Source organism: Streptomyces sp. NPDC001513, from assembly GCF_042894695.1.
Classification (GTDB): Bacteria; Actinomycetota; Actinomycetes; order Streptomycetales; family Streptomycetaceae; genus Streptomyces.
The window spans coordinates 108325-330925 of sequence record NZ_JBIAVU010000005.1; the positions used below are offsets into that span (position 1 = coordinate 108325).

Annotated in this window: 201 protein-coding genes, 1 pseudogene and 1 riboswitch (1 of these 203 cut by a window edge); of the genes and pseudogenes, 102 read left to right on the plus strand and 100 right to left on the minus strand. The window is 72.4% G+C overall.

Annotated features, from left to right (window positions below; all coding sequences use genetic code 11):
* The 3 genes from ACFYZ4_RS12460 to otsB all read left to right on the plus strand — a co-directional run.
* On the plus strand, window positions 1-842 hold the 3' portion of the coding sequence (locus ACFYZ4_RS12460; protein WP_351292800.1) for an extracellular solute-binding protein. Its footprint begins 460 nt before the window's first position; the window shows 842 of its 1302 coding nt (coding positions 461-1302); its start codon lies beyond the left edge, outside the window; its stop codon occupies window positions 840-842.
* Between the two features lie 47 nt (window positions 843-889).
* The gene (locus ACFYZ4_RS12465; RefSeq protein ID WP_266787284.1) at window positions 890-1126 is read left to right on the plus strand and encodes a DUF3263 domain-containing protein; all 237 of its coding nucleotides are present in this window, start codon (window positions 890-892) and stop codon (window positions 1124-1126) included.
* Between the two features lie 111 nt (window positions 1127-1237).
* Entirely contained in the window at window positions 1238-2086 is an 849-nt protein-coding gene (gene otsB / locus ACFYZ4_RS12470) for a trehalose-phosphatase (RefSeq protein WP_351595744.1), read from the plus strand.
* Window positions 2087-2216: 130 nt separating this feature from the next.
* Here the strand turns inward: otsB and ACFYZ4_RS12475 are convergent, their stop codons facing one another.
* Together ACFYZ4_RS12475 and ACFYZ4_RS12480 are read right to left on the minus strand one after the other, a co-directional pair.
* Complete coding sequence (locus ACFYZ4_RS12475) at window positions 2217-3680, minus strand: trehalose-6-phosphate synthase (RefSeq protein ID WP_390783865.1); 1464 nt, start codon at window positions 3678-3680, stop codon at window positions 2217-2219.
* A 49-nt stretch (window positions 3681-3729) separates the two neighbouring features.
* Window positions 3730-4680 (minus strand): glucosyl-3-phosphoglycerate synthase, encoded by a 951-nt coding sequence (locus ACFYZ4_RS12480; protein WP_351292793.1) that lies wholly within the window; start codon window positions 4678-4680, stop codon window positions 3730-3732.
* 185 nt (window positions 4681-4865) lie between these two features.
* Window positions 4866-5024, plus strand: a riboswitch (SAM riboswitch).
* On the opposite strand from ACFYZ4_RS12480, the gene thrC reads away from it, so the two are divergent.
* From thrC to ACFYZ4_RS12520, 8 genes are all read left to right on the plus strand, one after another.
* Window positions 5018-6316: a threonine synthase gene (gene thrC / locus ACFYZ4_RS12485; protein ID WP_390783866.1), complete on the plus strand. Its 1299-nt coding sequence runs from the start codon at window positions 5018-5020 to the stop codon at window positions 6314-6316. It overlaps the preceding riboswitch by 7 nt.
* 37 nt (window positions 6317-6353) lie before the next feature.
* Complete coding sequence (locus ACFYZ4_RS12490; protein ID WP_351292789.1) at window positions 6354-6632, plus strand: MoaD/ThiS family protein; 279 nt, start codon at window positions 6354-6356, stop codon at window positions 6630-6632.
* Window positions 6633-7046: 414 nt separating this feature from the next.
* Window positions 7047-7253 (plus strand): cold-shock protein, encoded by a 207-nt coding sequence (locus tag ACFYZ4_RS12495; protein ID WP_030009783.1) that lies wholly within the window; start codon window positions 7047-7049, stop codon window positions 7251-7253.
* A gap of 361 nt (window positions 7254-7614) precedes the next feature.
* The gene (gene groL / locus ACFYZ4_RS12500; protein WP_351292787.1) at window positions 7615-9237 is read left to right on the plus strand and encodes a chaperonin GroEL; all 1623 of its coding nucleotides are present in this window, start codon (window positions 7615-7617) and stop codon (window positions 9235-9237) included.
* Between the two features lie 194 nt (window positions 9238-9431).
* Window positions 9432-10028, plus strand: coding sequence for a hypothetical protein (locus ACFYZ4_RS12505; protein WP_390783867.1), 597 nt, complete (start codon window positions 9432-9434; stop codon window positions 10026-10028).
* A gap of 4 nt (window positions 10029-10032) precedes the next feature.
* Window positions 10033-10587 carry a hypothetical protein gene (locus tag ACFYZ4_RS12510; RefSeq protein ID WP_351292783.1) on the plus strand — a complete coding sequence of 185 codons (555 nt, stop codon included), beginning with the start codon at window positions 10033-10035 and terminating at the stop codon, window positions 10585-10587.
* A gap of 65 nt (window positions 10588-10652) precedes the next feature.
* Window positions 10653-11276, plus strand: coding sequence for a phosphoribosylanthranilate isomerase (locus ACFYZ4_RS12515; protein WP_351292781.1), 624 nt, complete (start codon window positions 10653-10655; stop codon window positions 11274-11276).
* A gap of 77 nt (window positions 11277-11353) precedes the next feature.
* Entirely contained in the window at window positions 11354-12103 is a 750-nt protein-coding gene (locus ACFYZ4_RS12520; protein ID WP_351292779.1) for a glucose 1-dehydrogenase, read from the plus strand.
* 355 nt (window positions 12104-12458) lie between these two features.
* Here the strand turns inward: ACFYZ4_RS12520 and ACFYZ4_RS12525 are convergent, their stop codons facing one another.
* Window positions 12459-14105, minus strand: a complete 1647-nt coding sequence (locus tag ACFYZ4_RS12525) for a serine/threonine-protein kinase (RefSeq protein ID WP_390783868.1) — start codon at window positions 14103-14105, stop codon at window positions 12459-12461.
* Window positions 14106-14199: 94 nt separating this feature from the next.
* The gene (locus tag ACFYZ4_RS12530; RefSeq protein ID WP_351595547.1) at window positions 14200-14547 is read right to left on the minus strand and encodes a protease inhibitor I9 family protein; all 348 of its coding nucleotides are present in this window, start codon (window positions 14545-14547) and stop codon (window positions 14200-14202) included.
* 367 nt (window positions 14548-14914) lie between these two features.
* On the opposite strand from ACFYZ4_RS12530, the gene ACFYZ4_RS12535 reads away from it, so the two are divergent.
* Window positions 14915-16108, plus strand: a complete 1194-nt coding sequence (locus tag ACFYZ4_RS12535; RefSeq protein WP_351302562.1) for a S8 family serine peptidase — start codon at window positions 14915-14917, stop codon at window positions 16106-16108.
* A gap of 152 nt (window positions 16109-16260) precedes the next feature.
* Window positions 16261-17400 carry a S8 family serine peptidase gene (locus ACFYZ4_RS12540; protein ID WP_390783869.1) on the plus strand — a complete coding sequence of 380 codons (1140 nt, stop codon included), beginning with the start codon at window positions 16261-16263 and terminating at the stop codon, window positions 17398-17400.
* Here the strand turns inward: ACFYZ4_RS12540 and ACFYZ4_RS12545 are convergent.
* Together ACFYZ4_RS12545 and ACFYZ4_RS12550 are read right to left on the minus strand one after the other, a co-directional pair.
* Window positions 17384-17650 (minus strand): DUF397 domain-containing protein, encoded by a 267-nt coding sequence (locus ACFYZ4_RS12545; RefSeq protein WP_390783870.1) that lies wholly within the window; start codon window positions 17648-17650, stop codon window positions 17384-17386. The genes ACFYZ4_RS12540 and ACFYZ4_RS12545 overlap by 17 nt on opposite strands.
* A complete protein-coding gene (locus ACFYZ4_RS12550) occupies window positions 17634-18470 on the minus strand; it encodes a Scr1 family TA system antitoxin-like transcriptional regulator (RefSeq protein ID WP_390783871.1) in 837 nt (278 codons plus the stop codon). Before ACFYZ4_RS12550 ends, ACFYZ4_RS12545 begins: the two co-directional genes overlap by 17 nt.
* A gap of 114 nt (window positions 18471-18584) precedes the next feature.
* Here ACFYZ4_RS12550 and ACFYZ4_RS12555 point away from each other — a divergent pair, with 114 nt between their 5' ends.
* Together ACFYZ4_RS12555 and ACFYZ4_RS12560 are read left to right on the plus strand one after the other, a co-directional pair.
* A complete protein-coding gene (locus ACFYZ4_RS12555; protein ID WP_351302554.1) occupies window positions 18585-18806 on the plus strand; it encodes a hypothetical protein in 222 nt (73 codons plus the stop codon).
* 98 nt (window positions 18807-18904) lie between these two features.
* Window positions 18905-19462 carry a hypothetical protein gene (locus tag ACFYZ4_RS12560; RefSeq protein WP_390783872.1) on the plus strand — a complete coding sequence of 186 codons (558 nt, stop codon included), beginning with the start codon at window positions 18905-18907 and terminating at the stop codon, window positions 19460-19462.
* 31 nt (window positions 19463-19493) lie between these two features.
* On the opposite strand, the gene ACFYZ4_RS12565 is transcribed toward ACFYZ4_RS12560, so the two are convergent.
* A complete protein-coding gene (locus ACFYZ4_RS12565; protein ID WP_351302549.1) occupies window positions 19494-19697 on the minus strand; it encodes a hypothetical protein in 204 nt (67 codons plus the stop codon).
* A gap of 142 nt (window positions 19698-19839) precedes the next feature.
* Between ACFYZ4_RS12565 and ACFYZ4_RS12570 the strand changes: the two genes are divergently transcribed.
* Window positions 19840-21246, plus strand: a complete 1407-nt coding sequence (locus tag ACFYZ4_RS12570; RefSeq protein ID WP_351302546.1) for a hypothetical protein — start codon at window positions 19840-19842, stop codon at window positions 21244-21246.
* Between the two features lie 5 nt (window positions 21247-21251).
* Here the strand turns inward: ACFYZ4_RS12570 and ACFYZ4_RS12575 are convergent, their stop codons facing one another.
* The 5 genes from ACFYZ4_RS12575 to ACFYZ4_RS12595 form a co-directional block, all read right to left on the minus strand.
* Window positions 21252-22199: a GNAT family N-acetyltransferase gene (locus ACFYZ4_RS12575; protein ID WP_390783873.1), complete on the minus strand. Its 948-nt coding sequence runs from the start codon at window positions 22197-22199 to the stop codon at window positions 21252-21254.
* Window positions 22200-22322: 123 nt separating this feature from the next.
* Window positions 22323-23564, minus strand: coding sequence for an MFS transporter (locus tag ACFYZ4_RS12580; protein ID WP_390783874.1), 1242 nt, complete (start codon window positions 23562-23564; stop codon window positions 22323-22325).
* Window positions 23565-23636: 72 nt separating this feature from the next.
* Window positions 23637-25157, minus strand: a complete 1521-nt coding sequence (locus ACFYZ4_RS12585) for a PTS transporter subunit EIIC (RefSeq protein WP_390783875.1) — start codon at window positions 25155-25157, stop codon at window positions 23637-23639.
* Window positions 25158-25231: 74 nt separating this feature from the next.
* Entirely contained in the window at window positions 25232-26155 is a 924-nt protein-coding gene (gene murQ / locus ACFYZ4_RS12590) for an N-acetylmuramic acid 6-phosphate etherase (RefSeq protein WP_384349583.1), read from the minus strand.
* An 88-nt stretch (window positions 26156-26243) separates the two neighbouring features.
* The gene (locus ACFYZ4_RS12595; protein ID WP_390783876.1) at window positions 26244-27188 is read right to left on the minus strand and encodes a MurR/RpiR family transcriptional regulator; all 945 of its coding nucleotides are present in this window, start codon (window positions 27186-27188) and stop codon (window positions 26244-26246) included.
* Between the two features lie 100 nt (window positions 27189-27288).
* Between ACFYZ4_RS12595 and ACFYZ4_RS12600 the strand changes: the two genes are divergently transcribed.
* From ACFYZ4_RS12600 to ACFYZ4_RS12610, 3 genes are read left to right on the plus strand one after another with little or no spacing between them, the layout of a single operon-like run.
* Window positions 27289-27663 (plus strand): hypothetical protein, encoded by a 375-nt coding sequence (locus ACFYZ4_RS12600; RefSeq protein ID WP_030718971.1) that lies wholly within the window; start codon window positions 27289-27291, stop codon window positions 27661-27663.
* Window positions 27664-27670: 7 nt separating this feature from the next.
* Window positions 27671-27949, plus strand: a complete 279-nt coding sequence (locus tag ACFYZ4_RS12605) for a DUF4031 domain-containing protein (RefSeq protein ID WP_390783877.1) — start codon at window positions 27671-27673, stop codon at window positions 27947-27949.
* A gap of 46 nt (window positions 27950-27995) precedes the next feature.
* Entirely contained in the window at window positions 27996-28529 is a 534-nt protein-coding gene (locus tag ACFYZ4_RS12610) for an SMI1/KNR4 family protein (RefSeq protein ID WP_351296403.1), read from the plus strand.
* 85 nt (window positions 28530-28614) lie between these two features.
* Here the strand turns inward: ACFYZ4_RS12610 and ACFYZ4_RS12615 are convergent, their stop codons facing one another.
* Complete coding sequence (locus ACFYZ4_RS12615) at window positions 28615-29826, minus strand: Cmx/CmrA family chloramphenicol efflux MFS transporter (protein ID WP_351296474.1); 1212 nt, start codon at window positions 29824-29826, stop codon at window positions 28615-28617.
* 54 nt (window positions 29827-29880) lie between these two features.
* Window positions 29881-30618, minus strand: a complete 738-nt coding sequence (locus tag ACFYZ4_RS12620) for a hypothetical protein (protein WP_390783878.1) — start codon at window positions 30616-30618, stop codon at window positions 29881-29883.
* A 109-nt stretch (window positions 30619-30727) separates the two neighbouring features.
* Here ACFYZ4_RS12620 and ACFYZ4_RS12625 point away from each other — a divergent pair, with 109 nt between their 5' ends.
* Complete coding sequence (locus ACFYZ4_RS12625; protein WP_390783879.1) at window positions 30728-31414, plus strand: copper homeostasis protein CutC; 687 nt, start codon at window positions 30728-30730, stop codon at window positions 31412-31414.
* Window positions 31415-31488: 74 nt separating this feature from the next.
* Here ACFYZ4_RS12625 and ACFYZ4_RS12630 read toward each other — a convergent pair whose 3' ends face one another.
* On the minus strand, window positions 31489-33111 hold the full coding sequence (locus tag ACFYZ4_RS12630; protein WP_390783880.1) for an MFS transporter: 1623 nt from the start codon (window positions 33109-33111) through the stop codon (window positions 31489-31491).
* 298 nt (window positions 33112-33409) lie between these two features.
* Here ACFYZ4_RS12630 and ACFYZ4_RS12635 point away from each other — a divergent pair, with 298 nt between their 5' ends.
* The gene (locus tag ACFYZ4_RS12635) at window positions 33410-34732 is read left to right on the plus strand and encodes an aldehyde dehydrogenase family protein (protein ID WP_390783881.1); all 1323 of its coding nucleotides are present in this window, start codon (window positions 33410-33412) and stop codon (window positions 34730-34732) included.
* A gap of 45 nt (window positions 34733-34777) precedes the next feature.
* On the plus strand, window positions 34778-35236 hold the full coding sequence (locus ACFYZ4_RS12640) for a zinc-binding dehydrogenase (protein ID WP_390783882.1): 459 nt from the start codon (window positions 34778-34780) through the stop codon (window positions 35234-35236).
* Window positions 35237-35258: 22 nt separating this feature from the next.
* Here ACFYZ4_RS12640 and ACFYZ4_RS12645 read toward each other — a convergent pair whose 3' ends face one another.
* Window positions 35259-37319, minus strand: a complete 2061-nt coding sequence (locus tag ACFYZ4_RS12645) for a HelD family protein (RefSeq protein WP_390783883.1) — start codon at window positions 37317-37319, stop codon at window positions 35259-35261.
* A gap of 298 nt (window positions 37320-37617) precedes the next feature.
* On the opposite strand from ACFYZ4_RS12645, the gene ACFYZ4_RS12650 reads away from it, so the two are divergent.
* Both ACFYZ4_RS12650 and ACFYZ4_RS12655 read left to right on the plus strand, forming a co-directional pair.
* Window positions 37618-37803, plus strand: a complete 186-nt coding sequence (locus tag ACFYZ4_RS12650; protein ID WP_351296420.1) for a hypothetical protein — start codon at window positions 37618-37620, stop codon at window positions 37801-37803.
* 47 nt (window positions 37804-37850) lie between these two features.
* A complete protein-coding gene (locus ACFYZ4_RS12655) occupies window positions 37851-38636 on the plus strand; it encodes a glycosyltransferase family 87 protein (protein ID WP_390783884.1) in 786 nt (261 codons plus the stop codon).
* On the opposite strand, the gene ACFYZ4_RS12660 is transcribed toward ACFYZ4_RS12655, so the two are convergent.
* Complete coding sequence (locus ACFYZ4_RS12660) at window positions 38602-40245, minus strand: DNA repair helicase XPB (RefSeq protein WP_351595492.1); 1644 nt, start codon at window positions 40243-40245, stop codon at window positions 38602-38604. The two genes, ACFYZ4_RS12655 and ACFYZ4_RS12660, sit on opposite strands and share 35 nt — an antisense overlap.
* Window positions 40246-40955: 710 nt before the next feature.
* Between ACFYZ4_RS12660 and ACFYZ4_RS12665 the strand changes: the two genes are divergently transcribed.
* A complete protein-coding gene (locus tag ACFYZ4_RS12665; protein WP_384352719.1) occupies window positions 40956-41504 on the plus strand; it encodes a DoxX family protein in 549 nt (182 codons plus the stop codon).
* Here the strand turns inward: ACFYZ4_RS12665 and ACFYZ4_RS12670 are convergent.
* Both ACFYZ4_RS12670 and ACFYZ4_RS12675 read right to left on the minus strand, forming a co-directional pair.
* Complete coding sequence (locus tag ACFYZ4_RS12670) at window positions 41491-42120, minus strand: DUF4291 domain-containing protein (protein WP_390783885.1); 630 nt, start codon at window positions 42118-42120, stop codon at window positions 41491-41493. The genes ACFYZ4_RS12665 and ACFYZ4_RS12670 overlap by 14 nt on opposite strands.
* A gap of 150 nt (window positions 42121-42270) precedes the next feature.
* Window positions 42271-44754 carry a helicase-associated domain-containing protein gene (locus ACFYZ4_RS12675; RefSeq protein ID WP_390783886.1) on the minus strand — a complete coding sequence of 828 codons (2484 nt, stop codon included), beginning with the start codon at window positions 44752-44754 and terminating at the stop codon, window positions 42271-42273.
* Window positions 44755-44840: 86 nt separating this feature from the next.
* On the opposite strand from ACFYZ4_RS12675, the gene ACFYZ4_RS12680 reads away from it, so the two are divergent.
* Window positions 44841-45875, plus strand: coding sequence for a hypothetical protein (locus ACFYZ4_RS12680; RefSeq protein ID WP_390783887.1), 1035 nt, complete (start codon window positions 44841-44843; stop codon window positions 45873-45875).
* A gap of 148 nt (window positions 45876-46023) precedes the next feature.
* Here ACFYZ4_RS12680 and ACFYZ4_RS12685 read toward each other — a convergent pair whose 3' ends face one another.
* The 3 genes from ACFYZ4_RS12685 to ACFYZ4_RS12695 are packed head-to-tail and all read right to left on the minus strand — an operon-like array spanning window position 46024 to window position 48907.
* A complete protein-coding gene (locus ACFYZ4_RS12685) occupies window positions 46024-46848 on the minus strand; it encodes an ABC transporter ATP-binding protein (RefSeq protein WP_390783888.1) in 825 nt (274 codons plus the stop codon).
* The gene (locus tag ACFYZ4_RS12690) at window positions 46845-47888 is read right to left on the minus strand and encodes a FecCD family ABC transporter permease (RefSeq protein WP_390783889.1); all 1044 of its coding nucleotides are present in this window, start codon (window positions 47886-47888) and stop codon (window positions 46845-46847) included. Before ACFYZ4_RS12690 ends, ACFYZ4_RS12685 begins: the two co-directional genes overlap by 4 nt.
* The gene (locus ACFYZ4_RS12695; RefSeq protein ID WP_390783890.1) at window positions 47885-48907 is read right to left on the minus strand and encodes a FecCD family ABC transporter permease; all 1023 of its coding nucleotides are present in this window, start codon (window positions 48905-48907) and stop codon (window positions 47885-47887) included. Before ACFYZ4_RS12695 ends, ACFYZ4_RS12690 begins: the two co-directional genes overlap by 4 nt.
* A 102-nt stretch (window positions 48908-49009) precedes the next feature.
* Between ACFYZ4_RS12695 and ACFYZ4_RS12700 the strand changes: the two genes are divergently transcribed.
* Complete coding sequence (locus ACFYZ4_RS12700) at window positions 49010-49627, plus strand: HAD family hydrolase (RefSeq protein ID WP_351296449.1); 618 nt, start codon at window positions 49010-49012, stop codon at window positions 49625-49627.
* 7 nt (window positions 49628-49634) lie between these two features.
* Here ACFYZ4_RS12700 and ACFYZ4_RS12705 read toward each other — a convergent pair whose 3' ends face one another.
* Entirely contained in the window at window positions 49635-49886 is a 252-nt protein-coding gene (locus tag ACFYZ4_RS12705; protein ID WP_030727717.1) for a hypothetical protein, read from the minus strand.
* Between the two features lie 177 nt (window positions 49887-50063).
* Between ACFYZ4_RS12705 and ACFYZ4_RS12710 the strand changes: the two genes are divergently transcribed.
* On the plus strand, window positions 50064-50447 hold the full coding sequence (locus ACFYZ4_RS12710; RefSeq protein ID WP_030012939.1) for a cold-shock protein: 384 nt from the start codon (window positions 50064-50066) through the stop codon (window positions 50445-50447).
* A gap of 67 nt (window positions 50448-50514) precedes the next feature.
* On the opposite strand, the gene ACFYZ4_RS12715 is transcribed toward ACFYZ4_RS12710, so the two are convergent.
* The 4 genes from ACFYZ4_RS12715 to ACFYZ4_RS12730 all read right to left on the minus strand — a co-directional run bounded on the left by ACFYZ4_RS12715 (window position 50515) and on the right by ACFYZ4_RS12730 (window position 54163).
* Window positions 50515-51366, minus strand: coding sequence for a 1,4-dihydroxy-6-naphthoate synthase (locus ACFYZ4_RS12715; RefSeq protein WP_351296452.1), 852 nt, complete (start codon window positions 51364-51366; stop codon window positions 50515-50517).
* A complete protein-coding gene (locus tag ACFYZ4_RS12720) occupies window positions 51353-52078 on the minus strand; it encodes a futalosine hydrolase (RefSeq protein ID WP_351296455.1) in 726 nt (241 codons plus the stop codon). The genes ACFYZ4_RS12715 and ACFYZ4_RS12720 overlap by 14 nt, the downstream gene beginning before the upstream one ends.
* A gap of 13 nt (window positions 52079-52091) precedes the next feature.
* Window positions 52092-52586 carry a DUF2771 domain-containing protein gene (locus ACFYZ4_RS12725; RefSeq protein ID WP_351296458.1) on the minus strand — a complete coding sequence of 165 codons (495 nt, stop codon included), beginning with the start codon at window positions 52584-52586 and terminating at the stop codon, window positions 52092-52094.
* A 212-nt stretch (window positions 52587-52798) separates the two neighbouring features.
* Window positions 52799-54163: an MFS transporter gene (locus ACFYZ4_RS12730; protein WP_351296461.1), complete on the minus strand. Its 1365-nt coding sequence runs from the start codon at window positions 54161-54163 to the stop codon at window positions 52799-52801.
* Window positions 54164-54490: 327 nt separating this feature from the next.
* Between ACFYZ4_RS12730 and ACFYZ4_RS12735 the strand changes: the two genes are divergently transcribed.
* From ACFYZ4_RS12735 to ACFYZ4_RS12745, 3 genes are all read left to right on the plus strand, one after another.
* The gene (locus ACFYZ4_RS12735; protein ID WP_390783891.1) at window positions 54491-55414 is read left to right on the plus strand and encodes a DUF3027 domain-containing protein; all 924 of its coding nucleotides are present in this window, start codon (window positions 54491-54493) and stop codon (window positions 55412-55414) included.
* Between the two features lie 84 nt (window positions 55415-55498).
* Window positions 55499-55702: a hypothetical protein gene (locus tag ACFYZ4_RS12740; RefSeq protein WP_384353373.1), complete on the plus strand. Its 204-nt coding sequence runs from the start codon at window positions 55499-55501 to the stop codon at window positions 55700-55702.
* Between the two features lie 138 nt (window positions 55703-55840).
* The gene (locus ACFYZ4_RS12745) at window positions 55841-57295 is read left to right on the plus strand and encodes a flotillin family protein (RefSeq protein WP_384353370.1); all 1455 of its coding nucleotides are present in this window, start codon (window positions 55841-55843) and stop codon (window positions 57293-57295) included.
* Window positions 57296-57451: 156 nt separating this feature from the next.
* On the opposite strand, the gene ACFYZ4_RS12750 is transcribed toward ACFYZ4_RS12745, so the two are convergent.
* Window positions 57452-58495, minus strand: coding sequence for a WD40 repeat domain-containing protein (locus ACFYZ4_RS12750; RefSeq protein ID WP_390783892.1), 1044 nt, complete (start codon window positions 58493-58495; stop codon window positions 57452-57454).
* Between the two features lie 76 nt (window positions 58496-58571).
* Between ACFYZ4_RS12750 and ACFYZ4_RS12755 the strand changes: the two genes are divergently transcribed.
* Entirely contained in the window at window positions 58572-59258 is a 687-nt protein-coding gene (locus tag ACFYZ4_RS12755) for a GDSL-type esterase/lipase family protein (RefSeq protein ID WP_390783893.1), read from the plus strand.
* Between the two features lie 59 nt (window positions 59259-59317).
* Window positions 59318-60307: an aldo/keto reductase gene (locus ACFYZ4_RS12760; RefSeq protein WP_351303885.1), complete on the plus strand. Its 990-nt coding sequence runs from the start codon at window positions 59318-59320 to the stop codon at window positions 60305-60307.
* A 137-nt stretch (window positions 60308-60444) separates the two neighbouring features.
* On the opposite strand, the gene thpR is transcribed toward ACFYZ4_RS12760, so the two are convergent.
* The 3 genes from thpR to ACFYZ4_RS12775 form a co-directional block, all read right to left on the minus strand.
* Window positions 60445-61023 (minus strand): RNA 2',3'-cyclic phosphodiesterase, encoded by a 579-nt coding sequence (gene thpR, locus ACFYZ4_RS12765; RefSeq protein WP_390783894.1) that lies wholly within the window; start codon window positions 61021-61023, stop codon window positions 60445-60447.
* Between the two features lie 231 nt (window positions 61024-61254).
* Window positions 61255-62604 carry an MFS transporter gene (locus ACFYZ4_RS12770; RefSeq protein ID WP_351303879.1) on the minus strand — a complete coding sequence of 450 codons (1350 nt, stop codon included), beginning with the start codon at window positions 62602-62604 and terminating at the stop codon, window positions 61255-61257.
* Window positions 62605-62629: 25 nt separating this feature from the next.
* Window positions 62630-63067: a MarR family transcriptional regulator gene (locus ACFYZ4_RS12775; protein ID WP_319728456.1), complete on the minus strand. Its 438-nt coding sequence runs from the start codon at window positions 63065-63067 to the stop codon at window positions 62630-62632.
* Between the two features lie 130 nt (window positions 63068-63197).
* Between ACFYZ4_RS12775 and ACFYZ4_RS12780 the strand changes: the two genes are divergently transcribed.
* Window positions 63198-63380: a hypothetical protein gene (locus tag ACFYZ4_RS12780; protein ID WP_030156886.1), complete on the plus strand. Its 183-nt coding sequence runs from the start codon at window positions 63198-63200 to the stop codon at window positions 63378-63380.
* A 13-nt stretch (window positions 63381-63393) separates the two neighbouring features.
* Here ACFYZ4_RS12780 and ACFYZ4_RS12785 read toward each other — a convergent pair whose 3' ends face one another.
* Window positions 63394-64842 carry an NCS2 family permease gene (locus ACFYZ4_RS12785; RefSeq protein ID WP_390783895.1) on the minus strand — a complete coding sequence of 483 codons (1449 nt, stop codon included), beginning with the start codon at window positions 64840-64842 and terminating at the stop codon, window positions 63394-63396.
* A 128-nt stretch (window positions 64843-64970) separates the two neighbouring features.
* Between ACFYZ4_RS12785 and ACFYZ4_RS12790 the strand changes: the two genes are divergently transcribed.
* Together ACFYZ4_RS12790 and ACFYZ4_RS12795 are read left to right on the plus strand one after the other, a co-directional pair.
* Window positions 64971-65249, plus strand: coding sequence for a DUF2530 domain-containing protein (locus tag ACFYZ4_RS12790; protein ID WP_351303873.1), 279 nt, complete (start codon window positions 64971-64973; stop codon window positions 65247-65249).
* A gap of 578 nt (window positions 65250-65827) precedes the next feature.
* Window positions 65828-68281: an HAD-IC family P-type ATPase gene (locus ACFYZ4_RS12795; protein ID WP_390783896.1), complete on the plus strand. Its 2454-nt coding sequence runs from the start codon at window positions 65828-65830 to the stop codon at window positions 68279-68281.
* Here ACFYZ4_RS12795 and ACFYZ4_RS12800 read toward each other — a convergent pair.
* The 3 genes from ACFYZ4_RS12800 to ACFYZ4_RS12810 form a co-directional block, all read right to left on the minus strand.
* Complete coding sequence (locus ACFYZ4_RS12800; RefSeq protein ID WP_390783897.1) at window positions 68278-69990, minus strand: caspase domain-containing protein; 1713 nt, start codon at window positions 69988-69990, stop codon at window positions 68278-68280. The genes ACFYZ4_RS12795 and ACFYZ4_RS12800 overlap by 4 nt on opposite strands.
* Window positions 69983-70384 (minus strand): hypothetical protein, encoded by a 402-nt coding sequence (locus ACFYZ4_RS12805; protein ID WP_384351375.1) that lies wholly within the window; start codon window positions 70382-70384, stop codon window positions 69983-69985. The genes ACFYZ4_RS12800 and ACFYZ4_RS12805 overlap by 8 nt, the downstream gene beginning before the upstream one ends.
* A 123-nt stretch (window positions 70385-70507) precedes the next feature.
* Entirely contained in the window at window positions 70508-70936 is a 429-nt protein-coding gene (locus ACFYZ4_RS12810) for a nuclear transport factor 2 family protein (RefSeq protein WP_390783898.1), read from the minus strand.
* An 87-nt stretch (window positions 70937-71023) separates the two neighbouring features.
* Between ACFYZ4_RS12810 and ACFYZ4_RS12815 the strand changes: the two genes are divergently transcribed.
* Both ACFYZ4_RS12815 and ACFYZ4_RS12820 read left to right on the plus strand, forming a co-directional pair.
* Window positions 71024-71590 (plus strand): PadR family transcriptional regulator, encoded by a 567-nt coding sequence (locus ACFYZ4_RS12815; RefSeq protein WP_390783899.1) that lies wholly within the window; start codon window positions 71024-71026, stop codon window positions 71588-71590.
* Window positions 71577-72404 carry an SGNH/GDSL hydrolase family protein gene (locus tag ACFYZ4_RS12820; RefSeq protein WP_390783900.1) on the plus strand — a complete coding sequence of 276 codons (828 nt, stop codon included), beginning with the start codon at window positions 71577-71579 and terminating at the stop codon, window positions 72402-72404. The genes ACFYZ4_RS12815 and ACFYZ4_RS12820 overlap by 14 nt, the downstream gene beginning before the upstream one ends.
* Here ACFYZ4_RS12820 and ACFYZ4_RS12825 read toward each other — a convergent pair.
* On the minus strand, window positions 72401-75532 hold the full coding sequence (locus ACFYZ4_RS12825) for a sacsin N-terminal ATP-binding-like domain-containing protein (protein WP_390783901.1): 3132 nt from the start codon (window positions 75530-75532) through the stop codon (window positions 72401-72403). The genes ACFYZ4_RS12820 and ACFYZ4_RS12825 overlap by 4 nt on opposite strands.
* 870 nt (window positions 75533-76402) lie before the next feature.
* Window positions 76403-77521, minus strand: a complete 1119-nt coding sequence (serC, locus tag ACFYZ4_RS12830) for a phosphoserine transaminase (protein WP_351300224.1) — start codon at window positions 77519-77521, stop codon at window positions 76403-76405.
* Window positions 77522-77605: 84 nt separating this feature from the next.
* Here serC and ACFYZ4_RS12835 point away from each other — a divergent pair, with 84 nt between their 5' ends.
* Window positions 77606-80425, plus strand: a complete 2820-nt coding sequence (locus ACFYZ4_RS12835; RefSeq protein ID WP_390783902.1) for an FAD-binding and (Fe-S)-binding domain-containing protein — start codon at window positions 77606-77608, stop codon at window positions 80423-80425.
* A gap of 61 nt (window positions 80426-80486) precedes the next feature.
* Complete coding sequence (locus tag ACFYZ4_RS12840) at window positions 80487-81440, plus strand: DMT family transporter (RefSeq protein WP_390783903.1); 954 nt, start codon at window positions 80487-80489, stop codon at window positions 81438-81440.
* A 135-nt stretch (window positions 81441-81575) separates the two neighbouring features.
* Here ACFYZ4_RS12840 and ACFYZ4_RS12845 read toward each other — a convergent pair whose 3' ends face one another.
* Window positions 81576-83198 (minus strand): CocE/NonD family hydrolase, encoded by a 1623-nt coding sequence (locus tag ACFYZ4_RS12845; protein ID WP_351300230.1) that lies wholly within the window; start codon window positions 83196-83198, stop codon window positions 81576-81578.
* Window positions 83199-83547: 349 nt separating this feature from the next.
* Here ACFYZ4_RS12845 and ACFYZ4_RS12850 point away from each other — a divergent pair, with 349 nt between their 5' ends.
* The 7 genes from ACFYZ4_RS12850 to ACFYZ4_RS12880 all read left to right on the plus strand — a co-directional run bounded on the left by ACFYZ4_RS12850 (window position 83548) and on the right by ACFYZ4_RS12880 (window position 92616).
* Window positions 83548-84378, plus strand: coding sequence for a TIGR03084 family metal-binding protein (locus ACFYZ4_RS12850; protein WP_390783904.1), 831 nt, complete (start codon window positions 83548-83550; stop codon window positions 84376-84378).
* On the plus strand, window positions 84375-86234 hold the full coding sequence (locus ACFYZ4_RS12855) for an acyclic terpene utilization AtuA family protein (protein WP_390783905.1): 1860 nt from the start codon (window positions 84375-84377) through the stop codon (window positions 86232-86234). Before ACFYZ4_RS12850 ends, ACFYZ4_RS12855 begins: the two co-directional genes overlap by 4 nt.
* Complete coding sequence (locus ACFYZ4_RS12860; protein ID WP_390783906.1) at window positions 86231-87829, plus strand: acyl-CoA carboxylase subunit beta; 1599 nt, start codon at window positions 86231-86233, stop codon at window positions 87827-87829. The genes ACFYZ4_RS12855 and ACFYZ4_RS12860 overlap by 4 nt, the downstream gene beginning before the upstream one ends.
* A gap of 8 nt (window positions 87830-87837) precedes the next feature.
* Window positions 87838-89769: an acetyl/propionyl/methylcrotonyl-CoA carboxylase subunit alpha gene (locus tag ACFYZ4_RS12865; RefSeq protein WP_390783907.1), complete on the plus strand. Its 1932-nt coding sequence runs from the start codon at window positions 87838-87840 to the stop codon at window positions 89767-89769.
* Window positions 89766-90935: an acyl-CoA dehydrogenase family protein gene (locus ACFYZ4_RS12870; RefSeq protein ID WP_384351890.1), complete on the plus strand. Its 1170-nt coding sequence runs from the start codon at window positions 89766-89768 to the stop codon at window positions 90933-90935. The genes ACFYZ4_RS12865 and ACFYZ4_RS12870 overlap by 4 nt, the downstream gene beginning before the upstream one ends.
* A 350-nt stretch (window positions 90936-91285) precedes the next feature.
* The gene (locus tag ACFYZ4_RS12875) at window positions 91286-92023 is read left to right on the plus strand and encodes an enoyl-CoA hydratase family protein (protein WP_390783908.1); all 738 of its coding nucleotides are present in this window, start codon (window positions 91286-91288) and stop codon (window positions 92021-92023) included.
* Window positions 92011-92616, plus strand: coding sequence for a TetR/AcrR family transcriptional regulator (locus tag ACFYZ4_RS12880; protein WP_351297629.1), 606 nt, complete (start codon window positions 92011-92013; stop codon window positions 92614-92616). Before ACFYZ4_RS12875 ends, ACFYZ4_RS12880 begins: the two co-directional genes overlap by 13 nt.
* 78 nt (window positions 92617-92694) lie before the next feature.
* On the opposite strand, the gene ACFYZ4_RS12885 is transcribed toward ACFYZ4_RS12880, so the two are convergent.
* Window positions 92695-93801, minus strand: coding sequence for a citrate synthase 2 (locus ACFYZ4_RS12885; protein ID WP_351297626.1), 1107 nt, complete (start codon window positions 93799-93801; stop codon window positions 92695-92697).
* Window positions 93802-94001: 200 nt separating this feature from the next.
* Here ACFYZ4_RS12885 and pdxH point away from each other — a divergent pair, with 200 nt between their 5' ends.
* Window positions 94002-94664, plus strand: coding sequence for a pyridoxamine 5'-phosphate oxidase (gene pdxH, locus ACFYZ4_RS12890; RefSeq protein ID WP_351297623.1), 663 nt, complete (start codon window positions 94002-94004; stop codon window positions 94662-94664).
* A gap of 285 nt (window positions 94665-94949) precedes the next feature.
* Here the strand turns inward: pdxH and iscB are convergent, their stop codons facing one another.
* The gene (gene iscB, locus ACFYZ4_RS12895) at window positions 94950-96215 is read right to left on the minus strand and encodes an RNA-guided endonuclease IscB (protein ID WP_390783909.1); all 1266 of its coding nucleotides are present in this window, start codon (window positions 96213-96215) and stop codon (window positions 94950-94952) included.
* Between the two features lie 502 nt (window positions 96216-96717).
* Here iscB and ACFYZ4_RS12900 point away from each other — a divergent pair.
* Window positions 96718-98037, plus strand: a complete 1320-nt coding sequence (locus tag ACFYZ4_RS12900) for a PAS domain-containing protein (RefSeq protein WP_351297620.1) — start codon at window positions 96718-96720, stop codon at window positions 98035-98037.
* Here ACFYZ4_RS12900 and ACFYZ4_RS12905 read toward each other — a convergent pair.
* Both ACFYZ4_RS12905 and ACFYZ4_RS12910 read right to left on the minus strand, forming a co-directional pair.
* Window positions 98034-99341, minus strand: a complete 1308-nt coding sequence (locus ACFYZ4_RS12905) for a serine hydrolase domain-containing protein (RefSeq protein WP_390783910.1) — start codon at window positions 99339-99341, stop codon at window positions 98034-98036. The two genes, ACFYZ4_RS12900 and ACFYZ4_RS12905, sit on opposite strands and share 4 nt — an antisense overlap.
* Window positions 99342-99466: 125 nt before the next feature.
* Entirely contained in the window at window positions 99467-100222 is a 756-nt protein-coding gene (locus ACFYZ4_RS12910) for an SIS domain-containing protein (protein WP_351297614.1), read from the minus strand.
* 191 nt (window positions 100223-100413) lie between these two features.
* Here ACFYZ4_RS12910 and ACFYZ4_RS12915 point away from each other — a divergent pair, with 191 nt between their 5' ends.
* The 3 genes from ACFYZ4_RS12915 (at window position 100414) to ACFYZ4_RS12925 (ending at window position 103067) form a co-directional block, all read left to right on the plus strand.
* On the plus strand, window positions 100414-101106 hold the full coding sequence (locus ACFYZ4_RS12915) for a metal-dependent transcriptional regulator (protein ID WP_351297611.1): 693 nt from the start codon (window positions 100414-100416) through the stop codon (window positions 101104-101106).
* 351 nt (window positions 101107-101457) lie between these two features.
* On the plus strand, window positions 101458-102333 hold the full coding sequence (locus ACFYZ4_RS12920; RefSeq protein WP_351297608.1) for an alpha/beta hydrolase: 876 nt from the start codon (window positions 101458-101460) through the stop codon (window positions 102331-102333).
* A 215-nt stretch (window positions 102334-102548) separates the two neighbouring features.
* Window positions 102549-103067: a hypothetical protein gene (locus ACFYZ4_RS12925; protein ID WP_384351877.1), complete on the plus strand. Its 519-nt coding sequence runs from the start codon at window positions 102549-102551 to the stop codon at window positions 103065-103067.
* A gap of 103 nt (window positions 103068-103170) precedes the next feature.
* On the opposite strand, the gene ACFYZ4_RS12930 is transcribed toward ACFYZ4_RS12925, so the two are convergent.
* From ACFYZ4_RS12930 to ACFYZ4_RS12940, 3 genes are all read right to left on the minus strand, one after another.
* Entirely contained in the window at window positions 103171-104892 is a 1722-nt protein-coding gene (locus ACFYZ4_RS12930) for a transporter (protein ID WP_390783911.1), read from the minus strand.
* The gene (locus ACFYZ4_RS12935) at window positions 104889-105731 is read right to left on the minus strand and encodes an ABC transporter ATP-binding protein (RefSeq protein WP_390783912.1); all 843 of its coding nucleotides are present in this window, start codon (window positions 105729-105731) and stop codon (window positions 104889-104891) included. The genes ACFYZ4_RS12930 and ACFYZ4_RS12935 overlap by 4 nt, the downstream gene beginning before the upstream one ends.
* A gap of 109 nt (window positions 105732-105840) precedes the next feature.
* A complete protein-coding gene (locus ACFYZ4_RS12940; protein WP_351297596.1) occupies window positions 105841-106527 on the minus strand; it encodes a bifunctional DNA primase/polymerase in 687 nt (228 codons plus the stop codon).
* Between the two features lie 216 nt (window positions 106528-106743).
* Here ACFYZ4_RS12940 and ACFYZ4_RS12945 point away from each other — a divergent pair, with 216 nt between their 5' ends.
* Together ACFYZ4_RS12945 and ACFYZ4_RS12950 are read left to right on the plus strand one after the other, a co-directional pair.
* A complete protein-coding gene (locus ACFYZ4_RS12945) occupies window positions 106744-108126 on the plus strand; it encodes a transcriptional regulator (protein WP_351585586.1) in 1383 nt (460 codons plus the stop codon).
* Window positions 108127-108642: 516 nt separating this feature from the next.
* Window positions 108643-109896 (plus strand): hypothetical protein, encoded by a 1254-nt coding sequence (locus tag ACFYZ4_RS12950; RefSeq protein WP_351297590.1) that lies wholly within the window; start codon window positions 108643-108645, stop codon window positions 109894-109896.
* A gap of 10 nt (window positions 109897-109906) precedes the next feature.
* Here ACFYZ4_RS12950 and ACFYZ4_RS12955 read toward each other — a convergent pair whose 3' ends face one another.
* Entirely contained in the window at window positions 109907-111196 is a 1290-nt protein-coding gene (locus tag ACFYZ4_RS12955) for an ABC transporter substrate-binding protein (RefSeq protein ID WP_351297648.1), read from the minus strand.
* Between the two features lie 198 nt (window positions 111197-111394).
* On the opposite strand from ACFYZ4_RS12955, the gene ACFYZ4_RS12960 reads away from it, so the two are divergent.
* On the plus strand, window positions 111395-111841 hold the full coding sequence (locus ACFYZ4_RS12960; RefSeq protein ID WP_351297645.1) for a hypothetical protein: 447 nt from the start codon (window positions 111395-111397) through the stop codon (window positions 111839-111841).
* A 14-nt stretch (window positions 111842-111855) separates the two neighbouring features.
* A complete protein-coding gene (gene purU / locus ACFYZ4_RS12965; protein ID WP_351297587.1) occupies window positions 111856-112740 on the plus strand; it encodes a formyltetrahydrofolate deformylase in 885 nt (294 codons plus the stop codon).
* A 445-nt stretch (window positions 112741-113185) separates the two neighbouring features.
* On the opposite strand, the gene ACFYZ4_RS12970 is transcribed toward purU, so the two are convergent.
* Entirely contained in the window at window positions 113186-113704 is a 519-nt protein-coding gene (locus tag ACFYZ4_RS12970) for an EF-hand domain-containing protein (protein ID WP_351302996.1), read from the minus strand.
* Window positions 113705-114006: 302 nt separating this feature from the next.
* Between ACFYZ4_RS12970 and ACFYZ4_RS12975 the strand changes: the two genes are divergently transcribed.
* Together ACFYZ4_RS12975 and ACFYZ4_RS12980 are read left to right on the plus strand one after the other, a co-directional pair.
* Window positions 114007-114570 carry a sigma-70 family RNA polymerase sigma factor gene (locus ACFYZ4_RS12975; RefSeq protein ID WP_351594563.1) on the plus strand — a complete coding sequence of 188 codons (564 nt, stop codon included), beginning with the start codon at window positions 114007-114009 and terminating at the stop codon, window positions 114568-114570.
* Window positions 114567-115844 carry a maleylpyruvate isomerase N-terminal domain-containing protein gene (locus tag ACFYZ4_RS12980; RefSeq protein WP_390783913.1) on the plus strand — a complete coding sequence of 426 codons (1278 nt, stop codon included), beginning with the start codon at window positions 114567-114569 and terminating at the stop codon, window positions 115842-115844. Before ACFYZ4_RS12975 ends, ACFYZ4_RS12980 begins: the two co-directional genes overlap by 4 nt.
* Before the next feature lie 529 nt (window positions 115845-116373).
* Here the strand turns inward: ACFYZ4_RS12980 and ACFYZ4_RS12985 are convergent.
* The 4 genes from ACFYZ4_RS12985 to ACFYZ4_RS13000 form a co-directional block, all read right to left on the minus strand.
* Entirely contained in the window at window positions 116374-116991 is a 618-nt protein-coding gene (locus ACFYZ4_RS12985) for a hypothetical protein (protein WP_390783914.1), read from the minus strand.
* A 510-nt stretch (window positions 116992-117501) separates the two neighbouring features.
* Window positions 117502-118452 carry an ATP-grasp ribosomal peptide maturase gene (tgmB, locus tag ACFYZ4_RS12990; protein ID WP_390783915.1) on the minus strand — a complete coding sequence of 317 codons (951 nt, stop codon included), beginning with the start codon at window positions 118450-118452 and terminating at the stop codon, window positions 117502-117504.
* Window positions 118449-118760: a putative ATP-grasp-modified RiPP gene (tgmA, locus tag ACFYZ4_RS12995; RefSeq protein WP_390783916.1), complete on the minus strand. Its 312-nt coding sequence runs from the start codon at window positions 118758-118760 to the stop codon at window positions 118449-118451. The genes tgmB and tgmA overlap by 4 nt, the downstream gene beginning before the upstream one ends.
* A 21-nt stretch (window positions 118761-118781) precedes the next feature.
* A complete protein-coding gene (locus tag ACFYZ4_RS13000) occupies window positions 118782-118994 on the minus strand; it encodes a hypothetical protein (RefSeq protein ID WP_390783917.1) in 213 nt (70 codons plus the stop codon).
* Between the two features lie 430 nt (window positions 118995-119424).
* Between ACFYZ4_RS13000 and ACFYZ4_RS13005 the strand changes: the two genes are divergently transcribed.
* On the plus strand, window positions 119425-120411 hold the full coding sequence (locus tag ACFYZ4_RS13005; protein ID WP_390783918.1) for a hypothetical protein: 987 nt from the start codon (window positions 119425-119427) through the stop codon (window positions 120409-120411).
* A gap of 4 nt (window positions 120412-120415) precedes the next feature.
* A complete protein-coding gene (locus ACFYZ4_RS13010) occupies window positions 120416-120964 on the plus strand; it encodes a GNAT family N-acetyltransferase (protein WP_390783919.1) in 549 nt (182 codons plus the stop codon).
* 167 nt (window positions 120965-121131) lie between these two features.
* Here ACFYZ4_RS13010 and ACFYZ4_RS13015 read toward each other — a convergent pair whose 3' ends face one another.
* Window positions 121132-122685: an AMP-binding protein gene (locus tag ACFYZ4_RS13015; RefSeq protein ID WP_390783920.1), complete on the minus strand. Its 1554-nt coding sequence runs from the start codon at window positions 122683-122685 to the stop codon at window positions 121132-121134.
* Between the two features lie 136 nt (window positions 122686-122821).
* On the opposite strand from ACFYZ4_RS13015, the gene ACFYZ4_RS13020 reads away from it, so the two are divergent.
* From ACFYZ4_RS13020 to ACFYZ4_RS13040, 5 genes are all read left to right on the plus strand, one after another.
* Window positions 122822-124018: an amidohydrolase family protein gene (locus tag ACFYZ4_RS13020; protein WP_351594538.1), complete on the plus strand. Its 1197-nt coding sequence runs from the start codon at window positions 122822-122824 to the stop codon at window positions 124016-124018.
* Window positions 124018-125172, plus strand: coding sequence for an acyl-CoA dehydrogenase family protein (locus ACFYZ4_RS13025; protein ID WP_351303010.1), 1155 nt, complete (start codon window positions 124018-124020; stop codon window positions 125170-125172). The genes ACFYZ4_RS13020 and ACFYZ4_RS13025 overlap by 1 nt, the downstream gene beginning before the upstream one ends.
* Before the next feature lie 5 nt (window positions 125173-125177).
* On the plus strand, window positions 125178-126095 hold the full coding sequence (locus ACFYZ4_RS13030; protein WP_351303013.1) for an acyl-CoA dehydrogenase family protein: 918 nt from the start codon (window positions 125178-125180) through the stop codon (window positions 126093-126095).
* A 336-nt stretch (window positions 126096-126431) separates the two neighbouring features.
* Window positions 126432-126896: an ATP-binding protein gene (locus ACFYZ4_RS13035; RefSeq protein ID WP_351303015.1), complete on the plus strand. Its 465-nt coding sequence runs from the start codon at window positions 126432-126434 to the stop codon at window positions 126894-126896.
* Between the two features lie 287 nt (window positions 126897-127183).
* A complete protein-coding gene (locus ACFYZ4_RS13040) occupies window positions 127184-128824 on the plus strand; it encodes an alpha/beta hydrolase (protein ID WP_390783921.1) in 1641 nt (546 codons plus the stop codon).
* A gap of 12 nt (window positions 128825-128836) precedes the next feature.
* Here ACFYZ4_RS13040 and ACFYZ4_RS13045 read toward each other — a convergent pair whose 3' ends face one another.
* The 3 genes from ACFYZ4_RS13045 to ACFYZ4_RS13055 all read right to left on the minus strand — a co-directional run bounded on the left by ACFYZ4_RS13045 (window position 128837) and on the right by ACFYZ4_RS13055 (window position 131348).
* Complete coding sequence (locus ACFYZ4_RS13045) at window positions 128837-129454, minus strand: TOPRIM nucleotidyl transferase/hydrolase domain-containing protein (protein ID WP_351303021.1); 618 nt, start codon at window positions 129452-129454, stop codon at window positions 128837-128839.
* A 166-nt stretch (window positions 129455-129620) separates the two neighbouring features.
* Complete coding sequence (locus ACFYZ4_RS13050) at window positions 129621-130376, minus strand: hypothetical protein (protein WP_390783922.1); 756 nt, start codon at window positions 130374-130376, stop codon at window positions 129621-129623.
* A 45-nt stretch (window positions 130377-130421) separates the two neighbouring features.
* Entirely contained in the window at window positions 130422-131348 is a 927-nt protein-coding gene (locus ACFYZ4_RS13055) for a cyclase family protein (RefSeq protein WP_351301118.1), read from the minus strand.
* A 135-nt stretch (window positions 131349-131483) separates the two neighbouring features.
* Here ACFYZ4_RS13055 and ACFYZ4_RS13060 point away from each other — a divergent pair, with 135 nt between their 5' ends.
* Genes ACFYZ4_RS13060 through ACFYZ4_RS13070 form a run of 3 tightly spaced genes read left to right on the plus strand, consistent with a single transcriptional unit; the run spans window position 131484 to window position 134757 of the window.
* Window positions 131484-132395, plus strand: a complete 912-nt coding sequence (locus tag ACFYZ4_RS13060) for an SDR family oxidoreductase (RefSeq protein WP_351594520.1) — start codon at window positions 131484-131486, stop codon at window positions 132393-132395.
* A 14-nt stretch (window positions 132396-132409) separates the two neighbouring features.
* Window positions 132410-133693 (plus strand): acyl-CoA dehydrogenase family protein, encoded by a 1284-nt coding sequence (locus ACFYZ4_RS13065; protein WP_390783923.1) that lies wholly within the window; start codon window positions 132410-132412, stop codon window positions 133691-133693.
* Window positions 133690-134757, plus strand: coding sequence for a Zn-dependent alcohol dehydrogenase (locus ACFYZ4_RS13070; RefSeq protein ID WP_351301126.1), 1068 nt, complete (start codon window positions 133690-133692; stop codon window positions 134755-134757). Before ACFYZ4_RS13065 ends, ACFYZ4_RS13070 begins: the two co-directional genes overlap by 4 nt.
* 86 nt (window positions 134758-134843) lie before the next feature.
* On the opposite strand, the gene ACFYZ4_RS13075 is transcribed toward ACFYZ4_RS13070, so the two are convergent.
* Window positions 134844-135461 carry a flavin reductase family protein gene (locus ACFYZ4_RS13075; RefSeq protein WP_390784013.1) on the minus strand — a complete coding sequence of 206 codons (618 nt, stop codon included), beginning with the start codon at window positions 135459-135461 and terminating at the stop codon, window positions 134844-134846.
* 255 nt (window positions 135462-135716) lie between these two features.
* Here ACFYZ4_RS13075 and ACFYZ4_RS13080 point away from each other — a divergent pair, with 255 nt between their 5' ends.
* Window positions 135717-137738 carry a zinc ribbon domain-containing protein gene (locus ACFYZ4_RS13080; RefSeq protein ID WP_390783924.1) on the plus strand — a complete coding sequence of 674 codons (2022 nt, stop codon included), beginning with the start codon at window positions 135717-135719 and terminating at the stop codon, window positions 137736-137738.
* A 24-nt stretch (window positions 137739-137762) separates the two neighbouring features.
* Window positions 137763-138554 carry a VOC family protein gene (locus ACFYZ4_RS13085; RefSeq protein WP_351301129.1) on the plus strand — a complete coding sequence of 264 codons (792 nt, stop codon included), beginning with the start codon at window positions 137763-137765 and terminating at the stop codon, window positions 138552-138554.
* Window position 138555: 1 nt separating this feature from the next.
* Here the strand turns inward: ACFYZ4_RS13085 and ACFYZ4_RS13090 are convergent, their stop codons facing one another.
* The 5 genes from ACFYZ4_RS13090 to ACFYZ4_RS13110 form a co-directional block, all read right to left on the minus strand.
* Window positions 138556-139380: an enoyl-CoA hydratase/isomerase family protein gene (locus ACFYZ4_RS13090; protein ID WP_390783925.1), complete on the minus strand. Its 825-nt coding sequence runs from the start codon at window positions 139378-139380 to the stop codon at window positions 138556-138558.
* 212 nt (window positions 139381-139592) lie between these two features.
* Entirely contained in the window at window positions 139593-141827 is a 2235-nt protein-coding gene (locus ACFYZ4_RS13095; RefSeq protein ID WP_351301134.1) for an acetate--CoA ligase family protein, read from the minus strand.
* Between the two features lie 138 nt (window positions 141828-141965).
* The gene (locus ACFYZ4_RS13100) at window positions 141966-143510 is read right to left on the minus strand and encodes an MFS transporter (RefSeq protein WP_351301137.1); all 1545 of its coding nucleotides are present in this window, start codon (window positions 143508-143510) and stop codon (window positions 141966-141968) included.
* A 108-nt stretch (window positions 143511-143618) separates the two neighbouring features.
* Window positions 143619-144104 carry a MarR family winged helix-turn-helix transcriptional regulator gene (locus ACFYZ4_RS13105; protein WP_351301139.1) on the minus strand — a complete coding sequence of 162 codons (486 nt, stop codon included), beginning with the start codon at window positions 144102-144104 and terminating at the stop codon, window positions 143619-143621.
* A 119-nt stretch (window positions 144105-144223) separates the two neighbouring features.
* The gene (locus ACFYZ4_RS13110) at window positions 144224-145411 is read right to left on the minus strand and encodes an NAD(P)/FAD-dependent oxidoreductase (protein WP_351301142.1); all 1188 of its coding nucleotides are present in this window, start codon (window positions 145409-145411) and stop codon (window positions 144224-144226) included.
* Window positions 145412-145638: 227 nt separating this feature from the next.
* On the opposite strand from ACFYZ4_RS13110, the gene ACFYZ4_RS13115 reads away from it, so the two are divergent.
* Both ACFYZ4_RS13115 and ACFYZ4_RS13120 read left to right on the plus strand, forming a co-directional pair.
* Entirely contained in the window at window positions 145639-146091 is a 453-nt protein-coding gene (locus tag ACFYZ4_RS13115; RefSeq protein WP_351301145.1) for a DoxX family protein, read from the plus strand.
* Window positions 146088-146579, plus strand: a complete 492-nt coding sequence (locus ACFYZ4_RS13120; RefSeq protein WP_351301148.1) for a Zn-ribbon domain-containing OB-fold protein — start codon at window positions 146088-146090, stop codon at window positions 146577-146579. The genes ACFYZ4_RS13115 and ACFYZ4_RS13120 overlap by 4 nt, the downstream gene beginning before the upstream one ends.
* Here ACFYZ4_RS13120 and ACFYZ4_RS13125 read toward each other — a convergent pair.
* Window positions 146504-147190: a pyridoxal 5'-phosphate synthase gene (locus ACFYZ4_RS13125; protein ID WP_351301151.1), complete on the minus strand. Its 687-nt coding sequence runs from the start codon at window positions 147188-147190 to the stop codon at window positions 146504-146506. The genes ACFYZ4_RS13120 and ACFYZ4_RS13125 overlap by 76 nt on opposite strands.
* Window positions 147191-147293: 103 nt before the next feature.
* On the opposite strand from ACFYZ4_RS13125, the pseudogene ACFYZ4_RS13130 reads away from it, so the two are divergent.
* Window positions 147294-147500, plus strand: a pseudogene (locus ACFYZ4_RS13130) (DUF4287 domain-containing protein); the annotation flags it as partial.
* Between the two features lie 535 nt (window positions 147501-148035).
* Here the strand turns inward: ACFYZ4_RS13130 and ACFYZ4_RS13135 are convergent.
* Complete coding sequence (locus ACFYZ4_RS13135) at window positions 148036-149229, minus strand: acetyl-CoA acetyltransferase (protein ID WP_351294826.1); 1194 nt, start codon at window positions 149227-149229, stop codon at window positions 148036-148038.
* A gap of 250 nt (window positions 149230-149479) precedes the next feature.
* Between ACFYZ4_RS13135 and ACFYZ4_RS13140 the strand changes: the two genes are divergently transcribed.
* Together ACFYZ4_RS13140 and ACFYZ4_RS13145 are read left to right on the plus strand one after the other, a co-directional pair.
* Window positions 149480-150748: an acyl-CoA dehydrogenase family protein gene (locus tag ACFYZ4_RS13140; protein WP_351294829.1), complete on the plus strand. Its 1269-nt coding sequence runs from the start codon at window positions 149480-149482 to the stop codon at window positions 150746-150748.
* Window positions 150748-151230 carry a nitroreductase family deazaflavin-dependent oxidoreductase gene (locus ACFYZ4_RS13145; protein ID WP_351294832.1) on the plus strand — a complete coding sequence of 161 codons (483 nt, stop codon included), beginning with the start codon at window positions 150748-150750 and terminating at the stop codon, window positions 151228-151230. Before ACFYZ4_RS13140 ends, ACFYZ4_RS13145 begins: the two co-directional genes overlap by 1 nt.
* A gap of 117 nt (window positions 151231-151347) precedes the next feature.
* Here ACFYZ4_RS13145 and ACFYZ4_RS13150 read toward each other — a convergent pair whose 3' ends face one another.
* Window positions 151348-151995, minus strand: coding sequence for a TetR family transcriptional regulator (locus ACFYZ4_RS13150; RefSeq protein ID WP_351294835.1), 648 nt, complete (start codon window positions 151993-151995; stop codon window positions 151348-151350).
* Window positions 151996-152303: 308 nt separating this feature from the next.
* Between ACFYZ4_RS13150 and ACFYZ4_RS13155 the strand changes: the two genes are divergently transcribed.
* From ACFYZ4_RS13155 to ACFYZ4_RS13185, 7 genes are all read left to right on the plus strand, one after another.
* Entirely contained in the window at window positions 152304-153098 is a 795-nt protein-coding gene (locus tag ACFYZ4_RS13155) for a VOC family protein (RefSeq protein ID WP_351294838.1), read from the plus strand.
* 196 nt (window positions 153099-153294) lie between these two features.
* A complete protein-coding gene (locus tag ACFYZ4_RS13160; protein ID WP_390783926.1) occupies window positions 153295-155691 on the plus strand; it encodes a serine/threonine-protein kinase in 2397 nt (798 codons plus the stop codon).
* Window positions 155692-155759: 68 nt separating this feature from the next.
* Entirely contained in the window at window positions 155760-156254 is a 495-nt protein-coding gene (locus ACFYZ4_RS13165) for a peptidylprolyl isomerase (RefSeq protein ID WP_351294844.1), read from the plus strand.
* 170 nt (window positions 156255-156424) lie between these two features.
* Window positions 156425-156868 (plus strand): hypothetical protein, encoded by a 444-nt coding sequence (locus ACFYZ4_RS13170; protein ID WP_390783927.1) that lies wholly within the window; start codon window positions 156425-156427, stop codon window positions 156866-156868.
* A 9-nt stretch (window positions 156869-156877) separates the two neighbouring features.
* A complete protein-coding gene (locus ACFYZ4_RS13175; protein ID WP_351294850.1) occupies window positions 156878-158731 on the plus strand; it encodes an alpha/beta hydrolase in 1854 nt (617 codons plus the stop codon).
* A 115-nt stretch (window positions 158732-158846) separates the two neighbouring features.
* On the plus strand, window positions 158847-159302 hold the full coding sequence (locus ACFYZ4_RS13180; RefSeq protein WP_390783928.1) for a hypothetical protein: 456 nt from the start codon (window positions 158847-158849) through the stop codon (window positions 159300-159302).
* A gap of 387 nt (window positions 159303-159689) precedes the next feature.
* Window positions 159690-160196, plus strand: coding sequence for a hypothetical protein (locus tag ACFYZ4_RS13185; protein WP_390783929.1), 507 nt, complete (start codon window positions 159690-159692; stop codon window positions 160194-160196).
* A 30-nt stretch (window positions 160197-160226) separates the two neighbouring features.
* Here ACFYZ4_RS13185 and ACFYZ4_RS13190 read toward each other — a convergent pair whose 3' ends face one another.
* Genes ACFYZ4_RS13190 through ACFYZ4_RS13200 form a run of 3 tightly spaced genes read right to left on the minus strand, consistent with a single transcriptional unit; the run spans window position 160227 to window position 162622 of the window.
* A complete protein-coding gene (locus ACFYZ4_RS13190) occupies window positions 160227-161003 on the minus strand; it encodes an enoyl-CoA hydratase/isomerase family protein (protein ID WP_351294858.1) in 777 nt (258 codons plus the stop codon).
* Complete coding sequence (locus ACFYZ4_RS13195; protein ID WP_390783930.1) at window positions 161000-161467, minus strand: Zn-ribbon domain-containing OB-fold protein; 468 nt, start codon at window positions 161465-161467, stop codon at window positions 161000-161002. Before ACFYZ4_RS13195 ends, ACFYZ4_RS13190 begins: the two co-directional genes overlap by 4 nt.
* 3 nt (window positions 161468-161470) lie before the next feature.
* On the minus strand, window positions 161471-162622 hold the full coding sequence (locus tag ACFYZ4_RS13200; RefSeq protein WP_351294864.1) for a lipid-transfer protein: 1152 nt from the start codon (window positions 162620-162622) through the stop codon (window positions 161471-161473).
* A gap of 94 nt (window positions 162623-162716) precedes the next feature.
* Between ACFYZ4_RS13200 and ACFYZ4_RS13205 the strand changes: the two genes are divergently transcribed.
* The gene (locus ACFYZ4_RS13205) at window positions 162717-164327 is read left to right on the plus strand and encodes a FadD3 family acyl-CoA ligase (protein ID WP_390783931.1); all 1611 of its coding nucleotides are present in this window, start codon (window positions 162717-162719) and stop codon (window positions 164325-164327) included.
* Window positions 164328-164345: 18 nt separating this feature from the next.
* Here ACFYZ4_RS13205 and ACFYZ4_RS13210 read toward each other — a convergent pair whose 3' ends face one another.
* From ACFYZ4_RS13210 to ACFYZ4_RS13225, 4 genes are all read right to left on the minus strand, one after another.
* Window positions 164346-165167 carry a hypothetical protein gene (locus ACFYZ4_RS13210; protein WP_351294870.1) on the minus strand — a complete coding sequence of 274 codons (822 nt, stop codon included), beginning with the start codon at window positions 165165-165167 and terminating at the stop codon, window positions 164346-164348.
* A 96-nt stretch (window positions 165168-165263) separates the two neighbouring features.
* Window positions 165264-165998: a class I SAM-dependent methyltransferase gene (locus ACFYZ4_RS13215; protein WP_384348662.1), complete on the minus strand. Its 735-nt coding sequence runs from the start codon at window positions 165996-165998 to the stop codon at window positions 165264-165266.
* A 181-nt stretch (window positions 165999-166179) separates the two neighbouring features.
* Complete coding sequence (locus tag ACFYZ4_RS13220) at window positions 166180-166398, minus strand: hypothetical protein (RefSeq protein WP_390783932.1); 219 nt, start codon at window positions 166396-166398, stop codon at window positions 166180-166182.
* A gap of 194 nt (window positions 166399-166592) precedes the next feature.
* Window positions 166593-169757, minus strand: a complete 3165-nt coding sequence (locus ACFYZ4_RS13225; RefSeq protein ID WP_390783933.1) for a BTAD domain-containing putative transcriptional regulator — start codon at window positions 169755-169757, stop codon at window positions 166593-166595.
* A gap of 132 nt (window positions 169758-169889) precedes the next feature.
* Here ACFYZ4_RS13225 and ACFYZ4_RS13230 point away from each other — a divergent pair, with 132 nt between their 5' ends.
* Window positions 169890-171116, plus strand: coding sequence for an amidohydrolase family protein (locus ACFYZ4_RS13230; protein ID WP_351294881.1), 1227 nt, complete (start codon window positions 169890-169892; stop codon window positions 171114-171116).
* Between the two features lie 43 nt (window positions 171117-171159).
* On the opposite strand, the gene ACFYZ4_RS13235 is transcribed toward ACFYZ4_RS13230, so the two are convergent.
* Window positions 171160-172398, minus strand: coding sequence for an MFS transporter (locus ACFYZ4_RS13235; protein WP_390783934.1), 1239 nt, complete (start codon window positions 172396-172398; stop codon window positions 171160-171162).
* Between the two features lie 76 nt (window positions 172399-172474).
* Here ACFYZ4_RS13235 and ACFYZ4_RS13240 point away from each other — a divergent pair, with 76 nt between their 5' ends.
* From ACFYZ4_RS13240 to ACFYZ4_RS13250, 3 genes are all read left to right on the plus strand, one after another.
* A complete protein-coding gene (locus ACFYZ4_RS13240) occupies window positions 172475-172966 on the plus strand; it encodes a GNAT family N-acetyltransferase (RefSeq protein WP_351597046.1) in 492 nt (163 codons plus the stop codon).
* A gap of 69 nt (window positions 172967-173035) precedes the next feature.
* Window positions 173036-173884 carry a trypsin-like serine protease gene (locus ACFYZ4_RS13245; RefSeq protein ID WP_351294890.1) on the plus strand — a complete coding sequence of 283 codons (849 nt, stop codon included), beginning with the start codon at window positions 173036-173038 and terminating at the stop codon, window positions 173882-173884.
* A gap of 63 nt (window positions 173885-173947) precedes the next feature.
* Window positions 173948-174343: a hypothetical protein gene (locus ACFYZ4_RS13250; RefSeq protein WP_351294893.1), complete on the plus strand. Its 396-nt coding sequence runs from the start codon at window positions 173948-173950 to the stop codon at window positions 174341-174343.
* 22 nt (window positions 174344-174365) lie between these two features.
* On the opposite strand, the gene ACFYZ4_RS13255 is transcribed toward ACFYZ4_RS13250, so the two are convergent.
* The 5 genes from ACFYZ4_RS13255 to ACFYZ4_RS13275 all read right to left on the minus strand — a co-directional run bounded on the left by ACFYZ4_RS13255 (window position 174366) and on the right by ACFYZ4_RS13275 (window position 178483).
* On the minus strand, window positions 174366-174809 hold the full coding sequence (locus tag ACFYZ4_RS13255; RefSeq protein WP_390783935.1) for an NUDIX hydrolase: 444 nt from the start codon (window positions 174807-174809) through the stop codon (window positions 174366-174368).
* A 92-nt stretch (window positions 174810-174901) separates the two neighbouring features.
* Window positions 174902-176137, minus strand: a complete 1236-nt coding sequence (locus ACFYZ4_RS13260) for an ABC transporter permease (RefSeq protein ID WP_390784014.1) — start codon at window positions 176135-176137, stop codon at window positions 174902-174904.
* A gap of 26 nt (window positions 176138-176163) precedes the next feature.
* Window positions 176164-176856: an ABC transporter ATP-binding protein gene (locus ACFYZ4_RS13265; RefSeq protein WP_351294899.1), complete on the minus strand. Its 693-nt coding sequence runs from the start codon at window positions 176854-176856 to the stop codon at window positions 176164-176166.
* Between the two features lie 5 nt (window positions 176857-176861).
* Window positions 176862-177980: a peptidoglycan-binding protein gene (locus tag ACFYZ4_RS13270; protein WP_390783936.1), complete on the minus strand. Its 1119-nt coding sequence runs from the start codon at window positions 177978-177980 to the stop codon at window positions 176862-176864.
* Window positions 177977-178483, minus strand: coding sequence for a hypothetical protein (locus ACFYZ4_RS13275; RefSeq protein ID WP_390783937.1), 507 nt, complete (start codon window positions 178481-178483; stop codon window positions 177977-177979). Before ACFYZ4_RS13275 ends, ACFYZ4_RS13270 begins: the two co-directional genes overlap by 4 nt.
* Window positions 178484-178573: 90 nt before the next feature.
* Here ACFYZ4_RS13275 and ACFYZ4_RS13280 point away from each other — a divergent pair, with 90 nt between their 5' ends.
* From ACFYZ4_RS13280 to ACFYZ4_RS13290, 3 genes are read left to right on the plus strand one after another with little or no spacing between them, the layout of a single operon-like run.
* Entirely contained in the window at window positions 178574-179236 is a 663-nt protein-coding gene (locus ACFYZ4_RS13280; protein ID WP_390783938.1) for a response regulator transcription factor, read from the plus strand.
* A gap of 26 nt (window positions 179237-179262) precedes the next feature.
* Window positions 179263-180615 carry an ATP-binding protein gene (locus tag ACFYZ4_RS13285; protein WP_390783939.1) on the plus strand — a complete coding sequence of 451 codons (1353 nt, stop codon included), beginning with the start codon at window positions 179263-179265 and terminating at the stop codon, window positions 180613-180615.
* 26 nt (window positions 180616-180641) lie between these two features.
* The gene (locus ACFYZ4_RS13290; protein WP_351294909.1) at window positions 180642-181439 is read left to right on the plus strand and encodes a hypothetical protein; all 798 of its coding nucleotides are present in this window, start codon (window positions 180642-180644) and stop codon (window positions 181437-181439) included.
* Here ACFYZ4_RS13290 and ACFYZ4_RS13295 read toward each other — a convergent pair.
* The 3 genes from ACFYZ4_RS13295 to ACFYZ4_RS13305 all read right to left on the minus strand — a co-directional run bounded on the left by ACFYZ4_RS13295 (window position 181411) and on the right by ACFYZ4_RS13305 (window position 182764).
* Entirely contained in the window at window positions 181411-182067 is a 657-nt protein-coding gene (locus tag ACFYZ4_RS13295; RefSeq protein ID WP_390784015.1) for a hypothetical protein, read from the minus strand. The genes ACFYZ4_RS13290 and ACFYZ4_RS13295 overlap by 29 nt on opposite strands.
* A 65-nt stretch (window positions 182068-182132) precedes the next feature.
* Window positions 182133-182474: a hypothetical protein gene (locus ACFYZ4_RS13300; protein WP_390784016.1), complete on the minus strand. Its 342-nt coding sequence runs from the start codon at window positions 182472-182474 to the stop codon at window positions 182133-182135.
* Window positions 182475-182506: 32 nt separating this feature from the next.
* Window positions 182507-182764, minus strand: a complete 258-nt coding sequence (locus ACFYZ4_RS13305) for a hypothetical protein (RefSeq protein ID WP_351294926.1) — start codon at window positions 182762-182764, stop codon at window positions 182507-182509.
* Window positions 182765-182929: 165 nt separating this feature from the next.
* Here ACFYZ4_RS13305 and ACFYZ4_RS13310 point away from each other — a divergent pair, with 165 nt between their 5' ends.
* The 5 genes from ACFYZ4_RS13310 (at window position 182930) to ACFYZ4_RS13330 (ending at window position 189518) form a co-directional block, all read left to right on the plus strand.
* On the plus strand, window positions 182930-183877 hold the full coding sequence (locus ACFYZ4_RS13310) for an LLM class F420-dependent oxidoreductase (RefSeq protein WP_351597024.1): 948 nt from the start codon (window positions 182930-182932) through the stop codon (window positions 183875-183877).
* Window positions 183878-183887: 10 nt separating this feature from the next.
* Window positions 183888-184676 carry a glucose 1-dehydrogenase gene (locus ACFYZ4_RS13315; protein WP_351294915.1) on the plus strand — a complete coding sequence of 263 codons (789 nt, stop codon included), beginning with the start codon at window positions 183888-183890 and terminating at the stop codon, window positions 184674-184676.
* Between the two features lie 123 nt (window positions 184677-184799).
* A complete protein-coding gene (locus ACFYZ4_RS13320; RefSeq protein ID WP_351294931.1) occupies window positions 184800-185921 on the plus strand; it encodes an LLM class flavin-dependent oxidoreductase in 1122 nt (373 codons plus the stop codon).
* Window positions 185922-186315: 394 nt separating this feature from the next.
* Window positions 186316-188055 (plus strand): amidohydrolase family protein, encoded by a 1740-nt coding sequence (locus ACFYZ4_RS13325; RefSeq protein WP_390783940.1) that lies wholly within the window; start codon window positions 186316-186318, stop codon window positions 188053-188055.
* Window positions 188052-189518: an aldehyde dehydrogenase family protein gene (locus tag ACFYZ4_RS13330; protein ID WP_390783941.1), complete on the plus strand. Its 1467-nt coding sequence runs from the start codon at window positions 188052-188054 to the stop codon at window positions 189516-189518. Before ACFYZ4_RS13325 ends, ACFYZ4_RS13330 begins: the two co-directional genes overlap by 4 nt.
* Before the next feature lie 48 nt (window positions 189519-189566).
* Here ACFYZ4_RS13330 and ACFYZ4_RS13335 read toward each other — a convergent pair whose 3' ends face one another.
* From ACFYZ4_RS13335 to ACFYZ4_RS13345, 3 genes are all read right to left on the minus strand, one after another.
* A complete protein-coding gene (locus ACFYZ4_RS13335) occupies window positions 189567-191360 on the minus strand; it encodes a hypothetical protein (protein ID WP_390783942.1) in 1794 nt (597 codons plus the stop codon).
* A gap of 54 nt (window positions 191361-191414) precedes the next feature.
* Window positions 191415-192509 (minus strand): DNA alkylation repair protein, encoded by a 1095-nt coding sequence (locus ACFYZ4_RS13340; protein ID WP_351293551.1) that lies wholly within the window; start codon window positions 192507-192509, stop codon window positions 191415-191417.
* A gap of 232 nt (window positions 192510-192741) precedes the next feature.
* A complete protein-coding gene (locus ACFYZ4_RS13345) occupies window positions 192742-193419 on the minus strand; it encodes a hypothetical protein (protein ID WP_351293548.1) in 678 nt (225 codons plus the stop codon).
* A gap of 312 nt (window positions 193420-193731) precedes the next feature.
* On the opposite strand from ACFYZ4_RS13345, the gene ACFYZ4_RS13350 reads away from it, so the two are divergent.
* Window positions 193732-195297 carry an APC family permease gene (locus ACFYZ4_RS13350; RefSeq protein WP_351293546.1) on the plus strand — a complete coding sequence of 522 codons (1566 nt, stop codon included), beginning with the start codon at window positions 193732-193734 and terminating at the stop codon, window positions 195295-195297.
* Window positions 195298-195434: 137 nt separating this feature from the next.
* Window positions 195435-195713, plus strand: coding sequence for a hypothetical protein (locus tag ACFYZ4_RS13355; protein ID WP_351293543.1), 279 nt, complete (start codon window positions 195435-195437; stop codon window positions 195711-195713).
* 36 nt (window positions 195714-195749) lie between these two features.
* Here the strand turns inward: ACFYZ4_RS13355 and ACFYZ4_RS13360 are convergent, their stop codons facing one another.
* On the minus strand, window positions 195750-196148 hold the full coding sequence (locus tag ACFYZ4_RS13360; RefSeq protein WP_351293540.1) for a VOC family protein: 399 nt from the start codon (window positions 196146-196148) through the stop codon (window positions 195750-195752).
* A gap of 277 nt (window positions 196149-196425) precedes the next feature.
* Here ACFYZ4_RS13360 and ACFYZ4_RS13365 point away from each other — a divergent pair, with 277 nt between their 5' ends.
* A complete protein-coding gene (locus tag ACFYZ4_RS13365) occupies window positions 196426-196956 on the plus strand; it encodes a hypothetical protein (protein ID WP_351293537.1) in 531 nt (176 codons plus the stop codon).
* A gap of 144 nt (window positions 196957-197100) precedes the next feature.
* A complete protein-coding gene (locus ACFYZ4_RS13370) occupies window positions 197101-199917 on the plus strand; it encodes a hypothetical protein (protein WP_351293534.1) in 2817 nt (938 codons plus the stop codon).
* A gap of 58 nt (window positions 199918-199975) precedes the next feature.
* On the opposite strand, the gene ACFYZ4_RS13375 is transcribed toward ACFYZ4_RS13370, so the two are convergent.
* Complete coding sequence (locus ACFYZ4_RS13375) at window positions 199976-200158, minus strand: DUF397 domain-containing protein (RefSeq protein ID WP_390783943.1); 183 nt, start codon at window positions 200156-200158, stop codon at window positions 199976-199978.
* Entirely contained in the window at window positions 200155-200991 is an 837-nt protein-coding gene (locus ACFYZ4_RS13380) for a Scr1 family TA system antitoxin-like transcriptional regulator (RefSeq protein WP_390784017.1), read from the minus strand. Before ACFYZ4_RS13380 ends, ACFYZ4_RS13375 begins: the two co-directional genes overlap by 4 nt.
* Before the next feature lie 129 nt (window positions 200992-201120).
* Between ACFYZ4_RS13380 and ACFYZ4_RS13385 the strand changes: the two genes are divergently transcribed.
* Window positions 201121-201561 carry an ATP-binding protein gene (locus tag ACFYZ4_RS13385; protein WP_351293528.1) on the plus strand — a complete coding sequence of 147 codons (441 nt, stop codon included), beginning with the start codon at window positions 201121-201123 and terminating at the stop codon, window positions 201559-201561.
* Window positions 201562-201583: 22 nt separating this feature from the next.
* Here ACFYZ4_RS13385 and ACFYZ4_RS13390 read toward each other — a convergent pair whose 3' ends face one another.
* The 4 genes from ACFYZ4_RS13390 to ACFYZ4_RS13405 all read right to left on the minus strand — a co-directional run bounded on the left by ACFYZ4_RS13390 (window position 201584) and on the right by ACFYZ4_RS13405 (window position 205077).
* Complete coding sequence (locus ACFYZ4_RS13390; RefSeq protein ID WP_351293526.1) at window positions 201584-202135, minus strand: hypothetical protein; 552 nt, start codon at window positions 202133-202135, stop codon at window positions 201584-201586.
* A gap of 50 nt (window positions 202136-202185) precedes the next feature.
* Window positions 202186-202875, minus strand: a complete 690-nt coding sequence (locus tag ACFYZ4_RS13395) for a hypothetical protein (RefSeq protein ID WP_351293523.1) — start codon at window positions 202873-202875, stop codon at window positions 202186-202188.
* Window positions 202876-202957: 82 nt separating this feature from the next.
* Window positions 202958-203818 carry a TIGR03619 family F420-dependent LLM class oxidoreductase gene (locus ACFYZ4_RS13400; RefSeq protein ID WP_351293520.1) on the minus strand — a complete coding sequence of 287 codons (861 nt, stop codon included), beginning with the start codon at window positions 203816-203818 and terminating at the stop codon, window positions 202958-202960.
* A gap of 122 nt (window positions 203819-203940) precedes the next feature.
* Window positions 203941-205077, minus strand: a complete 1137-nt coding sequence (locus ACFYZ4_RS13405) for an ADP-ribosylglycohydrolase family protein (protein WP_390784018.1) — start codon at window positions 205075-205077, stop codon at window positions 203941-203943.
* Window positions 205078-206081: 1004 nt separating this feature from the next.
* Here ACFYZ4_RS13405 and ACFYZ4_RS13410 point away from each other — a divergent pair.
* Entirely contained in the window at window positions 206082-207167 is a 1086-nt protein-coding gene (locus ACFYZ4_RS13410) for a tyrosine-protein phosphatase (protein WP_390783944.1), read from the plus strand.
* 64 nt (window positions 207168-207231) lie between these two features.
* On the opposite strand, the gene ACFYZ4_RS13415 is transcribed toward ACFYZ4_RS13410, so the two are convergent.
* From ACFYZ4_RS13415 to ACFYZ4_RS13445, 7 genes are all read right to left on the minus strand, one after another.
* Window positions 207232-209808 carry a bifunctional FO biosynthesis protein CofGH gene (locus ACFYZ4_RS13415; protein WP_384342567.1) on the minus strand — a complete coding sequence of 859 codons (2577 nt, stop codon included), beginning with the start codon at window positions 209806-209808 and terminating at the stop codon, window positions 207232-207234.
* 63 nt (window positions 209809-209871) lie between these two features.
* Window positions 209872-210654 carry an SDR family oxidoreductase gene (locus ACFYZ4_RS13420; protein WP_351293511.1) on the minus strand — a complete coding sequence of 261 codons (783 nt, stop codon included), beginning with the start codon at window positions 210652-210654 and terminating at the stop codon, window positions 209872-209874.
* A 715-nt stretch (window positions 210655-211369) separates the two neighbouring features.
* Window positions 211370-211786: a contact-dependent growth inhibition system immunity protein gene (locus ACFYZ4_RS13425; RefSeq protein ID WP_390783945.1), complete on the minus strand. Its 417-nt coding sequence runs from the start codon at window positions 211784-211786 to the stop codon at window positions 211370-211372.
* A 24-nt stretch (window positions 211787-211810) separates the two neighbouring features.
* Window positions 211811-216376 carry a putative T7SS-secreted protein gene (locus ACFYZ4_RS13430; RefSeq protein WP_390783946.1) on the minus strand — a complete coding sequence of 1522 codons (4566 nt, stop codon included), beginning with the start codon at window positions 216374-216376 and terminating at the stop codon, window positions 211811-211813.
* Window positions 216373-217008, minus strand: a complete 636-nt coding sequence (locus tag ACFYZ4_RS13435) for a hypothetical protein (RefSeq protein WP_390783947.1) — start codon at window positions 217006-217008, stop codon at window positions 216373-216375. Before ACFYZ4_RS13435 ends, ACFYZ4_RS13430 begins: the two co-directional genes overlap by 4 nt.
* A complete protein-coding gene (locus tag ACFYZ4_RS13440) occupies window positions 217005-217505 on the minus strand; it encodes a hypothetical protein (protein WP_390783948.1) in 501 nt (166 codons plus the stop codon). The genes ACFYZ4_RS13435 and ACFYZ4_RS13440 overlap by 4 nt, the downstream gene beginning before the upstream one ends.
* Window positions 217506-217722: 217 nt before the next feature.
* On the minus strand, window positions 217723-218919 hold the full coding sequence (locus ACFYZ4_RS13445; RefSeq protein WP_390784019.1) for a PLP-dependent aminotransferase family protein: 1197 nt from the start codon (window positions 218917-218919) through the stop codon (window positions 217723-217725).
* Between the two features lie 182 nt (window positions 218920-219101).
* Between ACFYZ4_RS13445 and ACFYZ4_RS13450 the strand changes: the two genes are divergently transcribed.
* The gene (locus tag ACFYZ4_RS13450; RefSeq protein WP_384342578.1) at window positions 219102-219959 is read left to right on the plus strand and encodes a hypothetical protein; all 858 of its coding nucleotides are present in this window, start codon (window positions 219102-219104) and stop codon (window positions 219957-219959) included.
* 165 nt (window positions 219960-220124) lie between these two features.
* Here ACFYZ4_RS13450 and ACFYZ4_RS13455 read toward each other — a convergent pair whose 3' ends face one another.
* The 3 genes from ACFYZ4_RS13455 to ACFYZ4_RS13465 all read right to left on the minus strand — a co-directional run bounded on the left by ACFYZ4_RS13455 (window position 220125) and on the right by ACFYZ4_RS13465 (window position 222465).
* Window positions 220125-220334, minus strand: a complete 210-nt coding sequence (locus ACFYZ4_RS13455) for a DUF397 domain-containing protein (RefSeq protein WP_351293494.1) — start codon at window positions 220332-220334, stop codon at window positions 220125-220127.
* Between the two features lie 216 nt (window positions 220335-220550).
* The gene (locus tag ACFYZ4_RS13460; protein ID WP_351293491.1) at window positions 220551-221435 is read right to left on the minus strand and encodes a helix-turn-helix transcriptional regulator; all 885 of its coding nucleotides are present in this window, start codon (window positions 221433-221435) and stop codon (window positions 220551-220553) included.
* A gap of 295 nt (window positions 221436-221730) precedes the next feature.
* Window positions 221731-222465, minus strand: coding sequence for a GPP34 family phosphoprotein (locus ACFYZ4_RS13465; protein ID WP_030390041.1), 735 nt, complete (start codon window positions 222463-222465; stop codon window positions 221731-221733).
* Window positions 222466-222601 lie beyond the last annotated feature (136 nt).

The following is a 222601-nucleotide window of genomic DNA, read 5'->3' on the forward strand; positions in this document are numbered from 1 at the left end:
GGCTGCTCTTCTACAACGAGAAGCTGCTGGCCGACGCGGGCGTGATCGGCAAGGACGCCAAGGCCGGCTGGCAGCCGAAGAGCTGGGCGGACCTGGAGGCGGCGGCCAAGAAGCTCAAGGGCGCGGGCGTGCCCACCCCCTTCGCGCTGCCGCTGGGCCGCGAGGAGGCACAGGCCGAGACGATGATGTGGATGCTCTCGGGCGGCGGCGGCTACACCGACAACGAGGAGTCCTACTCGATCGACTCCGCCGACAACGTCAAGGCGCTGGAGTTCCTGCGGGACAAGATGGTCGGCCAGGGGCTGACCGGCCCCGTCGAGCCGGGCAAGCTGGACCGGCAGGCCGCCTTCGACGCCTTCACCAAGGGCGAGGTCGGCATGCTCAACGGACACCCGTCGCTGATGAAGCAGGCCGCGGCCAAGGGCGTGAAGTTCGGCATGGTCCCGCTGCCGACGGCCACCGGGTCCGCGGAGCCGGCCATGGGCGTCGCCGACTGGGTCATGGCCTTCAAGAGCGGCCACCGCGCGCAGTCCGGGAAGTTCCTGGACTACCTGTACGAGCCGAAGAACGTGACGACCTTCACGGACATGTACGACCTGCTCCCGGCCACCACCAGCGGCTACCAGGCCAAGCAGGGCGCCACGGGCGGCTCGGCGCCGCAGCTGAAGCCCTTCCTGACGGCGCTGCCCGGCTCGCGGCTGTACCCCGTCGGCAAGAAGTCCTGGGCGGGCGTCAGCGAGGACATCAAGCAGAACATCGGCAAGACCGTCCAGCCCGGCGGACAGCCGGCGAAGGTGCTGGAGGACATCGCCACGGCGGCGCGGGCGGCGGACCCGCGCTGAGCGGTGGCGGCGCGCCCGGTGTCAGACGGCGGCGTTAATCTGGCGGTATGACGGACGAGGGGCAGCTGACGGCCACGGAGGCCGCGGTGCTCGCGTACGAGGGACGCACCTGGCCCGGGCCCGGAGCCAAGGAACGGGCCATACGGGAAGGGCTGGGGATGCCCCCCGTCCGCTACTACCAGCTGCTCAACGCGCTGATGGACGACCCGCGGGCGCTGGCCCACGCACCGGGCACGGTCAACCGGCTCCGGCGGATCCGCGAGGCCCAGCGGGCCCGGCGCTAGACCGGGCGCGTGGCCGGGCGACAGGCCCCGCGACAGGCCCTGCGACTGGTCCGGTGACGGGCTCCGCCCGTGCCGTAGCCGTCGCCGCGCTGGGCCGTTAGGGTCGTGCGTATGGGGAGCCATCCGCACGACCTGCCGATGCCCGTCACCGCAGCCGGACGCGAGGGACTCGAAGCCCTGCTCCGCGCACCCCGCCGGTCCGTGGTCGCCCTGGACTTCGACGGCACCCTCGCCGACATCGTCCCGGACCCGGACCAGGCCAGAGCCCACCCCGGAGCCGTCCCGGCCCTCTCCGCGCTCGCCCCCGAGGTCGCCTCGGTGGCCGTGATCACCGGCCGGCCGGCGGGCGTCGCCGTCCGCTACGGAGGCTTCGCGGGGGTCCCCGGACTGGAACACCTCGTCGTCCTCGGCCACTACGGTGCGGAGCGCTGGGACGCCGTCACCGGGATCGTGCACGCCCCGGCCGAGCACCCCGGGGTGGCGGCGGTACGGGCCGAGCTGCCGGGGTTCCTGGACTCGATCGGGGCCTGGCAGGGCACCTGGATCGAGGAGAAGGGCCGGGCGCTGGCCGTGCACACCCGACGGGCCGCGGACCCGGCGGCGGCCTTCGCGGCCCTGCGCGAACCCCTGGCCGAGCTGGCCGCGCGGCACGGGCTGATGGTGGAGCCGGGCCGCGCGGTCCTGGAGCTCCGCCCCCCGGGCATGGACAAGGGCGTCGCCCTGTCGGAATTCCTCGCGGAGCGGGACGCGGAGGCGGTGCTGTACGCGGGCGACGACCTGGGCGACCTGGCCGCGTACTCGGCCGTCGAAAAACGCCGCGCCGACGGGCTCCCGGGCCTGCTGGTGTGCAGCGGCTCGGTGGAGGTCCCCGAGCTCGCCGCCCGAGCCGACGTGGTCCTCGCCGGACCGGGCGAAGTCGTAGCCTTCCTGTCCACCCTGGCCAAGGCCGTCAGAGCCTGACGCCCGCTGTCGCCCGCCCCACCGCTGCCGGGGGCCAGCCCCCGGACCCCCGGTCCTCAAACGCCGGACGGGCTGGATTTGGCCGGCGTCAGCCTGTGACTTCCGCCCGGAGCGGGCGCGGGCGCAAGCCTCACGGCAACAGGTCGGCCAGTTGGGCGGAGAACCAGGCGGCCGGGGGCAGAGCAGTGGCGGCGGCGGCCAGTCGCTTCGTGCGCTCCGCACGCTCGCCGTCCGGCATGGCCAGCGCCGCGTGCAACGCCTCCGCCGTCGCCGACACGTCGTACGGGTTCACCGTCAGCGCGTCCGCCCGGAGCTCCTCGTACGCCCCCGCCCCGGTGGACAGCACCAGCGCGCAGCCCGCCTCCGACACCACCGGGATCTCCTTCGCGACCAGGTTCATCCCGTCCCGCACCGGGTTCACCAGCGCCACGTCCGCCATCCGGTACACCGCGAGCGACCGCGCGAAGTCGTCCTGCACCGACACCAGCACCGGCTGCCAGTCCGCCGTGCCGAACTCCTCGTTGATCTCCGCCGCCAGCTCCCGCACCGACTCCGTGTACGCCCGGTACACCGCCAGGTCCTGCCGCGACGGGTACGCCGAGGCCAGGTGGACGACCCGGCCCCGCCACTCCGGGTGGACCGTCAGCAGCTCCCGGTACGCCAGCAGCCCCCGCAGGATGTTCTTCGACAGCTCGGTCCGGTCCACCCGGGCGATCGTCTTCAGGTCGCCGACCTCCGCCCGCAGCCCCGCCAGCTTCTCGTCCACCTCCGGCCGGTGCGCCAGCGCCCGCAGTTCGTCCGCGTCCACCCCGAGCGGGTAGCTGGTCACCTCGGTGAACTGCCGCTTCCCGTAGCCGCGCCCGTCCGGGGCCGTCCGGCGGTGCCACACCCCGCGCTCCGGGGTCCCGGCCGGGAAGGACCCGGCCGCGATGCCGCGCGCGTCCTCGATGGTCCCGCCGCTGATGAAGTTGGCCGCCCACGCCCACGTGTGGAAGCCCAGCCGGTCCGCGCCGAGCATGCCCCACACCAGCTGGCTCCGGATGTCGTCCGGGAGCATGCCCATGAACTCCGGCGAGGCCCACGGCGTGTGCGTGAAGTGCCCGATCCGCAGGTCCGGCCGCAGCTCCCGCAACTGCCCCGGCACCAGCGCCAGGTGGTAGTCCTGCACCAGGACGCGGGCCCCTTCCGCAGCCTCCTGGGCGAGGGCGCGCGCGAAGGACTCGTTGTACGCGACGTACGCCTCCCACCGCCGCCGGAACTCCGCGTCGAAGACCGGCTCCCGCGGGACGTCGTACAGGTGGTGGTGCGTGAACCACAGCACGGAGTTGGCGATGCCGTTGTAGGCCGCGTCGTACACCGTGGGATCGATGTCCAGCATCCGGACGCCCGGCTCGGCCACCCCCCGGCGGACCGCCTCCCGGTCCGCCTCCGACAGGGCCGCGCAGATCCACAGCGCCCCCGGCTGCTCCGCGAGGGCCGCGGAGAGCCCGGAGACGAGTCCGCCCCCGCCACGCCGGGCGCTGAGGTCGCCTTCGGCATCGATCGTGTAGGAGAGGGGGCCGCGGTTGGCGGCTACGAGTACCTGAGAAGCCATGCGGCGAACCTAGCCCGGCCCGCACTCGCTCAAACTTTCCAGGCGGACGTCACGCCACGCGGCGCAGCGCGTACTCCTTGATGCCGAGCATCGGCGGCCGCTCCTCGGTGTCCACCGGGTACGTCCGCGGTACGAAGCCCTCCGGCCCCCGCTCGAACTGTGTGAGCTCCGGCCGTACGAGATGCCCGCGCGAGAGCCGCAGCAGGGCGGTGCGGTAGATCGCGGCGGCCATCCGGCCCAGCGCCTGCCCGTCCTGGTGGCGGTGGACGCGTACGCCCACGTCCACCTGGGCGAGCGCGTCCAGCCCGACCGTGTGCAGCGCGTCGACCAGCAGGCCCAGCTCCACGCCGTACCCGACGGGGAACGGCAGCCGTTCCAGCAGGGAGCGGCGTACGGCGTACTCGCCGCCCAGCGGCTGGACGAAGCCGGCCAGCTGGGGCCAGTGCAGGTTGAGGAGGGGGCGGGCCACCAGTTCCGTGACCCGGCCGCCCTGGCCGGGGGTGTCGCCGAGCGGGCGGTCGTACATGGCCTTGACGAACTGCACGTCCGGTTCGGTCAGCAGCGGTCCCACGATCCCCGAGACGAAGGCGGCGGAGAAGTCGCGGAGGTCGGCGTCGACGAAGCAGACGATGTCCCCGCTGGTGGCCAGCAGCGAGCGCCACAGCACCTCGCCCTTGCCGGGCAGCGCCGGGAGCCTCGGCAGGATCTCGTCGCGGTGCACCACCCGGGCGCCGGCCTTCGCCGCGACCTCCGCCGTACGATCGCTCGAGCCCGAGTCGATGACGATCAGCTCGTCCACCAGGGGGAACGGCAGTCCCTCGATCAGTTCACGCCGGATGACCTCGACGATCGCGCCGACCGTCGCCTCCTCGTCCAGTGCGGGCAGCACCACGCTGACCGTGGTCCCGGCCGCCCGTTTCCGGTCGAGCAGCTGGTCGAGCGGTCGGTCGGCGGCTGACCAGGAGCGGTCTGCCAGCCAGCGCTCCACCTCTTCCAGCACCCTCAGCACTCCCTGCGTGTCGGCGTTATCGGCCGTTATGTGATCCATCTCGCGGTTCGGACGGCTGTCTCAACCGCCCGGCCCTTCGGTTACAGTCTTGAACAACGCGAAGGACCACCGCATGCCGGGGGTCCCCGCGTACAAACGCACCGGCGCGCCACAGAGCGCGTGTGCCGGTGCCATACCGCTCATCCAGAGGGGCAGAGGGACACGGCCCGTTGAAGCCCCGGCAACCCTCCAGTCGGTTCTCGCGATCGCGCACATCAGCGACGTCAGCGAGGTCCCCGGCTAGGGAAGGTGCCAATTCCGTCTCATGGCGAAGTGCGCCATGGGGAAGATGAGGAGAAAGGGCCTCGCCATCATGGCTGCACAGACTGTCGCCACCTCTGTCGATCTCGGACCTGCCAACGGTCTTTCCTGTCGCGAGTGCGGTACCCGCTTCGAGCTCGGCCCCATCTTCGCGTGCGCCGAGTGCTTCGGACCTCTGGAAGTCGCCTACGACCTCCCGACCGGCGACCCCGAAGCCCTGCGCGCCGCGATCGAGGCCGGCCCCAACAACATCTGGCGTTACGCGCCGCTGCTGCCCGTCCCCGCGGACGTGGCTTCCAAGCCGAGCCTGAACCCGGGCTTCACCAAGCTCGTGGACGCCGCGAACCTGGCCAAGGAGCTCGGCGTCACCGGCAAGCTCTACGTCAAGGACGACTCCGGCAACCCGACGCACTCCTTCAAGGACCGCGTCGTGGCCATCGCCGTCGAGGCCGCCCGCGCCTTCGGCTTCACCACCCTCTCCTGCTCCTCCACCGGCAACCTGGCCGGCGCCGTCGGCGCCGCGGCCGCCCGCGCCGGCTTCCGGTCCTGCGTGTTCATCCCGCACGACCTGGAGCAGGGCAAGGTCGTCATGGCCGGTGTCTACGGTGGCGACCTGGTCGGCATCGAGGGCAACTACGACGACGTCAACCGCTTCTGCTCCGAGCTCATCGGCGACCCGCTGGGCGAGGGCTGGGGCTTCGTCAACGTCAACCTGCGCCCGTACTACGGAGAGGGCTCCAAGACCCTCGCCTACGAGATCTGCGAGCAGCTCGGCTGGCGGCTGCCCGACCAGCTCGTGATCCCGATCGCCTCCGGCTCGCAGCTGACGAAGATCGACAAGGGTCTGCAGGAGCTGATCAAGCTCGGCCTCGTCGAGGACAAGCCGTACAAGATCTTCGGCGCCCAGGCCGAGGGCTGCTCCCCGGTGTCGACCGCCTTCAAGGCCGGTCACGAGGTGGTCCGCCCGCAGAAGCCGAACACCATCGCCAAGTCCCTCGCGATCGGCAACCCGGCGGACGGCCCGTACGTCCTGGACATCGCGCGGCGCACCGGCGGTTACGTCGAGGACGTGAACGACGAGCAGGTCGTCGAGGCCATCAAGATCCTCGCGCAGACCGAGGGCATCTTCGCCGAGACCGCGGGCGGCGTGACCGTCGGCGTGACGAAGAAGCTCATCGAGAACGGGCAGCTCGACCCGACGCTGACCACCGTCGTCCTCAACACCGGCGACGGCCTGAAGACCCTGGAGGCGGTGGCCGCGGAGAGCGGGCAGACCGCCACCATCCGCCCGAGCCTGGACGCGTTCCGCGCCGCCGGCCTGGTCTGACCATCTCCCCCTGCTCTACCGGAAAGGCAGCAGCGCCATGAGCGTCAACGTCCGCATCCCCACCATCCTGCGCACCTACACCGGCGGTCAGGCCGAGGTGCCCGCCGAGGGCGCGACCCTCTCCGAGGTCATCCAGTCCCTGGAGGCGAGCCACCCGGGCATCGCCGCGCGCGTCCTGGACGACCAGGGCAAGCTGCGCCGTTTCGTGAACGTCTACGTCAATGACGACGACGTGCGTTTCGAGGGCGGGCTGGAGGCGAAGACGCCGGACGGCGCCGGCGTCTCGATCATTCCGGCCGTCGCGGGCGGTTGCTGATCCTCTCGGCCCCTTTGTCGCCCGACAGGTGACACGCGCCAACCGAAATTGCCCCCTCCGCTAAAAGCGGAGGGGGCAATTCTGCTTGATTGGGCGCGGTAGAGTTGGGGAAGTCCCCTCCGCCGGACTTGCCCGCTGCATATGAACGGGTCGCGTGAGGGTCGACATCGGGTCAACATGCAAGCGCGGTATGGGGCTTTGGCGAGATATGTCAGGCCCGAGTTGCCCTGGAGTATGGCAAATTTTCACTCTATTTCAATGTTTCCCGGTGTCCAGAATTCTCGTCGGATTGACCTGTTGCAGACAGCACTCGCGCAGATACATTCAGCCTCGGTCGACGCGTTCCGACGCAAGTTCTGACCCGGGAACGCGAAGTGCGTTCCCGCGCAAGGGCCAGTAATAGGGGAGTTAGGCATGGCTCAGGGCACCGTCAAGTGGTTCAACGCGGAGAAGGGCTACGGCTTCATCGCGGTCGACGGTGGTGCGGATGTGTTCGTCCACTACAGCGCCATCCAGATGGACGGGTACCGCACCCTTGAAGAGGGTCAGCGGGTCGAGTTCGAGATCTCGCAGGGCCAGAAGGGTCCGCAGGCGGACATGGTCAAGCTCGCGCTCGGCTGAGTCCTGGAGCGATCGACCACCGACGCACAGTGTTCAACGAAGACCTGCAAGACCATACGAGGGGCCCACATCCCGGACACGGGATGCGGGCCCCTCGTACGTGCGCCCGCGCCGCGCCCGCCCCGTACCCGCCCCGTGCCCGGAAGCGGCGGGGCGTTGGCCCAAGCCGCTTGCACTCGGGGGTGCCGAGTGCTAATCATTGGCATTAGCACTCTCCGGGTGAGAGTGCTACCAAACGAGGACCGGGTCGGTGAGGCCCGCAGGGTCCGGCGGGAAGGAACCGCCGGGCACTCAGGCCGTCCGTCGCGGGCGCGGGCGCGGTCCGGGAGCAATCCACCGCTGTCCGGGAGGACCACTTCAGATGGCCAAGATCATTGCGTTCAACGAGGAGGCCCGGCGCGGTCTCGAGCGAGGCATGAACCAGCTCGCCGACGCCGTCAAGGTCACCCTTGGCCCCAAGGGTCGCAACGTCGTCCTTGAGAAGAAGTGGGGCGCCCCCACGATCACCAACGATGGTGTCTCCATCGCCAAGGAGATCGAGCTCGAGGACCCGTACGAGAAGATCGGCGCCGAGCTGGTCAAGGAAGTCGCCAAGAAGACGGACGACGTCGCGGGCGACGGTACGACCACCGCCACCGTGCTGGCCCAGGCGCTCGTCCGCGAGGGCCTGCGCAACGTTGCCGCCGGCGCCAACCCGATGGCCCTCAAGCGTGGTATCGAGAAGGCCGTCGAGGCCGTCTCCGCCGCCCTGCTCGCCCAGGCGAAGGATGTCGAGACCAAGGAGCAGATCGCTTCTACGGCCTCCATCTCCGCCGCCGACACCCAGATCGGCGAGCTCATCGCCGAGGCCATGGACAAGGTCGGCAAGGAAGGCGTCATCACCGTCGAGGAGTCGCAGACCTTCGGTCTGGAGCTCGAGCTCACCGAGGGCATGCGCTTCGACAAGGGCTACATCTCGGCGTACTTCGCCACCGACATGGAGCGCATGGAGTCGTCCCTCGACGACCCGTACATCCTGATCGTCAACTCCAAGATCGGCTCGGTCAAGGACCTGCTGCCGCTCCTGGAGAAGGTCATGCAGTCCGGCAAGCCGCTGCTGATCATCGCCGAGGACGTCGAGGGCGAGGCGCTCTCCACCCTCGTCGTCAACAAGATCCGCGGCACCTTCAAGTCCGTCGCCGTCAAGGCCCCGGGCTTCGGCGACCGCCGCAAGGCCATGCTCGGTGACATCGCCATCCTCACGGGCGGCACGGTCATCTCCGAGGAGGTCGGCCTCAAGCTGGAGAACGCCGGTCTCGACCTGCTCGGCCGCGCCCGCAAGGTCGTCATCACCAAGGACGAGACCACCATCGTCGACGGTTCCGGTGACAGCGACCAGGTCGCCGGTCGCGTGAACCAGATCCGCGCCGAGATCGAGAACTCCGACTCGGACTACGACCGCGAGAAGCTCCAGGAGCGCCTCGCGAAGCTGGCCGGCGGCGTGGCCGTCATCAAGGCCGGTGCCGCGACCGAGGTCGAGCTCAAGGAGCGCAAGCACCGCATCGAGGACGCCGTTCGCAACGCGAAGGCGGCCGTCGAGGAGGGCATCGTCGCCGGTGGTGGCGTGGCCCTGCTGCAGGCCTCCGCGGTCTTCGAGAAGCTGGAGCTCGAGGGTGACGAGGCGACCGGCGCCAACGCCGTGAAGCTCGCCCTGGAGGCCCCGCTGAAGCAGATCGCCGTCAACGGTGGTCTCGAGGGTGGCGTCGTCGTCGAGAAGGTGCGCAACCTTCCGATCGGTCACGGCCTGAACGCCGCGACCGGCGAGTACGTCGACATGATCGCCGAGGGCATCATCGACCCGGCGAAGGTCACGCGCTCTGCCCTGCAGAACGCCGCGTCCATCGCCGCGCTGTTCCTGACCACCGAGGCCGTCATCGCCGACAAGCCCGAGAAGGCCGGCGCCGGCGCTCCGGGCGGCATGCCGGGCGGTGACATGGACTTCTGATCGACCCCTGGCTCCGGCCCGAAGGTTGATCGGCTGTTCTCGAACGAGGGCGGCACCCCCCACGGGGGGTGCCGCCCTCGGGCGTTCCCGGCCGGCCGGCGCCGGTCCGGGGGAGGCGGTCGGGGGGCGCCGGTCGGGGGAGGCGGGGGTAAAACCGCTGGCCGGGGTGGGTGGGGGCGTGTGACCGTACGGCCATGGGGAATTCCGTCGCGTATCCGGTCCACCGATCCACCGATCCAGCCGAGGCGTACGCCAAGGCGCGCCGGCTGTGCGGGCTGCTGGTCCGCCGGTACGAGGAGGTGCGGGTGGGGGCCGAGCTGGGCACGGTCGCGGACGTGCGGCGGATGGTGGCCCTGCTGCCGCACGTGAGGTACGACCACACGGACATGCGCACGCACCCGGAGACGGACGAGCCCCTCTTCTTCGAGTTGGACGTGCGGACGGCCACCGATGCGGAGCTGGCCGTGGAGGTCCCGCTCGACTTCTCCTACACGGAACTGCCGGCCGCGGTGGCCGAGGAGGAGTTCGTCCGCGCGGTGGGGACGGGCCCCGCGTCCCTCAGCTGGGAGGGCAGCTGGCCCGACGAGCCCGAGCTGGGCTCGTACGCCTCGCCGAAGTACGACGGCGTGCAGCTGGTCCTCAACAGCGACGAGTGTGAATGGTCCCGGCAGGTCAGCGGGGTCCACACCGTCTACGTCCACGTCACCAAGTTCGGCGACCCGGGCCGCGCCGAGCGGCTCGCCGCCGCGATCGGCGGCAGCGTGCTGGGCGAGCCGGAGCGGGGCTTCTGAACCGATGGGAAGTTCTCGGGCCTACCCCGTGTTCCGGACCGACGACCTCGCCGAGGCCTACCGGCGGGCCCGGCTGCTGTGCGCGCGGATGAAGCCGCTCGACCCGGAGCTGTGGCTGGTGGCGCAGGCGCTCACCGTCGAGGAGGCCCGGGGGCTGGCGGCGCTCCTCCCGACGGGCGTGTTCGAGCCGTCGTACGACTGGGACCGGGACGTCTGGTTCACGGGCGCCGAACTGCCCCGCGCCGACCGGGAGCTGGCGGCCGAACTGCCGCTGACCATGGACGCGGACGTGGCTCCGGGCCCCGTCGAGCGGGCCTTCCTGCGGGCGCTGGGTGAGGGGGCGGCCAAGATGCGCTGGCGCGGGGAGTGGTCCTCCGAGGTCCCGTCCTGGTCGCAGGACTCGACGAACCAGCGGGTGGAACTCGACATCAACGAGGAGCATCCCGACGGCCGGCACACCGTCTACGTGCACTTCAAGTACGCCGATGAGGTGGGCGCGGCCCGTCTCGCGGCCGCGATCGGCGGGGCGGTGCTGGGTCCGGTGCAGGTGGGCCGCTGAGGCGCGTCGCGTCCCGGCCCTGGCCCTGGCCCGTCGTCCCGTCCCGGCCCGCATAGGCTGGGCGCATGGCTGATCTCTTCGTCAAGATCTGTGGGCTGAAGACCGCGCGGGACGTCGACGCCGCCGTGGCGGCCGGGGCCGATGCCGTGGGGTTCGTGTTCGCGCCCGGCAGCCCGCGCACGGTCGATGCCGCCACCGCGCGGGAGCTCGCCGCGCGGGTGCCGGACGGCGTGCTCACCGTCGGCGTGTTCCGGGGGCAGGCGGTCGCGGAGGTGCGGCGGTTCGCCGAGGAGAGCGGCGTACGGGGGGTGCAGCTGCACGGCGAGGAGGGCCCCGAGGACTTCGCGGCGCTGCGCGCCGAGGGCCGGACGCTGCTGCGGGCCACCGCCGAGCACGTGAAGCGCTGCGGCGAGTACGGCGAGGACCTGCTCCTGCTCGACGCCCCCGACCCGGGCTCCGGCAAGCCGTGGAACTGGGGCTCGGCGGACTTCACCGCGCCCGAGGGGCACTGGCTGCTGGCCGGCGGGCTGAACCCGGGCAACGTGCGGGAGGCGGTCGAGGTGACCGGCGCGTGGGGCGTGGACGTGTCCAGCGGGGTGGAGCGCGAACGCGGGGTGAAGTCGCCGGAGTTGATCCAGGGCTTCATCGAGGCGGCCCGGTCCGCCAGGCCGGCTGGGGCCCGGAGCTAGTTCGATCTTCGTAGCGACCGCTGAGTGCGTCGTGTTACGGTCTTTCTGTAGTGATCGTTACCGAACTGGGGGAGCTCATGCCGCACAAGAACGCGCTGGTCACGGGTGGCAGCAGGGGCATCGGCCGGGCCATCGCCGAGCGGCTCGCCGCCGACGGGGCCACCGTCGTGCTCACGTACGCGAGCGACGGGGCGGCCGCCCGCGAGACCGTCGAGCGGATCACCAAGGACGGCGGCCGGGCCCACGCGCTTCACGCGGAGCTCGGGCGGCACGGGGACGCCGCCGCGCTCTGGGCGGCGTACGACGGGCTGGGGCTCGGCGGGGTCGACATCATCGTCAACAACGCAGGCATAGGGCTGCCTGTTCCGCTCGGCCAGGTCACCGAGGAGGACTTCGACCGGGTCTTCGCCGTGAACGTACGGGCGCCGTTCTTCGTCGTGCAGGAGGCCTTGGCCCTCGGGCGGTTGCGCGACGGGGGTCGGGTCGTCAACATCTCCAGCGGCGCCGCGCGGATCGCGATGCCCGAGATCCTCGCCTACGGGGCGACCAAAGGCGCGCTCGACACGCTGACCCTGAACCTGGCGAAGGCGCTCGGGCCGCGCGGGATCACCGTGAACTCGGTCGCGCCCGGCATCGTCGACACCGACGTCAACGCGGGCTGGCTGCGCGGCAATGCGGAGGCCGAGGCGCACGCCGCCTCGCTCGCCGCGCTCGGCCGGGTCGGCCGCCCCGAGGACATCGCCGACATCGTCGGCTTCCTCGCCTCCGACGACGCGCGATGGGTGACGGGCCGCGTGGTGGACGCAACGGGCGGCACGGGCCTCTGACGTGCCCTGGCCGGGGGCTGAGCAGGTCGGGTGGGTCCGGTTGTGCCGGGGCCGGGCGCGCGCCGGGGTGTCTCCTCGGACGCCGAACGTGACGAGGGGTCGGAGAGATCGGCCTCGTTGCGTTCGGCGCCCTGCGGGGATCACCCCGACACACACCCGACCCCGCCCCAACCGGCCCGGCTGCTACCCAGCCCTGCGACCTTTCGCCTGCGCCGCCCCAATCTGGCCTGGCCGCACAAATTCAGCCTCGCCGGCGTTTGAGGCGCGGGGTCCGGGGCGGAGCCCCGATCTTTGAGCCGCACAATTCAGCCCCTCCGGCGCTTGAGGAGCGGGGCGGAGGCCCGGTAGGGGGTGGCTAGGACGTGCGCCAGACCGTCATGTCCAGGGAGAGCCAACTCGGCAGGCCGGCCAACCGCGGGTTCGACTCGATCTGGACCACCAGCAGGGCGACCTCCCCCGAGGAGTGCCTGACACAGATCTCGCTGCCGACAGCGATCGCGGCCAGCGGCACCGAATGCGACTTGCTGACCTCTCCGTAGCGACGGCACGTGTCGAGGTTGGCCTCGCCCGCCTTGCCGTACTGCAGGGAGAGCACGCTCGTGTCGCTCTCCAGGTCGCAGTCCAACGAGTCGCATTCCAGACGGATGTCGCCGCCGCGGTCACCGTCCTTGCGCGTGACGGGTTCCTTGATGTCGATCGAGTTGTCCTCGCCCAGCCGCACCCCGGGGTAGGGGACGGGCGTGGGCGGCTTGGACGGCTGGGGGGACTTGGGCGCGCCCGACGCGGGTCCGGTGGCCGCCTTGCCGCCCGTGCCCGAGGCAGACGCGGCCGGGCCGGGGGTGCGGGAGGCGGCGGCGGCCGCTGCGGCGGCCTCCTCCTCGCGGACCTTGCGCGCCGCGTCGACCAGGAGCCAGACCAGGCTGCCGACCATCAGCGTTCCGATCACCGTCAGCGTGGTGATGATCACCGCCGCGCGGCGACCGCGCTTGCGCCGTTCCTCCGGGGTGATCGGCTGCGGCCCCCAGACGACCGGCGTCACGTGCGCCGACCCGGGGTGCGGGGCCGGGTACGGGCCCGGGGCGGTCGGGGTCGGGGTCGGGTCGGGGACGACCACCTCCGGGCCCAGCACCTCCCGCCAGATCGCCGGGCCGCCGCCGCTCGTGTCGTCGGCGTCCTCGCCCAGCTGCTTGCGGCACCACTCCACGATCTCCGTCGGGGTGGCCCGGTCCTCGGGGTCCGCGGCCAGGCACCGGGCGAGCAGCGGCTGCAGTTCTTCCGGCAGCCGCGTCAGGTCGGGGGTGGAGTGCACGATCCGGAACAGCACGGTCATGGAGGGCCCGGTGCCGTACAGGGGCTCTCCCAGCGCCGCGAACGCCGCCGTCTGCCCCAGCGCGAAGACGTCGGTGGCGGCGGTGGTCTCACCCGCCAACGCCTGTTCGGGGGCCATGTACTGGGGCGTGCCGATGGTGCTGCCCGTGGCCGTGGGCGCGGTGGTGTCGGACGCCGTCGATATGCCGAAGTCGATGACGCGGGGCCCGTCGGAGGCCAGCAGCACGTTCGACGGCTTGAGGTCCCGGTGCACGATGCCCTCGGCGTGGATGGCTTGCAGGGCCTCGGCCACACCGGCCATCAGCCACAGCACCGCGGGCACCGGCAGCGCTCCGCGCCGGGCGACGGCCTCCGACAGCGAGGGCCCGGGTACGTAGAGGGTCGCCAGCCACGGCGGCACCGCGTCGGCGTCGGCGTCGATCACCTCGGCGGTGTACGCGCCCCGGACGCGTCGGGCCGCCACCACCTCGCGGCGGAACCGCCGCCGGAACGCCGGGTCTTCGGCCAGCTCCGGCCGGACCACCTTGATGGCCACCGGGCGGCCGCCCGGGGTGTGCGAAAGGTAGACGCGGCCCATGCCGCCCGCGCCGAGCCGGGCCGCGAGACGGTACCCGGCGACGGTCTGCGGATCCTCCGCGTGCAGCGGCTCGAACACCTCGGTCGCGCTGTTCATCGGCCTCCCCGATCCCCCGATCAACCGATGAGTTGATCCGCCTTACTTTAAGCGGCGCGTAAAGGCGGGGGGTTGCCGGGGGAGCCCGCCTAGGTCAGACGCCGGGGCCGAACGAGGTCGCGGTCGCGCCGCCGTCCTTCTCGACCGACGCCACGACCAAGTCCGCCCGCAGGTCCTCGGCCTGCTCGGGGGAGAGGCGGGCGGCGAAGCCGTTCAGCGTGTTGCGGTAGACGTACAGCGGGGTGATCCCGTAGTCGTGCGCGACGTCGGCGGGGTCGAGGCCCGGGTGCACGGTGACGATGTACGTGGCGTGGTCGGCGGGGGCCGCGTGGGATACGGGTACGGGCTCGGCGGCGGTGGCTGCGGACACGGGCAGGGCGACGGTGACGGCGGCCAGGACGGCGACGGCCACGGGCAGGGCTCGGCTCAGACGGTTGCGCATGGTCCGAGGCCATCACGTGCTGCGGTGCAGGTCAACGAGGTCCCGGGGTGAGGCGGGGGCACGGGCGGCGCACCTGCCGTGCGCTCCCTGGTGTGGGGGCGGGCCGTACGGGTGATCTTGCTCCGGCGGTGTGGGGTGCGCGGGCCGGAGCGCGGCCGGGACGGCGCAGCGGGACAACCCTTTCTGCACGGCCGGGTGACCGCCCGTCCGACGCGGGCGCCGGACGGGCAACCAGGTGAGGGGGTGGTTCAAGCCGGTGGGAGGTGGCACCGATGGAGCTGAGGGCCGCCCCGCAGCAGCACCCACCCGGTGCCGTGAGGGCGGCTCACCCATGTGTGTCTTCCGACCCCGTCAGGGAGTTCCTTCCATGCGCCTGCTCGCACGTCTGGCTGCCGCGACCCTCCTCACCGTCACCCCGGTCGCCGCCGGTACCGCTTCCGCCGCGGCGCCCGAGCCGGACCCGGCCCCGCTGGTCAAGGCCGCCAATCCGGTGCCCGGCAAGTACATCGTGACCCTGGAGAAGGGGCAGGACGCGGCGAAGCTCGCGAAGAAGCTGGGCCTGAAGCCGTCGTTCGTCTACACATCGGCGATGACGGGCTTCGCGGTGCCGTTGACCTCGCTGGAGCTGACGCTCGTCCGCAACGCCCTGGGGGTGAAGTCGGTCGAGGAGGACGCCTCGGTCCAGTCCGTGCCGATGCCGACCTCCGCGGCGGGGATGCGGTCCCCGTCGAACTCGTGGGGCCAGGACCGCATCGACCAGAAGAACCTGCCGCTGGACAACAACTTCACGGTTGAGGGCAACGGCGCCGGGGTGACCGCGTACATCCTCGACACCGGCATCGACTACAACCACACGGAGTTCGGCGGTCCCGACGCCACCCGTGCCACGTTCGGCTTCGACGCCATCGGCGACGGCCGTAACGGGCAGGACTGCCAGGGCCACGGCACGCACGTAGCCGGCACGGTCGCCGGCAAGACGTACGGGATCGCGAGCAAGGCGAGCCTGGTCAGCGTCCGCGTCCTCGGATGCGACGGCAAGGGCGAGTGGTCGGGGATCATCGCGGGCCTGGACTGGGTGGCCAAGAACGCCAAGCAGCCGGCCGTCCTCAACGGCTCCCTCGGCGGGGACAGGTCCACCGCGGTCAACGAGGCCGCGGACGCGGTCACCGACGCGGGTGTGCTGCCGGTCATCGCGGCGGGCAACTCCGCGAAGGACGCGTGCAACATCTCGCCTGCGTCCGCCAGCAAGGTGGTCACGGTCGCCGCGAGCAACCGGTACGACGAGGAGACCGACTTCTCCAACTACGGCACGTGTGTCACGCTCTACGCCCCCGGCCAGGCCATCGTCTCCGCGAAGCTCGGCGGCGGCAGTGTGGCCCTGGACGGCACGTCCATGGCCGCACCGCACGCCGCCGGTGTCGCCGTCCTCTACAAGCAGGCACACCCGAGCGCAGCGCCCGAGGAGATCGCCGAGTTCCTCGAGCAGGAAAGCACCAAGGACGTGCTGAGCAAGCTCAGCCCGGCCAGCCCGAACAAGCTCCTCTTCACCACCGGTCTCTGAGCCGCTTCCCGTGCGGGCGGCCCGGCCGCCCGTACGGGTGAACTTGCTTGCGGTCATTCGTTCGGGGCGACACCCCGGACGGTGACCCAGGATGACCCTTTCTGCACGGCCTCCGACACGCCGCACGCCTGACCGCCGCCGCCGTCCTCGCCATGACCCCGATCGCGGTCGGCACGGCCGCCGCCGACACCCCGGAGCCGACCCCGGCGCCGCTCATCTCCGCAGCGAACGCCATCCCCGAGAGCTGCATCCTCACTCTCGACAAGTCCGTCAGCCCGGCGACGGTCGCGGAGGCCCTCGGGGTCAAGGCGAAGTTCACGTACAGGTCGGCGCTGCACGGCTTCTCGGCGACCCTCACCGAGAAGCAGTTGAAGCTGGCCCGGCACACGCGCGGCGTGCTGTCCGTGGCGCAGGACGGGTTGGTGACCGGCCCGCCGGTCCCCGCGAGCGGGGCCATGACCAAGGCGCCGTCGAACTCCTGGGGCCTGGACCGGATCGACCAGCGGGAACTGCCGCTCGACCTGCAGTTCAGCCCCAACACCAGCGGCCAGGGCGCGACGGCGTACATCCTCGACAGCGGCATCGAGTTCGCGCACACCGAGTTCGGGGGACGCGCCGTCCCGGGCTTCGACGCGATCGGGGACGGCCTCAACGGCGGCGACTGCCACGGCCACGGCACGCACGTCGCGGCCACGGTCGGCGGCGAGACCTTCGGCGTGGCGCACAAGGTGAGGCTGGTCAGCGTCCGCGTCCTCGGGTGCGACAACCGGGGCGCGTGGTCGGGGATCATCGCAGGCCTGGACTGGGTGGCCTCCCACGCCCGGCAGCCTGCCGTCCTGAACGCCTCGCTGGGCGGTGACCGCTTCGAGCCGGTCAACACCGCCACCGCCGCACTGTTCGACAGGGGCGTGCTGCCGATCGTCGCGGCGGGCAACGACAACAGGGACGCCCGCCTGGTCTCGCCCGCCTCCACGCGCAAGGCCGTGACGGTCGGCGCGACCAACAGAGACGACCAGGAGACCGACTTCTCCAACTGGGGCGAGCTCCTCGACCTCTACGCCCCCGGCCAGGACATCATCTCCGCGCGGCGGACCGGCGGCAGCGTGTCGATGAGCGGTACGTCCATGGCCGCGCCGCACGTCACCGGGGTGGCCGCCCTCTACAAGGCGGTGCACCCCAATGCGCGTCCGGCCGAGGTGGCGAACTTCCTGAAGAACGAGGCCACGGAGGACGTCGTCCAGAACCTCAGCGACAACAGCCCCGACAAGCTGCTGTTCACCAACGGTCTCTGAGCGACCCGACGAACCGGGCCCAGGCCTGTGCGTGGAACACCACGTGCGGGCCTTCGGGCTGCTTGGAGTCCCGTACGGGGACGAGATCGGGGTGACCCTCGGCAACTTCGAGGCAGTTGCCGCCGTCGCCACCGCTGTGCGTGGACTTCCGCCAAGTGGCCATCTCCAGGCAGCTGCCACCGCTGCCGTCGCTGTAGCTGGACTTGTGCCAGACAGCCGCCGACAAGTCGTAGTCAGGCTCCTGCTTCACGTTCGTACCCCTCCACTACGGACTCGATCAAGGCCAGCGATTGCGCGGGAGGCAGCGCACTGGCCGTGAGGAGATCGTAGGTCAGGAAATGACGAGAGACCGTGGCGGGATCGTCGAACAGCTGGCCCGTTCCGTTGCCTTGAACGTAGGCGAGGGCAGGGGCATCCTCGAACGACAGCAGCTGAAGCGAACCGCCCATCGCTGCGTGGGCACCCGCACGAAACGGGATGACCTGGACGATGATCCGGTGCTCCCGAATCAGTTTCGCGATGTGCCTCAGCGCCTCTGCCATGACGGCTGGCCCCCCGACCTCGCAGCGCAGCACGGCCTCGCCGAAGACGCACCACAACAATGGGGTTGTTGGGTCGTCAAGCAGCGCGGCCCTGGCCAGGCGATTCGTGACCAGTTCGTCGATCACCGGTTCTGGCGCCGTGGGTTGGTAGGCGCGACAGACGGCGCGAGCGTAAGCCTCGGTCTGCAGCATGCCGGGGATGGTCTGGGGCGCGTACTCCCGGATAGCGGTCGCCAGAGCCTCGGCCTCGGCCGCCTCGGCGAAGTGGTCCGGGTACTTGGACTTGGCCGCGGCCTCGCAGTTGCGGACGAAGAAGCCGTTCGTGGCGAGGATGTCGTCCAGCTGGCGCGCGAATTCGATGTGCATGCGGCGCGTGCCGGCTTCGAGCTGGCCGATGAACGAGCCGCTGACGAAGAGCGGTTCGCCCAGCTCGGCCTGGCTCAGTCCGGCTCGTTCGCGCGCCACGCGCAGCTCCGCGCCGAGCAGGGCGCGGGGTGAGGCGGAGGGATCGAGGTTCTTACTTGCCACGGCAACTCCCGGGCCAACAGGTGGGGTTGTTCTCGGTGCTTCCTTGAAGGCTAGCGAGCCCGTCGCCACTCTGTGTATCGAAGTCGGACACTCAGAGTAGAAAGGTGACATGTCATGGTGCTCACTCCACAGGAGCGCATGCAGGCGGCCGAGGAGGCGGTGCGGCAGCTCAAGGAGTCCCTGGCCGGGGTGGGGGTGCTGTTCCCCTCGCTCGACGTGGAACGGGTCTCGGCGGCGGGCTCGTACGGGCTGCCGCTCGTGGACCTCGGCCGCTGCAACCTGGACACGGCCCTGCGGCTGGCCGCCGTCCTGCACGAGCGGGCGGCGGGCACGTGAGCGAGGCGGTCGATGCGGCCCAGTTCGCCTTCGAACTGGGCTGGAGGCTGCGCGGCTTGGAGGCCGTGGTCGGCTCGGGCGGGTGGAGGCGTAGGGGCATGGGACTTTCCGTGCGGGTGCAGTACGACGAGGGCGGTGGTCTGTGGACCGCGGTCGGCGATGACGGGGACCGGCGGGAGAGGCGGTCGGCCGATACGGCGGACGAGGCGACGGCGCTGGTGTACGAGGCTTTCGGGCTGACGGCGAGGCGGCCGCTGCCGCCTCCGGCGCCGGGCCGGCAGCGGTTCACGCTGATCCACTGCCCGCTCGGGGACCATCCGGGGTTCGACGATCCGCGCTACGAGGGGCTCAAGGCGAGGCCGCCGGAGGGCTGCGTCGTCGAGGACGTCGGCGGGTACCTCGGGCTCCGCTGCGAGCGGCCGGGCGCGCGGCTGCTGGACGCCGTTGCCGAGACCTGCCGGGAGATCCGGGCGGAGCACGGGCTGCTCATGGCCGACCTCGGCATCGAGAAGCTGTGGGAATGGTCGCAGGACGGTACGGACGGCTGGGGCGCCGAGATCGTGGGCCAGCTGCTGCTGATGGCCGCCGAGCGCGGTCCGAAGCTCGGCTACGGCACCGATGACCTGGTGCGGTTCCTGCGCACCGCCGCCGGCTGAGTCGTTGTGAGGAAGCGCGTGCGGCCGCCGCTCAGCTCTTGGTGATGAGCTCGCCGTCGTACGCGCCGCCCAGGCAGATCCACTGGCCGGCGGTGGAGTCGTACTCCACCGTTCCGCTTCCGTCCGCGCACACCGGTCCGGTGACGGCCGGGACCGCGGCCTGTGCAACGGGGATCGCGGCACCGAGCGCGGCCAGTACGAGGGCAGCGGTGAAGCCGAGAAGTCGTGTTCGCATGAGAACTCCCGTGGGGACGAGGGACGGCAACACCTCACCACCAGCTTCCCCCTGTGTCGCGCCGGGCGCACCCTGACGTGCGGGCGTACGTGCGGTGGGCGCTCCGGAAGCGCCGCCCGTGGACAAGCGGCAGGCTGGTGTCATGGCGAACACGCACATCGTGACCGTGGGCGCGCCGGATGACCTCGGCTTGCGGAAGGTTCTGATCGACGGCAGGTCGGTGGGCAGGGTTTGGTCCAAGGAGCAACTCGAGAGACTCCTGAGCCGTGAAGGTGCGGCCGGGCACCCCATCCGTTTTCTCGGCGAGGACGGCACGTACTGGCCGGACCGGGCGTGGCTGCGACGAGCCACCGGGTTGTGCGTGGTCTTCGGCCTTCTCGTGACCGCATGTCTGCTCTTCCGGATCGGCATGGCGGACAGTGGCGACGCCCTGACCTACGGCGGGCGCATCGCCGGATTCACCGTTCTTGTCGTGGCCGTGGCGGAGGTGGCCGCCGCCGCGGCCGCCGTCGACTTCTGGGAATTGCGGCGATGGCGATTCTCAGGGGTGGTCGTTCTGGCCGGAGTCGTCATCACCCTGCTCTGTAGCATCTCCGTCGTCCTGCTGCAGGTGGGCGAGCGCTTCACCGACTACACCGTGATCGCGATAGGCCTCCTCGTCTGGTCCTTGGTGGCCCTGGTCGAACTGGCCAAATGCCGGGCGTGGAATGGACTCACCATTCCGAGGAAGATTGCGATCGGCGTGATCATTTCCACCCTTCTCGCCGTGGCCAACCTGGCGTACGCGCAGATCTACGTTCCCTATGTGACGACCCCGCTGATACTGAGCGGAGCCGAGTTCGGGGAGGCGAGCCAGGTGAAGTACGGGGCGTCGATGTACGTGACGGCCCATCTGTACGTGAAGAACGCCGGACAGGTTCCCGTCTACGTCCTCGGCAGCAGCTACTGGATCCATGGCGGACCTGCGAGCGGTCCCCCCGAGGTGAGGACCGCCGACTACAAACTGATCTACGACGGTGAGTTCGTGACCCCGGTGGGCCACGTGTTGAATCCGGGGGAAGAAGTCGCACAGGACGTGGTCGTCGAGATCAAGGATCCGGAGAAGCGCGGTTATGAGGCGATCAAGGCCCAGACCGAGGTGTACGTGATCAGGAAGGACAGAATGACCTTGGCCACTGATTTCAAGCACTCCAACCTGGAGCGGGACAAGTGGCGCTTCGGAGTGATGTGCGAGCCGGGGGATCCCGGCGGTGCGAAATCACGCTACTGGACCAATATTTCGAACAGCAGCGAAATGTTGAACGTGACCCGAGGACAGCAGCGCATCACCGTGTGGCGGGTCGACAGCGGCAACTGGCCGCGTGTCGATGTGCATGTGTCACCCCCGGGCGAACGGATCTCGTTCGTTCCCAACCTGCCCCTGGAGAACCAGGAGGCCAGTGAGCGGTACGGCCTCTCGCAGGTGCGGGGGGCCACGGCGCAGACGCCGTACCGGGAGCTCCTGGAGAAGGCGAGTTCGACCGAGAAGGGTGCGAGCTCGCCCAAGTGACCCGGCTACAGCGGGGAGTCGGTGCGCAGGCGGGCGTGGAGGTGCTCGTCGTGCCAGCCGTCCGCGTGCAGGAGGGCGCCGCGCATGGTGCCCTCCAGGGGGAAGCCGGCCTTCGTCGCTACGGCGCAGGAGGCCGGGTTGGCCACGGAGTGGGTGATGCGGACGCGGTGCAGGCCGAGGTCGTCGAAGGCCCAGCGGGTGACGTGGGTCGTGGCCGGGACCATGACGCCGGAGCCGCGGCCGGCGGGCAGCAGCCAGTACAGGATCTCGCCGCTGCCGCCGGGGAGGTCGAGGTCGGCGAGTCCGATCAGGCCGACGGCCGGGCCGCCGGCGGCGGGGGCGATCGCCCAGATCGCGGCCTCCTCGGCCTGCCAGCGGTCGTGGAAGCGGGTGATCCGTTCCTCGGCCCCGGGCAGGTCGAGCCGGCTCGGGCGGTTCCAGTGCCGGATGTCCGGGTCGAGGAAGCAGTCGACGAGGGCGGGGGCGTCGTGGGCCGCCCAGCGGCGCAGCCGCATCCCGGCGGGGAGGTCGAACTCCGGCTGGGGGAGTGCGCGCATGCGGCCGGCCGGTACGACCGCGGGGATTTCCTCGGCGGCACGGAAGCGGGCCAGGAGTTCCTTGGCCGCGGGACTCTCGCGGTCGAAGGCGTGGCCGCGGTCCAGGTGCTCGGGGACGGCCGGGCCGGTGAGCAGGGCGAGGTTGCAGGAGAAGCAGGGGATGACGTCGTAGAGGTGGTTCAGTTCCGCGTCGTGGGCGCGCAGACCCCAGGTGGGAACGAAGCACCGGGCCCGGTCGCCCGGGGGCAGCGCTTCGAGGAGGGCGAGGGATTCGTCGGCCTCGGGTCCGGTCCACAGGGCGACGGGAGTGCCGCCGGATATGGGACCCCACGGGTGGAACTGGCGCGGGTCGAGGCGGACGACTTCGAGGGCTGCCGCCCCGGTGGGTATCTCCATGACGGGCAGCCTATGCCGGTCCCTCCTCACGGAACCGCAGCCTGAGGTACGGGGCGTAGGGCGAGGCGGAGTCGAAGGTCCGGCGGTGCAGTGCCTCGGGGGCCAGGGGTCCCCAGCCCCATCTCAGGGCCGGCGCAGGCGGCGTAGTGGTTTCAGGGCGAAGCCCGTGAGGCCTGCGGCGCAGGTGCCGGTCGCGCAGAGCGCCGTGGCGGCCGTGGCCCCGTGGGCGTCGGCGAGTGCGCCGAGGGCGTTGTTGCCCACCACCAGCGCCAGGCTCTGAACGAGCGTCAGTGACGCCTGCATCCTGGCCAGGTGGGTGCCCGGGGAGCCGGTCAGCACCAGCGGACCGATGTGGCAGGCGAACAGCCCGGAACCCGCACCCGTGACGATTCCCCCGGCCACGGCAAGGGCCACGCCGGCCTTCCCGGCCAGCGCCACCGCGGCGATGCCCGGCGCCGCGACGCACAGCCCCAGCGCCGCACCCCGGCCGATCCGGCGCAGGGTGCCCCGCCGCGAGACCACCAGCGCCACGGCGACCACCCCCAGGCTCTGGCCGCCGGCGATCAGGCCGGCGGCGCCGGCGCTCCAGCCGTGCTCCCGGGCCAGGAGCGGGTTCAGCAGGGACACCACCGGCAGGAGGAAGCAGGCGGCGGCGGCCGTCAGCAGCAGCGCGGACCGCAGGACCGGATCCGCCACGGCGACCCGCACCCCGTCCGCCGCCCCCGCCAGGAGGCCCTCCGTACGAGGGGACCGTTCGACCTCGAAGGCCGGCCGGACGAGGACGAGTACGACGAGGACGATCGCGAAGGTGCCCGCGTCGGCGAGCACCGCGCCCGTCAGGCCGGCGGCTGCGACGAGTACGGCGCCCAGCGGAGCCCCGAGCAACGAGGCGACCTGTCCGGCCGCCTGCTGCACGGCCAACGCCCGGGGGAGCTGCGCCTCGCCCACCAGGCTGCGGGGCATGGACCCGGCGGCGGGCAGGTAGAACGCGTCGACCGTGCCGACCACGGCCGCGACCGTGACGAGGAGCCAGGGCGAGGGGTCGGTGCCCGAGCCCGCGAGGGCCAGCGCGAGCGTGGCCGTGAGCATCACGGCGTCCCCGACGATCATCACCCTGCGCGCGCCGAACCGGTCGCCGACGGCGCCGCCCACCAACAGCAGCAGGGTCCGCGGAAGGGTGATGGCGGTCAGGACCAGCGCACCCGTCCCGCCGCCGTGCGCACTGGCCGCCCAGCCCAGGGCGAAGTACAGGACGGCGTCACCGAGCAGCGAGGCGCGGGTGCCGGCGAGCCAGACGAGGTACGGGCGGGGAAGGGCCGGGCGCGCCGTGCCCTGCCGGGCGGTGTCGAGGTCCAGGGAGGTCATGGCCGCCGACGCTAGGGCCCTCGACCAACTGGAGGGCAAGCTCGCGCGGCGTGCTCACAGCAGGGGCGGGCGTCAGGTCAGGGCCGGTTCCCTGGAGGGCTCGGCGGCCGCGGCGGTCGTGTCCGGGTCGGTGTTGAGGTCGGTCAGCATCTGGCGGGTGAAGCCGAAGAAGTAGGTGGCGGCGAAGCCGACCAGGTAGCCGACGGCGAGGCCGCCCGCGTAGATGGCGAGGGTGACGCCGACGCTCGACTTGCCGTCCAGCAGGGGGAAGAGGGCCCAGCCCGAAGGGCCGATGGCGGTGGAGCCGAAGGCAACACCGAGCTGGTTGAACAGGCCGACGAAGGCGCCGCCGGCCGCGCCGCCGACGCAGGCGGTGACGAAGGGGCGGCCGAGGGGGAGGGAGACGCCGTAGATGAGCGGCTCGCCCACGCCCAGGAAGCCGGCCGGGAGGGCGGACTTGATGGTGGTGCGCAGCGAACCGTTGCGCGGGAGCCGGTAGTAGACGGCGATGGCCGCGCCGACCTGGCCCGCGCCCGCCATGGCGAGGATGGGCAGCAGGACGGTGTAACCGGACTGTTCGATGAGCGTGGTGTGGATGGGGATCAGGGCCTGGTGCAGGCCCAGCATCACGAGGGGCAGGAAGAGGCCGCCGAGGACCAGGCCCGCGAAGGCGCCGCCGGTCGCGAGCAGCCGGTCGGCGAAGGTGCCGATGGCCGCCGAGGCCTCACCGGCGAGGAACATCAGGCCGAACAGGGTGACCAGGCCAGAGATCAGGACCGTGAGGGTCGGGGTGACCAGGACGTCCAGGGCCTCGGGGACCCAGGTGCGGCACCACTTCTCGACGTACACGGCGAGCAGGGCAGCGGCGAGCGCGCCGAGGACGCCGCCCTGGCCGGGGGAGAGCTGCTGGCCGAAGGCGTCGATCTTGGCGACGCCCGGGAAGACGATGATCGCGGCGACCGCGCCGCCCAGGATCGGCGTGCCGCCGAACTCCTTGGCGGTGTTGTAGCCGACGAACACGGCGATCAGCGACATGAAGCCGGAGGCGATGGCGGCGAGCGCCGGGACGACGGCGGGCAGCCAGCCCAGGTTCGTCAGCAGGCCGTTCAGGCCCGCGATGATGCCGCAGCCGATCAGTGCCGGGATGAGCGGGACGAAGATGTTCGCGATCCGGCGCAGGAGCAGCTTGAACGGGGTGGCGTTGCGGGCCTTCTGGGCCTCCTTCAGCGCCGTGCCCTGGGCCTGTAGGTCCTCCGCGGTGATGGCGTGGGGGGTGGGTGCGGTGGGTCCGGTGGCGGTGACCGGGGTGGCCGGGGTGACCGGGGTCGCCGCGCGGGCCTCCTCGACCAGTGCCTCGAACTCCGGGGTGACGCGGGCGACGGTGCCCGGGCCCAGCACGATTTGGTATGTGTCGTCCTCGACCACGCCGAGGACGGCGGGGAGGGCCCGCAGGGCCTCGTCCTGGACCAGGGAACGGTCGCGCAGCGTGATGCGCAGCCGGGTCATGCAGTGCGCGATGGAGGTGACGTTGTCCGGGCCGCCGACCAGAGGAAGGATCGCGGCGGCTGTGGCGCGGTTCTTGTCAGTGGACATGTGGTGGTCGCCTTGCGTCGGGTGGTGGACGGGGATGCGGGCTTCGGGCGGCGGTGTCGGTGGTGTCGGCGGTGTCAGCGGGCTTCGGTGAGGGCCGCGCGGAGGTGGCCGTGCGAGGCGGCGAGCAGTTCGGCGGCCTTCGGGCCGTCGACGCCGCCGAGGATGACCAGCACGGCGTTCTTGACCTCGCCGCCGGTGGCGGTGAGCGCGGCCTCGATCTCGGCGTCGGGCGCGCCGGTGGCCAGCGCCACGATGCGGCGGGCGCGGGCGCGCAGCTTCTCGTTGGAGGAGCGCATGTCGACCATCAGGTTCCCGTAGGTCTTGCCCAGGCGGATCATGGTGATCGTCGAGATGAGGTTGAGGACCAGCTTCTGGGCCGTACCGGCCTTCAGGCGGGTGGAGCCGGTGAGGAGTTCGGGGCCGACGACGACCTCGATGCCGTGCTCGGCGGCCGCGGCGAGGGCGGAGCCGGCGTTGCAGGAGAGCCCGACGGTGAGCGCGCCGCGCGTACGGGCGAAGGCGACGGCGCCGATCGCGTACGGGGTGCGGCCGGAGGCGGAGATGCCGACGACCGTGTCGTCCGGGCCGATCCCCAGCGCGGTGAGGTCCGCGGCGGCCAGCTCCGGCGAGTCCTCGGCGCCTTCGACGGACTTGACCATGGCGGAGGGGCCGCCGGCGATGAGGCCGACGACGTCGGCGGGGTCGGTGTTGAAGGTGGGCGGGCACTCGCTGGCGTCCAGGACGCCCATCCGGCCGGCCGTGCCGGCGCCCGCGTAGACGAGGCGGCCGCCGCGGGCCATGCGTACGGCGATCGCGTCGATCGCGGCGGCGATGTGCGGGAGCTGGGCGGCGACGGCGGCCGGGACGGTGGCGTCCTCGGCGTTCATGGTGCGGGCGATGTCGAGGGTGGAGAGCCGGTCGATCTCGGCGAGGTCCTGGCGGAAGGCCTCGGTGGTGAGGGTGTCCAGCTGGGCGCGGAGGTCTGTGTGTGCCGTCATCTGGGGGCGGGCTCCTTGGCTGGTGGCGGGCGGTGGTCGGGCTGAGCTTCACGATCGGGGCTCCGCCCCGGACCCCGCTCCTGGATGGTCAGTGGCGGTGGGACAGGGCTTCGTAGGAGGCGGTCAGGGCGGGGGCGGCGGTTTCGTACGTGCGCTGGGCGACCCCGACGAAGAGGCAGTCGACGACGAGCAGCTGGCTGGTCCGGCTGGACATGGCGGCCGGGCGCAGCTGGGTCTCGCGGGCGGCGGAGGTGGCCAGGACGAGGTCGGCGTAGTGGGCGACGGGGGCGTTCGGGCGGCCCGTGAGGGCGAGGGTGGTGGCGCCGCGCTCGAAGGCGACGCGGAGCGGCTCGATCACGTCGCCGGTGGAGCCGGAGTGGGTGATCGCGACGGCGACGTCGCCGGGGCCCAGCTGGACGGCGCCGGTGACGGCCAGGTGGGGGTCGCCGTGGGCGTGCGCGACGAGGCCGATGCGCAGCAGCTTCTGGGCGAGGTCCTGGCCGACGAGGGCGGAGGCGCCGACGCCGTAGACGTCGATGCGGCGGGCGGTGGCGAGGGCGGTGACGGCGGCGGCCAGCTGGGTCAGGTCGAGTCCGGCGGCGGTGTCGGTGAGGGTCTGCGCCTCCTCGTGGGCCAGCTTGGCGACGACGTCGGCGAGCGGGTCATCGACGGCTATGTCGACGGTGACGGCGGGGGCGGCGCCGGACTCCTGCTGGGCGGCGAGGGCGGCGAGCGCGAGGCGCAGGTCGCGGTAGCCGGGGTAGCCGAGGAGGCGGGCGGCGCGGACGACGGTGGCCTCGCTGGTGCCGGTGTGCGCGGCGAGGCCGGAGACGGTGAGCCGCGCGCATCCGGCCGGATCGGAGGCGACAGCCTCGGCGACGGCCTGCACGGAGCGCGTCATGGACGGAGCGAGGCTCCGGACCCGGGCCCGGAGGGCGGAGGGCGCCGGGGCGGGCGCGGTCTGCGTCTCCGTCCGCGTCTCCGGTTTCGTTTCCGTACGGCGGTTGAAAGTTTCTTTCGTGTTTTCGCTCACACCTGAAACCTATTTTCGGGGGTGGTGGGCGTCAATACGCCATACGGCCCCCGAGAAGAGGGCCTTCTTCACCGGGCCCGCTCAGGTCCACAATGGGCCCATGGACCACGCGACCCCCTTGGAACAGGCGCTGCACGTCGCCCGTGCACTTGTTCTCGCCGACCTCGCCGCCGGCGAGGTCGCCGACGCCGATGTCGTCTCCCTCGTCGAGGACTCGGTCACGCACCGCCGGTGGTGGGTGGAACAGTGGCCGGAGGGCGTCGACTACCTCCCCGGACTCGTCGCCCAGGACGTGCAGGACGCGCTGCTGGAGAAGTACGGCCGCTGGCCGCTGTGCCCGGTCTGTACGCACGGCGATCCGCACGCGCTGGACGTGGAGCCGGAACTGGGACCCGACCCGCACTGGGTGTGCTCGGAGGCGGGCGTGAAAGTGGCCGCGGTCGGAGGCCTGGGCCCGGTCTTCGGTCTCCGGTGAGCCGCCCGTGACCGTCTACATCGACCCGCCGACCTGGCCGGGCCACGGCCGCATGTGGTCCCACCTGGTCAGCGACGTCTCGTACGAGGAGCTGCACTCCTTCGCGGCCGGCATCGGCTGTCCGCCGCGGGCCTTCGAGCGGGACCACTACGACGTGCCCTCGTACCGGTACGCGGACGCGGTCGGCGCGGGCGCCGTGGAGATCGGCAGCAAGGAACTCGTCCGCCGGCTCACCGAGGCCGGCCTGCGCCGCCCGAAGGGCCGCCCGGCCCAGCCGCAGCCGTAGCCGAACCCTTGGCGGGGCTGTCAGTGGCGGGCGTTAGCCTGCGGGAATGTTCAGTACGACCGGCGACGACGATCGCCGCTTCCCGCTTGCCCTGACCGAGGTGTCCCGGATCGAGTTCGAGTACGGCGACGAGGGCGAGGGCGTCGACTTCGACCCGTACGACGCCTTCCGGTCCGCCGAGGACACCACCGACTGGCTGCGCCACTGGACGGGGAACCACGAGCTCGACGCCGACGGCCTGCGGATCTTCGGCCAGGACGGCGCCGGCGGCCTCGCCGCGGTCTGGTACGCGCGTCGGGGGCGGCCGCTCGCCGAGCAGCCCGTGGTGTTCATGGACTCGGAGGGCGAGGTCGGCCTGGCCGCCGGGAACCTGTCCGACCTGCTGTGGGTGCTGGCCGACGGCTTCGGGCCGCGTGAGGCCGCCCTGGACGGGGAGCGCGAGGCGCGCCCCGACGCGGCCCTGGCGGCGATCGCAGAGCGGCACGCGACCACGCCGCGCCGGCCCGCCCGGGAGATCATCACCGAGGCGCAGGCGGAGTTCGACACCTTCGAGGACGACCTCTTCGAGCTCTGCCGCTGAGCCCCCCCGCGCCGCCGCACTCGCGGCCCGGGCCTCCTGGAGCCGGGCGGGTCCTAGACCTGTGGGGCGGCGGGCCTCCGGGCCTTCAGACCCTCTCGGGCGCGCCCGCCAGGGCCGGGGTCGAGGAGGCCACGACGCGGGTCGGGGCGCTCCGGCGGCGGTCCAGGCGGAGGGCGGCCACGGCGAGGGCGATCGCGGTGACCGTCATCGCGCCGCCGGCCCAGGCGGTGGCGGCGAAGCCGAGGCCCGCGTCGATGACGGTGCCGCCGAGCCAGGGGCCGCCGGTGTTGCCGAGGTTGAAGGCGGCCGTCGTGGTGGCGCCGGCCAGGGTCGGGGCGGCGCCGGCCACGTTGAACATGCGGGCGTTGAGCGCCGGCGCGGTGAAGAAGGCCGAGAAGCCGATCAGGAAGGCGAGGGCGACCACCGCGACCTGGAACGAGGCCAGCAGGGCGAGCGCGCCGAGGAAGACGGTCGAGGCGGTGATGCCCCAGATCATCACGCCGAACAGGTGCGCGTCGGCGATCCGCCCGCCGACGGTGGTGCCGGCCAGCGCGCCGATGCCGAAGAGCGCGAGGATCCACGGGACCCACCGGGAGTCCAGCCCGGCCACGTCCGTGAGCAGCGGTGACAGGTAGCTGAAGGCGCAGAAGACGCCGCCCGCGGCCAGAGCCGTGACGGCGATGGAGAGCCACACCTGGCGGTCGCGGTAGATGCGCAGCTCGCGCCCGAGCGAGGGCTTCTCGGCGGGCAGCGGGATCTTCGGGATCAGCGCCAGGATGCCGACGAGGGCGATGGCGGAGGCCGCGCCGACCGACCAGAACGCGGCGCGCCAGCCCAGGTGCTCCCCGAGGAAGGCGCCGGCGGGGACGCCGAGGACGTTGGCGATCGACAGCCCGCCGATCATGACGGCCATCGCGCGGGCCCGCTGGTCGCGGTCGACCATGGCGATGGCGACGGCCGCGCCCACGGCCCAGAAGCCGGCGCAGGCGAACGCCGAGACCACGCGGGAGGCGAAGAGGAGCTCGTACGTGGGGGCCAGCGCGCCCGCGACCTGCCCGAGGCCGAAGAGGCTGATGAGGGTGATCAGGGTGGTGCGGCGCGGCAGCCGCAGGGTGGCCACGGCCAGCAGCGGCGCGCCGACGACCATGCCGATGGCGAAGGCGGATATGAGCAGGCCCGCCTGCGGGATGGTGACGCCCATGTCCTCCGCGATGGGCGGCAGCAGCCCGGAGAGCATGAATTCGCTGGTGCCGAGCGCGAAGACGGACAGTCCGAGGATGTAGACGGCGACGGGCATGCGGGGGCGTAGGGCATCTGCGGGCATGACTGTCACCAACCAGCGTGAACGCGATCAAATTCCCCCTGAGGCGTCAGGTGCGCCGGGAGCCTCCAGGGCGGCGAGCTCGGCGGCGAGGTTGGCGCGGGCCGGGGCCTCCCAGTGCGCGGCGCCGTAGGGCGTGCGGAAGAGGCGGGGCAGGTCGAGGAGCTGGCGCAGCACGGCGGCGCGGCCGGTGCGGAAGGCCTCGTCCGGGACGAACCCGTACTCGGCGCGCACGGCGGCCACGTACGCGGCGTAGGCCTCCGGGGCGCCGGCCAGGACGGCCAGGTCGGCGTCGCAGAGCGCCTCGCCGTCGGTGTCGCCGGGGGCCGGGTCGTGGGTGACGGTGAGCCGGACCAGCCGGGCCACCTCGGCGGTGCGGGCGGCGCCCATGCCGAGCTCGGGGAGGGCGCGCTCGGCCAGGGCGGCGCTGCGCTCCTCGTTCTCGGAGCGGTCGGGCCGGTAGACGGCGTCGTGGAACCAGGCGGCGAGCTGCACGGCGGCGAGATCGGCGGCGTGCGGAGCCAGTACGTCGATCCGCGCGAGTACGTCGGCCAGGTGCGCGGTGGTGTGGTAGCGGCGCTGCGGCTCCGCCCAGGCGGCGAGCAGGCGCTCGGCGTAGGGGGCGGGATCGCGGTCGGCGGCGGCGCCGGCGGCGGTGACGGTGGCCTGCCAACGGGCCCGGAGGGCCGTGGTGTCGGGACCGGCGTCGGGACCGGCGTCGGGACCGGTGCCGGGGCCGGTGTCGGGGTGCTGGGTGCCTGTGTCCATGCGCACATTGTGGGGGTGGCGTGATTGTGCTGGTGGAGCGCGGGTGGAGGCCCGTACCCTGGATATTGGACTAGACCTATTTTTCATACCGGATGAAGGACGGCAAAGAATGAGCAACCGTGCGCTCCTGGAGGTGATCGCCCTCGACGCGGAGGACGCGATCGCGGCCCAGGCCGGTGGGGCGGACCGACTCGAACTGGTCACCGACATGGCCGCCGACGGGCTCACCCCGGCGCGCGAGACCTTCGCGGCGATCAGGGCGGCGGTCGACATCCCGCTGCGCGTGATGCTCCGCAAGACGGACGGCTTCGCGGCCGGGGACGTCTCCGTCCTGGTCAGCGCGGCGCGGGAGCTGCGGGCGGAGGGCGCGCAGGAGTTCGTCCTCGGCTTCCTGAACCCGGACGGCACCCCCGACCTGGCCGCCGTCGAGGCGGTCGTCGCGGAGCTGGACGGCTGCCGCTGGACCTTCCACCGGGCGATCGACCGCGCGGCGGACCGCGACCAGCTGCGCAAGACGCTGGCCGACCTCCCCGGGCTGGACACGTACCTGACGGCCGGCTCGGCGGCCGGGGTCGAGGAGGGGCTGCCGGTACTGGTCGCCGAGGCGGCGCGGCGGGGGGAGCCGGGGTACGGGGCGCGGATGCTGGTGGGGGGCGGGCTGACCCTGTCCCACCTGCCGGTGCTGCGCTCGGCGGGCATCGACGCCTTCCACATCGGCGGCGCGGCCCGCCCCTCCGGGTGGGGCCGCCCGGTCTCGGCCGAAGCCGTGGCCGCCTGGCGCTCAGCCCTGACCTGACCCGCGGCCCGACGACCGGGGCTCCGCCCGGGGTCCGGGCGTGCACCCGTCTGCAACATGACGGGTGGCGTGGGTTACCCGGCCTGCTTCTCGGCGGGCTGGGCCGGTCCGACGGACGTCTGCAGCGGGGCCTCCTCGATGAAGAGGCAGAGCAGGAAGGCGAGGAGTGCGGTGGGGGCGGCGTAGAGGAAGACGTCGGCGATGCCGTGGCCGTAGGCACTCTCCAGCCAGGTGCGGACCGGGGCGGGGAGCAGGTGCATGTCGGGCAGTGAGCCGCTGCCGGTCGCCTGGGCGGCTGCGGCCCGTGCCTTGGGGGCCAGGTCGCCGATGGTGTCGGCGGCGTAGTGGGCGATGCGGCCGGCCATCAGGGAGCCGAGGACGCCGACGCCGACCGCGCCGCCGAGGGAGCGGAAGAAGGTGATCACGGAGGAGGCGGCGCCGAGGTCGGCGGGGCTGACCTGGTTCTGGGCGGCCAGGACGAGGTTCTGCATCATCATGCCGACGCCGATCCCCAGGAACGCCATGTAGATGGCCAGTTCCCAGTAGGGGGTGTCGTAGCGCATCAGGCCGAGCAGGGTCAGGCCCGCGGTGAGGAAGAGGCCGCCGGAGACCAGCCAGCCCTTCCAGCGTCCGGTGGCGGTGATGAACCGGCCGGAGAGCGTGGAGGATACGAACGTACCGGCGATCATCGGGATGGTCATGACGCCCGACATGGTCGGTGACTCGTTGCGGGCGAGCTGGAAGTACTGGGAGAAGAAGACCGTGCCGCAGAACATGCCGACGCCGACGAACAGCGAGGCGAGCGAGGCGAGGGTGATGGTGCGGTTGCGGAACAGGCGGAGCGGGATGACCGGTTCGGCGGCCCGGGTCTCGGTGAGGACGAACAGCAGGGCGAGCAGGGCGGTGCCGCCGACCATGGTGTAGGTCTGCCAGGACAGCCACTGGTACTTGTCGTCGGCGAAGGTCACCCAGATCAGCAGCAGCGAGGCGGCCGCGGTGATGAGGAACGCGCCGGTCCAGTCGACCTTGACCTTCCGCTTGGCGACGGGCAGGTGGAGTGTCTTCTGCAGGACGGCCAGTGCGATCAGCGCGAAGGGGATGCCGACGAAGAGGCAGTAGCGCCAGCCGAGCCAGTCGGTGTCGGTGATGACGCCGCCGAGGAGCGGGCCGGCGGCGGTGGCGACGGCGACGGTGGCGCCGGTGTAGCCGGAGTAGCGGCCGCGCTCGCGCGGGGAGATCATCGCGGCCGTGATCACCTGGGCCAGGGCGGTGAGACCGCCCGCGCCCAGGCCCTGCACCACACGGGCGCCGATCAGCGTGGCCGGGTTCTGCGCCAGACCGGCGATGACGGAACCGGCGATGTAGATGACCAGGGATATCTGGACGAGTGTCTTCTTGCTCACCAGGTCGGCGAGCTTGCCCCAGATCGGGACAGAGGCGGTCAGGGAGAGCAGTGCCGCCGTGACGACCCAGGTGTAGGCGGACTGGCCGCCGCCGAGGTCCTTGATGACCGCCGGCAGCGCGGTGGTCACGATCGTCGAGGAGAGGAGCGCGGCGAACAGGCCCAGCAGCAGGCCCGAGAGCGCCTTCATGATCTGCCGGTGCGCCATGGGCGCGTGCCCGTGGTCGCCTCCGTGCCCGGGCGCGCCCTTCGGCTTCGCGTGGGCCGGCACACCGGTCGGTGTGATCGTTGCCATGGTCTTCCTTCTCCAACGTCTCGGCTGTGAAGCACGCATCCGCGCTTCGTGACCGAGACTCCGACGGGCCACCGTCCACTTTCCAGAGCAAGCGAGAGCGACTGCCGTTCACCCATGTCCGCTCGTGCTCATTCCGGTCCCGCCCCGCAGCGGGCGCGAGTGGACAGGAGTGGACGGTCCTCGTCCCGGCCGGCTCTGGAAAGTGGGCAGCGCCCGGTCGGAGTGTGGGGCACATCGAACGAACCCGCCCCGTGCGTGACCCGCTTGGGTCGCGCCGCACCAATCAGAAGGTCTTCCCGTGAATTACTCCTGCTCCGAGTCGCCGACCGAAATCGTGGCGCGGCTGCGTGCCGCCTTCCGTACCGGCCGCACCAAGTCCCTTGAATGGCGCACGGCACAGTTGCGCGGGCTGCGGGACATGCTCACCGAGGGCGGCGCCGACCTGGCCGCGGCGCTGCACGCCGACCTCGGCAAGCCGTCCGGTGAGGCGTACCGCACGGAGATCGATTTCACGATCCGGGAGATCGACCACACGCTCGAGCACCTTCAGGCGTGGCTGGCTCCCGAGGCCGTGGCGGTCCCGCCGATGCTGGGGCCGGATGCATCGGCCTGGACGCAGTACGACCCGCTGGGGGTCGTACTGATCATCGCCCCGTGGAACTATCCGGCCGGGCTGCTGCTCGCTCCGATGGTCGGTGCGCTGGCTTCCGGGAACGCGGTCGTGGCCAAACCGAGCGAGCTGGCTCCGACCACTTCCGCCGTGCTGGCCGGGCTGCTGCCGGCCTACCTCGACACCGAAGCGGTGGCCGTCGTCGAGGGCGGAATCCCCGAGACCACGACGCTCCTGGCCGAGCGTTTCGACCACATCTTCTACACCGGCAACGGCATGGTCGGCCGAATCGTCATGCGGGCCGCCGCCGAACACCTCACCCCCGTCACCCTGGAACTGGGCGGCAAGTCCCCGGTCTTCGTCGACCGCGGTACCGATCTCGACGTGGTCGCGGAACGGCTGGCCCGCGGCAAGTTCCTGAACGCCGGGCAGACCTGCATCGCTCCGGACTACGTGCTGACCGACCCGCAGACCGCCGCAGCCCTCGAACCCGCCCTCACCCGAGCCATCGAGGCTCTCTACGGCGCCGATCCCGCGACGTCCGGGGAGTACGGACGGATCGTCAACGAGCGGCACTTCGACCGTCTCACCGGCCTGCTCGGCTCCGGCCGGGTGGTGGCGGGAGGAGGCAGTGACCGGACGGGCAAGTTCATCGCCCCGACCGTCCTGGCCGACGTCGACCCCGCCTCTCCGGTCATGCAGGAGGAGATCTTCGGCCCCATCCTGCCGATAGTCACCGTGACCGGCCTCGACGAGGCCATCGGCTTCGTCAACGACCGCGACAAGCCGCTCGCCCTGTACGTGTTCACCGAGTCCGACGACACCCGGCACCGCATCGCCGCCGAGACCTCCTCCGGCGGCCTCGGCTACGGCCTGCCCGTGGCCCACGTCATGGTCCTGGATCTGCCGTTCGGCGGCGTCGGGGAGAGCGGCATGGGCAGCTACCACGGCCACCACTCCATCGAGACCTTCAGCCACCGCAAGGCCGTACTCGCCAAGCCGCTGGCCTGAGGGGTCGCTCGGTCGCACGACTGATCGCCGTACGGCCCCGGCCAGGTGCTGGTACGGATCGTGGGAGCGGGGTTCTGCCACACCGACATGCTGCCGAGGACGCCCGGGTTCATGGCCCAGCCGCCCATCATCACCGGACACGAAGGCGCCGGGATCGTGGAGGAAGTGGACCTGCACGAGAACCGGATGTCCCTGGCCCGTGAACTCGGCGCCACCGCAACGGTGCACGGCGGCGACGACGACATCGTGGCGAAGCTGCGCGGACTCACCCGGGGAGGAGCCCAGTACGCCCTGGACACCACCGGGAACCCCGGCGTCATCAACACGGCCATCGACGTCCTGAGACCCACGGGTACCGTCGGCTTGGTCGGCGCCCCCTCACGGCCTCTGACCCTTCCCCCCTCCGCCCTGGCACAGGGCAAGAACGTGAGGGGAATCCTGGAGGGCGACGCCGTGCCCCAGCTCTTCATACCGCAGCTGCCCGTGCTGTTGCCGGGCAGCTGAGCGCCGGCGTTCGATCCGCGGGTCAGGACAGGGCCGCGGGGAGCGGGGTCGCGTGGAGGGCCGTGAGGCCTGAGACGGCGCGGGTGAGACAGACGTACAGGCGGCGGAGGCCCGTGCGTTCGTCGGGCTCGCCGTCGACGATCGCGGCGGGCTCGTCCAGGACCACGTAGTCGTACTCCAGACCCTTCGCCAGCGAGGCGGGGACGAGGGTCAGGCGGGACTCGGCCGTGGTCTCCTCGCCCGGCGACAGGTACGGCAGGCCCGCCGCCAGCAGGGCCTGCGCCAGGGCGGGGATCCGCGCGTCCGCCGCGATCAGGCCGATCGACCCCTCGTGGGCGAGCGACGCGCGGCAGGCCGCCACCACGTCCGACGTGAGGTCATCCGTCCGGGAGACGACCAGTGAGCCCGGGGTCTCGCGGACCGAGGAGACCGGGGCCAGGCCCGGGGAGATCGACGGCAGCAGCCGGGAGGCGTACGCGATCACCTCGCGCGGCACGCGGAAGCCCGCCGTCAGCTCCTCCAGCACGGCCTGCGGCTTGCCCATGTGCGTCAGGGCCTCGTCCCAGCTGCGCGTGGCCCACGGGGTGGTGCCCTGCGCGAGGTCGCCGAGGACCGTCGCCGAGCCCGTCGTGCAGCGCCGGCCCACCGCCCGGTACTGCATCGGCGACAGGTCCTGGGCCTCGTCGACCACGACGTGGCCCAGTGAATGCGTCCGTTCCACCAGGTCCGTGGCCTCGTCGATCAGGACCAGGTCCGCCGCCGACCACTTCGCCGACTTCACGCTCCGGAACGGCTTCGGCCACAGGAGGAGCTTCTGCTCGTCCGCCGTGAGGACGTCCGCCGCGTGCAGCGCGAGGAAGTCGGGGTCCGACAGGAGGCGCAGCACCAGCTTGGCCGGCTCGACGGGCGGCCAGACCGCCTTCACCGCGGCCTTCACCGCCGCGTTGCGGGCCACCGCGTCCTGCACGCGGTCGTCCGGGGCCTCGCCCGCCTGCTCCATCCGTACGAGCACCGCGTGCGCGATGCGCTGCGGCAGCGCATCCCGGGCCGCGCCGTAGCGGATGTCGCGCTTCTGCAGCTCCTCGACCATCTCGGCGATCTCGTACGCGGGCACCCGCCAGCGGCGCGAACCGCGCACCACCATCAGCGGTTCGGTCGGCGCGGTGACGTGCGAGCGGAGCGCGCGGCGCAGCACCTCCGCCATCCGGGCGTCGCCCTTGACCACGGCGGTTTCGGCGGCGTCCGTGCCGCGTACCTCCAGGCCCTCGCGGGTGACCAGGTCGTCGACGGTGGCCTGCTTGACCTCCAGCTCGCCCAGGGCGGGGAGGACCTGCTCGATGTAGTGCAGGAAGGAACGGTTCGGCCCGATGACGAGCGTGCCCGTGCGGGCGAGGCGGTCGCGGTGCGCGTAGAGGAGGTACGCGACACGGTGCAGGCCGACGGCGGTCTTCCCGGTGCCGGGGCCGCCCTGCACGCAGACGGAACCGGACAGGCCGGAGCGGACGATCTCGTCCTGCTCGGGCTGGATCGTCGCGACGATGTCCCGCATGGGGCCGACGCGCGGGCGCTCGATCTCCTGCTGGAGCAGCTTGCTGACGGCGGCGGCCTCGGCCGGGTCGGACAGGTGCTCGTCCTCGTACGCGGTCAGTTCGCCGCCGGTGTAGCCGAAGCGGCGGCGCAGCGCGATGTCCTGCGGGTCCTTCTTGGAGGCCCGGTAGAACGGCTGGGAGACGGGCGCGCGCCAGTCGATGACCATCGGATCGCCGTCGGCGTCGTGGACGTGGCGGCGGCCGATGTAGAACTGCTCGCCCTCCGCCCCCTCGGCGAGCTCGGCGCCGGGGGAGTGCAGGTAGTTGAGGCGGCCGAAGAAGAGCGGGGTGTGCGAGAGGTCGGCGAGGGCCTTGATGCGGTCGTCGATCTGGGCCTGGAGGACGATCGCGTTGACCCAGTTCGCGGTGACGTCGCGGATGTCGAGGGCCTCGACGTCCTCGCGCATCGCGCGCAGGGCGGAGCGCGAGTGGGAGAGGTGGGCCCGTTCGCGGGCGAGCGGGTCGGACGCTGACTCGGGGGCGTGCGCGGGCACGGGACTGCCTCCAGCTGCTGGTGCGGAACAGAAGCCCGCCGGTTTCCAACCGGGGGGCGGCTCTCCCCGATGAGGCGGTGGGAGGCGGCAAGAGCGGAGATTCTAACCACCGGGGCGGGGCGGCGCGAATGAATTTGTCCGTCCCGCACAGGACCGCCGTACGGGTGTCATACCGGGGAGTGTCATACCTCAGGGAGGGCCCTAGGGGGCGGCATGGGCCGGGAGGAGGATGCCGCAGGGCCCGAGGTTCAGCCCCGAGGGCGATGTGATCCGCGGGGCGGAAAAGCACCATGGACACATGAGCACCGCAACCTTCACCCCGGTCCAGGGTGGCCGCCCGCGCGGCGCCACTGCCCTCTCCGACGCCCGCCCGCGCCGCCCCCTCGGCCGCGCGCTGCAGGCGGCCAAGATCTTCGCGGCGGCGGCCGTGAGCGTCGTCGTCCTCGGCGAATACGCCGAGGACGCGGGCGTCATACGCCGCTGACCAGGCGCGCAGCAAGGTGTGTTGGGTGATCCACTAGGGTCACGCGCGTGACCCGGAGCCCTGCCCACAGCCGCTTACCGTTGCCCTTCGCCGGTGTGCTGGTGACGGGGTCGCTGCTCGTGCTGGGCGTGCTCGGCGTCGCGCTGCGGGTTCCGGTGGCCGATGCCCTCGTCGACGGGTTCTGTGCCGCCGAGTGGCGTCCGTCCGCCGCCTATCCGCCGTTCGCGGCGATCCTCTTCACACCGGCCGCCGGGCTGCCCGCCGGCGTACTGAAGGCCGTCCTCGTCCTGGGTGACGCCGGGCTGCTCGCCCTGCTGATCAGCCTGTCCTGGCGCCTCGCGGGACTGGCGGCCAGGCCCGGGCCCGTCCTGGCCGCCACCGTCGCCGGCCTGTGGCTGGGACCGCTGTTCCAGGCCCCGCTGCCCGGCCAGGTCAACCTGGCCCTCGCCTGCCTCGTCCTGTGGGACCTCGGCCGGCCCGGCGCCGCGCTCGGCAAGGGCTTCGCGCTGGGCACCGCCGCCGGGATCACCCTCACCCCGGCGGCGTTCGTCCCCTACCTGCTGGCGACCCGCCGCGTCCGGGCCGGACTGACCGCGCTGGCCGCCCTCGCCGGTACCGCGCTGCTCGGGCTGCTGGTCCTCCCGCAGGACTCGGCCGCGTTCTGGACCCGGCACCTGCCCGCCGCCGTACCGGACTGGCCGGCCCTGTGGGTATGGTCCGTCCCCCTGCTGGCCCTGCTGATCGCGGCAGCCCGTACCCCGGCCGCCCCGGGCCGGCGGGACGGCCGTCCGCTGACCCTCAGTCGCTCGCCAACAGCTCGTCGGCGTCCATGATCCGGTAGGCGTACCCCTGTTCGGCCAGGAAGCGCTGGCGGTGTGCCGCGAAGTCCTGGTCGATCGTGTCGCGCGCGACGACCGAGTAGAAGCGGGCCTCGTGGCCGTCCGCCTTCGGACGCAGGACGCGGCCCAGGCGCTGCGCCTCCTCCTGGCGGGAGCCGAAGGTGCCCGACACCTGGATGGCGACCGTGGCCTCCGGCAGGTCGATGGAGAAGTTCGCGACCTTCGACACGACCAGCACGCTGATCTCGCCCTCGCGGAAGGCGTTGAAGAGCTTCTCGCGCTGCGCGTTGGAGGTCTCGCCCTTGATGACGGGGGCGTCCAGGTGCTCGCCGAGCTCGTCGAGCTGGTCGATGTACTGCCCGATGACCAGCGTCTGCTCACCGGCGTGCTTGCGCACCAGCGCCTCGGTGACCTTCCGCTTCGTCGCGGTCGTCGCGCAGAAGCGGTACTTCTCCTCCGTCTCGGCCGTCGCGTACGCGAGCCGCTCCGCCTCCGTCAGATTGACGCGGACCTCGACGCAGTCCGCCGGCGCGATGTAGCCCTGCGCCTCGATCTCCTTCCACGGCGCGTCGAACCGCTTCGGCCCGATCAGCGAGAAGACGTCCGACTCGCGCCCGTCCTCGCGCACGAGGGTGGCCGTCAGACCGAGCCGGCGGCGGGCCTGGAGGTCGGCGGTGAACTTGAAGACCGGCGCGGGCAGCAGGTGCACCTCGTCGTAGACGATCAGGCCCCAGTCCCGGGAGTCGAAGAGCTCCAGGTGCGGGTAGACGCCCTTCCGCTTCGTCGTCAGGACCTGGTACGTGGCGATCGTGACGGGCCGGATCTCCTTGCGGGTGCCGGAGTACTCGCCGATCTCCTCCTCCGTGAGCGAGGTCCGCTTGACCAGCTCGTGCTTCCACTGGCGGGCCGAGACGGTGTTCGTGACGAGGATCAGCGTGGTCGCCTTCGCCATCGCCATGGCCCCGGCGCCCACCAGCGTCTTGCCGGCGCCGCAGGGCAGCACGACCACACCGGAACCGCCGTGCCAGAAGCCCTCGACGGCCTGCTGCTGGTACGGGCGCAGCGCCCAGCCGTCCTCGGCCAGCTCGATCGGGTGCGCCTCGCCGTCGACGTAACCGGCGAGGTCCTCGGCCGGCCAGCCCAGCTTGAGCAGCGTCTGCTTGATCTGCCCGCGCTCGGAGGGGTGCACGGCCACGGTGTCGGCGTCGAGGCGCGCGCCGACGAGCGGGGCGATCCGCTTGGACCGCAGGATCTCCTCCAGCACGGGCCGGTCGGTGCTGGTCAGGACCAGGCCGTGCACGGGGTGCTTGGAGAGGGTGAGGCGGCCGTAGCGCGCCATCGTCTCGGCCACGTCGACGAGCAGCGCGTGCGGGACGGGGTAGCGGGAGAACTCGACGAGGGCGTCGACGACCTGCTCGGCGTCGTGCCCGGCGGCCCGGGCGTTCCACAGGCCGAGCGGGGTGATCCGGTAGGTGTGGATGTGCTCGGGCGCCCGCTCCAGCTCGGCGAACGGAGCGATGGCGCGGCGCGCGGCTCCGGCGAGCTCGTGGTCGACCTCGAGCAGGAGGGTCTTGTCGCTCTGGACGATGAGCGGTCCGTTCACGCGCGTCCCTTTCCGGCGGGGAGACGGCTGCCCGGGCGCGGGCGGCCAAACCTCCAGTCTGCCGTATCGCCGGGCCGGGCGGGTGGTTCTCGGTCCCCGGACCCGGGGTGCCGCCGCTTCCAGGTGCGGCGCCGCTGCCGGGGCTCCGCCCCAGACCCCGCCGGGCTCCGCCCGGACCAGCGCCTCAAACGCCGGCGAGGCTGAAGATCGGGGCTCCGCCCCGCGCCCCGCTCCTCAAACGCCGGCGAGGCTGAAGATCGGGGCTCCGCCCCGCGCCCCGCTCCTCAAACGCCGGAGGGGCTGAAATGGTGCGGCGAGGCTGGAGTGGTCCGGCAGGGCTGGATGGTGCGGCGGAGCCGAAGGGTCGCAGGGGCTGGAGTAGCAGCCGGGCCGGTTGGGCCGGGGTCGGGTGTGTGTCGGGGTGATCCCCGCAGGGCGTCGAACACAACAAGCCTCCACTCTCCGACCTCTCGTCACGTTCGGCGCCCGAGGAGACGCCCCGGCGCGCGCCCGGCCCCGGCACAACCGGCCCCCCCCCGCACCCCGCCCGAGCGGCGCAGCCAACCGGCGCAGCCGACCGTGAGCCGGGTCGGTGGCGGGTTTGCGGCCGAACGGGTCGTCGACGGGGGCCGGCGACGTTGCGGCCGGGTCATCGCGGACCGGCGTCATACGGTGGCGGTCGCTCACAGGCGACGTAAGAACGGACGCTCATGACGCAAGATCGACGGGACCAGGCGCTCTTCCGTGCCGCCTCGGCCCCCGCCACCGTCAACACCGCCACCCACGACACCGGCCTCCTCCTGCTCCGGCTCGTCGTCGGCCTCACCATGGCCGGCCACGGCACCATGAAGCTCTTCGGCTGGTTCGGCGGCCCGGGCCTCAACGCGACAGGCAAGGGCTTCACGCTGGCCGGCTATCCCGCCGGGGACGCCATGGCCGTCATCGCCGGCCTGTCCGAGACCCTGGGCGGCCTCGGGCTCGCCGTCGGCCTGCTCACCCCGCTCGCCGGCGCCGCCCTGACCGGCGTCTTCATCAACATCCTCGACCTCCGGGGCCTGAGCGCCTACTTCCCGCCCAAGGGCGTGGAACTCGAATCGCTGCTGTTCGCCGGGATCGTCGCCCTCACCCTCACCGGGCCGGGCCGCTTCGCCGCCGACCACTACCTCCCGGTGCTGCGCGAGTCGCGGCCCCGCTACTCCTGGCTCGCCCTGCTGGTGGGCGTCGTCGTCGGATTCATCGTCGTGCTCATCCGGGACTGACGGCGGCTCCCGCACCGAGGTGCTCCAGCGGGCCCGCCGGGTACGGGGTCTCCGCGGGGAGCAGCGCGCGTGCCGCCTCGGCTTCGCCCGACCGCAGCAGGTCGTGGATCCGCCGGGCCAGCGGGGTCACGTCGCGGATGGAGACCGTCCACTCGTCGGCGTACGCGCGCGAGGCCGGCCCGGACAGGCCCAGCTGGAGCGAGCGGTACGGCAGCGGGTTCAGGTGCAGGTCGCGCTCCGGGTCCCACTGGACCCGGGCGGGCGCCCCGCGCAGGGACTCCTGCCAGGCGGCCCGGTCCGCGTGCACGCCCGGCACGTAGTGCGAGAGGCAGGCCTCGCGCAGGGCCCGGTCGAAGCCCTCACGGGTGATCTCGACGGCCAGGACGGTCTCCTGGTCGACCTTGGTGGCCCAGCCGCAGCGGTACATCATCCACAGGAACGAGGGCTTGATCCACGTCATCCGCTCCCGCTTCCAGGCGGGCGGGAAGCGGCCGTCGCGGGCGGCCGGTTCCCCCAGGCGGGGGGCGTAGGCCTGGTAGACGGTGAGGGTGGTGTCGGTGTGCGAGGCCCGGATCTGGCGGGTGGGTGTGGGCGTGGGGGTGGGTGGGGCTGACATGGCCCCAGCGTGCGGGATGGCCTGGCGGCCGGCCAGCTGTTTTCCGTGCGGTGCCCCACCGTTGCCGGGTGCCGCGCCTCCCCCGGACCCTCCCCCAGAGTTCGTCCGGGGGGACCCCCAGCGCCTCAAACGCCGGCGCGGCTGGAGTGGCTAGACCTGGTCCTCCGCCAGTTCGGCTACGCCCGTGATGCGGTGGAGGGCGTAGGTGCGGACCTCGTCGGCCGTGTGGTCGTAGCCCGTGACGAAGCCGCCTTCCACGCGGACCGGGGCGATGACGCGTTGGCTGGCGGCGCCGTCCGCGTTCACGTAGCCGATCCACACCGCCGAGCCGGTCAGGGCCGCCGCCTGGACGGTCGCCAGGGTTTCCGCCGCGCTCGTGCGCGGGAGTTCGCCCGGTGCGCCCGTGGACGGCGCGGGCTCCTTGCGGACCGCCGTCGCCGCCAGGTCGCCCGCGCGGATCGCCCGTACGGCCGCCGCCAGCAGCGTCGCGTCCGGCACCGGCGGACCGTCCGGCACCGGTACGGGCGCCGAGCGGGCCGGTGCGCGGTGGGCGTCGGCCCGCGCCACCAGCACGTCGCCGGTCAGGGACTCCGCGGCCGGCGCGTAGCCCATCGCCCGCAACCCCTCCAGGAGGGTGGTCGGTTCGGCCTGTGCGGCCAGGACGGTGGGGGCCAGGCGGCGCAGACCCAGCCCCGCAGAGCGCTTGTCGGCCAGGATCTCGCCCAGCATCGCGTCGTCGTCGCAGCGGACGTACGAGGAGGCCGCGCCGACCCGCAGGTGGCCGTGGCGGCGGGCCACGTCGTCGATGAGGTAGGCGAGGGGCTGCGGGACCGGGGTGCGGCTGTGTTCCTTGAGGAAGGCGTGCAGGTCGGCGGCGGCATGCCCGGCGTCCAGGGCCCGGCGCACCGAACCGGGCGTGAAGCGGTACACCGTCGCCCCGCCCTTGGACTCCACGTCCGCCAGCACCGCCAGCGTGTCCCCGAGCGGCCGGCGCAGCGGGCCGGGGGCCACCGCCGTCAGGTCGGCCTGGAGCAGGACGTGGTCCACGGGCTCGGGCAGGAGGGGGGCCAGCAGCGGCGCCGGGTCCTCGTGCGCGAGCAGCGCCCGGCCGGGCCCGGACAGGGCGCCCCGGCCCGTCACACCGAGGACCTCGGCCTCGATCAGCGCCCAGCGTGCGAGGCGGGTGCGCAGATCGCTCGTACCGCGTACGGGACGCTCCCACGCGAGCCGGCCCAGTACGGCCTCCACGTCGGGGGACCCGCCCTCGGGCAGGGTGGCGAGGAGTTCCAGGACGCGCCGGCGCACCTCGGGGGCGGCGGAGCGGTCGAGGTCGGGTCCGAGCGCGGACAGCGTGCGCCCCTTGGCGTCCTGCTCGCCGACCAGACCGGACGTGCGGGTGGCCGGCAGCCAGGCCGCCACCAGCACCGTCCAGCGTTCGGCGGGCGGCAGTTCGCACCAGCCGTCGAAGGCGGGCGTGGGCGCGTACCGCTCGTCCGCCTCCCCGTCGCTGGCCAGCAGCCCGGCCGCGTAGGCGAGTTCGATCCAGAACGCCGCCGACGGCTCGCTCGTGTCCAGGGTGGCCGCGGCCCGCTTCAGGTCCCGTACCGCGAGCCCGCCCGCCCGCAGCACCAGCGGAGCGGCGTGCTCCCAGGACTTCACCAGCTCCTCGACGGTGGACAGCGCGGCCAGCGCCTGCCCGGCGGCGTTCGCGTCCACAAGCTGTGGACGGTGCTCGCGGTGCGCGGCCACCGCCGGGGCCACCGGCGCGGTGTCCCGGTGCGCGAGGCCGCCGCGCAGGTGGAGCGCCACCTCGCGGGGCAGTACGACGGTCCGCGCCGTCGTGGGCAGCAGCAGCCCGCGGTCGCGCAGCCAGCGCACCGGCGCGGTCGGATTCGGGGTCACCTCCCCGTACGGCGGCCCCCACACGAGCCGCCCCAGCACCTGGTGCGCCTCCGCCGGCGCCTCGTCCAGCAGCGCGGACATCCGCTCCGGGTCGGTGAACAGCCCGGTCAGCGCCGACACCGCGGACACCGGGTCGTGCGTGGCGGGCAGCCCGGCCGCCGCCACGATCTCCTGGATCCGGGTCGGCGACATGCCGGAGGTGGCCTCGGCGACCGTGGGCCCGAGACCGGTCGGGGAGGGCCGCTGGGCGGAGGGCGCGAGCAACTCGCGGGCGGTGCGCACCAGGCGCAGCCGGTCTTCGTCGCCCCACACCAGGGCCTGGTCGCGCAGGCTGCCCAGGGCGCGGGGGAGCGCGGCGCGGGCGCCGTTGTCCTCGCCGGTGGTGCCCTCCTCGCCGGTCAGCAGCGACTCCAGCACCGGGTACGGGCACGGGTCCGGGGCCACGGCGAGTGCCTCGGCCGTCTGCAGTGTGAAGCGGTCCAGGCGCTCCAGCGCCCGCACCACCGAGGCCCTGGTTCCGGCGCGGGTGGCCAGTTGCGTCACGTCGCCGGGCACCGGACCGAGCAGGTCCGGGCGGGCGTGCAGCAGCGTGGAGAGCGCCGCGTCGTCGCGGGCGCGCAGCGCCTCGGCGAGGGAGCGCGGGGCTCCGCTTCCGCCGGATCCCCCAGCAGTGCTTGCCTCGGGCACAGTCGCCTCCTGGTCGCGTCGGCCGGTCAGTCGGCCGGTCCCCATCCGGCCAACGGTATCCGCTGTGCCCGCGACGGCTCCACGGGCGCACGCGCTACCTTTCGGGTGGGCGGTACGGGAGGAGCCGGGGCATGGGGATCGAAAGCGACCACCTGGTCTACGAATATCTGAGCCGTGTCGGGGACTTGGCGCAGCAGCGGCAGCTTTCCTCCGGCGACCGGATGCGCCTGGTGGCGGGGCTGCGGGACGAGATCGACCGTCGGCGCGCCAAGTACGAACCGGAGACCCCGGCGGCCGTACGCCGCATCCTGGAACGGATCGGCACGCCGGAGGAGGTCCTGGACACCCACGGCTCCCGGCCGGGCTCCGCGGCCCCCGCGCCGGGGTCCGGCGCGGCGTCCGGCCCGGGCGCGTCGGTGCCGGCCCAGCGGGCCCCCGGCCGCCTCCGCCGCCCGGGCAGGCCCGCGCCGCGGCCGGCGGCGGAGCCCGTGAACGTGCCGCCGCACCTGGCCGGGCTGGACGAGCTGGGCCCGTCCGGCGGGGCCGAGCCCGAGTGGTGGCGGATGTCCCCCGCCGCGTACGGATCGGGTCCGCAGGTGGACGGCTTCGCGGGCGGCATCGAGATGCCGGAGCTTTTCGAGGAGGAGGAGCGGGCGGAGGCCGGGACGGCCGGGAAGGACGGGAAGGCCGGTAAGGAGGCGCAGGATCCGCCCGGGCCCCCGCCTTCGGCTGCGCGTGGCCTCGTACGGTTCCTGCGCGAGCGGCGGCGGGCGAGGAAGGAGGCCGCCGGTGCCGGTGCTGCCGGTGGGGTGGAGGAGGCGGCTCCGGCCAGGCCGCGCCCGAACGCGTTCCTGCTGCTGGCCGCGGCCGTCCTCGTCGTCGGCGTGGCCACCGGGTACTGGCTGCTGCTGGTCATCGGCTGGCTCCTGCCGTACGCCTCGCGCGTGCTGCGGCCGGCCGAGCGGAAGTGGGCCGTCTTCGGGCCGCCCGGCGTGGTCCTCGCGGGGGCGGGGGTGTGGCTGTGGGGCCGGATGAACGGCAAGTGGGGGGAGACGCTGGCGGACGAGCAGGTGAGCGGTGCCTTGCAGGGCATGTGGCCGTGGTTGTTGCGGGGCGCCGCCGCTGCCTCCGTGGTCTACCTGGTGTGGCGGGCCCGCCGTCGCTAGCCTGCGGCGCCGTTGCGGGGGCCCTGCCCCCGAGCCCCCGCGCCTCAAACGCCGGCGGGGCTGAAAGATCGGGGCTCCGCCCCGGACCCCGCGCCTCAATCGCCGGCGGGGCTGGATGGTGCGGCGGAGCCCCGGAAGAGGGGCCGGGTTATGCCGCCGGGGCTCCCGGGATCACCAGGGGCGAGCCCGTCACCGGGTCCGGGATGACGAGTGAGGTGAGGCCGAAGACCTCTTCGACCAGTTCGGCGGTGACCACCGACGACGGCGGGCCCTCGGCCACCACGCGGCCCGCCTTCATCGCGACCAGGTGGTCCGCGTAGCGCGCCGCCTGGTTCAGGTCGTGGAGGACGGCCACCACCGTGCGGCCGCGCTCCCGGTTGAGGCGGCGGATCAGGTCCAGGACCTCCACCTGGTGGGCGATGTCGAGGAAGGTCGTCGGCTCGTCCAGGAGGAGCAGGTCGGTGTCCTGGGCGAGGGCCATGGCGATCCACACGCGTTGGCGCTGCCCGCCCGACAGGGCGTCCACGGGGCGGTCGGCCAGGTCGGCGACCGACGTGCGGGCCATCGCCTCCGACACCGCCCGCTCGTCCGCCTCCGACCACTGCTGCCACCAGTGCTGGTGGGGCTGGCGGCCGCGCGCGACCAGGTCGCCGACCGTGATGGCCTCCGGGGCCACCGGGGACTGCGGGAGCAGCCCGATGGTCTGCGCGATCTGCCGGGTGGGCAGCGAGGACAGGGCGGCCCCGTCCAGCAGCACCGCGCCCGAGCGGGGCTTCAGCAGCCGGCCGAGGGCCCGCAGGGTCGTCGACTTGCCGCAGGCGTTCGGGCCGACGATGACCGTCACCTTGCCGTCCGGGACGGCCAGGTCGAGGCCGGAGACGACGACGCGGTCCTCGTACGCGAGCGTCAGCCCGTCCGCGGAGAGACGGCTCGCGGGCAGAGCCCTCGTCGAGAGTCGGCTCGTCGGGGTCATGCCTTGCCTCCAGTGCGGCCGCGGACGATCAGCCAGATCAGGTACGGGGCTCCGACGGCGGCCGTCAGCACGCCCACCGGGAGTTCGGTCGGCGACAGCAGCCGCCGGGCCAGGAGATCGCCGAACACCACGATCAGCGCGCCGGTCAACGCCGAACACAGCAGCGGGATCTGCGCGGTCCGCGTCACGCGCCGCGCGATCTGCGGCGCGAGCAGCGCCACGAAGTCCACCGGTCCGGCCGCGCCCGTGGCCACCGAGGCCAGCACCACGCCCAGGGCGATGAGCCCGAGCCGGACCCGGCCCAGCCGCACCCCGAGCGCCGTGGCCGTGTCGTCGTCGAGCGAGACGGTGCGCTGCGCCCGCGCCGCCCACAGCACGCCCGGCAGCAGGCACAGCAGCACCCAGGCCAGCGGGGCGCCGACGTCCCAGCCGCGCCCGTTGAGGGAGCCCGTCATCCAGATCTTGGCCTGCTGGGCGACCAGGTAGTCCCCCTTGGCCATCAGCAGGGTCGTCACCGACCGCAGGGCGATGGCGCATCCGATGCCGATCAGCACGAACCGGCCCGCGTGCAGACCGCCCCGCCACGCGAAGACGTACACGAGGCCGGCCGCGACGAGGCCGCCGAGGACCGAGAGGTACGGGAGCACGGCGTACGAGGTGACGCCGAAGGTCAGCGCCGCCACCGTGACGGCGCTCGCGCCCTGGCTGACGCCGATGACGTCGGGGGAGGCCAGCGGGTTGCGGGCCACGGTCTGGATCAGCGCGCCGGCCACCCCGAAGGCCAGGCCGACCAGCAGCCCGACCGTCATCCGGGGCAGCCGCAGGGTGCCGACGACCAGTTCGTCCGGGGACGGCTGCCCGAGCAGCACCCGCAGCACCTCGCCGGGGGAGACGTACGACTCGCCGACCGACAGGTAGCCGACGCACACCGCCGCCAGCAGGACGGCCAGGCCCACGCCCACGGCCGCCGCCCGCCGGTGCAGCAGGAACGAGGCCCGGCCCGCGCGCACCCGCGCGTATCCGAAGGGCACGGCGCTCACGCGGCCACCGCCTTGCGGCGCACCAGGACGACCAGGAACGGCGCCCCGATCAGGGCCGTCATCACCCCGGCGGGGACCTCGCCCGGCGGCACGACGACCCGCCCGACCACGTCCGCGACGAGCAGCATCACCGGCCCGATGAGCGCGGCCATCGGCAGCACCCAGCGGTGGTCGCCGCCGACGACGGCCCGCGCGATGTGCGGGACCGCGAGCCCGACGAAGGCGATCGGCCCGACCGCCGCCACCCCGGCACCGGTCAGCACGGTGGCGCCGAGCCCGCCCACGATCCGTACGGCGGCCACGTTCTGCCCGAGCCCCTTGGCCACGTCCTCGCCGAGCGCCAGCGCGTCCAGGCCGCGCGCCACCGAGAGCACGAGCACCGCGCCGGCCAGCAGGAACGGCCAGATCCGCCGCACCACCTCGGCGTTCTGCTCCCCGGCCACCGAGCCGACCTGCCAGAAGCGGAACTCGTCCAGCGCCGATGCCCTCGTCGTCAGCACGGCCGTGGTGACCGACACCAGCAGCGCGTTGATCGCGGCCCCGCCCAGCGCCAGCTTCACGGGGGTCGCGCCGCCGCGCCCGCGGGAGGCGACGGCGTACACGGCGACGGAGGCGACCGCCGCCCCGGCGAAGGCGAACCACACGTACCCGGTCAGCGTGTGCACCCCCGCGAAGGCGATGGCACAGACGACCGCGACCCCGGCACCCTGGCTGATGCCGAGGATGCCGGGGTCGGCGATCGGGTTGCGGGTGATGCCCTGGAGCGCGGTCCCGGCGAGGGCGAGGGCCGCGCCGACCATCAGGGCGATCAGTGTGCGCGGGACGCGCAGGGCGGTGACGACTTCGGCGTCGGGGCCGCTCGCCCCGTGGACCAGCGCGTCCCACACCTCGGCCGGCGGGACCGGGCGGGCGCCGACGGTGAGGGAGAGCACCACCGCGCATATGAGTGCGGCGAGCGCTGCTGCCGTCCACCCGGTGCGACGGGTCGTCAGGGCGCGTCGGAGGGCGGGCGCAGACATGTCACCTATTTCACGAATTGGTAAGGCGACCCTAGGTGTACGTTCCCCCTTTGTAGGCCCGGTGTCGGCCTCCTGTCACCCTGCCTCGGCACAATGGACTGTATGAACCTCACCGTCGGCTTCGACCTCGACATGACCCTCATCGACTCCCGTCCGGGCATCCGGGCCGCCTACCAGGCCCTGTCGGCCGAGACGGGTACGTTCATCGACGCCGACGAGGCGGTCACGCGCCTGGGCCCGCCGCTGGACGAGGAGCTCGCGTACTGGTTCCCGGAGGCCGAGATCCCGGCCATGGCCGACCGCTACCGCGAGATCTACCCCACGTACGCCATCGAGCCGACCCCGGCGATGCCGGGCGCCCGCGAGGCGATCGAGGCCGTCCAGGCGCTCGGCGGCCGCGCGATCGTCGTCACGGCCAAGCACGAGCCCAACGCCCGGCTGCACCTGGCGCACCTCGGCATCGAGCCGGACGCGGTCATCGGCTGGCTCTGGGCGGAGGCCAAGGCCGGCGCGCTCCGCGAGTACGGCGCACAGGTCTACGTCGGCGACCACGTCGGCGACGTACGCGGGGCCCGTACGGCCGGCGCGCTGTCCGTGGCGGTGCCCACCGGCCCGTGCCCGGAGCCGGAACTGCGCGCGGCGGGCGCGGACGTGGTGCTCCCCGACCTCACCGCGCTGCCCGAGTGGCTCGCGCGGTACGTCGCCGCGCAGCCCGTCTGAGCCCCCGCTACGCCTGTGAGGCCCGGGCCGCCCTGCGCTGCGCCGCGGCCGAGCGGAGCACGCCCGCGGCGGAGATGGCGAAGCCGACGCCCATGAGCATGCACACCGCCCACGCGTACGGCGGGAACGGATCGACGTCGAGGAACAGCGGGGCCATCGTCGCCAGCGTGGCCACGGCCCCGGCGATGAACACGATGCCGCCGGCCTTGACGAGCCCGTCGCCGGGCCGCGCTTCGTCGCTATGAGGAGTAACAGTCACCCCACCAGGGTAGTTCCCTGGCCGAAGGCAGCCGACGGCGAAGGACCGGGGAACGTCTTGTCACCCGGCCCCCGACCATTAGCCTTGAGGCGGCGGGTCACCCATGGCCCGCTGCGCTGTTGTCCGGAGCCGTTCACGGCCCCCGGACCCCGACGAGCACAAGGACAGAGGACGGACGTGCCTACCGGCAAGGTCAAGTGGTTCAACAGTGAGAAGGGCTTCGGCTTTCTCTCCCGCGACGACGGCGGCGACGTCTTCGTCCACTCGTCAGTGCTCCCTGCCGGGGTCGACGCCCTCAAGCCCGGCCAGCGCGTCGAATTCGGTGTCGTCGCGGGACAGCGCGGTGACCAGGCACTTTCGGTGACGGTACTGGACCCGGCGCCGTCCGTCGCGGCGGCGCAGCGACGCAAGCCCGACGAACTCGCCTCGATCGTGCAGGACCTCACGACCCTGCTGGAGAACATCACCCCGATGCTGGAGCGCGGCCGCTACCCCGACAAGGTGCACGGCACGAAGATCGCCGGACTGCTGCGCGCCGTCGCCGACCAGCTGGACGTCTGATCCCCGTACGCACACCTGCGCCCCGCCACTCGAAGGAGCGGCGGGGCGCAGTCGTGCGTACGGGCCCTTACGGGAAGGCCAGGGCATCGGGCGCGATGGCCGGTACGAGGCCCTCCGCCGCGGCCCGGGTCAGCAGCCCGCGCACCGCCGCGTAGCCCGAATCGCCGAGGTCGGCGGTGAACTCGTTGACGTAGAGCCCGATGTGCTGGTCGGCGACGGCCGGGTCCAGCTCCTGCGCGTGCGCGCGCACGTACGGGCGGGAGGCCTCCGGGTCGTCCCAGGCCATCCGGACCGACGTACGGGCCGACTCGGCCAGCGCGCGCAGCCGCTCCGCGCCCAGCGTGCGCTTCGCGATGATCGCGCCGAGCGGGATCGGCAGACCCGTCGTGGACTCCCAGTGCTCGCCCATGTCGGCCAGACAGTGCAGCCCGTAGTCCTGATAGGTGAACCGGGCCTCGTGGATGACCAGTCCGGCGTCCACCCGGCCGTCGCGCACCGCCGGCATGATCTCGTGGAACGGCAGCACGACCACCTTGCCGACGCCCTCGGGCAGCACGTCCGCCGCCCACAGCCGGAACAGCAGGTAGGCGGTGGAGCGTTCGCTCGGCACCGCGACCGTCTTCCCCGCCAGGTCCAGGCCCGGCTCCCGGGTCAGGACCAACGGGCCGCAGCCGCGCCCGAGCGCACCGCCGCACGGCAGCAGCGCGTACTCCTCCAGCACCCAGGGCAGCACGGCGTACGACACCTTCAGCACGTCCAGCTCGCCGCGCTCGGCCATGCCGTTGGTGACGTCGATGTCCGCGAAGGTGACGTCGAGGGCAGGTGCGCCCGGGACCCGGCCGTGCGCCCAGGCGTCGAAGACGAACGTGTCGTTCGGGCAGGGCGAGTAGGCGATCCTCAGCGGTTCACCGGTGCTCATGGCGTTCTCCCCAGTTCGCGAGTACGGGACCCAGCACGCGGAAGCCGGCGGTCAGCGCGGCGAGCGCGTCCCCGATCCGCCAGGCGTCACGGTCGCGCGGGCCCACGGCGTTGGACACGGCGCGGATCTCCAGTACGGGCAGCCCGTGCGCGGCCGCCGCCTCCGCGACCCCGAAACCCTCCATGGCCTCGGCCCCGGCCATCGGGTGCCGGGCGGCGAGCTCGGCGGCCCGGGCGGCGGTTCCGGTGACGGTGGAGACGGTCAGCACGGGCGCGAGCAGCGCCCCGGTCGCCTCGGCGGCGCGCGCGGCGAGCTCGGTGGGCGGCAGGTGCACGCTGTGCCCGAAGCCCAGCGCGCTCACGTCGAGAAAACCCTCGGGGGTCTCGGCGCCCAGGTCGGCGGCGACGATCGCGTCCGCGACCACCAGGGAGCCGAGCGGGGCGGCGGGCTCGAACCCGCCGCCGATGCCCGCGGAGACGACGAGGTCGTATGCGGCGAGGGCCAGGGCGGTGGCGGTACCGGCGGCGGCCGCCGCCGGCCCGACGCCCCCGACGAGCACGTCGAAGGCGATGCCCGGAAGGTCCCGGCGGGTGATGAGGTACCCGCCGGGCAGCGTGCGCGGCTCCGGACCGGGAGAGTCCGGATGAGGGGTCAGACCGGTGGCGACGGAGTCGGCCTCCGCCACCACCGCGGTCACGACGAGCGCGCGCACCGGTGCCGCCCGGTTACTTGAGCTTGAGGTTGAAGGACCAGACGGCCAGCGGCTTGCCGTCCTCGCCGATCTGCAGGAACGCCAGCTTCTTCGAGGCGGGGGCCTCGCCCTGGCCGCCGGTCGCGAAGACGTCGGCGCCCGGGAAGCTGCGGTACGTGTTCGAGGAGGGCTCGGTGATCGGCTGGCCGTCGAGCACCGCCGACCAGCGCTTGCCGTCCTCGACGACCTCCGGCTCGACCCCGAGGCGCAGGGTGTCGCCGCGGGCGTACTCGACGGTCTTGGGGTCCTTGAGGTTGGTGAGGCACTCCTGGACCTGGTCCATGGAGAGCGGCTCCTTGCCGCCGTGGCAGGAGGCTTCGGCGGACACCGACGAGGTGCCGACCGTCACGGTCGCCAGCGGTGTCGGCTTTTCCCCCCCACAGGCGGAGAGGAGGAGGAGGCCGGCGGACACGGCTCCGAGGGCCGCGACGCTGCGGCGGGCCCTACCCGAGAAAAGCGGTGCGGTCATGAGCCGAAGGCTATCGGGCCGCTGGGCTGCGCCGCTGCATGGGGTACCGCTGGCCTGCGGCGCGGCGCGGGACTCGGGTGCGGCTCTCATGCCGGGGCTCCGCCCCGGACCCCGTACGTGCGCTCCGCGCCCGTGCCCTCAAACGCCGGGCGGGCTGGAAAATCCAGCCCCGGCAGCGGAGCCGCGGCCGGACACGCCCGGCGGGCAAGCGGCTAGGCGACCCGCGGCCGGGAGGCGCTTGCGCGGGGCGCCGCGACGACACCGCGGAGGGCCATCGTCGTGCCGAGCGCGACGATCGCCGCGGCGACGGACATGCCGAGTACGCCGTTCAGCGGCAGGGAGATGCCGATCGCGCCGCCCAGCACCCACGCCACTTGGAGCAGCGTCTCCGAACGGGCGAACGCCGACGTGCGCACCGCCTCCGGAACGTCCCGCTGGATCATCGCGTCCAGCGAGAGCTTCGCCAGCGCCTGGCAGAAGCCCGCCGTCGCCCCCAGGACGGCCATGAACAGCCCGCTGAAGAAGACCGCCGCCAGCACCGCGACCGCGAGCGTCAGGCACAGCACCGACGCGATGATGGCCTCCGGCGCGCGGGCCCGCAGCCACGCGCCCACCGCCGTGCCGCAGGCGTTCCCCACGCCCGCCGACACGCCCACGATGCCCAGCGACACCGCCGCGCTCTGCCCCGCCAGCGGATGCTCGCGCAGCAGGAACGCCAGGAAGAAGATCAGGAACCCGGACAGCGCACGCATCGAGGCGTTCGCCAGCAGCCCGCACAGCACCGAGCGGCTGATCGTCCGCAGCCCCGGCCGCTTCGAGTGCGCCTCGTGCGTGGACAGCCGCGCCCGGCGCTCGCCCTTCGCCTCGTCCACCCGGTGCGGCAGCGTGAACGCCGCGAAGGCCCCCCACACGAAGATGGCGCAGGCCCCGTACAGCGGCCACTGCGGCCCGATCGTGTTCAGTCCGGCGCCCACCGGCGCCGCCACGCCCGTGGCCAGCAACCCGGCCAGGGTGACCCGCGAGTTCGCCTTGACGAGTGAGAATTTCGGCGGCAGCAGTCTCGGCACCACCGCGCTGCGCACGACCCCGTACGACTTGGACGCCACCAGCACGCCCAGTGCCGCCGGATACAGCTGGATCCCCCCGGTCTCCACGGCCCCCGACATGATCAGCGCCAACAGCGCCCGGGCCAGCATCGCGGCCGCCATCGACGCCCGGCGGCCGTGCGGCAGCCGGTCCAGGAGCGGCCCGATCACGGGGGCCAACACGGTGAAGGGAGCCATCGTGATCGCCAGGTACAGGGCCACTCGGCCGCGCGCCTCGTCCGTGGGCACGGAGAAGAACACCGTCGTGGCCAGCGCCACCGTGATCATCATGTCGCCGGCGCCGTTGATGGCGTGCAGCTCGATCAGCTTGCCGAGGCCCGATTCCCCCGCCCCGTGCGCGTGCGTGGCGCGCCGGATCCCGCGCGCCGTCCCCGTGAACGGAAGGTGCAGGGCACGCCCGACAGCCCGGCCGGCCCGCTTGGCCGGTCCCGAGCCGTCGTCGGACGACCGTGCGGGTGCCACACTCGACATAGTGCCCCACCGGGCCCGCGTGGGCGCCTCCCGGCGCGTCACGGAGCCGGTGGCTTGTCCGCGAATCGGACCTTGCATGTGTGCCCGAGGCTTAAGAGGAGGTAGCGTGCGTAGCGCGCCACCGGCGGTTGCTCCTGGCCGCGCGCCTCTTCGTGATCCCGCAGAATGGGTTGCAGTGAGGTGCGCCCGGAGTCCGATCGGGTGCGGACGTCGACGCGGTCCTCTGGTCCGCTCCGCCCGCGCCACGTACGGACAGCACCGACGGGTCGTTGTGGACGACAGTACGGACGGCGCACACGTGAGACGGCGTAGGAGAGAACGAGACCAGTGAGTGCTGCGACGACGCGAAGCCGTACCCCGCGTACCCCCGACCGCCTGTGTGTCGAGGCGGTAGAGCTCGCCCGCGCGGCGGCCGAGGAGGCCGCTTTCCCCGGAGTGGTGGGCGCACACGTCTCCGCCGTGGCGGAGGGCGACCGCGTCGTCACCCACTTCTTCGAGTCCAAGGAACCGGGCTACCGGGGCTGGCGCTGGGCCGTCACCGTGACCCGCGCCTCCCGCGCGAAGAACGTCACGCTCGACGAAACGGTGCTGCTGCCCGGCGACGACGCGCTGCTGGCCCCCGAGTGGGTGCCGTGGAGCGAGCGGCTGCGCCCCGGCGACATGGGCCCCGGCGATCTGCTGCCCACCGACGCCGAGGACCTGCGCCTGGAGCCGGGCTGGTCGGGCGAGGACGCCCCGCCGCCGAACTCGGTGGTCTCCACCGAAATGGCCGAACTGGTCGAGGCCGAGGACGCCGACGTCACCGACCGCGCGGTGGTCCCCGTACGCGGCTCCATCACGTCGGTCGCCGAGGAACTGGGCATGCGCCGGGCGCGCGTGCTGTCGCGGTACGGGCTGCACAGCGCGGCCGACCGCTGGGACGAGGGCTTCGGCGCCAAGACCCCGATGGCGCAGGCCGCGCCCGCGTCCTGTGTCTCCTGCGGCTTCCTCGTCGCGATCGGCGGCTCGCTCGGCCAGGCCTTCGGTGTCTGCGCGAACGAGTTCAGCCCGGCCGACGGCCGCCTCGTGTCGCTGTCCTACGGCTGCGGCGGCCACTCGGAGGCCGCGGTCATGCCGACGCCCCTGCGGCCCGCTCCGCCGGTGCTCGACTCGATGGCCTCGGACGAGTTCACCCTGCGGCCGGTCCCGTCCGAGGACGCCGGCTCGGTCCCGGTATCCGACCTCCCGGCCGAGGACCTCGGCCACTCGTAAGACGCACGCACCGCCGCGGACGGGTCGCCGCGCCGCCCGGCGGCGTACCCTCGCCCCATGGGGGACACGGACGCGTACACGGACATGGTGGGAATGACCGGCCGGGTGACCGGAACGGTCGGGCCGGGCCTCGTCGGCGAGGTGATCGTACGGATCCGGGGCGGGGCGGAGCACTTCCTGGCCCATCCGGTCCACGGCACCGGCCGGCTGGCCGTCGGCACGGTGGTGACGGTGATCGAGTACCAGCCGCCGCGCACGGTGTACGTGATGGCGGCCTACGACAACTGAGGCACCGCCCATCGGCGTGCGACCTGTGCGTATCAAGATGGGTACAAGAACGCGCGCCCGTCTTCACGCCGGGTCGCGGCAGGCGCAGACTCGCCCTCATCGGTGCCGAACGGCACTGGAACAAAGGGGGCGTTGCCGATGGCTATCGGCGTCGTGGCGGGAATCGTTCTCGCCGCAATCGTGGCCGCGATAGGCCTGTTCAAGCTCATGTGGCGGGTGGCCGAGCCCAACGAGGCACTCGTCATCTCCGGCTCCACGCACAAGACCGAGGGCGTCGGTCAGGGCATGGGGTTCCGGATCGTCACCGGGCGCGGAACGCTCGTCCTGCCGGGGGTGCAGGCGGTGCGCAAACTGTCCCTGGACCTCAACGAGACACAGCTGTCCGTGGACTGCGTCACCCACCAGGGCATCCCGCTCCGCGTCAAGGGCGTCGTCATCTTCAAGGTCGGCGACGACCTGGTGTCGATCGCCAACGCGGCCCGCCGCTTCCTGGACCAGCAGAAGATGATGCCCGAGCGGGTGCACATCGTGTTCGCGGGCCATCTGCGCTCCATCGTGGGCGGGTTGACGGTCGAGGACATGATCCGGGACCGCGAGAAGCTGACGGGCCAGACCCGGGCGGCCTGCGGTACGGAGATGGAGAAGCTCGGCCTGATCGTCGACTCGCTGCAGATCCACGAGATCGAGGACCCGACCGGCTACATCAAGAACCTGGCGATGCCGCACGCGGCCGCCGTGCAGCGGGACGCGCGGATCGCCCAGGCCGAGGCGAACCGGCTGGCCACGGAGGCCGAACAGGCCGCCTTCGCCCGGATGGCCGAGGCGACGCGCGACAGCGAGATCCTGCAGGCCGGCTACCAGGCCGAACGCGACAAGGCGGCGGCGACGTCCCGTCAGGCGGGCCCGCTGTCCGAGGCGGCCGCACGGCAGGAGGTCGTCGTCCAGGAGACCCGCGTTGCCGAGCTGGAGGCGCACCGGCGGGAGCAGCAGCTGCAGGCGGACGTACGCAAGCCCGCGGACGCGGCGGCGTACGAGACGCGGACGCGGGCCGAGGCCGAGCGCGACGCGCGGATCTCGGCGGCGCAGGCGAAGGCGAAGGAGACGGAGCTCGCGGCGGCCGCGGAGGCCACGCGGGTGACGACGGCGGCGACCGCGGACGCGACGGCCACGGAGGCGCGCGGTCTGGCGTCGGCGAAGGCGACGCGGGCGACGGGTGAGGCCGAGGCGGCGGCGACGCAGGCGCGGGGCCTCGCGGAGGCCGAGTCGGCGAAGGCGCGCGGTCTGGCCGAAGCGGAAGCGATCAAGGCGCGGGCCGCCGCGCTGGCGGAGAACCAGGAGGCGGTCGTCGCGCAGCAGCTGGCCGAGAACTGGCCGGCGATCGTGGAGGCGGGCGCGGGTGCGTTCGGGAACGTGGAGCACATGGTCCTGCTGAACGGGGCCGAGGGCATGTCGGAGATGTTCGCGAAGGCCCTGACGATGGGCGGCACGGGCCTGGGCGTGGCCCGCCAACTCCTGGCCTCCATGGGCCAGGCCCCTGCCGGTGGCTCCGCCGGTCCCACGGTCAACGGCCGCGTCCCGATCCGGGAGGAGTAAGGGGCTCCGCCCCCGGCGCCTCAATCGCCGGCGGGGCTGGGCAATTCAGCCCCTCCGGCGTTTGAGGAGCGGGGTCTGGGGCGGAGCCCCAGCAGCGGCGCGGCGCCGCCGCCGGGGGCCAGCCCCCGGACCCCCGCGCCCCAAACGCCGGCGAGGCTAGCGGCGGCGGCGGCGCCGTAGGAGGTGTTTGGTGGCGAAGACGATGGCCAGGCCGACCGCCAGGACGGCGGCTCCCTTGCCGAAGCTCCCCGTCGGCTCGGACGACGGCGCGGCATCCGAGGGGGAGCCCGGCTTCGGCGGCGCGGCCGAGGTGCCCGCGGACGGGGCCGCGCCCGCCGGGACGGCGATGACGCGGCTGCCCTCCCCCTCCGCGCCGAACATCAGCGTCGAGCCGTCCGGCGCGTACGTCACCGACTCCGCCTGCCCCTGCCACGGCGCGTCCACCCGCTCGCCCTCGCCCTCCGGCCTGCCGTCCTTCCACGGGTACGTGCGCGCCCAGAAGTAGCCCCGCAGGGTCAGCCGGTTCCCGTCGGGGGAGAACGCCCCGTCCGTCACCCACGGCACGTCCGCGACCCGCCGGAACACGTTCGATCCGTCCGCCGAAAGCTCCGCGGGACCCTCGTACAGCCCGCCCTTGCTCTCGTCCTTGCTCGCGATGTAGACCCGCCCCGTCACCGGATGCACCATCAGCGCCTCCGCGTTGCGCGCCCCGTCGGCGTACCGCACCGTGAACTGCGTGGCCTTGACCGTGACGTCGCCCAGTTGCTTCGGCTCCGGGAAGCGGTAGATCCACACGTGGTCCCAGGTGCCGTTCCGGTTGTCGCCGATGTCGCCGACGTAGAGCTGCCCGTCCGGCCCCAGCGAGATCGCCTCGACGTCGCGCGGCTTGCCGATCCCGGTCAGGGTCACGCGGGCCACCGTCCGGCCCGTGGCGGAGTCCACCGCGTAGACGTACGGGCCGTCGTCGCTGTCGTTGTGCGTCCAGTACACGCCCGGGTGGATCCGGCTGGCCGCGAGCCCGCTGGACTCCTTGATCCGCGGATCGGAGATGGTGAACGAGGAGGATCCGGGGGCTTCCGCCGCGAAGGCCGCGCCCGGCAGCACGGCGAGGGCGGCGGCGAGGGCCGCGGAAGCGACGGCGGCGGCAACGGCGGTGGCAACGGCGGTGCCGGCGGCGGCGGACGGCAGGGGCAGGCGCATGCCCCCAGCCTGCCAGTACGTGCCCCGTGTCCGGCGTCACAGAGGTTTCTGTCGCGCGATCCGCGATGATGACCGGATGCGTTTCATGTTCGTCGGCGACTCCATGACCATCGGACGCGCCGGCGATTTCACCTGGCGCTACCGCATGTGGCAGCACCTCGACTCGACCTTCGGCGGCCCCTACCGGATCGTCGGCCCGCGCACCGAGCTGTACGAGGGCTCCGACGCGTACGCAGACCCGGACTTCCCCGCGCACGCCCGCCGCCACCTGGCCGGCTGGGGCGAGGGCTGGCAGCACATGGCCCCCCTCATCGGCCCCGCCGCCGACGCCGCCCGGGCCGACGTCCTGCTCGTCTCCCTCGGCCTGATCGACCTCGGCTTCTACACCGACGCCGAGCAGACCGCCGCCAACGTCCGCCGCTTCATAGCCGGGGCCCGCGCCGCCCGCCCCGGCGTGCGCATGGTGCTGCTGCCCGTCATCCCGAACAGCCGGGCCGAGGAGGACGAGCCGTTCGCGGCCGAGGTCGCCCGTTTCAACGAGCTCCTCGCGAAGGCGGTGGCCGATCTGACGACCGCCGCCTCGCCGGTCCTGCTGGCCGCGCGCCCGGACGCGTACGACATCCACCACGACACCTACGACGGCACCCACCCCAACGCCTCCGGCGAGCACCGGCTGGCGGGGGAGTTCGCGGCCGTCCTGCACCAGGCGTGGGGGATCGGCGGCCCGTACAGGCCCGAGCGGGTGCACCACGACACGCTGTAACACCCCATTCACGAGAGGGTCTTGCTTCGAGCGCACTCCAAGCAGTTGGCTAGTGCCCCATGAAGTACACACAGCTCGGACGTACCGGCCTCAAGGTCAGCCGACTTGTACTCGGCACCATGAACTTCGGCCCCCAGACCGGTGAGCCCGAAAGCCACTCGATCATGGACTCCGCCCTCGACGCGGGGATCAACTTCTTCGACACCGCCAACGTCTACGGCTGGGGCGAGAACAAGGGCCGCACCGAGGAGATCCTCGGCACCTGGTTCGCCCAGGGCGGCCGGCGCCGCGAGAAGACGGTGCTCGCCACCAAGGTCTACGGCAGCATGGCGCCCGAGGGCGAGACCTGGCCCAACTACGACCGCCTGTCGGCGCTGAACATCCGGCGGGCCGTCGACGCCAGCCTCAAGCGGCTCCAGACGGACTACATCGACGTCTACCAGTTCCACCACGTGGACCGGCGGACCCCCTTCGAGGAGATCTGGCAGGCCGTCGAGGTCCTGATCCAGCAGGGCAAGATCCTCTACGCGGGCTCCTCGAACTTCCCCGGCTGGAAGATCGCCCAGGCCAACGAGGCCGCGGCGCGCATCGGACGGCTCGGGCTGGTCAGCGAGCAGTGCCTCTACAACCTCGCCGAGCGGCGCGCCGAGATGGAGGTCATCCCGGCGGCCGAGGCGTACGGGCTCGGGGTCATCCCCTGGTCCCCGCTCCACGGCGGCCTGCTGGGCGGGGTCATCAAGAAGGAGGCGACGAGCGGCCGGAGCGCCTCCGGCCGGTCGGCCGACGCGCTCGCCAGCAGCTCCGTACGCGCACAGGTGCAGGCGTACGAGGACCTGCTCGACAAGCACGGCCTGGAGCCGGGCGAGGTCGGGCTGGCCTGGCTGCTGACGCGTCCCGGGGTCACCGGGCCGATCGTCGGGCCGCGCACGCAGGAGCAGCTCGACTCGGCGCTGCGGGCGGTGGAGCTGGAGCTCTCGGACGAGGTCCTGGCGGGCCTGGACGAGATCTTCCCCGGCCCCGGAGCGTCGCCGGAGGCCTTCGCCTGGTAGCTACTGCCCGACGGCAGCCGCCACGGCCACGACGACGAACATCAGTACGAGCACACCGGCCATCACACGGTTTCTGGTCTTGGGATCCACCCGTCGAGCCTAACGCGGGCCGCGGGTGATCCCGTACGCGGTACGGCTCAACCGCGCAGGAGCCAGGACCCGACCGTCTCGTAGCGGGGCTGCTCGCCCGGCACCCCGCTGACGGGGAGGTTGCTGCGGACGAGGCTGAGCGTGTCGACCTGCCAGGGCGTGCCCTCGAAGTCCGCGAGGGAGTCCAGGTACGGGCGCAGGGGTGTGGCGGCGCCGTGGCCGGGGCCGTGGTCGTATCTGTGGCTGCGGGCCAGGGTGAGGTGCGGGGTGTACCGGCGGTGCTGCTCCATCGGCACCCCGGCCCGCCGGGCGGCGGCGTCGGCCCGCTCCGCGAGCATCCGCAGGGCGGGCAGCTCCCCGGCCGCGCCGACCCACAGCGCACGGTCCCCGAAGTGCCCGCAGCCGTGCAGGCGCAGCGGGAAGGGGGCGGTGCGGTGGGCTGCGCGGTCGAGGCGGGCGTGCAGGTCGGGGAGCACGTCGTCGCGTACCTCGCCCATGAAGGCGAGGGTGAAGTGCCACCCCGCTCGCGCGGTCCACGTCAGCCGGTCATCGCGGACTCCGTCCACGGCGGCGGAGAGCTCACTGACTGCCCTTGCGGGCGGCAGGACGGCGGCGAACAGTCTCATGCGCCGAGCGTACGGCTGCAGCACCGCTGCCGGGGGCTCCGCCCCCGAACCCCCGGTCCTCAAACGCCGGACGGGCTGAAAGATCGCCTCAAACGCCGGCGGGGCTGGACTTTGCGGCGGCGCCGGCAAATCCAGCCCCGCCGGCGTTTGAGGAGCGGGGTCCGGGGCGGAGCCCCGATCTTGAGCCTCGCCGGCGATTGAGGCGCGGGGTTCAGGGGCGGAGCCCCGGGGTCAGGCGGCTGGGACCAGGTCGCGCGGGGCGGCCGAGGGGACGAACGTCACGCCCCGGCGGCTGAGCCGTACGCGGAGGTTGCCCACCCGGGCCAGGACCACCGCGATCGCGACGGAGGCGACCAGCGAGATCACAGCCCCCGCCGCCATGCCCATCCGCGCGCCGTACGTGTCCGTGATCCAGCCCAGCAGCGGAGCGCCCAGCGGGGTGCCGCCGGTGAAGACCATCATGAACAGGGCCATGACCCGCCCCCGCATCTCGGGGTCGGTCGCCATCTGCACGCTGGAGTTCGCCGTGACGTTGACCGTCAGGCCGAAGACCCCGATCGGCACGAGCAGCGCCGCGAACAGCCAGAAGCCGGGCGCGAAGGCCGTCACGAGGAGCAGTACCGAGAACAGCACGGCCGCGGCCACCAGCAGCCGCAGGCGGGAGTGGCCGCGCCGGGCCGCGAGCAGGGCGCCCGCCAGGGAGCCGGCCGCGATCAGGGTGTTGAAGAGCCCGTAGGTGCCCGCGTCCCCGTGGAAGACGTCGCTGACGAACGCCGACAGCCAGATCGGGAAGTTGAACCCGAAGGTGCCGATGAAGCCCACGAGCACGATCGGCCAGATCAGCTCGGGCCGGCCGGCGACGTAGTGCAGGCCTTCGCGCAGCTGTCCCTTGGCGCGGGGCCGGGGTTCGACCGGGTGCAGCTCCTTCGTCCGCATCATCAGCAGGCCGGCGATGGGCGCCGCGAACGACAGGCCGTTCAGCAGGAAGGCCCAGCCGGAGCCGACGGCGGTGATCAGCACACCGGCGATCGCCGGGCCGACGAGCCGCGCGGACTGGAAGTTGGCCGAGTTCAGGCTGACGGCGTTGGCGACCTGGTCCTTGCCGACCATCTCGGACACGAACGTCTGGCGCGCCGGGTTGTCGACGACGGTGACGAGGCCGAGCAGGAAGGCGGCCAGGTAGACGTGCCAGACCTGGACGTGTCCCGCCAGGGTGAGGACGGCGAGGGCGATGCCGGTCAGGCCCATCGCGCTCTGGGTGGCGAGGAGCAGGGGCCGCTTGGGCAGCCGGTCGGCGAGGACGCCTCCGTAGAGGCCGAACATCAGCATCGGCAGGAACTGCAGGGCGATGGTGATGCCGACGGCGGAGGCGGAGCCGGTCAGGGAGAGCACCAGCCAGTCCTGGGCGATGCGCTGCATCCAGGTGCCCGTGTTCGAGACGACCTGTCCGGTCGCGAAGAGCCGGTAGTTCCGGATCCTCAGCGAGCTGAACATCGAGTTCTTGCCCGCGGGGCCCGCCGGGGCCTTAGTAGGGGTGGATGTGTGGCCGGGTGCGGAGTCTGCTCCGGTTCCCGTACTCAAAAGCGTTCGCCTCCTGGCGTCGTTCCTACAGGTGCGCGAGCTTCTCCAGGACGGGTGCGGCCTCGCGCAGCTTGGCCCATTCGTCCTCGGTCAGCTCGGCCGCGAGCCCGGCCAGGAAGGCGTTGCGCTTGCGGCGGCTCTCTTCGAGCATCGCTTCGGCCTCCTCCGTCTGGCGGACCACCTTTTGGCGGCGGTCGTCGGGGTGCGGTTCCAGCGTGACCAGTCCCTTGGCTTCCAGCAACGCGACGATGCGCGTCATCGACGGCGGCTGGACGTGCTCCCGCCGCGCCAGCTCGCCGGGTGTGGCCTGGCCACAGCGGGCGAGGGTGCCGAGCACCGACATCTCGGTGGGGCTCAGCGACTCGTCGACGCGCTGGTGCTTCAGGCGCCGCCCCAGCCGCATGACGGCGGAGCGGAGATCGTTCACGGCGGCAGCATCGTCGCCATGGGAAAGGTCAGGCATGTATTTAGAGTAACTCATTACTCTCTCTAAGGAACACCACTTTTGGTGGTCATGCACGGGGTCACTCGTACGGGTGAGTCGGCGGCCGAAAGTGACACGCGTCCACACCCTCTGCCCCGACTCTTTCGGCATGGGGACACATGTGCTGAGCATGCGCATAGACGGGGAGCTCCTCGACAGGCTCCGGACTCACGCCGCCAAACGCGGAATGAGCGTCCAGGACTATGTGGTCCGGACGCTCATCCGCGATGACTTCGACGAGCGCTTCAAGGCCGCCGTCGACGAGACAGAGAAGTTCTACGGGCTCACGTGAGCCCGGGCAGGGCCTACGTGAGGCCGAGGGCCGGCATCGCGTAGTAGAAGACGAACACCGCCGCCACGACGTACATGGCCACCGGGACCTCGCGGCCCCGGCCGGTCGCCGCGCGCAGGGCGCAGAAGCTGATGAAGCCGATGCCGATGCCGTTGGTGATCGAGTAGGTGAAGGGCATCATCACCATGGCCAGGAACGCCGGGACGGCGATGGTGAAGTCGCTCCAGTCGATGTCCTTGATCGAGCCCGCCAGGATCAGGAAGCCGACCGCCACCAGGGCGGGGGTGGCGGCCTGGGACGGGACCATCGTGGCGAGCGGGGTGAGGAACAGCGCCACGGCGAAGAGGGCGCCCGTCACGACGTTCGCCAGACCCGTACGGGCTCCCTCGCCGACCCCGGCCGTCGACTCCACGAAGCAGGTGGTGGCTGAGGAGGAGGTGGCGCCGCCCGAGGCGACGGCCAGGCCGTCGATCAGCAGGACCTTGTTGATGCCGGGGAACTCGCCGGTCTTCTTGTCGATCAGCTTGGCCTCGTCGCCGACGCCCAGGATCGTGCCCATGGCGTCGAAGAAGCAGGACAGCAGCACGGTGAAGACGAAGAGGATGCCGGTCAGCATCCCGACCTTCCCGAAGCCGCCGAACAGGCTGACCTCGCCGACCAGCCCGAAGTCGGGCGCGGCCACCGGGTTGCCCGGCCACTCGGGCACGGTGAGGCCCCAGCCCGTGTCGGGCACCTTGGCGATCAGCTGGACGACGACCGCGACGAGGGTCATGGTCACGATGGAGATCAGGATCGCGCCGGGCGTCTTGCGGATCAGCAGGGCGAGGGTGAACAGCACGCCGATCACGAAGATCAGGACCGGCCAGCCGTCCAGGTGGCCGGTGCCGCCGAGCTGGAGCGGGACCGTGGTGTGGGCGGCGTCCGGGATGCGGGAGACGAAGCCCGAGTCGACCAGGCCGATCAGCATGATGAACAGGCCGATGCCGATGGCGATGCCCTTGCGCAGGCCCAGCGGCACGGCGTGCATGACCCGCTCGCGCAGGCCGGTGGCGACCAGCAGCATCACCACGAAGCCGGCGAGCACCACCATGCCCATGGCGTCGGGCCAGCTCATGCGGGGGGCGAGCTGGAGGGCGACGACCGTGTTCACGCCGAGGCCGGCGGCGAGCGCGATCGGGACGTTGCCGATGACACCCATGAGGAGGGTGGTGAAGGCGGCCGTCAGGGCGGTGGCCGTCACGAGCTGACCGTTGTCGAGCTGGTGCCCGTACATGTCCTTCGCGCTGCCCAGGATGATCGGGTTGAGCACGATGATGTAGGCCATCGCGAAGAAGGTGGCGAAGCCGCCGCGGATCTCGCGGGCGACGGTCGAACCGCGCTCGGAGATCTTGAAGTAGCGGTCGATTCCTCCGGAGGGTCCCTGGAGGGAGGGGTCCGGGGCCGTGGCCGTGGGGGTGCTCATACGGTCCTCATTGGGTGGTTCATACGAAGAAAATGGGCCACGCCCAAACCGTTTCAGTATGAACACATGAGCGAAGGAGCGTCCATCTCCGCGCGTAGACCACGAATCGGCGCGCCTAGACTTGCCGCATGGCGAAATGGACTGCGAAGCATGAGGCGCCCGAGCCCCTGGAGGGCCCCGTCGTCGCGACCGTCACAGGCGGGACGATCCTGTGGTTCGCCCTCTTCCTCGTCCAGCTCCCCTTCTACGGATGGTTCGCCGACCGCGGCCAGCTGTGGTGGGTCTGGACCTGCGCGGCCGGCGGCTTCCTCGGCCTGATCGGGATCTGGTACGTCCGCGGCCGGGACGCTGCGCTCAAGCGCCACGCGGCGGAACAGCCCGAACAGCCCCCGACCCCGCAGCCCTAGCCGAGCCCCGCCCCCGGCCCGGGGCCCCGCCCCCGCGCCTCAATCGCCGGCGGGGCTGGATTGTGCGGCGGTGCCGGAGCGGTGCGGCGGAGGCTGAAATGGTGCGGCGCCGCTGGACGGTGCGGCCCAAAGACCGGGGCTCCGCCCCGAACCCCGCGCCTCAAACGCCGGCGAGGCTGAAATGGTGCGGCGAAGCTGGAGTGAAAGGCCGCCGGGCCTGACCTCGAACCGGGCCGGTTGGGCCGGGGTCGGGTGTGTGTCGGGGTGATCCCCGCAGGGCGTCGAACGCACTGCCGCCGCAGGCTCCGACCCCTCGCCACGTTCGGCGTCCGAGGAGACACCCCGGCGCGCGCCCGGCCCCGGCACAACCGGCCACCCCCACACCCGGCCCGAGCGGCGCAGCCACCCGGCGTCCGGCCCCGGCACAACCGGCCACCCCCACACCCAGCCCGAGCGGCGCAGCCAACCGGCAGCCAACCGGCCGCCCCCCTACCAAGGGACGATTCGGGTCATCCCGAGGTCGGATCTTCCCGCCGCTCGGCGGGTGAAGCGTTCGAACCCCGCTTAACGTCGAAGACATGACGCAGCGGGCGAAGATCGATCAGGACGGGCCGGAGCGACCCGGCGCCGCCATCGACGCGGGCGCGGAGCTCGATCCGGTCCACCCGGTGCCACCACCCGCGCCCCGGTTCAGGCCCGGCGGCCTGACCACCGCCGAGGTCGCCGAGCGCGTCGCGCGCGGCGACGTCAACGACGTCCCCGTCCGCAGCAGCCGTTCCACCACCGAGATCGTCCGCGCCAACGTCTTCACCCGCTTCAACGCGATCATCGGCGTGCTCTGGGTGATCATGCTCTTCGTCGCGCCGATCCAGGACAGCCTCTTCGGCTTCGTGATCATCGCGAACACCGGCATCGGCATCATCCAGGAACTGCGCGCCAAGAAGACCCTCGACGGCCTCGCCGTCATCGGCGAGGCCAAACCGAGCGTGCGCCGCGACGGCCGCACCGCCGAGATCTCCACCTCCGAGATCGTCCTCGGCGACGTCATCGAGCTCGGCCCCGGCGACAAGGTCGTCGTCGACGGGGCCGTCGGCGAGGCCGAGGGGCTGGAGATCGACGAGTCCCTCCTCACCGGCGAGGCCGACCCCGTCCTCAAGAAGCCCGGCGACCCGGTCATGTCCGGCTCGTTCGTCGTCGCCGGCGGCGGCGCGTTCACCGCCACCAAGGTCGGCCGCGAGGCCTACGCCGCCCAGCTCGCCGAAGAGGCCTCCCGCTTCACGCTCGTCCACTCCGAGCTCCGCTCCGGCATCTCCACCATCCTCAAGTACGTCACCTGGATGATGATCCCGACCTCCATCGGCCTGATCATCAGCCAGCTGATCGTCAAGGAGAACAACTTCAAGGACTCCATCGCCCGGACCGTCGGCGGCATCGTCCCGATGATCCCCGAGGGACTGGTCCTGCTCACCTCCGTGGCCTTCGCCATCGGTGTGATCCGGCTCGGCCGCAAGCAGTGCCTCGTGCAGGAGCTGCCCGCCATCGAAGGCCTCGCCCGGGTCGATGTCGTCTGCCTCGACAAGACCGGCACCCTCACCGAGGGCGGCATGGACGTCACCGAGCTGCGCCCGCTCGGCGGCGCGGAGGCGGCGTACGTCAAGAAGGTGCTCGGCGCGCTCGGTGAGTCCGACCCGCGGCCCAACGCCAGCCTCCAGGCGATCATCGACGCCTATCCCGACAGCGCGGAGTGGCGCTGCACCGAGTCCCTGCCCTTCTCCTCCGCCCGCAAGTACAGCGGCGCCAGCTTCAGCGAGGGCGACGGCGAGAACAACACCTGGCTGCTCGGCGCCCCCGACGTACTGCTCCCCGCCGGGGACCCGGCCCTCGACGAGATCAACGAGCTCAACGAGCAGGGCCTACGGGTCCTGCTGCTGGCCCGCTCCGGCCGCGAGCTCGACGACGAGGACGTCGCCACCGGGGTCCGGCCGACCGCCCTGGTCGTCCTGGAGCAGCGGCTGCGGCCCGACGCGGCCGACACCCTGCGCTACTTCGACGACCAGAAGGTCAAGGCGAAGGTCATCTCCGGCGACAACGCGGTCTCCGTCGGCGCGGTCGCCGGCAAGCTGGGGCTGCCGGGCGCGGAGAACACCGTGGACGCCCGCAAGCTCCCGACCGACCAGGCCGACATGGCGCGGGTCCTCGACGAGAACTCCGTCTTCGGGCGCGTGACCCCGCAGCAGAAGCGGGACATGGTCGGGGCCCTCCAGTCCAAGGGCCACACCGTCGCCATGACGGGCGACGGCGTCAACGACGTGCTCGCCCTCAAGGACGCGGACATCGGCGTCGCGATGGGCTCGGGCTCGGAAGCCACCCGCGCCGTCGCGCAGATCGTCCTCCTCAACAACAGCTTCGCGACCCTCCCCTCGGTGGTCGCCGAAGGCCGCCGCGTCATCGGCAACATCACCCGGGTCGCGACCCTCTTCCTGACCAAGACGGTCTACTCGGTCCTCCTCGCGATCCTGGTGGTCTGCTCGCAGGTCGAGTACCCCTTCCTGCCCCGCCACCTGACGCTGCTGTCCACGCTCACCATCGGCATCCCGGCCTTCTTCCTGGCCCTCGCCCCGAACAAGGAGCGCGCGAAGCCGCACTTCGTGAAACGGGTGATGCGGTACGCGATCCCCGGCGGCGTGATCGCGGCGACGGCCACCTTCATCAGCTACCTGATCGCCCGCCACCACTACACCGGCCCGGGCGCCCTGGAGGCCGAGAGCAGCGCGGCGACGCTGACACTGTTCCTGACCTCGATGTGGGTCCTGGTGATCATCGCCCGCCCGTACACGTGGTGGCGGGTGGCCCTGGTCGGCGCGATGGGCGCGGCCTTCCTGATCGTCCTCGTGGTGCCGTGGCTCCAGGACTTCTTCCAGCTCAAGCTGGAGGGCACGACGATGCCCTGGATCGCGGTGGCCATCGCCGCAGCCGCCGCCACCCTGATCGAACTCACCTTCCGCTGGGTGAACCGCAGGTTCCCGGCCTAGCCGGACAACGCTGCCCCCCAGAGGGCGATGGCTCCGATGAGCATGGCGATGCAGGCGCATGTCAGGGAGAGCACGGCCACGATCGTGGCGGGGGAGCGGATGTACACACCGAACAGCAGGAACGTCCCCGTCGCGAGGAGCACGGTCAGGGCCGAATACCCCCAGGACGACGCCATACTTCGAGACACGGCGGCGTCACGTCGAACCCGGAGGGACACCACCGTGTTGACGACGATGCTCACCCCCACCACCGGCCAGGTCAGCCAGCCGGCGCTCGATCCGAAGGCGGAACCGGGGTCTGCGGCGAACAGGAAGACGGAGAGCGAGACCGCCAGGAACACCGCCGCGCTGCTGAAGGGCCAGTGCATGAGAGGTTCGGAGGGTCTGCGCGGTGGAGGCGGCGGCGGAGACTTCCATGGCTGGTGCCCCAGGAGCGATACCGCACCCATCTCCTTGCGCCCGACCTGGACCTGAACGGGAACAGACGCCTCCCCTGTGGCGGTACGGATCAGCACACGGGCCTCGTGGGGTCCCGGTTGGGGCACCTCCTTCACCCTGACCTCGACCCCATCGGTCACCTGCTTGGCCGCCAGCCAGGGGGCGTCCGCCGTGGCTTCCAGAGTGGAGTGCACCAGGGGCGCTCCTTCCACGGTGATCACGACTGCGGGCATGGGTGAGTCCATGGCGATCGTGCCCAGGTCCAGCGAGTCCTGCCTGACCCGGGGTCGTGCCGAACTCATGACCTTGCCGGCGCTGTCCGCCACGCGACGGCTGTCGTCCCCGCTCAGCCGCTCCAATGCCGTGGCGGCCGCCAGGGCCAGTCCGATGTCGTCGCCGTGCAGCAGGGACTCAAGGTCTTCGATGGCCCAAAGCCTGCGCGTGGGACTGCGTGAACGGACGTGAGCGGCCACCTCCTCCGGGAGGGGCGGCGGTTTCGCGAGCCGCGCGGGTGCCCGGGCGATCGGAAGGTCGCCGCCGTGGGCGCCGAAGACCCACAAGCGTGGTGTCTGGTGGGGCGTCAACTCGCGTAGCTCGTCGCACACGTACTCGTGGAGCTCCGTCAGGCCTATCTCTCCGTCGCCGTCCAGGTCGGCATCGCCGGACCGTATGCCCTTCACCAGAGTGCGGGTGAAGAAGGACGGCGCCGCCGTGGTTCCCTCGCGCGCGAATTCGACGGCACCGCACGCGGCAAGAACTGCCCGTCCGCGCTGGCTGCCGCCACCCATCCGGCCGAGGGTCTGGAAGCTGTCTTCCACGTGCGCGTCCGTATCGGCGCGGGTGAGTATCCCCCGCTCGAACGCCCCCGCGTAGCAGCAGTCGAGGACGACGACGGCGCGTCGGGCGACGCTCGCCAGCATCAGGCCGCTCACGAACTCGGCCGGAACGGCCGTGGAGGCCAGGCGGACGCACCTGGTGTCTTTCGTGGCCAGGTAGAGGGTGCCCGACCCGTCCTTCAGTCCATGGCACGAGAAGTGCAGCAACAGGGTGTGCTCGGCCGCCCGCTCCGCGAAGAATTCCTCGACGGCCTCACGCAGTTCCTGGCAACCCGGGTCACGAAGGACGGCGACGTCGAAATCGCCGATGGTCGGGTCACCCAGTACTTCCGCGAGCGCCGCGGCGTCCTGCGGCGGCGCGCGCAGCGCTGTGAGCCGGCTGTCGCCATAGGTGCCGGTGACGACGATGAGCGCCTTCTTCGGCCGGTCAGTCACGGTTCGCGTCCTCGGGGCCGCGGAGGCCGCTGGCACGGAGAAAGACTTCGGTGAGGCGGCTTTCCTCCTCGGCGTCGATGCCCGTGAGGTCGAGGAGGTTGTCTCCGACCTTCAGGACGACCCTGCGGGGTTGAACGGCGCGCTTTCGCCAGTCACCGACGACGGACACGATGCTCTGCAGCACCGGCATCGCCGCCGGCAGAGTGACCAACAGGATGTTCGCCAGGTCGGCCGGCCCCGCTCGGGTACCCGGTGGGGCAGGGCCCGACGGGGCCCGTTCGACCCTCTCGACATCCAGTTCCAGGAGATCCCGGCGCAGAGTGTCCACTTCCCGCAGCAGCACCTCGGCGTCTTCGCCGTTCTGCTGGACCTCGATGAGCAACCGTTCCGCCATGGTCAGCTCCGCAGGCTCGCCCCCACCTCCAGTCTGGACCCGGCGCCCGATCCACCGCACGTCCAACCGCGTGGGACCCCCACGATGCACCGGCCTCCGGAGGGTGTGGGCGAGGGAGACGGCCTAGGCGAGGCCCTCGGACTGGAGGCCGGTGAGGACTGCTTGGCCCAGGGCCTGGACGGCGGATTGGGGGCGGACCATCACCGTGAACTCCTTGACGCGGCCCGCCTCGTCGAACTGGAGCTGGTCGATGCCGTGGATCTGCTTGCCGTCCACCGTGGCGCGGAACGCGAGGATCGCCGAGGGGGTCTCCGTGCCGTCGGTGCTGGTCTCGGCCGTGCCCTCGAAGTGGCCGACGTAGCGGAAGTCCTCGAAGATCCGCAGCAGGACCCCGAAGAGGCCCAGCACCATGGGGCGGCCCTCGAAGGGGGTGAACTTGACCGGGCTGTAGAAGCGGATGTCCTCGGTGAACAGGTCCTCCACCGCGGTGAGATCGCGCTTCTCCACGGCTGCGCGGAAGCGTTCGGCGGTCTGCCGGTCCCGTTCCCTCATGGCCCCTCCTCATAGTCAAGAAATTGAGTAGTCATATTCGTGAGTATGATGCGGGGGAGGGCGAGGAAAGGGAAGGGGGCTGCCGCGATGGCCTTGAGACACGCCGTACTGGCGGCGCTGCTGGACGGCGAGTACAGCGGGTACGAGCTGGCGAAGTCGTTCGACATCGGCGTCGCCAACTTCTGGCACGCCTCCCCCCAGCAGCTGTACGCCGAGCTGACCAAGTTGGAGAAGGACGGGCTGGTCGAGGGCCGCCAAGTGGTCCAGGAGAGCCGCCCCAACAAGCGCATGTTCCAGGTCACCGACGCCGGCCGCGCCGAGCTGGAGGACTTCGCCGCAGCCGCGCCCAAGCCCCAGGTCATCCGTGACGACCTGCTCGTCAAGGTCCAGAACGCCGACCGGATCGGCACCGCGCCGGTGATCGAACAGCTCGAAGAGCGGGCGGCCGAGGCCGAGGCCAAGATCGAGCTCCTCGGCAGGGTGCTGCGCAAGATGCGCGGCGACACGGACGAGGAGGAGTACCTGCTCCGCGGCGAGGGCATCGGCGGGTACCTGACCGGCCTCCGGGGCATCGCCTTCGAGCAGGGCCACCGCGACTGGTGCCGCCGCAGTGCGGCCGTCCTGAGGGAGAGGCTGAACCGTGCCGAACGGTGAGTACCTGCGCTACGTCGCCCTGGGCGACAGCCAGACCGAAGGCCTCGGCGACGGGGACGACACGGCGGGCCTGCGCGGCTTCGCCGACCGCCTCGCCGGGCACCTCACGGCCGTCAACCCCGGCCTCCGGTACGCCAACCTGGCCGTACGGGGACGCCTCGCCGGCCAGGTCCGCGCCGAACAGCTGGGCCCCGCCCTGGCGTTGCGCCCCGACCTGGCCACCGTCGTCGCCGGGGTCAACGACATCCTCCGGCCCCGGTTCGACGCGGCGGAGGTCGCCGCGCAGCTTGAGGAGATGTTCGCCGCGCTGATGGCCGCCGGCACCCACGTGGCGACCGTGACCTTCCCCGACCTGGGCAGCGTCGTGCCGCTGGCCCGGCCCCTCTCGCCCCGCATAGCCGACCTCAACGACCGCATCCGCGCGGCGGCCGCCCGCCACGGGGTCACCGTCGCCGAGACCGCCCGGCCGGCCGCCGTCGCCGACCCGCGGATGTGGACCACGGACCGCCTCCACGCCAGCCCCGTCGGCCACGAACGGATCGCCGCGGCCCTCGCCCACGCCCTCCACCTGCCCGGCAGCGACGACAGCTGGACCCTGCCCCTGCCGCCGCAGGCCGCCGCCCCGCATGGATCGGCCCTGGCGGCCGAACTGCGCTGGGTCGCCGCGTTCCTCGGCCCCTGGCTGGGCCGCCGGCTGCGCGGCCGCTCCTCCGGCGACGGCCGCACCGCCAAGCGCCCCCGGCTGCTGCCGCTGAGCGCGACGCCCTCGGACATCGCGCCCCAGTCGAACCAGCCTCAGCCGAACCAGCCTTAGTCGAACCAGCGGTCCCGCGCCAGTTCCGCCGTGCGCGACGGGTCCTCCAGCAGCGCCGCCACCTCGAAGCGGCGCGGCCACTGGCCCGCCGCCCAGGCGAGACCCGCCGCCACGCCCTCCAGCGTGGACGCGTGGAGGGTGCCGTCGGGCGTGCGGCGCCAGTCGAGTTCCGTGCCGCCCGCGACCAGCTCCTCGTGCTCCACGTACGTCACCGGGGTGGCCGGGCCCAGCAGCACGCGCACCGACTCCGGGACCTCGTGCACCTCACCCGGCGTCGTCACCTCCGCCGGGACCGTCTCCGACAGGCGGCGCACCTGGAGCAGCTCCGCGAGGTCCGCCGCGCGCGACGGCGGCACCGGCAGCAGCGGGAGCCCCGCCGTCAGCGGCAGCAGGTCCGGGGCGTCCGCGATCACGGCGTCGGCCGCGTCCACCACACGGACCTCGCCGTCCACCACCGCACGCAGCTCGTCCGGCAGGGTGACCTGCTCGGGGTCCAGATCGGCCAGCGCCCCGTACAGGCCGTGCAGTTGCCGGCCCGTCACCTCGCGCTCCGGGTCGGCGAGCCGGGCCAGCAGCTCGGCCGCGCCGCCGGGCTCGTCCAGCAGGGCCGCCACGGTGGTCCGTACGCCCAGCGCCCGCAGGACCTGCTCGTCCTCGAAGCCCGTGGCGTCCGCCGGGGTGTAGAGGCCCGCCAGCAGCGGGTCGCCGCCCGCCGCGCGCAGACCCGCCGGGCGGCGGCCGTCGAGCACCGGGTGGTCGCGCAGCCACCACGCGGTGTACGAGCGCACGGACTGCGTGGTGCCGTCCGGCAGCAGCACCCGTACGGGCTGGGTCAGCGCGTCCCGCAGCGGCGGCTGCGCGAGCATCGCCAGGGCCTGCGGCCAGCAGTCGTCGTCGACCAGGTCGAGGTCCCGTACGGCGACCAGCTCGGTCGCCACCGGCGGCACCGGGGTGTCCGGCAGCTGGTCCAGCAGGTCCTCGCACCACACGTCCACCGCGTCCAGCAGTCCCGCGTCGTCGGGCTCGGCGAAGTCGCCCTCGCGGGGCTCCAGTTCGTCCGGGTCGAGCACCACGTCGGTGGCGCGCACCAGCTGGAACGTCGCCAGCACCCCGCAGGCGGTGAGCGGGCCCTCGCCCCACCGCTGCGCCAGCTCGGCGTCCACGTACGGGACCTCGTCCTCGCGGATCACCGAGGCGAGCGCCGAGCCCGGCATGAGCAGTTCGCCCGCCGGGACCAGTTCGCCGTCCTCGTCGGGCAGGGCCAGCGCGCCCAGCCAGGGCTCGTCGCCCGGTGCCAGATCGGCGTCGCGGGCCAGCCCCAGCACCACTTCGGCCAGTTCGTCGGCGTCCAGGGTGTCCGCGTCCTCGTCCCAGACCTCCCCGGCGTCGAGGGAGCCCGCGACGGCGGCCCGCACCTGCGGGGTCGTCAGCACGGCCCGCGCCGTGGCCGGCAGGGCTCCGAGCTTCTCCAGCAGCGGGTGCGCCGCGTCCGGGTGGGCCACCTTCAGCCCCAGCCGGGCCAGGTCCGCCGGGGTGTCCGCGTACGGCAGCAGGACGTGCCGCGGCCCGATCGTCGTGCGGCCGTCGGCGAGCGGCACGGGCAGCCCGGACAGCCGGTCCGGGTCCACCCCGGCGAGGCTGTCGTAGAGCCGGTGCCACCACTCGGGGGTCCGCTCGATGCCCGCGATCCGCTCGATGGCATCGCCCAGCGGGAGCCGGCCCACGCCCAGGGTGCGCAGCTCGGCGCGGCGCTCCAGGCCCGCCGGCAGCAGCGTCGGCAGGACCTCGGCGAGGACGCGTACGGTGTCGGCGCCCGCGCCCTCCACCACCTCGGCCTCGAAGGGGCGCAGGGCCGCGCGCTCCTCGGCGTGCTCGGGCGGTGCGGCCGGCGCGAGGAAGGCGACGCGGGGGAGGCGCCGGAGCACGGCGGCGCGCAGGGCCCCGTCGAGCTCGCCCTTGCCGAGCGGGCCGGGCACCAGGTCGACGAGGGCGGTGGTCACCGGGTCCCAGGCGCCGAGGAGTTCGGCGTACGCGTCGGCCGCGCGCTCCACGAGGAAGTCGGTCAGCGGCCCGGGCGCGGGGTGCCGGCGGGTGGTGTCCAGCGGCAGGGTCGCGATGAGCAGGGCCGGGATGCCCAGCGGCTCGTCGGTGGGGGTCGGCGCGTGCACCACGGGCGCGGTGGCCGGGCGCAGCGGGGCGCCTTCGGGGTCGACGGGCACGGCCCAGGACACCGCCCAGGCGGGCCGCAGCCGTTCCTCGACGGGCCGGTCGGCGAGCAGGGCGCGCTCGATGGGGCCGCCGTGGCGGACGGTGCGCCAGCGGCTGGTGTGCGTGCCGGACGCGGTGGTGTCCTCGATGACGGTGTACGGGCCCTCGTCGCGCCGGTACAGCGCGCGGGAGCCGCCGGAGGGGGTCTCCACCACGACCTCGCGCAGCCCGGGCAGGGTGAGCAGCAGGGCGTCGTCGATGCCCGCGAGCAGCCGCTCCACGAGGTCCTCGGCGGCGGCGTCGCGCAGCGGGAGGACCACGACGGTGTCGTAGCCGTCGGGGGCGGTGCCCTCGGCGGGCAACGGGAGGCGCAGCAGCGGGACGTGTCCGTCGCGGCGGCGCAGTTCGTCGCCGAGGCCGGGGCTGCCGACGGCGGCGTCCCGGGCCAGTTCGCGGGCCTCGGCCAGGGACCAGCGGACGCCGCCGTGCCGGCCGAGCACCGCGGGCTCGTCGGAGACGGCGAGGACGGCCGCGAAGCCGACGCCGAAGCGGCCGACGCTGTCCCCGGACGGCTCCCGCTTGGCGGAGGCGCGCAGGGTGCTCAGCGATTCCACGCCCGTCGCGTCGAGCGGGGCCCCGGTGTTGGCGACGGCCAGCAGGGCGTGGCCGTTCTCGCCCTCGTGGAGGGTGAGCCGCAGCCGGCCGGGCACCTTGGCCCGGGCCGCGGCGTCGGCGGCGTTCTGCGCCAGCTCGATGACGAGCCGGTCCCGGTAGCCGCCGAGCGCGAGGTCCTCCTCGGCGTTGGCGTCCTCGCGGAACCGGGCCGGGCCCGCGCCCCAGGCGTCGAGCACCCCGCGCCGCAGCCGGGCCGTGCCGAAGGGGTCCACGCCGCTCTGTGCCGCTGTCACTCGCACGCTCACGCCGCTGCCTCCACGCTGTGCTGCCGTCAAGAGTTGCCCACCGGAGTTGCCCTCCGGACCCCTGAAGGTATCGCGTACGGAACTGCGCCTTGCCCGTGAGGTGCGCGAACACGACGACGTCGGCATCCCGGTGGCGGTCCGGGGTGAGCCGGCCGCCGCAGGTGATCAGGCGGAGCTCCGCCCTGCCGTGCGTGTCCATGTGGCCGACGACGGCGGCGGCGCCCGGCTCGCCGGGGGTGGGGCCGTCCTCGTACCAGGCCGCGTCGCGCGGTGGGGCGAAGTCGGGCTCAGGTGCACGGCGGACGCCTGGGGGGTGGGCTCGGCGCAGGCCGCGACGGGGGCTCAGGGCTTCCGTTCGCAGGCTCTTTGCCCCGATTTTTGGGACCAAGGTCTTGCCGTCGCTGGTCGCTGGTCGCTCGTCGCTCCGGATGCCGGGCCACGGGAGGGAGTGGCCCGGCATCGCGGGGGCGGCCGGCAGCTCGCGGACCGTCCGCACCGGGTCAAACGGCGAGGGCGGTCCACCGACGATCAGCTGACGAGCGCGAACCGGTGGTGACCTGGGGCGACAGTAGGCGCCGCCCCCTCGGTCGGACCAACTTCCCCCACCCGCCCGCGATCTTCGAATGGCCTGATCCCGTCGGTGAATTGAACGGCCCGCCCACCGGCCCGGCTCTTCCGCACCCTGCGCCGGACGCCCGCCCGCGGAGACAACTGGAATCCGGACTTTCCGTCCACTTGAGCTCGGACGCTGGCCGAAACCGTGTGGCGGAGACCGGGAACGCCGAAGACCGTGCGGCAGAGACCGGGAACGCCGAAGCCCCCGGCGACTTCACGTCACCGGGGGCCTCGGTACCGATCGGGTACGGACCGTCAGAGCTTCTCGATCACGTAGTCGATGCAGGCCGTCAGCTTCTGCACGTCGGCCGGGTCGATCGCCGGGAACATCGCGATGCGCAGCTGGTTGCGGCCCAGCTTGCGGTACGGCTCGGTGTCCACGATCCCGTTGGCGCGCAGCACCTTCGCGACGGCCGCCGCGTCGATGTCGTCCGAGAAGTCGATCGTGCCGATGACGGACGAGCGCTTGTCGGCGTCCACGACGAAGGGGGTCGCGTACTTCGACGCCTCCGCCCAGCCGTACAGGTTGCGCGCGCTGGCCGCCGTACGGCCGGTGGTGAACTCCAGACCGCCCTGGCTGTTCATCCACTCCAGCTGCTGGTCCAGCAGGAAGAGGGTGGCCAGCGCCGGGGTGTTGTACGTCTGGTTCTTCAGCGAGTTGTCGATCGCCGTCGGCAGCGAGAAGAACTCCGGGATGTGCCGGCCCGACGCGTGCACGCGGGCGGCGCGCTCCAGGGCGGCCGGGGAGAACGCGGCCAGCCACAGGCCGCCGTCCGAGGCGAAGGACTTCTGCGGGGCGAAGTAGTAGACGTCCGTCTCGGTGATGTCCACCGGCAGACCGCCGGCGCCCGAGGTCGCGTCCACCAGGACGAGTGAACCGGCGTCGGCGCCCGCGACGCGCTTGACGGGCGCGGCGACACCCGTCGAGGTCTCGTTGTGCGTGTACGCGTACACGTCCACGCCCGCCTCGGCCACCGGCTCCGGGTGCGTGCCCGGCTCCGAGGAGATCACGGAGGGCTCGTCCAGCCACGGCGCGAGCTTCGCGGCCTTGGCGAACTTGGAGGAGAACTCACCGAAGGTGAGGTGCTGGGACTTCCGCTCGATCAGACCGGCGGTCGCGATGTCCCAGAAGGCGGTGGAGCCGCCGTTGCCCAGGATCACCTCGTACCCCTCGGGGAGGGAGAAGAGGTCCCGGATGCCCTGCCGCACCGAGCCGACCAGGTTCTTGACCGGGGCCTGGCGGTGGGAGGTTCCGAGCAGGGAGGTACCGGTGGCGGCGAGGGCGTCCAGCGCCTCGGTCCGCACCTTGGAGGGGCCCGCGCCGAAGCGTCCGTCGGCGGGCTTGATGTCAGCGGGAATCTGGATCTCGGCCACGAGCGGAGCGTATCGGGTCCCGGTCCACGCCTCGGAGGCGCGTCCACCCGATGAGACGCGGCCGTACGGTGCGAGGGTGGTGCCGTGACGTCACCCGGGGAACTCGAACGGACATTGCGGGCGGAGCTGCGCGGCGAGGTGGACTTCGGGGCCGCCGCCCGGGCACTGACGACGATGGACGCCTCCAACTACCGGCGCGTTCCCGTCGGCGTGGTCGCCCCGCGCGACGCCGAGGACGTGGCGGCCGCCCTCCGCGTGTGCGCCGAGGCCGGGGTCCCGGTCGTCCCGCGCGGCGGCGGCACCTCCATCGCCGGTCAGGCCACCGGCACCGGAGTGGTCCTCGACCTCACCCGGCACATGAACGCCCTGGTGTCGGTGGACCCGGCCGCGCGCACCGCCGTGGTCCAGCCCGGCCTCGTACTCGACCGGCTGCGGGACGCGGTGCGCCCGTACGGGCTGACCTTCGGGCCGGACCCCTCCACGCACTCCCGCTGCACCCTCGGCGGCATGATCGGCAACAACGCGTGCGGCGCCCACTCGGTCGCCTGGGGCACCACCGCGGACAACGTGGCCGAGCTGGCGGTGACGGCGTACGGGGGCGCCGCGCACCGGATCGGCACGGGCTGGGCGGGGGCGCCGAAGGGGCTGCGGGAACTGGTCGAGGGCAACCTCGCCCTCCTGCGCACCGGGATGGGCGGCGGCTTCTCGCGGCGGATCTCCGGCTACGGCGGACTGGACGCGCTGCTGCCCGAGCGCGGGGTGCGGCTCGCCCGCGCCTTCTGCGGGAGCGAGGGCACGCTCGGGGTGGTGACCGAGGCCGTCGTGCGCCTGGTGGAGGCGCCGCGTGCGCCGGTCCTGGCCGTCCTCGGGTACGCCGACGAGAGCGCGGCCGCGGACGCGGCCGCCGGGCTGCTCCCGTACCGGCCTCTGACGGTGGAGGGGATGGCCGAGGACCTGGTGCGCGGGGCGGCCGGACTGCCGCGCGGCCGGGCCTGGCTGTTCGTGGAGATGCGGGACGAGGGCGCGGCGCGGGAACTCGTACGGGCCGCCGACGCCCTCGACGCGGTGGTGGTCACCGACCCGGCGGGGCAGCGGGCCCTGTGGCGGATCCGGGAGGACGCGGCGGGCACCGCGACCCGGCTGCCGGGCGGGGAGATGGCCTGGCCGGGATGGGAGGACTGCGCGGTGCCGCCGGCCCGGCTGGGCGCGTACCTGCGCGAGTTCCGCGCGCTGCTCGCGGCGCACGGGCTGCGCGGATCCCCGTACGGGCACTTCGGCGAGGGCTGTGTGCACGTACGCATCGACTTCGACCTGGTCTCGGCGGACGGGGTGGCCCGCTTCCGGGCCTTCTCCGGCGAACTGGCCGATCTGGTCGTCGCGCACGGCGGCTCGCTGTCGGGGGAGCACGGCGACGGGCAGGCGCGGGCCGAACTGCTGCCGCGCATGTACGGGCCGGAGGTGGTCGGGCTGTTCGGCGCGTACAAGGACGTGTGGGACCCGGCCGGCGGAATGAACCCGGGGATCCTGGTCCGGCCCGCACGGCTCGACGAGAACCTCCGCTTCGCGGTGCTGCCGGCCACGCCGTTCGCCGGTGAGGTCGCGCGGTGCGTCGGGGTGGCGAAGTGCCGCACCACGGACGCCGGCGGCGGGCCGGGGGTGATGTGCCCCTCGTACCGGGCCACGGGCGAGGAACGGCACTCCACGCGCGGCCGGGCCCGGCTGCTGCACGAGATGCTGGCGGGGGAGATCGTGCGGGACGGCTGGCGCTCGGCGGAGGTCGCCGAGGCGCTGGACCTGTGCCTGGGCTGCAAGGGCTGCCTCAGCGACTGCCCGGTGGGCGTGGACATGGCCACGTACAAATCGCAGTTCCTGCACCACCACTGGGCGGGCCGCATCCGCCCGCTCGCCCACTACGCCCTGGGCGGCCTCCCGACCTGGCTCCGGCTGATCACCGCGCTGCGGCTGACCCGCGCCGCGAACACGGCCGCCCGCCTCCTCCCGTTCCCGGGCCTGACACGGGAACGGGTGCTGCCGGAACTGGCGGCCGAGCCGTTCACCCGCTACCTCTCGGCTCCGCAGCACCCTCCAGCCTCGCCGCACCTTTCAGCTCCGCCGCACCACCCAGCCCCGCCGGCGTTTGAGGCGCGGGTCCGGGCAGAGCCCGGAAGCGGCCCGCAGGGCACCGCACCCACGGCCACCCCGACCGTCACCCTCTGGCCCGACACTTTCACGGAGTACCTCGCCCCGGAGGCCGGCCGCGCAGCGGTACGGGTCCTGGAGGCCGCGGGCCTGCGGGTGACCACACCCGGCGGAACGGTCTGCTGCGCCCTGACCTACGTCTCCACCGGCCGCCTCGACCGCGCCCGCAAGGTCCTCCACCGCACGCTCACGGCCCTCGGCGACGTCCGGACCCCCGTCGTGGTGCTCGAACCCAGCTGCGCCGCGGCCCTCCGCACGGACCTCCCCGCCCTCCTCCCCGACGACCCCCGCGCGGCCCGCCTGGCGGCAGCCGTCCGCACCTTCGCCGAGGCCCTGGAGGAGTACGCCCCGGACTGGCGCCCGCCCCGCCTCGACCGCGCGGTGGTCGGGCAGACCCACTGCCACCAGCACGCGGTCCTCGGCGACGCGGCGGACCGGCGACTGCGCGAGCGCGCCGGTCTCGTGGGCGAGCTCAGCGGCGGCTGCTGCGGTCTGGCCGGGAACTTCGGCTTCGAGCCGGGCCACCACGAGGTGTCGGTGGCCTGCGCGGAGGAGCAGCTGCTCCCGGCGCTGCGCGCGGCCGGTCCGGACGCCCTGGTCCAGGCGGACGGCTTCTCCTGCCGCACCCAGATCGCCCAGCTGGGCGGGGTCCGGGCCCGCCACCTGGCGGAACTCCTGGCCGAGGGCCTTGCCGCGGACCTGTAAGGAAAGATCTGTAAGGAAAGACCCGGCTCGACACTCCTTACGGAACGCGTAATCTGGAGAAATGCCCGCACCTTCGTCATCTCCCACGCCGGCAGTGTCGGCCGCCACGACGGCCCCCGCCCCCACACCGGCCCCGCTGCCCGCCGAGGGCACGGGCCGCGGTCTCGGGCCGGTCGCGCTGGTGATCTCGGCGGGGATCTCGGTGCAGTTCGGCGCCGCCCTCGCGGTCATGATCATGCCGAGGGCGGGCGCGGCGGGCGTAGTCACCCTGCGCCTCGCGGCCGCCGCGGTCGTGCTGCTGCTCCTGTGCCGGCCCAAGGTGCGCGGCTACTCCCGCTCCGACTGGGGCACGGTGCTCGCCTTCGGCGTCGCCATGGCCGGCATGAACGGGCTCTTCTACCAGGCCATCGACCGGATCCCGCTCGGCCCGGCCGTCACCCTGGAGGTGCTCGGGCCGCTCGCCCTGTCCGTCCTCGTCTCCCGGCGCCTGGTGAACTTCCTGTGGGCCGGCCTCGCCCTCGGCGGCGTGGTCCTGCTCTCCGGACACGGCGGGGGCGGCCTCGGCTTCGGCTCGCTCGACCCGCTGGGCGCGGCCTACGCGCTCGGGGCGGGCGCGATGTGGGCGGCGTACATCGTGTTCAGCGCGCGGACGGGCCGCCGCTTCCCGCAGGCGGACGGCCTGGCCCTGGCGATGGCGGTGGCCGCCGTCCTCTCGCTGCCGCTGGGCATCGCCGGCGCGGGCACGGACCTGCTGGTCCCGAGCACCCTCGCGCTGGGCCTCGGCGTGGCCGTGCTGTCCTCCGTCCTGCCCTACACGCTGGAAATGCTCGCCCTGCGGCGGATGCCCGCCCCGACCTTCGCGATCCTGATGAGCCTGGAGCCGGCCATCGCCGCCACCGCGGGCTTCCTCGTCCTGAACCAGGCCATGTCCACGCTGGACGCCCTGGCCATCGCCCTGGTGATCGCGGCCAGCATGGGCGCGGTCCGCTCCCAGATCCGCAAGCAGCCCGCCTGACGGACGTCGACACGCCCCGGGCCCGGTCTGCCGAGTGGTATCCGGCTGCAACCGGACGGGCACTCCCCGCGTCGTTACTGACGCGTACGCCCGCCCCGCCGGCCGCGGGGGACCGGCCGGGCGGGTGTACGTCTCTCAGCCGAGCGGCAGGTCCAGGTAGGAGGGCGTTGCCTCGGGCGAGGTGAACGCCAGCGTCGCGCGCGGCAGGTTGGCGTCGCCGTAGAACGGGTCGCGGGCGTCGATCACCAGCATCAGGCGGTGGCCGCGCGGTACGTCGTACGCCGTCGCCTGGAGGTCGATGTCCGCGCTGACCAGGCTGTCGGGCGGGGAGTCGACGTCGGTGTACGGGGCGTGCGTGACGATGTGGGCCGTGCCGTCGGGGGCCGCGTCGAGGAGGTACGCGACGAAGGTGGAGCCGGGGTTCGCCGCCCGGTAGGTCACCCGCAGCCGGGGTGTGCCGCGCAGCCGGACGGTCTCCGCGGCCGGGTCCGCTTCCCATACGGCGGCGAGGGTGCGGTCGATGTCGTCGGTCGGGTAGATCTTCGGGCGGCCGGCGATCTCGTCGTATCCGGACTCGACGACCTTGTCGGCGACGGTCGCCGGGGTGTCCACCCCGCACACGACGGTCGCGGTCCAGCCGGCCTGCGGATCCCCGGCCAGTTCCCCGTCGTCGGCCAGGTGCAGCCGTTGCACGCTCTCGGTGAGGGAGGGCCAGCTGGGGCGGGGTTCGAGGGTCTTGCTCCACATGACCTCGCCGAGCACCTGGCCCTCGGCGCCGATGCCGTTGTCGATCCCCTTGAGGTGGTGGTCGAACCAGCGGTGGGCGTCCGTCCAGATCCGGTTCGGCAGGCCGAGCATGCCGGTCATCTCGGGCCCGGAGTGGTCGCCGATGGAGACCGCGAGGCGCTTGGGCCCGGTCAGCTCGTTGAACATCTTCAGGGTCTGGTTGGGCGGGAAGAGCGTCTCGTGCCAGGCGTGCGAGAAGAAGACCGGCACCTGGCGGCGGTTGAGCTCCTTGATGTGGCTGAAGGGCGAGCGGGTCTCCGCCCAGCGCAGGGTGCCGGGGATGTCGCGGTTGCCGAGGACGTTGTCGAAGACGCTGTGCGTCTGCGGGCTCAGCCGGGCCTTCGCGGCCGCCTTCAGCAGGGCCCGTACGGCGGCGACGTGGCGGGTGGAGTTCTCGTAGAACGCCTCCCCGAGGTCGCCCCAGGTGCTGAGCGCGACCACGGCGTCGACGCGGGTGTCGTGCGCGGCGACCAGCTGGCTGATGCCGGAGCCGTACGAGTCCCCGAGGAAGCCGATCTTCGTCACGGGGCCGGAGCTGCGCTCGATGAGGTGGTCCAGGGCCCGGCTGCCGTCGGCGACGTCGAGCGGGCCGGCCACGTCGACCTGGCCCTCGGAGCCGGCGAAGCCGCGGGCGGAGTAGGCGAGGACGTTGTAGCCGCGGGCCGCGAACAGGCTGGCCTGGACGGCGTACGGCAGCCAGCCCAGGCTGGTCCAGGGCGAGGGCATGACGATCACCGGGCGCGGCTGGGCCCCGGTGTGCCGCCAGAGCGCGGCGTCGAGGAGGTCCCCGTCGGCGCCGGTCACCTTGCCGCGGGTGAACACGGCGAGGGAGCGGACCTCGGCGACCTCCGCGGCGCGGGCGGGGGCGAGGCCGGTGACGTCGCCGCTCTCCAGGGCGGCGACGAAGGCGCCGAGGGCGGTGGCGTCGAGTTCGGGATAGAGGGAGAAGGGGGGTTGGGCGGCTGGAGTCACGTCAGTCCATCCTCTTCGTCGTGGATCCAAAGCGGATCGAACGTGGATCGAATGTGGATCGAACGTGGTGCGCGCGCCCGGGCCCGGAGCGGAACGTTCAGTATCGACGGGACATCCGGTGACGTATCGCGAGTTTCCGGCTTACGGCCTGAATCGCCCCCTCCGTGCCCGGCGGCCGCCGCGCCGCGGGACCTGCGGTCGGCGGGGCGGCGGGACAACTCCCTTCCTGTCGTGCCGGTTTGGGGCGGGTGGCGGGAAGGCGCCGCCTGCCGAGAAAATCATGCAAGCGTGCTTGATTGTTTTCTTGGGTGCTGCCACTCTTCCCTCACGCCGAGAAGGGGAGCGCACCGTGCCCGATCCGTCCGCCGTCGACGCAGCCGTCGCCGTCTTCGCAGATCTGCGCGAGGAGGGCCGCGAACTCGAAGCCCTCGTCAGGGAGTTGCCGGATCCCGACTGGGCCCTGCCGACCCCCGCGCCCGGCTGGAGCATCGCCCACCAGATCGCCCACCTGCACTGGACCGACCGCGCCTCGCTGCTCTCCCTCACCGACGCGGCCGGCTTCGGCGTCATGGTCGAGGAAGCGCTGAAGGCCCCCGACTCCTTCGTCGACGAGGGCGCGGAAGAGGGCGCGGCGCTGCCGCCCGCCGAACTGCTCGCCCGCTGGCGGGCCACCCGGGCCGCCCTCGACGAGGCGCTCGCCGCGGCCTCGCCCGACACCCGGTTCCCCTGGTACGGGCCGCCGATGAAGGCCGCCTCCATGGCGAGCGCCCGGCTGATGGAGACCTGGGCGCACGGCCAGGACGTCGCCGACGCGCTCGGCGTGCGCCGCACCCCGACCGCGCGGCTGCGGCACGTGGCACGGATCGGCGTACGGGCCCGCGACTACGCCTACGCCGTACGCGGACTACCCGCGCCCGCCGAGGAGTTCCGGGTCGAGCTGACAGCCCCCGACGGCGCCGGGGTGTGGACGTACGGGCCGCCGGACGCCCCCCAGCGGATCACCGGCCCGGCCCTCGACTTCTGCCTCCTGGTGACCCAGCGGGCCCACCGCACCGACCTGGCCCTCACCGCAGTCGGCCCCGACGCGGACCGCTGGCTGGACATCGCCCAGGCCTTCGCGGGCCCGGCGGGCGCGGGGCGCGAGCCGGGAGCCGGGCGCGAGCCGGGGGCCGCCCGATGACGCCCCGGCCCCCCGCCGACCGCCCGCTGCGGATCGGCAACGCGTCCGGCTTCTACGGCGACCGCTTCGACGCCCTGCGCGAGATGCTGACCGGCGGCCCGCTCGACGTGCTCACCGGGGACTACCTCGCCGAGCTGACCATGCTGATCCTCGGCCGCGACCGCCTGAAGAACCCGGACCTCGGCTACGCCAAGACCTTCCTGCGCCAGCTGGAGGAGGGGCTCGGGCTCGCGCACGAGCGCGGCGTACGCATCGTCGCGAACGCGGGCGGCCTCAACCCGGCCGGACTCGCCGACGCCGTACGGGCCCTGGCGGCCAAGGTGGGCGTCCCCGTCACCGTGGCTCACGTCGAGGGGGACGACCGCACCCCGCACGAGGACGGGGCGCTCACCGCCAACGCCTACCTCGGAGGCGCCGGCATCACCGCCTGCCTGAGGGCCGGCGCGGACGTGGTCGTGACCGGCCGGGTCACGGACGCGGCACTCGTCAGCGGCCCGGCGGCCTGGTGGTTCGACTGGGCCCCGGACGACCACGACAGGCTGGCGGGGGCCGTGGTCGCCGGCCACGTCCTGGAGTGCGGAACCCAGGCCACCGGCGGCAACTACGCCTTCTTCACCGCGCACGACGTCCGCCGCCCCGGGTTCCCGCTCGCGGAGATCTCCGCCGACGGCTCGGCGGTCATCACCAAACACCCCGGCACGGGCGGGATCGTCTCGGTCGGCACCGTCACCGCCCAACTCCTCTACGAGACCCAGGGCGTGCGCTACCTCGGCCCCGACGTCACCGCCCGCCTGGACACGGTCCGCCTCTCCGAGGACGGCCCCGACCGCGTCCGCATCTCCGGCGTGCTCGGCGAACCCCCGCCGTCCACCCTCAAGGTGGGCGTCACCCGCATCGGCGGCTGGCGCAACGAGGTCGTCTTCGTCCTGACCGGCCTGGACATCGAAGCGAAGGCGGCCCTGGTCCGCACACAGCTCTCCGACGCCCTGGAGGGCGTGGCCACCGCCGACTGGACCCTCGCCCGCACAGACCACGAGGACGCCCCGACGGAGGAGACGGCCAGCGCCCTGCTGCGGCTGGTGGTCCGCGACCCGTCCCCGGACCGGGTGGGCCGCGTCCTGACCTCGACGGCGATCGAACTGGCCCTGGGCAGCTACCCGGGCTTCCACGTCACCACCCCGCCGGGCCCGGCCCAGCCGTACGGGGTCTTCACCTCGACCCTGACCCCGGCGGCCGAGGTCCCCCACGTGGCAGTCCTGGCGGACGGCACCCGCTTGCCGATCCCCGCTGCGCGGAGCCTTTCCCCCACCCCGCCCCTTCCCGAAACCTGGGGCTCCGCCCCGGACCCCGCTCCTCAAACGCCGGAGGGGCTGAAAGATCCAGCCTCGCCGGCGTTTGAGGCGCGGGGGTTTGGGGGCGGAGCCCCCGAAGGGGTCCGGGGCGGAGCCCCGGTTTCGGGAAGGGGCGGGGTGGGGGAGAGCCCCGCAGGGCCCACCACCCGCGGCGCCCCCCTGGGGGCAGTGGCGGGGGCCCGCAGCGGAGACAAGGGCGGCGACGCCAACATCGGGGTCTGGGTCGAGTCCGACGAGGCCTGGGCCTGGCTGGACCGCACCCTCACCGTCGAGCTGTTGCGGGAACTGCTCCCCGAAGCCCGGGCCCTGCCCGTGCACCGCCACCCGCTCCCGAACCTCCGCGCACTGAACTTCACCATCACCGGCATCCTCGGCGCCGGCGTCGCCTCCGGCCACCGCTTCGACCCCCAGGCCAAGGCCCTCGGCGAATGGCTCCGCGCCCGCCACCTGGACATCCCGACCCACCTGCTGCCCGAGACCGCCCCGGAGGGGACCGGCCCATGACCCGCCTCCGCACCACCGTCGACCCGCACGCCCCCGAGCACGCGCAGGCCCGTACCGCCGCCCTGGAACGCCTCGCCGCCCTCGACGCCGAGCACGCCAAGGCCCTCCAGGGCGGCGGCGAGAAGTACACGGCCCGCCACAGGCAGCGCGGCAAGCTCCTGGCCCGCGAACGCGTCGAGCTGCTCCTCGACCCGGACACCCCGTTCCTGGAACTGTCCCCGCTGGCCGCCTGGGGCAGCGACTACCCCGTCGGCGCCTCCATGGTCACCGGCATCGGCACCGTCGAGGGCGTGGAGTGCCTGGTCACCGCCAACGACCCGACCGTCCGCGGCGGCGCCTCCAACCCCTGGACCCTCAAGAAGGCCCTCCGGGCCAACGAGATCGCCCGGCAGAACCACCTGCCCTGCATCAGCCTCGTCGAGTCCGGCGGCGCCGATCTGCCCTCCCAGAAGGAGATCTTCATCCCGGGCGGCGCGATCTTCCGCGACCTCACCCGGCTCTCGGCCGCCGGCATCCCCACCGTCGCCGTCGTCTTCGGCAACTCCACCGCCGGAGGCGCGTACATCCCCGGCATGTCCGACCACACCATCATGATCAAGGACCGTTCGAAGGTGTTCCTCGGCGGTCCGCCGCTGGTCAAGATGGCCACCGGCGAGGAGAGCGACGACGAGTCCCTCGGCGGGGCCGACATGCACGCCCGCACCTCCGGCCTCGCCGACTACTACGCCCTCGACGAGTACGACGCGATCCGCCAGGCCCGCCGCGTCGTCGCCCGGCTCAACCACCGCAAGCCCCACGCGGATCCGGCCCCGGCGCAGGAGCCCAAGTACGACCCCGAGGAACTCCTCGGCATCGTCCCGCCCGACCTCAAGACGCCCTTCGACCCGCGCGAGGTCATCGCCCGCATCGTCGACGCCTCCGACTTCGACGAGTTCAAGCCGCTCTACGGCACCAGCCTCGTCACCGGCTGGGCCACCCTCCACGGCCATCCGATCGGCATCCTCGCCAACGCGCAGGGCGTGCTGTTCAGCGCCGAGTCCCAGAAGGCCGCCCAGTTCATCCAGCTCGCCAACCAGCGCGACATCCCCCTCCTCTTCCTCCACAACACCACCGGCTACATGGTCGGCAAGGAGTACGAGCAGGGCGGCATCATCAAGCACGGCTCGATGATGATCAACGCGGTGTCCAACTCGAAGGTCCCGCACCTGTCCGTGCTCATCGGCGCGAGCTACGGCGCCGGCCACTACGGCATGTGCGGCCGTGCCTACGAGCCCCGCTTCCTCTTCGCCTGGCCCAGCGCCAAGTCCGCCGTCATGGGACCCCAGCAGCTCGCCGGAGTGCTCTCCATCGTGTCCCGGCAGTCCGCCGCCGCGAAGGGACTGCCCTACGACGAGGAGGCCGACGCCGGGATGCGCGCCTTCGTCGAGGCGCAGATCGAGTCCGAGTCCCTGCCGATGTTCCTGTCCGGGCGGCTGTACGACGACGGGGTCATCGACCCGCGCGACACCCGCACCGTCCTCGGCCTGTGCCTGTCGGCCGTCCACAACGCCCCCGTCGAGGGCGCCCGTGGCGGCTTCGGCGTCTTCCGGATGTGAGCCCGCACATGACCCAGCCGATCACCTCGCTGCTCGTCGCCAACCGCGGCGAGATCGCCGTACGGATCTTCCGCACCGCCCGCGCCCTGGGCCTGGCCACCGTCGCCGTCCACTCCGACCCGGACACCGACGCCCTGCACGTGCGCGAAGCCGACGCGGCCGTACGCCTCCCCGGCGCGGCCCCCGCCGACACCTACCTGCGCGGCGACCTGATCATCAAGGCCGCCCTCGCCGCCGGCGCCGACGCCGTCCACCCCGGCTACGGCTTCCTCTCCGAGAACGCCGACTTCGCCCGCGAGGTCCTGGCCTCCGGCCTGACCTGGATCGGCCCGCCGCCCGAGGCCATCGAGGCCATGGCCTCCAAGACCCGCGCCAAGGACCTGATGCGCGCCGCCGGGGTACCGCTCCTGGACCCCGTCGACCCGGCCGCCGCCACCCCCGCCGACCTGCCCCTGCTGCTGAAGGCCGCGGCCGGCGGCGGCGGGCGCGGGATGCGCGTGGTCCGCGACCTCGCCGGGCTCCGGGACGCCCTCGAAGCGGCCTCCGCCGAGGCCCGTTCGGCCTTCGGCGACGGCGAGGTCTTCGCCGAGCCCTACGTCGAGCGCGGCCGCCACGTCGAGGTGCAGATCCTCGCCGACGCCCACGGCACCGTCTGGGCGCTCGGCACCCGCGACTGCTCCCTCCAGCGCCGCCACCAGAAGGTCATCGAGGAAGCCCCGGCGCCCGGCCTGCCCGAGGCCCTGCGCACGAGCCTGCACGAAGCGGCTGTCGCCGCCGCGCGGGTGGTCTCGTACCAGGGCGCGGGCACCGTCGAGTTCCTCGTCACCGCCGACGGACGCCCGTACTTCCTGGAGATGAACACCCGCCTCCAGGTCGAACACCCCGTCACCGAAGCCGTCTTCGGCCTCGACCTCGTCGCCCTCCAGCTGCGCGTGGCCGAGGGCGAGGCCCTGCCCCCGTCACCGCCGGAGCCCACCGGCCACGCCGTCGAGGCCCGCCTCTACGCCGAGGACCCGGCCCAGGACTGGCGCCCGCAGACCGGAGTCCTGCACACCCTCGCCGTCCCCGGCCAGGTCCGCGTGGACACCGGCTTCACCGACGGGGACGCGGTCGGCATCCACTACGACCCCATGCTCGCCAAGGTCATCGCCCACGCCCCCACCCGCGCCGAGGCCGTACGGGCCCTCGCCCACGCCCTCGCCGGAGCCCGCATCCACGGGCTCACCACCAACCGCGAGCTCCTCGTACGGTCGCTGCGCCACCCCGATTTCGCCGCCGGACAGCTCGACACCGGCTTCTACGAGCGCCACCTCGACGCCCTCACCGCGGGCGCCGCGGACGCCACGGAGGCGGCCCTCGCCGCCGCCCTCGCCGAAGCGGCTCCCGCCGCGGACGCCCCGCTCGCCGCCCGCCTCGGCGGCTGGCGCAACGTCCGCTCCCAGCCGCAGATCCGCCGCTACACCGCGGGCGGTGCCGAGTACGAGGTCCGCTACCAGGCCGGCCGGCTCGTCGACCACCCCGGCATCCGGGTCCTGGCCGCCACCCCCACCCTCGTCACCCTCGAAATCGAGGGAATCCGGCGGGCGTTCCACGTGAAACGTAATTCGAACAACTCCGGCGCGACCGAGATCTACGTGGATTCCGCACTCGGCGCCCACACCCTCACCCCCGTCCCCCGCTTCCCCGACCCCCAGGACCGGACCGAACCGGGCTCCCTGCTCGCCCCCATGCCCGGCACCGTCGTCCGCATCGCCGAGGGCCTCGCCCCCGGCAGCCCCGTCACCGCCGGGCAGCCCCTGCTCTGGCTGGAGGCCATGAAGATGGAGCACCGCATCCTCGCTCCCGCCTCCGGCACGCTCACCGCGCTCCACGCCGCCACCGGCCAACAGGTCGAGTTCGGCGCCCTGCTCGCCGTAGTCCAGGAGGAAACGCAGTCATGAGCTCCGCCACCAGCACCGTCGAGACCGAAGAGCACCAGGCCCTGCGCACGGCGGTCGCCGCCCTCGGGCAGCGCTACGGCCGCGAGTACCTCACCCGCGTCGCCCGCGAAGGCGGCCACCCCGACGAGCTGTGGGCCGACGCCGCGAAGCTCGGCTACCTCGGCGTCAACCTCCCCGAGGAGTACGGCGGTGGAGGCGGCGGCATCGCCGAACTGTCCATCGTCCTGGAGGAACTGGGCGCGGCCGGCTGCCCCCTCCTGATGATGGTCGTCTCGCCCGCGATCTGCGGCACGGTCATCTCCCGCTTCGGCACCGACGACCAGAAGCAGGCCTGGCTCCCGGGCCTCGCCGACGGCAGCCGCACCATGGCCTTCGGCATCACCGAACCCGACGCCGGCTCCAACTCCCACCGGATCACCACCACGGCCCGCCGCGACGGCGAGGAATGGATCCTCACCGGTCGCAAGGTCTTCATCTCCGGCGTCGACATCGCCGACGCCACGCTGATCGTCGGCCGCACCGAGGACGCCCGGTCCGGCCGCCTCAAGCCGTGCCTGTTCATCGTCCCGAGGGACACCCCCGGCTTCTCCCGCTCGGTCATCGACATGGAACTCCAGGCCGCGGAGAAGCAGTTCGAACTGGTCCTGGACGAGGTACGCCTGCCCTCCTCGGCGCTGATCGGAGACGAGGACGCGGGCCTGCTCCAGCTGTTCGCCGGACTCAACCCCGAGCGGATCATGACCGCCGCCTTCGCCATCGGGATGGGCCGCTACGCCCTCGCCAAGGCCGTGGACTACGCGAAGACCCGGCAGGTGTGGAAGGAACCCATCGGCGCACACCAGGCCGTGGCGCATCCGCTGGCGGCGGCGCACATCGAGCTCGAACTGGCCCGCCTGATGATGCAGAAGGCTGCCCGCCTGTACGACGCGGGGGACGACATGGGGGCGGGCGAGGCCGCGAACATGGCGAAGTACGCGGCGGGTGAGGCGTGCGTCCGCGCGGTGGACCAGGCCGTCCACACCCTCGGCGGCAACGGCCTCACCCGCGAGTACGGTCTCGCCTCCCTCGTCACCGCCGCCCGCGTGGCCCGCATCGCCCCGGTCAGCCGCGAGATGATCCTCAACTTCATCTCCCACCAAACCCTGGGCCTCCCCAAGTCCTACTGATCCACCGGTGGGTGGGCGCCTCAATCTCCCCCAGACTCCGTCCGGGGGTACCCCCAGGCGGGGCTGAAGGGGCCGCCGTCGAAGCCTGGCTGTGGGGCGGGGACACGCAGGAGGGTCCCCGCAGGACGAGCGCGCAACCCAGGCCGCACAGCCGGACCACGGTCGCAGGCGCGAGCCGAGGAGATCCTCGTGCGGGGCACCGCCCCACCACCCTTCGAGCCGCCCGCAGGGCGACCCGCACGAGCCCCGCTCCACACCCGTACACCGCCCAGCCGCCCGCAGGGCAACACGTACCCTCCCCGGAGGGACCCGTCGGGGAGAACCCCACCGCACACCACTCCGGAGGAGACATGGCTCCACTCGTCCACGCCACCCAGGCGACCGGCGTCACCACCCTGACCCTCGACTCCCCGGCCAACCGCAACGCCCTTTCCGCCGAGCTCGTGGCAGCGACCCGCGCCGCCCTCGCCACCGCCGCCGCGGACCCGGCGGTCCGGGCCCTCGTCCTCACCCACACCGGCAACACCTTCTGCTCCGGCGCCGACCTCAAGTCCCCCAGCGCCCCCGCAGACTTCCTCGCCCTGCTCCGCGAGATCGCCGAGCTGCCCAAGCCCGTGCTCGCCCGCGTCACCGGCCACGTCCGGGCCGGCGGCCTCGGGCTGCTCGGCGTCTGCGACATCGCCGCCGCCGGGCCGAAGTCCTCGTACGCCTTCACCGAGACCCACCTCGGCCTCGCCCCCGCGGTGATCTCCATGCCCCTGCTCCCGCGCCTGGACCCGCGCGCCGCCGCCCGCTACTTCCTCACCGCCGAGGCCTTCGACGCCGCCGAGGCCGCCCGGATCGGGCTGCTCACCCTGCACGCCGAGGACGTGGACGAGGCACTGGAGCCCGTGCTCGCCGGCCTGCGCAAGGCCTCCCCGCAGGGCCTGGCCGCGACCAAGGCGCTGACCGCCGCCGCCGTGCGCGAGGCCCTGTACCGCGACGGCGCCCGCCTGACGGAGCTGTCCGGGCAGCTCTTCGCGTCCGCCGAGGCCCGTGAGGGCATCACCGCCCGCTTCGAGCGCCGGGAACCCTCATGGGCACTGTGACCAGCGCGGCGGGCGCGGCCGGCCCCAAACAGGCGCGCAGCCGCGTCACCCGCCGCCACCTCCTGGAGGCGGCCGTGTCCTGTCTGGCGGAACACGGCTGGGCCGGCTCCACCGTCTCCGTCGTCGCCGAACGGGCCGGCGTCTCGCGCGGCGCCGCCCAGCACCACTTCCCGACCCGCGAGGACCTGTTCACCGCGGCCGTCGAGTACGTCGCCGAGGAACGCTCCACGGCCCTGCGCGACCTGTTCCACGCCGGCCCGGCCGCCCGCCCCGCGGTGGTGGAGGCGCTCGTGGACCTGTACACGGGCACCCTGTTCCGGGCCGCGCTCCAGCTGTGGGTCGCCGCCTCCAACGAGGAGCAGCTGCGCCCCCGGGTCACCGAACTGGAGGCCCGGGTCGGCCGCGAGACCCACCGCATCGCCGTGGAGCTGCTGGGCGCCGACGAGTCCGCGCCGGGCGTACGGGAGACCGTGCAGGGCCTCCTCGACATGGCCCGCGGCCTGGGTCTGGCCAATGTCCTCACCGACGACACGGCCCGCCGGGCCCGCGTGGTGGCCCAGTGGTCCCGGATCCTCGACGCCGCCCTGTCCTGAGGCCCCGGCCGGAGTAAACGGCAGGGCGCCGCACCCCGGTACCGGGATACGGCGCCCAGCGGCCACCGAATACGACAGTTACGCGGTCTCGGCGATGTCCGCGTAGCCCTCGATCTCCTGCGGGTCGCGCCGGCCCGGGCCCGTGTAGCGGGCCGACGGCCGCACCAGGCGGCCCGTGCGCTTCTGCTCCAGGATGTGCGCCGACCAGCCGGCGGTACGGGCGCAGCTGAACATGGAGGTGAACATGTGCGCCGGGACCTCCGCGAAGTCCAGCATGATCGCGGCCCAGAACTCCACGTTCGTGGCGAGCACGCGGTCGGGGCGGCGCGCGTGCAGCTCCTCCAGCGCGGCCTTCTCCAGCGCGGCGGCCACCTCGTAGCGCGGCGCGTCGAGCTCCTTGGCGGTGCGGCGCAGCACGCGGGCGCGCGGGTCCTCGGCGCGGTAGACGCGGTGCCCGAAGCCCATCAGCCGCTCGCCCTTGTCCAGGGCCTTCTTCACGTACGCCACGGCGTCGCCGGTGCGCTCGATCTCCTCGATCATGCCGAGCACGCGGGACGGCGCACCGCCGTGCAGCGGGCCCGACATGGCGCCGACGGCGCCCGACAGGGCGGCCGCCACGTCCGCCCCGGTGGAGGCGATGACGCGCGCGGTGAACGTGGAGGCGTTCATGCCGTGCTCGGCGGCGGAGGTCCAGTACGCGTCGACGGCCTTGACGTGCTTCGGGTCCGGCTCGCCCCGCCAGCGGATCATGAACCGCTCGACCACGGACTCCGCCTTGTCGATCTCCCGCTGCGGCACCATCGGCAGGCCCTGGCCGCGGGCGGACTGGGCGACGTACGACAGCGCCATCACGGCCGCGCGCGCCAGGTCGTCGCGGGCGGTCTGCTCGTCGATGTCCAGCAGCGGCTTCAGGCCCCACACGGGGGCGAGCATCGCGAGCGCGGACTGCACGTCGACGCGGATGTCACCGGAGTGGACGGGGATGGGGAAGGGCTCGGCGGCGGGCAGGCCCGGGTTGAAGGCACCGTCGACCAGGAGGCCCCAGACATGTCCGAAGGAGACGTGCCCGACGAGATCCTCGATGTCGACCCCGCGGTAGCGGAGGGAACCGCCTTCCTTATCCGGTTCGGCGATCTCGGTCTCGAACGCGACGACCCCTTCGAGCCCGGGTACGAAGTCGGACATCAGGCGGCTCCTCAGATAGTGCGAACACGCGCGGCTCCCGGCGTGACTCGCGGTCCGGCGCGGTCATCCCCGTTGATGCCCGGCACGGCCGATGGTCACCCGCGCGGGGACCTTCGGACCGGCCCCAAGATTTTGGCCGCTCCGCCTCGACTGCGGAAGCGTGACATACGGCACACCGCCACAGGCCCGGCTGCGGCAGGATGGCCAGCGTGACCGATCAGGACATTGACCCCGCCACGATGCGCAAGCAGTACCGCTCGGAAATCGTTCTCGAGGAGACCCTCGCCGAGCATCCGATGGACCAGTTCGCCCTGTGGTTCCAGCAGGCCGCCGACTCGCACCTCTTCGAACCGAACGCGATGGTCGTCTCGACGGCCACCCCCGACGGCCGGCCCAGCTCGCGCACGGTGCTGATGAAGCAGTTCGACGGGCGCGGCTTCGTCTTCTTCACCAACTACGCCTCCCGCAAGGGCCGCGAGCTCGCCGAGAACCCGCACGTCGCCCTGCTCTTCCCCTGGCACCCCATCTCGCGCCAGGTGATCGTCACCGGCACCGCGGCCCGCATCGGCCGCGACGAGACGGCGGCGTACTTCCGCTCCCGCCCCCACGGCTCCCAGCTGGGCGCCTGGGCGAGCGAGCAGTCCAGCGTGATCGGCTCCCGCGCCGAACTGGACCGCCGCTACGCCGAGCTCGACGCCCGCTACCCCGAGGACGAGCAGGTCCCGGTCCCGCCGGAATGGGGCGGCCTGCGCGTGGTCCCGGAGGCGGTGGAGTTCTGGCAGGGCCACGAGAACCGCCTGCACGACCGGCTGCGCTACGTCCTGGACGAGGGCAAGTGGCGCGTGGAGCGGCTCTGCCCGTAACCGTGCGGCGCCGTGCGGGAGGGTTCGCCCAGCGGGCCCGCCCGCACGAAGAGCTCCCGGGCGGCGGGCCGCCGGGCCCTGCTCACCCCGAGCGGGAGCGGCAAACGCAGGCGACCCGCGGGCTCTGGGTCTCTCTCCTGCAGTGAGAGAAGCCGGCCGGACGTACCGGCGAGCCCGCGGGTCGGGTGACTGCTGTGGATTGGCGCCTGGCGATCCCGCCGGGCACCGCACTGGGTGCGTGCGACGACGGGCGCTTAGCCCGCAGCCACCTCACGCGTCCGGATTTCATACATTTCCGGGATCACCTCCTTTCAGTGTGTGTCCACTGTAGGCAGGCCCCTGCCGTTCGCTCAATCGAATTTCGGCGGCGAATCCGTAGGTGTATCCATCGGCTCTCTGGAGTAGCCGCAAATTCCGGTGAGAGACATCAAAGCGGCTGGTCAACGTCGTGATGCGATGCTGACCACTGGTTCGGACCGCGATGCGTCCCACCCAGCTGCCGGCCCACTTCCCCCGGGGAACGACGGCCGCTACCAGGTCCCCTGTCGAGTACCCGTGGTGGACCTTGCCGCGCGGCCGTTGCAAGCCCGACCATGCGTGCACCGGCATACCCTGGCCTGCGAGTTCCTTCACCAGCTGGAGCCTGGTGGCGTTCATGGCGGCCACGTCCTGTAACGGTCTCCTCAGCTGGATGATCACGCGTTCCAGGCGGGCCGGCTGATCGGAGAGGAACTCTTCGATGGGCGCCGTCCCCTTTGCCTGATTGCAGGGAACACAGGCGAGGACGAGGTTCGATACCCGGTCCGATCCACCGCGGCTTCGTGGGCGGACGTGCTCGATGTCGAGAGGTACCCCCGTCGCGTCGCAGTAGGCGCAAGATCCCTTCCATTTGGCCAGGAGAAACTCACGGATCTCGCATCCGCCGTGCGTCGACGCGGTGCTTTCCGGTGCGCCGGACGGTATGGCTCCGGCGAATGCGGCCGTGTCGAACGCGACCTGCTCCACGTGGATCTCACGCACCGGTGCGTATCGGCACAGTCGCATGACAACGGACATGGTCGAGTCGACGCGATGACGCACGGATGGGGGAAGCCAGCCGTCCGGCCGGGTCCGGTTGTCGTGCCGGGGCGCCCGGTACCGGAGGTTCGCCGAGCGCCTTCGGCGGCGATAGGCGGCGCGTCGCATCATGCCGCCGCGGATCTTTTGTCCCCGGTGCCGGAGTTCGATCGTGATCAACCCCCGGCGGGCGACCGCGGTTCGTCCCTCCGGGCCGACTCGGTGGTGTTCATCCGTGATGGCGATGCCCGTCGCCTTGGAGCCGGGATCAAGCCGGAGCTGTACGCCCCCGACGGCCGAGCCCGCACGGGTCCTGTGCTTGAGCCGGATGGTGAACGGGGCCCGCCGCACCACGACGGCACGTCCACTGTCGAGCAACTCGCGTGCACGGGCCGGATGGCAGGGCATGAGCGGTTCGCCCCCCTGCGCCAGTACGAACACCCGGCTTGCTGCCAGGCGGGGAGCGTCACCGCTCCCGGTCTCTGCCGTCTCCACTGCCGAAGCGGCGGATCGGGCGTGACGCCGACGTGTCCCGGTGCGGACCGCGCCGGTCTCCCCTCGCCCATGTTCCACACCGGTGCCCGGCGTTGTCGCCGGGAGTCCGTGAGCCGTTTCGTCCCTGCTCCCAGGGGTGTCTGCGCTCGCGGATTCCAGAGCAGGCTGCTGAGGAAGCACAGCCTGGTGGGTCTGCTCGCCTGCAAGGAACGTAGTCATCGAGGCACCTCGACTGATCCGGGGATCGTGATGACCGGGGCTGGTCACTCGGTATGAGGGAGCGAGTGACCTCCCTTCTCGTGATGCCGGCGACGCTACGCACCGTGGTTCGTGAGGTGCGGACGGATCAAGGGAGGTCACTCGAACGTGTGGCCGTCCGGGGCGCGCCTTCCCGGGCAGCAGGGGAGGCGTACTGATTTCTCCGAATGCAGTGTGGGCTGCGTCACGTTCCAGTTGAATGATCCGACGTGCCGCACACGCGAACACCTGCTGGGGGTGCCAGGTGACTGCTTCCGGACGTAACGAGACCGCAGACGATCTGCTCGCAGCGCTGCTGGACGGGATGGACGCCGCCTTGTGCGCGTTCGACGCCGACGGCGTGATCACCCACTGGAACCGCGAGGCCGAGCGGATCCTGGGCTGGTCCGCGGGCGAGGCCGTGGGGCGCAAGGGCTTCGAGGGGTGGGCGGTGCGGGCCGCCGACGCGCACGACGTGCAGGACAGACTCATGGCCGCCCAGCACGTGCCCGGCCGGCAGGTGCACGAGTTCGCGCTGCTCACCAAGGACGGCGGGCGCGTCCTCGTACGGACCCAGTCCGCCGGGGTGCCGGGGGCGGACGGGAAACCCGCCGGGGTGTACTGCGCCTTCAGCGAGGTGCACGCGCAGATCGACCTGGAGCGGTCCATCGCGCTGAGCGAGGCCCTGATGGAGGACGCCTCGTGGGGCGTCGTCCTCGTCGACGTCGACCTGCGGCCCGCCGTGGTCAACGCGCACGCCGCGCGCGCCTTCGGGACCGGCCGCACCGCGCTGCTCGGGCGCCCGCTCGGCGAGCTGCTCACCCAGGGGGTGGAGGAGCTCGAAGGCGCGCTCCAGCACGTGCTCGCCGAGGGGGCGCCGCCCGCGCCGGTGGAGATGTGGGTGTCGGTGCGGACCGCCGAGGGGGTGCGGCGCAGGTGCTGGCGGTGCGGGTTCCTGCGGCTGGCCTCGCCGCTCGCGGAGGAGCCGGTGCCGCTGGGCGTCGGCTGGCTGTTCCAGGACGTCACCCAGGCCCGGCAGGAACAGCTGGACACCGCGCAGCTGCGGTTCCGGTCCCACCAGCTGCACCGTGCGGGGCGGGCCGCCGCCGAGTGCGAGGACCCGGCCGAGGCGGCCGCCGTACGCCTGGACTTCGCCCTGGCCGGATTCGCCGAGCACGCGCTGCTGGACGTACTGGATCCCGCGGCCGACCCCGAGCGGCGAAGGCTCGTACGGTCCGCCGCGTCCCCGCCGGTGCTGCCGGGGCCCGGGTCGATCCCGGTCCGGTACGCGGCCGGGCATCCGGCCCTCCAGGCCCTGGACCGGATCGGCTCGGTGCGCACCTCCGCCCCGCGCGGCGAGGCGGACGCGGAGTGGGCGCGGGCCCGCCAGTGGCCCGAGGGCGCGGCGCACGTGCTGTGCACGGTGCTGCGCAGCCGGGGCCGGACGCTGGGGGCGCTGACGTTCGTACGCGGGCCCACGCGGGTGGCCTTCGAGCGCCCGGACGCGGAGTACGCGGAGGAGGTCGCGGCCCGGGTGGCCGCCGATCTGGACCTGGCGGCGGGAGGACGTCCGGCAGGCGGCTAATGCCCGTCCTGCTGCCGGTGCTCCTGCTTCCGGTCCGCGTTCCCGTTCCCGTTCTCGTTCCCGTTCTGGTTCTCGCCTGTCTGGGACGGGGAGGGCAGGGACCACAGGTGGTCCGGGGTGGCGATCTCCGTGACGGCCCGGCCGATCGTGGTGCTGTACGAGCCGCCGCGGTCGACGTCGGAGTTGACGATGACGACCAGCGTGGCCTTGCGCTGCGGCAGTTGGGCCGCGATGGTCTCGTAGCCGGGCAGCTCGCCGTTGTGCCCGAGCCAGCCGTTGACGTCGGCGATGCCGAGGCCGTACGAGATCCCCGGCACGCCCACGGGCCCGGTGCGCAGCCGCTGCGCCTGCGTGGCGGGGGTCAGGAGCCGGCCGTCCGCGAGGGCCGGGGCCCAGGTGTGCAGGTCGTCGAGGTCGGAGACGACGGCTCCGGCGGCCCAGGCCCAGGAGGGGTTCCAGGTGGTGGCGTCGGTGACGGTGCCGCCGGGCGTGAAGGTCGTGTAGCCGTGCGCGTGCGGTTCGGGCAGGGCCGCGCCGGTGGGCAGGGAGGTGCTGGTCAGCTTCAGCGGCGCGAACACGTGCTGCTGGAGGAAGGTGTGCAGCGGCTGCCCGCCGATCTTCTCGATGACCAGGCCGAGCAGCACGGTGTTGGTGTTGCTGTACTCCCACTTCGCGCCCGGGGCGAAGTTCGCCGGGTGGGCGAAGGCGTAGTCGAGGAGCTGCTGCGGGGTGTAGGAGCGGTGCGGGTCGGTGCGCAGGGAGTCGAGGAACTTCGGGTCGCTCGTGAAGTCGTACAGGCCGCTGCGCATGGCGGCGAGCTGGCGGAGGGTGATCTTCTCGCCGCCGGGGACCCCGTCCAGGTACGCCGAGACCGGGGCGTCGAGCCGGACGCGCCCCTGGTCGACGAGCTGGAGGAGGGCGGTGACGGTGAAGGTCTTGGTCACGCTGCCGACGCGCGTGTGGAGGTCGGTCTTCATCGGCGTGCCGGATGCCGTGTCGGCGACGCCGAAGGACTTCACGTAGTCGCCGCGCCCGGGCATCCACAGTCCGACGGTCACGCCGGGGATGCCGTCCTTCTTCATCGCCGCGGTGATGGCGGCGTCGAGCCGGGCGACGGTGGCGGGGTCGAGGTCCTGGCTCACGGGGCCCCGGGTGGCCGCGACGGTGGAGGGCGCGGCCTCGACGGGCGGGGCGGCGCCCACGCCCGTCACGAAGAGCAGGAGGGCCGCCGCGCCGGCCTGCAGGGCGCGGCGCGCGGTGTGCGGGAGGTGCGGGACGCGTGGTGCGGCGGGAGTGGCGGACATGTCCGGTCACCTCTGTTGCGCGGGGCCCCGAGTGCCGTACCCGTCCATCGTAGGAACGGGGTGCGGGCGCGGCGACCGCGCCCGCAGGCGCGCCCCTGGCCCGGGCACCGCCCCCGGCCGCCCGGTCAGTGCCGGAAGAAGATCCGGTCGCCGTACTCCTGCATCACGCGGCCGTTCCACTCGTGGCCGCCGTCGACGTTGCCCGAGCGCAGCAGCGGGGGCTCCACGCCGCGGGCGGCGAGTTCGCCGGCCGCGGCCGCCATGACCGCCTGCATGATCGCGCTGGTCACGACGGTGGAGGCGGGGGCGAAGGGCGCGTCGATGCCGTCGATGCTGAGCTCGGCGTCCCCGACCGCGATCTTGCTGTCGAGGACGACGTCGCAGTGGTCCTTGAGGAAGCTGCCGGAGACGTGCCGCGACTTGGTCTCGGTCGCGTACGCCACGGAGGTGACGCCGATGACCTTGAGGCCGATGGCGCGGGCGTTCATGGCCATCTCGACGGGCAGGGCGTTGCGCCCGGAGAGGGAGATGATCACGAGGACGTCGCCGTCGGAGGCGGGGCTGCTGTCCAGGACGGCGCCGGCGAGGCCGTCGACCCGTTCCAGGGCGCTGCCCAGGGTCGCGGGCATGACGTCGATGCCGACGGTGCCGGGGACGGCGAGGAAGTTCATCAGGGCCATGCCGCCGGCCCGGTAGACCACGTCCTGGGCGGGCAGTGAGGAGTGCCCGGCGCCGAAGGCGAAGAGCCGGTTGCCGCCGGCGACGGCGTCGGCGACGAGGGAGCCGGCCTCCGCGATGTGCGGGGCCTCCTCGTCCCGCACCCGCTCCAGCAGACCGATGGCGGCGTCGAAGAACTGACCGGCCAGCTTGCTCTCGCTCATACGACGATGGCCCTTCCGGAGGTGGGGGTGCGTCCGTGTCCGCCGCTCACCGTGCGGTCTGGACCAAGGGCGTGTCAATACGGGCGCCAAGAGATGTCCGGGACCGGTCTTGACCCTCGGCACGGGACGGTTGTCGGCCCGATGCGTCAGAATTGGGGGCAGGGCCAGCGCACGCAATCCGAGGGGCACGAATGTCCGGACTGATCGATACCACGGAGATGTATCTCCGCACCATCCTTGAGCTGGAGGAGGAAGGTGTGGTCCCCATGCGCGCCCGCATCGCCGAACGGCTGGACCAGAGCGGCCCGACGGTGAGCCAGACGGTGGCGCGGATGGAGCGCGACGGCCTTGTGGCCGTCGCCAGCGACCGGCACCTGGAGCTGACCGACGAGGGGCGCAAGCTGGCGACGCGGGTGATGCGCAAGCACCGCCTTGCGGAGTGCCTGCTCGTCGACGTCATCGGCCTGGAATGGGAGCAGGTGCACGCCGAGGCCTGCCGCTGGGAGCACGTGATGAGCGAGGCGGTGGAGCGGCGGGTGCTGGAGCTGCTGCGCCACCCGACCGAATCGCCGTACGGGAACCCGATCCCGGGGCTGGAGGAGCTGGGCGAGAAGGCCGAGGCGGACCCGTTCCTGGAGGACGGCATGGTCAGCCTGTCCGAGCTCGACCCGGGCACGGAGGGCAAGACGGTGGTCGTACGCCGGATCGGTGAGCCGATCCAGACGGACGCCCAGCTGATGTACACGCTGCGGCGGGCGGGCGTACAGCCCGGCTCGGTGGTGAGCGTGACGGAGTCCCCGGGCGGGGTGCTGGTCGGCAGTGGCGGCGAGGCCGCCGAGCTGGACGCGGAGGTCGCTTCGCACGTTTTCGTGGCGAAGCGCTGACCTCGACGACCCGGACGGATTCCGCGACCTCGACGCAGGCGGTCACTCGTGCCGGCGTCGATTCGTTGCCGGCGTCGACTCGTTTCGTTGGACTGGTGGGAAGTGGGCGGTCCCGGCGCCTTGCGGCACCGGGACCGGTCCTCCCCTTGTGACCCGGAGCCCCGAGCTCTCAAGGTCTCCCCTTCGGACCGTCTTCCCCGAGCGGCCCGCCTCCCTGTTGAAAGGATCTCCATCGGCAGCGGCGGCCAATCCTTGAGCAAGGTCACTCGAAAGAGCGGTGTTGTAGGCGAGAACCCTGTTTTCGAATGCGGGTTCGATAGTCTGGCGGGGAGTGAAGGGGGTGCATCTGCGGTGGTACAGCGCGTTGATGTGACAGGGGCCGGAGGCGTCCGCCTGGCCGCCTGGGAGTTCCGCGAAACGGCCGCCGAGGCCGACCCCCGCCCCGGGGTGCTCTTACTGCACGGTCTGATGGGCCGCGCCTTCCACTGGTCCGGCACCGCCCGCTGGCTCCGCGAGAGCCGCCGCGTCGTGGCCCTGGACCAGCGCGGACACGGCCAGAGCGACCGCCCGCCCGGCGGTCCCGACGTCCACACCTCCTTCGGGCGCGAGGCGTTCGTGGCCGATGCCGAGGCCGCCGTCGAGCAGCTCGGCCTCGCCCCCGTCACCCTGATCGGCCACTCCATGGGCGCCCTCACCGCCTGGCAGCTCGCGGCCCGCCGGCCGGACCTGGTCGAAGCCCTGGTCATCTGCGACATGCGCGCCTCGGCCCTCGGCGCGGCCTCCCAGCAGGAATGGGAGGACTGGTTCCACCGCTGGCCGCTGCCCTTCCCCACGCAGGACGCGGCCCGCCGCTGGTTCGGCGAGGACGACCCCCGGGTGGAGCGCCCCGATCCCGGCCGCGGGGCCTTCTTCGCCGAGGTCATGCACGAGGCCCCGGACGGCTGGCGCCCGCTCTTCTCCCGCCGCGAGATGCTGACGGCGCGCGAGACCTGGGTCCACGACGCCCACTGGGAGGAGCTGGCCAAGGTCCGCTGCCCGACGCTGGTGGTCCGCGGCCTCGACGGCGAGCTGGGCCGGGCGGAGGCCCAGGAGATGGTCCGCGTCCTCCCCGCCGGGCAGTACGCCGAGATCCCCGACGCCGGCCACTACCTCCACTACGACCAGCCGACGGCCTGGCGCGCGGCCCTGGAGCCCTTCCTGGACGGGATCAAGGCCGGGGCCGCGTGACGGGCCGACGGGCCCGGCAGGGCGTGTCAGGCGGGTGAGTCGTCAGGAGGCGCGTCAGGAGACGTGACGGGAGGCGGTGTCAGGGGGCGCGTGCCAGGGAGGCGTGTGTCGGGAGGCGTGTCAGCGGTCTGTCAGCGGGGTGTCCGGGGCCTGTCAGGGGGCCGCGCCATGGTGGCGACATCACCAGGCAGGCCCCCCAGAAACGAGGACCCCCGATGAACGCCGTCGCCGCCCTGCAGCTCCTGATCGCCCTCGCCTTCCTGAGCATCCCGCTCGTCCGCAGCCGCTACGGGGCCCGCGCCCAGGCCGCCGTCGAGGCCGAGCTGGGCCGCCAGGGAGTGCGCACCACGGTCATGGCCGAGAACGGCATGCGCCTCGACGCCGGCGGCCACGAGACCTGGGCCCCCGTCGGGATCGCCGTCTCCCTGGCCGTGCCGGCCGTGCTCTCCCTCGCCGGTAACTCCTGGGGCGAGACGCTCTCCTGGGTCGTCCAGCCGCTGGTCATCCTCGTGAACTGCGTGATCCTCTACTCGAACCTGACCGCCGTGCCGTCCGTCACCGCCGCCTTCGCGAAGAGCGACGACGCCGAACTGCGCCGCATAGACGTCAAGTCCATGCTCGCCGCCGCCGAAAAGGGCTTCCCCCGCTGGGTGATGCCGTACCTCCAGAACCTCCGCCACGCCGTCGTGTTCGCCGGCTCCCTCGGCGCCCTCGCCCTGCTCGCCACCGCGTGACCCCCGCCGCACGGCGCCGGACCCGTACGCGCGGAAAGGGCCGGTCTCCGCTCCCCCTCGGGAGTGGAGACCGGCCCTTTCGCCAATCGTCGGTCCTTGACCGTCAGCCCTTGCTGACCGCCCACAGGATCTCCGGCAGCTTGCGCGCCACCGTCGGGGCCGCCAGCCGCAGGCCCGCCCAGGTGGCCAGCGCACCCCAGGCCACGCCCAGGGGGAGCACGATCCAGGAGACGTCCTGGTGGTCGGCCACGTTGAGCCAGATCGTCAGGGCGATCACCGGGGCGCAGATCACCGTCGAGGCGAGCAGCCCGCCGAAGATGCCCGCCCAGGCCAGCCCGGCCTGCCCCGGGACGACGTTCTTGAACGCGCCGTCCGACGGGATGGAGTACGGGAAGCGGGCCGAGGCCAGCGCCCCCGTGCAGAGCATCGAGCCGAGCAGGGCCAGGGACACGCCCGTGGCCGCCGGAAGGGCGCTCCAGTTGCCGATCAGCGCGGCCGTGACCACGGTGACGAGGATCGTGTACGGGACCGTGACGAGGGCGAGCGCGGCGGCGCGGGCGCGCAGCTCCACGTACGCGTCGCGCGGGCCGGAGATGGTCTGCGCGACCATCCAGAACGCCGAGGTGTCCTGCCCGAACTGGTTGTACATCTGCATGCCCAGCATGCCCGCGCCGAAGGTGGCGAGGTAGACGGACCCGGTGCCCTGGAGGGCGTTGAAGACCGGGACGATCAGGCCGATCGCCAGCGCGGTCACCCAGGAGGCCTTGGTCTTCGGGTCGCGGACGACGTAGCGCAGGGTGCGCTGCACGGCCGCGCCCGTCCGGCCGGCGGGCAGCAGCGACCAGAGGCCGACCCCGCCCCGCTGCTTCATCGGCCGGGCGGCCGCGATGGTCGAACCGTCCGGCGTGACCATCAGCTTGGTCAGGCTCCGCTCCCAGAACCACAGGAGGCCGGCCAGGGCGGCCAGGGTCAGGGCCAGCTGGGCGGCCGCCACCCCGTACGCGCCCTCGCTCACCGAGTCCACCATGCCGATGGCGGTCGCCGGCGGCAGCCACCGCACCACCGCCTCGGCGGGCTCCAGCGTCGACAGGCCGCCCGCTTCGAACAGGCGCTGGCTGCCGAAGTTGACCAGCTGCCCGCCCACCGCGATCAGCAGACCGCTGAGCAGGGCCAGGTCACGCCCCTTGCGGCTGGTCAGCAGCCGTACGTTGGCCGTGGCCACCGCCCGCGCGAGGGCCACGCAGCCGAGCAGCAGGAGCGGCGCGGCCACCACCGCGGCCACCGCTCCGGCGGCTCCGCGCGCGACGGCGATCACCGAACCGGCCGCGAGGCACAGCGTGAACAGCGGCCCGATGCCGACCAGCGAGGACGCGAACAGGGCCCGTACGAGGGGACGCGGGCGCAGCGGCAGCATGACGAGCCGGCTGGGGTCGAGCGTCTCGTCCCCGGTGGGGAAGAACAGCGGCATGAACGCCCAGGAGAGCGCCAGGATCCCGGCCAGCAGGACGACGACCGTGCCCGCGTGGGCGTTCCCGTGCAGCAGGGCCAGGCCGAGCGTCAGGAAGAAGCCGACGAGCAGGGCGAAGGCGAGCGACGAGAAGTAGGCGGCCTTGCGCTTGGAGGAGCCCTTCAGGCCGTTGCGCAGCAGCGACAGCTTCAGGCGGATGAAGATCGGGGTCAGCGGGACCGCCGCGACGGATGTTGCGGAAGTGGCGGAAGTGGCCGCCGGGGCGACAGCGCCGGCAGCGGCAACAGTGGTACCGGCGGCACCCGTGGCGGGGGTGGCGGGCGAGGCCGGCGAGGCGGGTGACGCGGGCGAGGTCATCGCGTGACCGTCCCGGAGCCGCCGCCGAGCCACTCCAGCGCGTCCCCGGCCGCGTCGCGCCCGTGCGCGCCGACCAGTTCGAGGAAGGCCGCCTGGAGGGAGGGCGCGGAGCCCCGTACGTCGGCCAGCGGGCCCGCGGCGCGGATCCGGCCGGCGGCCATCACGGCCACCCAGTCGCACAGCGACTCGACGAGCTCCATCACGTGGGAGGAGAAGACGACCGTGGCCCCGGACGCGGTGTAACGTTCCAGCACCCCGCGGATGGTCTGCGCCGACACCGGGTCGACCCCCTCGAACGGCTCGTCGAGGAACAGCACTTCGGGGTTGTGCAGCAGCGCGGCCGCCAGGCCGATCTTCTTCCGCATGCCCGTCGAGTAGTCCACGACCAGCTTGTGCTGCGAGCCCGCGAGGTCGAGGACGTCCAGCAGCTGCGTCGCCCGCTTGTCGGTCTCCTCGCCCGGCAGCCCGCGCATGCGGCCCATGTAGCCGAGCAGTTCGCGCCCCGACAGCCGCTCGAAGAGCCGCAGCCCCTCGGGCAGCACCCCGATCCGTGCCTTCACCTCGGTCGGGTCCGCCCACACGTCGCGCCCCGCGACGAGGACCCGCCCCATGTCCGGGCGCAGCAGCCCGGTCACCATCGACAGCGTCGTCGTCTTGCCCGCGCCGTTCGGGCCCACCAGACCGATGAACTGGCCCGCGGGCAGCTCCAGATCGATCCCGGCGACGGCCACCTGCTCGCCGAAGCGCTTCCACAGACCTTCCACCCGCACGGCGGACGGCGCGGTTCCCGCGCCACCCGTCCCGTACGTTCCACCCGTCGCATCGGCCTGGTCCGGCATGCGCCTGCCTCTCTTGCGTCCCCGTTGGTCGTTCCTTCCTCACCATAGGAGGAGGGGGAGAGGTCGGAGCAGTTACTTATGTCATGACTTTCCGATCATGAACTTCAGGTCAGGCCTGGCGCCGCTTGCGGTCCGCCGCCGCCTCGCTCCCGCACGCGTACGCCAGTGCGTCGATCAGCTCCTCGGTGTCCGGCAGCCACCGGTTCGCCGGAGTGGGCCGCCGCGCCCACTGGACCGCGCCGCGGCCGCCGAACCGGGTGGGCGGCGCCGCCACGTACTCGCCCTCGCCGCGCGCCACCAGGTCGATGCCGCTCGGCGACCAGCCCAGCTTCCGTACGAGGTCGGCCATCTTGACGCCGGCGCCCGGCAGGACGAAGAACAGCATCCGGTGGTCGGGCGTGAGCGTGACCGGCCCGAGCGTGCGCTGCATCCGCTCCAGCCGCGCCAGCGCCAGGAAGCCGGCCGACTCCGGCACGTCCAGCGCGTCGAACGTCCGGCCCGTCGGCAGCAGGATCGAGGCCTCCGGGTGCTTCGCCCAGACCCGCCGGACCTGGACCGCGCTGCCCGTGGCCTGGGCCGCCCAGTCCTTCACCGCCGGGTGGGCACCGGGCGCGGGGCAGTCCGCCGCTCCGCAGGAGCACAGCTCCCGGCCGTCGCCGGGCTCCAACCAGGTGCCGGCGAAGACGTCCCAGTGCCGTTCTTCCGCGTACCGCACGGCATGGTCCAGCAGCAGTTCGCCGCGCTGCTTGGGGATGGGTGCCGTCTCCGTGACTCCGATGGTCTCTTCCACGCCCATCACAACTCCCCGGGTCACCCGGGGTTACGGGCGTAAACCAGCGGGTGGACGGAGCATCGATCCTGCATACGGGGCGCACTGATGCACGCGTGGGGGCGCGTAGGAGGCCGGGGCGCTGGAGTTGGGTAGCGACACGACGCAGAGCGGAAGATTCTCCGCACATCAGGCGGGAAGTGATCATTCCAACGGATCACCCGCGGTCAGCAGGGGGTTTTCATGGCAGCCAGGCCTCTCGTCGCCCGCCAGCCGAACGAACGGCTGCAGGCGCTCATCCAGGAAGCCGGGTGCTCCAATGCCGGGCTCGCCCGGCGCGTGAACATGTGCGGGGCGGAGCACGGTCTCGATCTCCGCTACGACAAGACCTCCGTGGCCCGCTGGCTGCGCGGCCAGCAGCCGCGCGGCCGCGCGCCCGGAATCATCGCCGAGGCGATCGGGCGCAAGCTCGGCCGGACCGTCACCATCGACGAGATCGGCATGGCCAACGGCAAGAACCTCGCCTCCGGCGTCGGCCTGCAGTTCTCGCCGACCGTCATCGGCGCGATCGAGCAGGTCTGCGAGCTGTGGCGCAGCGACGTCGGCCGACGCGACTTCCTGGCGGGTTCGAGCGTCGCGGCCTCCGCGCTCGTCGAGCCGAGCCGCGACTGGCTGATCACCGGGGCCGACACCCAGGTGGCCCGCAGCGGCGGCTCGCGCGTCGGCATGCCGGACGTCGAGGCGGTACGGGCCACCACCGAGGCCCTCAAGGAGCTCGACCACCGCTTCGGCAGCGGGCACGTCCGGCCGGTGGTCGTGCACTACCTCAACTCGGTGGTGTCCGGGCTGATCGGCGGCTCCTACCGGGAGCCGGTGGGGCGGGCGCTGTTCGCCGCCGTCGCCCGGCTGACGGAGCTGGCGGGCTACATGGCCGTGGACACCGGCCAGCCCGGGCTGGCACAGCGGTACTACATCCAGGCGCTGCGGCTGGCCCAGGCGGCCGGCGACCGCGCGTACGGCGGGTACGTGCTGGCCGCGTCCATGAGCCACCTCGCCGCCGAACTGGGCAACCCGCGGGAGATCGCGCAGCTGGCGCGGGCCGCGCAGGAGGGCACGCGGGGGCAGGTCACCCCGCGCGTCGAGGCCATGTTCTACGCCGCCGAGGCGCGCGGGCACGCGCTGCTGGGCGACACCCGGGCCACGGCGGTGCTGTCGGCGCGGGCGGTCAGCGCGCTGGAGCGGGCGGAGCCGGAGTCGGGCGACGACCCGGTGTGGATCCGCCACTTCGACGAGGCGTACCTCGCGGACGAGCTGGCGCACTGCCACCGGGACCTGGGCCAGGCCGACGCGGCGGGCAAGCGGGCGGAGGAGGCGCTACGGGGCCTGCCGGCGGGCAAGGCGCGGCGCCGGGCCATCGGGCTGCTGCTGCTGGCGGCGGCGCAGGTCCAGCAGCGCGAGGTGGAACAGGCCTGCCAGACCGCGACGAAGGCGGCGGAACTGCTGGAGGGGCTGCGGTCGAACCGGGGGGCGGAGTATCTGGAGGACTTCCGCACGCGGCTGGAGCCGTACCGGGAGGAGGCGGCGGTACGGGAGTTCGGGGCCCGCCTCGAAGCCAGGGTCGCCTGACGCTCCAGCGCCGCCGCCTCTTCTCTTCGGCCTTGCCGCACAATCCGCCGCTCCCGTCACACCTCCCGGCTGCGCCGCCGCCCCGGCTGCGCCGCCGCCCCGGCTGCGCCGCCGCCCCGGCTGCGCCGCACAATCCGGCGCTGCCGTCGCACATCCCGGGCTCGGCCGCGCAAATCCAGCCTCGCCGGCGTTTGAGGCGCGGGGGTCCGGGGGCGGCGCCCCCGCAACGGACCCGCAGCCGGTCCACGGTCCGGTCACAGATCGGGGCTCCGCCCCGGACCCCGCGCCTCAAACGCCGGCGAGGCTGAATTGGCGCGGGGCTGCGCCCGGACCCCGCGCCTCAAACGCCGGCGGGGCTGAATTGGCGCGGGGCTGCGCCCGGACCCGCGCCTCAAACGCCGGCGGGCTTCGGGCGGGCCCCGGGGGAAACCCCGGTGAGGCTGGGTGTGGGGGTGTGGGACCGGGTAGCGTGACCGACGGTTCCGTAGGGTCGGGCGAGTCGGAGAAGGAGTCCCGGTGGCGCAGAGCGGACAAGGGGGTGCCCCCCAGCCGGGGGCCCCGTGGGGTCCGGACGAGGCGTCCGGGTATCCGGTGTACCCGGAGCAGCCGCAGCCCGGGCCCGCGTACGGGTACCCGCACGTGGCACCGGGGCACGTGGTCGGGCCCGGCTACGAGGGTCCGGGGGATCCGCACGGCTACGGGTACCCGCCGCTGCCCGAGGCCGCGACCCAGTACATCCCGCCCGTGCCCGCGGCTCCCGTACACGACGAGGCGGCCACGCAGTACATCCCGCCCGTGCCGGCGGCAGCCTCCGCGCACGAGGAGGCGGCGACGCAGTACATCCCGCCCGTGCCGGCCGGCCCAGGCCCCGGCCCCGGGTACGGCGAGGCGGCCACGCAGTACATACCGCCCGTGCCGCCGGCGCCCGTGGAGGGGTTCGACGGGCTGTTCCGCGGCGATGACGGTTCCGCCGGGCACACCCAGCACCTGCCGCCCGTCCAGGAGCCCGTGCTGCGCCAGCCGCCGCCGCGCCCCCACCCGTCGCGCGGGCAGCGCCCCGTACCCCCCGTACAGCCCCACCCGCAGCAGCAGCAACAGCAGCAGTACGCCCCCGCCCCGCCCCCGCCGCCGGAGGCACCCCGCAGGGTCTCGCCCGGCGTCATCGCCGCCGTGGTCATCGGCCTGGCGGTCATCGGGCTCGGCGTCGGCTCGCTGCTCAGCGACGACAAGCCGCAGAACAACGACCCGGGCGCGGTGGCCGCCGCACCGGCCGCGAGCGGCGCCTCCGCCGCCCCCGGCGGCGAGGCTCCCGTCGACCCGGCCCGCCCGCAGGCCGTCCAGCTGGACAAGCTCCTCGCGGACAGCAACGACAGCCGGGCCTCGGTGATCAAGGCCGTCGAGGACATCAAGGGCTGCAGCAACCTCGACCAGGCGGCCGCCGACCTGCGCGACGCGGCCCGCCAGCGCGAGGAACTCGTCACCCGCCTCCAGGAGCTGAAGCTCGACAAGCTCCCGGACAACGTCAAGCTGTCCGCCGCCCTCACCAAGGCCTGGCAGTCCTCCGCGGACGCCGACGACAGCTACGCCGCCTGGGCGGACGACGTGGACGACGACAAGTGCAAGGACGGCAAGGCCAAGGTCACCAAGAACGCCGCCGACGCCAACAAGTCGAGCGGCGAGGCGACCAAGGCCAAGGAGTCGGCCGCGACCCTGTGGAACACGATCGCGGCCAAGTACGGCCTCACCAAGCGGGACAAGTCCCAGCTCTGAGCGGCAGGCGTCAGGCCGTCTGGGGCGCCTGCACCAGGGTCGGGGTCATGTCCAGGGGCGGCTCGCCCGGCTGTGCCACGAGCCGTCCGGCCTGGACGATCTGGAAGGTGACCTGGCCGTTGACGATGCGGGGGAAGCCGGCGACGGCGCGCATGTCCTGGTAGCGCCAGCTCAGGTCCGGGGTGAGGCCGCCGGTCTTGACGGGCTGGGACTCGTTCAGCGACCGCTTGACCATGCGGGCGGTGATGTTCTCGTCCTCCTTGTAGCGCTTCACGATCTCGCTCAGCACGGTGTACGCGATCCAGGTGGTCTGCGCCCCGCTGTCGTCGGGGTCGACGTTGTCGTCGCCGAACGCGTGCTCGGCGACCACGTTCCGCATCGGCGTCCAGAGCGGATCGGAGCCCACCGGGTACCAGCTGGTGAGGTACGCGCCCTCGAAGGGGCTCTCCTTGCCGCCGGTGCGGTCCACCAGGGACTGGCTGACGCTGCCCAGGACGGAGGAGATCTGCGGCTTCCTGCGCTGCGCCTCGGTCCGGCGGAAGGCGTCGAAGAAGGTCTCGGTGCGCTCGCCGAGCACGGCGGTGACGCAGCCCTTCTCCTTTTCCTTCTCCTTGCCGGTGCCCGTGGTGTGGGCGAGCGCCTCCCGGGCCTGCGGCCCGAAGTCCGCGGAGTCCTCGGCGGCCCGGATGTCGGCGGCGTCGGCCATCTTGTTGGCCCGCAGCCCGGCGTTGAGCAGGACCGGCAGGGTGTCGCCCGCGAGGGTGTCGGGGCGGACGAGGGCGACCTGGGCGCAGGCGCGGCTCAGCTGGTGGCCGGCGCCGGCGATCAGGACGGGCTGGCCGCCGTTGACGGGGTAGGAGAGCGGGGACTGGAACTCCTCGGAGGAGACCCCGTAGCCGCCGATGAAGGGGATGCCCTCGGCCTCCAGCGGGGCCATGAAGGCGCGTCCGTGCTGGCTGTACGAGCCGACGACGGCGACGGCCTTCTCGGCGACGGCCTTGCGGGCGCAGTCGGCGGCGCCGGTGGGCGTGTTCTTCTCGTTGCAGGTCAGTACGCGCAGTTTGTGCCCGTTGATCCCGCCCTTGGAGTTCACCCAGCGTTCGTACGCCTTCGCCATGCCGGTCATGCCCGGCATGTTGGTCGCCTTGGTGTCCTCCGGCGCGAACGTCATGACCGTGATGGTCCCCCCGGAGCCCCCCGAGCCTCCCGGGAGCGCCCCGCAGCCGGTGACGAGGCAAGCACCCATCGCCGTTGCCACGAAGGTGCGGGACAAGGATGCTGCGCGTCGCGATATGGCCATGTCCATGCACACTTCCGCCCCACAGGTAACTGTCGAGTGAGATGGACACAACATCCGGTGACGCCCAGGTGAATTACGGGGGTGCGCTCTCCGTCGCAGGCGCCTGAAGATCGCGTTCAACCGGAACGTACGATCGAAAGCGTGACATTCGCCCAAGGTTCGAAGAACTCTTCCCGCCGCGGCGGCCGCTCCTCCACCATGGGCGGCATGCCCCTCAATGACATGCCGTGGTGGCGCTGGCGCGGCAACGTGCGCTCGGCGCTTCACATGCTCTCCGACCCGGCCTTCCACGAGGACACGTGGCTGACCGGCGCCGACGGGTACGGGGACGTCACCGACGCCGTGTACCGGCTCGTCGAGGACACCTGGCTCGACAGCTGGTCGGCCGAGAAGTACGTCGGCACGATCTTCCGCGACTCGCAGGAAGCCGCCCTCGTCGACCTCGCGGTGCTGCGGGTGCTCCGCATCCTCCACCAGGTCGGGCCCGACGCCCCGGTCTCCGCCTACCTGGAGCACCACGCGTGGCCGGAGGCGGTACGCGCCGCCCGCGAGGCGCACGTACGGCTGGCGGAGGCGGACGGGGACGACCCGGACGTCCGGCCGACCTCGCTGGAAGTGTTGAGGATCCTCACCCACGCAGTGTGAAAGGCTGTGCGGTCATGAGCGACCCGCACAACGAGGCCCCGGCCCAGCCCCAGCCCCAGTACGTCCTGACCGTGTCCTGCCCCGACAAGCAGGGCATCGTGCACGCCGTGTCGAGCTACCTCTTCATGACCGGCTGCAACATCGTGGACAGCCAGCAGTTCGGAGACCGGGAGACCGGACTCTTCTTCATGCGGGTGCACTTCGAGGCCGAGCCCGCGGTGACCGTCGAGAAGCTGCGCGCCAGCTTCGCGGCGATCGGCGAGTCGTTCAAGATGGACTGGCAGATCCACCGCTCCGAGGAGCGCATGCGGATCGTCCTCATGGTGTCGAAGTTCGGCCACTGCCTGAACGACCTGCTCTTCCGCTCCAGCATCGGCGCCCTGCCGGTCGAGATCGCGGCCGTGGTCTCCAACCACACCGACTTCGCCGAGCTGGTCGCCTCGTACGAGGTCCCGTTCGTGCACATCCCGGTGACGAAGGAGACGAAGGCGGCGGCGGAGGCGCAGCTGCTGGAGCTCGTGCGCGCGGAGAACGTCGAGCTGGTGGTGCTGGCGCGGTACATGCAGGTGCTGTCGGACACCCTGTGCAAGGAGCTGAGCGGGCGGATCATCAACATCCACCACTCGTTCCTGCCGAGCTTCAAGGGCGCGAAGCCGTACCACCAGGCGCACGCGCGCGGTGTGAAGCTGATCGGCGCGACCGCGCACTACGTGACGGCGGACCTCGACGAGGGGCCGATCATCGAGCAGGAGGTCGAGCGGGTGGGCCACGAGGTGACGCCGGACCAGCTGGTGGCGGTGGGGCGGGACGTGGAGTGCCAGGCGCTCGCGCGCGCGGTGAAGTGGCACAGCGAGCACCGCGTCCTCCTGAACGGCTCCCGCACGGTCGTCTTCGCGTAACCGCCGCCCTCCCGACCGGGCCGAGCCATTCCGCCCCGAGGGGGCCCCGCCAATCCGGCATGGCCGCATATTTCAGCCCCTCCGGCGTTTGAGGAGCGGGGTCTGGGGCGGCGCCCCAGGAGGCCGGTCCGCAGGGGCCGGATACCGGAGAGGCACGGCGCGCCCGTGCGGCGCCGTTGCGGGGGGGGCGGCCCCCCCCCCCCCCCCCCCCCCCCCCCCGCGGGGGGGGGGGGGGGGGGGGGGCGCCCCCCCCGGACCCCCGCGCCTCAAACGCCGGCGGGGCTGAATTGGTGCGGCCATGCCGGAGGATCGGGGCGCCGCCCCAGACCCCGCGCCTCAAACGCCGGCGAGGCTGAAATGGCGCGGCCATGCCGGAAGGGCACGGCCGCGGCGAGGCTGAAATGGCGCGGCCATGCCGGAAGGGTGCGGCCAGGTCGGGTTCGCGTTACGCGTCAGGGGCTTCCACCCCGCAGTACGACGCGAACGCCGACAGGATCTCGTCCTCCGAGATGCGGCCGTCGCCGTCGGCGTCGAGCGCGGTGGCCAGCTGGGGCGCCAGTTCGGGCGAGGTGCCCAGGACGCGCAGGACGCGGGCGGTGGCCTGCGGGGTCGCCCCCGCGCCGTCCTCGTCCGCCACCGCGATCACGGCCCTCAGGAACGGCCGCGCGATCTCCGCGAACCGCTCCGGGCTGTCCCGCAGCCGCTTCGCCGCCCCGGTGATGAACTCCTCGCGGGACACCCGCTGGTCCCCGTCGACGTCCGCGATGCCGGCCATCCCCTGCCAGAACGCCTCGGCCCCCGCGAAGACGGCCTGGCCCCGGTCCGACCGGGCGGTGGTGCCGAATTCGGCCAGGACGGCCTTCGCGGCCGCGCTGAAGTCCTCCCGGTCGATATACCCGGACCCGTCCTGGTCGAAGGTGGCGAATCGGGCGGCGATCTTGCGCTCGTATTCTGCGCTGTCCATGTTCGGGGTTCCGCCTTCACTTATGCGGTGGGGTTCAGTTCAAGACAAGGCAGGAGCGTAAGGCCTACGTGGCCAGCGCGTTAAGCGAAGTGGTCAAGGAGGCTGCCGCATCGAACCCGCGCACGGGGAGCGCGGTGGGGCGCGTACACCTGTCCCCATGTGCCGTCGGCCGTACCACCGTTCACGCCCTGCCACGCCCCTATCACGCAGGGCGCACTTCCAGGGTGAGGTTCTCCCAAAACAGGCGCGATCCGCCATGTGCCCCGTACATTCGATGCGTCGACACACGGCTGGGGGCACTTATGCCGAAGGACGTACCACCGCGCTGGGACCGCCGCATGCAGCAACGCCTGGCCCGCGGCGAGGCCGCCGCGCTCGGAGAGCTGTACGACCGCTTCGCCTCGCTCGTGCACAGCCTGGCGCACCGGGTGCTGGGCGACGAGAAGGCGGCGGACCGGATCACCCGCGAGGTCTTCGGCTACATCTGGGAGAACCCGGACGCCTACGACCCCAAGCAGGGCTCCATGCGCTCCTGGGTCGCCCGGATCACCCAGGGCCAGGCGGTGGCCCGGCTGCGCCAGGCCGAACTGGGCCGGGGCTCCCGCGAGGAGCTGGAGCAGAAGGTGCGCAGCGCCAACGCGGCCGCCCGCGCGGACTACATCGTCACCTCCATGCCCGCGCCGCTGCGTGCCGCGCTCGAACTCGCGTACTTCAAGCGGCGCGACTACCGGCAGGCCGCCGCCGACCTGCAGATCAGCGAGGACGAGGCGCGCCGCCGGCTGCGCCTCGGCCTGCAGTTGCTGTCGACCGCCAACGCCCTCCCGCTGGAGGACACCGCCCAGTCCGGATACGGAACGCCCCGATGAACGGACCTGCCGAGTCGCCCGACGACGGATACGAGCGTCCCGGCGGCCGGGCGCGGATACCGGGTCCGCGCGGCGCTGCCGACGACCTGGACCCGGGGTCCGCGCCGCAGCCGCCGCGCACGGCGAGGCCGGTGCCGGAACCCGTGCCCGAGCCGTTCCCCGAGCCGGTGGCACCGCCCTCGCACGCCGTGCTGAAGTCCCTGCTCGGCGCGTGGGCGCTGGCGGCCTGCTCCGCCGAGGAGACGCAGGCGGTCGAGGACCACCTCACCGAGTGCGCGCCCTGCGCGGAGGAGGCGTTGCGGCTGCGCGACGCGGTGGGGCTGCTGCACCCGGAGGAGACCCTCGACCTGAAACCGCTGCTGCGCTCGCGCGTCCTGGAGGACTGCCTGGGCAAGCGGCCGGCGCGCATCCCGGTTCCGGTGTGGGCGAGCCCGTACGACACCGAGACCGCGCGGCTCGACGCGCTGCTGCAGGACTTCGGGGACTCGGAGTGGCACACCCCGGTGCGGCTGAAGTGGTTCGAGGAGGAGCGGCGCCGCTCGCAGCGGACGACGGTGGCGGGCGTCATCGGTCACCTGATGTCGGTGGACGGGCTGATCGCCAACGCGCTGGGGCTGGACGACCCGCTGGGTCCGGAGGCGCCGCCGGGCGGTCCGACCGCGCGGACGGAGCACTTCTGGAACGCGTCGGCGTACCCGACGACGCGGCAGGTCCGCGACCCGTGGCGGGAGCAGGGGCACACGCTGGTGCGTACGGTGTCCTTCGCCGGCCGGGGCGTCGCCGAGCTGTCGGTGGACTACGGGCACTTCGCACTGCCGCTCGGGGACGCGTTCCTGGAGCGGGCCTTCGAGTGCTGGGTGCACGCGTGGGACATCGCGGAGGCCGTGGACTACCCGTACGAGCCGCCGTCCGGGCCGCACCTGCACGGGATGATCGACCTGGCGGCGCGGCTCCTGCCGGGTGCGCTGGCGCAGCGGCGGCGCGCGGGGCTGGCGGCCCCGGCGCGGGGCCTGGTCGCGGCGGGCGCGCCCGGGCGGACCCTGCACCTGGAGATCGAGGGCGCGGGTGGCGGCGGCTGGGACATCGCCCTGGACTCGCCGGGGGCGAAACCGTCGCCGGAGCGCACGGTGGCGGAGATCGCCCTGGACGGCATCGAGTTCTGCCAGCTGGCGGCCGGCCACATCTCCCCGCAGGAGGCGGCGGTGGGCCAGCACGGCGACCGCGAGGCCATCCGCGACGTCCTCTTCGCAGCAGCCTCCCTGAGCCGCCTGTAGCGGGGCGGGGAAGGCGCGAGCAGGCGGGGCCGGGCCTGTACGGGTGCACGCGCACCCGGGACTTTTCCCCCGCGGCACCCCCGCCCCCGGCCGGCGGCTGCCCACCCACCCCCTGCGCGGGGTGGTGGTGAGGGGGCGGGATCCAGTGGGCGGTGGTCAGTGACGTTCTGGGGGTTTCCGACAGTCCCATCGTCTCTCCGGTTCGTGCCGGCCCGTCAAGGGCGCTCCTTCGTCGCGTCGCTGCGCGATGGCCTTCGGCCACCCTTGACTGACCGTCCCGCCCCGGAAATCCGAAAGACTGCCGGAAACCCCCAGAGGAACGGGCCGGGCGTTCCTTTTCAGGGACGGGCACATCGGTGATGCGCGGGCGAAGCCCGGTGCGCCCCCAATCGCTACGCGCTCCTGCCTGACGGCGTCTGCCGGCCCCTGTGGCTGGACACAGGCCGCCTCAGATCGCTACGCGCTTCTCCCCCACGCGTCTGCGATCAGCCCGGAGCTGGTCACCGGCGGGCGGGGGCAGAGTGGGCGATCAGCGTGGCCAGGTGATCGTTTGACCTTCAGGTGTGACCGTGATGTCGAACCGGTCGAGACTGGGCGAGCCGTCGCGATACCAGCGGGTGACGTGGTCTGCGATCCGGTCCCACACGTTGTACGGCCCACCCTGGCGTACAAGCCACCGGCTGTCGTCTTGCCGCAGCACAGCCCATGCTCCCGCCTCGACGTCGAGGAGAACGTGTTCTGTGCTGCCGTCTCGGTCCAACGTCATGCGCTGAGCACGAGGAGCGGCAAGCTGCGCGACGAACCGGGTGTCCCAGTCTTCAAGTACATGGGCAGCGAGCTCCGTGGGCTGATCGTCGGCTTGGTCGAGGTCGGGGAGGAGCCCGATGGGTGGTGGTGTCTGTGGGCGGGCGAGCATGAACGAGTTCCGGCCGTCGAGCAACCGGCCTGCGGCGGTGCCGTCTCCGGTGACGGTGAGGCGAGCGAGTTCGGAGGAGTACATCCAACCGCCCACGGTGGCGAGGATGACTCCGCCCGGCAGCGTCTGCTCCACCCACTCGTAGGGAATGGTGACCGTTCCGCAGTACGCGACGATCCGGTCGTACGGGCTGCCGTCCTTCCAGCCGGCGAGACCGTCGCCGACGACCACGGTGGGCGCGTAGCCGCATCGGCCGAGGGCTCCGCGCGCGGGAGGCGACGTCGGGGTCGATTTCCACAGCCGTGACGTGATCGCTGCCAAGACGGTGAGAGGCGAGGCCGCTGGAATAGCCGGTGCCGATGCCGACGATGAGAAGACGGTGCGTGTCCTGAACACGGAGGTCTTCGAGCATCCGCACCACCAAGGACGGCCGAGTGCTGGATGACGTCGGCAAGCGCGTGATTTCCCCACCACGCAGGTCACCGGGCACGATCGTGCCTGCGATCTGCGTGACGAGAGAGTTGTCCGCATAGCAGGACTTCAGCCACGACGGACTCCCAGGCATCACGGGCGCCCACGCGGTAGGGCGGCCGGGTAGGTCGATGCGTTCGAAGTACCCGCCGCTCAGGAACTCGTGACGCGGAACGGCTTCGACCGCCCGGTGCCAAGGGGCCGTACGCACGTGGCCGGCACTGGCGAGCTGTTCGGCAAGCTGCAATCGCAGTTCCTCGGCGTCGTCGTTCACGTGCCGTTCCTCTCCAGGAGATCGGCCATGGTCGCGACCATGGGCAAACCGGTCTCGGGCTCCAGCCACGCCCACTGTCCGGACGGGTTGCATTCGAGGAACCACCATGTCCCGGTCTGGTCGATGGCGAAGTCGAAAGCGCCGAAGACCAGCCCGAACAGCGACAGGTATCGAAGCAGGCTTGTGGTGACTTGGGGCGGGGGTTGTACGACGCTGTAGACCAGCCGGTCGTAGTCGGTCCGCCAGTCCAACAGGTCGGAGTCGATGCGGACCGCGAAGACCTGGTCACCGATCACGGTCACCCGCACGTCGGCCGATTTGTGCACGAGGTGTTGGAACAGGTGGGCCGTCCCGGACACCCGTTCGTCGATCTCGCCTGCCGTCACCTCCTTCACCTCGACGGTGCAGGACACGCCCTCGACGCGGTAGAGCGGCGTCGACAGCGGCTTGTAGATCACCGGTCCGTGTTCGCTGACGAAGTCGCGGGCGGCCCTGGGATCGGACGTGATGAGAGTGGCCGGCACATGGAACCCGGCTTTTGCGGCGGCGGCGAGACCGGAGGGCTTGAACTCGGCGTCGCCGATGCGGTGGGGGTGGTTGACGTACAGGCAGCCCGACAAGGAGGCGATGACACCCCCGAGTCCGTACCGGGCCTGGGTGAGCGCGAACCGGGCGTCTGCCTCGGGCAGGTGTGGGAAGGCGAATCCGGATGGCCGCCGGTAGTAGAGGGAGCGGACCCGAGTCAGGTCCGCAGTTCGGGTCGGGGTGGTCAAGGACCCCTCGATGCCGTCAGGAGTGATGTACGCCGCGAACGACAGGGTGGCGGGGAAGTCCCCGGAGTCGAGCCGCACGACAGGGACGCCCCGGTCGTGCAGCTCGCGGATCACCAGGTCGGCCGTGGGGTCGTCCTTCATGGTGACGACCAGAACCGGGCCGGAGTGGCTCACTGGTCGCTGTCGTTCCCGGTGTCCTGGTCTCCGCTGCCGGAGCCGCCGCCGCTGCTGCCGTCGGACGGATTTCCGGTGTTGGTTCCCGGGTTGGTGCCGGTACTGGTGCCGTGCCCGGGCATCATCATCGGCTGGCCATCGGCCCCGTAGTAGCGGGCGGTCTGGGTGTGCGCGTCGATCTCGACGCGCCGGTAGCCGGGTGCCATGGCGGGATACGGGGCCATCCGCTGAACGCCCCATGGGACGGGCGTCACGTGCCCCATGGGCAGGCTGTCGCCGGAGGGCATGCGGTCGGAGTGACGAAACATGTGGTTTCTCCTTCGTCTGTATCAACGGGAGGCGATGCGTTGTGCACGTGTCTTGAGGACGAGCAGGCTGTCGGGGTCGGTGGTGATCCACTGGTCTGCGAGGAGGGCGTCAGGGGTGCGGAGGGTCCACACAGCGCCGGCCGTGACGTCGGTGACGATCGCCTCGCGACCGTTCTCGTCCTCGACGAGATCGCCGACCCATGCCCGGCGCCTACTCGCGTGATCGTTTCCCACTGGGTCCTGACCTCCTGTCGAGGATGTGCCGGCTTCAGTGAACCCGTGGGGCGCAAACCTGAGTAGGGCGATCCGGCGGGTACAACGAGCAGTTCACTAGGGCCATTTGACGTCTCGTTTACCTGACGGATGCAGGGTGTCGGGGCTACCGTGGGCCTGCATGGATGCAGTGCCGAACCACGCATTAATGGCATGGATGAAGGAGCAGGGGTACAGCTCCCGAGAGCTTGCCGAGCGAGTCAACCGCGCGGTCGGTGAGCTGACGGGGAAGCCGGGTGGCCTGGATGATTCCAGCATTCGGGCGTGGCGGTCGGGGCGCGTGCGCTGTCCGAAGGCGGCACAGCGTGTGGCGCTGGAATTGATCAGTGGACGTACAGCTCTTGCTCTGGGTTTTGTGCGTCGTGCTCGCACCAGGAACCAGGAGCCACCCGTGGACCGACGTACCTTCATCACCGTTTCGACAGCCGCTTTCGTGGGGGCTGGGGCGCCGGCCACGGCCACACCCCGACGGGTGGGTATGGCGGATGTCGCCCTCATCCAGCAGCGGTTCTCCGACGTCGTTGCTTCCGACCACCGGCACGGCGGACAGCGTGGGATCGAGATGCGCGCGGCGGCCCTCGCCGACGAGGCACTGGTGCTCCAGGAGGCCGGGACGGCATCGCAGCGGGTCAGAGCAAGCCTCTACGCATCAGCGGCGGGTTTCCGCTCGTCTGCGATGTGGGCGGCGATCGACGGACGTCGGTTCGGTGATGCGAGCAATCACATGCGGGAAGCTCAGTTGTTGGCGGAGATGTCGGGTGATCCGGCGATCAAGTTCCGGATCTGGTCGCACGCGGGGACGATGTACCGGCATTTGGGAAGGCCGGCGGAGGCAGCAGCCGCCAACGATGTCGCCCGAGGCCTGGCCCTCGCTCGGCGGGATCCGATGTTCGCTTCGCTCGGTTTGGCAAGACACGCGGCGATCCATGCGGCGGCCGGGGACCGAGCCGCGGCGAGGAGGTCGTTCGGGCAGGCGCGGGAGGCTCTGTACCGGGCGGACGTGGGCGAGGTCCGCCCCGTGTGGCTGACTGCGTTCTACGATGCAGCCGAAATCGACTCCCTGGCCCTGTCTGCGTACTCCTTGCTAGGAGACTGGGCGACAGCGGAGGCGCACGGGCACCGGTGCCTGGCCGGGCTGCGGCTGCACATGGTCCGGTCGAAGGCGATCACCACGGCGCGCCTCGCGCGGGCGCAGCTCGAACAGAGGGAGGTGGAGACGGCTGTGGACACCGCGATGGGTGTTCCAGCCGATGCGGCCGCCGGTCACCCCAGGGTTTCGGCGATGCTGGCGATCTTCGGGGATCGTTTGAACCAGATCGCCCCCGGGAGCAGCCACACGGATACATGGCAGTCCCACATGGTTCGAGTGAAGGTGTGAGCGCATGATGACTGAACCGGAGTCCCGCATACGTCGGCACATCACGTTGACGCCAGAACTGCGAGCGGTGATCGCAAAGGTGTACGCAGAGGTGCGCGTTGATCTTCTTGACCAGCCAAACTACCGGGTGGGCGTGTTCCTCGAGAGGCTGGACCGGCATGCGGCCGAACCGGGGTGGGCAGTCGCCATGGCGTACACGATGGAGGGCTCGGCGATCGGGTACGCCTATGCGAACACGATCGGTCCCGGGGACCGTTGGTGGAAGCGGATGACTGTTCCTGTCACTCCCCGCTTCACTGCCCGAGACACCGTCGCGGTGAAGGAGATCGGAGTCACTCCCGCCTACCGAGGTGTTGGGCTCGCCCGTCGGATGCATGATGCACTCCTCGATGGACGCGCCGAGCCCTATGCCACGCTGATGGTGAACCCTGCCGCCGGGGACGGGAAGGTCATGAGGTTGTACGAGGGCTGGGGGTACCGCGAAATCGGCGCGGTGCAGCCGGGACCGGCGGCGCCATGGCTGGTGTGTATGGGGCGTTCCGTTCGGACCTGAGGGAGCTTGTGGAGTGGGGCGGTCTGTCACCCCATGGCTGACTGCCGAATGTTCGGATTCTGCACCCACCCGCCACCCCGCGTTCCCGGGGCGGGTGGGGAGCCACCGGCCCCGGATGGAGGTGCCGAGGGGGGCGGAGGTACTCGTACAGGCTTCGGCCCGCATGGTCAGGCGTAGCGGTCGCGGAGTTTGTATTTGAGGATTTTGCGCAGGGCCTCGTTGCGGGGGAGGGAGTCCAGGAGCTCCAGTTGTTCCGGGAGCTTGTGGGTGGCCAGGCCTTCCGTGCGGAGGTACGCCGTCAGTTGGGGCAGGGTCAAGGGGGCGGTGCCCGGGCGCTGTTCGATCACCGCGCAGACGCGTTCGCCGCGGGCCGGGTCCGGGAGGCCGATGACCGCGACGTCCGCGACGCCCGGGAGGCGGTGGAGCAGGTCCTCGATCTCCTTCGCCGAGATGTTCTCGCCCTTGCGGATGATGACGTCCTTGCTGCGGCCGGTGAGGACCAGGTAGCCCTCGTGGGTCAGGTGGCCGAGGTCGCCCGTGATCAGGTAGCCGTCGGCGTCGAAGACCTCCGTCGACTGGTCGCGGTTCAGGTAGCCCTGGCAGACGGCCTCGCCCCGGAGCCGGACCTCGCCGTCCGTGTTCGGGGGGAGCGGGGTGCCGTCGGGGGTGGTGATGCGGATGGACATGCCCGCCGGGGGGCGGCCCTCGGTGGTCGCCAGGTGGTCGGGGGTGTCGTCCGGGGCGCCCATGGTGATCATCGGGACCTCGGTCATGCCGTAGCCGTGGGTCAGCTGGCAGCCCATCTCGCGGACGACGGCGTGGTAGATCTCCGGCGGCTTGGGGGCGCCGCCGCCCGCGAGGAGGCGGAGCGTGGGGACGAGCTTCGACGAGGGGTCCTTGCGCTGTTCGGTCAGGAACATGGAGTAGAAGGCGGTCGATCCGCCGGCCACCGTGACCCCGTGGCGGCGGTAGCCGTCCAGCGCGTCGGGCATCGCGAACTTCTCGAAGAGGACTGCGGGGAAGCCGTACAGGAGCAGCATCACCAGGTAGTCCGGGCCGCCTATGTGCGCGTACGGGAAGGCCATCGAGCCGACGTCGTACGGGGTCAGGTGCAGGGCGTGCGCGAGGCAGGAGCCGCCCGCGATGAGGGAGCGGTCGGTGTGCAGGACGCCCTTGGGGTCGGAGGTGGTGCCGGAGGTCCAGTAGATCCACCGGACGTCCGTGCCGGAGGCGGGCGGCGCGGGGAGCGCGGAGGGGTCGCCGTCCGGGAGGTCCTCGTAGGCCTCGAAGACGCCGCGCGCGCCGAGCCGGCGGGCCATCGCGGGGTGGTCGAAGCCGCGCCAGACCCCGGGGACGGCGAAGAACTCGGCCTTGGACTCGCGGAGCGCGAAGCCGACCTCTCGGTCGCGGTAGAAGGGGATGACCGGGCTCTGGACGGCGCCGATCCGGGCGAGGGCGACGGAGAGCAGGACGGTCTCGATGCGGGTGGGGAGCTGCCAGGCGACGACCGTGCCGGGGCGGACGCCCATGGCGTGGAGGCCGGCGGCGACGCGTTCGGCGCGGTCGCGCAGTTCCCCGAAGGTCAGCCGGCGGTCGTGTGCCGGGTCCTCGGCCGCCTCGATCAGGACGGTGGCGTCCGGGGTCAGTGCGGCCCGGCGGGTGATCAGTTCCCACAGGGTGCGGGAGCGGCTCAGTTCTGTCGCGGTCGCGGTGTCCGTCATCCCAGACCTCCCCATAGCTGACGGATAGTCAGATCAAGCGCAGAGCGTAGGGCTCCGGCGCTTGTCGGTCCAGGGGTGGCGGGGCTAGCTTGTTTCTGACGATCCATCAGATTGGCATGGGATTGGGGAGACGGCCATGGGACTGGAACTGCCTCGGATCATCAGCGTCGACGACCACGTGATCGAACCCGCACACCTCTTCGACGTCTGGCTGCCCGCCAAGTACCGCGACCGCGGACCCAAGGCGCTCACCGCCGGCATCGGCGAGCTGGCGTACACGGGCGGCAAGTACGTGATCACCATGGACCCCGACGGCCCGCCGACCGACTGGTGGATCTACGAGGACCTGAAGTTCCCGTACAAGCGCAACATCGCCGCCGTCGGCTTCGACCGCGACGACATGACCCTGGAAGGGATCACCCGCGAAGAGATGCGCCGCGGCTGCTGGGACCCGAAGGCGCGCCTCGCCGACATGGACCTCAACCACGTCGAGGCCTCGCTGTGCTTCCCCACCTTCCCGCGCTTCTGCGGGCAGACCTTCGCCGAGGCCCACGACAAGGAGGTGGCCCTGGCCTGCGTGCGCGCCTACAACGACTGGATGGTCGACGAGTGGTGCGGCGACAGCGGCGGTCGGCTGATCCCGCTGTGCATCATCCCGCTCTGGGACATCGACCTGGCCGTTGCCGAGATCCGGCGCAACGCCGCCCGCGGGGTGCGCGCCGTGACCTTCTCCGAGATCCCCACCCACCTGGGCCTGCCCTCGATCCACTCCGGCTACTGGGACCCCTTCTTCGCCGTCTGCCAGGAGACCGGCACGGTGGTCAACATGCACATCGGGTCCAGCTCCCAGATGCCCGCCGCCTCCCCCGACGCGCCGCCCGCCGTCCAGGCCTCGCTCAGCTTCAACAACGCCATGGCCTCGATGATGGACTTCCTCTTCAGCGGCGTCCTCGTGAAGTTCCCGACGCTCAAGCTCGCCTACAGCGAGGGCCAGATGGGGTGGATCCCGTACGCCCTGGAGCGCGCCGACGACGTCTGGGAGGAGCACCGGGCCTGGGGCGGGGTCCGCGACCTGATCCCCGAGCCGCCGTCCACCTACTACTACCGGCAGATCTTCTGCTGCTTCTTCCGCGACAAGCACGGGATCGCCTCGATCGACGTCGTCGGACGCGACAACGCCACCTTCGAGACCGACTACCCGCACGTGGACTCGACCTTCCCGCACACCAAGGAGGTCGCCCTCGACCACGTGAAGGGACTGGACGACGAGACGATCTACAAGCTGATGCGCGGCAACGCCATCCGCATGCTCGGCCTGGAACTGGACCGCTGATGGATCTGACCTACACGGAAGAGGAACAGGACTTCCGGGCGCGGCTGCGCGCATGGCTCGGCAAGGTGCTGCCCGAGCTGCCCGCCAAGCCGTCCCCGGACGACTGGCCCGGCCGGCGGGCGTACGACCTCGGCTGGCAGCGCAGGCTGTACGAGGCCGGGTACGCGGGCCTGCACTGGCCGGTGGACGCGGGCGGGCGCGGGGCCACCCCGACCCAGCACCTGATCTTCCTGGAGGAGACGGAGCGCGCCGGGGCCCCGTACGTCGGCGCGAACTTCGTCGGACTGCTGCACGCCGGCCCGACGATCGCCGCCGAGGGCAGCGCCGGGCAGCGGGCACGCTGGCTGCCGCCCGTGCTGCGCGGGGACGAGGTGTGGTGCCAGGGGTTCAGCGAGCCGGACGCGGGCTCGGACCTCGCCTCCCTGCGCACGCGGGCGGTCCGTGACGGCGACGACTACGTGGTCACCGGGTCGAAGATCTGGACCTCGCACGCGGAGGTCGCCGACTGGTGCGAGCTGCTGGTGCGGACGGACCCGCAGGCCCCCAAGCACCGGGGGATCTCGTGGCTGGCCATGCCGATGGACGCGCCGGGGGTCACCGTACGGCCGCTGCGCACGCTCGCCGGGTCGACCGAGTTCGCGGAGATGTTCCTCGACGAGGTGCGGATCCCGGCCGCGAACCGGGTCGGGGCCGAGAACGACGGCTGGCGGGTCACCATGGTCACCCTCTCCTTCGAGCGGGGCACCGCCTTCGTCGGCGAGGTCGTCGCCTGCCGCCGCACCCTGGGCGAGCTGGCCCGCACGGCGAAGGCGAACGGCCGCTGGGACGATCCGGTGCTGCGGCGCAGGCTGGGGCGGCTGTACGGGGAGTTCGGCGCGCTGTGGCGGCTGACCCAGTGGAACGTCAGCGAGTCGGAGGGCTCCGGCGGGGTCCCCGGCATCGGCGGCTCGGTCTTCAAGCTCGCCTACTCGCACGCGCGGCAGGAGCTGTACGAGGTGGCGGCGGAGGTGCTGGGCGCCGCCTCCCTCTCCCTGGAGGAGGAATGGACCCTGGACCGGCTCTCCTCGCTCTCGTACACGATCGCGGCGGGCACCTCGCAGATCCAGCAGAACATCGTCGCCGAGCGGATCCTCGGCCTCCCGAAGGGCCGGTGAGGGGCATGCACTTCCAGCCGACCGAGGAACAGCGGGACCTGCGGGCGGGCGTACGGGAGCTGCTGGCGGGCCGGTACGGGCGCGAGGCGCTGCGCGCCTCGGTGGACACGGGCGTCGCCGTGGACCGCGGGCTGTGGCGGGAGCTGGGCGAGGCGGGCTTCTTCGCGCTGCGGCTGCCCGAGTCCGCCGGCGGCGTCGGCCTCGGCCTCCCGGAGGCGGTGCTCGTCTTCGAGGAGGCCGGGCGGGCGCTGCTGCCGGGGCCGCTGGTGGCCACGCACCTGGCCGCCGGGGTGGTCCCGGGGGCGGCGGCGGGGACGGCGGTGGTGACCGCCTTCGACCTGGGGGGCGGCCCGGGCGGCGGCCTCGTCGCGCACCTGGGCGAGGCGGACGCGGTGCTGGGGGCTTCCGGGGTGCCGGCCGGGTCGCCGGTGCGCTCGGTGGACCCGCTGACGCCGCTGCACCGGGTGGCGTCGCCGCCCGGTGCGGCGGACGTGTCGCAGTACCGCTCCGCGGGGGCGTTGCTGACGGCGGCGCTGCAGGTCGGCAGTGCGCTGCGGACGGTGGAGCTGGCGGTCCGGTACGCGGGCGAGCGCGAGCAGTTCGGGCAGCCGATCGGGGCGTTCCAGGCGGTCAAGCACCTGTGCGCGCAGATGCTGGTGCGCGCGGAGGTGGCTCGTACGGCGGTCTACGCGGCGGCGGTGACGGGCGATCCGGGGGAGGTGGCGGCGGCCAAGCTGCTGGCGGACCGGGCGGCGGTACAGGGCGCGCGGGACTGCCTTCAGGTGCACGGCGGGATGGGCTTCACGTGGGAGGCGGACGTGCACCTGCACCTGAAGCGGGCGTGGGTGCGGGCCGAGCAGTGGCGCACGGCGGGGGAGGCGGAGGAACTGCTCGCGGCGGAGCTGCTGGACTCGGCGGTGTAGCCGTTCACGGCCGTCGCGGGGCACGTCGCGGGGCACGGGATGGACGACGCGGGACGCATGTCCGATTACAGAGAGTTGATATCGGTTTGTGTCCTTCGCCCCCGCCGTTACGGACCGGAGTCGGGGGGCTGCTCCGGTACGCTCCCACAGATGCGAGCGGTTGAGCGGCGCGAGCGTCGCACAGTATGCACCACGCCCACTCCTTCGCGCGGGAATATGCCCGAAGCGCTTGTTGTGGTGACTGTATGTCAACCATGCTGCTCCGCAAGGGGATCACAGTGGGTGATCCCATCCTGTCGCGAGGCGAAGTGTCCGCCGGTTCGGATGGTGTGAGCGGTGCAGGTGCTTCAGGTTCAGCTGGAGGTAGGAGCGGACCCGGCCGAGGTCGGCCGGGCCCGCCGATGGGCCCGGTCCCGGCTGGCGGGGTCGGGCATAGGGGATGACGAGCCGCTCGCCGAGACGCTGATCCTGCTGATCTCCGAGCTGGTCACCAACGCGGTCGTGCACACGGGCTGTCCGGCGGTGCTGCGGATGCTGTTCGGGGGACCCGGGGTGCGGGTCGAGGTGGCCGACGCGAGCGACCGGGCGCCGGCCCGCCGGCAGGCGGCCGGCGACGACACCGGCGGCCGCGGCCTGGAGCTGGTGGACGGCCTGGCGGACCGCTGGGGCTGGCAGCACGAGGGTGCGGGCAAGCGCATCTGGTGCGAGATCGACCGTGCGGAGAAGGCGGCGTCGGACTGCGCCTCGGACGGCCCGTCGGAAGTTCACCCCCCGACGCGGGAACCGCGCCTGTACCTCTAACGAGGTGTTGACGATCCGTCACATCTTGATCACCCTGGTGTGGAGCGATTCGACGCGAGGGGACGCCAAGGACACGCCTTGACGAGTGCGGGTCGCGGGGTGGCGGCTGCCGTGCCGCGCTCGGGGCGTGCATGCGCGCCGCCGCCACCCGCAGAACCTGCCGGGCCTCCTCCTGGGGGAGGGGGCCGGACCGGTCCGCGGGTCCCGGGCGCCGGGGGAGGGCGGGACCTGCGACCTCGTGCCCGTGGCCGATGTGCCGTGCCGGGGCCGGTTCCTAGCCTCGGGGCATGCGATCACACGAAGCGGCCGATGCGCCGCCCACCGCCGACCGAACCCTCGGCCCCGCCGCTCGCCGCGCGTTGTCCGCGGGTCTCGTCCTCGCCGCCTGCCTCGCCACCACCCCCACCCTGGCCGTCGCCGCCGAGGCCGCGTCCGCCGGGGCCGCGCCCCCGTCGGCGTCCGCCGCGAACCGTTCCGAGGCTGGGCTCGACCCGTACTACCGGCAGCGGCCGGACTGGGGCAGCTGCGTCACGGGCCCCGACGACACCACGGGCCCTGATCTGGACAAGGCAGGTGTGCAGTGCGCGGACGTGACCGTGCCGCTGGACTACGCCGCCCCCCGGGGCCGCACGATCACCGTGGCGATATCCCGGCTCAAGGCCACCGACACCCGTCACCGCATCGGCGCGATCCTGCTGAACACGGGCGGCCCCGGCGGCCCCGCCCGGGGCTACCCGCCGACGGCCCGCGCGGCGATGAAGGACGTCGGGGCCCGCTACGACATCGTCGGCTTCGACCCGCGCTTCGTCGGGCGCAGCACCCCGCTGGACTGCGGCTGGCCCCTCGGCATGACCTGGCTGTCGGCCGGCGCCGACCGGGCGGGCTTCGACCGGCAGGTCGCCCTGCAGAAGAGCCTGGCCGACAAGTGCCGGGCCACCGACGCCTCCGTGCTCCCGCACATCAGCACCCGCAACACCGCCCGCGACATGGACGTCATCCGCGGCGCGCTCGGCGAGCGGAAGATCTCCTACCTGGGCTACTCCTACGGCACCTACCTGGGCACCGTCTACACCCAGATGTTCCCCGGCCGCCACGACCGGATGGTGCTCGACGGGGCGATCGACCCGCGCGACTACCGCCCCCGACTGCTGGAGGGCACGGAGCGCGCGAACGAGAAGGCGCTGTCCGACTGGGCGGGCTGGGCGGCGGAGCGCCACGCCACCTACGGCCTCGGCCGCACCCGCGCCGAGGTGCTCGCCTCCGTCGACCGCGTCGTCGCGGCGTCCGCGCGCGGCCCGCTGACCATCGGTTCGGGCACCGACGCCTTCCGGATCGACGACAGTCAGGTGCCGCTCCTGCTGTTCTCGGGCATCGCGGACGACACCGAGCCCGCGCGGGCGTCCTTCGGCGAGCTGCTGTCCGTACTGGTCAAGGCGGCCGGCGGGGCGCCCACCACGCTCCCCGCGGGGTTCGCCGCGGAGCTCCGGTACGCGCTGCGCGGGGAGGGCGAGCCCACAGGAGTGCAGTCCGCGATCATCTGCGGGGACGTGGCCGCCGGGCGCGATCCCGAGCAGTACTGGCGGGACATCGAGCGCAGCCGCGCCGCGCATCCCCTGTTCGGCCCGCTGACCCGCAACATCAACCCGTGCGCCTTCTGGGACCGGCCGCGCGAGGAGCCCACCCGGGTACGGCACGATGCCGCCGCGCTGATCGTGGCCGCCACCGGCGATCCGCGCACCACGTACAAGGGCAGCGTCGAGCTGCGCCGGCAGCTGCCGAGCTCCAGGCTGATCACTCTGGAGGGCGCGAACCGGCATGCCCTCTACGGGAGTTACGGCAACACCTGCGTGGACGACCAGGTCAACAGGTACCTGGCCACGGGCAAACTGCCGGCGAAGGACCGGACCTGCGCCAAGGAGACCGGCTGAGGCCGGCGTGGGTCACAGCACCGCGAGGAGGTCGTCGAGCGGGGCCGGTACCTCTTCGGGGGCGAGGGCCTCGACGAGGAGGCGGCCGTAGCGGATCTTGCGGCCCTTCTTCGTGCCGAGGAAGCGCCGCAACTGCCGCTGCCGGGGGCGGCCGTGCTGGGCGGGCTGGCGCACGAAGGTCTGCCAGGAGCGCAGGTCGCCCTCGGACCGGAGGACCTCCTCGATCCGCGCCGTGCCCAGCGCGCGGATGAGTTCGTCCTCCAGGTCCGCGACGCACACGAAGAAGCCGCTGCCCGGCGCCCCGGCCCGCGCCAGGGCGCGGTCGTAGAAGGGCTGCTCGCGTTCGTCGCTCAGTCCTGTCAGGCGCAGGCCGAGGCCGGGCGGCCCGAGGAGGCCGGTGTAGCGGCCCACGCTCATCGCCCCGCCCATCGGCGTGACGCACACGCCCTCGGCGGCGAGGTCGCGGCCGCGGCGTGCGGCGAGCGCCTCGACGGCCGCGAGGTCGCTGGGCCCTTCCAGCAGCACCGCCGTCCGCACGCCCAGCCGGGCGGCCAGATCACGCGCGGGCCCGTCGGGACCGCCGGCCGCCCAGTCGTCGACCGCTTCCCGGAACTCCCGCATGTCTGCCATGGGGTGAGTCTGTGCCTTCGCGGATGCCGTGGCACGCCCTTTTCGGCGGCCACGGCCGTTCCCGCCCGCCCGCCGTCCCGTCCGCGGTCCGCCCGCCATCCCGGGCATCGTGCCGGGACGGCGGGCGGCCGGCCCTTCGGGGCCGGCAAGATCCGAAAGAGACGACCTAGCCGTCGGTGCAGATGACGTCGTACGGGCGGCCGATGGCCATGGTGAGTTCGATGGGGTCGGTGGTGCCGGAGGGGCACTCGGACTTCGTCTTGACGAGGCCGAGGACCTTCTGGGCGCCCGAGCCGCCGCAGGCGACCTCCTTGGCCTGGTTGGTCACGCAGTCGCCCTTCACCAGCTGGCCGCCGCCGGCGCCCGCGTCGCCGGGGTGGTCGTTCGACAGGTTGCGGCCGCAGACGGTGTTGGTGGGGATGCCGCTCGACTTGGAGCTGCCGTAGGAGATGCTCACGTCGATCATCAGGTCCGTGCCGGGCGGGCACTGGATCGCGCCCGGGAGGATGCTGGCCTCCTTGATGTCGATGGCCTTGAAGGTGGCCCCGGAGTCGGAGCAGCCCGTCCGCTTGTACCCGTCGGGGGCCTTGGCCGGGTCGGGGCCGCCGCAGTCGCCGACCTTCCACGCGCTGGAGGTGTCGGAGGAGGACTCGGGGGAACCGGGGTCCTTGGCCGTGGGCTTGGCGGACGGGGAGGCCGAGGTGGACGCCGACGGCTTGCCGTCGTCCTTCTTGAGCGACTGCAAGGCGAAGTAGCCGCCGATGACGATCACGGCGAGGACGATGACGGCGACGACGTTGCCGCCCGAGCGGCGCCTCGGGGCGGGCGGCGGCGTTACCTGGTACGGGTTGGCCATGCGGGCTTCTCCTGCAGGGAAGGTGGTGGGGACGGGTGTGACGCGCGCGTACAGGGGACGCGTCATGTCCACATCATGGTTCCACTGGGCTCGGCCCGCGCGCGGCCGGGGTCAGAGGACGGCCACCGGGGCCACCGGGGTGCCCGTACCGCCGACGAAGGGTTCCGGCATCGCGGAGAGGAGGAACGAGTACCGGTTTTCTTCTGCACAGGCTGTGGACAACTTTTCGAGGTTCCAGTTCTGGCCCTGGTGCATGCCCATCTCGACCAGGTCGAGGGCGTGCACCGGCAGCCACAGGTCGTCGATCTCCGGCGGGAAGATCTCGAAGGTGAGGGTGTCGTTCGCGACGGCCGCCACGTCCCGGGCGTGGAACCACTCCGGGGTGCGGACGGAGAGGCCGGGCGAGGGGAAACCGTAGCCGTGTTTGTCGCCCGCCAGGTAGACCTGGATCTGGCCGGTGCGGACCAGGACGATGTCGCCCGGGCGGACCGTGACCCCGCCGAACTCCTCCGCCTCCGCCAGGTCTTCCGGGGTCACCGCGTGGCCCCCCTCCAGCCGGTCCAGGCCCTTCGCGCGGGCCACGTCCAGGAGGACCCCGCGCGAGACGATGGGGCCGGCCTTGTCGATGCCGCTGTACTCGGCGCGGCCGTGCGCGGTGATGGTGCCGGCCGGACGGCCGTTGTAGATCTTCCCCGAGTGCGAGACGTGGGTGAGGGCGTCCCAGTGGGTGCCCGCCTGGAGGCCCATGCTCACGGCGTCGTCGCTGCACGCCACCGTGCCCGGGCCGAAGATCTCCTGGTTGATCTGCACCATCGTGTGCAGCGGGTTGATCCGGCCCGGGATCATGCCGACCTGCACCCCGTCCTCCTTGAGCGGGAGGGCGAGGGGGATGCGGCGGCCGCTGCGGATCTCCGCCGCGGCGGCCCGGACGACCTCGTCCGTGATCAGGTTCAGGGTGCCGATCTCGTCGTCGGCGCCCCATCGTCCCCAGTTGTTGACGCGCTTGGCGATGTCGTGGAAGGCGGCGGGCAGGGTCATGGGCGTCGACAGCTCCTTGCGTGGATACGGCAACGAAGGCAACGAAGGCAACGAAGGCAACGAGGGCTTGTGCAGGTGCATCTGACTACCCATAGAATCTAACGGTCCGTCAGAAATCGCGGGAAGGGGCCGGACGTGGGGAACTTCTTGGCAGGCAAGGTCGTCGCCGTCACCGGCGCCGGCCGGGGCATCGGGCGGGCCGTGGCACTCGCCGCGGCCGCCGAGGGCGCCAGGGTCGTCGTCAACGACTACGGAGTGGGGATCGGGGGCGGCGAACCGACCAGCGAGGTCGCCGACGGCGTGGTGAAGGAGATCCAGGCCGCCGGCGGAGAGGCCGTCGCCGTCGCCGACGACATCTCCACCATGGCGGGCGGCCAGCGCATCGTCGACACCGCGCTCACCGAGTTCGGCCGCATCGACGGCGTCGTGTGCGTGGCCGGCATCCTGCGCGAACGGATGCTGTTCAACATGTCCGAAGAGGAGTGGGACCCGGTGGTCGCCACCCACCTCAAGGGCACCTTCACCGTCTTCCGCGCCGCCTCCGCCGTCATGCGCAGGCAGGGCTCGGGCACCCTGATCGGCTTCACCAGCGGCAACCACCAGGGCTCGGTCGCCCAGGCCAACTACAGCGCGGCCAAGGGCGGGATCATCTCCCTCGTCCGGTCCGCGGCCCTGGGCCTCGCCAAGTACGGGGTGACGGCCAACGCCGTCGCACCCGTCGCCCGTACCCGCATGTCGGCGAACGTGCCCATGGAGCTCAAGGAGATCGGCGAGCCGGAGGACGTGGCCGCGCTGGTCACCTACCTGCTCAGCGACCGCGCCAAGGCCGAGGACATCACCGGGCAGGTCTACACGATCGCCGGCCCGAAGATCGCCGTCTGGGCGCAGCCGCGCGAACTGCGCGCCGGGTACGCCGAGGGCTCCTGGACCCCGGAGAAGATCGCCGACTTCCTGCCCGGGACGGTGGGCACCGACCCGATGCCGATGCTGGCGCAGCTGGAGGCCATGGCCAAGGCGGCGGCCGCCAAGGACCGCCCCAACGCGTAGGGGGCCTGAGCAGGATGGACTTCAGCTTCGGGGCCGAGGCCGAGGAGCTGCGCGGGCACGCCCGGGCGTGGCTGACGGAGCACCTCGTGGGCCCGTACGCGCAGGTCGTCGGCCTCGGCGGGCCGGGCAGCGAACACGAGGGGGTCGAGGCCCGGCGCGCCTGGGAGCGCGAGCTGGGCCGCGGCGGCTGGATCGGGCAGGGCTGGGAGGCCCCGGCCGGGGCGTACGGGCAGCGGCGGCTCTCGCTGACCGGCCAGGTGGTGTGGGCCGAGGAGTACGCGGCGCTGCGCGCGCCCGGCCGGGTCGGCCACATCGGGGAGAACCTCCTCGCGCCCACGCTGATCGCGTACGGCAGCCGGGAGCAGCGGGACCGCTTCCTGCCAGGGATCGCGCGGGGCGAGGAGCTGTGGTGCCAGGGCTACAGCGAGCCGGGGGCCGGCTCCGACCTCGCGGGGATCCGTACGGCCGCGGTACGGGACCCGGCCGACGGGCTGTACCGGGTCACCGGGCAGAAGATCTGGACCTCCCTGGCCCGGGACGCCGACTGGTGCTTCGTCCTGGCCCGCACCGAGCCCGGATCGCGGCGCCACCGGGGGCTGTCCTTCCTCCTCGTACGGATGGACCAGCCGGGGCGCGTCGAGGTCCGGCCGATCCGGCAGATGTCGGGGACCTCGGAGTTCAACGAGGTGTTCTTCGACGGGGCGGTGGCGGCGGAGGTCGTCGGCGGGGAGGGCGACGGCTGGACCGTGGCCATGGGCCTGCTCGCCCTGGAGCGCGGGGTCTCGACGCTGGTGCAGCAGATCGGCTTCGCGGCCGAACTGGAGCGGGTGCTGGCGGCGTACGCGGCGCGGACGGCTCGGGGTGCGGCGGGTCCGGGTGCGGGGGCTCCGGGTGCGGGGGATCCCGGAACGGCGGCTCCGGGCGCGGCGGGTCCGGGCGCGGGGGATCCCGTCCTGCGGGACCGGCTCGTGCGGCAGTGGGCCGAGCTGCGCACCATGCGGTGGAACGCCCTCCGCACGCTCGGCGCCACCGACGACGCGGGCGCGCCCAGCGTGGCCAAGCTGCTGTGGGGCGGCTGGCACCGGCGGCTCGGGGAGCTGGCGGTGGAGGTCCGCGGTGCGGCGGCCACCGCCGGGCCGGCGACCTGGGCGCCCGGGCTCCCGTACGAACTCGGACTCGACGAGGAACAGCGCCTCTTCCTGTTCACCCGCGCCGACACCATCTACGGCGGCTCGGACGAGATCCAGCGGAACATCATCGCCGAGCGCGTGCTCGGCCTGCCTAAGGAGTCCAGGTGAGAGGCGTCGTATTCGACGGCAAGCAGGCCCAGGTGGTCGACGACCTGGAGATCCGGGACCCGGGGCCGGGGGAGGTGCTGGTCGCGATCGGCGCGGCCGGGCTGTGCCACAGCGACCTGTCGGTCATCGACGGGACGATCCCGTTCCCGCCGCCGGTGGTGCTCGGGCACGAGGGCGCGGGCATCGTGGAGGCCGTGGGCGCGGGCGTCACCCACGTGGCGCCGGGCGATCACGTGTCGCTGTCCACCCTCGCCAACTGCGGGGCGTGCGCGGACTGCGACCGCGGCCGGCCGACGATGTGCCGCAAGGCGATCGGGATGCCCGGGCAGCCGTTCTCGCGGGGCGGGAAGCCGCTGTTCCAGTTCGCCTCCAACTCCGCCTTCGCGGAGCGCACGATCGTCAAGGCCGTCCAGGCCGTGAAGATCCCCGCCGACATCCCGCTGACCTCGGCGGCGCTCATCGGCTGCGGGGTCCTCACCGGGGTGGGCGCGGTGCTGAACCGGGCCCGCGTCGACCGCGGCGAGTCGGTGGTCGTCATCGGCACCGGCGGCATCGGGCTGAACGTGCTCCAGGGGGCCCGGATAGCGGGGGCCACGACGATCGTCGCGGTGGACGCGAACCCGGCGAAGGAGGCGGTGGCCCGGCAGTTCGGGGCCACGCACTTCATCGACGCGTCCGCCGTGGCCGACTCCTCGGCGGCGGTGCGCGAGATCCTGCCGACCGGCGCCGACCACGCCTTCGAGTGCGTGGGCAACGTCAAGCTGATCCGGCAGGCCGTGGACCTCCTGGACCGGCACGGTCAGGCGATCCTGCTCGGCGTGCCCGGATTCACGGAGGAGGCGTCCTTCCTCGTCTCCTCCATGTACCTGGACAAGACGATCATGGGCTGCCGGTACGGGTCCTCGCGCCCGCAGCGCGACATCGCGCTGTACGCCGAGCTCTACCGGCAGGGCCGGCTGCTGCTGGACGAGCTGGTGACGGAGGTCTACCCGGTGGAGGACTTCGCCAAGGCCGTCGACGACGCCCACCACGGGCGGGTGGCGCGCGGGGTGCTCACCTTCTGACAGCGCGAAGGGTGGCTCCGGGACCCGGCCCCGGAGCCACCCTTTCGCGTGTTCGCGTCCTCGCGCCTTCGCTTCCGATCGCCGGGTCAGTCGGCCAGGCGGCCGAAGCGGCCCTTGTGGAAGAGGAGCGGGTCGCCCTCGCCGGCCGCGCCCATGGCGACGACCCGGCCCACGACGATGAGGTGGTCCCCGCCGGTGTGGACGGCCTGGATCCGGCAGTCGATCCAGGCGGGCACGGCGTCGAGCTGCGGCGATCCGGTGACGGGGGCGGGGGAGTGGCTCACCCCGGCGAACTTGTCCGCGCCGCTGACCGCGAAGGACCGGCACAGCTCGCCCTGCTCGGCCCCGAGGATGTTGACGCAGAACACCCCGGCGCGGGCGATCCGCGGCCAGGTGGTCGACGTACGGGCCACCATGAAGGTGACCAGGGGCGGGTCGAGGGACAACGAGGCGAAGGACTGGCAGGCGAAGCCGGCCGGGCCCGCCTCGTCCTCGCCGGACGGCGCGGTGATGACGGTGACCCCGCTGGCGAAGTTCCCGAGCACGGCCCGGAACTCGGCGGGGCTGACCGGCGCGCGCTCGTCCTCGCCGACGGCGCGCAGATCCGGGCGCGGCAGGGCGTCGACGGACTCGGGTTCCCGCTCCGCCGCGGCGGAGGTGGGGGAGCCGACTGACCTGAGGTATCGGACGACGGTGGCCGCCATCCCTGCATGTCCCATCACACCGACGATTGAAGCTGACGGTGCGTCAGATAGGAAGGGGTGAGCGCGGATTGTGGAATGGCCTCGGTGGATCGGAGCTGGCACCCCCTTTGCGCCACCACCGTAGCGATCGTGTTGGTTCCGTGCCGTGGTGCGCGTCTTGCGCGGGTGTCGGATGTGGGTTCATGGATCGAATGGGTGACTCTTCGTGCGGAGTGTCGTTGATCGGATGACAGCACCGGCAGGAGGTGGTGAGTGGTGAGCCGGAAGGTGACGCTCGCCGTGGGCGAGACCGCTCGGACCGCGTCTGCCCATGGCCTGCTGCGGACGGGTGTGGATGAGGAGAGAGCTGAACCGCTGACCGCCTCCGTACTGGCGGAGCGGGTTGGCTGGGCAGCCGATCTGGTGGCCGGCATGGCCGCCAACTTGCTGGCCGGGCATTGGAATGCCGTCGACGTGGAAGTGCTCGCGTCCGGGGAGGACGGCGGGAGACGAAGGCTGCCGTCGAACGCGTGGATGGCGCTGCGTCGCCTGGGCTGGACCACCGCGCCGCCCGAAGGCATCCGTGTCAATGACCGCATCGTGCGTATGGCGCAGGAGCAGGCCGGGCGCGTCCTGCGCTCGGTGAAGTGGTGCTCCGATCTGACCGCAGCAGTGATGGAAGCCTGGCCCGCCGACCCCGCCAGGCGCACGGACCTGGAGTGGGCCGCGGTGCGCGGGGCATTGCCCGGCGGACAGCATCTGCCGTCCAGCGTCATCAACTCCCGCACGCGGCAGATCGCAACCTTCGTCAAGAAGTACAACCGGATGCCTGTCAATGTGTTCGAGGCGGAGAGTGCGCCCAGGACCGCGCGCATGCTGCTGCTGGCAGCATGCGACGGGCAGCAGGCCACGATCGAACGGGCGGATGTCCCCGGCCGCGCGCTGCTGCGTTTGCAGCTTCCCACTCGCCCTGATCCGAGGTCGTACCGGGACTGGACGTGGGTGTCCTGCCCCATCAAGCTGCCGCCTACGATCCCCGGGGGTGCGGTGCTGCACCTGCCCACCTTGCGCCCGCACCAGGGCCACATTCGTGCCGACCTCGCCTACACCCACCCGGTACCGAAGACCGCCCGGAGCGGGCACACGGTTGCGCTCGGTGTGGACTGGGGCCTGAATACATTGTTGTCCTGTGGGGCGGTCCGTCTCCACCGCGACGGGCGGATCACGGCTCTCGGAGCCGGGGGTATGTTCCGGGCGGCCGGTGTCCTCGCGAAGCAGCACCGTCTACGCCGACAGGGCGAACGACTGGGTGCCAAGGCCGATCAGTACCAGCGGCTCACTGCCGGCGACGAGCAGCATGCTCTGGCCGCCAAGCACACCCTCCTCAGAGATGAGATCAGCCGGGTCTCTGCACGCCGGTCCAACCTCAACGATGCACTGGCGTGTGCTGCCGCCAGATGGGCGGTCGACCAGGCCGTCGCCGCCTGGGCGAGCGTCATCTACGTCGAAGACCTCCGCTCGATGGAAGCGGGTGGCATGGGCCGCACGATCAACACGCGCATGTCCCAGCAGGTACGGGGGCGGATCGTGGAGCGCATGCGACATCTGGCCGCTGAGACAGGCGTAGCCGTCGTCATCGTCCCGGCCCGGAACACCTCCCGGCACTGCCCGCACTGCGTCACCCCGCTCCAGCACCGCAAGGCCCCCGACCGGCCCGCCACGCGCGGATGGAAATGGGCCATCTGTCCGTCCTGCTCCTGGCAGGGAGACCGTGACCAGGGAGCCTGGCAGCGCATCGCGTCCCGCGGTCTTGCCCACCAGACGAAGACCGTCACTGATCGCACCACAGGCGCCATGGCCATCCGCACGGTTGTCGACCGACTCGAAGCGGGCGCGGTCATCACACCAAACGCGCTGAAACCCAGCCGACGGGACCGGTCGAAAACCGCGCCCACCCGGCACAAGACAGCACGTCCGACGCCCAGGCGACGCCGGACACCCTCCCCTGTCCGGCCTTCGGGCCCGGCAGGTCAGTGTCCGGAGGGACACGCTCATACGGACCGGCCCCGACTGCCCCGCGCAGCCCACCGGCACCAGGACGTGACGACGATCAGCGCACCCACCACCGGCCGACACCGGCCACGAGGCGCAGTACTGGGCGCGGGATTCCACCTCCACGCCCATGCCACCCCTCCGCGGTGGGAAATCCCGTCGCTGGGTGCCATGTCTGGCGACGGAATCACTGAGCTGATCAGAGACACTCGGCATCGTGGCAGCGACTTCGTAGCGCCTGCGTAGCGCCCGTACTCCCGGGAGGACCCCATGCTCGGCACCGACTTCAGTACCGGATCACCCAACTGGCTCGACCTCGGCAGCCCCGACACGCAGGCGGCCGCCGCCTTCTACGGGGCCGTGTTCGGCTGGGACTTCGCCTCCGCCGGGCCCGAGGCCGGCGGCTACGGCTTCTTCCAGGTGAACGGGAAGACCGTCGCCGCGCTCGGGCCGCTCACCGAGGAAGGGGCGACGTCCGCCTGGATGCACCACTTCATGACCCCCGACATCGAGGCCACCGCCGCGGCCGTCCGCGACGGCGGCGGCACGGTCCGGATGGAGCCCGGGGACGTCATGGGGGAGGGCCGGCTCGCGCACTTCACCGACCCGCAGGGCGCCGAGTTCGCCTGCTGGCAGCCCGGGAACACCGCCGGGTTCGAAGTGGCCTCCGACGAGAACACGCTGGTGTGGGCGGAGCTCCACGTGCCGGACCCGGTCGCGGACATCGGCTTCTACGCCGGGCTGTTCGGGTGGCGGTACGCCGAGATGGACGTGCCCGGGATGACCTACCGCGTCCTGAGCACCGCCGACGGGGACCAGGAGGACGCCTCCTTCGGCGGGGTCGCGCCGCTCGGCGACGGCGCGGGCGGCGGGGAGGAGAAGGCGCGCTGGGTGCCGTACTTCCACGTCGCGGACGTCGACGACACCATCGCGAAGGCGGAGAAGAACGGCGGGTCCGTGCTCATGCCGGCGGCGGACGTACCGGACGTCGGGCGGCTCGCGTGGCTGGCCGACCCCTTCGGCGCGGTGTTCGCGCTGCTCAAGCCGAACCCCCGGACGTAGCTCACCGGCCCAGGTACTTGGGCGTGCGGCGCTCCACGAAGCTCGCCACGCCCTCGTTCGCGTCGGCCGTGGTCATGTTGATCTCCTGAGCGGTGGCCTCGGCGGCCAAGGCCGTCGCCCGGTCACCGTCCAGGGAGGCGTTGACCAGCTGCTTCGTCAGGGCGAGGGCCCGGGTGGGGCCCTGCGCGAGCCGCTCCGCCCACGCGCGGGCGGTCGCCTCCAGCTCCTCGGCCGGCACCACCTTGTTGACCAGGCCGAGGCGTTCGGCGTCGGCCGCCGGGAGGGCGTCGCCGAAGAACATCAGCTCCTTGGCCTTCTGCGGGCCGATGAGACGGGGCAGCAGGTACGCGCCGCCGCCGTCGGGGACCAGGCCGCGGCGGACGAACACCTCGATGAACCGGGCGGGTTCGGCGGCGATGACGAGGTCGCAGGCGAGGGCGAGGTGGGCGCCGATGCCGGCGGCCGTGCCGTTGACGGCGGCGAGGACGGGCTTCTCGCAGTCCAGCACCGCGGTGATCAGGCGCTGCGCGCCGAGGCGGATCATGCGGGCCACGTCGCCGGCGACGCGTTCGGCGGCGGGGGCGCCGCCGCCGCTGCTGCCGCCGCTGCCGCTCCGGAGGTCCGCGCCCGCGCAGAAGCCCTTGCCGGTGGCGGTGAGGACGACGGCGCGGACCGCCGGGTCGGCGGAGGCTTCGGCGAGCAGGCCGATGATGCGCTCGCGCTGGTCCCAGGTGACGGCGTTCATCGCCTCGGGTCGGTTGAGGGTGATCCAGGCGACGCCGTTGTCGACGCGGTGGAGGACTTCGTCCTCGGGGGCGGCGGTCATGGGTGAACTTCCGTTCGGAGGTGGGTGGGTGCGGCGCCGTTGCGGGGGCTCCGCCCCCGAGCCCCCGCGCCTCAAACGCCGGCGGGGCTGGATTTGCCGGCGTCAGCCTGCAAGTGCACGCAGGGCTGGGCCTTTCAGCCCCTCCGGCGTTTGAGGAGCGGGTCCGGGCGGAGCCCGGCGGGGTCTGGGGCGGAGCCCCGGGAGGCGGCGGGTCAGCGGCAGATGGCTAGGGCGTCCAGTGCCACCGCCCCCTGGCCGCGGGGGAGGACCATCAGGGGGTTGATGTCCAGTTCGGAGAGTTCGTCGCCGAGTTCCAGCGCCATCCGCTGGATCCGCAGGACGACCTCCACCAGCGCGTCCACGTCGGCCGGGGGTGCGCCCCGTACGCCTTCCAGCAGTGCGTGCCCGCGCAGTTCCGTGAGCATCGCGCGGGCCTGGTCCTCGCCGAACGGCGGGACGCGGACCGCCGCGTCGTGCAGGACCTCGACCAGGACCCCGCCGAGACCCACCGTCACCGTCGGGCCGAAGAGGTCGTCCTGGGTGACGCCGACGACCATTTCCACCCCCCGCTCCACCATCTGGCAGACCAGGATCCCGTCGAGCGGCACGTTCTCGTAGCGCGCGATGTCGGTCAGTTCCCGGTACGCGTCGCGGATCTGGCTCGCCGAGGTCAGGCCGATCTTCACCAGGCCGAGTTCCGTCTTGTGGCCCAGCTGCGGGCCCGAGGCCTTCATGACCACCGGGTAGCCGACCAGGCCGGCCGCCCGGACGGCCGCCGCCGCGCTCGTCACGAGCTGCTCGCGGGGGACCCGTATCCCGTAGGCGCGCAGCAGCTGCTTCGCCGCGTGCTCGCTGAGCTGCTGGCCGGGCCGCATGAGCGCCTGCGCCTTGCGGTACGAGGGCGAGGGCGTGCGCGGTGCGTCCTCGAAGGGGGAGCGGTAGCCGGCGGTGAAGCGGTGGTGGCCGAGGTACGCGCGGACGGCGGTGATGCAGTTGCCGAAGGTACGGAAGGTGGCGACGCGGGAGGAGCCGAGGAGGGTGGTGCGGTAGGCCTCCTCGGTGCCGACGGGGGAGCCCCAGATCACGCAGATCAGCTTGTCCGAGGTCTCCGCCGCGTCCACCAGGTCCTGGGCGAGCTTGTCGCTCATCGGGGGGAAGGGGCCGGTGATCGGGCAGATCAGGACGCCGACGGACGGGTCGGCGAGGATCGCGTCGATGATCTTTCGGCCGCGCCAGTCGCCGACCGGGTGGCCGCCGTTGTCGACGGGGTTGGCGACGTTCAGGTACTCCGGGATCCACTGGTGGAGCTCGTCCTGCTTGGCCTGGGAGAGCGTGGGCAGGGTCAGGCCCGCCTCCGTCGCCAGGTCGGAGAAGTGGGCTCCGGTGCCGCCGGAGATGGAGTAGACGACGACCCCGTCGGCCTGCGGTTTGCGGGCCCGGGCGAGCAGGGCGGCGGTGTCCTGGAGCTCGTCCAGGCCGTCGACGCGGATCACGCCGAACTGGCGCATGGCGGCGTCCACGACGGTGTCGGCGCCGGTCAGTTTCCCGGTGTGGGAGGCGGCCATGCGGGCGCCGGTCTCGGTGCGGCCGACCTTGACGGCGACGACGGGGACGCCGTTGCGGGCGGCGCGGTCGGCGGCGAGGAGGAAGGACCGGCCGTCCTTGAGGCCTTCGACGTAGCAGGCGATGGCTCCGACCTCGGGCTGCTCGGCGAAGTAGGAGATGAAGTCGGAGGTCTCCAGGTCGGCCTCGTTGCCCGTGGGTGCCCAGTGGGAGAGGCGGATGCCGAGCTCCTGGAGGGTGTAGACGGGCCGGCCCTGGTGGCCGGACTGGGTGATCAGGGCGATGGCCGGGCCGTCGAGGTCGTCGCGGAACTCCTCGAAGGCGTTGAGGTTGGTGTTGGGGCCGAGGAGGCGCAGGCCGGAGCGCTGGACTGCGGCGCCGAGCCGGTCCTGGGCGGCGGCGCCCGCGTCGCCGGTCTCGGCGAAGCCGGAGGCGAAGGCGACGGCGAACTTCACCTTCGTCTCGGCCAGTTCCTCGATGACGGGGAGCGGGTCGGCGACGAGGAGGACGGCGAGGTCGACCTGTTCGGGCAGGTCGGCCACGGAGGCGTGGCAGGTCAGCCCGAAGACGGTGGGGCGGGTGGGGTGCACGGGGTGGATCCGGGCGCCGACGCGTTCCGCCCAGGCGATGAGCTGGCGGGTGATGCCGGTGTTCGGTCTGCCTTCGGCGTCGGAGGCGCCGATGACGGCCACGGACTCGGGCCGGAAGAACCGGTCGAGGTCGGGTACGTCGGCGTGCAGCGGCCGGCCGCTGACGTCGACGGCGACCGCGTCGTCGGCGGAGGGGGCCGCAGACGAGTGGACGGCCGTCCTGGGGGACTCCCCGCAGGCCTCGACACGTGCGCGGAAGTCGGTGGTGAGGGTGCCGTGAGTAGATCCAAGCATCGTTCCGCCCGCTCCTGCTCGATGAACCTTGATGGAACTGGAACTCAATAACTGACGTGTAGTCAGATTACTGAACTGACAGGCCGTCAGGAACAGGGCTGCGCAGGAAAGCTGGTGGAGGTGATGTGGTGAACGGTGTCAGATCCCCGCGGGGTCGGTCCAGAGCGCGGATCGGCCAACGGCGTCCTGCGCGGCGGCCGCCTCCCGCGGGGCGTCCTCCGGGGCGTCCGCCGGGGCCTCCTCCGGGGCGTCCTTCGAGTGGCGCAGGACCGTGAAGGCGACGGCCAGGGCGGCGACGAGGAGGGCCGCCCCGACCGCGAAGGCCAGGTGGTAGCCGCCGGTCAGGGCCTCGGAGGCGGGGCGTCCGGCCTCGGTGAGGGACTCGGTGCGGGAGGCGGCGAGGGTGGAGAGGACCGCGATGCCGAGGGCCATGCCGATCTGCTGGGTGGTGTTGAAGAGCCCGGAGGCGAGGCCCGCGTCCTCCTCCTTGGCGCCGGACATGCCGAGCGAGGTCAAGGCGGGCAGGGCGAGGCCGAATCCGGCGGCCAGGAGCATCACGGGGAGCAGGTCGGTGAGGTAGTCCGCCTGCTCGGCCCGGCCGGGCACGCGGGTCAGCAGACCGAGTGCGCCGATCAGGAGCGCCAGACCGGCCAGCAGGACGGCGCGTTCGCCGAACCGGGCATTGAGGCGGGCCGAGACGGTCAGGGAGACGAGGCCGATGACGGCCGCGGCCGGCAGCATCGCCAGACCCGTTTCGCCGGCGCTGTAGCCGAGGACGTTCTGCATGTAGAGGGCGACGAGGATCTGGAAGGAGAAGAGGGCGGCGACCATCAGCATCTGGACCAGGTTGGCGCCGGAGACGCTGCGCGAGCGGAGGATCCGCAGCGGCATGAGCGGGTTCGCGGCGGTGGCCTGGCGCAGGAGGAAGCCGGCGAGCAGGACGAGCGCGAGGGCGCCGAAGCCGAGGGTGTGGGCCGAGGTGGCCCCGTACTCCTCGATCTTGACGACCGTGTAGATGCCGAGCATCAGGCCGGCGGTGACCAGCAGCGCGCCGAGGGCGTCCGCGCCGGCCTTCAGGCCGAGGCCGCGGTCGCCGGGCAGGGCGGGAAGGGCGAGGAGGGCCGTCGCGATACCGATGGGCAGGTTGATGAAGAAGATCCAGTTCCAGGTGAGCGCGTCGGTGAGCACGCCGCCGAGGACCTGCCCGATCGAGGCGCCGGCCGCGCCGGTGAAGCTGAACACGGCGATGGCCTTGGCCCGTTCGCGCGGTTCGGTGAAGAGCGTGACCAGGATGCCGAGGCTGACGGCGGAGGCCATCGCGCTGCCGGCGCCCTGGAGGAAGCGGGCGGCGATCAGCAGGCCGGGGGAGGTGGCGGCGCCGGCGAGGAGCGAGGCCGCGGTGAAGACCCCGGTGCCCGCGAGGAACATCCGCTTGCGGCCGATGAGGTCGCCGAGGCGGCCGGCCAGGAGCAGCAGCGAACCGAAGGCGATGAGGTAGGCGTTGACGACCCAGCTCAGACCGGCCGGGGTGAAGCCGAGGTCGCTCTGGATGGCCGGCATGGCGACGGTCACGATGCTGCCGTCGAGGACCGTCATCAGCATGCCGGTGGCCAGGACGCCGAGGGCGAGCCGGCGTGAGCGCGAGGGCGCGGCGATGGGTGCGGCTGCGGAGGTGGAGGGCATTGCGGTCTCTCCTGTCGTTGGGAGGCAACAGGAAGGACCGTAGCAGATAGTTTTGTTGCAGACTATCTTTTACGGATCGGGATGCGGGGAGGCTGTGGTGTCGTGGCGTCAGCCCTTCTGGCGTGCCCGCCGGGCCGGCCGCGGCCCCTCCTCGGGTGTCTGCAGATGCCCCGTGACCAGGCGGTTCAGTGCGCGGAGCAGCACCTCGCGCTCATCGTCCGGCAGGGCCGCGAGGGTGCTCCCGTGGACCCGGTCGACGATCTTCTGGCTCTCCTTCGCGACCTTCGCCCCCTCCTCGGTCACCGCGATGATCCGCGCCCGCCGGTCCGTACTGGACGGCCTGCGCTCGGCCAGGCCGGCCTTCTCCAGCGCGTCCACCGTCACCACCATCGTGGTCTTGTCCATGTCCCCGATCTCGGCGAGCTGCGCCTGGGTGCGCTCCTCCTCGAGGGCGTGGACGAGCACGCAGTGCATGCGCGGGGTGAGCCCGATCTCGCCGAGCTGCGCGCTCATCTGGGTCCGCAGCACGTGACTGGTGTGATCCAGGAGGAACGACAGGTCCGGTTCGGTGCGGGTGCGCGTCATGGCGGTCATGTCCGCCAGGGTAACGAAAGTCGATCCGTCGCGGATTATCGACAAACGGACGACTGGCTATGTGGCGGCCGGCTCCACCGCGAATGGGGACGGGACCGGGAGCGGGAGCGGGATCAGGATCAGGATCGGGAACGGGACCGCGACTGCCTGGCCACGGCCTTGGCGATCTTCTCCGCGTCCAGGGCCATCTCCCGGAACATCCCGCTGATGGGATTGCTGAAGCCGGTGAAGTACAGCCCGTGCGCCTGCCGCGCGGTGCGGGCGCCGTGCGTACGGGGCCGTCCGCGCTCGTCGAGCACCCCGAGGTCGCCGACCAGCTCCTCCAGGGCGCGGCGGTACCCGGTGGCCGCGATCACCGCGTCCGGGTCGATCCGCGAGCCGTCCGCGAGCACCACCTCGGCGCCGTCGAAGGACGCGACGGCGGCCACCGGCTCCACCCTGCCGCTGCGGACCGCGTCGACCAGGCCGACGTCCTGGACCGGGATCGACCCCTCCTTGACCCTGCTGTACAGGCCGGTCGTCGGGCGCGGGAGCCCGTACGCCGACAGGTCCGGGACCGAGGTCCGTGCGACGAGCGCGGACAGCCGGTCCACGAGCCGCACGGGCAGCCGGCGCACGAGGATCCCGCTGCGCTGGGCCGGCCAGCCGGCGGTGGAGCGGCGCATGATGTGCGGGACGGTGCGCACGGCGAGCCGCACCCGGGCCGCGCCGCCCTCGACGAGGTCGACGGCGATCTCGGCGCCGGTGTTGCCGACGCCGACGACGAGGACGTCCTGGCCGGCGTACGGCTGGGGGTTGCGGTAGTCGGCGGCGTGCAGCAGCCGGCCCTCGTACGTGTCCCGGCCGGGCCAGTCGGGGATCGTCGGCGTGTGGTTGTACCCGGTGGCGACGACGACGGCCGCGGCGGCCAGCACCCGCCCGCCGCTGGCGTGCAGGGTCCAGCCGTCCTCGCCCTCCGGGGCGGGCTCGATCCGGGTCACCTCGACGCCGGTCACGAGCTCCAGCTCGTGGAACTCGACGTACTTCTCCAGGTAGCGCACGACGTTGTCCCGGGAGACCCAGCGCCCGAAGCGGCGCGGCATCGGCAGGCCGGGGAGGGCGGAGAGCCGGCGCGTGGTGTGCAGGTGCAGCCGGTCGTAGTGCCGCCGCCAGGACGTGCCGACCGCGTCGGACTTCTCGACGACCACCGCGCGGACCCCGCGGGCGCGCAGTGCGGCGGCCACGGCGAGGCCTCCGGGGCCGGCCCCGATGACGTACACGGGGCGGGGCTGGGTGGTCATGTCGGGTGCTGCGGGGACTCCAGGCATGAGGTGTGATCGTATCGCCACGCTGAGTTGATGGGTCTCGGACAAGGAGGGAATCGATTGCGGAACGGTCACGGCCGGCGTGCACCGAACCCGAATCGGGAAGCGCGGCCCGATGCCCCGTCGGGCCGAATGGTGTCCGTCGTCCCCGCCGGGGCCTTGCGGGATCGCCTCGCATCCGCTGAACTGACGTACCGTCAGATCAATGATGAGAGGGGTGGGGGCTGCCGATGCAGACCATCTGGCTCAGTGGGGCCGAATGGCTCGCCGTGCTCCGGATAGGCCTCGGCCTGTGGTGGCTGGAGAGTTGGCGGCACAAGGACAAGAAGGGCTGGTTCGAACGCGGCACCGGCATCGCGTGGGCCGCCGACGTCGCGAACAAGCACCGCTGGACCTTCGTCAAGGGCGGCTTCGAACTGGTCGTCGCACCGCGCCCGAAGGCGATGGCGTACCTCGTCGTCTACGCGGAACTGGCGCTCGGGCTGGGCCTGGTGCTCGGCTTCCTGACCCCCGTCGCCCTGGTCGGCGGGCTGCTGCTGAACCTGCTCTACCTGGTGCTGATGATCCACGACTGGGCCGAGCAGGGCCAGAACGCGATGATGGCGCTCATCTCGCTCGTGGCGCTTCTCGCCATGTCCTGGCAGACCTGGTCCCTCGACGCGGCGATCGGACTCTTCCCGTGAGCGGCGGCGCGGCACGCTATGACCTCCCCGAGGCCGACGACTTCACCCGCCCCTACTGGGACGCGGCGGCCGAGGGCCGGCTCCTGCTGCGCCGCTGCGGGGACTGCGGGCGGGCGCACCACTACCCGCGCGAGTTCTGCCCGTACTGCTGGGCCGGCGAGGACCGCGTGACGTGGGAGACGGCGAGCGGCCGGGCGACCCTCTACACCTGGTCGGTGATCCACCGCAACGACCTCCCGCCCTTCGGCACGCGCGTCCCGTACACGGCGGCGGTGGTCGATCTGGCGGAGGGCCCGCGGATGATGACCGAGGTGGTGTCCTGCGAGGCGGCGGACCTGCGCATCGGCATGCCGCTGACGGTCACCTTCCGCGAGGCGGCGGACGGGGTGTGGGTGGCGGTCTTCCGGCCGGATCAGGGCCAGAGCAGCTCGCGGACCCAGGAGCCGTCGGCGTCGGCCTCGGCCTCGGCGTCTTCGGCGCGGCGGTAGCGCAGCCGGGTGTGGCGGCGGGTGGGGTCGCCCTGGAAGAACTCCACCTCGTCGGCGTCCAGTACGTACCGGGTCCAGGTCGGAGCCGGTGCGTCCGGCTCGGCCCCGGCCCGCTCCCAGGCCCGCTCCGAGGCCCGGACCAGGTCCTCGGCCGACTCCAGGACCTCGCTCTGCCGGCCCGTGAGCGCGGCGGCGAGCGCCCCGCGCGAACGGACCGCCAGGTCCGCGCGGCTCTCCTCGGGCCCGCACGCGGTGACCCGGCCCCGGATCCGGACCTGCCGGGCCACGGTCGGCCAGTAGAACCCGAGCGCCGCCCGCGGCTGCCCGGCCAGCTGCACGCCCTTGGCGCTGGTGGCGTGCGAGGCGAAGTGCCAGCCCCGCGCGTCGGCGTCGTGCAGCATCAGCGTCCGCACGTCGGGCCGCCCCGCGGCGTCCACCGTCGCCAGGCTCATCGTGTGCGGCTCCAACTGCCCCGCCCGGGCGGCGTGCACGAACCACTCCCGGAACAGCGGCAACGGCTCGGCGGGCGCGGCCCCGGCGTCGAACCCGGGAAGCGGGGAGTCCCACACGCGCAGGGAGTGCAGGGTGGCGTCGAAGTCGTCACTGGTCATGGCCCCAGGCTAGGCCGTCTCGGAAATTTCCTGGCAGGACCGATGAGTTCGGTGTTCGATCGCGGTCATATACGCAACGGCACCGCGACGAAGGAGAGACACCATGGCCGAGACCGTGAAGGGCCCCGCGAGCTACTTCCCCTCGATCGAGAAGAAGTACGGGCGGCCGATCGCCGAGTGGAAGGAGCTCATCAGGTCCTCGCCGCTGACCCGGCACATGGAGCTCGTCGCCTGGCTCAAGACCGAGCACGGTGTGGGCCACGGGCACGCCAACGCCTTGGTCGCGCACACGCTCGCCGAGGGGCGTAGCCCCTGGGGATGCCGCCGTCTCCGGGTGCGGCGCCGCTGCCGGGGCTCCGCCCCAGCCCCCGCCGGGCTCCGCCCGGACCCGCGCCTCAAGCGCCGGCGAGGCTGAAAAGAACGGGGCTCCGCCCCACACCCCGCTCCTCAAACGCCGGAGGGGCTGAAGTTGGCGCGGCACAGCTCGCTGGTGCGGCTCAAAGATCGGGGCTCCGCCCCGGACCCCGCGCCTCAAACGCCGGCGAGGCTGAATTTGTGCAGCGAAGCCGAATGGTGCAGCCAGGCTGGAGTTGGGCAGGGCTGAAGAATCGGCGCAGCCGGGCCGGTTGGGCCGGGGTCGGGTGTGTGTCGGGGTGATCCCCGCAGGGCGCCGAACGCATCGGGGCTCCGCTCTCCGACCCCTTGTCACGTTCGGCGTCCGAGGAGACGCCCCGGCGCGCGCCCGGCCCCGGCACAACCGGCCACCCACCCGCTCGGCCTCGGCGTAACCGGCCCCCCGCACCCGGCCCGAGCGGCGCAGCCACCCGCGGCCAGCCGCGGGTCCGTCAGGCGCGGCCCAGCAGGATTGTGCCCGAGGAGCAGAACCAGCCGCCTGTGCCCGAGGCCAGGGCGGTCTGCGGGAGGCGGCCGCCGGGTTTGGTGACCTGGCCCGGGCCCGCCTCGCCGCGGAGTTGGCGGACCGCCTCGACCAGCAGGAACAGCCCGCGCATGCCGGGATGGCACGCCGAGAGGCCGCCGCCGTCGGTGTTGACCGGCAGTTCCCCGTCGCGCAGCAGGCGGCCCTTCTCCACGAAGGCCCCGCCCTCGCCCTTCGCGCAGAAGCCGAGGTCCTCCAGGGTCACCAGGGTCATGTAGGTGAAGGCGTCGTAGATCTCCGCGAGGTCCACGTCCGCCGGGGTGAGGCCGGCCCGCTCGAAGGCGATGCGGCCCGAGACCGCCGCCGGGGAGACGGTGAAGTCCTCCCACTCCGACATCGTGGTGTGGGAGACGGACGTGCCCGTGCCCAGGATCCACACCGGGGACTTGGCGGTGTCCGGTACGTAGTCCTCCGCCGCCAGCAGCACCGCGCAGCCGCCGTCCGAGCGGATGCAGCAGTGCAGCTTCGTGAAGGGGTCCGCGATCATGTCGGAGGACAGGACCTCGTCCACCGTGATCGGGTCCCGGAACATCGCGTCCGGGTTGGTCGCCGCGTTCGCCCGGGCCTGTACGGCGACCGCGGCGAGCTGCTCCAGCGTGGTCCCGTACTCGTGCATGTGCCGGCGGGCGGCCATGGCGTACTTGGAGATCAGCGTGTGCCCGTACGGGACCTCGAACTGGAGCGGTCCCCGCGCGCCGAAGGAGAGGTTCGAGGTGCGCCGGCGGGCCTTGATGTCGGCGCGCGCGGTGGAACCGTAGACGAGCAGGACGGCGTTGGCGTGTCCCGCGGCGATGGCGTCCGCCGCATGGGCGGCCATGACCTCCCAGGTCGAGCCGCCCACCGAGGTGGAGTCGACCCAGGTGGGGCGCAGGCCGAGGTACTCGGCCACCTCGACGGGAGCGAGCGTGCCGAGGCCGGCGGAGGCGAGGCCGTCGATGACGGAGCGGTCCAGGCCGGAGTCGGCCAGGGCGCGCCGGGCGGCCTGCGCGTGCAGGGCGTAGGGGGTGGGGCCGTCCACCCGGCCGCAGTCCGAGAGGGCGACGCCGACCACCGCGACCCTCCGGCGGGCGCGGGAGGCGGTTCCAGGTGTGAGTCCAGGCATGGGAAGGACGGTACATCTGACGTATCGTCAGATGCTAGAGGGGCAGGCGTCGATGCCGACTCCGCCCGCCCGCATGGCGCCCGCACCCCCGGCCCCGTCCCGTCCGCAAGGCGCCGCCCCCCCGACCCCGCCCCGCCCGCAACCCGCCCTCGCCGCCCCCTGTGCATCTGCCGCCGCCGGGCCTAACATGACGGCCCGTCAGATACGCCCCCGGCCGCCGCCGGGAGGTGCCCCCAGGAGGAGCCAGACGATGGATGCCGCCTTCACCGCGGAGCAGGCAGAGATACGCCGCACCCTGCGCGAGATCCTGGGCAAACGCTGCGGCCCCGACGAGGTCAAGGCCGCGGTCGGCACCGCCGCCGGATACGACCGCGAGCTGTGGCAGCAGCTCGCCGAGCGGCTCGGGCTGCCCGGCCTCGCCCTCCCCGAGGAGTACGGCGGCGTCGGCTGCACCCCCGCCGACCTGGCCCTGGCCTGCGAGGAGACCGGGCGGGCGCTGCTGCCCTCGCCGCTGCTGGCCACGGCCGCGCTCTGCGCGCCCCTGATCGCCGCCCTCGGCACCGACGCCCAGCGCTCCGCGCTGCTCCCGCCGCTCGCGGCCGGCGGGCTGACCGCCGCCCTCGCCGTACCGGGCCCGGCGCTGGCCACCGCCCTCGCGCTGACCGGCGACGACAGCGCCGGGCACTGGTCCGGCGGCGGCCGCGCGGGCGGGATCCAGGCCCGCGCCGACGCCGCGGGCACCGGCTGGCGGCTGTACGGGGAGGCCGCCCAGGTGCTCGACGGGCACAGTGCCCCGCTGCTGCTGGTCGCCGCGCACACCGGCGGCTTCGCCCGCAGCCGCACGCTGCTGTTCCTCGTACGGGAGGACGCGCCCGGGCTCGTACGGTCCCGGCAGGCCGTCCTGGACGAGACCCGCCCGCAGGCCAGGATCCAACTGCGCGAGGTCCCGGCCGAGTTGCTCGGCGGGGAGGAAGGCGACGTGGTGGCCGCCCTCGCCGCCACCGGACGCACCGCATCCGCCGTGCTCGCCGCCGAGGCGGTCGGCGCGGCCGGGCAGGCCCTCGCCCGCACCGTGGAGTACGTACGCCAGCGCGAGCAGTTCGGCCGGGCGATCGGCTCCTTCCAGGCGGTCAAGCACCGGCTCGCCGACCTGTACGTCCAGGTGCAGGCGGCCCGCTCGGCCGCCTACTACGCCGCCTGGGACCCGGACCAGGGCGGCCTCGCCCTCGCCCAGGCGCTGGAAGCCCTGCGGGTGACCGCCGGCGAGGCGATCCAGCTGCACGGCGGCATCGGCTTCACCTGGGAACACGACGCACACCTCTACTTCAAGCGCGCGGCGGCCGACGAACTGCTCTTCGGCCCGGTCCACCGGCTGCGGGCGCACGCCGCGGACCGCGCGGGCCTGTTCGCGGCCCCGCCCGCGGACCCCGCCGCACCCCCGGCGCCCCAGGCACAGGCCCCGGTGTCCGCCGCGACCGCTCCCCACGTCCCGCCCGCCCAAGAGAAGGTGGCCGTCTGATGGCTCCCGTGGCACCCGGCGTCAAGCTGATGCAGAAGGTCTCCTCGACCATGCTCTTCGCCAAGATCGCACCGCACTTCATCCCCGCCCTGGACAAAGCGGTGCACAAGCTCACCCGCGGCAAGGTCATGCTCAGCGCCCAGATGCTGCCGGGCGTGATCCTCACCGCCAAGGGCGCCAAGACGGGCGAGCCGCGCACCACCCCGCTCGCGTGCATGCCGGAGAACGGCGGCACGAGCTGGGTCCTGATCGGCTCCAACTTCGGCCGGCCCGGGCACCCGGCATGGACCGGGAATCTGCTCAAGCACCCGGACGCGGACGTGAGTTGGCAAGGCCGGGACATCCCCGTACGGGCCCGGCTGCTGGCGGGGGAGGAACGCGCGGCGGCATGGCAGGCGGTGCTGAGGTTCTGGCCGCCGTACGCGACGTACCAGGCGCGCATCGAGCGCGAGATCCGGTTGTTCCGCCTGGAGCGCCGCTGATCCCAGGCGGTCGTGCACACCCGCGCGGGACGCGGGCTCAGGCCCAGGCCCGGGCACGGGCGCGGGAGGTGCGGCGCGAGGCCGCCCAAGGCGGCGGACCCCGGAAGGGATCCGCCGTTACTTGGTCGGCTTCTTGCCCGTGATGCCGAGGTGGACGAGCAGCGCCAGGTTCGGCTTGAGCTCGGCCTGCTTGACACCCCAGGTCTGGAAGCCCTTCTGGTGCGAGGCGACCGCGGCCAGCATCGCGACCAGCGAACCGGCCATCGCCGCGGGGCTGACGTCCTTGTCGACCTTGCCCTTGGCCTGGAGCTCCTTCATCGACTCCGTCAGGGAGTTGGTGACCGAGTTCAGGATCTTCATGCGGATCTTGTAGAAGCGCTTGTCGCCCTCGGCCGCACCGAGGTCGACGACCCGCAGGATCGCGTCGTTGCGGCGCCAGAACTCCAGGAAACCCTCGACGAGTTCCTCGGCGGCCGACCATCCGGACTTGCCGACCCAGGTCCGGCCCTCGACGAGCGACGTCAACTGCGCGCCCTCGGTGGCCATTTGTTCGGCGATCTCCAGGACGGCGCCCTCGACGTCCGGGAAGTACTGGTAGAAGGTCGCGGGGGAGGTACCGGCCTTGCGGGCGACGTCGATCACTTTGACGTCGCGGTACGGCGAGGTGCTGAGCATCTCGCTGAGGCAGTCGAGCAGCTTCTGCCGCGTCGCCTGGCCGCGCCGGCCGGCGACACGCCCGTCGACGGTGCGTACTTGTCCTGTCATGCCGTCAGCTTACCGAGGGGTGATCGGCGCGCTATTCGGCCGCCTGCAAATGGGGTTACGGGGTCCCTGGCCTGGGCGGGAGGCGGTCCGAAGCGTCTCGGCGGCGGATTTCCGGACGGTCCGGTCCCGGGCGCGCCCCGGGCCTGGCCCCGGGCGCGCCCCGTGGTCGCGGCCCGGGCGTGTCGCCCGGATCCGCGAGGTTTCCCCCGAATAGTCTTATCAACAGGCTGTGGACAAGTTTTCGGACAGATCATGGCTGAGAGGGTTGGGAGGGTACACACCCCCGCACAACGGAAGGAACCGGGCCCATGGCCGCATTTGCGGAAGGCGCACCCTGCTGGGTGGACGCCTCGCTTCCGGACGTCGAGGCGGGCAAGCGCTTCTACGGCGAGCTGTTCGGGTGGACCTTCGCGGACAGTGCGGGCGCTGAATACGGCCACTACACGCAGGCCTACAGCCGTGGCCGCAACGTCGCCGCCCTCGCCCCCAAACCGGACGGCCGGATGCCCACCGTCTGGGGGATCTACCTCTACACGACCGACGCCTACGCCTGTGCCCAGCGCATCCGCGCCGCCGGCGGCCAGATGGTGATGGACCCGATGCCGGTGGGCCCGTACGGCACCGCCGCGATGGCTGCGGACCCCGGCGGGGCCGTCTTCGGCCTGTGGCAGCCCGGCACCCACGAGGGCTTCGAGGCCCAGCAGGAGCCGTACACGTACTGCTGGAGCGAGGTCTACACGCGGGCCCGCGACGCCGTCGACGCCTTCTACGCCAAGGTCTTCGGCTACGTCCCGCAGGACCAGGACGACGCCGGAGTCGAATACCGCATCTGGTCCCCGCCCGGCAGGGCGCCCGGCGTCGACACCGCCGTCCTCGGGCGCAGCCTGATCACCGACGCCTTCCCGGAGATCATGCCCGCGCACTTCCTCGCCTACTTCGCCGTCCCGGACTGCGACCAGTCCGTCGCGACGGTCCAGCGGCTCGGCGGCCGGATCACCGCCGATCCCTTCGACACCCCCTACGGACGGATCGCGGTCGTCGCAGACAACCAGGGGGCCGTCTTCGGACTGCTCTCGGAACCCCGGACGAAGCCGGACGCGTAGACCCCACGGCCCCTTCGCCGAGCAGATCACACCGCACTGCTCGACGTGCCGGGGCCGGACCCGGCCCGGGCCTGACAGAATCGGGGTTGCGCGACCCGGGCGGCGCCCGGAGTGAGACGCTGCACGGGGCCCAGGGCCCCGTGCCGGTGGAAGCGGGCCCGGTGAGGGCCCGTACGGGGAGGTGTGGAGGCGAGTGGTGGAGCAGCTGACGCAGCACGACCCGAGACGGATCGGCCCCTTCGAGGTGCTGGGACGGCTCGGCGCCGGCGGCATGGGGCTGGTCTATCTCGCGCGGTCCGCGTCCGGACGGCGGGTCGCGATCAAGACGGTGCGCACCGAGCTCGCCGAGGACCAGCTGTTCCGGGTCCGTTTCACCCGCGAGGTGGAGGCGGCCCGCGCCGTGTCCGGCTTCTACACCGCGGCCGTGGTCGACGCCGACCCGCGCGCCGCCGTGCCGTGGCTGGCCACCGCGTACGTCCCGGCGCCCTCCCTGGAGGAGATCGTCAACGAGTGCGGGCCCATGCCCGCCCAGGCCGTACGGTGGCTCGCTGCCGGCATCGCCGAGGCCCTGCAGTCCATCCACGGCGCCGGCCTCGTCCACCGCGACCTGAAGCCGTCCAACGTGCTCGTCGTCGAGGACGGCCCGCGCGTGATCGACTTCGGCATCGCGAGCGGCGTCTCCAACACCCGCCTGACCATGACGAACGTCGCCGTCGGCACCCCCGCCTACATGTCGCCCGAGCAGGCGAAGGACTCGCGCAGCGTCAAGGGCGCCAGCGACGTCTTCTCGCTCGGCTCCACCCTCGTCTTCGCCGCCACCGGGCACCCGCCGTACCACGGGGCGAACCCGGTGGAGACGGTCTTCATGCTGCTGCGCGAGGGACCCAACCTGGAGGGGCTCCCCGAGGAGCTGCGGCCGCTGATCGACTCCTGCATGCAGATGGACGCCACGCAGCGGCCGACCCCGGCCGACCTGCAGGCGCAGCTCGCCCCGCACCTGTTCGACGGCGGCGACGACAGCGGCACCGCCTCGGCGTGGCTGCCCGCGCGGGCCGTCGCGATGATCGAGGCCCGGCGCGCGGGCAACCGTACGGCCGCCGTGGTGCCCGCGCCCGCCCCCGCCCCCGTCCCCGGCCGGGACGCCGGCTCCGGCGGCCCCGACTCCGTGGGCGCCACGCACCGCCGGCCGCGCGGTGGCGCCGACCCGTGGGTGGACCCGCGTACCGGGCAGGCCGTACCGCAGCGCCCGCACCGCCCGCCGATGTCCCCGGTGCCCTCCGGGGAGCCGGTGCGCCTGGGCGGCTCGCCGGTGCCGATCGGGCCCGGGCCGCGCGCGAGCGCCGCGGCCGCGCACGCCCCCGCCGCGGACTCGGCGACCGGCTGGGTCCGCCCGCCCGGCGGGGCGGTGGCCGTCACCCCCTCCGCGGTGGCGGTACCGAGCCCCGGCCCGGCCCCGGACAGCGGCCGCTGGCGCCCGTGGCGCTTCCGCATGTCCAACGAGGTCTGGGGCACCCCGACCGTCGCCGGCAACCTGCTCTACGTCACCTCCTTCGAGGTGCACGCGCTGGACGTGGCGAGTGGCCGCCGCCAGTTCAAGACCCGCGACGTGGCCTGGTCCATGGCGGTCTCCGACGGCCGGATCCACGCCTCCGACGGCCCCTCCCTCTACGCGCTCGACGCCTCCGACGGCTCCGAGCGGTGGCGGCTGTCCGCCGACGCCTGGGTGTACGCGCTGCGCGCCGACCGCGGCACGGTCGTCACCGCCACCCGTGGCGGTGGCGTACAGGGCTGGGAGGCCTCCAACGGCCAGAAGCTGTGGGAGCTGACCGGAGCCCAGAGCGACTTCGAGACCCCGGAGGCGGCCCCCGTCCTCCACGACGGCACCGTGTACGTGTGGCAGGACGCCCGGCTGCGCGCGCTCGACGCCCGCAGCGGCCGCGAGTCCTGGTCGTACCCGGTCGGCGACGTGGCCTCCTGCGGGAACGTGCCCGTGCGGGTCACGCCCGCCCCCGACGGCAACGTCTACATCGCGGCCGGCACCCGGGTGCTCTCCGTGGACCGGGCCACGGGCCGGGTCCGCTGGCACTTCGAGGCCCCCGCGGTCTTCCTGGCCGCCCCGGCCTTCGCGCCGGGCGCGGCGGTCACGGGCGGCGGGGTCTACCTGGTGGACTACCTGGGCACCGTCTACGCCCTCGACGCGCTCACCGGCCACGACCGCTGGCGGATCGCGACCGAGTCCCGGCAGTCCTCGGACCCGGTGGTCGTCGCGAACGGCAACGTGCACCTGGGCGCGGGCAGCGCGCTCTACACGCTCGACGCGGTCACCGGCACCCCGAAGTGGCGGTTCGCGGCGGGCGGCGAGATCACCGGCCTGCCGGCGGTCGCGGACGGCCGCGTGCACTTCGGCTCCGCCGACCACTGCCTGTACACCCTGGACGCGGCGGGCGGTCAGCTCCGCTGGAAGCTGGCCACGGGCGGCGAGATCACGGGCGCGCCGGTGGCGGAGGCGGGCGTGGTGTACGCGTGCAGCAAGGACCGCTGCGTGTACGCCCTGGACGCGGCGAAGGGGACGGGCACCCGGACGAGCGGTTGACCTGCGCGGAGGCGGGGCTGCGGCCCCGCCGGGTAGCGCACCGCACCGGGAGTGACAGGATGGACCCCATGAGCAACGTCTACTTCGACATCACCATCAACGGCGCCCCCGCCGGCCGCATCGTCTTCGCCCTCTTCGACGAGGTCGTCCCGAAGACGGCGCGCAACTTCCGTGAGCTGGCCACCGGCCAGAACGGCTACGGCTACGCCGGCTCGGGCTTCCACCGCGTCATCCCCCAGTTCATGCTGCAGGGCGGTGACTTCACCAACCACAACGGCACCGGCGGCAAGTCCATCTACGGCGAGAAGTTCGAGGACGAGAACTTCCAGCTGAAGCACGACCGCCCGTACCTGCTGTCGATGGCGAACGCCGGCCGCAACACCAACGGCTCGCAGTTCTTCATCACCACGGTCGTCACCACGTGGCTCGACGGCAAGCACGTCGTCTTCGGCGAGGTCGTCTCGGGCCAGGAGCTCGTGGACCAGATCGAGGCCCTGGGCACCCAGTCCGGCGCCCCCAAGGGCAAGGTCGAGATCGCGTCCTCGGGCGTCGTCGAGGCCTGATCCCCACCCACCATCCCGGCCGGCCGGCCCCGCCCCCACCCGGGGGCCGGGGCCGCCGCCATGTCCGGGACATCACAGCGACATCGGCACCGCCGCCCGGATCACCCTCGCATGTGTCCATAGGATGACCTCTTGATCAGAGCAATCGCGATTACGGGGGCCGATTCGGCATGACGACCTTCGACACGGAGTGGGCAGGGCTCAAACAACAGACGGCGGCCGGCGTGGACATGCGCCTCGCGAGCGCCGCAGCGGCACCTGACGGAGGCGGCAGCGGCGATCTGACGTCCGACCGGACCGTCTGGAACCGGGCGAGCCAGGACCTCGGCGGCCTGTCGACGAGCATAAAGGGCGCCTTGGGCGCACTGGAGACGGGTCAGAAGGGCGCCGCGGTCGAAGGCGTCCAGAGCGCCACCGCGCACCAGGAGCTGTACCAGTCCTGGAAGACGTACCTGGAGAGCCTGTCGGGCAAGTGCACCGGCCTCCAGGGGCCGCTGGAGAAGGCCGGCAAGGGCCAGTACGACAACGACGAGGCCATCAAGGGCAGCCTCGCGCAGATCAACGGGCAGTACAAGGACACACCCGCCACCGGCGGCAGCGGCGGGGGACGGTGAGCCCAAACCATGGACTACGCAGCACTCGTGGCCCTGAAACCGTCCGAGTTCACCGAGGCGGCCGACGGGTTCAAGGCCGTCAGCGACATGGCGGACCACGCGTACGGTGACACCGAGGGCCAGATATCCGCGCGACTGCGGGCCGGTCTCGACGGCGTCGCCCTGGAGGCGGCGCTGGGATCGCTCCGGGAACTGGCGAAGAACTTCCACTACACGCAGGTCGAATGCGGCCTGGCGGCGACCTCGCTGAAGGCGTTCGCGGCCGCGATGACCGAGGCGAAGAAGAAGCTCGCGGACGCCGTTGAGGACGCGGAGCACCAGAAGTTCAGGGTGGGGGCCGACGGCTCGGTGACCTACCCGCCCGGCGGTACGGAGAAGGACGGGAAGCTGCCCGAGGGCGGCACCGTCACCGGCAGCGCCAAGGGCAAGCCCTCGGGGAACGTGATCGACCCCACGAAGGACGCCAACGACCTGTCCAGCGCCCTGGAGCGGCAGGCGGCGAACATCCACCCCAATCCGAACTTCGGCAAGGCGGTGGAGATCGCCAACCACATCGCGCAGGCCGTCGCCGAGGCGACCGAGGCCGACGCCCTGTGGGCGCCCAAACTGCGCAAGCTCAAGGCGGACGACGACCTGGTCGTCTCCGACAAGGACTGGGCGGACGTGGAGAGCGACACCTCCGAGGTCCGCAGCGGCGCGAAGGACTACCTGGACCACATCAAGCCCCCGCCCAAGGGCGACGACCCTAAGGCGAACGCCGACTGGTGGAAGGGCCTGAGCCCGGACGAGCAGTCCGCGTACCTGTCCCTGAACGGGGCGGAGGTGGGCGCGATGGACGGGCTGCCCTCGGTCGTCCGCGACGAGGCCAACCGCACCGTACTGGCGGAGACCAAGGCCCAGTTCCAGATCAGGCTGGACGGGATCCCCCCGCAGCCGCAGAAGTACGTGCCCTCGGGCAGGGACTACCCCGCGGTCGTACTCAACCCCGCCTGGTCGGAGTGGGACGAGAAGTACGCCAAGGACAAGGCTTTCCTGGACAAGAACCTCAAGGGCATGAACGCCATCCAGGCCCGGTTCGACGCCACGGGCACGGACGGCCTGCCCGAGGCGTACCTGCTGGGCTTCGACACCAAGGGCGGCGGCCGGGCCATCGTCGCCAACGGCAACCCGGACACGGCGGCCCACACCGCGGTGTTCGTCCCCGGTACGTACACCGACATCACGAAGTCCGAGACCTACATCGGCCACATGTCCAAGCTGTGGAAGGAGACCCACGCCCAGCTCCCCGGTGAGAACGTGTCCACCATCACCTGGATCGGCTACGACGCCCCGCAGAGCATCGTCCCCGCGGCCATGATGGAGAAGTACGCCCACACGGCGGCGCCCGACCTGAACCACTTCATGGCCGGTCTGGAGCAGGTCCAGGGCGGCGACGAGAAGAGCCACACCACACTCATCGGCCACAGCTACGGCAGCACGGTCGTGGGTGCGTCATCGAACGCCGGTGACCTGCGCACCGACGACATCATCGCCGTGGGCAGCCCCGGCATGCTGGTCGGCCACGCCAAGGACCTGGACGTCGGCGCGGACCACGTGTGGTCGGAGGCGGCCGGCTTCACCAAGGACCAGGTGCCGGCCGGCGGCAAGGCGGCCGGGCTCGGCGGCGGTGCCCACTGGTACGAGGAGCTCCTGCCCTTCGGTTACGCGTGGGGGTCGAACGTGCCATCCGACGAGGATTTCGGGGCCCATATCATGGAAAACGACGCCAATGATCACGGGGACTACTGGAGGAAGGACTCGAAGAGTCTTGAGAATCAGGCGAATGTCGTCGCCGGTCATTACGACAGGGTCACCCGTGGCTGACACGAAGACCCGGGACCGGGTCGCCGGCCGCCGGGTTTCCGGATCTCTGCGGATCAAGGCTCTCGCTGTCGTCCTTGCCGGATCGCTTTCCGTGCTGTCTATGGGGTGTTCGAACGTGAAAGAACTGAATTACGAGCCCGTCAGGATGGATCCCGGTCCGGCGCGCACGAAGACGAAGCAGGTCTCCAGCCGCCTGCTGGAGATGACCGGCGTCAAGGGCAAGGTGACCGAGCCCGGCCCGAGTGTGTCGCGCTGCAGCGAGCACGGGGACGACCTGTTCGCCACGGAGCACCCCTGGTCGGTGTACGAGATCTCCGACGCGCAGGTCGAGGAGGGCATGCAGAACCTGCGCAAGGCCCTCGGCGAGAACGGCTGGAAGATCACCAAGGATGGCAAGGCCAACAGCCAGGCCCAGGACCCGGAGATCTACGCCGAGAACAAGGCCGAGCAGTTCGACGTGCACGTAACGGGCCGCAGGAAGACGGAAACCGGGCAGTCGATGCTCCTGTTCAAGGTCGTCTCCGCCTGCTTCCGCGCGGCCTCGGCCTCCGACCTCGACGGCCAGTACTGACCCTGACCCCGCCGCGTCAGGGGCGCTCCGTCGGCGGGTGAGGCGGCCGCGCATGACGGAGAGCTAGCCCAACAGGGCGGCCCTGTGATCGGTGATCCCGGCGGCGGTGAAGAGCTCCCGGACGCGGTAGTCGCGTCCGTGACGGCCGTCGTACCAGGCACGGAAGGGGCTCGGACGGCGGCCGCCGCTCCGATCAGACCCGTCAGCGAGCCGAGTACGGTGCGGATCATGCCCGGCCCCTCGAGACAGGGGTCCTGACCACGACGCTACGCCCGGAGCCCTCGCCGCGCATGCGGGGCGGGCGGAGCCGATCCGGTCCCGGCCGGTTACCGGTGTGGCGGTGCGCTGATAGCGTGGCCCGCCGTTGTCCAGGGAGGGGTTCGGGCCATGGTGGCTGGGCGTCGTATCAGGTTCACCGCGGTGCTCATAGCCGTGGTGTTCGCACTGACCGGATTCTCGTCGCACGGCGGAAGCAGCAGCAGCGGGAGCAGCGGCAAGAGCAAGAGCAAGAGCAGCAGCGGCAGCGGCAGCGGGGGCGGCTGCTCCAGCTCCAAGAGCAAGAGCAACAAGAAGAAGAGCCACGGCAGCGGGAGCAGCAGCAGCCCGACGGCCTCGGCGAGTACGACGTCGGCGCCCGTGCGGGCCGTGCTCGTCAGCTGCGTCGGCGCGGACGCCAAGGGGGCCGCCGTCCAGGTCATCTCCACCGAGCCCATCGAGCGCACCGTGCGGGTGCCGGTGACCTTCAGCGGTGCGGGCGGTGCGACCCTCGACGCCGGCTCCGTGAAGGTCACGCTCAAGGCGCGCGAGAGCCGGACCGTCGTGGTCCCGATGACCACCCCGGGCAAGGCCGCGGACGTGAAGAACTGCCTGGTGGGCGCGGTGGAGCGGGCCTAGGCTCCGCCCTGCCCACTGCCCTGCCCCGCCTTACCGCACCCGCGGCTCCGGCGCCCCGCGCCGGCCCGCGAACAGGTCCGCCTGCCGCTCCGGTGCCAGGTTCCCCAGCGCGATCAGCGCCGGGGCCTGGGCCAGCGCCTGCTGGAGGGCGGCCTGCTTCGCCGACCACAGGGCCCGTACGGTGCCCTGCACGGCCTCCGTCGGGAAGCCGGCCAGGGTCTCCGCCGCCCGCAGGGCCGCCGGGAGCAGCCCGTCCGGCGCGGTCAGCTCCGAGACGAGCCCGATCTCGTGGGCCCGGCGTGCCGAGAGCCGTTCGGCCGTGCCCATCAGGGACATCCGGGCGGCCTCCCCGAAGGGCATGCGCTGCGCCATGTAGACGGCCTCGTAGGCGCTGACCATGCCGTATGTCGTGTGCGGGTCGAAGAAGGTCGCCGTATCGGAGGCGATCAGGAACTCCGCCTCGCCCAGCAGGTAGAAGGCCCCGCCGCAGGCCATGCCGTTGACGGCGGCGACCACCGGCTTCCACAGGTCGCCCGCCTTGGGGCCGATCGCGATCAGCGGATCGTCGGTCGAGTACGGGGACCCGGGCTGCGGCACGTCCACGCCGCGGTCGATGCCGGTGCAGAAGGCGGCCGTCCCGGCGCCCGTGAGCACCACCGCCCGCACCTCCTCGGCGAACCGGAACTCCCGCCACACCGCGCTCAGTTCGTCCGCCGTCGCCAGGTCGATCGCATTGTGCCTGCGCTCCCGGTCCAGGGTGACGACCGCGACCCCGGTCGCCTTGTCCCGCTCCACCCGTACGGTCACGACTTCTCCAGGAGCCAGCGCGGCACGGCCATCCCGCCGATGTCGGCGAAGGCCACCTGGACCCGTGCGCCGATGCGCAGCCGGGCCGGGTCCATCGAGTCCAGCGGGGCGTCGGCCGAGGTCACCAGGTTCCCGGCGAGGCGGATGTGCGGGGCGTCGGCGAGCTCCACGAGGACCACGTTGTACGGGGCCTGCGCGGCGTAGGCGGGCAGCAGCGGCGGATGCGGCCGGACGTACGACCAGATCCGGCCACGGCCGCTCATCCGGCGCCATTCGCTGTCGAAGGATCTGCAGTGCGGGCAGCAGGGGCGGGGCGGGAAGCGCAGCCGGCCGCAGGCGGCGCAGGCCTGGACGCGGAGCTCGCCCTGCGCGGCGTACTCCCAGAAGGGGGCGCCGTCCTCGTCGGGGACGGGCAGGAGCAGTTCGGCCGCGGCCTCGGCGGCGGCTTCGGATGCGGTGGTCATCGGTCAGCTCCTCAGCAGGATCGCGGACGTCGGGACACCCTCGCCCGCCGTCACCAGGCAGGTCGCGGCGTCCGGCACCTGGGCGGTGGAGATGCCGCGCAGCTGCTTGACGCCCTCGTTGATCAGGTTGAAGCCGTGCACGTACGCCTCGGAGAGGCCGCCGCCCCCGGTGTTGATGGGGAGTCGGCCGCCCATCTCCAGGGCCCCGCCCTCGGTGAAGGCGGCGCCCTCGCCGCGCCCGCAGAAGCCGTAGCCCTCCAGCGAGAGCGGGATCAGCGGGGTGAAGGCGTCGTAGATCTGGGCGACGTCCACGTCCTGCGGCCCGAAGTCGGCCTGCTTCCACAGGTGGCGGGCGGCGGTCCAGGCGGGCCCGGAGAGCGGGTCGTCGTTCCAGTAGTTGACCATCCCGTGGTGCTGGGAGGGCAGGCCCTGGGCGACGGAGTGCACGTAGACGGGCTTCTGCCGGCAGTCCCGGGCCCGTTCGGCGGAGACGATCACGCAGGCCAGCGCCCCGTCGGTCTCCAGGCAGTTGTCGAAGAGGCACAGCGGGTCGCTGATCATGCGGGAGGTCATGTACATCTCGCGGGTCAGCGGGCGTTCGTACATCATCGCGGCCGGGTTGGCGTTGGCCCGGTTGCGGCAGGCCATGGCCACGTTGAAGAGGTGGTCGCGGGTGGCGCCGTACTCGTGCATGTAGCGGCGGGCCAGCATGCCGATCTCGTCGGCGGGGCGCAGCAGCCCGAAGGGGCGGGTCCACTGGCCGGGGGTGGGCAGTTGGACGGCGGTGTTCTTCCAGGGGCGGGGGCCGGAGCCGCGTTTGCGGGAGCGCCAGGCGACGCCGACGGTGGCCTGGCCGGTGGCGACGGCGGAGGCGAGGTGGCCGACGGTGGCGCAGGAACCGCCGCCGCCGTAGCCGATCTTGGAGAAGAAGGTGACGTCGCCGGCGCCGATGGCCTTGGCGACCTCGACCTCGTCGGTCTCCTCCATGGTGTAGGAGGAGAAGGCGTCGACCTCGGAGGGCTCGATGCCGGCGTCGGCGAGGGCGGCCAGGATCGCCCGGCAGGCCAGTTCCTTTTCGGACTGCGGCAGTCGTTTGGCAAAGGCGGTCTGCCCGATGCCCACTATCGCCGTAGCGTCCTTGAGCGTTGCCGCCATCGCCACCTCCGGAGTGCGCCAGTACTGACAGCCGCGAAGGCTACAGCTAATCTGACGGATAGTCAGCTACTGGGTTCGCGGGAGGATGACACGCATGGGCGACGACGCACGCGCAGACCTGCGCTGGGGCAGTATCGCGGGGCTCGTCCGGGCGGCAGCGGTACGGTACGCCGACCAGGAGGCCGTCGTCGACGGCCGCGTCCGCATCAGCTACGCGCGCCTCGGCGAGCGCGTCGAACGCGCCGCGGCCGCCTGCATCGCCGCCGGGGTCGAGCCCGGCGACAGAGTCGCCGTATGGGCCCCCAACACCCTGGAGTGGATCGTCTCCGCCCTCGGGGCCGTCTCGGCGGGCGCGGTGCTCGTCCCCCTCAACACCCGGTTCAAGGGCGCGGAGGCGGCGTACGTCCTCCGGAGCAGCCGGGCCCGGCTGCTCTTCGTCACCGGCACCTTCCTCGGCACCTCCTACGTCGCCTCCCTGCGCCGGGCCGCCGGCGAGGGCCCCGGCTCCGGGCCGCTGCGCGGGCTGCCGCACCTGGAGCAGGTCGTCGTCCTCGCCGAGGACGCCCCCGAGTCCTTCCGCACCTGGAAGGACTTCCTGGCGGGCGGGGACCGCGTACCGGCCGCGACCGTCCGCGAACGCGCCGCGTCCATCCCCTCCGACGCCCCCTCCGACATCATCTTCACCTCCGGCACCACCGGCAGCCCCAAGGGCGCCGTCATCACCCACGCCCAGTCCCTGCGCTGCTACGACGTGTGGTGCGAGCTCGCCGGACTGCGCGAGGGCGACCGCTACCTGATCGTGAACCCCTTCTTCCACACCTTCGGCTACAAGGCCGGGATCATCGCCTGCCTGATGCGCGGGGCCACGATGGTCCCGCAGCCCGTGTTCAACGTGGACACCGTCCTCGCCAACGTCGCCGCCGAGCGGATCTCCGTGCTCCCCGGGCCGCCCACCCTCCACCAGTCCCTCCTCGACCACCCCCACCGCGACCAGCACGACCTCTCCGCCCTGCGCCTGGTCGTCACCGGCGCCGCCGTGGTCCCGCTCCGGCTCGTCGAACGGCTGCGCGGCGAGCTGCACATCGCCACCGTCCTCACCGCGTACGGGCTCTCCGAGGCCAGCGGCGTCGTCACCATGTGCCGGCGGGGCGACCCCGCGGAGATCGTCTCCGAGACCTCCGGACGGGCCATCCCGGACACCGAGGTGATGATCGTCGGCGCGGACGGGACGGAGCGGCCGACGGGCGAGGCCGGCGAGATCCTGGTCCGCGGCTACCACGTCATGCAGGGCTACTTCGAGGACCCCGACGAGACCGCCAGGGCGATCACCCGGGACGGCTGGCTGCACACCGGGGACGTCGGGTTCAAGGACGCGCACGGCAACCTGCGCATCACCGACCGGATCAAGGACATGTTCATCGTCGGCGGCTTCAACGCCTACCCCGCCGAGATCGAGCAACTCCTCGGCCTGCACCCGGACATCGCCGACATCGCGGTCGTCGGGATCCCCGATCCGCGCCTCGGCGAGGTCGGCAAGGCGTACGCGGTCCGCCGCCCGGGCTCCACGCTCACCGCCGACGACCTGATCGCCTGGTCCCGGCGGGAGATGGCCAACTACAAGGTGCCGCGCGCGGTGGAGTTCGTCTCCGAGCTGCCGCGCAACGCGAGCGGCAAGGTGCTCAAGCGCGAGCTGCGGGCCCGCTAGTGCCGTCCCGGCCGGCGCTCAGCGGGCGTACGAGCCCAGGCCGATCAGGCAGTACACGTACTGGTTGAGGACGGTGGCGCCCCGCGTGTAGCGGTAGGAGAACGCGTACTGCGTCTTGGGGTTGGAGCTGCAGCGCTCCATGTCCGAGGTGCCGGGGATGCTCTCGATCACCTTGTAGTGCGCGTCGGACGCCGAGCACGAGACCTCGTCCACACCGGTGACGGTCTTCGGGGTCGTCGAGTCCGGCAGCTGTCCGTTGAGGCAGGTGCCCCGGTCGAACGGGCTCGGCTCCGGGGTGGGTTCCGGAGCGGGCGCCGCGCTGTACCGGGTGGGCACGGGATTCGGGGCGGCGGTGGGTTCCGCGGACCACGGAGTGGAGGAGGGCGGGGACAGCGCGCCGGACGAGTAGGTCGGGGTGGGGGAGGCGGAGTTCTTGGCGTCGTCGTCGTGGTCGTTGTTCACCGCGATGACGACGACGGCGATCACGGCGGCGACCAGGAACGCCGCGAGGCAGCCGCGGCCGTTCGCCAGGGACGACGGGCCCGGCTGCGGCACGCCCGCACCCGCACCTGCGCCGCTGGTCGCACCGACGGCACCGGTCGCGAAGGCGGCTCCCACCCCGGCTGCCGTGCCGGTACCCACCGAGGTGGTCGCGCCGGCCCTGGAGACGCGGATGCGCAGCAGTAACTCCTGGTCCCCGACCCGGGCCCGGACGAGGTCGCCGTTCCGGCAGGACGGGATGCGCAGCCGGGCCGGGCCGGACGGCAGCAGAACGGGGAGGATCACCCCGTGGGAGGCCTGCTCAGGGGTGATCGTTATGGGCATTTCCTGCGACGACACCGGCTGCTCCAAAGGGTGAGGGTGGTGCGGTAGCGCGCTGGCTGACGAACCCTCGCCGATTGTGTCCCGTGCACCGGTGGTGACGCAGTGATTCCGCTAGGAAGGGCGGGTACGGCGGGCCAGCACGAGCCGCCAGCGGGGAGCGCCCCCGGACTGCCGCCCGAAGTGCTCCAGCGGCACGGTCTCCACGGTGAAGCCGGCGGCCTCCAGGTCACGGCGGACCCCGCTGAGCGGGAAGGTCCGGTAGTACATGACGAAGGTCGGCCGCCACACCGCGTTGCGCACCCGCATCGCCGCGTCGAAGCCCGTGGCCACCCACCACACCGGGGAGCTCGCCGGGATCGGGGCGCCGATCGGGAAGGCGAAGACCCCGCCGGGGCGCAGCGCGCGGTGCACCCCGGAGAAGAGGGCGGGCCGCTCCGACGGGAGGAAGTGGCCGAAGGCGCCGAAGCTGACCGCCAGGTCGTACGAGTCCCCGAGCGCGGGCGGCAGCGCCCGCGCGTCGGCCCGTACGAAGTCCACGCGCTCCTCCGGGTGGGCGCGCCCGGCCTCGGCCAGCATGCCCGCGCTCAGGTCCACCCCGGTCACGCGGTCCCGGCACAGCCTGCGCAGCATGCCGATCGCGGCGCCGGTGCCGCAGCACACGTCGAGCCCGGCACCGAAGGAGCCCTCCCGCTGGGCGAGGGCCTCCTCCACGGCGTCGAGCATCCGGTCGGGCGTGCGGAAGGGCGTGTGGTCGAACTTCGGCGCCAGCAGGTCGTAGCCGCGCTCGATCGAGGAGAGGCCCTGCACGGCGAGTTCGCGGACGCTCGGTCCGTGGGAGGAAAACACACCCCCAGCCTATGCCGCGGGCCGGAACCCGGTGCGGACCCGGACGCACGCGTGCGGCGGTCGCGGTGGCTCCCCCTCCGGGCCACCGCGACCGCCGTTCCCCCGTTGAATCCCCCGTACGTATTGCGTTCTTGCGTTCGTGCCTGGTGCGCCCCGTGCCCTGCGTCGTGCCGCGTGGGTGTTACGGGCGCGGACCGGACGCGTGGTTGTCCAGCGTCTGGATCTCCTCGGCCGGCGTCGGCGGAGCGGGAACCGGAGTGGGAGCAGGAGTCGGGTCGAGCGGCTTGATCTCGATGCCCGAGGCGTGGTTGTCCAGGGTCTCGACGTCGACGCCCGGGGCGTGGTTGTCGAGCGACTTGCCGTCGCCGTCGGTCGGCAGGATGTTCTCGTTCGTCGTCATCGGTTCTCCTGGTGGATGGGTGGGGCCCGCTCGGCGATTCCCCCGATGACCGCCGAGCGGGTAGTCCTCCAACCGACCCGGGTGCCCCCCGACGCGCCGGGTCGATGCACCTATCGTGCCGCCCGGCGATAAACGAACGATGAACGCCTCGTTCAACGGGCGTCGTAGCAGGTCAGGCTGCGGTGAGACCGCGATCAGGCGGCGATCTCCGAGGCTAGCAGGGCCTGCACCTCGGCCAGTTCCGCGGACCCCAGCTGCCGGAAGACGGCCTCCGCGTCGCGCCAGCACGCCCGCGCCCGGTCCGTCTGACCGAGTCGCCGCAGCGCCTTGCCCAGCACCGTCAGCACGGTGGCCCGGCGCCACTCGCCGCCGATGCCGCGCAGGGCGATCGCCTGCTCGGCGTGCGAGGCGGCCAGGGTGGGCCGGCGCGCCGCCAAGTGGGCGACGGCGAGCCGGAAGTGGGTCACGCCCTCCCACAGGGGCTGCCGGTTCTCGTGGAAGAGGGACAGCGCCTCGGTGAGCTGGGTGAGGGCCTCGCCGAGCCGGCCCGCCTGGGTGAGCGCGATGCCCAGCGCGTAGCGGCCGTTGGCCAGGCGCAGGGTCAGCCCCATCCGGTCGTAGATGGCGATGCCCTGCTGGGCGAGGTCTATGGCGCTGGAGAGGCGGCCCAGTTCCACGTGGATGCGGGAGAGGTTGCACAGGGCGCTGGCCTCGCCGACGTTGTTGGCGTCGGCACGGAACCCGTTGATGGCCTCCAGCAGGTACTGCTCGCCGTCCGCGTGCCGGCCCTGGTAGAGGGCGATGATCCCGCGGTCGTTGGGCGCCCAGCAGCTGGGCAGCGGGTCGCCGGCCTCGCGGGCGAGCACGGTGGCCTGGCGGGCCTCGTCGTCGGCCTCGGTGAAGCGGCCCGCGACCAGGTGGACGTTGGTGAGGGTGGTGCGGGCGCGGCCCTCGGCGTACGGGTCCTTGGCGGCCTGGGCTGCGTCGCGCACGGCGACGGCGGCCGATTCGTACTGCCGCGAGTTGGCCCCGGACTCGGCCAGGTCCTTCGCCGCCCACAGCAGGTCCACGGCCCGCCGCAGGACCAGCGTCTCGCCGCCGCGTACGGAGGCCTGCCGTACGCACGCCAGCAGCGGGTCGGCCTCGGCGTACAGCCAGTCCAGGGCGGCGCGCGACTCGGCGAAGACCAGCCCGGGGTAGTGGGTGTCGGAGAGGTGGGCGGGGAGCCGGTCGCCGGGGCGTTCCAGGGCGTACACCCCGGAGGCGGTGGCCAGGTAGAAGTCCAGCAGCCGGTCAAGGGCCGCCTCGCGCCCGCTCGGGGGCTGCTCGTCGCGTTCGGCGCAGGCACGCGCGTAGAGGCGTACGAGGTCGTGGAAGCGGTAGCGGCCGGGCGCGGCGGATTCGAGCAGGGAGCAGTCGACTAAAGCTTCCAGGAGGTCCTCGGTGTCGTACTCGGGGAGGTCGAGTACGGCGGCCGCCGCAGAGAGGGAGATGTCGGGGCCGTCGGCGAGGCCGAGGAGGCGGAAGGCGCGCTGCTGGGCGGGTTCCAGCTGGCCGTAGCCGAGCTCGAAGGTGGCTTTGACGGCGAGGTCGCCGGCCTGGAGCTCGTCGAGGCGGCGGCGCTCGTCGCCCAGCTTGGCGGCGAGGACGGAGACGGTCCAGGTGCGGCGGGCGGCGAGTCGGGAGGCGGCGATGCGGATGGCGAGCGGCAGGAAGCCGCAGGCGCCGACGACGTCGAGGGCGGCCTGGCGTTCGGCGCGCACGCGCTCCTCGCCGACGATCCGGGTGAACAGCTGGAGGGCTTCCTCGGGGCTCATCACGTCGAGGTCGACGAGGTGGGCGCCGGCGAGGCCCGCCATGCGGACGCGGCTGGTGACGAGGGCGGCGCAGCCGGCGGTGCCGGGCAGCAGCGGGCGTACCTGGGCGGCGTCGCGGGCGTTGTCGAGCAGGACCAGGACGCGGCGGCCGTCGAGCGTGGAGCGGTAGAGCGCGGCGCGTTCGGCGGGGGAGTCGGGGATGGCGGTGTCGGGGGTGCCGAGGGCGCGCAGGAAGGAGCCGAGGACGGCCTCCGGTTCCGCGGGGCGGGCCTCGGTGCCCTGGAGGTCGACGTAGAGCTGGCCGTCGGGGAAGTGCGGGCGGGCGGCGTGCGCGACGTGCACGGCGAGGGTGGTCTTGCCGACGCCGCCGATCCCGGCGAGCGCGGAGACGGCCATGACCTGGTCCTGGGCGCCGCCGGACAGGATGGCGCCGAGCTCGTCGACGAAGCTGGAGCGTCCGGTGAAGTCGGGCACGGTCGCAGGCAATTGGGCGGGCCTCACGTGGACGGTCGCGGCGGCCGGGGCGGGGTCCTCCGCGCGGGCGAGATCGGCGTCGGCGTTCAGGATGCGCTGCTGGAGCGAGGCCAGTTCGGGGCGCGGATCCACGCCGAGTTCGTCGGCGAGGAGGCGTCGGGTGTCGGCGTAGACGGCGAGGGCCTCGGCCTGCCGGCCGCTGCGGTACAGGGCGAGCATCAGCAGCTCGCGCAGGCGCTCCTGGAGCGGGTGGGCGGCGGTGAGGGCGGTGAGCTCGGAGACGGCCTCGGCGTGGTGGCCGACCTCCAGGTCGAGGTCGAGCCGGTTCTCCAGCAGCTGGAGGCGCCATTCCGCGAGCCGGGTGCGCTCGGTCTCGGCGTGCGGGCCGGGGACCCCGGCGAGGGGTTCGCCCTCCCACAGGTCGAGGGTGCGGGCCAGGAGCGTCCGGGCGAGGGAGCGGTCGCCGGAGGCGCGGGCGGCGTCGGCGTCGGCGGCGAGGCTGCGGGCGACGCCGAGGTCGAGGGTGGCGGCGGAGCGCAGCCGGATGGCGTAGCCGCCCGACTCGGTGACGAGCAGCCCGGGGGCGACGACCTTGCGCAGGCGGGAGGCGTACGTGCGGATGGTGGCGAGGGCCTGTTGCGGCGGGTCCTCGCCCCAGATGGCGTCGATGAGCTCGGGCGCGGTGGCGGTGCGGCCGTCGCGCAGCAGGAGCACGGCGAGCAGGGCGCGCTGCTGGGGGGTGCCGGAGGGCAGCAGCTCGGCGCCGCGCCAGGCGCGGACGGGGCCGAGGACGGCGAAGCGGGACTCGGTGGGGGAGGAGGGGGAGGCGGGGGTGGCCGTGGCGTCGGGGGCGGCCGTAGCGGCAGGGGTGGCCGTGGCCGTGGCGGCAGGGGTGGCCGGAGCGGCAGGAGGGGCCGTGGTGGCGGGAGCGGAAGGGGTGGCGGCCGTGGCTGCCGTGGCGGCGTCCGGGGTCGGGCGCGGGGCCGGGGCCGGGTGTTTGGACGTGGTGGTGGGCCGGGCTCCCTCGGGATGCTGCCGCGGGTGCGGGATGGCCGGTACGCCGTCCATCTGTCGTCCCCCTGCCTTCCGTTCGGTGTAAGGGTCAGTCTGCCCTGTCTTGCGCGTACACGTCAGCCCGTCCATGGCCGATCACGGACCAACTAGCTGACGGTTCGTCAGATCAGCGCTACGGTATGAGCCATGGAGACCTTCCCGAAGATCATCTCGGTGGACGACCACACGGTGGAGCCCCCCTACGTCTGGCGGGACCGGCTCCCGTCCAAGTACCAGGACACCGGCCCCCGCGTCGTCCGCGCCCCCTTGAAGGAAATGACCTTCCTCGGCGGCAAGTTCGCCCCCGTCATGGGGGCCAAGGGCGACGACGGCCCGATCGGCGACTGGTGGGTGTACGAAGACCTGCACCGGCCGCTCACCCGCCTCGACACGGCCGTCGGGTACGACCGCGACGAGATCAAACTGGAAGTCATCACCTACGAGCAGATGCGCCCGGGGTCCTTCTCGGTTCCCGACCGCCTCGCCGACATGGACGTCAACCACGTCCAGTCGGCCCTGTGCTTCCCGACCTTCCCCCGCTTCTGCGGCCAGACGTTCACCGAGGCCAAGGACCGTGAGCTGGGACTGCTCGGCGTACGGGCCTACAACGACTGGATGGTGGAGGAGTGGTGCGGCCCCGACGCCCGCGGCCGCCTCATCCCCCTCACCCTGATCCCGCTCTGGGACGCCCGCCTGGCCGCCGCGGAGGTCCGCCGCAACGCGGCGCGCGGCGTGCGCGCGGTGGCCTTCTCGGAGATACCCCCGCACCTGGGCCTGCCCTCCATCCACACGGACGAGTGGGACCCCTTCCTGGAGGCGTGCAACGAGACCGGCACGGTCATCGCCATGCACATCGGCTCCTCCTCCCGGATGCCGTCCACGTCTGCCGACGCCCCGCCGGCGGTCGGCTCCACCATCACCTTCGCCAACTGCTGCTTCTCGATGGTCGACTGGCTGATGAGTGGCAAATTCGAGCGCTTCCCCAACCTGAAGATCATGTACGCGGAGGGCCAGATCGGCTGGATCCCGTACATCCTCGAACGGGCGAACGTGGTCTGGGAGGAGAACCGGGGCTGGGGCGGGGTCGCGGACAAGGTGCTGCGCCCGCCGTCGGAGCTCTTCGCGGAGCACGTCTTCGGCTGCTTCTTCGACGACGCGTTCGGCCTGAAGAACCTCGACTCGATCGGCGTCGGCAACGTCCTCTACGAGACGGACTACCCCCACTCCGACTCGACCTGGCCGAAGTCCCGCGAGGTCGGCGAGGCCCAGATGGGCCACCTGGCACCCGACGTGGTGGACCGCATCGTGCGCGGCAACGCGATCGACCTGCTGGGGCTCACGGCGGACGGCCTGTGGGCGGGACCGGGGGCGTAGCCCAGGGCGCACAGGGCTACGGGCGCCCTACCGCCCTACCGCCCTACCGCTCGGCCGCGCGGCGCGCACCGGCGCCGCGCGGCTGCGCCGCCGCACCCCGCGAGGAGGTCGCGAGCAGCAGCGCCACGGCCAGGCCCGCCACCGTGAGCACCGGCAGCAGCACCCGTACGTCCACGAAGGCCACCAGCGCGGCCCCCAGCGCCAGGGCCAGCGCGTTCGGTACGAAGATCAGCGTGTTGGCGGTGGCGGCCGCCCGGCCCAGGACGGCGCCCGGCACCTCGCGCTGCACCGCGGTCAGCGCGGCGATCAGCACGCACGGCAGCCCCGCGCCGATCGCCACGCTGCCGGCCAGGGCCGCCGCGTCGTAGGGCAGCGCCCGCGCCCCGACGCCCAGCCCGAACAGGGCCACGCCCCCGGCCGTGAACACCCTGTCCGGCAGCCGCCGCAGGAGCGGGCCCGCCGCGAGCCCGCTCAGGACCGAACCCGCGCCCTGCGCCGCGTACAGCACGCCCACGTAGGTGGGTGCGTGCCCCAGCACGCCGTCGGCGACCGCGTAGACCACCGCGCCGTTCAGACCGGCCAGGAACATCACCGCCGCCCCCGTCAGCACCAGCGGCCGCAGCGCCGGCGAGGCCCACAGCTGCCGCCCGCCCTCCAGTACCTGCGCGATGCCGCGCGCCGACGCGGCCCGGTCCGGCGGCTCCTGGCGGACCCGCAGCAGGGCGAAGATCCCCGCCGCCAGCGCGAAGGTCAACGCGTCGAGCAGCGCCACGGACGCCCCGCCGTACCGGACGAACAGCCCGGCGCCCACCAGCGGCGCGATCAGCTTCACGCCCTCGTTGGCCGTCAGCCGCAGCCCGTTGAAGTCCCCGAGCAGCCGGACGTCCACGGCCTGCGGCACCAGGGCCGCCTCCGCCGCCTCGTGGACGGTGCCGCAGACCCCGTACACGAGCAGGACGGCGAACAGCAGCCACACCCGGTCCGCCGAATCGAGCAGGAGCAGTACGGGCAGCAGCGCGGCCATCACGACGCCGACGCCGACCAGCACCGGCCGCCGCGGCAGCCGGTCGGCGAGCGCCCCCAGCACCGGCCCGGCCAGCACGGGCGCCCACAGGGCGAACACCGTGAGCGCCGCGAGGGCGTCCGACCCGGTCAGCGATTTCACCCAGACCCCGGCCACCAGCCACATCGCGGTCGTGCCGAACCCCGACACCACCACCCCGGCGAGGTACAACCCCGCATTGCGGTCCCGCAGGACCCGTCCCGTTCCCCAACCGACCATCCGACCAGCGTGCGTCTGAGGAGGGCCCCCCGGGATCGGGCAACCGCCCTATTTCGGGGGGCCGTAGCATCGGGGCATGCCCCGGCTTGAGCTTCTGCGCTTCGACCACGCCCCGGCCGTGCTCGACTTCGAGCGGGAGAACCGGGCCTGGTTCGCCGCGTCCGTCCCCGACCGCGGCGATGAGTACTTCGCCCGCTTCGACGAGCGGCACCACGCGCTGATGGCCGAGCAGGACGCCGGACTGTGCCGGTTCCACGTCCTGGTGGACGGCGGTGGCGCGGTCGTGGGGCGGGTCAACCTCGTCGACGTGGCGGAGGGTTCGGCCGAGCTCGGATACCGGATCGCCGAGAAGGCCGCCGGGCGCGGCGTGGCCACGGCGGCCGTACGCGAGGCCTGCGGCCTGGCCGCCACCGCGTACGGCCTGACCACGCTGCGGGCGGTCACCACGCTCGACAACCCCGGCTCCCGGGCCGTACTGGCCCGCACGGGCTTCGTCTCCACCGGCGAGATCCGGCTCGACGGCCGCCCCGGCCTGCGCTTTCTGCGCGACCTGCGCACACCCGCCTGACCGGCCCGCCCCTTGCACCCGGCCCTGCCCCCGAGGCATGCTTCGCCAGGGCAAATCGGAAGGATCATCATGCCGGTGGACAAGCGGACCGTCGTGACGGCGGTGCTGTGTGCGGTGGCGGCTCTGGGGGCTTCCGCCGCGGTGGCCGAGCTGGTGCCGCCGCCCGAGGGGGCCGCGCCCGTGCGGGCGAAGGCCGGACCGACGGCTTCACCGACGGCCACATCGCGATCGCAAGCGGCGAAGCCTCAGCTGTCGACCCCGCCCGGAGCCACCCTCCCGCCCGCCGTCACGCCTCCGCCCGGTGGTCCTGCGGCCTTCACCGGGGCCCTGTTCACGGACGGACTGGACAGTGACCACTTCTGTACGGCCACCGTGGTGCACAGCCCCGGCCGGAACATGATCATCACGGCCGGGCACTGCCTCCTTGAGGGCGACCAGGGCGACGGAACCGCCGTCTTCGCACCTGCGTACGCGAACGGCATGGCCCCGTACGGCACCTGGAAGATCGAGCAGGTCTTCGAGGACGACCGCTGGGCCGAGGGCACGGACGACGACTACGACCTCGCCTTCGCCCGCCTCGCCCCCGACGCCAAGGGCCGCACCATCGAGGACGTGACCGGCGCGGCCGTGCTCGACACCAGCGGGCGCGCGGGCGAGGAGGTCACCGTCACCGGCTACCCCGCCGACCGCAAGATCCCCCGGACCTGCACGGCGGTCGGCGTCCGGGAGAGCGCCACCCAACAGCGCTTCGACTGCGCCGACTTCCCCGGCGGCACCAGCGGCAGCGCGTGGATCGCCCGCGACGGAAAGATCATCGGCATCCTCACGGGCGGCGACACGGACGACGTGTCGACCAGCACGATCCTCGGCGAGTACGCGGCCTCGCTGTACGCCAAGGCCACGGCGAAGGCCCCGTAGCCCGCCCGCCAGCCCGTAGCCCGCCGGCCAGCGAGGTTGTTTCGGCTGATTAGGATCATGGACATGGACGAGATGTACGGCATCGCCCCGGGGGACGAGGAGCTGGCCCACGCGGCGGCGGCGGTCGCTGTTTCCTGGGTTCTCGAGGGAGAGCTGACGGAGCAGCGGGAATCCCAGTTGATCAATGTGCGCCCGCACGGAAACGGCCATGAATGGATCGGGGACGCGATGAAGGTCCACGCATGGGCGAAAGCCCTCCGTGACGCCGTCGACGCCGCGACCGACGACGAAGAGGGCCGGCAGCGCGTGGCCGCGGCGAAGGACACGGCACTCCGGGAGCAGCGGGAGCGACTGTTCTTCGAAATCGACATGGGCTGGTTGAGGTCCAGCCCGGACCACCCCGGCGTCCGTGAGTCCCTGCGCAGGATCGTCGCCGCCGGCGGACCCCAGAGCGGCTGACCCGGGGGAGCCCCTCGGCCGGTCAGGCCAGCAGGCCCAAGTGCACCGGTTCCGCAGGGGCGTTCGTCAGGAGGTCCGGGAGCCGCGGCGGCCACAGGGGTTCGCCGAGGGTGGCCAGCCGGTCCGCGGGGAGCCACTGCCAGTGGATGCCGGGGGACTCCAGGACCGGTTCGCGGTGGGGGCCGCGGGCGAGGTAGATGTGCTCGTGCTGACGGACCGGGATGCCCTGGTGGGTGAAGTCGTGCTCCCAGGTGCACAGCAGCCGTTCCGGCTCCAGGTCCGTCCACCCGGTCTCCTCGCGCAGCTCGCGCCGCACGCAGTCCTCGGGGCTCTCGCCGGGGTCGATGCCGCCGCCGGGCGGCAGCCAGTGGATGCCGACCTCCACGTTGTCCTCGCGGAAGAGGAACACCGAACCGGCCGGGGACAGGATGACAACGCGTGCCGCGTGACGTGGAGTTCGCCTCATCACCTCAGGGTACGTCGGTGATCGGTTCCGGGGGACGGGCTCGTCGTCACCGGTCTTCCGCCCGGTCCGCCGCCGCCCGTCCCCCGATCGCCCTACGCCGCCGCCAGCGCCAGCGTCGGCGACAGCCGGGCCGCGCGCACCGCCGGGTAGAGGCCGGCCACCGTGCCGATCGCCAGCGTGGAGGCGAAGCCGCCGGTCACCGCCCAGAGCGGGACCACCCAGGGGAGGTCGCCGGCGCGGGCGTAGACCGCCGTGGCCGCGCCGCCGAGGACGATGCCCGCCACCCCGCCGAGCCCGGACAGCAGCAGGGACTCCGTCACGAACTGGATCCGGATCTGCCCCTTCGTCCCGCCCAGGGACCGGCGCAGGCCGATCTCGTGGCGCCGCTCCAGCACCGAGATGATCATGGTGTTGGCGACGCCGACCCCGCCCACCAGCAGGGCGATCCCGCCCAGCCCCAGCAGCAGGGTGCTGAAGGCGCCCTCCGTGGCCGCCTTCGCCTGGAGCGCCGCCGAGGGGTCGGTGACCGAGACCGCGCTCGGCGTCTGCGGGTTGGCCGTCTGGGCGATGAGCTGCCTGACCGCCGCGACGCGGTCGTCCGCCGACCGTTCGTACACCGCCGTCGGATGGCCGTCGAAGCCCAGCAGTTGCTCGGCCGCGTCCCAGCCGATCAGCGCGGAGCGCTCGATCTCCGGGGCCAGCGGGATCGGCTTCAGGATGCCGATCACCGTGAAGTACCGGCCGCCGATGAAGACCTGCCGGCCGGGCCCGGTGATGCCGAGCCGGCGCGCGGAGACGTGCCCGAGGACCACCGAGGGGTAGCGGCCGGTGGCCCCGTTGAGCCAGGTGCCGCTGCCCATCCCGGCGCGCAGGGTGCCCAGCAGGTCGTCCTTGGCGGCCTTGAGCACGACTCCGCCCGTCTCCTCCTTCGGGATGTTCTCGGAGCGGCGCACGGACTCGGCGACGTCACCGGTGGTGCCCACCGACTCGACGCCCCCGATCCGGGAGACCATGCCGGGGGCGTCCTTGGGCAGCTTGGTGTCCTGGCCGCTGAACATGCCCTTGCCGGGCGTCGCGACCAGCATGTTCGTACCGAGCGCGTCGAGTTCGCGCAGCAGCTTGGCCTGGCTGGAGGAGGAGATCCCGACCACCGCGATCATCGTCGCGATGCCGATGGCGATGCCGAGCGCGGACAGGAACACCCGCATCGGGCGCGAGCGCAGGCCCGCCGACCCGACGTGCAGGACGTCCCGCGGGGACAGCCGCGGCGGGGTCAGCTTCCGCGCCCGCCTGCCCCTGCCCGTACCCGAGTCCGCGCCCGCGTCCACGCCCGTACGTGTCCTCGTACGGCCCTTCACGCCACCACCTCCGCCCGGCTGCGTACGTCCGCCACGATCCGTCCGTCGCGGATCCGCACCTGCCGCGGCAGGCTCGCCGCGATCTCGTTGTCGTGGGTGATCACGGCGATGGTGGCCCCGTCCCGGTTCAGCTCGTGCAGCAGCTCCATCACCGACTCCCCGGACGCCGTGTCCAGCGCGCCCGTCGGCTCGTCGGCCAGCAGCAGGTCCGGTGCGCCCGCCACCGCCCGGGCGATGGCCACGCGCTGCTTCTGCCCGCCGGACAGTTCATGCGGCCGGTGGTCCATCCGGTCCCCGAGGCCGACCCGCTCCAGGGCCCGCGCCGCCCGGCGGCCGCGCTCGGCGCGCGAGAGGCCGCTGTAGAGCAGCCCTTCGGCGACGTTGGCCCGGGCGCTGATGCCCGGCACCAGGTGGAAGGACTGGAACACGAAGCCGACGTGCCGGGAGCGCAGCGCCGACAGCGAACGGTCCGAGAGCGCCGCGATGTCGTGGCCGGCGATCCGTACGCCGCCCGACGTCGGGCGGTCCAGGGTGCCGACGATGTGCAGCAGGGTGGACTTGCCGGAGCCCGACGGGCCGACGATGGCGAGGAGTTCGCCGGCGGTGACGGTGAGGTCGACGTCGCGCAGGGCGGTGACCCCGCCCGCGTACTCCTTGGTGACCCCGGTGAGCTCCACCACTGTCTCCATGTGCGTCACAGCGTCGGGATCCCCACCTGCATGCCCTCCTTGAGGGCGTCGCCGGTCACCTCGACCCGGCCGTTGCCGAACATGCCCAGCTCGACCTTGACCTCGCGGGCCCTGCCGTCCTCGACGACCTGGACGCCGAAGCCGCCGCCCGCGAGCGCCAGCAGCGCGTTGACCGGTACGGAGAGCACGCCCTTGCGGGTCTCGCCGGTGAGGGCGACGGTCACCGGGGACTGGTCGGGGGCGGTGACCTCGGCCGGTTTGTCGAAGGTGACGGACACCTCGACCTTGGCCTTCTGATCGCCGCCGCCCCCGCCGCCCCCGCCTCCTCCGCCGCCGCCCGCGCCGCCGTTCTTGTCGTCCGGGGCGGCCGTCCCGCCCACCGAGTCGATCTTTCCGGTGGCGTTGACCCCGCCCGGGAGCCGTACGGTCACCGGGTCGCCGGCCTTCGCCGCGGCCGCCTTCGCCGCATCGATCCGGAAGCGGACGATCCGCTCGGTGCCCGTCACCGTCAGCACCGGCTTGCCGGGCCCCGGCTCGTCACCGACCGCCGCGTCGCCCTTGCGCACCCGCTGCGGCCCCGAGGCGAAGGCGATGTCCTCCTTGCCGACCTCGCCCGTCTCCGCCGCCTTGTGCGCCTTCTGCCACCGCTTGACCGCCGTCGCCGTGCCCGCCGTGAAGGTGCCGTCCTCCGGATCGAGCCCGGTCCCGTACCCCAGCGCCTGGAGGTTCCGCTTGAGCTGCTTGACGTCCTCGCCCTTGTCGCCGCTCTTCAGCGGCCGGTACATCGGCGTGGACCCGTACATGAGCCGCACCGCCTTGCCGTTGACCTCGTACAGCCTTCCGTCCCGCTCGACCGCCGAGCCCTCGGGCGCGACCCACGTCAGCACGCCGGGCCCGCCCGCGTTCAGCTTGCGTTCCTGCGCGTAGCCGAGGGTGCCCTCCACCTGGAGGCCCGAGCTGAGGTCGCCGCGCTGCACCGGCGCGGTGGCCGGCGGCAGGCCGCCCTCGCGCTGCTCCTGCCCGCCGGCGCCGCGCTGCGGCTGGGCGATCACGGCGTAGCCGCCGCCCGAGACGGCCAGGACGGCGGCCAGCGACCCCAGCAGCCACTTGGCGCGCTTCCTCATCGGGCCGTTTCGCACTTCTTCTGGGCCTCCTCGAAGGCCTTCTCCTGACCCTTGGGGATCTCGGTGGCGCTCTTCATGCCGCCGTTGTACTCAGGGTCCTTGAGGGCGACCCCGTTCTCGCGCATGCACCGGATCCACCTGAGCTCCTGGTCCTTCTCCTCCTGCGTGGGCTCCTTGCCCGACCCCGGTCCGCCCATCCCGCAGGCCTTCATGGCCTCCTGCATCTTCTGCGGGTCGGCGCCCCCGCCGAGCGTCATGCCGCGCGGGTCCTGGCCGGGCTCGGGGTCGGGCACGTCTATGCCGTGTTCGCGCAGGCACTGACGCATCTTCACGGCCCGGTCGGCGTCCGCGCCGGCTCCGCTGCTGTTCGCTCCGCTGCTGTTCGCGCCACCGCCTCCGGACGCGTCCTTCTTCCCCGCCGAGGAATCGTTCGCGCAGGCGGTGGCGAACAGGGTCAGCCCGGTGACGACCGCGGCCGTGCTCATGATCAGGGATCGCTTCATGGGCCCGAGCCTGCGGTGAAAGGGCCTTTCGCTTCCCTCTCGCACCCTGCTTACGACGGCGAAATGCGGATCTCCGGTAAAGAGGACGCCATGCGCGTACTGGTGGTGGAGGACGAGGAATTCCTCCGGGAGATGATCGCGGAGGGGCTGCGCCGCGACGCGCTCGCCGTCGACGAGGCGAGCGACGGCCTGGAGGCCCTGCGGCGCCTGCGCCTGGGCGAGTACGACGTCATGGTGCTGGACCGCGATCTGCCCGGCCTGCACGGCGACGAGGTCTGCCGGCAGGTGGTGCGCGAGCGGCTGCTGACCCGCGTCCTGATGCTGACCGCCTCCGGGACCGTACGGGACCGGGTGGAGGGCCTCGGGCTCGGCGCCGACGACTACCTCACCAAACCCTTCGCCTACGACGAGCTCCTCGCCCGCGTGCTGGCCCTCGGCCGGCGCGCCCGCCCCGCGCTGCCGCCCGTACTGGAGCGCGCCGGGATCGCCGTCGACACCGCCCGCCGCAGCGCCACCCGCGACGGGCACCGGCTCGCGCTGTCCCGCAAGGAGTTCGCCGTCCTGGAGGCCCTGCTGCGCGCCGAGGGCGCCGTCGTCAGCAACGACGACCTGATCGAGCAGGTGTGGGAGCAGGACACCAGCTACTCCACCAACGCCGTCCGCGTCACCCTCAGCAAGCTCCGCGCCAAGCTGGGCGAGCCGTCGCTGATCGAGACCGTGCCGGGCGCGGGCTACCGGATCGCCGCGTCGTGACGGGCCGCCCGATGTCGCGCCGCCCGATGTCGCGCCGCACGACGCCCGGCCGCCCGACGGCCCGTCGCCCGGTCGGGGGAGTCCTGCGCACCGAGCGCGGCCGCCTCACCGCCCTCTACGGCTCGCTGCTGCTCCTCGCGGGCGGCGGACTGGTGGCGCTGGTCTACGTCCTGGTCGGCCAGGGCCTCTACGCGAGCGTCAGCGGGGCCGTCCGCACGGTCAGCCCGGCCTACGTCCTTCCCTCGCCGGGCGTGACGCCCGGTGTCCCGCCCGGTGTCACCCCCGGTGTCACGCCCTTCCTCCCGCCCGGTACCGCCTCGCCCGGCCCGCGGGCCGACGTGGGCCGCAGCTGGGAACCGGCGCGGCGGCGGCCCTCGGGCGAGCCGCCCACCCCCGAGGAACTCAAGGGCTACGCCTTCACCCAGACCCTCTCGGACGCCGTCACCGACGCCACCCGGCACCGGCTGCTCATGTACTCCCTCCTCGCCCTGGCCGTCTTCGCCGTGCTGTCGATCTGGCTCGCCTGGTGGATGGCCGGCCGGGTGCTGCGCCCCGTCGGGGTGATCACCGAGACCGCGCGCCGCCTGTCCGGGGAGAACCTCGACGAGCGGATCTCCCTCGACGCCCCGCCCGGGGAGCTCAAGGAGCTGGCCGACACCTTCGACGCGATGCTGGGCCGGATGGAGCACCTGGTCTCCGCCCAGCGGCGGTTCGCCGCCAACGCGGCCCACGAACTGCGCACCCCGCTGGCCGTGCAGCGGGCGGCCGCCGAGATCGGGCTGGCCGGGGACCCGTCGCCGCAGAAGGTCGCCCGGATCCGGGCGAAGCTCATCGGCGTCGCGGACTCCAGCGAGCACCTCATCGAGTCCCTGCTGCTGCTCGCCGTGTCGGAACAGGGGCTGGAGGCGACCGCGCCGGTGGACCTGGCGGCGCTCGCGGCGGCCGAGCTGGCGGCCTGCCCGCAGCAGGGGCTGACCGTCGTACGGACCCTCGCGCCGCTGACCGTGACGGGCGACCGCACGCTCCTCGGCCACCTCCTGCGCAACCTGCTGATCAATGCCGTACGTCACAACCGGGCCGGGGGCCGGATCGCCGTCGCGACCTCCGCGGAAGGGGAACTGACGGTGTCGAACACCGGACCGGTGATCGATCCGGCGGACGTGCCCGGGCTCCTGGAACCCTTCCGGCGGCGCGCCGAACGGCAGCACACCGCAGGTGAGGGCGCTGGTCTGGGCCTCTCGATCGTGGCGTCGATCGCGCGGGCGCACGGGGCGGAGCTGGCGGCCGAGGCCAATCCGGCCCCGGAAGGCGGTCTGACGGTCCGTGTCCTGTTCCCCGTACCCGGCGGGACGCGCACATCGCCGGCGCACCACCTCTGAAGAGCGCCTGATGTACGGTCGGTTCAATGAGCAAGCACGCCCGAGCACGCTCCCGAGCGCCCCGTACGCCCCGCCGTGTGGCCCTGGCCGCCACCCTCGGCCTCGCGACCATCGCGGTCGGCTGGGTGTACGTCGCCCAGGACCCGGACAAGACCGCCGACGCGGCGCCGCAGGCGCGTGCGGACGCCCGCCCGCAGGCGGCGGACCGCGCCGCCCGTGACGTCCGGCGGTCCCCCCTGCAGGGCCTGACCGGCATCAGCGAGCAGACCCGGGAACGGATCCCGGCCGATGCCCGCCAGCTCATCCTGGTCACCGGCAAGGCCGGCGACTCCTCGGAGTCCACCGCCGCGTTCTACACCCGCCCGAGCGCCGACGTCGACTGGGTGCGGGCCGAGAGCTGGCCGGCGCGCAACGGCGCCAAGGGCTGGTCGGTGGATCGCGAGTACGGCGACCTGACCTCCCCGATGGGCGTCTTCGCGCTCACCGACGCGGGCGGCCTGCTCGCGAAGCCGCCGGGCACCCGGCTCCCGTACGACAAGAACGGGGGCTTCGTCGCCTCGGGCCGCGGGGTGAACGGCGAGTCCCTGGCGGGTTCCTTCGACTACGTCGTCGCCATCGACTTCAACCGCAGGCCGGGCAAGTCCCCGCTGGACCCGGTCATGCCGGAGGGCGAGGAGAAGGGCGGCAACATCTGGCTCCACGTGGACCACGACGGCCCCTCGCAGGGCTGCGTCGGCATCCCGAAGGAGGCCATGAAGAAGGTCCTGGAGACCCTCGACCCGGCGGCGAAGCCGGTCATCGTGATGGGTCCGGAAGGCTTCTGACCTCGGGCCGGGCCCGGTCCCGGTTCCCGACCCCGTCCCCCTTCCGGAGCAGCAGCCCGATGTAGGCGAGGTCGAACACGCTGCACAGGATCCCCAGGCCGAGGATGAACGGGGAGTCCTCCAGCACCCCGAACAGCAGGGTCGGGGCCAGCGTCCCCAGCCACTTCGCGACGGCGATGGTCAGGGACTGTCCGCGCGGCCCCTGCCGGGCGGCGTAGAGGGCGATGAACAGGCCGGACATCAGCAGGTTCTGCAGGAAGGCCGAGTACCGGGTCGCGTCGTGCACGCCGAAGTGCGCGAGGAACAGCCACTGCACGGCGAAGCCGGTACCGAACACCAGAACGGACCAGGCGGCGAAGAGCGGCCGGGTCACGAAGTCCGGCAGCTCGGCCCGGCCGAACCGCAGGTAGGTGTAGACGATCACCACGTCGGCCGCCGCCCACACCACGTTCACCACGCCCTGCGCGGACACGCCGGCCGTGACCTCGTGGACGGCGTAGGTCGCCTCCCAGGCGAAGTTCAGCGCGAGCGCGGCGACGGGCATCGCGTACGTCCGGTCCCGCAGCCCGACCCGGATCGCCTCCACGTACACGACGGTCCAGGCGATCCCGCTGACCAGGGTGAGCATCAGATCCACCCACGCACCCTAGGGCGTTTCGCAGGGGCCCGGAAGGCTTCCGACCGGAGCGCCGGTCAGGGACCCAGGTCCAGGACGCGCACCGGTTCGCCCTCCCACCGCTTGGCGAAGGTGGTGGCGATGATCGCTCCGTCCGGGCGCTCGGGCGTGTGCTGGGCCGCGTACTGGGTGTGCGCCGCGGCCCAGGTCTCCCGGCGCGCCAGGGCCAGTGCGGCGGGCAGGTCCAGATCGAGGATCGTGATGCCCGGCAGGGCGGCGAGGTGCTCCGCCGTGCCGGGCCGGGCGCGGTCCGCTTCGACCAGCGCGCAGGACGGCGCGTAGAGGTACCAGCCGGCCTCGGCGTGCGCGCGGTGGATGAGCCGGGAGGCGAGGACGTTGCCCTGTCCGGCGGCCAGCATCGCCGTCTCGTCCAGCACGATGTGCGTGTCCGTCACCGGCCCTTCGCCTCCGCCAGGCGCCGGTCCAACTCGGTGTCCAGGTCCTGCTGTTCGGACGGGGTCGGGGCGTAGCCGTTCCAGTCCCGCAGCGCGGCGCGGGCCCGCTCGGCCCGCTCGGCCCGCTCGGCCGGAGTGAGCAGCGTCTCCGCGAGACGGGCCAGATAGGCGCGCAGCGACAGCCCCTCGGCGGCGGCTATGGCGGCGAGTCTGTCTTTGGCTTCCTCGGGGATGCGGATGTTGGCGTCGGCCATGAGCGTGCTCCTTCCCATGGCGCAAGGGTACGGGTACGCACCCGTACCCGCAATGTCCGAGGCTTTCGGGATCGGGTCCTCCCTCTTGTCTGACGGGGCGTCAGCTACGACGATGGCCCGGCACCGATAGGACGAATCGGCAGACGAAGGCGAGGCGGGCCCGCCATGGCGCGCGTGTTTCCGGAAGGTCGGCTGGTCTACGGGATGCAGCTCCCGATCCAGTCGCAGAGCACCATCTACGCCGAGCCCTGGGAGGCGTCGGCCACCGCCGCGGATCTCGCCGAGATCGCGCGGGCCGCCGACAGGTCCGGCTTCGGGTACGTGGCCACCTGCGACCACGTGGCCATCCCGCGCCGGCTCGCCGGCCCCATGAGCACCATCTGGTACGACCCGGTGGCCACCCTGTCGTTCCTCGCCGGCATCACCGAGCGCGTGCGGCTGCTGAGCCACGTGGCGATCCTCGGCCTGCGCCACCCGCTGATCAGCGCCAAGCAGTACGCCACGCTCGACCACCTCTCCGGCGGCCGGCTGATCCTCGGCGTCGGCGCGGGGCACGTCCAGGAGGAGTTCGAGATCCTCGGCGTGGACTTCGCCCGCCGCGGGGCCGTCCTCGACGAGACCCTGGACGCGCTGCGGGCGGCGCTGGGGCCCGAGGAGTACCCGGAGTTCGAGGGCGAGCGGTTCTCCTTCAAGGACCTCGGCCAGCTGCCCCGGCCCGCGCAGGAGCGGATCCCCGTCTGGGTCGGCGGATCCTCGCCCGCCGCCGTCCGCCGCGCCGCGGTCCGCGGGGACGGCTGGCTCCCGCAGGGGGACCCGCGCGACAAGCTCCCGGCGCAGATCGCCCGCATCGGGGAGCTGCGCGCCGAGGCCGGGGTCACCGGCCCCTGCGAGATCGGCGCGATCACCGAGGCGCTGTACGTGGGCGAGCCCGGCTGGGACACCGGCCGCCGGACCCTCACCGGCAAGGCGGAGGCGCTCGCGGAGTCCCTGCGGGAGTACAAGGCGCTCGGAGTGGACCAGATCCAGGTCCGCTTCCGCAGCCGCGACCGCGCCGAACTGACGGACCAGATCACCGCTTTCGGGGCCGAGGTCGGCCCCCTCCTCAACGACTAGGAGCACGGGCATGGGCAAGCTGGACGGGCGCGTCGTCATCATCACCGGCGCGGCACGCGGCCAGGGCGAGCAGGAGGCCCGGCTGTTCGCCGCCGAGGGTGCCAGGGTGCTCCTCGGCGACGTGCTGGACGAGCAGGGCGCGGCGGTGGCCAAGGACATCGGCGAGGACCGGGCCCGGTACGTACGGATGGACGTGAGCCGCGAGGAGGACTGGGCGGCGGCCATAGCCACCGCCAAGGAGGCCTTCGGCGGCCGGATCGACGGCCTGGTCAACAACGCGGGCATCCTGCGCTTCAACGAGCTGACCGCGACCCCGCTGGAGGAGTTCCAGCAGGTGGTCCAGGTCAACCAGGTCGGCGCCTTCCTCGGCATCAAGACGGTGGCCCCCGAGATCGAGGCGGCCGGCGGCGGCACCATCGTCAACACCTCCTCGTACACCGGCCTGACGGGCATGGCGTACGTCGGCACCTACGCCGCCACCAAGGCGGCCATCCTCGGCCTCACCCGGGTGGCGGCGCTGGAGCTGGCCGCCAAGGGGATCCGGGTCAACGCGATGTGCCCCGGCGCCGTGGACACCCCGATGGCCAATCCGGGGCTGCTGGACCCGGCGAACATGACCGACGAGGCCAGGGACGCCATGGCGGAGCTCTACAAGCGGGTGGTCCCGATGGGGCGGGTGGGGCAGCCGGAGGAGATCGCCAAGCTCGCGCTCTTCCTGACCGGCGAGGACTCCTCGTACATCACCGGCCAGCCGTTCGTCATCGACGGCGGCTGGATGGCGGGCGTCAGCATCCTGTAGCGGTCCGCCGCCCAGGACGGTCTATCTGATGGAGCGTCAGGTATTGACGCTCCCGCCCCCGCGATGGAACAGTCGAGACATCGAATCTGACGCAACGTCAGAAACCAAAGGACGGTGAACCCCTTGGAATTCGGGCTCTTTGTGCAGGGATACGTGCCTGAGGCGCGGTCCAAGGTCGACCCCGAGGCAGAGCACAAGGCGCTGATCGAGGAGACCGAGTACGTCATCCAGGCGGACAAGTCCGGCTTCAAGTACGCCTGGGCCTCCGAGCACCACTTCCTGGAGGAGTACAGCCACCTGTCGGCGAACGAGGTGTTCCTCGGGTACCTCGCCCACGCCACCGAGCGCATCCACCTCGGCTCCGGCATCTTCAACCCGCTTGCCCCGGTCAACCACCCGGTCAAGGTGGCCGAGAAGGTCGCCATGCTCGACCACCTCTCCAAGGGCCGCTTCGAGTTCGGCACCGGCCGCGGCGCGGGCAGCCACGAGATCCTCGGCTTCCTGCCCGGCATCGAGGACATGAACGGCACCAAGGAGATCTGGGAGGAGACCATCGCGGAATTCCCCAAGATGTTCCTCCAGGAGGAGTACGAGGGGTTCCAGGGCAAGCACTGGTCGCTGCCGCCGCGGAAGATCTTCCCCAAGCCGTACGGGAAGGCGCACCCGGCCATGTGGTACGCCGCCGGCTCCCCGTCCTCGTACGCGATGGCGGCGAAGAAGGGCCTGGGCGTCCTCGGCTTCAGCGTCCAGAAGGTCTCGGACATGGAGTGGGTCCTCGACCAGTACAAGACGGCGATCCGCGAGGCGAAGGCGATCGGCGCGTTCGTCAACGACAACGTGATGGTCACGTCGACCGCGATCTGTGCGGAGACGCACGACAAGGCGGTGGAGATCGCGGTCAACGCGAACATGAACCGCTTCCAGTCGCTGGTCTTCCGCTACCACGACACCTTCCCGCGGCCGGAGGCGATCCCGCAGTGGCCGGAGACCCTGCCGGAGTACAACGCGGAGATCATCGAGCTCCTGATCGCGGAGGAACTGCTGATCTGCGGTGACCCGTCGGAGGTCCGCGCCCAGTGCAAGCGCTGGGAGCAGGCGGGCGCGGACCAGCTCTCCTTCGGTCTGCCGACCGGGGTCTCGTACGAGGACACGATGACCACGGTCAAGCTGATCGGCGAGCACGTGATCCCGGAGATAGACACGGACCCGGTGCACCGCACCACCCGCTTCCGCGAATCCGCCTAGCGGCGGCCCGGCAGTTCGGGGACGCCCCGCCCCCCGGACGCCGACCCGGGGCGGGGACCCCGTACGGGGACGGCGTCTTCCCGGACCGCCGTCCCGCACCAGCCCCGGCCGGGCGGCCTCCGGCCGGGGCCAAATCAGCCCCGCCGGCGTTTGAGGCGCGGGTCCGGGCGGAGCCCGGTGCCCGGCGGAGCCGGGTTCCCTGGGGCTCCGCCCCAGACCCCGCGCCTCAAACGCCGGCGAGGCTGAAATTCCCAGCCCCGCCGGCGTTTGAGGCGCGGGGGGCTCGGGGGCAGCGCCCCCGCAACGGCGCCGCACGCAGGGGTGACCTCAGCCCCGCCGGCGCTTGAGGCGCATCCAGTACGGCCGCAACGCGAACACCGGCAGAAGGGACGTCATGCTCGACCACCTGATCAAGGGCGCGACCGTAGTGGACGGCACCGGCGCCCCCGCCCGCGTCGCAGACGTGGGGATACGCGACGGCCGGATCGCGGCGATAGCCGCACCCGGCAGCGTCACCGAAGAAGCCCGTACCAGCGAGGACGCCACCGGCCTGGTCCTCACCCCCGGCTTCGTCGACCCCCACACGCACTACGACGCCCAGCTCTTCTGGGACCCGTACGCCACGCCCTCCATGAACCACGGCGTCACCACCGTCGCCGGCGGCAACTGCGGCTTCACCCTAGCCCCGCTCAACCCGGCCCGCCCCGAAGACGCCGACTACACGCGCCGCATGATGAGCAAGGTCGAGGGCATGGCCCTCAAGGCCCTGGAGGAGGGCGTCGACTGGACCTGGTCCACCTTCGGCGAGTACCTCGACGCCCTGGAGGGCCGGATCGCCGTCAACGCCGGGTTCATGGTCGGCCACTGCGCCCTGCGCCGCCACGTCATGGGCGAGGACGCCGTCGGCGGGCAGCCCACCCCCGAGCAGATGCAGCAGATGCTCGACCTCTTCCACGACGCCATGAACGCCGGCGCCTGGGGCCTGTCCACCACCCAGTCCTCCACCCACTCCGACGGCTCCGGCGCCCCCGTCGCCTCCCGGCACGCGAAGCCCGCCGAACTCCTCGCCCTCTCCCAGGCCGTCGCCGAACACGAGGGCACCCAGCTCGAAGCGATCGTCGCGGGCTGCCTGGACCAGTTCGCCGACGAGGAGATCGACCTCTTCGTCGACATGAGCGCCGCCGCCGGACGCCCCCTGAACTGGAACGTCCTCACCATCGACGCCTCCGTCCCGGAACGGGTGCCGCGCCAGCTGATCCCCAGCGAGCGCGCCCGCAAGGCCGGCGGCCGGATCGTCGCGCTGACGATGCCGATCCTCACCCCCATGAACATGTCCCTCGGGACCTTCTGCGCGCTGAACCTCATCCCCGGCTGGGGCGAGGTCCTCGGCCTGCCCGTCCCCGAGCGGATCGAGAGGCTCCGCGACGCCGGCGTACGCGCCGAGATGCTGCGCCGCGCCGACAGCAAGGAGGCCGGGGTCTTCCGGCGCCTCGCCCACTTCGGCCGGTACGTCATCGGCGACACGTACAGCAAGGAGAACGAGGGCCTCTCCGGCCGCGTCGTCAACGACATCGCCGCCGAGCGCGGTCAGGACCCGTTCCACTGCCTGGTGGAGATCTGCGCCAACGACGACCTGCGCACGGTGCTCTGGCCGATGCCCACCGACAACGACCCGGCGAGCTGGGCCCTGCGCGCCGAGACCTGGCAGCACGAGGACGTCATGCTCGGCGGCTCCGACGCCGGCGCGCACCTGGACCGCATGTGCGGGGCCCCGTACACGACCCGCTTCCTCGGCGACTGCCTGCGCGGCCGCAAGCTGGTCCCGCTGGAGCAGGCGGTACGGATGCTCACCGACGACCCGGCGCAGTTGTTCGGGCTGCGCGAACGCGGCCGGATCGCCGAGGGCTACCACGCCGACCTGGTCCTCTTCGACCCGGAACGCATCGAGGCCGGCCCCGCCACGCTCGTCCACGACCTGCCCGGGGACAGCCCGCGGCTGGACGCGCGGGCCATCGGCATCGTCTCCGTACGGGTCAACGGCGTGGAGACCATCCGCGACGACGAGGTCACGGGGGCGGTCCCCGGGATCGTGCTCCGCTCGGGCCGCGACACGAGGACGGTGAGCACCCGTTGAACGCACAACCCCTTTACATCGGCGGCGAGTGGGTGGAGCCCGCCGGCGGCCACTACGAGGTGGTCAACCCGGCGGACGAGTCGGTGGTCGGGCTCGCCCCCGAGGCCTCGCGCCCGCAGGTCGAGGACGCGGCCCGCGCCGCGGCCGAGGCCTTCGAAAGCTGGTCCCGTACGAAGCCCGAGGAGCGCGCGGCGATCCTCGACCGGGCCGCGGACATCATGCAGCGCGAGTTCGATCCGTGGACGGCGCTGGCCCAGGCGGAGACGGGCGCACCCACCGGGATCGCGCGCGGCATGCAGGTCGGCGTCGGCGTGGCCCGCTTCCGCCGGTACGCGCGCGGGGCCCTCGAACCCGTGGAGAAGGGCCTCCCGCCGCAGGTCACGGAGGCCGGCCCGATGGGGAAGGCGGGCATCCTCGGTGCGCTGGAGGTACGTCAGCCGGTCGGCGTGGTCACCTGCATCACCTCGTACAACAACCCGTGGGCGAATCCGGCGGGCAAGGTGGCCCCGGCCCTGGCCATGGGGAACACGGTGGTGGTCAAGCCGGCCCCGCAGGACCCGCTGTCGGTGTTCAGGATGGCGGACGCCCTGCACGAGGCCGGGGTGCCGGCGGGCGTCGTGAACGTGGTGAACGGCCAGTCGGTGGAGGTCGGCGAGGCCGCCGTGGACTCCCCGTACGTGGACATGGTGTCCTTCACCGGTTCCACGGGCGTCGGGCAGCGCATCGCGGAGGTCTGCGGCCGGACGATGAAACGGCAGCTGATGGAGCTGGGCGGCAAGGGCGCGGCGATCGTCTTCGGGGACGCCGACCTGGACGCGGCGGTGATGGGCATCGGCACCACCTTCTCCTTCTACTCCGGGCAGATCTGCACGGCCCCGACCCGGGTGATCGTCCACCGGTCGGTCTACGACCAGCTGATCGAGAAGCTCACCGGCTACCTGGCCTTCATGAAGGTCGGCGCCCCGGCGGCGGCCGGCACGGTGGTGGGCCCGGTGATCTCGGCGGCGCACCGGGACCGCGTGGAGTCGTACGTCGAGCTGGGGAGGAAGGAGGGCGCGCGGATCGCGTACGGCGGCGAGCGCCCGGTGGTGGGGGAGGACGGCAAGGGCTTCTACGTGGCCCCGACCCTCCTCGTCGACTGCACGAACGACATGCGGGTGGTCCGCGAGGAGATCTTCGGCCCGGTGGTCGTGGTCGTCCCCTTCGACGGGGACGAGGACGAGGCGGTCCGGCTGGCCAACGACAGCGACTTCGGCCTGCTCAGCTATGTGTGGTCGGGGGACTCGGCGCGCGCGTTCCGCGTGGCGCGGCGGCTGCGGGCGGGCGGGGTCGGCGTGAACACCATCGGCCGGCACATGGAGGCCCCGTTCGGCGGCTTCAAGCGCAGCGGGGTGGGCCGCGACGTCGGCTCGTACGCGCTGCACGCGTACAGCGAGATCCAGTCGATCGTCTGGACGGGCTAGAGCCGGGCGGCTCCGGCCGGGGGCAGGTGGCTCCCGGCCGGAGCCGGGTCATGCGGGCGGGGCGGGCGGGGCCGTGCGGTAGCCGAGGGCCTCGGCCAGCTCGTCGTTGCCGCCGGCGAAAGAGGCGAAGGTCTTCGGGTCGTCCGTCTCCAGCCGTTGCAGGGCGGCGGCCGCCCGTGCCCGGGGCGGGCCGTCTTCGTCGGGCAGCCGCCATGCGAAGTACAGCGATCCGCCGGTGCCGGGAGGCGGCGCGGACGGCGTGTACCTGAACTGGGCCACCGTCGTGTCCGGGTCGCGCCAGTCGGTGCCGATCCAGCTCGGCGCGACTTCCCAGCGGGCCGTCAGTTCCGGCCGGTCGCGCAGGCCGGCCGCGATCAGCCGGGCGGTGCTGCGGGCGGGCCAGCACCAGGAGTGGTCCTGCTCGGCGCGCGCGAGCTCGGCGTCGTAGGCGGCGGCGTCGAAGCGGTACGCGGGCGGCGGCGGGCCGACCGCCCCGCGCCAGCCGTCCCACACCACCTCGTCGCCGTCCCGGCGGATCGTCACGTACAGCGCGCCGCAGCAGCCTTCGGTGCAGTACGCCTCGCAGAGCTGCACCTCGCGCGGCTCCGCCGCGGCGCGGAGCCGGCCGCTGTCGAGCAGGTACTCGGGCGGGTTGGCCCGGCCCTTCCCGAACAGCGCCGGGACGAGCGGGATCCCGTCGGCCAGGATCCGGGTCTCGACGCCGGGGGAGTCCCCGGGATCGTGGACGACGACCAGCTCCCACCGAGGGGGGTCACCGGCCTCGGTGCGGCGGGCGAAGGGGAGGTACCGGTTGCGCCGGAACCAGTCCGCCTGACGGTCGCCGGGTGCGGGCTCCGGCGCGGCCTCCTCCGGCAGCAGCCGGTCCAGGGCGTCGAGCAGGGTTCGGCGTCGCCCTGGCCGCCAGTTCAGCAGTACGGCCGGTCCGCTATGCAGGTCGAGGGCGAGCGACAGCAGCAGCGACCGGTGCTCCGGGGTCGGGGGCAGCCGGTCGGCGTGCCGGACCAGAGCCTCGTACACGGCCCGGGCGGGCAGGTAGTCGAGGATGTCGGCGCGGCTGTCCAGCTGGTCGGACATCCGGTGCAGCAGCCGGCCGGTCAGCGCGAGCAGTTCGGCGTCCTGCGGCCGGGCCCGCAGCAGCCCGCGCAGGTCGGCGGCCTCGGCGATGCGTCGGGCGAGCCACATGGCCTGCGACTCGTCCGGCAGGGAGACCAGAGCGGACCGGGTGGCCTCCGGGTCGCCGGAGGTGATCGCCTCGGTCAGCGGGGTCAGCTGCTCGGAGCGGTCGCGGCCGCGGATGACCAGCAGGCCGGCGGCCTGCCGGTCGAGCGGGTCAAGGGCGGCGATCACGCCGTCCTGCAGGCCCCGCAGCATGCCGAGGGTCTTGAGACAGGGCACGTCCTCGGGCTCGCCGAGGCGGATCAGCAGGGCGATGCCGACCCCGACGGCCGCCGCATCCGTACCGGTGCGGACCAGCTGCCGGGCGGTCCGCCGGGCAGCGTCCTCGTCGGCGAGTGCGAGCCGTGCGGCGTGGGCGCGCAGGCTGCGGTGGGACATGGCCAGCTCGGCGACCCGCCGGTGGACGGCCTCGGCGGCACGTACCGGGTCGGGGTCGGCGAGCAGAGGTGTGAGGGCGTCGGTGACTTCGGCCTGCGCCTGTTGCCAGGTCAGGTCCTTGCGCCTGGGCTCGGGTGGCCCGTCGGGCAGCGGATAGCCGCGGCGCGGGACCCGGCCGTCCGGCTCGATGCCGTGCCGGAAGAGGGCGTAGTCGTACAGGGAGGTCGTCCGGGGGGCGAGCGGCTCGCGCTCGTCGCGGACGCTCATCGGGCGGGGTGGGACTCGATTCCGTAGGTCATGAGAGGAGCCTGCCAGGCCGGGTCAGGGGGCGTCCAACGAGAATGCGGCCTCGCCGCGGACCCGGCCGTTGACCTGGAGCTGCACCAGGTGCTCGCCGGAGTGGTAGCGGCGGGTGGTGATCGGCTTGAAGGAGTGCCGTTTGGTGCCGCTGAGGGTTTCGCCGGGGGCCACGGCGCGGGTGAGGAGTTTGAAGACCTTGGGGGTGCGGGTGCCGTTCGCCTTCGTGTGGTGCACGACGTAGTCGACGACGAGCTCGGCCGGGAGGGTGCCGGTGTTGGTGACCGCGTAGTCGAAGACGAGGTACTCGCCGACGGCGACCCGCGGGGTGGACAGCACCGGCCCGCGCACGGTGACCGGCACGTCCGGGGAGTGCCCGAGCAGGGTCAGCGCCTCGGGCCGGCCGGCCTTGATCAGGGTGCGCAGCCCGTGGCGTACGACGCGGTCGGTCGTGCCGGTGGGGCCGGTCAGCCAGCGGGCGGCGGTCTCGACGGCGAGTGCGGGGTGGTCCCGGCTGATGTCGTTGAGGTGGTTGGAGACGGAGCGGCGGACGTACTCGGACTCGTCGCGGTAGAGGGCGTCCAGCACCGGCAGGGCCGGGCGCGGGTCGGCGACGAAGGCGGGCAGCTGCGGGGCCCACGGCAGGCGGGGCCGGGTGCCCTCGCTGGCGAGGCGCCGTACGTGCGGGTCCGGGTCGTCCGTCCACGTCCGTACGACGGCCAGGGCGCGGGCCGGGTCGGCGCGCAGGAAGGGCCGTACGGCGGATTCGGCGGTCAGCCGGGAGGTGAGGTCGTGCAGCAGCGCCAGCCCGGGCTCGAACACCTCCAGCCCGCGGACGGCGACGGCCTCGTTGACGGGGAAGGTCATCCAGCCCTCGAAGGCAGGGTCGGCGAGGGCGGTGCGCACGACGGCCTCGAAGCCGGGCCAGTCCTCGGGGAGGTCGGCGAGCACGGCGTCGCGGACGGCGCCGACGCGGCCGCTGTACGTCAGCCCGTCGAGGGCGTCGGCGTCGGCGCTGGCGCGCAGGGCGGGCGCGGACCGGCGGCCGCCTGCTCGGGCGAGCAGCCGGGCCAGGGTGCTGACGGTTTCCGCGCTGAGGAGCTCATCGGCCGTGGGCATGGGGACAGTCTCGCGGATGGCTGCGCCGCTTGGGCCGGGTATTGAGGGGGGCCGGGCGCGCGCCGGGGCGTCTCCTCGGGCGCCGAACGTGTCGGGGGGTCGGAGCGTCTGGGCACCTTGCGTTCGGCGCCCTGCGGGGATCACCCCGACACACACCCGACCCCGGCCCAACCGGCCGGCTGGTCGGAGCCGAAGGGGGCAGCCTGGTTCTGGTTCGGCCCCGCCCTGTCGCTCAGTCCACGTAGTAGTCGGTGAGGACGCAGCCCTTCACCAGGGCCGGTTCCTTGCGGAAGCCGCTCGGCGGGTTGAAGTCCGCGTGGCAGTTCAGCATCAGCAGGCCGGCCTGCGGGGTCAGCAGGGCGCTCATGGCGTCCGAGCTCTCGGATCCCATGGCGAAGTCCTGCCCGACGACGATGCCGCTGTTGCTGTCCCCGCCGCCCTCCGCGGCGATCGCGGCCTTGAAGGCGGTCTGGAAGGCCTTCGCGTCCTTGATCATGTAGATGCTGGTGCGGCCTCGGCTGCCGCAGGTCCCGCGCTCGGTGACGGTGCCGGCCTGGAGGAGCTTCTCGTCGGGGTCCGTGCTCGACTGGCTGCCCGCGGGGATGGCCTTGATCGGGTCGCACGGGGTGAATCCGTTGACGTAGCGGGCGGCGGCGGCCATGGTCGCCGCCTTGGGGAGCTTCTGGAACGCCGTCCCGTCCTTGGGGGCGCTGCCGTTGACGCCGCCGTTCTTCGTCGGGTTGTCCAGCGTGCCCTCGTTGGGGCCGCCGTCGCCGGCGCCGTTCGCGCCCGCCGCGACGGAATCCCCGCCGACGCCGCCGAGCGGCGGGTTGTCGCCGCCTCCGCAGCCGGTGAGGGAGAGCAGGGCCGCGGTGGCCGAGATGGTGATGACGAGTGGCTTGAAACGCATGTTTCCTGTGTCCCCCGGTAAATGACCTTGACCGGCGGCGACTCTAGGGCGGTGATCATGTCTGCGGCAAACCCGAGGGAAGAAAACTCGCACGGGAAAGTTTGAAACCTCCCAAAACGGACATGGCTGCGGTTTCCGCATCCCGAAAGCTCCTCCCGGGAGCCTGCTGAACCATGGCCGGAGGCAGAAGTGAACCTTCTATTAAGAGTGCGTTAACGGTCTCGGCCTCGGGATTCCAAGGCGTTCGGGGTGCCCGGATTCCGGACTTCGATCGTCCAGATGTGGAAAACGCACCATCTAACGTCCTGACCCATGACTCAGCTGGACGTTCGGCCTCGGGCCGGAGACACGGTAAGCGGCGTCGCCGAGGGCGACGTTCGCGGCAAGGGCCTCGGCAAGGGCTCCGTCGGCCTCGTGGGAAGCGCCGTCATCGGCATCTCCACCGTCGCCCCCGTCTACTGCCTGACCTCGACCCTCGGCTCCACCGCCGGGGAGGTCGGCATGCAGATGCCGGCCATCTTCCTCGCCGGCTTCCTCCCGATGCTGCTGGTCGCCTTCGCGTACCGCGAGCTCAACAAGGCCATGCCGGACTGCGGCACCTCCTTCACCTGGACCGTCAAGGCCTTCGGCCCGCGGATCGGCTGGATGTGCGGCTGGGGCCTGGTGATCGCCACGATCATCGTCCTCTCCAACCTCGCGGGCGTCGCCACCTCGTACTTCTGGCTGCTGGCGGGTGAGATCACCGGCAACGACTCGGTCGCCGCCCTGGACGACAACAAGCTCGTCCACATCGCCACCTGCCTGACGCTGATCGCCGTCGCGACCGCCATCAGCTACCGCGGCATGACCGCCACCAAGGGCGTCCAGTACGCCCTGGTCGGCCTCCAGCTCGTCGTGCTCGCCATCTTCGTCGCGATGGCCTTCCAGAAGGCCTCCGCCGGCACCTTCGACACGGGCCTGGACTTCTCCTGGTCCTGGATGAACCCCTTCGCGGTCGAGTCCATGGCGGCCTTCACCGCCGGACTCTCGCTCTCGATCTTCATGTACTGGGGCTGGGACGCGTGCCTGGCCACCAACGAGGAGACCACCGGCTCCACGAAGACCCCCGGCCGCGCCTCGCTCATCGCGATGGTCGTCCTGGTCGGCTCCTACCTCGCCACCGGCGTCGCCGCGCAGATGGCCGTCGGCTCGGGCGGCGAAGGCCTGGGGCTCGCCAACGAGGAGACCTCCGGCAACGTCTTCGCGGCCCTCGCCGGCCCCGTGATGGGCCCCGTGCTCGGCATCCTGCTCTTCGTGGCCGTCCTGGCCTCCGCCGCGGCCTCCCTGCAGACCACCTTCATCCCGGTGGCCCGCACGGTCCTCGCCATGTCGACGTACGAGGCGCTGCCGCCCTCCTACGCCAAGGTCCACCCGAAGTTCAAGACCCCGGGCCGCGCCACCGTCATGGCGGGCGTCGCCACCGGCGCGTTCTACACGGTGATGACCCTGGTCAGCGAGAACGTCCTGACCGACACGATCTTCGCGCTCGGCCTGATGATCTGCTTCTACTACTCGCTGACGGCCTTCGCCTGCGCCTGGTACTTCCGCGCCGAGCTGCGCCGCTCCACCCGCGACCTGCTCTTCAAGGGCGTCTTCCCGGTCCTGGGCGGGCTGCTGCTGGCCGCGGTCTTCTTCAAGACCCTCTACGACGCCTGGGACCCGGCCTACGGCTCCGGCTCCACCATCCCGGGCCTCGGCGTCGGCAACGTCTTCGTCATCGGCGTCGGCCTGCTGGCCCTCGGCCTGGTCATCATGTTCGTCACCGAGCGCCGCAGCCCCGCCTTCTTCCGCGGCCAGGTCCTGACGAAGTCCACCCCGGCCCTGGTGGTCGAGGACTGACCACCCCCGCGCACCCCGTGCGCCCCCCCCGCTGAGTCATCCCCGCGGCCCCGGATCGATCCCCCGATCCGGGGCCGCCGGCGTTCCGGGCGGGGTCGGGCGGTGACCCGGGGTGTGGGGGAGTCGTTGGGTCGGGCATGAACGCCATGAAGCGCACCCTCGCCGCCCTGGTCGTCACCGGCGGCGCCGCCCTCGCACTCACCCCCGTCACCGCGCACGCCGACGAGCCCGCCGCTCAGGCGCCCCCGGTCGTCGGCCGCGTCGTCGACATCGTCGACCACCCCACCCAGACCGTCCAAGACGCGAAGACGGCGGTCGCGGTGACCACCTCCGCCGCCGGCACCGCCACGGAGGCCACGGACGCCTCCCTCACGGCGCCCCTGCACACCCTCCCCAAGGCCCCGTCGGTCAAGTGACCCCGCCCCGGCCGGTGCGGGCGGCCGGGAGATCGCTCAGCCCCAGGTGCGGGAGCAGAGCACGAGCCGGTAGCCGTCGGGGTCCTCGACGGTGACCCCCCACTCGTCCCAGTACGGGTTGTGGGCGGCGACCCGCGTCCCGCCGTGCTCGACGAGCCGCTGGACCAGGGCCTCGTCCGGCGCCTCGCCGAGGTAGAGCACGAAGAGGTCGTCGACGGTGGGCGCGGGCAGGATCGGGTTCGAGGCGTCACGGGTCAGCTCGAAGTGCCAGCCGCCGCCCGCCGGTCCGACCATCAGCAGGTCGTGCTCCCCGGGCGCGCTCGCGGTGGTCCGCCACTGCACCTCCAGGCCGAGCCCGTCGACGTAGAAGCGTTCGGCGGCCTTCAGATCGAGGGAGGGCCGGGCGACGCGGACGTGTGTACGTGAATCGATCATGTGCGGCAGCGTACGAAACCCGGGTGGGGCGCGGGGCGCGGGAAGTTCAGCCACGCCGAAGCTTTGGCCAGTAAATGACCCGAGCCCGCCGTGTCCGAATTCCGCTTGCGGCCCGGCACCCGCGCCCCGCCTGGCCGGTACGGCCCCGGCCGCGATTCCCCTGCATCGAGACGGGGGACGAGTATCGGCCACATGCCATCTGACCTGCGAAAATGATGAGGTCTGGCCCGATCTTGCGGCCTAGGATCGACCCCCACTCACATGGGGGAAACACATCATGAACAAGAACCTTTTCCGCGCGTCCGCGGTCGCCGCGGCCGCCGTCGCCTTCTCGGGCGTCATCTCCGTCTCGCAGTCCGCGAGCGCGGCGCAGACCTGCTCGTCTGCCACCGCCAACGGCTGGGTCAACTCGATGCCCGGCGTCATCCCCGAGGCGCAGCTGCACGCGCCGACCTGCGTCGAGGCGCTCCCGGACAACAAGGTCCGCGGGAAGGTGACCGTCAACTGGGCCTTCATCAACGACGGTCAGTCCGACATGACGAGCAAGCGCTACACCTCGTTCAAGGTGACGACGCGGCTGGAGAGCCGTGTGCCGGGCGGCACCGACGCCACGGTCACCACCAAGACCTGTGACCTCACGGCCAACATCAACTCGGTGACGGAGGGCAAGTTCACTTGTCTGACCCCGTCGGCCACCCTGGACCCGAAGAAGCAGTGGTCCGGCGACGCGACGGTCGTCTTCGACATAGAGGGCGACAACAAGGGCCCCGTCACCTGGCAGCTGACCGGCTCGCCGCTGATGAGCTAGGGACCCTTCCGCGGGCCACGGTGAGCTGCCGAACAATCCGCGGGCCGCGGTGGAGGTGGTGTGCGACGATCACTCGTCGCACACCACCCTGGGGGGTTCATGCCAATCGTCTCGGCGTCCGAGAGACGCCCGATTTCCACCGCAGTGACCTGTCTGCTCGCCGTCCTCGCCGCACTCCTCCTGCCGGTGAGCGCCGCTCAGGCCGCACCGGCAGCCGAGGACTGCGTCAGCGTCGCCGAGGGACGGTACGCGGGCAACTTCACCACCGCCGGGCAGACGCACTGCCTGCAGCTGCCGAGCCCGCAGGGCGCCCGGATCGCGGCCCTCACCTCGCGCGGTGGAGCGGGCGTGACCGTCCAGGTCGAGGTGGTCGACCGGAACGGCACCGCACAGTGCACCGCCGGTGATCTCGTCCAGGGCTCCTGCGCCCTGACCGGAACGGCGCCGTTCCGTGCGCGGGTGCACGCCGAGGACACCGACGCGACGGGTCCCTACGGCGTCCACTTCGTCCGTACGGACACCCTCCAGGCGGGCTGCCAGGTCCTGCCCGCGGGAAGCTTCGCCGACGACGCGGGCGCCGTGCGGCTGGAGACCGGAAACGGCGTCTTCTCGCACTGTCTGACCATCCCGGCCGGCGCGCACTCCACGGACGAACTCCTCCGGATCCGCTACGCCTACCCGGACGACCTGGACCTGCGCCCGGACTGGGCGATCAGCCTGATCGACACCGACGGCAACGGGCCCTCCTGCTACACCCACCCCGCCCCGGGCCAGGCGATCCGTACGGACGGCCTCACCAGCTGCTCCTTCACCGCCGGCAAGGCGTACACGGTGCTCCTCGCGGGCCAGAACGTCCCGCGCAGCCACACCCTGGACCGCCGCGACGTCACCGCCACGGCCAAGGGCTGTGCCGCCTCCGCCGCGACGGCGGTCGGCGCCCCGGCCACGACAGGCACGTCCGGCCAGACCGGCTCCCTGCGCTGCCACCGGATCACCACGGCCGCCGCCACCGACCGGCTGCGCGTCAACGTCCGGGACGCCCACGACAGCACCCACACCCTGGTCATGGACGACGCCGGCGGCATCGCCTGCCACCAGAAGACCACCGCGTGCACGGTCACCGGCTCCACCGGCTACCAGGTCATCACCCAGGTCCCGGACGGCTGGTCCCTCCCCGGCTCCTACCGCCTCGACGCCTGGCGCATCGCCACGGCCGCCGGCCCCGCGCCGGAGTGCGCGCGGACCGGATCGGTGGCGTACGGGTACGGCCCGCTGACCGGCACCCTCTCCGAGGAGCGCACCGGCACGTGCGCCGTCCTGTCGAGCGTCTCGGGAGACAGCTTCAGGGCCGACATCACCGCAACGGACGGTGGGACCTCCACCCCGGTGCCCACGCTCTACGGCAACACCTGGAACGACCTCTGCAGCGGCAGCTCGTCCCCGTACAACTGCCAGGCCACCGACCAGAGCCTGTTCGTGCTCGCGCTGCCGGAACGGGAGAGCCGCACGGCCTACCGCGCCGAGCTCGTCTGCACCAACGCGCCCTGCGGCCCCGAGGAACTGTCCGTCGGCACGATCACGCCGACCACCGCGCAGAGCGGTACGGTCGCCACCCTCACCGTGCAGGGCACGGCGCTGGGCATGAACAACACCGTCGAGCTGACCGGCGGCCCCGCACCGCTGACGGCCACGACCGTCTCGGTCTCCGACGACGCCCGGACGCTGAAGGCGACCGTGGACCTGCGCACGGCACCCGCCGGCATCTGGAACATCAGCGTCGTCGCGCTCAACTTCCGGTACGCACTGGGCACGCTGACGGTGACGCCGCCCGCGAGCTCCGGCCAGGGCACGTACAAGCCGATCACGCCGACGCGGTTGATGGACACCCGTAGTGGGTTGGGTGTGCCGAAGGGGAAGGTGGGCCAGGGCGGGACGGTGACGTTGCAGGTCGCCGGTACGTCCGGGATTCCGGCGTCGGGGGTGACGGCGGTCGTTCTGAACGTCACGGCGACGGATCCGACCGAGGGAAGCTACGTGTCGGTGTACCCGAATGGCACTACCCGTACGAGTGCGTCGAACCTGAACTTCACGGCGGGGCAGACGATCCCGAACCTGGTGGTCGTTCCCGTGGTGAACGGGAAGGTCAGCTTCTACAACAACGCGGGTTCGGTCGATCTGATCGCGGATGTGGCCGGCTTCTACACGACTGACGGTTCTGGTTCGACGTACAAGCCGATCACGCCGACGCGGCTGATGGACACCCGTGCTGGGTTGGGTGTGCCGAAGGCGAAGGTGGGCCAGGGCGGAACGGTGACGTTGCAGGTCGCGGGCGCGTCCGGGATTCCGGCGTCGGGGGTGACGGCGGTCGTTCTGAACGTCACGGCCACTGACCCGACTGAGGGAAGCTACGTGTCGGTCTACCCGAACGGCACGACGCGGACGAGTGCGTCGAACCTGAACTTCACGGCGGGGCAGACGATCCCGAACCTGGTGGTCGTTCCCGTGGTGAACGGGAAGGTCAGCTTCTACAACAACGCGGGTTCGGTCGATCTGATCGCGGATGTGGCCGGCTTCTACACGACGGACGGTTCTGGTTCCACGTACAAGCCGATCACGCCGACCCGCCTGATGGACACGCGCGGCGGTCTCGGTGTGCCGAAGGCGAAGGTGGGGCAGGGCGGCACGGTGACCTTGCAGGTCGCCGGTACGTCCGGGATCCCGGCGTCAGGCGTGACGGCGGTCGTCCTGAACGTCACGGCCACCGACCCGACTGAGGGCAGCTATGTGTCGGTCTACCCGAACGGCACCACCCGTACCAGTGCGTCGAACCTGAACTTCACGGCCGGGCAGACGATCCCGAACCTGGTGGTCGTCCCCGTGGTGAACGGCAAGGTCAGCTTCTACAACAACGCGGGGTCCGTCGACCTCATCGCTGACGTGGCCGGCTACTACACGTCGTAGGGCTCGGAACACGGCAGGGCCTCCCCGGAACGCCGGGGAGGCCCTGCCGCATTTCCAGCTACTCCGTGATCCCGTCGAGGAAGACACCCCAGCTCGCGGGCGTCACGGCGAGCTCGGGCCCGGCCGTCACCTTGGAGTCCCGGACGTGGACGGCGTCTGCGCAGGCCGCGACCTCGACGCAGTCGTCGCCATCACCACTGCTGTAACTGCTCTTGAACCATCGCAGCTGAGAGCTGTTCACAGGGATCCTCGCATTCGCATCAACAGGGCCCTGCTGTCCGCAGGATTGAGGGCCTGGATGCGAAGTTTGGCATACCGCAGGTGGAGGAGACTCAGGTCTTTCGGGTCATTCAGCACCCGGCCCGACTGCTGTCCCTCGCTGTAACCCATCCACTCGTGGTCCTGGGTTTCGAGGAGACGGAAGGGGCCTCCGAGACCCGCGTGTTCCGGGCTGACCAGCGGCATGATTTGCAGGTCCACGTTGGGCAATCGGCTGCACTCCAGCAGGTGGTCGATCAGCTGGCGGGTCACCTCCGGTCCGCCGGTCTGCCGCAGGATAACCGCCTCGTCGATGATGAAGCTGAAGACCGTGTACGGAGTGCGGGACAGCAGTTGCTGTCGCTCCAGCCGAGCCGCGATGCGAGCCTCTACCTCCTCGAAGGTGGGCGGAGGCAGGACGTCGTCCACGAGAGCACGGGCGTACGCCTCGGGCTGAAGCAGACCCGGAACGGACCGGCACTCGTACGTATTGAGGATGACCGCCCCCTCCTCCAGCACCGCCCACGGCCGGAACCACGACGCCAGGCCCCGCCGCCGCGACAGCCGCTTCGCGGCGATGTCGATGACGCCGAAGGCGTCCAGGACGGCCTCGGTCTTGCTGATGAACTTCCGGGACGGATGGCGGCGGCCCTGCTCGACCGAGCCGACGTACTGGACCGAGTAGCCGATCAGTGGAGCTAGTTGCTCCTGGGTCAGGCCTGCACGTCTGCGGGAGGCCTTGACCGTCTCGCCGAAGCTGCGCAGGGTGTCATCCGGTTCGACCTCGCCGTCACCGCTGTCGTCGGCACTCACCATGGCGGTCACCTCCCCGACGTGAAGACTCACGCACGGTGACTATCACTGTCCAGAGAGTGGACTCGTACAGTTGGTTTGTACGAGTCCGGGTGGTGTTGAACAGCCCAGGCCAGGCGGGACGTTGGCGCCATGACCACACCCCCTGGCTCCGCCCAGGCCCTCGTACGCGTGTTCACTCAGCGTTTCAGTTCCACCCGGCGCGGGGCCCGCCTCGCCCGCCAGTTGGCGCTCGTCGAGCTGCACGACTGGGGTTTTCCCGAATCCACCGGGCTGTCCGCCGACGCCGGGCAGCTCGTGGCCGAGCTCGCCGCCAACGCCGTCACCCACGGCCGCGTGCCCGGGCGGGACTTCGAGCTCAAGCTGACGCTGCTGGAGAACGCCCTGCGCGTCGAGGTCTCCGACGCCCGGCGTGACCGCCGCCCCGCCCCGCTGCCGCACGCCTACCAGGCCGAATCCGGCTACGGGCTCAGGATCGTCGAGGGGCTCGCCGCCGGCTGGGGCGTCACGGACCGGCTGGTCGGCAAGACGGTCTGGGCCGAGCTGGCCCGCCGGGCCGGGCCGCGGACGTAGGCGCCGAGGGCCCCCCGGGCGGTCAGGACCGCCAGCGGGGCGCGTCGTCGTCCGGGGTGTCCGGGCTGGCGAAGTGGAACGGTACACCGAGGTGGGCGGCCAGGGCGCCGCCCGCGTGGGTGGCGGCGGCCGCCGAGGGGTGCAGCGGGCCCGCGTCGGCGCCGTCCAGGGCGCGTACGGCCGTGCCCCAGTAGATCGTGGCCAGGCACTTCTCCCCGGCGGGCTCGTCCGTGATCGCCAGGAGGTTCACGAACCAGTCGTGGACGGTGTCCCCGTCCCAGACGGCCTCGACGGCCACCACGCGGCTGCTGATGCCGTGGGCGAGGGTGGAGAGCGAGTCCAGGTCGAGCGGCGAGTCGGGCGTACGGGCCACGCGGTCGCCGAAGTGCAGGTAGCGCAGGTGGACGATCTCCTGCGCCTCCCGCAGGCCGACGCCGTGGGCGCGGCCGGCCTCCCACACGATGCGGGCCGCTTGGAGGCGGCTGTCCTGGAGGACGTACCCGTCGACCTGCGTCCGGATCCCGGCGGGGAGGGCCTGCCAGTGGTTCTCGGTGTCCGTTTCCCGGTGCGTCATGGCGTCATGATCGGCTCGGCGGGCCGCGGCCGTCGAGGGGATTTCGGCGGCTACTCCCGCGAGCGCCGGGGCGGACCGTACCTGCGGCGGCGCCGCTCGTCGACCTCCTGGTCCGAGCGGCGGCGCTGACCGGCCGTGAACATCGTGCCGCCGATGAGGAGGAACAGGCCGCCGGTGATGCCCAGGCCCAGCGGGTCGAGGGCGCGGCTGCCGGTGGTCTCCATCCAGGGGTCGAGGCCGCCGAGCGGGTCCTTGAAGAGGACGACGTGCCCGCCCGGCGCCACCTGCGCGTAGCAGTTCCGGATGGCGTCGAGCTCGTGGCTCTCGCCCGAGGGCTCGACCACGCGGCAGGAGAAGCGGGTGTCGCCCTTGGAGTTGGTGTACTCGCGGGACTCCGTCACGACCGCGTCCACCCGTTCGCCGAGCACCTTCAGGTACGACTCGTTCAGGTTGGACCCGGCGAAGACGCCGAGCGCCATGGTGCCGAAGCCCACGAGGGTGGCGGCTCCCGCCCGGTTCCAGAACGTGCCGGCGACGGCCGCGCCGATTCCAGCCGCGGCGAGGACGACGAGCACGCCGACGAACAACAGGCCGTACGGGAACTGCGAGATGAAGCCGCCCAGCGCGGCGCCCCCGGCGATGAGCGCGGCCCAGAACAGGGAGTTCCGTGTGCGCCGGGCCCTCGGCGGGGCCGCCTTCCCCAGGTGTCCGGTGGTCCGGGCCGTGCCGGCCGTGTCCATGTCGTTTTCCTCCGAGCCCCCGTGTGCGGTCCGCCCGAGCCTACGCAGCGGCCGGGCGGGCGTGCCCGGAGGGTTCAAGGGCTCAGAGGTACTGGGCGAATTCGTCCAGGGTGCGCAGCACCTGCGCCTTCGGCGCCGAGGGCAGCTGGAGGACGACCTCCTCGATGCCCAGGTCGGCGTAGTGGCTCAGCTTGCCGGGGCTGGGCTGGACGGCGTACGGGACCACCTGGAGGGACTTGGGGTCGCGTCCGGCGGTCTCCCAGACCTGGCGCAGCACCGGCAGCGTCTCGGTGAGGCCGCCGCCGCCGATCGGGAGCCAGCCGTCGGCGTGGTCGGCGATCGCGGCGAAGAGCTTCGGGCCGGCCGCGCCGCCGATCAGGGTGCGGGGGCCGTGCAGGGGGACGCCGGGGGCGAGTTCGCGCGGGGCCTGGACCGGCTTGGGGTGGGCGCTGCTGGCCTGGACGGAGCAGTACTGGCCGACGTACGCCGTGGGCTCCGGGGCCCACAGGGCGCGCATCAGGGCCATGCGGTCGCGGACCAGTTCGCGGCGGGTGAGCCACTCGACGCCGTGGTCGGCGGCCTCCTCGACGTTCCAGCCGTAGCCGATGCCCAGGGTGAAACGGCCGCCGGAGAGGTGGTCCAGGGTCGCCACCTGCTTCGCGAGGTCGATCGGGTCGTGCTGGGCGACGAGGGTGATGCCGGTGCCGAGGTGCAGGCGCTCGGTCACGGCCGAGGCCTGGCCGAGGGCCACGAAGGGGTCGAGGGTGCGCCCGTACATCTCGGGGAGTTCGCCGCCCATGGGGGCGGCGGTGTCGCGGGCGACCGGGATGTGGGTGTGCTCCGGGAGGTAGAGGCCGGAGAAGCCGCGCTCCTCCAGGCTGCGGGCCAGGCGTACGGGGGAGATGGTGCGGTCGGTGAGGAAGATGGTCGTGGCGATCCGCATGGGTACTGGCACCTCCGAGACGTGGGACCCGCAACGGTACGGGCTGGACCCGCGATTGTTGAGGGGGCGTCAGGTCTCGGGGTCGCGCTTCGGCCGTGCGGCGGAGGTGCGGCGGCGGTGCGTCAGCCGCGCGGGTACCGGGTCAGCCAGCCGGGGGAGGCCTCCGTGGGGCTGTGGAGGGTCGGGCCCTGGGTCATCTCCAGGGCGAAGTCCTCGGCGATCTCCAGCAGCGTGGCGCGGCCTTCGAGCTCGGCGAGCCAGGCGGCCGGGAGGGCCGTCTCGCCGTGGAGGGCGCCGAGCAGGGCCCCGCACAGCGCGCCGGCGGCGGTGGAGTCGCCGCCGTGGTTGACGGCGAGGCGCAGGCCGTGGGCGATGTCCTCGGCGACGAGGGCGCAGTAGACGGCGACGGCGAGGGTGTCGGCGGCGTCGGGGCCGTTGGGGCCGGTGCCCGGGCTGTCGGCCGTCCGGCCCAGGGTTTCGACGGCCCGGGGGCCGGGCGAGCCCTGGGTGACGGCCGACAGGGCGCGCTGGAGGGCGTCCGTGACGGGCTGGTGGCCGGGGCGGGCGCCCAGCAGGCCCAGGGTCCGCTGGACGGCGGCGTCGAGGGAGTCGCCGCGGGTCAGGCCGTGGACGATGACGGCGAGGGCGCCGGCCGAGAGGGAGGCGGTCGGGTGGCCGTGGCTCTGCGCGGCGCATTCGACGGCGAGTTGGAGGACGAGGGCCGGCTCCCAGCCGACCAGCAGTCCGAAGGGGGCCGAACGGGCGGCGGCGGCCGCGTCGCGGGCGGCGGGGTTCTTCGGCTGGTCGAGGGTGCCGAGGCTCTCGTCGGCGAAGCCGGTCAGGCAGGCGCGGGCCGGGCCGCGGCGGACGTAGAGCCACTCCTCCTGCGCGAGCCAGCCGTTGTCCTTGCGGCGCTCGTCCGGGCCCCAGTCGTGCTGGGTGGCGGCCCAGCGCAGGTACGCGCGGTGGATGTCGGTGGGCGGGTGCCAGGCGCCGGTGTCCCGGCGTACGTGGGCCCGTATCAGCCCGTCCACGGTGAAGAGGGTGAGCTGGGTGGCGGCGGTGACCCGGCCGCGGTGGCCGTCGGCGGGCGCGGGTGCGGGTGCCGGTGCGGTCAGGCCGTCGGGGCCGTGGGCCTCGCGGATGCCGTCGAGGGTGAGGCCGGCGAGGGGCGCGCCGAGGGCGTCGCCGAGCGCGGAGCCGAGGAGGGTGCCGCGGACACGGCTGCGGAAGTCCTGCTGCTCGATGCGGCCCCACAGGCCGGTGACGACGGCGCGCCCGAGTGTCCGCCCCTCGCCTGCGGCGGGCTCGGCCACCCCTTGCCCTGCGGGCCCGGCTCCGGCCGTGGGCGCGGCGGATACGGCCGCGGGAACGAGCCCGGCGGGGCCGGCGGCGATGGGTGCGGTCATGTGCCCGGGGCCGCCCGTGGGCTCTTGCCGGGGGCCGGCCGCGGCTGCGGGCCCGAGCTCGGCCGGGTGTCCGCTTGCGGGGTCCGCCCCCTGGCCCGCGGGTCCGGCGGCGAACCGGGCTCCGTACCCGGCTGCGGGTGTGGCGAAGGGCGGGGGGTCGGCCGCCGGTTCGAAGCCGAGCACCGGCGCGGCGGGTACGCCCATGGGTGCGGGCATGTGTCCGTGTCCGACGGGTCCGGCGAACGGTGATTCGGGTACGGCCGCAGGTGCGGCGACGAACCCCGGTGCCGGGCCCGCCGGGACTACGGCCACGGGTCCTGCCAAGCCTCCGACGGTGAACCCGTCTGCGGGCCCTGCCGGGGCAGCGGGGGCGGGTGCGTACCCGGCGGTGCCGTCGGGGGCCCCGGCTGCGAACCCGGCCTCGTACCCCGTGGACATGGGGCCCGGTCCGGGTACGGCGGTGAAGCCGGGTGCGGGGCCCGTCGGGGGCTCGGTGGCGGGTGCGGTGACGGGCGGGGGGCCGGCCGGGAATCTGGCCAGGGGGCCGGTCGCGGGTCCGGGCAGGCCCTGTCCGGCTTCGGGTACGGGCCCCGTTCCGCTGTTCGTACCGATCATTTCGTCCACCCCCGGCACCCCGACCCCTGCTGACCGCTCCCGCACTGTAGTAGACAGCTTCGATCGAATCCGGAAGTGGTTCGCCAAGGGGCTCGTAAGTGATCAAAGAACGGCCAGATCGCGAACACTTCCAGCCGCCGCCTGGCTCATGGCACGTTTTGCCACTTGCCTTCGAGCCGGTTGGTTTCGGCCACGCCTCGTTCATCCGACGTTCTCCGGAGCCGCTGAGCCTCGAACGCATGAAGAAGGCTCTCCTCGCCGCGACCGCCGTCGCCGCCGCACTCACCGCTTCCCTGGTCGTGGCCCCCGCCGCCACCGCCAACGGCCTGGACCACCTCCCGTGGGCCGGCCACCGCAACGACCGTTCCGCCATCCCCTTCACCGAGGCCACCGTCACCGCCGGCGCCGACGGTTCGTTCACCCTGCAGTGGAAGGCCCGCGGCACCAAGCGGGTCGAGATCAAGGCGAACGGCAAGGTCGTCGCCAAGGGCGGCGCCGAGGGCCGCGCCGAGGTCAAGGGGCTGCCCGCCGCCGACCGCCAGTGGTTCGACTTCAAGCCGGAGCGCGGCGGCAGCCTGCGCCTCGCCGACCGCCAGATCAAGCTCGACGGCGCGGTCAACTTCCGCGACGCCGGCGGCTACCGCACCACCACCGGCCAGTGGGTCAAGATGGGCGAGATCTACCGCTCCGACGCCCTCAACAAGCTGACCGCGAACGACCTGGCCAAGCTGGAGCGCCTGCGCGTCAAGACCGTCTTCGACCTGCGGATGGAGGACGAGCGCACCAAGGACGCCGACAAGGTCCCGGCCGGCGCCACCTACGTCGTCGCCGACGTCTTCGCCGGTTCCGGCTACTTCCAGACCCTGCCGAAGACCCCCGACGAGGCCGTCAAGGCCATGGTCGACGCAGAGAAGGCGATGGTCAGCGGCGACGGCGGCAAGAAGGCGTACACCCAGGTCTTCGACGGAATACGCAACGACCACCGCCGCTCGGTCCTCTTCCACTGCACCGCCGGCAAGGACCGCACCGGCTGGGCCAACGCATCCCTGCTGACCGCCCTCGGCGTGCCGAGCGAGACCGTCATGGCCGACTACCTCGCCAGCAACGACTACCGTCGGGCCGCCAACGACGCGGTCCTCTCCCACCTGCCCGCCCAGCAGGCCGCCGTCTACAAGCCGCTGCTCGACGTGCGCCCCGAGTACCTCAACTCCGGCTACGACGAGGTCAAGGCCAAGTACGGCTCCTTCGACCGCTACCTGAAGGACGGCCTCGGCATCGACGCCCGCGAGCTGCGCCAGCTCAAGAAGGACCTGCTGGTCGGCTGACCGCCGCCAGGAGTACGCGCGGGCCCGGCCGGACGCCACACCCGGCCGGGCCCGCGCGGCACCGTCAGTCCAGGACCGGCAGCAGCTCCGGCAGGTGCCCGTCCGAGGCGCGGGCCGCGTCCTGCCGCTCCCGCGGCACCTCCCCGTACAGCGTCGTACGGGCCTTCGCGGGCCGCCCGGCCGCCTCGGCGACGGCGATCAGGTCCTGGACCGACTTGTACGAGCCGTAACTCGACCCCGCCATCCGCGAGATGGTCTCCTCCATCAGGGTCCCGCCCAGGTCGTTGGCCCCGGAGCGGAGCATCTCGGCCGCGCCCTCCGCACCCAGCTTCACCCAGCTCGTCTGGATGTTCGTGATGTGCGGGTGGAGCAGGAGCCGCGCCATCGCCGTCACCGCGCGGTTGTCGCGGACCGTCGGGCCCGGCCGGGCGATGCCCGCCAGGTACACGGGCGCGTTGGTGTGGATGAAGGGGAGCGTCACGAACTCCGTGAAACCACCCGTCTGCTGCTGGATGCGCGCCAGCGTGCGGAAGTGGCCGAGCCAGTGCCGCGGCTGGTCCACGTGCCCGTACATCATGGTCGACGAGGACCGGATGCCGAGCTCGTGCGCCGTCGTGATGACGTCGATCCAGTCCGCCGTCGGCAGCTTCCCCTTCGTGAGCACCCAGCGGACCTCGTCGTCGAGGATCTCCGCCGCCGTGCCCGGGATGGAGTCCAGCCCGGCCTCCTTGGCCGCCGTCAGCCAGTCCCGTACGGACATCCCCGTCCGCGTGGCCCCGTTGACGACCTCCATCGGCGAGAAGGCGTGCACGTGCATGCCGGGGACCCGCTCCTTCACCGCGCGCGCGATGTCGAAGTACGCCGTCCCGGGCAGGTCCGGATGGATGCCGCCCTGCATGCACACCTCGACCGCGCCGACGTCCCAGGCCTGGGCCGCGCGGTCCGCGACCTGGTCCAGCGACAGCGTGTACGCGTCGGCGTCCGTGCGGCGCTGCGCGAAGGCGCAGAAACGGCAGCCGGTGTAGCAGACGTTGGTGAAGTTGATGTTCCGCGTGACGATGTAGGTGACCTCGTCGCCCACGACCGACTTGCGCAGGTCGTCGGCGATCCGGCACAGCGCGTCGAGGGCCGGGCCGTCCGCGTGCAGCAGCGCCAGCGCCTGCGCGTCGGTCAGCTTCGTCGGATCGTCCGCGGCCTGCGCGAGGGCGCCGCGTACGTCGGTGTCGATGCGCTCGGCCACCATCCCGGGAGCCGCCGCCTCGCGCAGCGCCTCCCAGTCGCCGTACACGTGGTCGAAGTCCTCGCGGCGGTCGCCGGTGCGGCCCTCGGAGTCGATGGCGGTGTGCAGGTCGGTGCGCCCGTAGGCGACGAACCCCTCGTCGGGCTCCTGCCAGGGCCGCCCCTCGACGGTGGCCGTCTCGTCGGCGAGTCCCGTCTCCGGGTCGGCCAGTGCCCGTACGTGCGGCAGCAGCCGCGGGTCCAGCCACGGCTCGCCGCGCTGCAGGAACTCCGGATAGATGGTGAGGCGTTCGCGCAGCTCGAAGCCGGCGGCCCGGGTGCGTTCGGCCAGCTCCTCGATGTGCGGCCAGGGGCGCTCGGGGTTGACGTGGTCGGGGGTCAGCGGCGAGACCCCGCCCCAGTCGTCGATGCCGGCGCCGATGAGCAGCGCGTACTCGGCGTCCACCAGGTTCGGCGGGGCCTGGATCCGGGCGCTCGGGCCCAGGATGTGGCGGGCGACGGCGATGGCGGCGGCCAGCTCCTCCAGCTCCGCGTCCGGCATGCCGCGCATGGCGGTGTCCGGCTTGGCGCGGAAGTTCTGGACGATGACCTCCTGGATGCCGTGGTAGCTGCGCTGGATCCGGCGGAGCTCGAAGAAGGCCTCGGCGCGCTCCTCGTAGGACTCGCCGATGCCGATCAGCACCCCGGTGGTGAAGGGGACGTTCGAACGCCCCGCGTCCTCCAGCACGCGCAGCCGTACGGCCGGTTCCTTGTCGGGGGAGCCGTGGTGGGGGCCGCCCGGCTCGGACCACAGGCGGGTGGCGGTGGTCTCCAGCATCATGCCCATGCTCGGCGCGACCGGCTTGAGGCGCTGGAGGTCGGACCAGGACATGACGCCGGGATTGAGGTGCGGGAGCAGGCCCGTCTCCTCCAGGACGCGGATCGCCATGGCGCGGACGTAGGCGAGGGTGTCGTCGTAGCCGTGCGCGTCGAGCCACTCGCGGGCCTCGGGCCAGCGGTCCTCGGGGCGGTCGCCGAGGGTGAACAGTGCTTCCTTGCAGCCCATCGCCGCGCCTTGGCGGGCGATGTCGAGGACCTCGTCGGGGGAGAGGTACAGGCCGTGGCCGGCCTTGCGGAGCTTGCCGGGCACGGTCACGAAGGTGCAGTAGTGACACCGGTCGCGGCACAGGCGGGTGAGCGGGATGAAGACCTTGCGCGAGTACGTGATGACACCGGGCCGCCCGGCGGCGGCGAGCCCGGAGTCCCTTACGCGTGCGGCGGACGCGGCGAGGTCCCGCAGGGCCTCGCCGCGCGCCTGGAGGAGCACGGCCGCCTCGGTCGCGTCGAGCGCGACGCCGTCTCGCGCCCGCCGGAGCGCGCGGCGCATCGCGTTGTCGGTCGGAGCGTCACTCGGAGTGGTCATGGGCCGAGCATACGATCCGACGTTGCGGTGGTGGGGCGGCGGTGGGGCAGCGGTGCGAGTGGCTCATCTCATCAGCTCACCGGCGTTGACCAGCAAGGACTGGCCGGTTATCGCCCGCGCCCGGTCGGAGGCGAGGAAGACGGCGGCGTCGGCGACGTCCCCGTCGGTGGCGAGATCGGGCAGTGCCATGCGCTCGGTCAGCCGGGCGTGGACCTCGGCCTCCGGGACGCCCTCGGTGTGGGCGGTGAAGGTGACGAAGGCCTGCACGGGCGGGCCCCACATCCAGCCGGGCAGCACGGTGTTGACGCGGATCCGGTGGGGGCCGAGCTCGCGGGCCATGGAGTACATGGCGGAGGTCAGGGCCCCCTTGGAGGCGGCGTAGGCGGCCTGCTGCACCTCGTTGGGCGCGGCGACGGCGGACTGCGTCCCGATGATGACCACCGACCCCCCGCGCTCCTTGAGCGCGGGCAGACAGGCCCGGGTCATCCTGAGGGTCCCCAGCAGGTTGACGTCGATGATCTGCTGCCAGGTCCCGAAGTCGGCGTCCTCCAGCCCGCCGAAGTACGAGTCCCAGGCGGCCACGTGCACGACGGCGTCCACACCCCCGAACCGCGCGCGGGCCAGCTCGGCCAGGGCCTCGCACTGCCGCTCGTCGCCGATGTCGGTGGGCAGGTGGGCGGTGTGCGCCCCGTCGGGGTCGATCTCGGCGGCGGACTTGGCGAGATTCGCCTCGGTCCGCGCCCCGAGCACGGCGTTCCCCCCGTCCCGCACGACGGCGGCAGCCACCTGATGCCCCAGCCCGGCCCCGACGCCGGAGACGATGACGGTCTTCCCTCGCAACAGCATGACGCCCTCCAGCACCCGACACATCTGACGGCTCGTCAGGCTAGGCCGCCACCGCGACGGTGTGAAGGGGCGGGATCCGACGAGTGCCGAAGACCGGTCGAACGCTCCACGGGGGCTCGCCCGTGCGCCGGAGCTTGAGAATGGATTCGGCTTCGTACGCTTCCAGGGCGGCTGTGTCGGGGCGCATGCCCGGGCGTGCGCCGTGAGGTGGTCGTCGGCGAGGCGGCCATAGGGTAGGGAGATGGAGGCGGAGACCTCCACGGCAGAGTTCAGTTCGTCCGCACGCAGGAGACAGCTGCTCGCGTACGCCGCCCAGCCCCGCAACGGCCTCGACTTCCTGTCCTCCCGAAGGCCGGAAGGTCGTAGTTGGTCATTCCACGACCGTTGACGGTGTACTCCTCGTGCGACACGTCCTAGAACGGTCCCGATGGAGCTGACTTCAGCGCTGACAAGACGTGCGTGCCGCCAAGGGTGACCCCCTAACCGCCTTCTGCGATCCGAAGGAGCCCTGGAGGGGCTTCATCCGGCCCGATGCCCACCGTGTCGACTCGGCCCGGCAGGCGCGTCATCGAGCGGTTCATCTCCATACGATGCCATCCTCCTCCAGGGCGGCGGAGCCCCCGTCTTGATGCCGACCCGTAACCGGGTAAGGTCGCTCACTGCTTTCTAGAAGGCGGCTTGGATCATCGAAGGTGGATGGATCCTGAAAGCTGTGTCATTCGATGCCTTCGGAAGCCTCAAGAAACTTCTTCCTGTCGCGTTCGATGTATGGCGAAAGATCGCTGAGTAGGTGCAGGATCTCCCGCATTTCCCGTGCGAGGCCAGGGTGCGCGAGCCAGGTGGCCGCTTCGCGGGTGAGTACCGCTGACAGCAGGTCGTCGTCATAGAATCCCCCGTCGTTCTGGGCCGGTGCCGTATCGCGGAGAATTGCAAGTGCGCGGGGGAGCGTCCACCGTAGCCCGACATCCTGTCCGATCAGGCGCCCAAGTTCGTACGCTGTCAGCCCGTCAACCGGGCGCCGCCGTAGCCTGTGGACCGTTTTGACCAGGCTGGTCGACTCTGCTGGCGCATCGGGCCAGCTATCCCCCTCGAGTTCTTCGAGAGTGCGACTTGCTTCAGGATCTTTGTTCATTTGCGTCCTTCGCGTGGGTGGAATCTATCTGTGCCCGATTGAATGAAGGAAGCCATTCAGTCGATCCAGCATTTGAATTGTCTCCTTCCGTTTGTTTATCAGTACCTCGAGTCCGCGATCGGTGATGGAGTCGGGAAGATTGGAGATCTCACGCTCCAGCGTCCTTCTTACGTGATCAAGTCCGTTTCTGGCCTGGGTTAGGTCGGCGATGTGATCAAATGGAGTTCCGTCTTTCTTTCTCGCTACGACCTCTCCGTCAGCCTCTCTTCGAGCGGCATCGTAGTGATTGTGATTTGGTTGGGAGTTGATTTCTCCTACTGGGTCTGCCTTTATGTTTTCTAGCTTCTCTATCGCGCGCTGAGCTGCATCACTCAGCCCCAGCTCGGGGCACGGTGTCAAACCGAGAGGGTCTGACCACGTGTGGGGGTTTGAGACGTATGTGGCCGGGTTGGGGGCCGGGGTGAGGCCCAGGGGGTCCGGGGTGAGGTAGCGGGCCGTTTCGGGGTCGTACGTGCGGAAGTGGTTGTGGTGGAGGCCCGACTCGGGGTCGAAGTACTGGCCCGGGAAGCGGAGCGGGGTGTAGGCGGCGGCGTCGCGGGTCCACGTGGTGGAGCCCCAGAGGGTGGAGCGGGCGCGCCAGGCGATCTCACCCGCCTCGTCGACCAGTTCGCGCGGGGTGCCGATGAGGTCCGTGACGATGGCGAAGAAGCGGTCGTCCGTGGTGCCGAGGACCCGCTCCGCCTGGGTGAGCGGGTGCAGGCCGTGGTGCGTCCAGGTGAGGGTGACCGGGCCCGCCGTCTGTTCGCAGAGGGTGGTGCCGTCCCACGTGAAGAGGGTTTCCTCCGCCACCTCGCCGGTGGGCGCGAGGCGCTGCTTGGCCGTGCGGCGGGACAGCGCGTCGTAGCGGTAGCGCCAGCGCGTGCCGTCCGGGGTGGTGACCCCGGTCAGGCGGTCCTCCGCGTCCCACGCGTAGTGCCAGCTGTCCGGCTTGCGGGAGAGGCGGGTCTTCTGCCGGAGGGTGACCCGGCCGAGGGCGTCGTGTTCGTAGCGGACCGAGCCGGCGCGGGTGATGCGGGTGCCGGTGTACGAGCGGTCGCCCCGGGCCTCCGCGCCCGGGTGGCGGGCCGGCCAGGAGGCGCTGGTCTGGTTGCCGGCGTCGTCGTAGGCGTAGCGCTCGGTCCAGTCGGTCGCGTCGACCGCCGTGACCCGGGCCGCCGGGTCCAGGGTGAAGGTGCGGGGACCGGCGAGCGCGTCGTCGATCGCCGTGAGGGCGCCGTCCGCACGGTAGCCGTACCCGCGGCGCTGGAGGGTGCGGCCGTCCCGGCCGACGAGGTGCTGGTCGGTCAGGCGCCCGACCGGGTCGTAGGCGTGGGCCAGGGTCAGGTCCGGGCCGATGGTGCGGGTCAGCTCCCGGCCCGCGGCGTCCCGTTCGAAGGTCAGGGTGCGGCCCGATGCGCTGAGGGCGCTGCGCCGGCCGGCCGCGTCGTACGTCCACTCGGAGACGGCCCCGGCAGGCGTGGTGCGGCCGGCTCTGCGTCCCACGGAGTCGTAGGCATGGGTGAGGGTGCGTCCGTCGACCGTCTCCGAGACGACGCGGCCGTACCGGTCCCGCACCAGGGCCAGCGTGGTCCCGTCCGGCGAGACGGCCCGGGCCAGCTCGTCGAAGGCGTCGTACGCGTAGGACGTGATGCCGTCCGCCGTCTCCTTGCGCAGGAGGCGGGAGAGGGCGTCGTGCGCGTACGTCGTCGTGGCGCCGAGTGCGTTCGTACGGGAGACCAGGCGGCCGGCGGCGTCGTACCCGTAGGCCAGGGTGCGGTCGTCGAAGTCCGTCTCGGAGGCGAGACGGCCGACCGAGTCGTAGGTGTAGGTCCAGGTCAGGCCCTGGGGGTTGGTGACCGAGGTCAGGCGCAGCTCGGTGTCGTGGGTGAAGGAGTAGCGGACGCCGTCCGGTCCGGTCCGGGCGGTGAGGAGGTCGAAGTCCCCGTACTCGGAGAGCGTCACTCCACCCACCGGGTCGGTGTGGGAGGTGCAGTTGCCCTCGCCGTCGTAGGTCCAGGACTCCGTGCCGCCGTCGGCGGTCTCCCGGCGGAGCAGGCGGCCCTCCACGCTCCAGGTGAGACGGGTGGTGTGCCCGAGCGCGTCGGTGACGGCGATCGGGCGGCCGAAGGCGTCGCGTGCGTACCGGCTCGTCGCGCCCAGCGGATCGGTGATCTCCAGGGGCAGGCCGGCCGGGTCGCAGCGGACCGTGGTGACCGCACCGAGGGGGTCCGTCACCGAGGCCAGGTGGCCGCGGCCGTCGTACGTGAAGCGGTTCGTCGCCCCGTGCGGGGCGGTGGCGGAGGTGCGGTTGCCATGGCCGTCGTACGTCGCCCGGGTCACCCGGCCGTCCGGCTGGATCACCGTGACCGGCAGGCCCAGCGCGTCGTACTCGGCCCGTACCTCGCGTCCGTCGGGGCGGACCACCGTGGTGAGCAGGCCCTGTTCGTCGTAGACGTACCGGGTCGTGTGGCCCAGCGGATCGGTGCTGGTCAGCAGGCGGTCGTACGCGTCGTGGGTGAGGTGGGTGGTGGCGCCCGTGGCGTCGGTCTCGGCCGTGATCCGGGCGCGATGGTCGACCAGGTACCGGGTCTCGTGGCCGTGGGAGTCGGTGTAGGTGGTGGAGCCGTCCCCGTAGGCGAAGCGGACGTCGAGGTGGCCGTTGGTGCCGGACTGGGCGACGCAGCGGTGCCGATCGTCGTAGACGTAGGCGAAGTGGCGGTCGTTGGTGTCGGTCCAGGAGGTGATCCGGCCGAGTGCGTCGTAGCCGAACCGGAGGGGGCGGCCGGAGGAGTTGGTGACGTGGGTGAGGTGGCCGTCCGTGTACGCGTAGCGGAGCACCTCGGTCCCGTCGGCGAGCGCCAGGCCGGTTATTCGGCCTTCCGACGAGCTGAGGCGCAGCTCGTAGCCGCCGCTGTGGGACAGGGCGGTCGGCGCGCCCGTCTCGTCGTACGCGAAGGCGATCCAGGCGCCGCCCCGGTCGTCGAGCTGGCTGAGGAGACCCTCGTCCGTGAAGTGGCGCACGTGTCCGGACTCGGGGTCGGTGACCGTGTATCCGCCGTCCGCGTCGAGGGTGAGCGGCCAGCGCTGACCGTGGCCGGGGAGTACGGGAGTTCCGGGTTCCGGGTGCGGGTAGGCGAGCAGGCTGCCGTCCTCGCGTACGAGGATCACGCCTTCCTCGTCGATCTCCAGGCGCTGGTCGACCGTGGACGCCCACGACGGGCCGAACCAGCGGCCCGCGCGGTACGAGGACTCGAAGGTGCGGGTGAACACGAGCGGCAGCGAGCCCGGGAGGACGAGGTCGGTCTGCGGCAGGACCATCCGGCCCGTCGCGACGTCGACCGGGTCGGCCTTGCACTTCAGGTCCGCCTTGCGGCGGGCTGCGGCCTCGGCCTCGGCCTTGGCGGCCGCCCGCGCGGCGCTCGAACTCGCCGCCTCCTCGGCGAAGCGGGCGCCGGCTCGGAGGGTGGGCAGGCCCTTCGAGCCGATGAGGTCGGGAAGGAGACGGCCCTTGAACTCGCTGGGGTCCGCCATGTAGCTGTCGATCATCGGGCCGGGGATGCGTTCGGGGTGGGACGCGGTGGAGACGAGACCGGCCAGTGTCATGGTGAAGTTCTGCTGGAAATCGGCCGGGTGCGTCAGGTTGTACGGGTCGAACGGGTTCAGGCCGCGGGCGAAGTTCAGCGTTCCCGCCGCGCCCTTGGCGACACCGCCCGCGAGGTGGGTGATCTCGACCGCCTCCGAGCCCGCGTAGTCGTACAGCCCGGCCAGGAGCCGGTCCGTTGCCGGGGGTTCGGCCGGGGCGTGCTCCATGGCGGCCTTGAGGGTGCGCTCGGCCGTCGCGGCGGCCTCGTCGCGCTGTCTGCGGGCCTCGTCGAGGATCTCCTTGGCCCGCTTGAGGGTGGCCTCACCCGGGTCGGCGCCCTCCACCGGCACCGGGCCGGGATCACGGCCGGCCTTCGACGCCGCCTTGAAGGCGTCCTCCTTGGCGACATGTGCGTCGTGGGCGTCCTTCGTCGCCTTCACCGCCGCCTTGTGGAGCGCGATGGCCTCGTCCGCCTGCTTCTGCGCCCACTCCACCGTCTCCGCGTACCGGGTGAGCGCGCCGCTCGCCGCCTCGCACGCGTCGGAGGCGCGCAGCCAGTCGGTGGGGTGCATCGCGAACTTCTCGCGGAACGTGTCGGCGGCCTGCCCCTTCCACCGGTCCGAGTCCAGGGCCTTCATGCCCTGCCCGACCCGCTCGAAGGCCGCCTGGAAGTCCGTGAAGTGCTTGGCGGTGGCCCGGATCGCCGACGACTTGCCGTGGACCAGCTCGTCCGCCTGCTCGCTCTGGCCGAGCTCCTGCTCCGGTACCGAGGCCCCGAGACGGGAGGCGACCCGGTCGCCGAAGTCCTCGACCTTGTCGGCCCAGTCGTGCGCGCCGGCCTTGTCGAGTGCGCCGCCGACCTCGTCGGTGGCCCGGTCCACCCCGTGACCGATGACCTTCTTCGCCGAGTCGACCCCGTCCCCGATCCTGTCGAGACCCTTGTCGACCAGGCCGCCCCAGTCCGTCATCGGCCCTCACCACCCGGCTGCGCCTCGGGGGCGGGTCCGACCAGGCCGTCCACCACGCCGTCCATGTCGTCGCGCAGGCCGACGGCGTCGAGGATCTGGTTGGACAGCAGGATGTCCGAGCTGTTGACGTCCCGGACGGCGGTCTTCCAGGCCTCGTTGCCGTTCTCCGTGGCCCGGTCGAAGGACTCGGGGCTGTAGTCGGCGTCCCGGATCTGGGTGATCGGGTTGTCGGAGAGGACCTCGCCCCAGTCCTTGTCGATGACGTCCTTCTCGGAGGCGTACGGATTGCCGAGCGCCGCGTTCGTCACGACCTTGAAGCTCCCCTGGATGTACTGGTCCTGTTCGTGCATCGCGCCCGCCGACAGCCCCACGTTCAGGGCGAACGTGTTCCCCTGCTGCACCAGTGAGCGGACCCCCCAGCCCCAGCGCTCGCAGAACGTGCCCAGCGTGGCCGTCAGACCCGCGTGCCCGGTCTCCAGCCCGCTGAGCCCCAGCTCGGTGAAGCCGCCGCCCATGCTCGCCGCGCCCACCGACCCGAGTTCCTTCAGCTCGGCCAGGCTGTCCGTGATCCCCTTGGCGATCTGACCCAACGCCTGCTTCGAGACGTCGAGGTCCGCTCCGTCCCCGCTCACGAGGCCGCCTCCCCGTCGAGTGCCGCCGTGTCCGGGACGATCCCGCGCATCGGCGGGAGCACCATGCCGTCCGGGCCGGCCGCGTTCCACGCGACCCCGCAGGGAAAGTCCAGCGCCGGCACCACCCCGTCGAGCAGCCGCGCACCGACCACCCGCCGGTACGCCCACTCGCGGTCGGCCTCGCCCCGGGCCTCGGCGAACCGCCCCAACGCCTCCTCGTCGGAGAAGACGCAGATCCAGTCCAGCCCGCCCAACTCGGCCGTCCACAGGCCGCCCCGCGCGTCCAACGGCACCAGGACCACGCGGCTGCGGAAGTCCGCCAGCCGCTCCAGCACCGCTTCCCGCGCCTCCGCCACCGGATCGGCCTCCACCGAACCGACGACGGCGCCCACATCCGCCGGCCCCGATGGCTTCGAAGGACTCGAACCCGCGCGCCGTTCAACGGCATCGGCGCGCAGCCGACCCCACTCCTCGTCGAACCCCACCTGGACCCCCACCCCGTCCGTCCTGATCGAACGAACCTTTGCACGAGGGGGCGGGGTGAGCCAACTTCACTGTTCGGTAGTGCACAGATCGAGACAGGTGGGAGGGTCCTCGGGTGCTCGCGCCGTCTGGTATCTGCTCTCGGATCAGTGAGTTGACCGATATGTAGCTGCCGTGCCTGCGTGGCGGGATTCCGTTGCAGAAGCAACAGGGTTCCGTGCGTCGGAGTGCTCAGGTGCCGCCGTGCTCCTTCAGGGCGCGGGCCAGGCGGGTTGCGCCCTGGTGGATTTCCGGTGGGGTGTGGGTCGTGAAGGAGAGGCGGAGGGTGCGGGGGTCCGGGGTGGTCGGGTGGAAGGGGGCTCCCGGGACGAAGGCGACGCCGTGGGTGATCGCCGTCTTGAGGAGGGCGGTCGCGTCGTGGCCCTCGGGCAGCCGGGCCCACAGGAACATGCCGCCCGCGGGGAGGTTCCACTCGCAGCCGGCCGGGAGGGTCCGGGTCAGGGCGTCGTGCAGCGCGTCGCGCCGTTCGCGGTACGCCGTGCGGACCGTGGCGATGTGGGCGGTCAGGTCCGTCGTCGCCAGGTAGTGGGCCGCGGCGAGCTGGTCCACCGTCGAGGTGTGGAGGTCCGCGGCCTGCTTCGCGACCACCGCGGCCCGGCGCAGGGCCGCCGGGGCCCGGAGCCAGCCCAGGCGGAGCCCCGGCGCCATGATCTTCGAGAAGCTGCCGAGCAGGGCCGTACGGTCCTCCGCCCCCGGGTGCGCCGCGAGCCACGGGACGTCGGAGCCCTCGTAGCGGAGGTCCCCGTACGGGTCGTCCTCCACCAGCCACAGCCCGAGCCGCGCCGCGATCCGTGCCACCGCCGCCCGCCGGCCGGCCGGCAGGGTGCGTCCCGTCGGGTTCTGGAAGGTGGGGACGGTGTAGAGCAGCTTCGGGTGTTCACGGGCCACGAGGTCCGCGAGGGCCTCGGGGATGATGCCGTCCCCGTCGCAGGGCACGGCCACCACCCGCGCTCCCGCCAGCCCGAAGCACTGGAGCGCCGCCAGGTACGTGGGGTCCTCGACCAGCACCACGTCCCCGGGTTCGATCAGGGTGGTGGCGATGAGGGTGAGGGCCTGCTGGGAGCCCGAGGTGATGACGACGTCGTCCGCGTCGGTCGGCAGGCCGCGCGCCGTGGTCCGGGCGGCCACGGCCGCGCGGAGTTCCGGCGCGCCCTCGGTGGTCGAGTACTGGAGCGCGCGCCGCGCCGACACCGCGAAGGCGGCGTCGTACGCGGCCCGCAGGCCCTCGGTGTCGAAGAGCTCGGGAGCGGGGAGGCCGCCGGCGAAGGAGATGATCCCGGTGCGTTCGGTGAGCGCGAGGATCTCGCGTACGGGGGAGCCCTCGACCGAGCTCGCACGGGCAGCGAACGCGGGCGGCGGCGACGCCATATCGGCCGGAGCGGGCAGGGGAGTGGCAGACACGGGCGCTCCTCCGGAGACGGGAGACGGGAGATGGGATACGGGTGCGCGCATCGTAGGCCGAGAAAGTTGTAGATGGCATGTATGTATCAGGGGGTGGACGGGCGGACGGACCCCTCCCCATCTGACGTCGCATCAGCTAGACCGTTCCCATGACGACAGGAGAGCAGGAACCGCAGCAGGACACCCGCGTCGACGACTACGCCGCGCTCGCGTCCGTCGGCCCGTACGGCGTCCGCCCCGGCCATGCGCTGATCACCATGGTGGAACCGCACCCGGGGCACGAGTTCGCGTACAACCGCTGGTACGAGGACGACCACTACTACGCCGGCGCCATGGCCATGCCCTGGATGTACGCGGGCCGCCGCTGGGTCGCCACCCGCGAGCTCCAGGAGCTGCGCTACCCGGAGAAGTCGGCCGTCGCCCAACCGGTCACCGCCGGCTGCTACATATCGACGTACTGGGTCACCGAGGGCCGCTACGACGAGCACATGAAGTGGACCGTCGGCATCAACAAGCGCCTGAACCGCGACGGCCGGGTCTACCAGGACCGCACCCACGTCTTCACGGCCTTCCAGGACCACGCGGCCACCGTCTACCGCGACGGCGCCGCCGGCCCGCGGGACTTCCACGCCCTCGACCACCCGTACGCCGGCCTCGTGGTCCAGGTCGTCGACGCCGACGGGCCCGAGCAGCGGGCCGAGTTGCTGGAATGGCTGCGCTCGCGCGCCCTGCCGAAGCGGCTGCACGGCTCCCCGGCCGCGATGGTGACGGTCTTCCGGCCCACCCCGCTGCCCGGCGACCGCATGACGTACGTCAAGCAGGTCGAGGGGGTGGACACCCGGCTCACGCTGCTGTGGTTCCTGGAGGCCGATCCGCGGGAGTGCTGGGACCGCTTCCAGGGACTGGACGCAGAGGTGGCCGGGGCGGGGCTGGGGCGGGTGGAGCTGGTGGCGCCGTTCATCCCCACGGTGCCGGGGACGGACCGGTACGTCGACCAGCTGCGCTGACCGGGCCCGTGCGTGTGCGCGTCCGCGTGCATGTGCCCGTGTCCGTGCACCTGCCCGTGCAGCTGCCCGTGCCCGTACGCGGACATGGCCGAGCCCCCTCGGCCAAGACGGCGGACCGGTCGAGAGGGCTCAAGTAGGAGGGAAGGTGGGGACGCGCCGTGATCTTCAGGCGAGGCGTCCCGGCCGGCCCTCGGTGACGTCGGCGACGAAGGAGGTCCAGGAGCCGGGCGCGAAGGTGAGGGACGGACCGTCCTGCACCTTCGAGTCGCGGACGGCGATGGCCTCCATGACGGGGGACTTGACCTCGACGCAGGCGCCGTTGGCGGAGTAGGAGGACTTGACCCAGTTGTCCGTGGCGCCCTGACGAATAGCCATGTTTCTCTCCGGTGAGCGAGTAGTTCCGGTGTCTTGTCAGCCATTTCCGGCTGACCTGATCGACGCTACCGGCAGCTCCTGATAGGTGAAGGGAGCGTTCACCCGACCGAGTGGCATATTCCATTCAGGCCTTATGTGGCCGGGGAGTGACGGTGTACCGTACCGACCCCTTCGCCACTCGCCCGGCACATCACGGGGTCATTCGACCTCATCGGACTATTCGCCCTTGTTGGCGTATTCGTCGATGATGCCGGAGATGAACCGGCGGGTTTCGTCGACGTTGAGGGCCTGCGCGCGCAGGTGTTCGTACATCACGCTGTACTTCTGCACGTCGTTGGCCTTCTCCAGGTACAGGTCGCTCGTCACGCCCTCGATGTAGACGACCGTGGAGTCGGACGCGTCCGGGAACTCCAGGATCGCGTACTGGCCGTTGACCCCGGGATGGGCGCCCAGCGCGAAGGGCATCACCTGCACGGTGACGTGCGGCTGCTCCGACTGCTCTATCAAGTACGCCAGCTGCCGGGTCATGAGCTGGGCGTCGCCCACCCGCCGGCGCAGCGCGGCCTCGTCGATGACCGCCCACAGGCGCAGCGGCCCGAGCTCCGGGTTGTTGTTCTCGGTCTCGGAGAGCCGCTTCTGGCGGTGCATGCGGACCTGGACCCGCTTGTCCACGTCGGCCGGGGCGGTCTCCGGCCAGGCGCCGCGGACGAGGGACTGGGCGTACTCCGTGGTCTGGAGCAGGCCGGGGATCACCAGGGGTTCGTACGTGCGCAGGCTGGCGGCGTCCGTCTCCAGGCCGATGTAGACGCTGTACGGGATGTCGCCGAAGGCGTGCCACCAGCCCTGCTGGCGGGAGTCCTTGGCCATCTGCATGAGCGAGTCGATGAGCCGGCGGTCCTCGACCTCGTACACGTCGCACAGGTCGCGGACGTCCCGCTGGCTGATGGAACGGCGGCCGTTCTCCAGCCGGCTGATCTTGGACTGGGATACGAGGAGGCGCTCGGCGACCTGTTCGGCCGTCATGCCCTTGTCCTCGCGGAGCTTGCGCAACTCCATGCCCAGTCGGCGGCGTCGGACGGTGGGATTGACATTGGACGCCACGGGAACGGCACCTCCGCCTTCTTCTGTCGTGCAGCGATCTCTCTGCGTGTCTGATGTCGAGCAGACTGCCACCGAAGCGGGCGCCGCCGCTGGGGAACGGCAGGGAAACACAGACGCGCGGGGCGGCGGGGTCGGCGAACCGGCCCCGCCACCCCGCGCGCTGGCGGCTCCCGAACCGGGTCTTTGCGGACGTCGGTCACGGCGATGGCGTTGCGATGGAGCTGAGGTCGAGCTGAGCGGATCCGCGAGGGATCCGCGAGGGACCCTCAGACCCGAACTGGTTGTAACCGGTGGATCAGTGCGCGGCCGCGCGGGCCATCGCACCGGTCCGGCGCGGCTGCAGCGGGACGCTGCTCGCCGTGGCCCGGGCCGGTGGTGCCGGTGCGCGGTCACGGCGCGGCTGTGCGGCCACACCGTTCTGGACGTCCATCACGGCATGCGCCACGAGTCCGCCCATCGGGTCGTGCCGGATCAGGTCCCGCAGTCGGGACCTGGACGACCGCCCCTCGTTGCCGGGGTACAGGTGCTTGCCGAGTCCGACCGCGTGGGCCAGTGCGGCAAGCGCCGCGGTCCGCGGGTCCGGCGGTACGCCGGTGCGGATCGCACTGTCGAGCCGGGCTCGGATCTCCCGGCTGATTTCCGTGTCCGTCGCCTGGTAGCGAGTTGTCGGAAGCACACCGCACATCTGTCCCGCGACGGCATGGACCATGCCGCAGCGCTCCAGATGAGCGAGGTAAATCTGGCGGAGCCCCAGTCGGGGTCCGCCGATCCAGTGGACGGCCCGTACCGGGCTGCCGCGCCTGCGCAGCAGTTCCAGTGCGGAGTCCAGAGTCGGATCTCCTGTCGGCCGTGGCATCACCACGGCGATACGATCCCCATCAGGGGCTATCCGTCCTGCCAGAGCCAGCTCCACTAGCTGTGCCCCGGCCAGGCCGAGGTCGAGCGACTGCGGCTGCGCCGTGGTACCCGTGGCCGGGTCCAAGGCGAGCAGCAGAAGCTCCTCCGGAATTGTTCTGCGGCTCCTGCCCATCCATGCCTCCCCGCGTGGATGAGTGACAGGGTGACGCCTCTCACATTCATCTGTCGAGAGCGCGTGGCCGCTTTGTGGGGGAACCCGCAGCTATGTCGTTCTCGTCTAGCACGGGGGCGATGCCCCCGAGACGGGA

What these genes read in the sequence shown, in the direction of transcription:
- ACFYZ4_RS12465 (WP_266787284.1), top strand. Translation starts at nt 890, where the DNA reads ATGACGGACGAGGGGCAGCTGACGGCCACGGAGGCCGCGGTGCTCGCG.
- otsB (WP_351595744.1), top strand. Translation starts at nt 1,238, where the DNA reads ATGGGGAGCCATCCGCACGACCTGCCGATGCCCGTCACCGCAGCCGGA.
- ACFYZ4_RS12475 (WP_390783865.1), bottom strand. Translation starts at nt 3,680, where the DNA reads ATGGCTTCTCAGGTACTCGTAGCCGCCAACCGCGGCCCCCTCTCCTAC.
- thrC (WP_390783866.1), top strand. Translation starts at nt 5,018, where the DNA reads ATGAGGAGAAAGGGCCTCGCCATCATGGCTGCACAGACTGTCGCCACC.
- ACFYZ4_RS12490 (WP_351292789.1), top strand. Translation starts at nt 6,354, where the DNA reads ATGAGCGTCAACGTCCGCATCCCCACCATCCTGCGCACCTACACCGGC.
- ACFYZ4_RS12495 (WP_030009783.1), top strand. Translation starts at nt 7,047, where the DNA reads ATGGCTCAGGGCACCGTCAAGTGGTTCAACGCGGAGAAGGGCTACGGC.
- groL (WP_351292787.1), top strand. Translation starts at nt 7,615, where the DNA reads ATGGCCAAGATCATTGCGTTCAACGAGGAGGCCCGGCGCGGTCTCGAG.
- ACFYZ4_RS12505 (WP_390783867.1), top strand. Translation starts at nt 9,432, where the DNA reads ATGGGGAATTCCGTCGCGTATCCGGTCCACCGATCCACCGATCCAGCC.
- ACFYZ4_RS12510 (WP_351292783.1), top strand. Translation starts at nt 10,033, where the DNA reads ATGGGAAGTTCTCGGGCCTACCCCGTGTTCCGGACCGACGACCTCGCC.
- ACFYZ4_RS12515 (WP_351292781.1), top strand. Translation starts at nt 10,653, where the DNA reads ATGGCTGATCTCTTCGTCAAGATCTGTGGGCTGAAGACCGCGCGGGAC.
- ACFYZ4_RS12520 (WP_351292779.1), top strand. Translation starts at nt 11,354, where the DNA reads ATGCCGCACAAGAACGCGCTGGTCACGGGTGGCAGCAGGGGCATCGGC.
- ACFYZ4_RS12525 (WP_390783868.1), bottom strand. Translation starts at nt 14,105, where the DNA reads ATGAACAGCGCGACCGAGGTGTTCGAGCCGCTGCACGCGGAGGATCCG.
- ACFYZ4_RS12530 (WP_351595547.1), bottom strand. Translation starts at nt 14,547, where the DNA reads ATGCGCAACCGTCTGAGCCGAGCCCTGCCCGTGGCCGTCGCCGTCCTG.
- ACFYZ4_RS12535 (WP_351302562.1), top strand. Translation starts at nt 14,915, where the DNA reads ATGCGCCTGCTCGCACGTCTGGCTGCCGCGACCCTCCTCACCGTCACC.
- ACFYZ4_RS12540 (WP_390783869.1), top strand. Translation starts at nt 16,261, where the DNA reads ATGACCCCGATCGCGGTCGGCACGGCCGCCGCCGACACCCCGGAGCCG.
- ACFYZ4_RS12555 (WP_351302554.1), top strand. Translation starts at nt 18,585, where the DNA reads ATGGTGCTCACTCCACAGGAGCGCATGCAGGCGGCCGAGGAGGCGGTG.
- ACFYZ4_RS12560 (WP_390783872.1), top strand. Translation starts at nt 18,905, where the DNA reads ATGGGACTTTCCGTGCGGGTGCAGTACGACGAGGGCGGTGGTCTGTGG.
- ACFYZ4_RS12565 (WP_351302549.1), bottom strand. Translation starts at nt 19,697, where the DNA reads ATGCGAACACGACTTCTCGGCTTCACCGCTGCCCTCGTACTGGCCGCG.
- ACFYZ4_RS12570 (WP_351302546.1), top strand. Translation starts at nt 19,840, where the DNA reads ATGGCGAACACGCACATCGTGACCGTGGGCGCGCCGGATGACCTCGGC.
- ACFYZ4_RS12575 (WP_390783873.1), bottom strand. Translation starts at nt 22,199, where the DNA reads ATGGAGATACCCACCGGGGCGGCAGCCCTCGAAGTCGTCCGCCTCGAC.
- ACFYZ4_RS12580 (WP_390783874.1), bottom strand. Translation starts at nt 23,564, where the DNA reads ATGACCTCCCTGGACCTCGACACCGCCCGGCAGGGCACGGCGCGCCCG.
- ACFYZ4_RS12585 (WP_390783875.1), bottom strand. Translation starts at nt 25,157, where the DNA reads ATGTCCACTGACAAGAACCGCGCCACAGCCGCCGCGATCCTTCCTCTG.
- murQ (WP_384349583.1), bottom strand. Translation starts at nt 26,155, where the DNA reads ATGACGGCACACACAGACCTCCGCGCCCAGCTGGACACCCTCACCACC.
- ACFYZ4_RS12600 (WP_030718971.1), top strand. Translation starts at nt 27,289, where the DNA reads ATGGACCACGCGACCCCCTTGGAACAGGCGCTGCACGTCGCCCGTGCA.
- ACFYZ4_RS12610 (WP_351296403.1), top strand. Translation starts at nt 27,996, where the DNA reads ATGTTCAGTACGACCGGCGACGACGATCGCCGCTTCCCGCTTGCCCTG.
- ACFYZ4_RS12615 (WP_351296474.1), bottom strand. Translation starts at nt 29,826, where the DNA reads ATGCCCGTCGCCGTCTACATCCTCGGACTGTCCGTCTTCGCGCTCGGC.
- ACFYZ4_RS12620 (WP_390783878.1), bottom strand. Translation starts at nt 30,618, where the DNA reads ATGGACACAGGCACCCAGCACCCCGACACCGGCCCCGGCACCGGTCCC.
- ACFYZ4_RS12625 (WP_390783879.1), top strand. Translation starts at nt 30,728, where the DNA reads ATGAGCAACCGTGCGCTCCTGGAGGTGATCGCCCTCGACGCGGAGGAC.
- ACFYZ4_RS12630 (WP_390783880.1), bottom strand. Translation starts at nt 33,111, where the DNA reads ATGGCAACGATCACACCGACCGGTGTGCCGGCCCACGCGAAGCCGAAG.
- ACFYZ4_RS12650 (WP_351296420.1), top strand. Translation starts at nt 37,618, where the DNA reads ATGAGCACCGCAACCTTCACCCCGGTCCAGGGTGGCCGCCCGCGCGGC.
- ACFYZ4_RS12665 (WP_384352719.1), top strand. Translation starts at nt 40,956, where the DNA reads ATGACGCAAGATCGACGGGACCAGGCGCTCTTCCGTGCCGCCTCGGCC.
- ACFYZ4_RS12670 (WP_390783885.1), bottom strand. Translation starts at nt 42,120, where the DNA reads ATGTCAGCCCCACCCACCCCCACGCCCACACCCACCCGCCAGATCCGG.
- ACFYZ4_RS12675 (WP_390783886.1), bottom strand. Translation starts at nt 44,754, where the DNA reads ATGGGGACCGGCCGACTGACCGGCCGACGCGACCAGGAGGCGACTGTG.
- ACFYZ4_RS12680 (WP_390783887.1), top strand. Translation starts at nt 44,841, where the DNA reads ATGGGGATCGAAAGCGACCACCTGGTCTACGAATATCTGAGCCGTGTC.
- ACFYZ4_RS12685 (WP_390783888.1), bottom strand. Translation starts at nt 46,848, where the DNA reads ATGACCCCGACGAGCCGACTCTCGACGAGGGCTCTGCCCGCGAGCCGT.
- ACFYZ4_RS12695 (WP_390783890.1), bottom strand. Translation starts at nt 48,907, where the DNA reads ATGTCTGCGCCCGCCCTCCGACGCGCCCTGACGACCCGTCGCACCGGG.
- ACFYZ4_RS12700 (WP_351296449.1), top strand. Translation starts at nt 49,010, where the DNA reads ATGAACCTCACCGTCGGCTTCGACCTCGACATGACCCTCATCGACTCC.
- ACFYZ4_RS12715 (WP_351296452.1), bottom strand. Translation starts at nt 51,366, where the DNA reads ATGAGCACCGGTGAACCGCTGAGGATCGCCTACTCGCCCTGCCCGAAC.
- ACFYZ4_RS12725 (WP_351296458.1), bottom strand. Translation starts at nt 52,586, where the DNA reads ATGACCGCACCGCTTTTCTCGGGTAGGGCCCGCCGCAGCGTCGCGGCC.
- ACFYZ4_RS12730 (WP_351296461.1), bottom strand. Translation starts at nt 54,163, where the DNA reads ATGTCGAGTGTGGCACCCGCACGGTCGTCCGACGACGGCTCGGGACCG.
- ACFYZ4_RS12740 (WP_384353373.1), top strand. Translation starts at nt 55,499, where the DNA reads ATGGTGGGAATGACCGGCCGGGTGACCGGAACGGTCGGGCCGGGCCTC.
- ACFYZ4_RS12745 (WP_384353370.1), top strand. Translation starts at nt 55,841, where the DNA reads ATGGCTATCGGCGTCGTGGCGGGAATCGTTCTCGCCGCAATCGTGGCC.
- ACFYZ4_RS12750 (WP_390783892.1), bottom strand. Translation starts at nt 58,495, where the DNA reads ATGCGCCTGCCCCTGCCGTCCGCCGCCGCCGGCACCGCCGTTGCCACC.
- ACFYZ4_RS12755 (WP_390783893.1), top strand. Translation starts at nt 58,572, where the DNA reads ATGCGTTTCATGTTCGTCGGCGACTCCATGACCATCGGACGCGCCGGC.
- ACFYZ4_RS12760 (WP_351303885.1), top strand. Translation starts at nt 59,318, where the DNA reads ATGAAGTACACACAGCTCGGACGTACCGGCCTCAAGGTCAGCCGACTT.
- thpR (WP_390783894.1), bottom strand. Translation starts at nt 61,023, where the DNA reads ATGAGACTGTTCGCCGCCGTCCTGCCGCCCGCAAGGGCAGTCAGTGAG.
- ACFYZ4_RS12775 (WP_319728456.1), bottom strand. Translation starts at nt 63,067, where the DNA reads ATGCCTGACCTTTCCCATGGCGACGATGCTGCCGCCGTGAACGATCTC.
- ACFYZ4_RS12780 (WP_030156886.1), top strand. Translation starts at nt 63,198, where the DNA reads ATGGGGACACATGTGCTGAGCATGCGCATAGACGGGGAGCTCCTCGAC.
- ACFYZ4_RS12785 (WP_390783895.1), bottom strand. Translation starts at nt 64,842, where the DNA reads ATGAGCACCCCCACGGCCACGGCCCCGGACCCCTCCCTCCAGGGACCC.
- ACFYZ4_RS12790 (WP_351303873.1), top strand. Translation starts at nt 64,971, where the DNA reads ATGGCGAAATGGACTGCGAAGCATGAGGCGCCCGAGCCCCTGGAGGGC.
- ACFYZ4_RS12795 (WP_390783896.1), top strand. Translation starts at nt 65,828, where the DNA reads ATGACGCAGCGGGCGAAGATCGATCAGGACGGGCCGGAGCGACCCGGC.
- ACFYZ4_RS12805 (WP_384351375.1), bottom strand. Translation starts at nt 70,384, where the DNA reads ATGGCGGAACGGTTGCTCATCGAGGTCCAGCAGAACGGCGAAGACGCC.
- ACFYZ4_RS12810 (WP_390783898.1), bottom strand. Translation starts at nt 70,936, where the DNA reads ATGAGGGAACGGGACCGGCAGACCGCCGAACGCTTCCGCGCAGCCGTG.
- ACFYZ4_RS12815 (WP_390783899.1), top strand. Translation starts at nt 71,024, where the DNA reads ATGGCCTTGAGACACGCCGTACTGGCGGCGCTGCTGGACGGCGAGTAC.
- ACFYZ4_RS12840 (WP_390783903.1), top strand. Translation starts at nt 80,487, where the DNA reads ATGCCCGCACCTTCGTCATCTCCCACGCCGGCAGTGTCGGCCGCCACG.
- ACFYZ4_RS12855 (WP_390783905.1), top strand. Translation starts at nt 84,375, where the DNA reads ATGACGCCCCGGCCCCCCGCCGACCGCCCGCTGCGGATCGGCAACGCG.
- ACFYZ4_RS12860 (WP_390783906.1), top strand. Translation starts at nt 86,231, where the DNA reads ATGACCCGCCTCCGCACCACCGTCGACCCGCACGCCCCCGAGCACGCG.
- ACFYZ4_RS12865 (WP_390783907.1), top strand. Translation starts at nt 87,838, where the DNA reads ATGACCCAGCCGATCACCTCGCTGCTCGTCGCCAACCGCGGCGAGATC.
- ACFYZ4_RS12870 (WP_384351890.1), top strand. Translation starts at nt 89,766, where the DNA reads ATGAGCTCCGCCACCAGCACCGTCGAGACCGAAGAGCACCAGGCCCTG.
- ACFYZ4_RS12875 (WP_390783908.1), top strand. Translation starts at nt 91,286, where the DNA reads ATGGCTCCACTCGTCCACGCCACCCAGGCGACCGGCGTCACCACCCTG.
- ACFYZ4_RS12880 (WP_351297629.1), top strand. Translation starts at nt 92,011, where the DNA reads ATGGGCACTGTGACCAGCGCGGCGGGCGCGGCCGGCCCCAAACAGGCG.
- ACFYZ4_RS12885 (WP_351297626.1), bottom strand. Translation starts at nt 93,801, where the DNA reads ATGTCCGACTTCGTACCCGGGCTCGAAGGGGTCGTCGCGTTCGAGACC.
- pdxH (WP_351297623.1), top strand. Translation starts at nt 94,002, where the DNA reads ATGGCCAGCGTGACCGATCAGGACATTGACCCCGCCACGATGCGCAAG.
- ACFYZ4_RS12905 (WP_390783910.1), bottom strand. Translation starts at nt 99,341, where the DNA reads ATGTCCGCCACTCCCGCCGCACCACGCGTCCCGCACCTCCCGCACACC.
- ACFYZ4_RS12910 (WP_351297614.1), bottom strand. Translation starts at nt 100,222, where the DNA reads ATGAGCGAGAGCAAGCTGGCCGGTCAGTTCTTCGACGCCGCCATCGGT.
- ACFYZ4_RS12915 (WP_351297611.1), top strand. Translation starts at nt 100,414, where the DNA reads ATGTCCGGACTGATCGATACCACGGAGATGTATCTCCGCACCATCCTT.
- ACFYZ4_RS12925 (WP_384351877.1), top strand. Translation starts at nt 102,549, where the DNA reads ATGAACGCCGTCGCCGCCCTGCAGCTCCTGATCGCCCTCGCCTTCCTG.
- ACFYZ4_RS12930 (WP_390783911.1), bottom strand. Translation starts at nt 104,892, where the DNA reads ATGACCTCGCCCGCGTCACCCGCCTCGCCGGCCTCGCCCGCCACCCCC.
- ACFYZ4_RS12935 (WP_390783912.1), bottom strand. Translation starts at nt 105,731, where the DNA reads ATGCCGGACCAGGCCGATGCGACGGGTGGAACGTACGGGACGGGTGGC.
- ACFYZ4_RS12940 (WP_351297596.1), bottom strand. Translation starts at nt 106,527, where the DNA reads ATGGGCGTGGAAGAGACCATCGGAGTCACGGAGACGGCACCCATCCCC.
- ACFYZ4_RS12945 (WP_351585586.1), top strand. Translation starts at nt 106,744, where the DNA reads ATGGCAGCCAGGCCTCTCGTCGCCCGCCAGCCGAACGAACGGCTGCAG.
- ACFYZ4_RS12955 (WP_351297648.1), bottom strand. Translation starts at nt 111,196, where the DNA reads ATGGCCATATCGCGACGCGCAGCATCCTTGTCCCGCACCTTCGTGGCA.
- ACFYZ4_RS12960 (WP_351297645.1), top strand. Translation starts at nt 111,395, where the DNA reads ATGGGCGGCATGCCCCTCAATGACATGCCGTGGTGGCGCTGGCGCGGC.
- purU (WP_351297587.1), top strand. Translation starts at nt 111,856, where the DNA reads ATGAGCGACCCGCACAACGAGGCCCCGGCCCAGCCCCAGCCCCAGTAC.
- ACFYZ4_RS12970 (WP_351302996.1), bottom strand. Translation starts at nt 113,704, where the DNA reads ATGGACAGCGCAGAATACGAGCGCAAGATCGCCGCCCGATTCGCCACC.
- ACFYZ4_RS12975 (WP_351594563.1), top strand. Translation starts at nt 114,007, where the DNA reads ATGCCGAAGGACGTACCACCGCGCTGGGACCGCCGCATGCAGCAACGC.
- ACFYZ4_RS12980 (WP_390783913.1), top strand. Translation starts at nt 114,567, where the DNA reads ATGAACGGACCTGCCGAGTCGCCCGACGACGGATACGAGCGTCCCGGC.
- tgmA (WP_390783916.1), bottom strand. Translation starts at nt 118,760, where the DNA reads ATGTTTCGTCACTCCGACCGCATGCCCTCCGGCGACAGCCTGCCCATG.
- ACFYZ4_RS13010 (WP_390783919.1), top strand. Translation starts at nt 120,416, where the DNA reads ATGATGACTGAACCGGAGTCCCGCATACGTCGGCACATCACGTTGACG.
- ACFYZ4_RS13015 (WP_390783920.1), bottom strand. Translation starts at nt 122,685, where the DNA reads ATGACGGACACCGCGACCGCGACAGAACTGAGCCGCTCCCGCACCCTG.
- ACFYZ4_RS13020 (WP_351594538.1), top strand. Translation starts at nt 122,822, where the DNA reads ATGGGACTGGAACTGCCTCGGATCATCAGCGTCGACGACCACGTGATC.
- ACFYZ4_RS13025 (WP_351303010.1), top strand. Translation starts at nt 124,018, where the DNA reads ATGGATCTGACCTACACGGAAGAGGAACAGGACTTCCGGGCGCGGCTG.
- ACFYZ4_RS13030 (WP_351303013.1), top strand. Translation starts at nt 125,178, where the DNA reads ATGCACTTCCAGCCGACCGAGGAACAGCGGGACCTGCGGGCGGGCGTA.
- ACFYZ4_RS13040 (WP_390783921.1), top strand. Translation starts at nt 127,184, where the DNA reads ATGCGATCACACGAAGCGGCCGATGCGCCGCCCACCGCCGACCGAACC.
- ACFYZ4_RS13045 (WP_351303021.1), bottom strand. Translation starts at nt 129,454, where the DNA reads ATGGCAGACATGCGGGAGTTCCGGGAAGCGGTCGACGACTGGGCGGCC.
- ACFYZ4_RS13050 (WP_390783922.1), bottom strand. Translation starts at nt 130,376, where the DNA reads ATGACGCGTCCCCTGTACGCGCGCGTCACACCCGTCCCCACCACCTTC.
- ACFYZ4_RS13055 (WP_351301118.1), bottom strand. Translation starts at nt 131,348, where the DNA reads ATGACCCTGCCCGCCGCCTTCCACGACATCGCCAAGCGCGTCAACAAC.
- ACFYZ4_RS13065 (WP_390783923.1), top strand. Translation starts at nt 132,410, where the DNA reads ATGGACTTCAGCTTCGGGGCCGAGGCCGAGGAGCTGCGCGGGCACGCC.
- ACFYZ4_RS13075 (WP_390784013.1), bottom strand. Translation starts at nt 135,461, where the DNA reads ATGGCGGCCACCGTCGTCCGATACCTCAGGTCAGTCGGCTCCCCCACC.
- ACFYZ4_RS13085 (WP_351301129.1), top strand. Translation starts at nt 137,763, where the DNA reads ATGCTCGGCACCGACTTCAGTACCGGATCACCCAACTGGCTCGACCTC.
- ACFYZ4_RS13090 (WP_390783925.1), bottom strand. Translation starts at nt 139,380, where the DNA reads ATGACCGCCGCCCCCGAGGACGAAGTCCTCCACCGCGTCGACAACGGC.
- ACFYZ4_RS13095 (WP_351301134.1), bottom strand. Translation starts at nt 141,827, where the DNA reads ATGCTTGGATCTACTCACGGCACCCTCACCACCGACTTCCGCGCACGT.
- ACFYZ4_RS13100 (WP_351301137.1), bottom strand. Translation starts at nt 143,510, where the DNA reads ATGCCCTCCACCTCCGCAGCCGCACCCATCGCCGCGCCCTCGCGCTCA.
- ACFYZ4_RS13105 (WP_351301139.1), bottom strand. Translation starts at nt 144,104, where the DNA reads ATGACCGCCATGACGCGCACCCGCACCGAACCGGACCTGTCGTTCCTC.
- ACFYZ4_RS13110 (WP_351301142.1), bottom strand. Translation starts at nt 145,411, where the DNA reads ATGCCTGGAGTCCCCGCAGCACCCGACATGACCACCCAGCCCCGCCCC.
- ACFYZ4_RS13115 (WP_351301145.1), top strand. Translation starts at nt 145,639, where the DNA reads ATGCAGACCATCTGGCTCAGTGGGGCCGAATGGCTCGCCGTGCTCCGG.
- ACFYZ4_RS13125 (WP_351301151.1), bottom strand. Translation starts at nt 147,190, where the DNA reads ATGACCAGTGACGACTTCGACGCCACCCTGCACTCCCTGCGCGTGTGG.
- ACFYZ4_RS13135 (WP_351294826.1), bottom strand. Translation starts at nt 149,229, where the DNA reads ATGCCTGGACTCACACCTGGAACCGCCTCCCGCGCCCGCCGGAGGGTC.
- ACFYZ4_RS13140 (WP_351294829.1), top strand. Translation starts at nt 149,480, where the DNA reads ATGGATGCCGCCTTCACCGCGGAGCAGGCAGAGATACGCCGCACCCTG.
- ACFYZ4_RS13145 (WP_351294832.1), top strand. Translation starts at nt 150,748, where the DNA reads ATGGCTCCCGTGGCACCCGGCGTCAAGCTGATGCAGAAGGTCTCCTCG.
- ACFYZ4_RS13150 (WP_351294835.1), bottom strand. Translation starts at nt 151,995, where the DNA reads ATGACAGGACAAGTACGCACCGTCGACGGGCGTGTCGCCGGCCGGCGC.
- ACFYZ4_RS13155 (WP_351294838.1), top strand. Translation starts at nt 152,304, where the DNA reads ATGGCCGCATTTGCGGAAGGCGCACCCTGCTGGGTGGACGCCTCGCTT.
- ACFYZ4_RS13165 (WP_351294844.1), top strand. Translation starts at nt 155,760, where the DNA reads ATGAGCAACGTCTACTTCGACATCACCATCAACGGCGCCCCCGCCGGC.
- ACFYZ4_RS13170 (WP_390783927.1), top strand. Translation starts at nt 156,425, where the DNA reads ATGACGACCTTCGACACGGAGTGGGCAGGGCTCAAACAACAGACGGCG.
- ACFYZ4_RS13175 (WP_351294850.1), top strand. Translation starts at nt 156,878, where the DNA reads ATGGACTACGCAGCACTCGTGGCCCTGAAACCGTCCGAGTTCACCGAG.
- ACFYZ4_RS13185 (WP_390783929.1), top strand. Translation starts at nt 159,690, where the DNA reads ATGGTGGCTGGGCGTCGTATCAGGTTCACCGCGGTGCTCATAGCCGTG.
- ACFYZ4_RS13195 (WP_390783930.1), bottom strand. Translation starts at nt 161,467, where the DNA reads ATGACCACCGCATCCGAAGCCGCCGCCGAGGCCGCGGCCGAACTGCTC.
- ACFYZ4_RS13200 (WP_351294864.1), bottom strand. Translation starts at nt 162,622, where the DNA reads ATGGCGGCAACGCTCAAGGACGCTACGGCGATAGTGGGCATCGGGCAG.
- ACFYZ4_RS13205 (WP_390783931.1), top strand. Translation starts at nt 162,717, where the DNA reads ATGGGCGACGACGCACGCGCAGACCTGCGCTGGGGCAGTATCGCGGGG.
- ACFYZ4_RS13220 (WP_390783932.1), bottom strand. Translation starts at nt 166,398, where the DNA reads ATGACGACGAACGAGAACATCCTGCCGACCGACGGCGACGGCAAGTCG.
- ACFYZ4_RS13225 (WP_390783933.1), bottom strand. Translation starts at nt 169,757, where the DNA reads ATGGACGGCGTACCGGCCATCCCGCACCCGCGGCAGCATCCCGAGGGA.
- ACFYZ4_RS13230 (WP_351294881.1), top strand. Translation starts at nt 169,890, where the DNA reads ATGGAGACCTTCCCGAAGATCATCTCGGTGGACGACCACACGGTGGAG.
- ACFYZ4_RS13235 (WP_390783934.1), bottom strand. Translation starts at nt 172,398, where the DNA reads ATGGTCGGTTGGGGAACGGGACGGGTCCTGCGGGACCGCAATGCGGGG.
- ACFYZ4_RS13240 (WP_351597046.1), top strand. Translation starts at nt 172,475, where the DNA reads ATGCCCCGGCTTGAGCTTCTGCGCTTCGACCACGCCCCGGCCGTGCTC.
- ACFYZ4_RS13245 (WP_351294890.1), top strand. Translation starts at nt 173,036, where the DNA reads ATGCCGGTGGACAAGCGGACCGTCGTGACGGCGGTGCTGTGTGCGGTG.
- ACFYZ4_RS13250 (WP_351294893.1), top strand. Translation starts at nt 173,948, where the DNA reads ATGGACGAGATGTACGGCATCGCCCCGGGGGACGAGGAGCTGGCCCAC.
- ACFYZ4_RS13255 (WP_390783935.1), bottom strand. Translation starts at nt 174,809, where the DNA reads ATGAGGCGAACTCCACGTCACGCGGCACGCGTTGTCATCCTGTCCCCG.
- ACFYZ4_RS13265 (WP_351294899.1), bottom strand. Translation starts at nt 176,856, where the DNA reads ATGGAGACAGTGGTGGAGCTCACCGGGGTCACCAAGGAGTACGCGGGC.
- ACFYZ4_RS13270 (WP_390783936.1), bottom strand. Translation starts at nt 177,980, where the DNA reads ATGAGGAAGCGCGCCAAGTGGCTGCTGGGGTCGCTGGCCGCCGTCCTG.
- ACFYZ4_RS13275 (WP_390783937.1), bottom strand. Translation starts at nt 178,483, where the DNA reads ATGAAGCGATCCCTGATCATGAGCACGGCCGCGGTCGTCACCGGGCTG.
- ACFYZ4_RS13280 (WP_390783938.1), top strand. Translation starts at nt 178,574, where the DNA reads ATGCGCGTACTGGTGGTGGAGGACGAGGAATTCCTCCGGGAGATGATC.
- ACFYZ4_RS13285 (WP_390783939.1), top strand. Translation starts at nt 179,263, where the DNA reads ATGTCGCGCCGCACGACGCCCGGCCGCCCGACGGCCCGTCGCCCGGTC.
- ACFYZ4_RS13290 (WP_351294909.1), top strand. Translation starts at nt 180,642, where the DNA reads ATGAGCAAGCACGCCCGAGCACGCTCCCGAGCGCCCCGTACGCCCCGC.
- ACFYZ4_RS13295 (WP_390784015.1), bottom strand. Translation starts at nt 182,067, where the DNA reads ATGCTCACCCTGGTCAGCGGGATCGCCTGGACCGTCGTGTACGTGGAG.
- ACFYZ4_RS13300 (WP_390784016.1), bottom strand. Translation starts at nt 182,474, where the DNA reads ATGCTGGCCGCCGGACAGGGCAACGTCCTCGCCTCCCGGCTCATCCAC.
- ACFYZ4_RS13305 (WP_351294926.1), bottom strand. Translation starts at nt 182,764, where the DNA reads ATGGCCGACGCCAACATCCGCATCCCCGAGGAAGCCAAAGACAGACTC.
- ACFYZ4_RS13310 (WP_351597024.1), top strand. Translation starts at nt 182,930, where the DNA reads ATGGCGCGCGTGTTTCCGGAAGGTCGGCTGGTCTACGGGATGCAGCTC.
- ACFYZ4_RS13315 (WP_351294915.1), top strand. Translation starts at nt 183,888, where the DNA reads ATGGGCAAGCTGGACGGGCGCGTCGTCATCATCACCGGCGCGGCACGC.
- ACFYZ4_RS13325 (WP_390783940.1), top strand. Translation starts at nt 186,316, where the DNA reads ATGCTCGACCACCTGATCAAGGGCGCGACCGTAGTGGACGGCACCGGC.
- ACFYZ4_RS13335 (WP_390783942.1), bottom strand. Translation starts at nt 191,360, where the DNA reads ATGAGCGTCCGCGACGAGCGCGAGCCGCTCGCCCCCCGGACGACCTCC.
- ACFYZ4_RS13340 (WP_351293551.1), bottom strand. Translation starts at nt 192,509, where the DNA reads ATGCCCACGGCCGATGAGCTCCTCAGCGCGGAAACCGTCAGCACCCTG.
- ACFYZ4_RS13345 (WP_351293548.1), bottom strand. Translation starts at nt 193,419, where the DNA reads ATGCGTTTCAAGCCACTCGTCATCACCATCTCGGCCACCGCGGCCCTG.
- ACFYZ4_RS13350 (WP_351293546.1), top strand. Translation starts at nt 193,732, where the DNA reads ATGACTCAGCTGGACGTTCGGCCTCGGGCCGGAGACACGGTAAGCGGC.
- ACFYZ4_RS13355 (WP_351293543.1), top strand. Translation starts at nt 195,435, where the DNA reads ATGAACGCCATGAAGCGCACCCTCGCCGCCCTGGTCGTCACCGGCGGC.
- ACFYZ4_RS13360 (WP_351293540.1), bottom strand. Translation starts at nt 196,148, where the DNA reads ATGATCGATTCACGTACACACGTCCGCGTCGCCCGGCCCTCCCTCGAT.
- ACFYZ4_RS13365 (WP_351293537.1), top strand. Translation starts at nt 196,426, where the DNA reads ATGAACAAGAACCTTTTCCGCGCGTCCGCGGTCGCCGCGGCCGCCGTC.
- ACFYZ4_RS13380 (WP_390784017.1), bottom strand. Translation starts at nt 200,991, where the DNA reads ATGGTGAGTGCCGACGACAGCGGTGACGGCGAGGTCGAACCGGATGAC.
- ACFYZ4_RS13385 (WP_351293528.1), top strand. Translation starts at nt 201,121, where the DNA reads ATGACCACACCCCCTGGCTCCGCCCAGGCCCTCGTACGCGTGTTCACT.
- ACFYZ4_RS13390 (WP_351293526.1), bottom strand. Translation starts at nt 202,135, where the DNA reads ATGACGCACCGGGAAACGGACACCGAGAACCACTGGCAGGCCCTCCCC.
- ACFYZ4_RS13395 (WP_351293523.1), bottom strand. Translation starts at nt 202,875, where the DNA reads ATGGACACGGCCGGCACGGCCCGGACCACCGGACACCTGGGGAAGGCG.
- ACFYZ4_RS13400 (WP_351293520.1), bottom strand. Translation starts at nt 203,818, where the DNA reads ATGCGGATCGCCACGACCATCTTCCTCACCGACCGCACCATCTCCCCC.
- ACFYZ4_RS13410 (WP_390783944.1), top strand. Translation starts at nt 206,082, where the DNA reads ATGAAGAAGGCTCTCCTCGCCGCGACCGCCGTCGCCGCCGCACTCACC.
- ACFYZ4_RS13415 (WP_384342567.1), bottom strand. Translation starts at nt 209,808, where the DNA reads ATGACCACTCCGAGTGACGCTCCGACCGACAACGCGATGCGCCGCGCG.
- ACFYZ4_RS13420 (WP_351293511.1), bottom strand. Translation starts at nt 210,654, where the DNA reads ATGCTGTTGCGAGGGAAGACCGTCATCGTCTCCGGCGTCGGGGCCGGG.
- ACFYZ4_RS13425 (WP_390783945.1), bottom strand. Translation starts at nt 211,786, where the DNA reads ATGAACAAAGATCCTGAAGCAAGTCGCACTCTCGAAGAACTCGAGGGG.
- ACFYZ4_RS13430 (WP_390783946.1), bottom strand. Translation starts at nt 216,376, where the DNA reads ATGACGGACTGGGGCGGCCTGGTCGACAAGGGTCTCGACAGGATCGGG.
- ACFYZ4_RS13445 (WP_390784019.1), bottom strand. Translation starts at nt 218,919, where the DNA reads ATGGCGTCGCCGCCGCCCGCGTTCGCTGCCCGTGCGAGCTCGGTCGAG.
- ACFYZ4_RS13450 (WP_384342578.1), top strand. Translation starts at nt 219,102, where the DNA reads ATGACGACAGGAGAGCAGGAACCGCAGCAGGACACCCGCGTCGACGAC.
- ACFYZ4_RS13455 (WP_351293494.1), bottom strand. Translation starts at nt 220,334, where the DNA reads ATGGCTATTCGTCAGGGCGCCACGGACAACTGGGTCAAGTCCTCCTAC.
- ACFYZ4_RS13465 (WP_030390041.1), bottom strand. Translation starts at nt 222,465, where the DNA reads ATGGGCAGGAGCCGCAGAACAATTCCGGAGGAGCTTCTGCTGCTCGCC.